The sequence below is a fragment of the Cryptosporangium sp. NPDC051539 genome, from assembly GCF_044454545.1.
In the GTDB taxonomy this organism is placed as follows: Bacteria; Actinomycetota; Actinomycetes; order Mycobacteriales; family Cryptosporangiaceae; genus Cryptosporangium.
Map to the genome: position 1 here is coordinate 84,720 of NZ_JBITDV010000012.1, position 226,812 is coordinate 311,531.

The following is a 226,812-nucleotide window of genomic DNA, read 5'->3' on the forward strand; positions in this document are numbered from 1 at the left end:
CGGGGTCTCGTCGTCCGTCCGCTTGTGGGTGGGCAGTTTCTACGCGTTACGTTCGCGGCTGCGGGGTCTCGTCGTCCGTCCGCTTGTGGGTGGGCAGTTTCTACGCGTTACGTTCGCGGCTGCGGGGTCTCGTCGTCCGTCCGCTTGTGGGTGGGCAATTTCTACGCGTTACGCTCGCGGTATGGCTCGCCGTCCGTCACGTCCGACGCCGCGGCCCTTGGATGTCGATGCGGTCAGCGCCGTCACGATCGGTACCGCGCTCTGGGGAGTCGCCGCGCTGGTCCTCGCCACCGTCGCCCGCGGCTGGCTCGAGCGGCACGACGACACCTGGTGGATCTGGACCTGCGTCGCCGGGTTCCTGCTCGGTCTGCTCGGCACGTGGCTCGTCCGGCACCGCCGGTCGCGGATCCTCCGAGCCGCCGAGGCCCGCGCCGAACAACCCGCCTCCCGCCCGGCCGACCCTGCCCGCCCGGCCGACGCCGCCAACTCCACCCATCCGGCGGATCCGGTCCCACCGGCCGATCCCGTGGCGTCCCCGGCCCGCGAAGAACCGGCCCGGGAAGAACCCGCCGGGACCTGAGCCCGCCGCCTGTCAGCGAGATGTGCGGAGCCTGACAGCACCGCCGCCGACAGTGGAGTCATGTCATACGCGATCGAGGTCGAAGGCCTCGTCAAGCGGTTCGGGGCGACCACCGCACTCGACGGTGTGGAACTCACCGTTCCGACCGGAACGATCCTCGGCCTGCTCGGCCCCAACGGGGCCGGCAAGACCACCGCGGTTCGCGTCCTGGCCACGCTCCTCCAGCCCGACGCGGGTTCGGCCCGCGTCTGCGGCTACGACGTCGTCCACCAGGCCGCGGCGGTCCGATCGCGGATCGCGCTCACCGGCCAGTACGCCTCGGTGGACGAGGACCTCAGCGGCACCGAGAACCTGGTCATGCTGGCCCGCCTGCTCGGTCACTCGCGCCGGGACTCCAAGGCGACGGCGGCCGGGCTGCTGAGCCGGTTCGGGCTGGCCGACGCGGGCGGCCGGTCGGTGACGACGTACTCCGGCGGCATGCGGCGGCGGCTCGACCTCGCGGCCGGCCTGGTCGGCGACCCGGACGTGCTCTACCTCGACGAGCCGACCACCGGCCTCGACCCGCGCAGCCGCGGCGAGGTCTGGGACACGATCCGTGGGCTGGTCGCCGACGGGGTCACCGTGCTGCTCACCACCCAGTACCTGGACGAGGCCGACCAGCTGGCCGACTCGATCGCGGTGATCGACCGCGGCCGTCTCATCGCCACCGGAACGCCCGACGAGCTCAAGTCACAGGTCGGGGAACAGACGATCGAGGTGCGTCCGATGGACCCGGAACGGCTGGAGGAGGTCGCGGCGATCGTCGCCGCGGTCACCCGGGTCGAGCCGGCCCGCAACGTGGCCCGCACGCTGGTCACCGCGCCGGTCGCCGAGCCGGCCATGCTCGCCGACGTCGTCCGCCGGCTCGACGACGCCGGGATCCTGGCCGGTGAACTCGGCCTGCGCCGGGCCAGTCTCGACGAGGTCTTCCTGACGCTGACCGGCCATCCCGCCGACGAGGAGAACGCCGGAGGGGAGAAGGTCGCATGACCACGCTGACCGCGCCGGTCCGACCGGCCGCACACCGGAGCGGGCATCGGCCCCCGGTCCGGATCGGGCCGATCCGGACGATCAGCCAGGGCTTCACGCTGGCCTGGCGCAGCCTGCTCAAGATCAAGCACTCGCCGGAGCAACTGCTCGACCTGACGCTGCAGCCGATCGTCTTCGTCGTGCTCTTCGTCTACCTGTTCGGCGGCGCGATCGCCGGTGACCAGCACGTCTACCTGCAGTTCGTGCTGCCGGGCATCCTGGTCCAGACGATCGCTTTCGCCAGCCTGGGTATCGGTACGGGCCTCTCGACCGACCTGCGGACCGGCGTCTTCGACCGGTTCCGGGCGATGCCGATCGCGCGTTCGGCGCCGCTGCTCGGCGCGGTCCTCGGAGACCTGTTCCGGTACGTCGTGTCGGTGGCGATCGTGCTCGGTTTCGGGGCACTGATCGGCTTCCGGATCCAGAACGACCTGCTCTCGACGCTGGCCGCGTGCGGGCTGGTCCTGTTGTTCGCGTTCGGCCTGTCGTGGCCGATCGCGCTGCTCGGGCTCCTGCTCAAGAACCCGCGGACCGTGCAGGGCGTCGGCGCGTCGCTGATGTTCCCGCTGACGTTCGGCAGCAACCTGCTCGTCGAGACGTCGACGCTGCCGGGCTGGCTGCAGGCCTGGGTGAAGATCAACCCGGTGACGTTCGTGGTCGAGGCCACCCGCGGCCTGCTGCTGGGTCAGGGCGCGATCGCCGCACCGGCGATCAAAGCGCTGATCTCGATCGCGGTGCTGTGCGTCGTGTTCATCCCGCTGTCGCTGGCGGTGTATCGACGGCGGACGTGAGCCGCCGGTGAGCGGCCTTCGGGATCTCGTCCCGGGGGATCTGCTCACCCTCGCGGTAGCGCCGCTCGAACTGCGCCTCGCCGATCGCCTCGCAGATGCCCGACCGGGTCCGCTTCACGTCCGGGCTGCCCAGGTCGGGCAGCCCACGGATCGCGGCGGCGGCACCGATCAGCAGGGCGGCGCCGTCCGGGTCGCCGAGCGCGAGCACCACCGCGGCCGTCGCGTCGACCGCGCCGCCGAGAATCGGCGAGTCGCGGGCCTCGTCGGCGACGTCCAGTGCCTCGTGGGCGTGCTCGGCCGCCGAGGCGACCTTCCCGACGTCCAGCAGGACGTAGCAGTAGTCGGCGAGCAGCAGCGACTTGATCTGCGGCGGCCCGTACGGGTTGAGCCGGTAGTACGCGAGCTCGGCGGTCAGTATCTCGGCCGCCTTCTCGACCTCGCCGAACAGCCGGAATACCGATCCCTCGATCGCGCTGAGGAATCCCCGCACGTTCGCGTCCTCGCCGAGGGCCTCGAACGTCTGCCCGGCCTGTTCGATGTAGTTGAACGCCCGTTCCCGGTCGCCGACCCGGGCCCACTCCAGCGCGAGCCAGAGCAGCACCCGCGGGCGGTCGTCGAGCCCCTGCAGCTCGGTGAGCAGCTGGTCGGCCTCCTCCAGCGCGTCGATCGCACCGGCGTGGTCGCCGCGCAGCGCCTTGATGCTGGCGAGCGCGCCCAGCGCGGCGCCGCGGCCCCAGCGGTCGCCGATCGCGGTGAACTCGCTCCGGGCCTGATCGAGCAGCGGTTCGACGGCCAGCAGATCGCCGTTGTTCTCCCGCAGCTGGGCCTCGAGGAACAGCGAGAGCGCCCGGATCCACGGATCGTCGCTGCCCCGGGCCCGGAGCAGTGACGGGAGCACCCGCTCGTTCTCGTCGGACAGGAACGCCAGGATGGTGTCGGCCAGCACCAGCACCGGGTGCGCGTTCGGCTCGCGGGCGAACGGCGCGATCTCGGCCGCGATGCGCTTGGCCCGGGCCTGCGCGGCCTCGTAGTCCTCGCCCATGCCGATGTCGGCCAACCCGGCGAACGCGATGATGACCGCCCGGTCGACCGGGTCGACGTCGCCCGCCAGCGGCAGCACGGCCTTGGTCCAGCGGGACACCTCGTGATGGGCGCCCCGTAGCGCCAGGTACCAGGTGAGCCCGGCGACGATGTGGATCGCGGGAGCCGCGCGTCCCTGGTCGACCGCCCAGCGCAGGGCGGCGGAGATGTTCTCGTACTCGACCGTCAGCCGGGCGGTCCACTCCGCCTGCTCGACCGTGCGGAGCTTGGGCTCGGCCTCCTGCACGAACGCCTCGTAGTAGGTCAGCAGCGTGTCGCGGACGGCGTCGAGCTCACCGGCGTCTTCGAGGCGTTCGGTGCCGTACGCGCGGACGGTCTCGAGCATGCGGTAGCGCGGTGGCGTCTCGCCGTCGGTCACCTCGACGAGCGACTTGTCGACCAGCGACGCGAGCGTGTCGAGCACGTCACCGGCCGGGAGCACGGCGTTGTCGGCGCACACCTGCTCGGCCGCCTCCAGCGACGCGCCGGCCGGGAAGATCGACAGGCGCCGCCAGAGCGCCTGCTCGCGCACGTTGAGCAGGTCCCAGCTCCAGGCGACGACCCCGCGCAGCGTCTGGTGGCGGGGGAGCGCGGTGCGGCTACCGCCGGTGAGCAGCCGGAACCGGTCACTGAGGCGGGCGGCGAGCTGCTCCGGGGTGAGCGATCGGAGCCGGGCGGCGGCCAGCTCGAGCGCGAGCGGCATCCCGTCGAGGCGGCGGCAGATCTCGACCACCGCGTCGACGTTCTTCGGATCCAGCGCGAACCCGGGACGCACCGCGGCCGCGCGGTCCACCAGGAGCTGCACGGCCGGGTAACGCGCGGCCTGGGCCGGCGTCACCTTGCCGTCGGGCGGGAGCGCGAGGCTCGGCACCGGATGCAGGTGTTCACCGGGGACGCCGAGCGGCTCCCGGCTGGTGGCCAGGATCCGCAGTTCCGGGCAGTCGAGCAGGAGCGAGTGGGCCAGCTCGGCGACGGCGGAGATCAGGTGCTCGCAGTTGTCGAGGACCAGCAGCGTCGGACCGGCGCTCAGCGACTTCGTCACGAGGATCATCACGTCCTGCGGCGGCGGCGAGTCGACGCGGTCCAGCATGCTGGCCTGACGGCGGCCGAGCGTGTTCAGGATCGTCTGCGGGACCTCACCGCCGTCGCCGACCGGGGCGAGGCCCACCATCCAGACGCCGCCGGGGCTGCGGTCGGCGAGCCGGGCCCCTGACTCCTCGGCGAGCCGGGTCTTGCCGGCGCCACCGGGGCCGATCAGCGTCACCAGCCGTTCGGCCGAGAGCAGGTCGGCGACTTCGGCGAGCTCGTTGCGGCGGCCGACGAAGCTGGTGAGCTGCGGACGCAGGTTGTTGCGCATGACCGGCGCCGGGGCCGGGGCGGCCTTGGGGGATGGCTTCTGGGGTGTGCGACCGTTCGGAGGGGCGGCCGGGGTGGGGCTGCCGAGCACGGTGGCGTGGGCACCGGCCAGCACCGGACCCGGGTCCATGCCGAGCTCGTCGGCGAGCCGCCGCCGGATCCGGTCGTAGACGGCCAGCGCCTCGGCCTGCCGTGACAATCCGTTGAGTGCCAGCATCAGCTGAGCGTGCGGACGCTCGCGCAGGCGGTGCTCGGCGGTGAGCTCCTCGAGCTCCCGGACGACGTCGGCGGGGTGGCCGAGCGCGAGGTCGGCGTGGATCCGGTCTTCCAGCGCTCCCAGCCGGGCGCTCTCCAGCCGGGTCGCGGCCGCCTCGCGGAACGGGGCGTCACCGACGTCGGCCAGCGCCGGGCCGCGCCAGAGTGCGAGCGCCTCACGCAGGGTCGCGGCGGCGCCGACCGCGTCGCCGCCCTCCAGCGACCGGCGCCCGGCGGTGGCGAGCCGTTCGAATTGCAGCGCGTCGACGGCGTCGGGGGCGAGCGTGACCCGGTACCCGGCCGGGAGCGACTCGATCAGGCCTTCGGGCAGCGTCCGGCGCAGGCGGCTGACCAGGGACTGCAGGGCGTTGACGGCTCCGGAGGGCGGGTCGTCGCCCCAGACCGCGTCGACGAGCGCGCCGACCGTGACCAGGCGTCCGGCGTCCAGGGCGAGGCGGGCGAGGACAGCACGCAGCCGCTGGCCACCGACCGGGACGCGGACGTCGCCATCCGAGACCTCGACTGCGCCGAGCAGCCCGATTCGCACCGTGTAAACACCTCCGCCGTCCCGACCATTCTCCGCCCACCATCACGTCGGACGCGACGGAGTTCGCTCGGCGCGCAGTGTGATCAGGGACGGCGGGGGTCGGTCCGCCGCCGCGGACGGACGATGTTCACCGAACCGACCGAGCCCGCCGGACTCACCGGCCCGACCGTACCCGCCCGCTCCTCCTCGGCCGCGCCGGACTCGTCCGCGCCGGACCCAGCCGCGCCGACTTCGGTCGCGCCGGACCCAGCCGCGCTGGACCCAGCCGCGCCGGACTCAGCCCCGCCGACCTCGGCCGCGCCCGACACGGCACCGGACGGGGCCGCACCCGACGGGGCCGCACCGGATTGGGCCGCGCGGCGGCGCCGGGCGCGTACCACCCACCACACCACCAGCAGCACCGCGAGCACGAGGATGCCGGTGTTGCCCATGACCTCCTCGACCCGGTGGTACTGGTCGGCCGCGACGAACCCCAGCACCGGGCAGCCGATGCCCCACAACAGGCACCCCGCGAAGCTCGCCCCGAGAAACGCCGGGTACGGCATCAGCGACACCCCGGCCGCCCCCGGGGTCACCGTCCGCAAGAAGGGCAGGAACCGGCTGGCGACCACCACGAGCCACCCGTGCCGCCGGAGCGTAGCGCCGGCGCGGTCGACCTGAGCCCGGCGACGGCGCAGGAACCGGCCCTCGAGCAGCGACGGACCGAATCGCCGCCCGAGCAGGTAACCGGTCGAGTCCCCGAGCCAGGCCGAGACCGCCACCAGCGGAATCACCCACGCCAGCGACACCTGGTGTTGTGCGGCGAGCACGCCGGAGACGATCGCCGCGGTCTCGCCGGGCAGGAACATTCCGAGCAGCACCGCGGTCTCGGCGAACACGACCGCAATGATCAGGGCGTAGAGAACCGGGGCGCGAAGGTCGGTCACCAGAGAGACGACCGTGTCCATTCAGTCCTCCTTCGCACCGCCGGACGCCGTTACCAGCGTCCGGCGGCAGGTGCCCTTCGGCAAGGCGTTTATCCGTTGTTCAACCGACTGGGACGGGTTCGCGCTGCTCCTCCGGGCGCGGCGGAGTGACCGGCTCCTCGGCGGGCTCCACCGTGAGGTGCGGCAGACGACGGTCCAGCCACTTCGGAATCCACCAGTTGCTCTTGCCGAACCAGTGCATCAGCGCTGGTACGAGCAGCGTCCGGAGGATGAACGCGTCGATGAAGACGGCGCTCGACAACCCGATGCCGAACTCGGCGATCACGCGCTGACCCTCGAAGATGAACGCGCCGAAGACGAAGATCATGATCGTCGCGGCGGCCGTGATCACCCGCCCGGTGCTGGCCTGCCCGATGGTCACCGCCCGGCGGTTGTCTCCGGTGTGGACCCACTCCTCGTGCATCCGGCTGACCAGGAACACCTGGTAGTCCATCGACAGGCCGAACAGGATCGCCAGCATCATCACCGGCAGGAACGCCTCCACCGGGCCGGCCGCGCCGATGTTCAGCGCGTCCGCGCCCCAGCCCCACTGGAACACCGCGACGATGACGCCGAACGACGCGGCCGCCGCCAGCACGTTCATCACGGCTGCGGTCAGCGGCACCAGCAGGCTGCGGAACGCGACCATCAGGAGCAGGAAGCCCAGCGCGATGATCACGCCGAGGAACAGCGGCAGTTTGCCGGTGAGCACGTCGGCGAAGTCGTCGAAGATGGCCGTCGAGCCACCCACGTAGACCTGGATCGTGTTGCCCTCTTCGATGTCGGGCACCACGTCCTCGCGGAGGTGGGTGATCAGGTTGCTGGTCTCTTCCGACTGCGGCGACGTGGTCGGAATCACCTGGACGATGCCGACGTCGGCGCCGGGCTGGGTCGGGAGCGCGACGACCGCGGCCACGCCGTCCTCTTTGCGGACCCGCTCGACCAGTTCGTTCAGCGCCGCCGTGTCACCCGGCGACTTCAGTTCGGCGACCAGCTGCAGCGGGCCGTTGCTGCCCGGCCCGAACCCGTCGGCGAGCAGGTCGTAGGCCTTGCGGGTGGTCGAGTCGGCCGGGTCGTTGCCCTGGTCGGACGAGCCGAGCCGGAGCGAGAGCGTCGGGACCGAGAGCACCGCGATCAGCAGCACCGCGATACCGGCCAGCATCCGCGGACGCCGCTCGACGATCCGGGCCCAGCGCGCCCAGAAGCCGCGGGTGTGGGCGTCGTACGGGCCCTCGGCGGCCAGGCGCCTGCGCTCGCGGCGGGAGAGCACACGCATCCCGAAGAACCCGAGTAGTGCCGGTAGCAGCGTCACCGCGCTCGCGACCGAGAACAGTACGACCAGGGACGCCGCGACGCCGATGCCGGTGAGGAACGACAGGTTCAGCACCAGCATGCCGAGCAGTGCGATGCAGACCGTGATGCCGGCGAACACCACCGCGCGGCCGGACGTGTTCAGTGCCCGGACCGCGGATTCCTCGACCGACAACCCGGCCATCAGCCCGTTGCGATGCCTGGTGACGACGAACAACGCGTAGTCGATGCCGACGCCCAGGCCGATCAGCGCGGCCACGGTCGGTGCGATCGTGCCGATCGTCATCACGTGGCTGAGCAGGATGATCGACGAGGTACCGACCGCCAGCGCGAGCACGGCCGTGATCAGCGGGATCACCATCGCGAGCAGCGACCCGAACGCGATCACCAGGATGACGGCGGCCGCCGCGATGCCGTACGCCTCGGAACTGCCCGGCGGAGCCTGGTTGACCTGCTGGATCGCGTTGCCGCCGAGCTCGACGTCGAGCCCGTCGGTACGGGCCTTCTCGGCCAGCGTGATCACGTGGTCGACGTCGTCGAGGTTGAGATCGTCGAGCTGGCCCTTGAACGTCACGGTCGCGTACGCGGTCTTGCCGTCCTGGCTGATCTGCGTCGCGCCCTCAGGCGTGTACGGGCTGGTCACGGACGCCACGGACGAGGCGCCGGACACCTGGGCGAGCATGCCGTTGATGCGGTCGGTGACGTCGGCGTCCTTGACCGAGCCGCTGTCGGTGTGCCAGACGATCGTGTCGGACTCGCCGGCGACGTCCGGGAAGGCCTTCTGGAGCAGGTCCAGCGCCTTGGTCGATTCAGTACCTGGTAAAGCGAAGCTATCGTTGTAACCGTTCCCGGCTGCCGTTCCCGCGGCGCCGAGGCCTAGCAAGGCCACGACCCAGAGGACCACCACGACGATTCGATGGCGGTAACACCACCTGGCCAGTCCGGCCATGAGTCTCACCCCGCTGCTAATTAATCGATCGGTCGGTTAAATACTAGGGGTAGCTTAGGAAGCGGTGTCAACCGCGGGGTGGTCGCCGTCACGTGGATTTCACAGACCTGTCCGTGGGGACAGGAAGTTCGTACTCTTGGAGCCCGGGGCAGGCAGTGGAGAGGAGCGCAACGTGGCGCGTACGGCTGGAAGTACGGCCGAGGGCACCCGGCAGCGGATCCTCGACGCCGCGACGGAGCTGTTCGAGCAGCGCGGATTCGCCGGTACGTCCATTCGGGACCTGGCGGTACGGGTCGGGATGACGAAGGCCGCGCTGTACTACCACTTCCCGTCGAAGGAAGAGGTGCTCGCGGCGCTGATCAGGCCGTTCCTCGACGACATGGACCGGATCATCACGGCGACCGCGGCCGGGCAGTGGTCTCGGGCCGAGCTCATCAAGCGGCTGATCGTGCAGATGAACGACCGCGGCGAGTTCATCACCGCGATGCTGAGCGACCCGTCGGTCAAGCACGCGATGTTCGAGCAGCTCGGCATGGCGAACCGGATCGCGTCGCTACTGCGGGTGCTGGCCGGATCCGACGACCCGGCCGCGCTGCTGCGCGGCCGGTGCGCGATGGGCGCGCTGATGTCCGGCCTGATCGGCCACGACGAGCACGACCCGCCCGCCGGCCTCCGCCGGCTGTCTCCCGAAGACCAGAACGTCATCTGCGCCGCCGTCCTAGCCGTCCTCTCCTCGGACTCGGAGGGCGGCCCGCCGAGGGCGGCGCTGACAGGAGAGCGCGCCTCCTTGTGACAGCAAGCCCGAGGTCACGGCGTCGGCGCGCTCGACTGCCGGCGCCGCCCTGGGCGGGCTCCACGTCAGAACGACGCGTGGTCGCGGTCGCGCGTCAGTCCACGTCCGGCTGGGGCTTCGGGGCGGCTTCGGCGGCGGGGAGGGTCTTGGCGACCTCGTCGAAGGCGTCGGACACCAGGGCGAAGGCCTCGCGGAGGAGGTCTTCGCCGATCACCAGCGGCGGCAGGAAACGGAGTACGTTGCCGTAGGTGCCGCAGCTCAGCGTGACGAGCCCCCGCTGGTGGCAGGCCTTGTTGACCGCACCGGCCAGCTGCGGCGCCGGGGTCGTCGTCCCCGGCTCGACGAGCTCGACCGCGAGCATCGCCCCGCGTCCGCGCACGTTTCCGACCCAGTCGTGGCGCTCGGCGATCGCGTCCAGGGTCGGCCGCACGAGTTCGTCGATCCGGCGCGCCTTCCCGGGCAGGTCGCCGGTCTCGATCGTCTCGATGGCGGCGAGTGCGGCCGCGCACGCGACCGGGTTACCGCCGTAGGTGCCACCGAGGCCACCGGCGTGGGCGGCGTCCATGATCTCGGCCCGGCCGGTGACACCGGCCAGCGGCATTCCGCCCGCGATGCCCTTCGCGGTCGTGACCAGGTCGGGAACGATCCCCTCGGACTCGCACGCGAACAGGTTCCCGGTGCGTCCGAAGCCGGTCTGGATCTCGTCCGCGACGAACACGATGCCGTTCGCCGTGCAGTACTCGGCCAGCGCACCCAGGAACCCCGGTGCGGGTTCGATGAACCCACCCTCACCCTGGATCGGCTCGATCACCAGCGCGGCGACGTTCTGCGCTCCGACCTGCTTGTCGAGGACGCTCAACGCGCGGGCGGCCGCGGCCGGGCCGGACGGGTCGAGACCTTCGGCCGCGTCCCGGTACGGATACGACATCGGCAGCCGGTACACCTCGGGGGCGAACGGCCCGAACGAGTGCTTGTACGGCATGTTCTTCGCGGTCAGCGCCATCGTCAGGTTCGTCCGGCCGTGGTAACCGTGGTCGAACACGACGACGGCCTGACGCTTGGTGTGGGCGCGGGCGATCTTCACCGCGTTCTCCACCGCCTCGGCGCCGGAGTTGAACAGCGCCGAGCGCTTCTCGAAGTCGCCGGGCATCAGGCGGTTGAGCGCCTCGCAAACCGCGACGTAACCCTCGTACGGCGTCACCATGAAGCAGGTGTGGGTGAACGCGGCGGCCTGGGCCGCCACCGCGGACGCGACCGCCGGGTTGGCGTTGCCGACGTTGGTGACCGCGATGCCGGCGCCGAGATCGATGAGGTGGTTGCCGTCGACGTCCACGACGATGCCGCCGCCGGCCGCCGCGACGAACACCGGCAGCGTGATGCTGACACCCTGCGCGACCGCGGCGTTCCTCCTCGCGAGCAGTTCCTGCGAGCGCGGGCCGGGGATCGCGGTGACGAGCCTGCGCTCCTGCGGGACAGCGCTGGCGCCCGCTGGGGTGACGGTCGAGGTCATCGGTCCTCCAAGAGGCGCTGTTCGCGTGGTTAATGCGGGCCACGACTTGCGAATCCGCAGTATTGCACGCAGGTGGCGACGGATCGAGTGGTGTGCGTACCGTGAGGTGGCCGTTCCCATCGTGCCGCAGCCCGCCCGTCCTCGGAAGGGGCGTGCACCAGATGGCGGTAACGGGCGAGCGCCGATACCGCCACCTGCCGCAACGGTCAGTGCTTGCGCAGGCCGGGGACGACGATCTCGATCAGCTCGATGTCGTCGGCGCGGCCGGTGATCCGGCCGTCGTTGCCGGGAAAGTTGTTGTCGTTGGTGACGAACACCCGGTCGCCGCCCAGCGGCAGGATCGTCTCCACCGACTGCAGCGGGAACGAGTACGTCGGCCCGACCCCGAACTCACCCGTCCGTGCCGGGGACGTGATCGCGCGCGGGTCGGCGATCCGGAGGAGGTCGGCGATCGTGGTCGACGTCACGTCGCCGGTGGCCGACGCCGTGGAGAGGTCGGCGATCTTGATCTGCTTGACCTTCGCCTCGGCGCCCTCGAAGTTGTCCCGCTCGAGCCAGGCGAGGCGCTTTCCGTCCAGGATCTGGGCGTCGGCGACGCTGAGCGCCGGATCGTCGACCGAGATCGTCCAGGTCTTCCCGGTGTACTTGTTCTTCCGGATGTCGAACTCGTACACGGTGCGCCTGCTCTTGTCGGTCTCGGCGACTTTCGCGCCCTCCAGGATCGGGTAGAGCATGCGCCCGTCGGTGGAGATCGCCATCGCCTCGAAGCCGGACGACGCGTTGACGCTCGGCGCTTCGCCGGCCCCGAGGTCGGGCGACTGCGGCGACTTCGTGCCGTCGGCCAGCGGCACCGGGGCCTGCAGCACCTTGCCGGTCTTGTCGACCTCGACCAGGAACGGGCCGAACTCGTCGCCGATCCACAGGTTGCCGTTGGCGTCCCGCTGCAGCGACTCGATGTCGAAGTCGGCGCCGGTCAGCAGACGGCTCTTCGTCGACTCGTTGACGATGGGGAACGGGATCTTGTGGTCGGGGTCGCGGAAGCTGAGGAACCCGTCGATCGAGACCGGCGCGAGCTCGGACGACTTCGACGGGCCGGTCCGGTAGTGCGGGCGGACGTAGTACGCGCGCAGCAGGAAGTCGGCAGAGTTGGTCTTCGCGCCGAACCCGTTGTCGGGCATCGCGAGCAACTGGCCCTGGCGGTTCCCGGTGACCGCGGCGGAGAAGCCGGGGATCGGCTGGCCGTCGAACGGCGGGGTGACGCCGTTGACCGTGGCGGGGGCGAGCGCGGTGCCGGAGACCGGGCCGGGCTGGTAGTCGGTCGCGGGGATGCCCGCGCGCCCGATCAGCGTGACGTCTCGTACCGGCTTCGGGGAGCGGGCGGCGGCTGGGGTCGCCGTCAGCGCGACCGCGACGAGCATCGCGGCAGCAGGAACGACGAGACGGATGCGCACCGAGGACCTCCAGGATGGTTCGGAAGTGGATCCGAAGCCCGATCTAATCGGTTTCGGCCGAACACAGGATGAATGGTGCGGGATCTCTAAGTTCGCATTAACCGCAGAAGTACCGGTGGCCCGCTCCTGGCACTATCGAGAGGCCTCGCGCGGCCCACGGCTGCGGTCGCGCGAGGGCCACCGCGAGGCCACCGCGAGGGCCGTTCAGCGCAGCAGGATCGCTCCACCGAGAGCGGCGGTGATCAATGACCCGGTCATCACGCCGACGATGAGCACCGGGCGCGGCCGCCCCGGTTTCGGTCCCCGCAGCGCGAGCCAGCGCCGCTCGCCGAAGTAGCACGCCACCACCACGTGCACCCCGACCACGGCCACCGTGACGACCGCCCACCGCAACGGCCAGTGGATCAGCACCCCCCGGGACACGAGCAGGCACACCCCGACCAGCCCGGTCAGCGTCCGGACCCAGGACAGCGCGGTCCGCTCGGCGGCCAGCCCCGGCCCCCGGCGACGCCGCGAACTCACCGATCGCCGCCGACCAGCACCACCGTCAGCAGGACGACCGCACCCACGGCGAGCAGCACTGCGAGTGCCTGCGGGAACCGCGAACCGGGCAGATCGCGTCCGGAGTGCATCTCCTTCTCGACCCGCGCCCACCGGTACGCCGCGTGCACCGCGGTCGCCGCCCCCAACACCAGCAGCACGGCCGCGATCGACGTCCGCAGTACCGGCCGGCCGAGGTCGGGAAGCAGCTGATCGACCGCCAGCCCGCCACCGAGCAGGGCCAGCGCGGTCCGGATCCAGGCCAGGAACGTCCGTTCGTTCGCGAGCGAGAACCGGTAGTCGAGTTCATCCCCCGGCCCGGTAGGTCTGGTGTCATCCGGCCGGCGGATCTGCAGGTCATCCGCCATGGCCGTCCTCCTCGCGCTGCGAGCGGCTCCATCTTCGCACTCGGTCGAACGTCCGGTGTTTGGCGGCCGGGAAAGTGCGGGAACATGGTGCTGGGGAGGGCCACCCGTTCTGCCGGTACTTCGGTGCCGGTGAATCCGCCCGCAAGGGCACGCGGTGGCCTTCTCTTTTTTCGTCCCCGGAATCTGTCAGTTGACAGCCTGCGCCGACACCTGTCAGCATTCTCTGACATATGGAAGAGATTGCCGACCCTACCGGCGACGAGCTGTTGCTGATGCTGAGCGCGCTGGCGAATCCGCATCGGCTCCGCATCGTGGCCGCACTCGCTGCCGGGCGGAACTACGTCAGCCGGCTGGCTCGCGAGATGGGCATGAGCAGGCCGCTACTGCACATGCACCTGCAGCGGCTGGAAGCCGCGGGGTTGGTGTCCGGACATCACGAGGTCTCGGAGGACGGGAAAGCGATGAGGTACATCGAGGTGACGCCGTTCGCGCTTCGGCTGACCCCGCAGCAGATCGCGGTTGCCGCCCGATCGCTCAGCGGTCCCGATGAAGGAGCTCGCTGATGGATTGGCAAACTGCCGCGGTCTCGTGTGCGGCGATCTTCTTCGCCGCGGTGCTCACCTGGCAGATCTTCGCGACCGGCCGGGTCGCCGTGGTCCACGGCATCCGGAAGGAGATCGCGGTCGAGGTGCAGAAGGACAACGCCGAATCACTGGCCGAGTTCCGGGCCGCGATCACCGATCTCGCGGCGGCCCAACGCGAACTCGCCGAGGCGACCGCCGACGTCCGCGCCCGCCTCACGGCGATCGAGAAACTGCTCCGCGAAGTCGGCTGAGCCGTAGCGACGCGGCTGCCACCGCGCCGGAACGCGAAACAGAAGTGGGCCGCCGGGCTGCCACCCGACGACCCACAGCACAGCGGAACTCCCATTCCACTGAAGGAGAGCCATGAACTCCCCGACGAAGTATGCCCGTCCACCGGCCGAAGAAGAGCAGAAGAAGCCCCGACGATCCCGCGCCCGCTGGGGCGCGTGGGGGCTCGTCCTGTTCTGGGTGGTCGTGATGGCCGGCGTCGGCCCGTTCGCGGGCAAGGTGTCCGACGTCGAAGACAACGGCCCGACCGCGTTCCTTCCCCGGGAAGCGCAGTCCACCCGCGTCGCCGAGTCGCTCCAGCGCTTCGGCCAGAGCGATCTGCTCCCCGCCGTGATCGTCTTCGCCCGCGACGGCGGCCTGACCGCCTCCGACCGGGAGACACTCACCGCCGACCGAACCCCGCTGGAAAAGCTCGGCAGCGGCGGTATCGACGGCCCGATCGCGTCCGACGACGGCGCCGCGCTGATGTACGTCGTCCCGGTCAGCAGCGACCACGACCCGCTCGGCGCGGTGGAACGCCTGCGCGAACAGGCCGGAAAGGCCGCGCCGCCGGGCGTGGACGCGCACCTCGCGGGCGCCGCGGGCAACCTGTACGACCAGGTCTCGGTCTTCAGCGACCTGGATTCGACGCTGCTGTTCGCGACCGTCGGCGTGGTCACGGTCCTGCTGTTGCTCACGTACCGCAGCCCGGTGCTGTGGCTGCTTCCGCTGATCGCGGTCGGGTTCGGCAGCCAGCTCGCGACCGCGGTCGTGTACGTGCTGGCCAAACACGCCGACCTGCCGGTGAACGGCCAGAGCGGCGGCATCCTGACCGTGCTGGTGTTCGGCGCCGGTACCGACTACGCGCTGCTGCTGATCGCCCGGTACCGCGAAGAGCTCCGGCGGCACGAGAACCGCTACTCGGCGATGGCGATCGCGCTGCGCCGGACCGTTCCGGCCGTGCTCGCCTCGGCCGGCACGGTGGTGGTCGGGCTGCTGTGCCTGCTCGCCGCCGACCAGAACTCGACCAGGAGCCTCGGCGCCGTCGGCGCGGTCGGGGTCGCGAGCGCCGCACTGGTGATCCTGACCTTGCTCCCGGCTCTGCTCGTCGGGTTCGGCCGATGGGTGTTCTGGCCGCTGGTGCCCCGGGTCGGCAGTCAGCCGAAGCAGTCCCGGCTGCTCGGCTGGGACACGATCGCGTCCGCGGTCGGACGGCGTCCGCGGCTGCTCTGGACCTCGGCGGTCGTGTTCCTGCTCGCGATGATGGTCGGGCTGACCTCGCTCACGCTCGGCGCCACCGATGCGCAGCAGTACAAGACGCCGCCGGACTCGGTCCGCGGCCAGGAACTGGTCGCGAAGCACTTCCCCGCCGGTTCGACCGAGCCGACCGAAATCGTGGCCGCCTCCGCGGCCGCCGACCGGGTGGTCGCGGCCGCCCGGTCCACGTCCGGCGTGTCGTCGGTGCAGGCCCCGATCCGGTCCCGCGACGGCGATCTGGTCCTGGTACCGGTCACTTTGTCGGACGCTCCGGACAGCGCCGCCGCCGAGCGGACCGTGCAACGGCTCCGCTCCGCTCTGGCCGACGTCCCGCAGGCCGACGCCGCGGTCGGCGGCCGTACCGCGTCGGCGTACGACACCCGGGAGACCGCCGTCCGGGACCGGTGGGTCGTGATCCCGTTGGCGCTGGTGGCGATCACGCTGATCCTGGTCGCGGTGCTGCGCTCGCTGGTCGCCCCGCTGCTGCTGATCGGCACCGTGGTGCTGTCGTACCTGGCGGCGCTCGGCGGCACGGCGCTGATCCTGAAGGGGGTGTTCGGCGTCGACGCGGTCGACTACTCGCTGCCGCTGCTCGGCTTCCTGTTCCTGGTGTCGCTGGGCGTCGACTACAACGTGTTCCTGATGACGCGGGTGCGCGAGGAGGTCGCGGCCCGTGGTCACCGTGAGGGCGTCCTCGCCGGCCTGCGCACGACCGGGGGAGTGATCACCAGCGCCGGGCTGGTCCTCGCGGGCACGTTCGCGGTGTTCCTCGGGATGCCACTGGTCGCGATGTTGGCGATGGGTCTGCTGGTCGCCGTCGGTGTCCTCGTCGACACGCTGGTCGTGCGGACGCTGCTGGTACCCGCGCTGGCGCTGGACCTCGGGCCGGTGATCTGGTGGCCGAGCTGGCTCGGCCGGCCGTGGCGGGTTCGTCGCTGACCGGTCACGGCCACGGGCCGGCGCCCGTGGCCGTGACATGTTGGTAACCAGACCGTGGCAGGCTGGGCGACGTCGCTGGTCAGGTAGGGGGTCGGAATGCTGCTTCGGGTGCGGGTCTCACTGCCGGACCGTCCCGGTGCGCTCGGCGCCGTCACCCGGACCCTGGGTGCGGGCGGTGCCGACATCCTGCAGGTCACCGTGCTCGAGAGCGTGGCCGGGCGGGCGCTGGACGAGTTCACGGTGTCGGTGGCCAACTCGGCCGTCCGCGGGCGGGTCTCGGCCGGCCTCGAAGCCGCGCCGGGCGTCCGGATCGAAGGCATCTGGGAGACGGTCGAGCCGCCGGGCGCGTTCCCGGACCTCGGCGTGCTCTCCCAGGTGGCGACGAACCCGTCGCGGGGCCTGGCGACGCTAGTCGACGCCGCGCCCGCGTTGTTCAGCGCGGAGTGGGCGGCGCTCGTCGAAACGGACCCCGAACCCCGGGTGACCACGGCCAGCTGGCAGGCGCCGGACGACATGGTGCTGCCGGAGCTGACGCCGCTGCGTCCGCGGATCCTCAGCGTTCCCGGCGGCCCGCACCTGGCCGTGACGCCGTTCGACGGCACGTCCACGGCGCTGCTGGTGGCCCGGGTCGAGGCCCCGCCGTTCCACGACGTCGAGCTGACCCGGCTGACCGTGCTGGCCGACATCGTCGGCGCGATCGTCGGCCGGGCCGTCGTCTCGGGGTAGGTAACCCCGCGCAAGGGTCGGGTTTGCGACTCCTGGTTGGACCGCCTACGCAGAGTTGCCTGGTAGGCGCTGTGCGCGCTGTGTTCTTCGCCATGAAATGAATGTCGCCGGGGTGACATCGTTCGTTACCGTCTGCGGTTGAGACTGATGGACGAGTTCACAGCCCTCGGGGGTGTCCCCGGGTAGGGGCTGGGTATTCGACCAGGGCCAGAACCAGTGAAATCCCTGACGCACTCGGGCAGTGTCCGCGAGCACGATGGGCACACGCCGGAAGACGCCGGCCCGGGAATGTCGAGGAGGGGTTCGGATGAGCGTTCTGACACCGACGCTGGACGCGCCGGTACTGCGGCCGCGCCTGGTGCGACGACCGGTCGTGTCAGCACCCGCTCCCGCGCCCGTCCGTGTAACGACTCCGCCGGTCACTGTGGAGCGTCGAGTCGCCAAGCGTTCCGCTGTTCCGACGCTGAGTGAGCGCGCCTGGGTGGTGCTGGCGCACCTCTCCGGTGTGGTGTCGAGCGCGGCCGGTCCGCTGGCGATCGCCCGGATGGCCGGGCAGCGCTCGGCCTACGTCCGCGAACAGGCGCTCGCGGCGGCGAACTTCCAGCTGGCGTTCCTCGCCGCGCTGGCGCCGATGCTGCTGCTCGGCGTCCTCACGTTCGGCCTGGCCGCGTTGTTCGTGGTGCCGCTGGTGCTGGCCTGGGGCCTCACCACGCTGCTGGCCGCGTTCGCCGCGGCCGGTGGCGAGCGCTACCGCTACCCGGTCGGTCTGCCCGTCCTGCACTAGCCGGCCCGAACGGCCCGAACGCACAGCGGCCCCCGAGGGGGGCCGCTGTCGTGTGTTCAGCGCGAGTAGAACTCGACGACCAGCTGCTCGTTGCAGATGACCGGGATCTCGCTGCGCAGCGGGTCACGCAGCACCCGCACGGTCAGCGTGCCGAGCGACACGTCGAGGTACGGGGCCGAGGGGCCGCTGCCGGCATTCGCGCCGGTCGCCGCGACGACGAACGGCGTCAACGTACGGCTGCGCTCGTGCACGGCCACGACGTCGCCCTCTTCGAGCCGGTACGACGGCCGGTCGACCCGGCGGCCGTTGACCGTGATGTGCCGGTGCGTCACGAACTGACGGGCCTGATAGATCGTCTTCGCGAACCCCGCGCGCAGCACGGTCGCGTCGAGGCGACGCTCGAGCAGCGACACGAACACGTCGCCGGTCTTGCCGGGACGCTTGGCCGCCTCGTCGAACACCCGGCGGAGTTGCTTCTCGCCGACGTCGTACTGGAACCGCAGACGCTGCTTCTCCCGCAGCCGCAGCGAGTAGTCGCTCTGCTGACGACGACGCCGACCGTGGTCGCCCGGCGGGTAAGGGCGCTTCTCGAAGTACTGGACGCACTTCGGCGTGAGCGGAATCCCCAGCGCTCGGGACAGACGGACCTTCGGCCGGGACTTGTTCATTGATCACCCTCCTGCATTACGGTTAGGCTGCACTAACTAAGGTGAGCCTAACCGAAACTGGAGGCCCGATGGAACCGACTCCGGCGGAGATCGCCCGTACGCTGGCGGCCGGCCACCTGCCGGCCCGGGTCCGCACCGACTGCGGCCTCGACGGCCGCCCCGTGACCGAGTTCGCGGTGACCCACGTCACCGACCGGATGGGCCGCGTCCTCCTGCTGCTGGCCGAGGACAGCCCGGTCGACCGCGCGCTCCGCCCGGTGGCCGCCGACGGCGACGCGGTGGCGCAGCTGCTGATCGCCGACCGGCAGCCGGTACCCAGCAGCCCGTGGCACGGCCGGATCACGATGTCCGGCTGGGCGACCCGCCTGTCCGGCGTCTCGTCCCACCGGGCGGCGATGGACTTCGCCGAGGTCAGCCCCGTCGGCGAGCTGCTCGACGTCGGCCGCGGCAGCGTTCTCTACCGGCTCGACCTCGCCGAGATCGAGTGGGCCACCCCCGGCTACGACGCCCCCGGCACCGAGCCCGACGGCCTCCGTCGCGTCGATGTCGACGTCGACGCCTTCCTGGACGCCGAGCCCGATCCGTTCGGAGCCGACGAGCAGAAGCTGCTGGCCGACCTGGCCGACCACCACGAGGACCTGCTCTCCGAGCTCTGTGCCCAGGCCAGGGAAACCGCGATTCCCGGGGCCGACAGCGCCCGGGCATTGCGCCTCGACCGTTACGGGCTGACGCTCGGCGTCGACGTGGACGGTGAGGAACGCTGGATCCGGGCCGGTTTCCGCCACCCGATCGCCGACCTGCGCGAGCTGGCCGAGGTGTTCCACCTGCTCGCCTGCTGCCGTTGCCGTCCGGAGTCGCACCAGCACACCCCGGAGACGCACGCCCACTGATTGTTTACGGAATGTCCACTCCAGTCCGGGCATGCGTTCCTTACGCCCGAAGCCATCGCGGCAGTACACCTCGGGCATGCCCACACCGGTTGTCGTCTCAGCGGGATACTCGGTGGTCCTCGCCACCGAACCGGCGGAAGTTCGTGCAGCTCAGGAGCTGCGCTACCAGGTCTTCGGCCTCGAGCTCGGCGCTGAGCTCGAGAGGGTCGGTATCGACACCGACCGATTCGATTCGCTCTGCGATCACCTACTGATCCGCGACGACCGCACCGGCGCGTGCGTCGGTACCTATCGGATGCTGCCGCCCGGCCGGAGCGCCGAGCTCTACTCCGACGGCGAGTTCCGGCTCGACCGGCTCGCGCACCTCCGTCCGGAACTGGTGGAGACCGGTCGCTCCTGCGTCCACCCCGACCACCGCTCCGGCGCCGTGATCGGCCTGATGTGGGCCGGGATCGCGCGCTACATGCACCTGTCCGGCCACCAGTGGCTGGCCGGCTGCGCCTCGGTGCCGCTCTTCGACGGCGGTGACGCCGCCGCCTCGACCTGGGCGGTCATCCAGGCCAAGCACCTCGCGCCGGACGATCTTCGGGTCGAGCCGTTGCACCCGTGGCCGGCCCGCGAGGGCGCGCCCGGAGCCTCGATGATCCCGCCGCTGCTGCGCGGCTACCTCCGGCTCGGCGCCAAGGTCTGCGGTCCGCCCGCGCACGACCCCGCGTTCGGGACCGCGGACTTCCTCGTGCTGCTGTCGATGGCCGACGTCGACGAGCGGTACATGCGCCGGTTCCTGGGTTCGGGCGCATGACACGGCATTCCGCCGCGGTCGCCGGGCCGCCGTGGGCGCCGTTCTCGCCGTGCGCGGTTCGCTGTCTTGATGCGGACGAACGACGAGCGCCCTTTCCGGTGGCCGTCGCCCGGCTGCTCGGCGTGCTCGGGGTGCTGCTCGGCGCGCTGCCGCTGGCGGTCGTTTGCCCCGTGCTCCGGGGGGCGCAGCGGACCGCGGTCGTCCAGGGCTGGTTCCGGGCCCTGCTGTGGGCGGTGTCGGTCCGGGTGACCGGACCGGTTCCGGCCGGCCCCGCCGGTGGCTCGCTGGTGGTGGCGAACCACGTCTCCTGGCTGGACGTCCTGGTACTCGGCGCGTACCGGCCGGGCCGGATCGTGGCCCGGGCCGACCTGCGGGACTGGCCGCTGCTCGGTGTGCTGGCCGTCCGCGCCCGGACGATCTTCATCGACCGGGTGCGGCTCCGGACGCTGCCCGACGCGGTCGCCGACGTGCGGGCCGCGCTCGCGGACGGCGCCCGGGTGGTGGCGTTCCCGGAGGGCACGACGTGGTGCGGCGCCGAGGGCGGGCGGTTCCGCCCGGCGCTGTTCCAGGCCGCGATCGAGGCCGGGGCACCGATCGAGCCGATCACGATCCGGTACCGGGCCGGCGGCCGGACGTCGACCACCCCGGCGTTCGTCGGCGACGACCCGCTGGTCGCGTCGGTGTGGCGGGTCGCGCGCGCCCGCGGGCTCTCCGCGGACGTGCGCTGCCACCCGCCCGTCGCACCCGTGGGCGACCGGCGCGACCTCGCGGACGAGGCCGGCCGCCTGGTGCACGAGTCAGTCGACCGGCCAGGTGTGCGCCGGCGCGTTCGAATGCATCAGCCCGAGGTAGTCGACGGTCATCCGGCGGAGCGCCTCGTCGCGGTCGAGGCCTGAACGCTCCAGCTTCTCGACGGTCGCGACCTGCCAGTCGGCACCGGTCCGGTGCGTCAGGCAGCGTCCCTCGACGACGCCGAGCAGCCGGTCGCGTTCCTCGGCCGACACACCCCAGGCGTCGAGACCCTCCGCCGCCAGCGGGAGCAGGTGGCGCAGTACGAGCTCGGAGACCGGCACCTCGCCGGCTCCGGGCCAGTACTGCCTGCTGTGGATGCCGTCCCGCGCACCGGCGTGGAAGTTCTCCGCCGCGGCCGCGAACGACATCTGGCTCCAGACCGGCCGCTCGGAATCGACCAGCGCCCGGATCAGCCCGTAGTAGAACGCCATGTTCGCGGCGATGTCGACCACCGTCGGCCCGCCGGGCAGCACCCGGTTCTCGACCCGCAGGTGCGGACGATCGTCGACGACCGCGTACACCGGCCGGTTCCAGCGCCAGATCGTGCCGTTGTGCAGCGTCAGCTCGGCCAGCGACGGGGTGCTGCCCGCCGCCAGTACGGCGGCCGGGTCCTCGTCGTCGCAGAGCGGCAGCAGCGCCGGGAAGTACCGCGAGTTCTCCTCGAACAGGTCGAAGACCGACGTGATCCAGCGCTCGCCGAACCAGACCCGCGGGCGCACGCCCTGCGCCTTCAGCTCGTCCGAGCGGGTGTCGGTGGCCTGCTCGAACAGCGGGATCCGGGTCTCGGCCCAGAGGTGTTTCCCGAACAGGTACGGCGAGTTCGCGCCGAGCGCCACCTGGGCACCGGCCGCCGCCTGGGCAGCGTTCCAGTACGCGCCGAACGTCGCCGGGCTCACCTGCAGATGGAACTGGACGCTCGTGCACGCGCCCTCGGGCGCCACGCTGTCGGAGTAGGTGTCCAGCCGCTCGACGCCGTCGATCCGGATCGGCAGGTCCTCACCGCGAGCGGCGAAGATCTGCTCGTTGAGCAGCCGGTAGCGGTCGTTCGCCGAGATCGTGTCGGGCCGGACGTGCGACTCGCGCAGCGTCGGGAGGATCCCGATCAGCGCGAGCTGGGCGCCGACCGTCCTGGCCTTCTCGTCGGCGTGGTTGAGCGCGTCCCGGACCTCTTTCTCCAGCGCGCCCGCGCCGTCTTCGGCGATCCGCCGCGGCGGGAGGTTGATCTCGAGGTTGAACTGGCCGATCTCGGTCGCCCACTGGTCGTCGGCGATGACGCCGAGCACCTCGGCGTTGCGCATCGCCGGGCGGCCGTCGGCGTCGACCAGGTTCAGCTCGATCTCCAGCCCGGTCAGCGGGCGGTCGAAGTCGAACCGGGACTCGGCCAGCATCTGTTCCAGCACGTCGAGGCTGGCGCGGACCTTCTCGCGATAACGACGGCGGTCCTCGCGGGTGAATTCGACTGCCGGTACGTCGCGACCCATGCGTCTCCCCTCGGTCAAGGCATCGGTCTTCGATGGCCGGTACCCGTACTGCTCCGGTGAGAACCCCCTGACAAGGAACCATCGCACCGGGTGAGCCGTTGCGAACTGCGAATGCTCGATCAGGTGAAAGGTGTGCACGGCGTGGCAGAAATGGTCCCCGCAGTGGCCGCGAACGAGCCCCACCAGCTAAGCGGTTTGTCCGGTTGGGTCGTGGATGTGGTCGAACTCCTCGGTCCGTTCGGTGTCGGACTGCTGGTGCTGCTGGAAAACCTGTTCCCGCCGGTACCCAGTGAGATCATCCTCCCGCTCGCGGGTTATCTGGCCGGGACCGGTCGGCTCGACCTGGTGACGGTGATCCTCGCCGCGACGGCCGGCTCGGTGCTCGGTGCGCTGGCGCTGTACTGGCTCGGAGCCGCGTTCGGTGAGCAGCGGATCCGCACCTGGCTGCGCCGGCTGCCGCTGATGGACGAGAGCGACCTCGACCGCGCCCAGAGCTGGTTCGATCGGCACGGCCGGGCCGCGGTGCTCGGCGGCCGGATGATTCCGGTCGTCCGGAGCCTGGTGTCGGTCCCGGCCGGGGTCCAGCGCATGCCACTGGGCCGATTCGCGCTGTATACAACAATTGGCAGCGGTTTGTGGAACACGATTTTCGTGGTTCTCGGTTACGTTCTGGGCTCTCGGTGGACCACCGTGGGTGACTACAGCGACGTCCTCAACGCCGTGGTGATCGGGGCGATCGTGATCGCTGTGGCGGTCTTTGTCGGCAAACGTGGCCTCGCCTCCCGGCGGTCGCGTCGGCACCGGAACGGATAGCTACGCACCGTGAGGTAGACGCTGGTCAGCGCGTCGCCGCAGTGCGGTCCGGCAAGCCTGGACGGCCGTGTTTGGATAGAAAGCATGGCCAACGGCGAAGAGCAGAATCTGTTCACCCTCAGCGATCCGGCAACCGCAGAGGTCACGTTCGACCTCGCTCTCCGCGGCTACGACCGACGCCAGGTCGACCGGTACATCGCCCAGCTCGAGAGTGAACTGTCCCAGTTCGCCGCCCGCCGCGACGATGCGCTCGCGCAGAATCACGCGCTGGCCGCGCAGGTCAGTGATCTGCAGACCCAGATGGTGGACGCTTCGCGCCGGACGCCCACCGAGAAGCCGTCGTACAAGCACCTGGGCGTGCGGGTCGAGCAGATCTTCGCGATGGTCGAAGACGAGGCCGCCGAGGTGAGGGCCCGCGCCGAGGCCGACGCCGCGCAGTCCCGGGCCAAGGCCGAGCACGACATCGAGGCGGTCAAGGCCGGTGTCGAGAAGGCGTTCGCCGAGCGCCGGGAGGCCATCGAGGCCGAATACGCGCAGAAGACCGCCCACGCCGACAAGTTGGTCGCCGAGGCCGAGCAGCAGGCCACTGCCTCGCGCCACGACGTCGAACAGTTCCGCGCCCAGGCCGAGCGTGAGATCGAAGACCTCCGCGAGCGGACGAAGGCGCACGCCCGCGAGGTCCAGGACGACGCCAGCCAGTTCTCGGCCCGGGTGCGCGGCGAGGCCGAGAAGCACGCCGCCGACGTGCTGGCCAAGGCCGACGCGCAGTCCGCGGAGGTCCGCCGCAAGGCCGACGAGGCCGCCCGCGGCGCCACCGACGCCGCCCGCCGCCAGTCCGAGCAGACGATCACGCATGCCCGCGCCGAGGCCGAGGCGATCCGTACGAAGGCCAAGGCCGAGGCCGAGCAGATGGTCGCGGAGGCCCGCCGCATCGTCGCCGAGCTCGACCAGCGCCGCAAGCAGATCAAGCAGGAGATCACCCGGCTGCGCGAGGCCGTCGCCCGGCTCACCGGCGGTGCCGCCGGGCTGTTCGGCGAGGAGGAGCCCGAGGAGACCTTAAAGGGTGAAGCTGCGCCGGCCGGGGCTACCGCTCCGGCGCAGCAGGCTCAGCGTCAGACCCCGCAGCAGGCCGATCCGGCCGCCGCGACGACTCAGCGCATCGCCGCACCCGGCGGCCAGCAGCCCGGTACCCAGCCGCAGTCCGGTACCCAGCAGCTCGGGACGCGGCCGAACAACGGCATCGGCCCGCACCCGACCGGTCCGTCGGTGGCCTCCACGACTCCCCGGGTGAGCGCCGACAGCTGAGCGCGCAACAAGAAGCGGTGGGCGTTCGGTCGAACGCCCACCGCTTCTCTTATGTGGTGCAGCTCAGTTGGCGAGCTGACCGTCTTCGTCGAGATCGAATTCGCCGTCGTTCACGCCGGCCAGGAACGCGTCCCACTCTCCCTGGGTGAAGAGCAGCACCGCCTCCGGCTCGGTCGAGTCACGTACCGCGATCTGGTCCCCGACGAACGCGACCTCGACGGTCGGGCCTTCGTCTTCGACGCTGCGCGAGCTCCGCAGCCACACGGCGTCGGAGAGGTCGACGTCGGGCATGGTCCCTCCGGTGATGTACGCCCCGTAACCATTGATGGGGGCTGACGCCGAGAGGGTACACCGCGCGTCACTGCCGCGTTGTGCCCTCGGACGCACGTGCGCTGACCTCCCCGCGTAGAACGTGAAGACGGCGGGGGCCGACCCGGTCAGCCACATCTACCAGGAGCGGGAGCTGTGTTCCTCGGCCCACCGGTGGGCCCGTCCATGATGCCCACACGGATGACCGTGGTGACGGTAGTACGGCCGGAAGTCGGTCGGGACGGCTCCGGAGCGTAGGCGCTCGCGCCATTCGCGGCGACGCCTCCGATGCTTAGCGTGAAATAGGAGAGTGAACGCCAGGAACCCGAGCGGCCAGGCCGGCCAGAAGATTCCGGCACCGGAGAGCGCCCAGATACCGACCAGGACCGCGCTCACCACGAACACGAATCCGAAGTGCCGCCCGAATTCGTCCCGCTCGGCGCGGCGGTCCCGCGCCTGCTCCTCGGGGTCCGGCGGAATCAGGCCCCGGCCGCCGTCGGGCAGGTCGGCGACCAGCGGTGCGAGCTCGTCGCGGTACTGGGACGCGTAACAGGCCGCCATCCGCTCGTCGGCCTCGTCCAGCGACAGCAGGCCGGCCTCGGCGGCCGCACGCAGGATCGAGACGATCCGCTCCCGCTCGACCGACGACGATCGGATCCGGCCGGATTGCGGTGGGGTCTGGTCGGCGGACATGGGGCTCTCCGTTCATCGAGGCCGGCGGGGTGAGGTGCCGACGCTCTCAATGGTCGGCGCCCCAGGGCGCCGTCGCGTCGGCCGGCGGGCGGCGCCCGGGCTGCACCGTCGGGCGCAGGCGGAGGCGGGCACGTACTCCCGTGGGTGTACGTGTACGGCCACCGCAGGCCGATGACCAGGCCCACCGACTGCCCTACGGTCTTCAGGTATGACCACCCCGCGCGAGCCCGGAGAACCCCGGGAGTCCAGGAGTCCCCGGGAACGGTGGGACTCGCGCTGGGAAGCCCGATGGGAAGCCAACGCGGACCGCCACCGGCGGCACCACCGCCGACCCTGGGACCCCCGGCACTGGGAGCGGCACGCCGACCGGCAGGCAGCGCAGTGGGAGCGGCACGCGCAGCGCCAGACCGAGCAGTGGGAGCGGCACGCCCGGCGCTGGGAGCAGCAGGCCCAGCGCTGGGGTGAGCGCGAGCAACGGCGCATGGACCACACCTGGAGCTGGGAGAACCGCAGTGAACGGCACCCCGGTGGGGCGGCCTTCGGCATCCTGATCCTGACCGTGCTCGGGACGCTGCTCGCTGCCTCGGCGCTGAACGGCTACGTCCCGCTGGACTTCCGTGGCTGGGCGCTGGCCGTCGCCGGCCCGCTGTTGCTCGGCGCCCGCAAGAAGGCGCCGATCCTGGTCGCGATCGGAATCAGCGTCGTGATGTCGGCCTATTACCTGCTCGGCTATCCACCCGGACCGGCGTTCCTGGCCGAGGTCGTGGCGCTGAGCGCGGTCCTGCTCGCCAGCCGCCGCTGGGTGGCGTGGACGATCTTCGGGGCCGGGTACGGGACCTTCCTGGTGGCCGAGTCGACGATCGGCCGCGGGCCGGGCGTCCCGATCGGTGGGCTCATCGCGGCCATCCTCTGGACGGCGCTGGTGCTGGTGGGCACGGAGGCCGGTCGGGCGGCCCGGGAGCGGGCCGAGGAGTACCGGGCCCGCCGGGTCGAGGCCGAGCGCAGCAAGCAGGAGGGCGAGCGCCGCCGGGTCTCCGACGAGCGGCTGCGGATCGCCCGTGAGGTGCACGACCTGCTCGGCCACCATCTTTCGCTGATCAACGTCCAGTCCGGCGTCGCCCTGCATCTGATGGACACCCGGGCCGAGGCGGCCACCGAGCCCGAGTTGCGGGCCGCGCTCGCCGCGATCAAGCAGTCCAGCAAGGACGCGCTGGTCGAGCTGCGCGCGACGGTCAACGCGCTGCGCGGCGTCGACGAGGACGCGCCGCGCCAGCCGACCCCGACGCTCGACCGGCTCGACGACCTGCTGGCCGGCGCCGGGCACACCGGCGTGGACGTCACCGTGGAGACGATCGGGAAACCGGCCGGGCCGCTGCCGGCCCGGATCGATCTGGCCGCGTTCCGGATCGTGCAGGAGGCATTGACGAACGTGCGGCGGCACGCCGGGCCGGTCCCCGCCGTTGTCACGCTGGACTACGGCGACGACCTGCTCGTCGTCCAGATCGACGACAATGGGCCCGGCGGCGCGGACGCGGAGCCGCCGGACGCCCATCTCGACATCGACGAGTCACCGGAAGGTGGCGGAAACGGGATACCTGGCATGCGGGAGCGAGCCCAGTCGGTCGGCGGGACGTTGCAGGCCGGGCCGAGGCCCGACGGCGGATTCCGGATCCGCGCCGAGCTCCCGCTGGACGAGTCGTGACCGAGGCGCTGATCCGCGTCCTGCTGGCGGACGACCAGGCTCTGGTGCGGGCCGGTTTCCGCGCGCTACTGGACGCGCAGAGCGGCATCGCCGTCGTCGGCGAGGCCAAAGACGGCGCCGAGGCCGCCCGGCTGGCCGACGCGCTGACACCGGACGTCGTGCTGATGGACATCCGGATGCCCGGCGTGGACGGGCTGGAGGCCACCCGGCGGATCACCGCGAGCGCCCGGCTGACCGCCACCCGAGTCGTGATCCTGACGACGTTCGACCTGGACGAATACGTGTTCGAGGCGATCCGGGTCGGCGCCAGCGGGTTCCTGGTGAAAGACACCGAGCCGGCCGACCTGGTGCAGGCCGTGCGGGTGGTGGCCCGCGGCGACGCGCTGCTCTCGCCGGGCGTCACCCGGCGGCTGATCGCGGAGTTCGCCGGACAGCTGCGCCGACCGGCTCCGACCGCCGACCTCGACGTGCTGACCGACCGCGAGCGCGAGGTCGTCGTGCTGGTGGCGGCCGGGCTGTCGAACGGCGAGATCGCCGATCGGCTGGTCGTGTCTCCGGCGACCGCGAAGACGCACGTGAGCCGGGCGATGGCCAAGGTGGGCGCGCGCGATCGGGCGCAGCTGGTCGTTCTCGCCTACGAAACCGGCCTGGTGCGCCCGCGTACTGCGTAAACGTTCGCGGGCCCTAGTTCGTACCGCCCTGTGTGAGATGTCCGTCGCGGATTGCGAGCACCGTCGGCATTGGGTCACGATGCCCCGGTTCGTAACTCGGGGGCGCACCGGGGCGAAGGAGCGGGCTCGTGGCCCATGTCCATCACTTCACATACGGCCTGATCACCTTGGTGCTCGCGTATTCGGTTTCGGTCCTGGGATGTCTCCTCGGGCTGATCTGTACCGCGAGAGCACGAGAGACCGTCCGGCTCTCCTGGCGGGTGCGTTGGCTCGCGCTGGGCGCGGTGTCGATCGGAGGGACCGGCATCTGGTTGATGCACTTCCTGGCCATGCTGGGTTTCACGGTCTCGAACACGTTCGTGTTCTACGACCCGGCGCTGACCGCTCTGTCGGCGCTGATGGCGGTGGGCATCGTGTCGGTCGGGATCTTCCTGGTCGGCCTCGGACGCCCGTCGTTGGTGAAAGTGCTGGCCGGGGGAGTGATGACCGGGCTGGGCGTCGCCGGGATGCACTTCACCGGTATGGCCGCGATGCGCGTGCTCGACGGCGCGGTCGAGTACGACCCGGTGCTCGTCGTGTCGTCGGTGGCGATCGCGATCGTGGCGTCGACGGTCGCGCTCTGGTTCACGATCGTGATCAAGAGCCGCCCGGCGCTGGCCGCGGCCTCGCCGATCATGGCGATCGCGGTGACCGGGATGCACTACACCGGCATGTTCGCGGCGTCGGTCCGCGAGGTCAGCGTCAACGGCCGGGTCGAGGGTGTGGACGTCACGACGCTGCTCATCCCGAGCGCGGTGATCGTCGGGACGGTGCTGATCGCGCTGCTCTACGCGACGCTCTCCGCACCGGCCGCCGAGGAGCGGGCCGCACAGGCACTCACCGTCCGGTTGCTGCAGGAGTGCGACGAGCAGATGCCGCCGCCGATGGCCCGGCCGACCCGCGCGACGATGCGCACGCAACTCCGCGGACATCTGACCCTCCGTGACGGGGATCCGTCGGAGTCGACCGCGAGTGGCGCCTTCGTGCCGCGTTAGCGTTTAAAGCGGGCTAATAGGTATCCCGGAGTGATCTAGCGCTCAACGCGCAAGGTGGCCGGAACCCGCACGGTTGGGGGTGTTTACGGTGTGAACGACGCTCCAAATTGTCGTGGAGTGCATGCAACCAGTAATCGGTTCAGTACCGTCCGAGTTGGTCCGATTTGGGTCTTGAGAAACCTCCTGTGGTGAGCGAGCGTTTTTGGCCGCAGAGCCCTTTCGGGAGGTTTTCCGGTGGCCGAGGTCCATCACTTCGCATACGGGTGGCTCACGCCCACTCTTGCTTACGGTGTGTCAGTTCTGGGGTCACTCCTGGGGCTGGTCTGCACCGCCCGCGGGCGCCAGGCCCGCACGTCACGGAAACGTTTCGGCTGGCTCTCGCTCAGCGCGCTGGCGATCGGTGGCACCGGCATCTGGCTGATGCACTTCCTGGCCATGCTCGGCTTCGCGGTCGTCGGGAGCGACGTGCGGTTCGCGGTCCTTCCGACGATCCTGAGCGCGCTGCTCGCGATCGTCGTCGTGGGGATCGGGCTGATCATTCTGGGGACCGGCCGGATGCGGTGGTGGCGGGTGCTGGCCGGCGGTCTGTTCGCCGGTCTCGGCGTCAACGTCATGCACTACACCGGCATGGCGGCGATGCGGATCGACGGCACGATCGGGTACGACCCGAAGCTGGTCGCGCTGTCGATCCTGATCGCGGTCGTCGCGGCCACCGCCGCGCTTTGGTTCACGATCGTCGCACGCAACCTCTGGCTGATCAGCGGAGCCGCGTTGATCATGGGCGTCGCCGTCACCGCGATGCACTACGTCGGCATGGCGGCTTCGCGGGTGAAGCTCGACTCCATGCACAGCTCGATGAGTGGCGTCGACGTGACGACGGCGCTGCCGGTGATCGCCGGTGTGTCGGGAATCATCGTGGTCGTCCTCCTGTACTCGGCGCTCTCCGCGCCGATCGACGAGGAGACCCGGGCGGAGGAGGCCCGCCAGCGGTCGGTGACCGCGGAGACGTTCCAGAGCGACCTCTGGACGCCCCGCACGCCGGCACCGGCGACGGCCGGCGGTGGCGCGCACTCGGCGCAGGTGGCCGGCGCGGTGCGCGGTGGCGCCCAGGCGTCCGCGGCCGAACGCCTGGGCGCGGGACGCAACCCGTCCGGAGGCGGCGCCGGGCGAGGCCCGTCGGGAAACCCGGTGCCGACGGCCCCGGGGCCGTCGGACGGCCCTTCCTGGCCGGGTGCCGGTAGCCAGGGCGCGAATGCCGGCGGCGCGCAGGCCACTCCGTACGGGTCGACGAACGGCGCACCGGCGGAGCCGTCGCGGTGGGAGGCCTTGCGTCAGACCCCTGCGCCGCAGCCGGGGCCGAATTCCTCCCCGTGGGCCGAGACCGACTCCGCCGAACCCCCGCGGCGGAGGCACGCGTCCGACCCTTGGACGTGAGCCGGTGTTCGTTCGGGCCCATTGACGGGTAGCTCCACACTGTCACCGGCCGGTGACCTAGCCGGCCGACGACCGGGTGAGGTGAGCGACCATGCCCCACGAGCACGAGTCCGGACTCAAGGAGTCCGAGTCCACGAAGCCGACGCGTCCACTGCCGGTAGGTGTTCCCGAGGCCGACCGCCGAGTGGATCGACGGTCCCGGATCTGGGGACTGATCCTGCTCGCGGTGATCGTTCTGGTCGGCGTCGGGTCGTTCCGCGCCTGTTCCTGGTGGAACAGCGACGATCGCCCGCTGGCCCAGAGCACGGTCGACCGCAGCGGCCCGGTGGTCCTGAAGTCGATCCAGGATCTGGCGCGCTTCCAGGCCGCCACCGGCACGTTCCAGGTCGTCGTCGACCTGGAGAAGGACACCAAGTACGTGCCGAAAGCGATCGCCGGTCAGCGGACGCTGTTCGTCGGCGTCGGCACGGTCGACGCCTACGTCGACTTCTCCGGGGTGACCAGCGACGCGCTCACGATGTCGGAGGACCGGAAGTCGGTCTCGCTGCGCCTGCCGCCACCGGCGCTGGAGAAGGTGAACCTCGACCAGGACAAGAGCTACGTCTTCGCCCAGGAACGCGGGGTCATCGACCGGTTCAAGTCGCTGTTCACCGACGACCCGAACAAGCTCGCGGACGTCTACAAAGCGGCCGAGGCCAAGATCGGGGACGCGGCGAAGGAAACCGACCTGTCCAGCCGCGCGCAGGACAACACCCGCGCACTGCTGACCGGGTTGTTCAAGTCGCTCGGGTTCACGACCGTCACGGTGACGTTCAGCGCCACCTGATCCAATGAGCAGGTGACCGACGACAAGAGGTGGCAGCCGGGGGCGGGACTGGCCGGAGTTCTGGTCGTTCTCGCCTCCGGTGCCGTGCTGGTACTCGAGATCCTCAGCCTGCGGCTGATCGCGCCGTACGTGGGCGTGACGCTGGAGACGAACACCGCGGTGATCGGGGTCGCGTTGAGCGCGATCGCGGTCGGCGCCTGGATCGGTGGCGCCGCGGCCGACCGGCTGCCGCCCACCGTCCTGCTCGGCCCGCTGCTGCTCGGCGGTGGCGCGCTGGTGTTCGTGGTGACGCCGCTGGTCCGTTTCGTCGGTGAGCTGGTCCGGGGCGAGGACGCGTCGGGCGTCCTGCTGGTGGCGTTCGCGGCGGTCTTCGCGCCGGCCGCGCTGCTCTCGGCGGTGCCACCGGTCGTCGTGAAGGCCCGGCTCGCGAGCCTCGACGAGACCGGGACGATCGTCGGCCGATTGTCCGGGCTGGGCACGGTCGGGTCGATCGTGGCGACGTTCGGCACCGGGTTCGTGCTGGTCGCGATGGTGCCGACCACGGTGATCCTGACCGGGCTGGGTGCTGTTCTGGTGCTGGCCGGGCTCGTCGTCCTCCGGGTGAGCCGTGGGGGCGTCAACCGGCAGGTGGTGGGGTCGGTGGTGCTGGCGCTGCTCGGCGTCGGTGCCACCACCGTCGCGCCGGACCCGTGTGACCTGGAGACCGCGTACCACTGCGCGAGCGTCACCACCGACCCGGAGCGTCCCACCGGGCGGACCCTCCGGCTCGACACGTTGCGCCACTCCTACGTGGACCTGGCCGATCCGACCTACCTGCGGTTCGAGTACCTCAAGGTGATCGCGGCCGCCACCGACGTGTTCCGCCCGGCCGGTACCCCGGTCGAAGCGCTGCACCTGGGCGGCGGTGGGCTCACGCTGCCGCGCTACCTGGCGACCGTCCGCACGGGAAGCAGCAGCCTGGTCTACGAGATCGACGCCGGCGTCCTCGAGCTCGACCGCTCGAGGCTGGGCCTGCGCGAGGGCGACGGGATCCGGACCCGGGTCGAGGACGCCCGGGTCGGTCTCGCCGCCGCGCCGGCCGGGAACTACGACCTCGTCGTCGGCGACGCGTTCGGCGGCGTCGCGGTGCCGTGGCACCTCGCGACGACCCAGGTCGTGAAGCAGGTCGACCGGACGTTGAAGCCGACCGGGATGTACGCGGTGAACCTGATCGACCACGGCCGGCTCGCGTTCGTCCGGGCCGAGGTCGCGACGATCGCGGCCACGTTCCCGCACGTCGCGCTCATCGCCGAGCCGGACGCGTTCACCGGGGCGGGCGGCAACCTGGTCGTGCTGGCCTCGCGCACCCCGCTCCCGCTGACCGCACTGGCACCGCGGCTCGAGGGCATGCGGATCAAGTCCGGGGGCGAGCTCACCCGGTTCGTCGGCGACGCGGACGTCCTGACCGACGACTACGCCCCGGTCGATCAACTCGTCACGCCGTACCGTTCATGACGGTCTATCAGGGGTAAGCGGAAGTATCACCGAGCCCGAAGGAGCCGCAGTGGATTCCCGACAGCGGATCGTTGTGGTGGGGGCCGGTTTCGCCGGCTTGCACGCAGCCAAGACCGCTCTGCGCCAGACGCAGGGCCGAGCAGAAGTCGTGATCGTCAACCCGACCGACTACTTCCTCTACCTCCCCCTGCTCCCCGAGGTGGCGGCAGGTGTCCTCGAGCCCCGGCGCATCACCGTTCCCCTCCTGAACGCGGCCAAGGGGGTGCGGCTCGTGCTCGGTGAGGTCGACGGCATCGACACCGACGAGCACCGCGTGTACTTCCAAGGCCCGGAGGACGAACGCGGCTCGATCCGTTACGACCGGCTGATCCTGGCTCCCGGCAGCGTCAACAAGCTGCTGCCGGTGCCCGGCGTCTCCGACCACGCGCACGGCTTCCGCAGCATCGCCGAAGCGCTCTACCTGCGTGATCACCTGATCCGTCAGATGGAGATCGCCAGCAATACCCCCGACCCGATCGAGCGGGCCTCCCGCACCACGTTCGTCGTCGTCGGCGCCGGTTACACCGGCACCGAGGTGGCCGCGGCCGGGCAGCTGTTCACCGAGGCCGCGATGCGCCGGCTGCCGAACCTGCGCGAGGCGCGGTGCCGCTGGCTGTTGCTCGACCTGGCCCCGACCGTGCTGCCCGGGCTGGACCCGCGGCTCGCGACGGCCACCGACGAGATCCTGCGCAAGCGGGGGGTCGAGGTCCGGATGAAGACGTCGGTCGCCCAGGCGACCGACGACGGAGTCAAGCTCAGCGACGGCGAGTTCGTGCCGACCCGCACGCTGGTCTGGTGCGTCGGCGTCCGGCCGGACCCGCTGATCGAGAGCCTGGGCCTGCCGACCCAGTCCGGCCGGCTGACCGTCGACACCTACCTGTCCGTCGCCGACCATCCGGACGTGTACGCAGCCGGCGACAGTGCCGCGGTGCCCGACCTGACCCGGCCGGGGGAGATCACGGCGATGACCGCGCAGCACGCGCAGCGTCAGGGAGTCCAGGTGGGCAAGAACGTCGCCGCGTCGCTCGGGTACGGCGTCGCGGCCGAGTACAAGCACCACGACCTCGGGTTCGTCGTCGACCTGAGCGGGGCCAAGGCGGCGGCCAACCCGCTGGGCATCCCGCTGTCGGGGTTCCCGGCCAAGATCGTCACCCGCGGCTACCACCTGCTCGCGATGCCGGGTAACCACCCGCGGGTGGTGGCCGACTGGATCCTCGACGCCACGTTCCGGCGGCAGGTCAGCCAGCTCGGCCTGGTGCGGGGTACCTCGGTGCCGCTCGACACGGCGTCCGGTGTGGAACGTCCCAGCGGCGCGCACTGACATGCCGATACCCGGTGGCTGACGGGCCACCGGGCATCGGTACCACCTAGTTTCAGCGGCGACGACCTCGCCAACGGGCCGGGTACGCCGTACCGAAGCCGCACATGTGCAGAGCGATGAACAGCAGACCCAGCGCCACGAGCGTGTTCCAGTTGAACAGGTCGCTCACCGGAAGCTTGTCGATCAGGTCCAGGAACAACAAGATCCCGAACGTGATCGCGGCCAGGATGGCAAACATGCAGGGCTCCTCGGGGGATTAGGAGTTACACTGCGCCCCCAGTTCCCCGCCGCGACACCCGTGAAACTTTGCCCCTGACTCGGGGCTACCAGTTCTCCATCGATGCGGCGAAAATGCCCGCCAGATCCTCGGCGGCGGGCGTCCGTGGCGACACGCTGAGCAGCCGCTGCTGCTTGAGCGCCCCCTCGACCAGCGCGCCCACGTCGTCCGAAGTGAACCCCACGGCCGCCACGCCGGACGGGATGCCGATGTCGCGCATCAGCGCGATCAGCGCTTCGGGCAGACGCTCGACCGGAGCGGCGTCGGTCGCCGCCCCGCCCGAGAGCAGCGACGCGGCCCGGAGGTGCCGGTCGGGATCGGTCGGGAACGTGAACCGGAACGCCGCCGGAGCGGTCAGCGAGACCGACTGGCCGTGCGGCACCATCGCGTGGTCGGCGTCGAAGCCGGCCGGGCGGTACTCGCGCACCATCCCGGCGATCGGGTACGCGCAGGCGTGCGGGAGGTGGACGCCTGCGTTGCCGAAGCCCATCCCGGCGAACGTGGCCGCCATCATCATGTCCGTGCGCGCGTTCAGGTCGGTGCCGACCAGCACCGCCCGGCGGAAGCTGCGGGCGACCAGCTCCAGCGCCTTTTCCGACCAGGTGTCGGACACCGGGTTCGCACCGTTGTAGGCGACCCGGGTGTCGGCGGTGTGACGCAGGAACGTCGTGTAGTGCCGCGCGGTGTACGACTCCAGCGCGTGGCAGACGATGTCCATTCCGGACGCGGCCGTGACCGCGGCCGGCAGTGACAGCGTGACCAGCGGGTCCACGACCGCCAGCACCGGGCGCAGCGACGGGTGGCTGATTCCGGACTTCACCTTCAGCCCGAGGATGTCCAGCACGCAGACCGGGGTGCTCTCCGACCCGGTGCCTGCCGTGGTCGGGACCGCGATCAACGGTTTCGGCGGCTTGCGCGGAGCCAGACCCTCGCCCACCGGCTTGTTGACGTAGTCCATCAGGTCGCCACCGGACGTGCTGAGCAGGTTCACCGCCTTGCCGGTGTCGATCACCGACCCGCCGCCGACCGCGACGAACGCGTCGAATTCGGTTTCGCCGGCGAGCTCCGCCGCGACCGCGGCCGCGGCGCGCAGGCTCTCGTCGGTCGGTTCGCTGTGGGCCCGGTCGTAGACCGCGTAGTCCACTCCGGCCGCTTTCAGCGCCTCCCCGATGCGGGCAGGCAGGCCGGTGGCGGCGATCCGCGGATCGGTCAGCACGAGCACCCGGCGGACGCCGAGCCGCGCCACGTCGTAGCCCACCTCGTCGGCCGCCCCGGGCCCGAATTTCAACGGCGGTGCACCCCAGGTGAACACGGACTCGGTTCGCAGGTCGGTCATCGACGACTCCCCTCCAGCAGATCGGCCGCCTCGAACAGCGGAGCGCTCTTCTCGGCCAGCGGTGCCAGCGCGCTGCGCAGGACCACCGGAATGTCCAGTGTGCGCCGCGAGCCGCCGTCGACATAGACGTGGACGAACCGCCCGAGCGCGACGGCCTCCTGGTCACCTTCGCGGAAGACCGCGAGCCGGTACACCACGCTGGACCGGCCGAGCCGGGCCACGCCGATACCGACCTCGAGCCGGTCCGGGAACCCGACGGGTGCGAAGAACCGGCAGGACGTCTCGGCGACGAGCCCGATCGCCGGCAGTTCCCGGATGTCGCAGCCCGTGGCCTCGATCAGCCATCCGTTCACGGCCGTGTCGAAGTACGAGTAGTAGACGACGTTGTTCACGTGGCCGTAGTGATCGTTGTCGGACCAGCGGGTCGGGACGTCACGGAGCACCGGGAACGTGGCTCGGGTCGGACGGTTCGGCATGCGCCTATCGTGCCCTGATGCGTGCGGTGCGGGATATCGGCAATTCCGCCGGGCGAGCTTTACCTACTGTGCCGATAGGAATTGTTTTCTCGACCCGGGTCTGAAAGACTGGCGTCATGAGCGACGCTTGGTACCTCACCAGTCGCCTCCACATCGACTTCGGGCACGCCTCCAGTGCCTGGTGTCGGCGCTCCTGACCTAAGCGACCCCGCCCACTCGTCAGGAGTAGACCGATGAGCGTTCAATCCCTTTCCCCGCAGCGACGAAAGGCCCGGCCCGCCGGTGGGTCGTCGTCCGCATCGATCGTCGTCGAGGTCGCGGTCAGCGGCAGCGATGCGCTGGAGGCCGCGACGCGGCTGGCCCGCGAGATCCGTGATTTGCTGGATTCGGCCGGTGCCGACCCGTCCGGCGTCGTGGTGTCGGCCTCGGTCGGCCTCCAGATCGGCGCCGGTGCCCCGCGTGTCGCCCGGCCCGCGTTGAGTTCGGTCGGGACGACGTCCCGACCGGCGCAGGCTCAGCCGGCGCAGGCTCGGTCGGCGCCGGGACAGCCGGCTCCGGTGCAGTTGCCGACGTTCGTCGCACCCGCACCGCGTCGGCCCGAGGTTCCGGCGGTGCCGCCGGTCGTGGCCGCGTCCGTCGCGCCGTTGCAGATCTATCCGGAGCGGCGGGTCGCGCTGCTCGCCGGGGAGGCGCTCTCGCTCACCCGGCGGGAGTTCGATCTGCTGCTGTTCCTCGCCGAGCACGCCGGGCGGGTGTTCGATCGTCCCCAGTTGCTCCGGCTGGTCTGGGGCCACCAGGTCATCTGCGGCGAGCGCACGGTCGACGTCCACATCCGGCGTCTGCGGGCCAAGATCGAGAAGACCGGCCCGGTGATCTCCACCGTGCGTGGCGTCGGCTACCGCCTCGACGCGGCCGAGCGGGTCGCGGTTCTGCACGACCGCGCCTGAGACGACCGAAGGGGCCGGCGTCCGTGAACGCTGACCCCTTCGTGTGAACGTTGCTTACCGGCGGCGTAGCGCCTTCGGCGTCGGCATCGCGGTGAACGCGATCGTCTCCATGTCGCTCGGCGCCGGCATCGCCTGCGGCGTCGGGTCGGCCCGGGGGGTCGTCCGCATGTGCACGGCCAGCCCGGCCACCCCGGTGAGCGCGACCGTCAGCGTTGCCCCGACCGTGAACCCGGCCAGCGCCGGCAGGTCGGAGAACACTCCGCCACCGGCGATCAGGTGCTGGTAGGCCCAGTAGCCCTCCAGTGCGGTGGCGGTGGTGCCGATCGCCGCGATCACCGACCAGTGCAGGGGCTGACGTGCGGATTCGGCCAGGTCGAGCGTCCGGATCGTGTTGAGCGTCAGCGTGATGTCGGACGCTCCGGCAGGCCGGGTCTTGAGCGACCGGTGCGCGTCGCGCCGACGTCCGAACAGGATCAGGGCTCGGTCCGGGGATTCCGGGCGGGTCTCCAGCGCGCGGCGGGTGAGCCGGTGCACGGCGTAGCCGAGCGAGGCACCGACGAATGCGACGAGCACGATCGGGACGCCGCTGACGATCGCCAGACCGGCCGCGGCGGCCGACCAGAGCGCCGAACCGATCGTCGCGAGCACGATCGCCGACCGTTTCGGGTTGCCCGAAATGACGGTGGTGGCGACGGCGACCGCCAGAGCGACCATCGTGACGTAGAGAACCATTTGGTCAGTCTAAGTCATCCTTCACAAGTTCCTGTCAGACCCATCGCGTGTTCTGAGGTGCAACCATCGGCACGCGCGGGCATGGTCCCTGGCGTCGGCTCCGGTCCGGGGCGGCCTCCGCCGGAACCGGTGAGCGTGGCCGCCCTATCCTGTGAGTTCGTTGAACACGGCAGAAGGAGCGGGCGATGGCCAAGCGCGAGCGTCGGCTCGCTCTTCCCGGCTACGCCCGTGGGGTCTGGCAGCGGGTAGCGGCCGGACGCCCGGGCGGCCGGCACCGGAGCGGGCCCCCGGACCCCGGCACGCCGGAGGCTCCCGAATCGCCGGAGCGGCCCGATCCGCGGCGCGCGGCATCGGTCGACGACCTCGGCGACCCCAACTTCGGCCGGCCGGATCACGACCGGGCCCACCGCACGCCGGGGGAGCGCCGCCGTAGCGACCAGATGCCGCGCTGGCTGCCGCGCGCGTTCGTGGTGGCCGGACTGACCGTCACCGGCTTCGTGCTGACCTGGTGGCTGCTGGGCCGCCTGCGTGACCTGATCGGGCTGCTGCTGCTGGCGCAGTTCCTGGCGTTCGCGCTCGAGCCCGCGGTGAACTGGCTGGCCCGGCGCGGCTGGAAGCGCGGGGCCGCGACCGGCGTCACGATGCTGGTCGTGCTGGCCGCGCTGACCGGGTTCATGGTCGCGGTCGGCTCGCTGCTGGTGTCCCAGGTCACGACGCTGTCGGCGCGGTTCCCGCAGTACCTCGATCTGAGCGTCGACTGGCTCAACAGCACGTTCGACACGCACATCTCGATCCAGCAGATCCAGGACCAGTTCACGGCCAGCGACGGGCCGCTCCGCCGCTGGGCCGAAGGGCTCGCGAGCAACGCGGTCGATCTGAGTACCAGCGCGCTCGGCGTCCTGTTCCAAACGCTGACCGTGCTGCTGTTCGGGTACTACCTCTGCGCGGACGCGCCCCGGGTGCGGCGGTCGCTCTGCTCGGTGCTGCCGCCGGCCCGCCAGCGGGACGTGATGCGGGCCTGGGAGATCGCCGTCGACAAGACCGGCGGGTACCTGTACTCACGGCTGGTGCTCGCGCTGGTGTCGAGCCTGGCCCACTACATCGTGCTGTCGATCCTCGGCATCCAGTACTCGGTGGCGCTGGCGCTCTGGGTCGGGCTCGTCTCGCAGCTGATCCCGACCGTCGGTACGTATCTGGCCGCTGCGCTCCCGCTGATCGTCGCGCTCGTGGCCGACCCGGTGGACGCGCTGATCCTGCTCGTGTTCGTGATCATCTACCAGCAGGTCGAGAACTATCTGCTGCAGCCGCGGATCACGGCCAGGACGCTCGATCTGCATCCGGCGGTCGCGTTCGGGGCCGTGCTGGCCGGTGCCGCCGTGCTCGGGCCGATCGGCGCCGTGCTGGCGATTCCGTTCGCGGCGATCAGCCAGACGTTCGTCGGGTCGTACATCCGCCGGTACGACGTCGAGGAACACCCGATCCACGATCCGGTGGCGATGGCGCGGATCCCGATCGCACCGGCGCCGCCGATGCCGCCGCGCTCGGGTGAGGACGCACCGCACCACGCCGACGGCTCGGTGTCGGCTCCGGCCCCGGCGTTGCCGGAACCGGACCCGGAGCCGGAGCCGGAATCGCGTCCGCCGGAGCCGCCGGAGGACGACGAGAAGCGGGTCACCGCGGAGTGACACCGGAGACGCGGGAGACACAGTGGGACCAACCGTCGGAGTTCCGTTCGGCAGCCTCTCCCGGGCGCGGTACCGCGGTGCGGTGATCCGCCCGTCCGGGGCCCAGGAGAGCTTGAACGGCGCGGTCGTCGAGTACTACCGGCAGTGGCAGGCGGCGTTCGTCCGGCCGGAGCCGTGCGGACGCGACTGGGCCGCGATCGTCTCCCCGGACGCCGGGCTGCCGTACATCGGCGAGGCGCAGGGCTGGGGCCTGGTGATCACCGCGCTGATGGCCGGGGCCGACCCCGACGCCCAGCGGCAGTTCGACGCGATCCTGCGGTACGTACTGGGGCACCCGTCGTCGATCGATCCCGACCTGCACGCGGCCGAGCAGAACGAGCGCTGCGAGAGCATCAACGGCGGCGACTCGGCCACCGACGGCGACCTCGACATCGCCTACGGCCTGCTGCTCGCGGCCGAACAGTGGGGCACGCCGACCCACGGCGGCCCGAGCTACGCCGACCTCGCCCGCCGCCGGATCGAGGCGATCAAGCGCAGCCTGGTCGAGCCGCGGTCGCACCTGCTCCGGGCCGGAGACTGGGCCCGCGACGGCGACGACGACGTGAGCCGGATCTCCCGCTCGTCGGACTGGATGCTCGGCCACTTCCGGGCCTACCGCGCGGTCAGCGGCGACCCGTTCTGGGACGCCGTGCTCGAGGCGCACCTGTCGCTGATCACCCGTCTGCAGGGCTCGTACTCGCACGGCACCGGGCTGCTGCCGGATTTCGTGACCGACATCGACCGGGAGCCCCGCCCCGCCCACGGTGAGATCCTGGAGAGCGAGAACGACGGCAGCTACTGGTGGAACGCCTGCCGGGTGCCGTGGCGGATCGGCACCGACGCGGTGCTCTCGGGTGACCCGAGGTCGATCGACGCGGCCGGTGCGCTGAACACGTTCGCCCGCAACACCACCCGGGACGACCCGACCCGGATCCGCGCCGGGTACTCGCTGAAGGGCCGGGCACTCACCGACGACCTGGAGCCGGCGTTCGTCGTCCCGTTCGCGGTGCCGGCGATGCTGGACCCGAACGGCCAGCAGTGGATCGACAACCAGTGGCACTACCTGACGACGACGCCGGTTCGCCCGGACGCGTACTACCCGGCGACGATCGGCCTCCAGGTGCTGCTGGTACTCACCGGCAACTGGTGGACCCCCGGAGTGTTTTAGGACTTGGGGGCGGGCTGGAACGTGTTGGCGAAGTTGCTGAAGTACGGCTTGCCGGAGCTCCACAGGCTCTCCGGCGTCTCCCAGTAGAGGCTGTACGCCTGGGTCGGCGACGTCACGAAGCCCCGGTTCAGCACGTGGATCTGCTGGCCGCCGCGGTTGAACGTGAACTCCCAGTCGGCGGCGGTCGAGTAGTTCCGGTACGGGACCTTCTTGATGGAGATCCGCTGGTAGCCGTTCCCGCGGGACTGACGTCCGGACTCCTGGTCGGTCCAGTCCGCGACCGCGTCCGCCTTCGGCTGGTCGGACTGCTGGATCAGCAGGAAGTAGCCCCGCTGGTTCTCGATGCGGAACCCGCCGCTGCTGTTCGACGAGCTCCAACCATCGGGGACGCCGATCGTGAAGCCGCCCGGCCCGGTGACCCGGTGCCAGCCGGCCGGAAGCGCGGTGCTGCCGTTGCCGGCGTCGGCCGACGCCGGCGGGCTGGTCGGAGCACTCGGCGACGCGGACGCCGAGCCCGAGGCGCTCGTGCTCGGAGCGGGGGAGCTCGCATTCGCCGACGGCGCGGCCGACGACGAGGACGGGGTAGCGACGTTCTTCGTGTCGTCCGCGTCCTTCCGCGAGAGCACGTAGGCGAGGCCGGCCACCACGAGCAGCACGACCAGGACGGCGGCGACCGCGCCGATCAGCGGGCCGCGGCTCTTCTTCCGGTCGGCCGGCGTCAGCGGGGTGCTGCCCGAGGGCGGGATCGTCGCCCGCCGGGGCGTCTTCGTCGCCGGCTCGGAGCCGAACCCGACCGCGACGGGTTCGGCGGACTCCGGGTCGGCGCCGGCCGGTGAGACCGGGGCCGGGCTGACCGACGCCTCCTCCGGAGGCGTCCGCTGCGCGGGTGTGGCGGGCACGGCCGGGCTCGTCGGGGACACCTGTTCCACCGGGGCGTCGGCGGCCGGTGCCGCCGGGCTGGTGGGTTTCGCCGCGTCGGCCGGTGCCGGGCTGGTCGGCTTCACCGCACCCGCGGCGGCCGGGCTCGCCGGGGCGACCACCTCGGCAGCAGGCAGGATCGCCGTTGCCGCCGGAGCCCGCCGGCGCGGACGCTCGGGCGCGGGCGGCAGCGCGGCCAGTGAGATCTTGCGGAGCGCGAGCCGAGCGTCCTCCACCGACGGACGCTTCGTGGGCTCGCGCTGGAGCAGCGCGGTGAGCACCGGGGCCAGCGGACCGGCCTTCACGAACGGGTCGGGGTCTTCCATCGCGGCCGCGGTAAGAATCGGGACAATTCCGTCTCGGTCGTACGGGGGACGCCCCTCGACGGCGGTGTAGAGCGTCGCTCCGACGGCCCAGAGGTCGCTGGCCGGACCGGCGGGCAAGCCTCGGGCGCGTTCCGGCGCGATGTAGGAGGGCGAACCGAGGATCAGCCCGGACCGGGTCATCGCCGGGTCGCCCTGGACGCTGGCGATGCCGAAGTCGGCCAGCACGACCCGGCCGTTGTCGCCCACCAGCACGTTGCTGGGCTTCACGTCGCGGTGGAAGATGCCGGACGCGTGCGCGACGCCGAGTGCGTTGAGCAGCTGGACCCCGATCGAGGCGACGCGCTCGGGCGGAAGCGGCCCCTCGTCGCGGACGACCTGGTTCAGTCCGCGCGCTTGGACCAGTTCCATCACGATCCACGGCCGGCCCTCGACCTCGACGACGTCGAAGACCGTGACGACGTTGGGATGGCTCAGCCGGGCCGCGGCACGGGCCTCGCGCTTCGTGCGCTCCATCAGGTCGTCGCGCGTCTCGTCGTCGACGCCGGGGGGCAGCAGCACCTCTTTGACCGCGACGTCACGGTCGAGCAGCTCGTCGTGGGCGCGCCAGACCGTGCCCATACCGCCCCGACCAAGCTGGTCGACGAGGCGGTAGCGGCCCGCCAAGACCGTCTGCTGCGTGTCGGCCATCGCTCTGAGGTACCCCCGAGTCCGTCACCGAAACGATACCGATTCTCCACTGTGTCCGTTGAACGGGGGACCGGTGCCGTAGTTGCCCAGGTCAGGATGGGTCAACGGGTCAAGTGGCCTACGTCATACCAACCGGCCAGTTTGCCGGTTTTGGGCCAACGCGGAGTTTCGGGCAAACGAATGTCTGCTCGGGTTTGGTCGCAAAACGGAAACAGTCCTAGGTTCTGACCCGTCGCGGCGGTACGAAAGTGCTGGTCCGCCGCGATTTGCGGGCCATCTCGGGCGGTTCAGGGGAGCCGCCCGCTCGAAGGAGGATCTGTGCGTAACCCTCTCGCCCGCCGGTTCAGCCGGGTTGCGGCGCTGACCACCGCGGCAGCGCTCGCGCTGGCGATCACGGCCTGCTCGCCGCCGGAGAAAAAAGACGACTCGAGCGGTGGCGGCGACACGGCGAAGGCGGCCTCCGCCACCAGCGCCAAGGACCTCGGCACCCTCGACGACCTGGTGTCGGCGGCGAAGAAGGAGGGGACGCTGAACGTCATCGCGCTCCCGCCGGACTGGGCCAACTACGGCAACGTCATCAAGGGCTTCGAGAGCAAGTACGGGCTGAAGGTCACCTCGTCCCAGCCCGACGCGTCCAGCGCGGACGAGATCACCGCGGCCAAGAACCTCAAGGGCCAGGACCGCGCGCCCGACGTCTTCGACCTCAGCCCGGCCGTCGCCGCCGCGAACACCGACCTGTTCGCCCCGTACCAGGTCGAGACGTTCGCCGACATCCCGGACGGGCTGAAGGACCCGAAGGGCACCTGGGTCAACGACTACGGCGGCTACATGTCGATCGGGTACGACTCGAGCAAGGTGCCCGCGCCGACCTCGGTCGCGGACCTGCTCAAGCCAGCCTACAAGGGCAAGGTCGCCCTCAACGGTGACCCGACCCAGGCCGGTGCCGCGTTCTCCGGCGTCGTGATGGCCTCGCTGAGCAGTGGCGGTTCGGCCGACGACATCGCACCCGGCGTCGACTTCTTCAAGAAGCTCAAGGGCGCCGGAAACTTCCTGCCGGTCGACCCGACCCCGGCGACGATCGAGGCCGGCCAGACCCCGGTCGTCATCGACTGGGACTACCTCAACGTCGCCCAGGCCGTGAAGACCCCGTCGTGGAAGACCGTCGTCCCGGCGAACGCGGTGCTCGGCAGCTACTACGTCCAGGCGATCAGCAAGGACGCTCCGCACCCGGCCGCGGCCCGGCTGTGGCAGGAGTACCTGTACTCCGACGAGGGGCAGAACCTGTGGCTCGCGGGTGGGGCCCGCCCGGTGCGCGCCGACGCGATGGAGAAGGCCGGCACGATCGACAAGGCCGCGTTCGGGAAGCTGCCGGCCGTGACCGGCACGCCGGTCTACCAGACCGACGCGCAGACCACGAAGACCAAGGAATACCTCGCCGCGAACTGGGCGAAGGCCGTTGCCTGAGTCAGCTCCTCCGGTTGAGGTGCTGACTCGCCCGACCCCGCCCCCCGCACCGGGGGTCGGGGCCGGGCGGTGGCGCCTCCGATCCCTGCCGACGCTGCTCGGCGTCGTGCCGTTCGGCGCCTACGTCGTCATCTTCCTGATCATCCCGACGCTGGTCGTGGCGATCGGAGCCTTCGCCGCGAACCCGGAGGACGGTGGCGGCTTCACGCTGGAGAACATCAAGGCGCTCGGCGAGTCGCAGGTGCTGGACGCGTTCGTCTTCAGCATCTCGCTCTCGCTGGCGTCCGCGGTGATGGGCGCGGTCCTCGGTGCGCTGCTCGCCTACGCGGTGGCCACCGCGAAGCCGGACGGCCTGCTGCGGCGGATCGTCACGTCGGCCTGTGCGGTGCTCGCGCAGTTCGGCGGCGTCACGCTCGCGTTCGCGTTCTACGCGACGATCGGCCTCACCGGTTTCGTCACGCTGTACCTGCAGAACCACTTCGACGTCGACATCTTCGCCGGTGGCGTCTGGCTGTTCGAGTTGCCGGGCCTGACGCTCGTCTACACCTACTTCCAGATCCCGCTGATGGTCATCGTGTTCCTGCCCGCGCTGGACGGCATCCGTCCGCAGTGGCGGGAAGCCGCGGAGAGCCTCGGCGGCTCCACCTGGCAGTACTGGCGCCTGGTCGGGGGCCCGCTGCTCGCGCCGTCGTTCCTCGGCTCGACGCTGCTGCTGTTCGCGAACGCGTTCTCGGCCTACGCGACCGCGGCCGCGCTGGTCAGCCAAGGTTCGCCGATCGTTCCGCTGCAGATCCGGACCGCGCTGACGAGCGAGGTGCTGCTCGGCCAGGAGAACGTCGGCAAGGCGCTGGCCCTCGGCATGGTGGTGGTCGTGGCGGTCGTGATGTGGTTGTACGCGCTGCTGCAGCGCCGGACCTCACGGTGGCTCGGGTGAACGCGTCGCGGCGGTTGAAGCTGCGGATCTTCCGCTGGGTCGTCGTGGTGCTGCTCGGGTTGTTCTTCCTGCTCCCGCTGTACGCGATGCTGGAGTTCACGACTCGGGCGGCCGGTGGCGGCCGCTCGTTCGAGGTCTGGAAGACGCTGGCGAACTGGGGCCAGATCCAGGAGGACTACCCGGACCTCTCGACCGGCATCGTCTACTCGCTGGAACAGGCCGCGCTCACCGCGGTACTGATGCTGATCCTGCTCGTCCCGACGATGGTGTGGATCCGTCTCCGGCTGCCCTGGCTGCGCCGGCCGATGGAGTTCCTCTGCCTGCTCCCGCTGACGATCCCGGCGATCGTCCTCGTGGTGGGTCTGGCTCCGGTCTACGCCTGGGTGACGTACCTGATCAGTGGTTCGTCGCTCTGGCTGACGTTCGCGTACGTGATCCTCGTCCTCCCGTTCGCCTACCGCGCTCTGGACGCCGGGCTCTCGTCGATCGACGTCAAGACGCTGTCCGAGGCGGCTCGCAGCCTCGGCGCCGGCTGGGGCACGGTGCTCTGGCGGGTCGTGCTGCCGAACATCCGCTCGGCCGTGCTGTCGGCGGCGTTCCTCTCGGTCGCGCTGGTGCTCGGCGAGTTCACCATCGCGTCCCTGCTCAACCGGGAGAACCTGCAGGTCGCGATCAACCTGCTGGGCAAGAGCAGCGCCACGATCTCGGTCGCGGTCTCGCTGGTCTCGCTGGTTCTCGCGTTCGTCCTGCTGTTCGCACTCTCGTTCGTCGGTGGCCGACGGCGTTCCAAGGAGGCCTCATGACGGCGGTGGCTGATCTTCGTCAGGACAGTGTCGAAGTAGCCCTGACCGGCCTGCGCCGGACGTTCGGCACGGTGCACGCGCTCGACGGACTCGACCTGACGCTCTCACCCGGTGAACTGGTCGCCCTGCTCGGTCCGTCCGGGTGCGGCAAGACCACCGCGCTGCGGGTGCTGGCCGGTCTCGAGGACGCCGACGCCGGCACCGTGACCGTCGGCGGCAAGGACCTGACCCGGGTTCCCGCCAACAAGCGGAACATGGGCATGGTCTTCCAGGCCTACAGCCTGTTCCCGCACCTCACCGCGGTGCAGAACGTCGAGTTCGGGCTGCGGTTGCGGAGGATTTCGTCCTCCGAGCGGCGGAAGCGGGCGTCCGAGGCGTTGGAGCTGACCGGGCTCTCGGCGCAGTCCGGGCGGTACCCGCACGAGATGTCCGGCGGGCAGCAGCAACGGGTCGCGCTGGCGCGTGCGCTGGCGATCCGGCCGGCGGTGCTGCTGCTGGACGAGCCGCTCTCGGCCCTGGACGCGAAGGTCCGCGTGCAGCTGCGGGACGAGATCCGGCGGATCCAGCTCGAGGTCGGCACGACCACGCTGTTCGTGACCCACGACCAGGAGGAGGCCCTCGCGGTCGCCGACCGGGTCGGCGTCATGCGCGCGGGCAACCTGGAGCAGATCGGGCCTCCCGAGGAGGTCTACGCGCGACCGTCGACCGCGTTCGTGGCCGAGTTCGTCGGGCTGAGCAACCAGCTGCCCGGCGTCGTCGGTGCCGGCGGGACCGTGGAGGTCCTCGGTCAGGTGCTGCCGCTGGCCCAGACCGACATCGCGGCCAAGGGCACTCCGGTGACGGCCTACGTTCGGCCGGAGGCCGTGCAGATCTCGGCCGACGACACCGGCGACGCCCGGGTGGTGGCCGCGGCGTTCCTCGGACCGAGCAGCCGGGTGACCGTGACGATGCCGGGTGGCGAGACCCTGACCGCGCAGGTGCCGAGCTCGACGGTGTCGGCGCTGGGCCCGGGTACGGCGGTCCGGGTGTCGTTCGCGCCGACACCCGTTGCGGTTTCTGCCTGAAAGCGGCGGTTCGGTGGGGCCGCGACTCGATCGTCGCGGCCACGCCCCCTCCTACGTGTGGTCCTGAGTTCACTCCAGCCGGGGTGAGCTCAGGACGCCGTCTTCGACCGCGCGGTCGCGCAGCTCGAGCTTCGTCCTGGCCGCCCGTCCGGCCTGCTCGTACTTGTCGCGGACGCGGTCGAGGTAGCTCTTCGCGGTGCCCTGCTTGACGTTGAGGCGTCTCGCCACGCTCGACATCGTCAGGCCGGACGCGTAGAGCCGGAGCGCCTCCCGCTCCTGGCCGGACAGCTCCGGCACCCCGTACGACTTCGTCCGTTGGATCAGCGCCGCGTGGCTCTGCGACACGTGCCGCTCCCCGTGTGCCGCTGCCGCGAGCGCCTGGCGCATATCGCTCGCGTCCTGCGATTTGCGGACGTAACTCAGCGCGCCGGCGCGGCCCGCCTCGTGCACCAGACCGGCGTCGTCGATCGTGCTGCACGTGACGACCGCGAAACCGGCCTGGATCAGCGCGACGACGTTCTCGGCCACCCGTCTACCGTCTCTCAGACGCAGGTCGAGCAGCGCGACCGGAGTGGTCGGCTGCTCTTCCGGGTAGGGCCGGGGCCGGGCCGGCGGCATGCCGTTGATCCGGCGCAGCTGACCGTTGTACCCGGGAGCACCGTTGTACCCGGGAGTGTTGTGCGCCGGGTTTCCGCCGTGGGCCGGTGGCGGCGCCGGCCGGGTGTGCCCGGTGAACCCGTTCGGTGGTGCGCCGCGCGCGAGCAGCTCGGTCACCGACTTCGCCGTGCCGATCACGCGGACGTCGAGCCCGTCCGTCGATCCGTCGGGTCTCGGGGTCACGTTCGAAAGCCACGCGGCGATCCCGTGCAACAGGATCTCGTCATCGTCGACGACCACCACGCGGATAGGGCCGCCGAAGCGGCTCAGGCCGCTGTCTTCGTGTCCCATGTCACCTCCAGCCAGGCGATGCTTGTCATTTCCGGTTCGATGTCAACGCGAATGCGGCGATCGGGTACCAGCTGATGGCCGGTACCGACCGCCACGGCCTCCAGTACCGGCGCGGGTGTGCCGGTGGGGAAGCAGAAAGTGATCGCGATCTCTTGGGGCGTGCCGCGCACGGTGAGCGTGGCTTCACCGGGCAGCGCCTCCATCAGCATCCGGTCGGCCAGCTGCGTGAACGTGCGCTGCCAGTCCGGGGAGAGTGCGTCGAGGCCTTCGCCGAGATGCAGGATCGGCACGATGTCGCGCTGCCGTGCACTGCGGGTGACGGCGGCGACGGCGTCCAGGGTGGCTATCGGGGTCGTGAGGTCGTCGTGGTCGACCAACGCGCGGACCTCGGCGGCGGCGAGCTCGCACCGTCTTCGGACCATCGGGGTGTCGGGGTCGGCGCTTCCGTTGGTCAGGGCCCGGAGCAGCGGGAACAGGTCGCGGTTGAGCGCCGCGTCACGTTGCCGGCGATCGGCGGCCACGGCCTCGCGCGCTGCGCGCGCAGCGTCCAGATGGTGGTGTTCGGCGAGAGCGCTCGCCGCGTCGGTCGCGTGCTGACGGAGCTGCAGGACGATCACCAGCGCCCCGACCTGGGGAATTCCGGCGCCGAAGACGACGCCGAGCGCGATCGCCAGCGCCGGGCCCGAGCCGCTCCACTCGATTCCGACCGCGACGAGGATCGTGAGCGCCAGCGAGAGCCAGGCCAGGTCGAACCACCGCGGCCGCTGGACCGCGAACACGGCGAGGATCCATCCGAGGACGCCGATCGGCCAATTGGCCGGGCTGAGCAGCCCGGCGGGCGTGCAGTCGATCAGGACGACGACCGCCGCGACGAGCGAGATGCCGGTGAGCCAGGTGGCGTGCCGGTCGATCCAGTCGGACGGGAAGTTGCCTTTGCCCTGCAGGGTGACGAGCGCGACCTGGAGCAGCGTGACGACGAACAGGACGAGCCAGCCGGTGAGCGCGATCCAGCCGGTGCGGTACTCCGACCAGCTGGTGAGCAGCAGGGCCAGGCTCAGCGCCTGCCAGAAGTGACCGATCCAGGCGAGGGCGAGCAGCCCGTACCGGGTGAACCGGTCGGCGAGCACGCGTTCTTCGAGCAGGGGCTCGGCGGCGGGCCGGGAGGGCCCGGCGGATGCGGGCGCGCCGCAGACGGGCGCGGTGTCGGCGACGGCGGCCCACGGGGGAGCGGGGCGGATGACCTGGGCCGCCGGGGCGGCCCAGCGGAGGGTGACCACGGTGCCGCGACCGATCGCGGACCGGACGCTCGCGGAGCCCCCGATCGCGGACATCCGGCCGGTCAGCGACTTGGAGAGCCCGAGCCCGCCGCTGGAGGCCTTGGCCGGGTCGAAGCCGCGGCCCCGGTCGTAGATCGTGAGCTCGAGCGCGTTCCCGGCTCCGCGGGCGGAGATGCCCACCTCGGTGGTGCCGGCGTGCTTCTCGACGTTCGACAGCGCCTCCCGGCTCGCGGCCGTGAACGCCGCGGTCACCTCGGCCGGGAGCTGGTCGTTCGGAGCACCGTCGGCGGCGTACGGGCGGAGTCCCCGGTAGGACGCCTGACGTGCGGCGACTTCGACGAGCTGGCGGCCGGTGCGCACCGGGTCGTCGGTCTCGGAGTCGCGCGAGAGGGCTTCGAGGTCGTCGGTGCACCGCGCCCGGACGATGTCGGCGCGGCCCCGGAGGCCGCCGCGGGCGACCGCGGTCAGCGTCGTCAGCACCGTGTCGTGCAGCAGGAGGCGGCGGGCGCCCCGGTCGTGCAGGCGGGCCCGCTCGACCGCGTCCGCGCGCCGGGCGATGTTCCGCCTGGCGATCGTCGCGTCGGCGTTGCCCGCACCGAGGCGCACCAGCCGGACGAGCATGAGGCCGATCGCCGCCAGGGCGAGCAGCACACCGGCGGCCTGCGCGGTGCCTTCGAACGGTCGGGCCAGCCCGAACGGCTCGTTGCTGCCGGCCTGCATCCCGGCCATCCGGGAACCGAACAGGTACGCGGCGATCTCGACGAGCGCGACCACCCAGACCAGGGGCGCCCGGAGCCGCCAGGACGCGAGCAGGATCGAGACCCCGGCCCAGCCGACGACCCAGCTCCCGGCGGCGCCGGTGTATTCGGTGGGGAGCAGCCGGACCATCGCGATCAGCAGCCCGCACGAGACCAGGACGTCGCCGAGCACGGTCCAGACCGGTAACTGTCCGCCACGCCAGCACGTCCACGCCGCGATCAGCCCCCAGGCGACCGCGCCGACGAGGAGCACGTCCCGCCAGAACGAGGGTGCGGCCACGGCTCCGCTTCCGTACGCGACGACCGGCGCGACGACGCACCACGCCGTTCGCAGCACGGCCGCCGATCGCGCCGCCACCGGCCCCAGCCCGACTTCGCGGGCGAGCAGGGTGGCCGACGGGGGTGCGGAATCCGTAGGTGTGGCCAGGTCACCGTCGTGGTACTCGGGCGGCACGTGCTCCGGTCTACCGCGTAATGCGTAGACCAATGTCAGCGGCATCCCGTCTATCCTTCGCTGTCGTCACGCGGGTGTAATTCGCTCCGATTTCGGCTTAACACATCCCCTACGAACGCGAAAACCTTTCAGGTATTGGCGGCTGCCCTGTCTTTGCCCATCGAGGGGCCTGCTCACGCGCGTGGTTCCGGCCGGTACCAGGGTCGAGTTGTGGGCTGCTGAGTCAGTGCTCGTCGGCGCCAGTGACGCTGTGTGATCATTTCCGGGGACGTCCAGATTTATTGACTTTCCGAGTCACGGAATTGCCGGTGAGTTCCGTGCGGTTCGGACACTGTGGATTCCCCGGAACCGGATTCCGCAATGACGTGGCTGCGAGTATGCCCCCAAAGTGGCGTCAGCGGGGGGCAGGCCGGTTGGCCAGGGCAGGTTCGGTAGGACGGCCGATGTCGCCCTGGGCCGTATGGATGGCGGCGCCGGGTTGGGTGACCGGTGTGTTCCCGAGAGGCCGGTGTGGCGGCTGAAGTAGCCCGGCTTAAGACAGCCCGAAGGCTCGCGTAAACCGGCCACCCGAATTAACCGGAGGGCGCTGCGCCCCGGCACGATGAGACCCGTTTAGATGAGCACCGGTCTGTTCGGCGGGTGTGGGGGTGCCTGGCGTTGGAAGCGTCCGGTGTGGAGTACGGAGGAACGGCTTGACCAGCAGGGCGTCAACCGACAAAGGCGTTCGGGCGTGACCCGGAATCGCCCGGGGGATGACTCGCGGGACGAGCTGGCCGAGACCGACTTCTTCGGTGCTCCGCGCTCCCGGGACGGTGGCGCGCGAGCTCGTTCGCGGTCCGGTGACACGGGTGAGATCCGGGTCGGCACCGACCTGCCCGACTCCGGTCCCGGTCGTCACCGCGAGGCCGGGAGCCTGCGGGCCGGCGGAATCGCCGAGTGGCGGCGGGACCTGGACGCCTACCGCGCCCCCGAGCCGCGTCGGGAAGGCGACCCGCGTCGGGGAGACGACCCGCGTCGGGGAGACGACCCGCGTCGGGAAGACGGCCCCGAGGGCGCTGCGGACGTGTGGCGCGAGGGCGGCGCGGGACTGCGGCGCGAGGGCGGCGCGGGACTGCGGCGCGAAGGTGGCGCGGCCGGGCGGGGCGACAGCGCGGCCGGGATGGACGGGCGGCGCGCGATCGAAGCGCGCCGGGAGACCGAGTCGCGCCGCGGGCCGGTCGGTTCGGAGCCGGGCAGGCCGGAAGCGCCGAGCCGGGCCATCGCGGGCAGTGCGGTCGCGGGTGTGGCCGGTGCGGTCGCGGCCCGTGGCGCGGGCAACAGCGCAGGCGCGGGCGGTACCGCGGCGGGCAGCAGCGCAGGTGGCCGTGCGGCCGACGGCAGCGCGGCCGGCAGCGGTGCGGCCGGCAGCGGCGACGACGTGTTCCGGTCCGCGACGCGGACGTCCGAGCGACCGAGCACCTTCTTCTCGCCGGCCGGCTTCTCGCCCGACGGCTTTTCGCCGGACGGCGCGGGCCCGGAGCCGGGTGGCGCGGCTGCGCGCAGCGCGTCCTTGGGGCCGTTGGCCTGGTCGGCGTCTGCCGGCGGATCTCCGGCCGACGCCGAGACCCGAGTGATCTCCCGGCCTCCGGCCCGTACCGCCTCCGCCGCCTCCACCGGCTTTCTCGGCGGCGTCCGTCGGGCGCTCCGGCGGCGCTGGCTGGCTCCGGGGCTCGCCGGTGGTGCCGTGCTCGGCTCGGTCGCGCTGGTCACCGGCGTCGCGCAGTTCGCCGGTACCGCCTGCGCCGCCGTCCCGATCGCCGTCCACGCCGCGGTCCCGGCACCCGGAACCACGGTCAGCGGCAACGCCACGTTCTTCGACGGCGGCGTCGGCAACTGCTCGTTCCCCGAGTTACCCGCCGACGACCTCTACGTCGCCCTCGGTCCGTCCGAGTACTCCGGCTCCGCGGCCTGCGGCGAGTACCTCGACGTGACCGGCCCGTCCGGCACCGTCCGGGTCAAGGTCGTCGACCAGTGCCCGGAGTGCGCGGCCGGTCACATCGACTTGAGCCGCGAGGCGTTCGCCCAGATCGCCGACCCCGACGCCGGTGACGTGCCGGTGACGTTCACGGCGGTCGCCAACCCGCCGGTTCCGGGCAAGCTCAGCGTCCAACTGAAGGACGGTTCCTCGGAGTTCTGGCTGGCGCTGCTGGTCGACAACCACGGGAACCCGCTCACGAAGGTCGAGGTCTCCTCGTCCGGATCGAGCTTCACGGCGCTGAGCCGCACGTCGTTCAACTTCTGGGTCGCCGAAGGCGGCCTCGGCGCGGGTCCGTTCTCGGTGCGGGTCACCGACAACCAGGGCCGGACCGCGACCATCCCGAACATCGCACTGAGTCCGGGCGAAGTGCAGGAGTCGGACGTCGCACTCGGCGACGGCCGGCTGGTGGCTCCGCTCGTGCCGTCGAGGTCGGCCACGCCGAAGCCGTCGGCCTCGGCCGGTTCCACCAGGGCGTCCGGGTCGGAGTCCGCGTCTTCCGGGCCGCTCGCGGCCGCCGGTCCGAACAGCAGCGAACGGGCCGGAACCGGCTCGACCACGGCAGCGACACCGGACGCGGACGCGTCCGAGGAGATCGCGGCCAACCCAGTACCGTCGAATTCGGCTGCGACACCTCGCCAGTCCGAGTCGGCGGCCGGATCCACGGGGCGGAACACATGTGGCTAGGCCCAGGGGGGCGTCGGCGGTTGGTGGCACGGCGGGGGCGACGGCGCCCACCGTCCGCGCGCAGGGGACCGATCGGTCCTCAGCTGAGCCGGCCTCCGGCCGGTCAGCCCAAATCGTCACGCTGAGAGGCGTACGCGTCGGACAATGACCTGATGGCTCACGCCACGGTCACCGTCGACCTCGTCGTTCGCGATCTCCTCCACGAGGATCTCGCGGGCTGTGCGTGGGCCGGTCCGCCGACCCGCCTGCACTTCATTTCCGCTGCGCTCGGCAGGCGGACGTCCGGCGCTGTCGATTATCTGGCGGTCTGCGGGCCGAGCGACTTACCGCTCGGCGTCGGCGGCGTCGACTACGGCCGCGGTGTGGACGCGGGGTGGCTCTGGCAGATGGCCGTGCACCCGGCGTTCCGTTCGTGCGGGATCGGCACGCTGCTCGTGCGGAGCGCGGAGGAGCGCATCCGGCGGCGGGGGCGGTCGTTCGCCGAGCTGGGCGTGGAACAGGCGAACGTGGGGGCGCGGCGGTTGTACGCGCGGCTGGGGTACGAGGTCGTGCGGGAGCAGGGCGAGGAGTGGGACGTCGAGGACGCCGCCGGACGGCGGATCCGGCGGCGGGCGCACTGCACGGTGATGCGGCGGTCCTTGCTGCCCTGACTGTCGTCGCCGAACTGGGTCGTTGCCGAACTGGGTCGTTGCTGCGCCTGGGCCGCCGCTGGGCGGCGGCCGGAGGGCACTCGGGTCAGGCGTCGACCTCGACGACCTTCAGCAGGACGATCGAGACGTTGTCCTTGCCGCCACCCTCGAACGCGGCGTGCAGGAGCGCGTTGACGCTGTCGACCGGGTCGGCGTGCGGGTTGGCGAGCGCCGCGGGCAGGGCCTCGGGCTCGCTGTAGTCGGTCAGCCCGTCGCTGCAGAGCAGGAAGCGGTCGCCCGGCACCACCCGGTGCTCGGAGACGTGCGGGTGGATCACGCTCTCCTGGCGGGTACCCCCGAGCGTCTGCGTGACGATCGTGGTGAAACGCCGGCCCGAGGCCGGGTCCAGCGGCGGCGAGTCGTCCACCGAGAGCTGCTCGAGCGCGCCGTCGTCGCCCACCCGGTAGCAGCGGCTGTCGCCGACGTTCAGGCAGAACGCGCGGTCTCCGTCGAGGACGAGGCCGACGACCGTGGTGCCCATGCCGTACCAGTCGGGGTTGTGCGCCATCTCGGCGAACACCGCGTCGCTGGCGCCCCGGACCGCGGCCACGATCGCCTCGTCGTCGTGCAGGTCGGGCGTGGCGTCGCTGAGCAGCGCGGCCGCGAGCCGGCTGGCCCGGAAGCCCTCGACGTGCCCGCCGAGCCCGTCGGCCACGAGGAACGACACCGGGCGATGGGTGTTCACATCCAGCCGTACGGGCTCGTTCTCGAACGCGCCGGACAGGAACCCAGCGACTGCCAGGGTGTCCTCGTTGCGGCCGCGGACCAGGCCGCGGTGTGTCACCGCGACTACGTCGACCCTGGTCACCGTGGACCTCCTCTACCGGCTCTGTGGCGACAGGCTATGCCCCGCCAGCATCCTGTGCTGCTCTCCGCGCCGCGAGGGACGCCGAAAGCCGCAGCGTCCGGTGCGCGACGTGTGGAGGCGCCGCGGCCCGGACCGGCAATCGTTGTGGACGCCGTTGACCGACGTCACCGCGCGGATGGTACCCAGTCGCCGCCAACCCGTCCGCTCGCGGCCCACGTTCTCGGGGGTGGCGGGGTGATTCGGGTGGCTCCGCCGGGGTGGCCCGTCGACCCCCGGACAAGCGTTCTGGGGACAACCGGGCGGGCTGTGGAGGGCCAATTCGCCGCCTATTTCCCGCGCATTCTTGGTGCCTCGACGAATTCGGAGGTGTTTGTGGTGGGGACCATGTTGTGCGCGGCGGTGCTGGCGTCCGGAGCGGTGGCGCTGGGCACGACCGGGCCGGCACCGGTGACGTTCCACGTCCGGTACCAGGCCGAGGGCGGCAGCCATCAGACTTACCTGGACGCCCTGCAGAACGGGGGTGTGGCGGGGGAGGCGTGGCTCGACTCGTCCGAGCACGACGAGCGGCGGGCCCGGACGCTGACGGTCTGCGACCGGCGGCCGGACGGGGTCGGAGTTGCGGCGCGAATTCTCGTTCCGGACGGCCGGAGAATTGTTTATGTGGCGCCGGTGGGGCGTCGTTGTTCCGAGCGCGTCCTCGGTTATCCGATCGTGCGCTGGCAATTGTCGTTCGGTGGTCGTTTCTCCGGGGAGGTGCCTCCGCCGCCGCTGGTGTGAGTCCAGGCGAAGTCGACGCGGGCGACACTGGCGACGCGGTCGGCCACGGCGTCCCGGGTCCAGTGCCCGCGGACGCCGGGCCGCTCGGCGAGGTAGTCGGTGACCGTGCCCGGGTCCCAGCCGTGTGCCTCGGCCAGCCCGCCGGCGATCAGTCCGAGGTACCGCGGCGCCGGTGCCGCCGGCTCGATGTCTGCGCAGGCCCAGGGAGCGGTGAACGTCAGCATCGGGTGGTCGTCCAGGTGGCCGGGGCTGACCAGCGTCTCGTACCGGCCCGGTCCGAGCGTGGCCAGGCCCTCGCCGAGCGCCTCGGCCAGGTCGAGGTCGGCGTCCGGCGTCCGGCCCATCTCCTGGGCGGCGATGTCGGCGAATTGGCCCGCCGTGACCAGGTATCCCCGGGCGGCGGCCCGGCCGGGTAAAGCCGGGTCGTAGAACGCCATCCCGCCGGTCCAGGTGCGCGACTCGAGCGCGAAGTAGATGCCGCCGGGCAGGAACACCGGGGTGGTGCGGCGGGGCGGCCGCGGGTCGCGGGAGCCCGGGTAAGTACGGGCGGCGCCGGCCGGACGTCCGCCGGCCAGGTAGTAGTGCAACCGGTCGGCGTGCAGGTTCGACCCGTACGCGACGTACCACACCAGGTCGGCCATGCGGTCCAGCATGCCTGCGCGGGTAGGCTCGGGCGCGTGACCGAGCCCGCGAAGCCCGCTGAACCGACGCTGGACGTCCGGATCGATTCGTGGCTGCGGGGTTTCTCCAAACGGCGCGATGTCGATCGGGGGAAGAAGCGCACGAAGACCGTCCGCGTGCTCGTCTACTGGCCCGAGGCCGAGTGGGCCACGATGGCGGAGCGCTGGCCGCAGTTCGTTCCCGAGTACGGCGACGACCACGACACGCACCGCCGCATGGTCGAAGACATGCTGCGCACGCACTCCGAAGAGGCGAACGTGTCGCTCGGCATCGCGTCGCTGACCGTCGACGGGCTGGTGGAGTTCGCGCACGCTCGCGAGCTCGACCCGGTGACGTCGGAGACCCGGGCGGCGTACGCGGCCGAGCTGGGCCGGGCCGGCACGGTGAAGTCGTGGCCGCCGTCGTTGCGCCAGAAGTGCTGGTGCGGCTCCGGGAAGAGCTACCGGGAGTGCTGCGCCGCCCTCTGAATCGGTGACCGGCCGGATCGGGTGCTCGGGTGGTTCGTCGGACGAGGTCACGGAAGCCCGACAGGCTAGCTGACGAGCTGGGCCCGGCTGTCGCGGACCGGGTAGCCGAACGAAGCGGTGACCACCAGCGGGGCGAGCGTGCCCCCGGAGCCGTCGGACCCGGCCCAGGTCACCGCCCAGGTGATCGCGATCGTCATCCGGTAGCCGCCGGTGTGCCGGTAGGTGTGCCCGCAGTCGGGCGAGCCGCCCGGCCCGTCGGCGGGATCGGTGAGCGGCGTGCCGGGGTTCCGGCAGACGACGCCGGCGCCGTCACCAGGGTGCCACGTGATGCGTACCGGTGCCGCGGCGACCGTGGCGCTGAGCGTGCCCGCCCTGACCGTACGGGTCAGCGGCGTCCGCCAGGGCCCCGGGTCGGTCCAGAGCCAGACCGGGACGCCCCTGAGCCCGCCACGGGTGCCGTCGGCGAAGTGGACCAGCGGACGGAGCGCCGGAGCCGGTAGCGGCAGCGTGAGCCGGCTGCGGGCTTCCTCGGCCAGCGCGGGCACCCCGGAGCCGCCGCTACCGGCCAGGCACAGCGCGTTCAGCGAGGCGTTCGGCACCAGACATTCCTCGGGCGCGTCGGTGGCCCGCGGCGGCGCGGGCCGCTGCGTCTTCCGCCCGCCGTCACGCACCCGGATGTCCACCGACCGCCGGTTGTCGCCCCGGACGGTGATCGGACCGTCGTCCGCGCCCACCGGGCAACTCGGCAGCAGGCTCGACAGAAGCGCCACGGCCACGGCTGTCACCGCAGCCCATCGCCGTGCACGCACTCCGCCACCCCGGCCCGTCCGCCACCCGCCCGCCGTGGAGTGCTCGGGCGGGGCCGGGGGCAGCCGGACGGCCGCGGGGCTGCGGGTCAGCACGGCGCGATGCCCGAGTAGGTGATCGCGGAGAGGCGCCAGACGCCGTCCGCGCCCAGGACGAGCGTGGCGCGCACCGGGTTCCTCGCCTCTCCGCGGGTGACCGGAGCCCCGGTGGCGGCATCGGCCACCCCCGAGGCGTGCGAGTCGAGACATCCCTCGACGAGTGCCAGGCCGCCCTGCACGCGCACCGACGATTCCCGCGGCTCGTCGCGTCCGTAGTTGCGCTGCCCGGCGGCGTCCAGGGTGGTCCAGTTCCGTAGGAGGTGGCTCAGCTCCGGCTCGGTGGTCACCGGGCCCAGCAGTCTTTTCCGCTGCTCGGCGGGGGCCGCGGCGGCCACCGGAAGCACGTCGGTCCAGAACGCGCGGTACTGGGCCAGCACCGCCGCTTCTGCCGACTCCGTCGCTTCCGCCGCCTCCGGCGCGGAGGGCGCGGGGGGCACGGGCTCCGCCGACGCTGCGCTCGGGCCGGGCACCGCAGGGGAGCGAGCCCCTGCCGCCGTCGGCCCACTTGCCGCCGTCGGTCCACTTGCCGCCGTCGGTCCACTGGCCGTCGGTGGGAGCGAGCCGTACTGCTCGTGCCCCCCGCATCCCGAGACCCAGAACGCCGCCACGGCGACCGACCCCGCGACGATCGCCCGCCCGGCCCCTCGCGGCGCGGCCCACGGCCACGGCACCGCCCCGGGTCGCGCACGCCGAGTCATCCACCCACGGTAGCGACGTCGCTATGCCCGCGTATCAGCTATCCACAGGCCAGTCGGCCAGCGTGGACTCGAACCTGGTCCGCACCAGATCGACCAGCTTGTCGACCTCGTCGCCGGGCCAATCGGCGGTCTCGATCGGGTCGAGAACGGCCACGTCCACCGTCCCCGGATGCACCAGCAACGAGTCGCGCCACATCAGGTCCCCGGCGTTGCGGATCACGATCGGCACGATCGGAACGCCGGCCTCCACCGCGAGGTGGAACCCGCCTTTCTTGAACCTTCCGAGCCTCGGCGTCGGAGACCGCGTCCCCTCCGGGGCGATCGCGATCGACACGCCGGACCGCAGTTTGTCGACCGCGGGGGCCAGCGCCGCGCGGCCGCGGCCGGCCGACCGGTCCACGTAGGCCACGTCCAGCAGCGCGCCGATCGCGGTGAACCGGGGGTCGTTCCGCGCCTCTTTCTTGACGACCGCGGTCACGTCCCGCCGGATCAGGCTTCCCAGCACGCCCAGATCCAGGCTGCTCTGGTGGTTGAACATGAACACCGCGGGCCGACGGGCCCACAAATTCGACTCGCCGACCACGTTCAACCGCACTCCGGCCAGCGCCAGCGCCAGATCGGGCCCGAGCGACCCGGCCAGGTTGGCCGCCGTGGAACGCGACCGGCTCAGCACACCGACACCGACGCTCAACCCGACCGAGCCCAGCAGCGCGCCCAACGCGACCGAGGTCCGTACCAGCGGCCCGACCCCGAACCGCGACCCGGGCGGCGAGAGCCGGAGCACCGGCCAGTCCTGCACCAGCGCGGCCGCGGGCAGGTCGCCGTCCGGGTTCAGGGCGACCGGATGCCCGACGGCCGCCAGGAACGGCACGTCCTCGGCCCCGTTCGAGTACGCGTAGGACTCCGCCAGCCCGACCCCGGCCCGATCCGCGAACGACGACACCGCCCGGGCCTTGCCGGCTCCCCAGAGCGTGCCGCCGTCCAGCTCGCCGGTCAGCATCCCGTCCGCCACCTGATGGCGCGTGCAGAGCACCTCGTCGAACTCGAGGTCGCGCGCGACCGGACAGGCCTGGAACCAGGTCGCCGACGTCGCCATCACCAGCGTGTGACCGGCCCGCTTGTGCGCCTCGACCAGCCGGCGGGCGCCCGGATAGATCAGCCCGGCGATCTCCTGCCGGAACAGGCGCTCGCCCCACTCCTCGAGGTCTTCCTCCTGGCGCCCGGCCAGCGCCCGGACCGCGAACGCGGCCAGCGCGTCCAGGTCGGCGCCGCGCAGGCGCATGTCGAGCGCCAGCCCGAGCGTCTGGCCGAACTCGAGCAGGCCGACGTCCCGCTTCCGGATCCGGTCGCGGTAGACGGTCACCGCCGTGTACCCGTCGATGAGCGTCCCGTCGAGGTCGAAGAACGCCCCGACGGTCGGGCCCTGCGGGCCCGCGGCGATCTCCGCGAGCCGATCCTCGAGCTTCACGGCCGGGACACTCCCGGCCGCCGGGCGCTCACCGTGACCGATCCCGGGTACCCGGGTGCTCCGCCGTCGACCGCCTCCGTCTCGGATCCGTACGCCACCCCGCCCGCTGCCTCGTCCGCGATCGGCCCCAACGCCGCGTCCGCCGGATCCAGCGGTTCGCCGAGCGCCAACGCCCGCACCCGCCGCACCCGGCGTACCCAGCCCTCGATCTCGTCCGCGAACTTCTGCCGGGCGACCTGCACCTCGTCGCGCCCCGGATCCACCAGATCCCGGTTCGCCGCGAGCTTCAGCGCGGTCGCGAACAGCTCCCCGGAGATCGACTCCGAGCTCGCGAGCTGCTGCTGCATCCGGAGCTGCCGGGCGACGTCCAGACACTCCCGGGTGAAGGCCTTGGCCTCGACCGGCGTCCGCGGATCCCGCGCCGCCAGCCGCTGAGCCACCACCCAGTACGCCTCCAGGAACGGCTGCAGCACCCGGTGCGCCAGGTGCACCCGCAGCGACGCCAGCAGCGTGGCCGCACCGGCCGGGTCGGACGTCCGCGACCTCCAGTCCGGATCGATCAGCTCCAGCTCCCGGTGCAACTCGGCCCGGAACGCGTCCTTGTCGCTGAAGAAGAACTCGAACTTCAGCAGATCCCGCAGCGCCAGCGCCGCTTCCCACCCGTAGTCCAGCACGGAAGCCCCGGAAACCGACCGCTCCGCCACGGCCTGCAGCATCAGCTCCGCCACTGCCCGCGTCACCAGGAAGTGGATCGCGTTGTTGCGGTAGAACGCGGCGACCAGGTGCTGGTCCGGCCCGACCCGGTACACCGCCTCGGTGCCCTTGTCGAACCGCTCCACCACCCCCGACGAAGCCAGCTCGTCCAGCACACCCCGGACGCCCTTCTCGTCCGCCAGGCCCAGCCCGTCCGCGGTGGCCAGTCCGCGCACGGCGAAGTACGAGACCAGCGGCGAGAGGACGGCGGAGACCTCGGACACCGTGAGCGCCCGGTCTTCGATCCCGAGCAACGCGAGCGTCACCAGCGACCGCGGCATCACCGGCGTCGCCTCGTTGATGCGGTGGCTGACCTCGAACGCGGTCTTCTGCACGGCGAGCCGCTGATCCGGCTCATCGGCCAGTGCCGCGCGCAGCGACAACGGCTCACCGAACCGCACCTGCACCGAACCCCGCTGGGTGTCCTGCGCCCGGTTGAACTTCAGCAGCCAGGAGAAGCTCTCCGGCGCCTTCGCCGCTCCGTGCGCCTCCTCGGCCATGATGCCGACCTCGTAGAGCTGGTCGTAGCTGAGCGAGACCGGCACCAGATAGACGTCTTCCGCGCCGCTGGAGCGGAACGCTTCGGCCAGGTACGTCAGCAGCCCGTAACGCGGCGGACGGAGCTTCCCGGTCCGCGACCGGCCGCCCTCGATGTACCACTCCAGGTTGAAGCGCTTCGAGATCAGGTAGCCCATGTACTCGCGCAGCACCCAGCGGTACACCGCGTCGTCGGCGATGCTGCGCCGGATGAACACGTAGCCGCTGCGCCGGATGAGCGGGCCGATCGGCCAGAAGTCGATGTTGACGCCGCCCATCACGTGGTTGAGCGGCAGCCCGTGGGCCAGCAGCGCCGGGCGCAGCACCAGCGGGTCGAGGTACGACCGGTGGCTGGGCAGGAACACCAGCGGGTACTTCCGCCCGAGTTCCCGCAGCTCGTCGGCCTTCGAGTCGTCGACCGACACCCGGTAGGCCCGGGAGAAGTACCGCCCGAGCCGGTTCCAGGCGTCGATCGCGGTGCGGCTCTGCGTCGCCACCATCTGGTTCAGCGCGGCCAGCGCCCGCTCGTAGACCTCGTCGACCGGCAGGTCCAGCTCGTCGGACAGCCGCTCGAGGCCGGTGCGGAACCGCGGCGAGGCGGTGATCTCCTCCACTACGTACTGGGCCACCTTGTACTGGCTCCCGATCAGCGCGCGTTCCGCGCGGTCGAGCGCCAGCACCGCCTGACGGCGGACGAACGACTCGAAGTCGCCCTTGCCCGCCTGCCGCTGCCAGCGCTCCCGCAGGTCGTCCACCGTCGCCGGCTTGCCCACGATCACCCGGCAGCGGTCGGGCCGCAGCTTCAAGATCAATTTCTGGACGCTCTGCCGCGAGCGCCGTGCGCCGACCCGTCCGACCGTCGTCCGCAACCGTGCCAGCGGGGTGTCGTCCCCGTCGGCCGGAAGCCAGGCCACCCGAACCGGCGTCACCAGCAGACCGTCGGTCAGCATCGTGTGCAGCCGCTCGTCGGTCAGGTCGAGCACCAGGCGGCCACCATCGCCGGCCGAGTCTTCCAGCTGCTGGGTCAGCCAGGCGGAGATCGCCTGCCGTTCCGGCGGCGTCTCCGACTGCACCAGGTACAGCGTCCCGGCCGGGACGGACTCACTTCTTTGATCGGGCACGGGTTCGTCCCCTCCGTCCGAGCTTGAGAACTTCGTCGAGCCCCTCGGAGAGGCACTCCAGGAACAGGTCGGGCTCGGTCACCGCGGCGGTGTCGATCGTGACGCCGATGCAGCAGACCCCGGTGTGCGAGACGAGCGTCGCCATCACGCCGCAGCCGGGAGCCGGTGCGAACGGGAACATCCGGTCGATCCGCGCGCCCGCCATGTAGACCGGCACCGGGATCCCGGCGACGTTGCTGGCCTGCAGGTCGATCAGCGCGGTCTGCGCGAGGTACCAGCGGGCGACCGCGGCCACCGGCAGCCGGGACAGCGCAGGCGCGGCCATCGACAGGACGTCGGCGGCCGGCTCGTTCCGGGCTTCCAGCACCAGTTCGCGGATCCGCCGGATCCGCTCGGCCGGATCGGCCACCCCGACCGGCGCCGCGAACCGGGCGACGCCGAACCGGTTGCCGCCCATCGGGTCGGACGCGTCCCGCAGGCTGATCGGCATTCCGATCGGGAGCAGCTCGATCGGGGCGCCGAGCTGCGCGTGGTACCGGCGGAACCCGCCGAGCAGCGCGGCCAGATAGGCGTCGTTCAGCGAGCCGCCGACCGATTTCGCCGCCGCGCGCAGCTCCTCGACCGTCGTCTCCAACGTCCCGAAGCGCCGCCCCAGACCCCGCGAACGCATCAGCGGCGACGGTGGGCAGGCCGGTGGCGCGGCCAGCCGCAGCAGCGACTCGGCGAACCCCAGCGCCGCGCTCGGGTCCCTGGCGGTCTGGGACGCGAGCTCCATGCCCGCGCGCGCAGCCGAAACCGCCGACGCGGGCAACGTCCGGACGCGTTCGACGACCTGCTCGCGGAGTGCGTCGAGCCCGGTCAGGTGCTCGGGCGGTGGCGGCAGCGCGGTCGGCTTGTCGGGCGTGGGCTCCCGCCTACGGCTGTGCAGCAGCGTGACCAGCTGCATGCCACCCATGCCGTCGGTGATGCTGTGGTGGGTCTTGAGCAGGTAGATCGCCCGGCCGTCGTCCAGACCCTCGACGAGCAGCGCCTCCCACGGCGGGCGGGCCCGGTCGAACGGCCGGTCGACGATCGTCCGGCAGAAGTCGAGCGCGGCCTCGAACGTCGACGGCGGAGGCAACTGGATGCGCCGCAGGTGGTAGTCGAGGTCGAATTCGGGGTCGACCGACCAGACCGGCTTACCGAGCCCGAACGGCGGGTCGACCACCCGCATCCGGAAGCGTGGCACGACGCCGAGCGCCCATTCGTGGGCGGCGACCAGCCGGCCCCACTCCGGAGCCGTGTCGAGCACGTCCACCGCGGCGATCGTCGACCGTAACCGCGGTTCGGCGGTCTCCAGCCGCCACATGCCGGCCTCGAAGTCCGACATCGTGCGACTCGCGCCCCAGCCGATCGTGCCGTAGTCGACGTCGACCGCACTCGGTGGGAGCTGCGGTCCCGCCATCGCCACCTCCCCCGGAACGGACGCCCTATTTCGGTCGTCCGCGCCCAACTCTGCTTGCCGTCGATGTGGCGCGCAACACACTTGGCGAGATCGGTGGGGTTCGGAGCTGCAGCACGGTGTCGCCCGGTGCCCGGCGGGCGAGCTGGGCCGGCCGTTCGGACCGGAGATCCGCGGTGTCCGGGCACGTGTTCCGGTGCGCGACCGCCCCCGGGTCGCGGTAGGCCTCGGGGAACTCCTCGAGGATCTCGCTGAGCGCGGTCTGCAGCCAGGCGACCGCGGGCTCGGCGAGGCCCTGCCGCCGCCCGGCCCAGAGCGTCCAGGCGGTGAGCACGGCCGGCATCGCGTTCCGCGCGGCGGCGTCGAGCACCGCGTGCTCGGGGACGTCGACCAGCAGCAGCTCGTCGAGCACGCCCGGACCGACCCGGGCCGGATCGTCGGCGGCGTTCAGCGCCCGGTCGACGAGCAGCCGGGCCCAGCGCTCGGCCAGCTCGAAGTCGGCCAGATCGGCGGCCTCGGGCGAAGACAGGAACTCCTCGATCAGGACGTCCGGGTGCGGGGCCGGTTCGGGTCCGAGGATCTCGATGCTCGGCGGGAGCGTGCGGACCCGCGCCAGCGCCAGCGCCCGGTGCGGCGCGAACTCGTCGTTGACCCGCGGCTCGACCCGGCCGTCGGTGGTGCGGAACGCGCGCTGCAGCCGTCGCCGGGCGACCCCGGGCTCGATCGGCTCCAGGAACGCGACCGGCGTCGAGCCGAGCTCGTACTGCAGGTCGGCCAGGCTGCCGGCGACCGCCTCGGTGAAGAACACGTCCTTCGCGATGCCGCCGAGCGTGTAGTCGATCAGCACCAGCATCGCGTGCTCGGTCTCGCCGCGGCGGAACGCGCACAGGATCGTCTCCTGGTCGCCGTAGACGTCGCCGTAGTGCCAGCACTCGCCGGACGAGATCTCCGGCACAGCGGTGGCCCAGAGTGGACGCGGTGCCCCGATGCGGTCGGCGGCCGCGGCGGCCGCGCGCCGGGCCGACCCGCTGCCGGCCAGGGTGCCGAGCGCGGTCAGCGCCACCAGCGCCGCCCCGTCGTCGGCCTCGGCTTCGGCCGCTTCGAGCCAGGCCCCGACGAACGTCTCCTCCGCCGCCGGATCGCCGTCGGTGGCGGCCCACACCGCGCCGAGCACGTCCGAGCACCACAGTTCCGCCTGGATCGGATCGTCGGCGTCGACCAGATCGCCCGCCTGCCGGAACAACAGTCGTACGAGGTTCTCCGGCAACGCGTCGGACGGGCGAGACTCCAGGGGTGGGGCGAGGGACAGGTGCGACGGCTTACGCCTCATGGAGCGGAATCCTTCCACCGATTCGCGTGCTCGTACGACGACGCCCCGGTAGTAACTGGTAATCGTAGTTTTATACGAGAAACCAGGACCTTTGCGATACCGACGCGTATTAACGCGGAAGGAGGGAACTAGGCGTTCCCCACCAGGACACCCGGAGCAACTCCCGAGTTCGGGTCGCGGCGACGAACAGCAGTGACCGTTCCTGCTGGACGTCCATCAGGTAGCCGAGCGGGTCGTCGTCCTCCGGGGTCAGCGCCGACGAGTCGGGCACCGTGCCGGCGTTCACCCCGATCAGCGCCACCCGCCGGAACTCCAGCCCTTTCATCGCGTGCATGGTGCCGACCGTCACGTCGTCGCCGAGCATCGCGCGGGCCCGGTCGGCGACCGCGGGCGTCCGCGCCGCGACGCCGATCTCGTCCGGCGCGACGCCCTCCGCGCGCCACTCCGCCACCGCCTCGACCAGCCCGGCGAACTCCTCGGCCGCGGTCGGGTAGCCGACCACCTCCGGCGCGGCGCCGTGCCGGGCCGAGCGGTAGCCGCGCATCGAGTCGATGCCGCCGCTGAGGTCGTCCGAGTCGGTCTCCTCGAGCACCCGGACGGACCAGTCGAGCACCTCCGCGGTCGTCCGGTGGTTCGCGGTCAGCCGGACCGTCCGGTCCTCGACGTCGATCCCCAGTCCCGCGAGGTGCACCCGGTGGCCGTGGATGCGCTGGTGCGGGTCACCGATCAGGAACAGGTCGTCGGGGCCGGGCGCGACCACCGCGCGCAGCAACCGCCACTGTGCCGGGTGCAGGTCCTGCACCTCGTCCACCACCACGTGGGCGAACAGCCTTTCCGGCCGGCGTTCGAGCACTGCGGCGGCTTGGTCGGCGACGGTCAGCGGGGTGCGGACGCCGGTCGCCAGCAGCACCCGGCTCGCTTCGGCCAGGCCGGGCCAGAGCTGCTGCTTCTGGGCGGTCGTGAGGCGCTTCCCCCGGCCCCGGCGCTCGGCCGCGAGGTAGGTGTCGGGGTCGGCGATGCGCTGGGCGAACACGACGTTCTCCCACTCGCGCCGGAGGAAGTGCGGGCCGTAACGGCCACCGGTGCGCCGGGCCGCGTCGGCCCAGAGACGTTCCTGTTCCGCGTCGGTCACGTACCGGAGTGGGCCCTGCTCGGCGCTCACCACCTCGTCGGCCAGCCGCCCGAGACCGGTCACGCGTACGGTGGCGCGCGCCCGAGCGTCCAGCAATTGGGACAGATCGCGGTCGAGTGCGCCGGCCAGTTCGTCCGAGAACGAAGTGAGCAGCACCGGGCCCGCGGCCTGGGCCACCAGGTGTTTGACGCGGTGCAGCGCGACGACGCTCTTGCCGGTGCCGGGACCGCCGAACACCGTGGCCGGTCCGGGGAAGGAGTGCCGGTAGGCGACCGCCTCCTGGGCCGGGGTGAGGAAGATCCGCTGGCGCGACGGCGGGATCGCGAGCAGTGCGAGCAGTTCGGCCGGGCCGTCGACCAGCGCGATCCGGCCCTGCGAGCGGCGGATCGCGGTCGCGAGGTCGTCCGGGTCGAGCGGGTCGGGACGCTCGGGAGCGTCGAGCGTGAGCCCGTCGCCGAGCAGATGAAGGGTCGTGTACTGCGCTTCCGGCAGGACGTTCTCGAGGGTCCGGAGCTGGTCGGAGTCGCGGATCGTCCTGGCGATCGCCAGCACGTCCGGGCTGAGGCCGAGCGCTCGCAGACGCTCGTCGCTCAGCCGGGCGAAGAGCAGCGACGATGCCTCGTCGGCGTCCTTGCGGTAGGCCGGGAGGAGCCTTTCCAGCTCGTCCACATCGGTGATCTCGAGCACCCCGGACGCGCCGTTCACCGATACCGCGGACCGCCTCGCGAAGTCGGTGGCCTCGTGGGCCGGCCGCAGGCCGAGCAGGAGCGGCGGGTCGGCCCGCACGACGACGGCGGAGAGCCGATCGGTCAGGGCGACGGTCCGCAACCGGTCGTCCCGGGCCCCGGCAACGGGCTCGGGGGACAGCTCGTGGGTCAGCTCGCGGGCCAGCGCGGCGCTGACGGCCTCGCGCCGGGCCGGGTCGAGCCGTCCGAACCGATTGACGAAGTCGACGTGCACGGCTAGGAGCGTCACACCCCGAGCCTGCCATGCCCGGTCTCGTCAAATCGATCTGGTACACACGGACACATGGCGAAGTTGAGCACGATCCTCGACCAGGTCGACGCGGGATCGATGCTCTTACCGGAGTTCCAGCGCGGGTACGTGTGGAACCGCGATCAGGTCCGCGGGTTCATGCGCTCGCTCTACCTCGGGTACCCGGTCGGATCGTTGCTGGTGTGGGAGACCGACACCACCGACAAGGCCGTGCGCGGTGGTCCCGGCGGCGGGATCCGGCAGTTGCTGCTCGACGGCCAGCAGCGGGTCACCTCGCTCTACGGCGTGACCCGCGGGCAGCCCCCGGCGTTCTTCGAGGGTGACCCGGCCGCCTTCACCGGCCTGCGGTTCCACGTCGCCGAGGAGACGTTCGAGTTCTACGCACCGGTCAAGATGAAGGACGACCCGCTCTGGATCGACGTGACCGACCTGTTCGTGCGCGGGGCCGAGCCGCAGATCGAGCGGTTGTCGGTGGACGCGAAGAACTGGCAGTACGTCGGCCGGTTGATGAAGCTGCTCAACCTGCTGGAGAAGGACTTCCACGCCGAGCAGATCACCGGGCCCGACAAGACGACCGACGTCGTCGTGGAAATCTTCAACCGGGTCAACTCGGGCGGCACCAAGCTCTCCAAGGGTGATCTGGCGCTGGCCAAGATCTGCGCCGAGTGGTCGGGCGCCCGTCCGACGATGCGGTCGTACCTGCAGCGCTGGGCCGACGAGGGTTACGACTTCAGCCTCGACTGGCTGCTGCGGAACGTGAACGCGGTCGCGACCGGCCGGGCCCCGTTCTCGGCGCTGGACGACGTCTCGGCCGACGAGTTCGAGCAGGCGCTGACCGGCGCGGCCGAGCACATCGACCTGACGCTCGACGAGATCGCGTCGCGGCTCGGGCTCGATCACGCCCGGGTACTGCCCGGACGCCCGGCGATCGCGGTGCTGTCCCGGCTGCTGTCGGAGAACGGTGGCGAGTTCGCGGACGGCGCCCAGCGAGACAAGGCGTTGTACTGGTACGTGCACGCGGCGTTGTCGGGCCGTTTCGCGGGCTCGACCGAGACGTATCTGAACCAGGACCTGGCCACGGTCTCCGGCCGTAACGGCGTCGACGACCTGATCGCCCGGCTCGAGCGCTGGCGCGGCAACTCGCTGGCGATCACGCCCCGCGACCTGGAAGGGGCCGGAAAGGGGGCCCGGTTCTACCCGCTGGTGTACCTGGTCTGCCGGGTGCTGGGTGCGCGTGACTTCGCGTCCGGGGTGGAGGTGGCCGCCTCCGCGGGTCTGCAGGTGCAGCCGCTGTTCGGGAAATCGTTGCTGTCGCGCGCCGGGTACCGGCCGGCCGAGATCAACGCGATCGCGAACTTCGTGCTGGTGACGCCGTCGGCGGCCCTGCAGGTCGCCCGGCGCCGTCCGGCCGACTACCTGGGCCGGGCGGAGGCGGCGTTCCCCGGCGTGCTGGCGTCGCACGCCCTGCCGAACGACCCCTCGCTGTGGCGGGTGGAGGCGTACCGGGACTTCCTGGCCGCTCGGCGCGAACTGCTGGTGCAGTCGGCGAACTCGATCCTGGAGGGTCTGCGAACCGGGGAACGGGTCGACGTGCGACGGCTGCCGCAGGTCGTGGTGCGGGCCGGCGGTGAGGACGAGATCGACATCCGGGCCGAGGAGGTCGGGGCGCTCGTCGAGGAGTTGCTGCAGCTCGGGCTGGCCGCGCCGGAACGGGATTCGGAGATTCCCGACCCGGAGACCGGGCGGGCGCTGTCGGTGGCCGAGGCGGTGTGGCCGGACGGCTTGCAGCCGGGACAGGGCGCGCCGGTGGTGCTGGAGCTCGATCCGGACGACGCCGATCTGCCGCGGATGGCCGAGCTCGGCTACGAGGTGTTCACCTCGGTGGAGGCGCTGCGCGGCTACGCGTTGAGGCGCAACCGCGAGGCGGGCGGCACCCCGGAGGGTGCCCCGGCTCCTCCGGCCGTGTTGCCGGCTCCGGTCCGGCCGGCCACGGATCCGGCGCAGGAGTTCCACCAGGCGATGGCGACGATCTACCAGCGCGCCCGCGACGAAACCGGCTACACCGCGACCTACCTGCTCGCGATGCTGGCCGAGGACGGCGGCGTCGAGACCGCGAAGCGTCTGGTCGCGTCGGCGACCGTGAGCACCGGCTTCACCGAGCTCTGGAAGAAGGGACGCCTCGATCTGACCGTCGAGGCCCTGGTTCTCGATCCACGCTTCGCCGGGTTGTTCACTCCGGACGAACTCGACATCGCCCGCGGCCGGTTGGCACAGTTCGATTACGTCACCGGCTAATTTCTGGGGCAGGATGTGACGCGGGAGAACGGAGTTCCGCGGTGGACCAGAGAACCATTGCGCCCCCGGCGCCCGAGCGGGATCCCTCGGATCACCTGATCGGCCCGCAGCCGGGCAGCAACAAGCAGACCGTGGTCGTGATCGCCGTCGTCTCGGTGGTCGTGATGGTCCTGGCGATGGTGACGATCATCCTCGCCGGGCTCTCGTTCCTCCGCTCGAACGAGCCGGTACCGGCCGAGCCCGCGGCCAGGAGCTACACCGGATCGCTGGCCGTGCCGCTGCGGATCGTCCCGGTGGTCGGCGTCACGAAGGAGTCCTGTTCGGACGGCTCGACCCGTGGGCGCACCGGCGAGTGCTACACGCTCGGCACCGGAGGGATGACCGTGGTGGTCCTCGAGCGGCTGAGCACCGGCATCGAGAACGACGCCTGGGTGCTGCAGGTGCGGTTCTCCAGCGCCGACACCGTCGCGTTGCGCGCACTGACCTCGACGAACGTCGGCAAGCAGGTCGCGCTCGTCGTCAACGGCACGGTGCTGATGGCGCCGAACGTGGCCTCCCCGATCACCGGGGGAGAGCTCCAGATCGCCGGCAACTTCACGAAGAACGACGTCGACGCGATCTTTACCGAACTGACGAAGCGCTGAGGACGCGGTCGAGCTCTCCTCGGAGGGCCCGGTCGATCGTCCGGCGGGAACGGGACGCCGTCCTCCGCGGGCGCGGCGCCAGCACGACCTCGTCGCCGACCACGATGCCGACGTCGGCGTAACCGCACTCCAGCAGGCAGAGCTCGCTCGGCGGTTCGGTCAACCGCAGCGCGACCGGCGCGAACGCGAGGCAGGCGCGGGCGATCGACAGCGACTGCCGCCACGAGCCGTCGACCGGAATCAGGACCCCGTTCAGCGACGGCGGACCGTCGTCCCGCGGGGAGACCACCACGGTCACCTCGGTGTCGAGCAACCGGACGCCGCTCACCGGGGTTCCCTGCCAGCCGAGGACCTGAGTCACGCCACTCCTTGGGTACGAGGGCCGTCGAACCGGAAGACGTCCCCCGAGGTGCGGCCGTTCAGTAGTGGGATCGCCCACGAAGTTTCGGGTGAAATCTTCATTTTTGCGAGGCCCCGCCGATGGCTGAGTGTAAACCGCGACGGAGGTGCCTGAGAGAGGAACCCGCGCATGCCTGAGGCTGCGGTGACTTCCCGCCCCCCGGTGACACTCCGCCCGGTACTGGGCGTACTCGATCGCCTCCGGACGACCTCGCGCCTCGGCGTGGTGATCGTGCTGCTGCTCGTGCCCGGGCTGATCGCCACCGTCGAGTACTCGCTGAGCGAGCACGAGCAGATCGCGTTCTCCGACGCCGAGCGCGACGGCGCCCACGTGCTGAACCCGACGCTGCACGCGCTCGCCACCGTGGTCGGCGGTGGGGACCTCGACCTCACCGCGACCGAGCGGGCCGCCGGTGAGGAGTCACAGCTCCGGCTCGGTGACGAGGTCGCGGCGATCCGCGCGGCCGGTGGTACCGGTACGGCGGCCGGGCGGCAGAAGGTGGCCGAGACGCTCGGCGCGCTCGCCACCGAGATCGGCAACGCGTCGAACCTGATCCTCGACCCGGATCTCGACTCGTTCTACGTCATGGACAGCCAGGTCGTGCAGCTACCGCGGATCCTGATGGCCGCGGCCTCCGCCGCCGCCACCGGCCCCGCCGGCAGTCCGGAGCTGATGTCGGAGCGCGCCGTGCTGGCCGGGGAACTGTCCACCGCGGCCGAGGCGCTACGCGCCGACGCGAAGACCGCCGTCGCGCACACCAAGGCGCCGAGCCTCGAGGCCCGGCTGGCGGGCCTCGATTCGCTGGCGGACGCCACCGACGCGCTGGCCGCCCGCCTGACCGCGTCGCTGACCGGCACCGGCGCCGATACCGGTCCGGTGGCGACCGCCGCCGCGGCCGCGATCGACGACTCCGAGCAGGCGCTGGACTCGCTGCTGCAGACGCGGATCGACGCGCGCTCGGCGGCCCGCGCCCGCATTCTCGTCGTCACCACGGTCGGGTTCGTGCTCGCGTTCTGGCTGGCGTTCGCGGTCTGGTGGCGTTCCCGGCACGATGTCGCGCTGGTGCTGACCGGTGTGCGGGCCGTGGCGGCCAGGGACACCAGCGAGCACGCGTTGCCGACCGGGCGAGACGAGTTCGGCGACATCGGCCGCGCGCTCGAGCAGGCCCGGCAGAACCTCGCCGAGCAGGATGCCGCGCTGGCCGAGGCGAGCCGCAGGCAGGAGCAGGCGGCCAAGGAGAACTTCGCCCAGCAGCGGCGGGCCGAGAAGCAGGCCCGGCAACTCGCCCAGCAGCTCATCGAGGAGAGCGTCGCCGCGCTGACCAGCGAGCTCTCCGACGTGGCCAGTGAGGTGGAGGCCGTCCGGGGCTCGGCCGGCTCGATCCACGAGCGGGTCGGCAACGCCGACGAGGCACTCCGCGGACTGCTCTCCGACGCCGGCAACGCCGACTCGGTGACCACCGCGCTCGGCGAGCGGCTGCAGCGTGTCGCCGGGATGACCAAGCTGATCGCGTCGGTCGCCGACCAGACCAAGCTGCTCGCGCTGAACGCGACGATCGAAGCGGCCCGCGCCGGCGACGCCGGCCAGGGTTTCGGTGTCGTCGCGAACGAGGTGAAGGAACTGGCCGCGACGACCGCGCGCTCGACCGAGGAGATCACCGGGACGATCCAGGCGCTGGAGCGCGAGGCCGGCGCGGTGTCGACCATGATCAGCGCGATGACCACCGGCATCGGCGGCGTCGATGCGGCGACCGGCGCGCTGCTCGACGTCGCGAACCAGCAGCAGGCGACCGTGGTCAGCATGGATCAGCGGCTGGCCAGCGCGCTGGACCGGGTCCGGGGGATGGCCGACCTGCGGAAACTGATGGAGCGCCGCGCCGACGAGCGGATCCCGGTCAACGGCACCGGGGTGTTCACGGCCGGCGGGCACCGGTACGAGGTGGACCTCAAGGACGCCAGCGAGGGCGGTGTCCGGGCGTCGTTCGCGCCCGGAGAGTCGGTGACCGCTTCCGGTGGGCGGCTGGAGCTGCCGATCCCCGGCGTGCCCGAGCTCGAGGTCGACGTAATCCGCGGCGGCACCCCCGGAGGCGAGGTCGCGTTCAGCTTCCGCAATCCGCCCCGATCGGCATTGACCCATCTACGGGCCTATCTCGACGCCCAGATCTGACGAGAAGTCCCGAGTGTGTGCGGCGTCACGTTCCGGGTCGTCACGTTCGGCCGCGCTCGCGGGTCAATGAGGCGAGGACGAGCGAGGAGACAGCGATGGACGTGTTAGTCGTGGGCGGGACCGGAGCGGCCGGGCGGGCCGCGGTGGTGGCACTGGCCGGGCGCGGGCACACGGTGCGGGCGCTGAGCCGGTCGGGCAAGACCGACGTGCCGGGCGCGATCGGCTACCGCGCCGACCTGAGCACCGGCGAGGGCCTCGCGAAGGCGATGTCCGGCGTCGACGCGGTGGTCGACGCGTTCAACGTCCGGTCGCAGTCGTACGAGACGGCGCGGACGGCGTTCGTCGGCGCGACCGAGCGTCTGCTCGCGGCCGGCAAGGAGGCCGGCGTCGGGCACCACGTGCTGCTCTCGATCGTCGCGATCGACAACTCGCCGTTCGCCTACTACCGGGCCAAGGAGGCCCAGGAGCAGGCGGTGCTGGCCGGCCAGGTGCCGTACACGATCGTCCGGGCCACACAGTTCCACGAGTTCGGTGGCCAACTGGCCGAGCAGACCAGATTCGGCCCGTTCGTCGTGCTCCCGACGTTCGTCACCCGTCCCGTCGCGGTCTCCGAGGTCGGAGAAGCCTTGGCGGACGCCGTGGAAGCCGGGCCGTCCGGGCGGGCACCCGACCTGTGCGGTCCTGCCGTCGAGCGGGTGCCCGACATGGCTCGCCGCACGCTGAAGGCGCGCGGAGTGCGGGCGGTGGTGATCCCACTGCCACTGCCCGGGAAGGTCGGCGCGATGATGCGCTCGGGTGCGCTGGGCGGCGACGGATCGGGACGGCAGGGCCGCCAGACGTTCGACGAGTGGGTCCGGGGGGAATCCGCCAAGGCATGACTGTCTACGGTGTCCACGCGTCCCACGAGCAGCTCCATCCGTCCGACCTGCTGGCCGCGGTCGTCAAAGCGGAACGCCTCGGGTTCACCGCCGCGATGTCGTCGGACCACTTCTCGCCCTGGAGCTCCCGGCAGGGGCACTCCGCATTCGCGTGGTCCTGGCTCGGCGCTGCGCTGCAGGCCACCGATCTGCCGTTCGGCGTGGTGAACGCACCCGGGCAGCGGTACCACCCGGCGATCATCGCGCAGGCGATCAGCACGCTCGGTGCGATGTTCCCGGGGCGGTTCTGGGCCGCGCTGGGCTCCGGTGAGGCGAGCAACGAGCACATCACCGGTGACCCGTGGCCGCGCAAAGACGTCCGGAACGCGCGTCTGCTCGAGTGCGTCGAGGTGATCAGGGCGCTGTTCGCCGGGGAAGAGGTGAGCCACCACGGGCTCGTCACCGTGGATCGGGCCCGGCTCTGGACCCGGCCGGAGGTCGAGCCGGCCCTGGTCGGTGCGGCGGTGAGCGTGGAGACCGCGCGGTGGTGCGCGTCGTGGGCCGACGGGCTGATCACCGTGGGCGCGCCGGTCGAGCACCTGCGCCGGATGATCGACGCGTACCGGGACGCCGGTGGGCGCGGGCCGATCAACCTGCAGATTCATCTGAGCTGGGCGGATTCCGAGGAAGAGGCCGAGGCGATCGCGCTGGACCAGTGGCGCAGCAACGTGTTCTCGCCGCCGGTGTGCTGGGACCTGGACATGACCGACCACTTCGACGTGGTGTCGGAGCGGGTCGGCATCGACCAGGTGCGGGAGGTCGTGAACGTCAGCGCGGATCTGGGGCAGCACACGGCCTGGCTCGCGGAGTACGCGGCACTGGGCGTGGACGGGATCTACCTGCACCACGTCGGGCAGGACCTCGACCCGTTCCTGGACGCGTTCGGCGCGAAGGTCCTGCCCCAGCTGGACGTGACCCGCGCCCCCGAAGCCCGCTCCCACCACGAAAAGCCCGAACAGCCGAACGCCCCGGGTGGGCGGCCTCCAGGTGAGAACCTCGGGCGGGGCCCGGAGTGAACTAGTGGCGCCGGCGTGTGGGGGCGGCGGGTAGGCGGCGGTGGGACGGCCAGGTGAGCGTCAGCTCGCCGCCGATCGGGAGCGCGCCCCAGCGGGCCTCGGCGGCGTGCAGGGCGTCCACGGCCCGGCCGACCGCCGATTCGTCCGGGAACCAGCAACCGGCCCGCGCCGGGAGCTCACCGCCCGCCGCGGCGGCCTCGACGACGCCACCGAGCAGTTCGGCGCGCTGCAGACGGTCGCGGTAGGTGCGGATCAGCGCCGCCGAGCGCTCGGCGGCGTGCGGGGGGCGACGGCCGCTGACGTGCGTCATGCTCCGGAACACCACGCCGGCGGCGATCGCGCCCCAGATCCCGTCCGAGATCCGCAGCGCGTCCTCGACCGTGTAGTGCACCAGGTCGTGCGGCACCTGCGCGGTGATCGGCCCGGCGCCCATCCGGTACACCACGTGGTCGTCGCGCTCGATCAGAACGGAACCCCACTCGTGGTCCGGCAACCGGGTGAAAGTGACCCTCACCCTTCGAGGATCACCCCCGCGGCAACTCCTTTACGGCCCGCAGCAGACGATCCTCGGCCCCCGGCGCGGACGCCAGGAACAGCTGCGGCTCGATCAGCTCCGCCTCCATGACGATCGGCTGCCCGGCGTCGTCGAGCACCAGGTCGAGCCGGCCGTACAGCGGTCTCGCCGGTGCGGCGGCCAGCACCGCGCGGGCCAGCCCGTGCTCGGCGCCGGTCGGCTCGTACGGCCGGGGGTTCGGGTGGGATTCCGCGCCGCGCCGGCCGGACTCGGTCGCGAGCACCGCGCCCTTGACGATCGCATGGCTGAACTCGCCCCCGAAGTAGACGATCGCCCGCTCGCCGTCGCTCTCGACCCGGCGCTGGTACGGCTGCACCATCGCGGTGAACCCGGACGCGTGCAGCGTACGCACGTGATCCGGCGCCTCGTGGGCGTCGGTGGCCCGGTACCGCCGCGCACCCCGGGCACCGCCGCCGACGGTCGGCTTCACCACGAAGTCGTCGTACCCCGGGAGGCTGATCGGCGCGCCCGGCGGTACGAACGTCGTCGGCACGGTCGGGATGCCGGCCGCGGTCAGGTCACCGAGGTAGGTCTTCACCGAGTTCCACCGGACGATCGCCGGGTCGTTCACCAGCCGGGTGACGCTCCCGGTGGCGTCGGCCCAGGCCTGGAACTCGTCGATCTTGTCGGGGTAGTTCCAGGTCGATCGGATCAGCGCTACGTCGTAGTCGCCCCAGGACACGGCCGGGTCGTCCCAGGCGGCGATCTCGGCGTCGAATCCGGCCCGGGCCGCGGCGGACCGCAGGATTCCCAGCTCGGTGTCGGGTACCGGCGTCTCGGTCGCGGTGACCAGTACGATCCGCGTGCTCATCCGGCCAGCCTACGGTGACGGGTGTGAACCGTTTCCGGCCTCTCGGCGGCGCCGCCCTGGCCACCGCGGGCGTGGCGTTCTTCGCCGGTCAGTTCGTCGTGCAGTCCGCATGGACGACGCCGTTCAGCTGGGCCGACAACACCATCAGCGACCTCGGGACGGCCGAGTCGCCCTGGCACGCGCTGATGAACACGGTCTTCGTGGCCAACGGCGTGCTCGTCGCGATCGGTGCGCTGCTCTCGCCCCGCGGGCGCGCGGTCCGTGCGCTGCTGCTCGGGGTGGCGGCCGGGAGCGTGCTGGTCGGGCTGGTGCCCTCGGACGCCGGCTCGGGACCGGGGGGATGGAGCGGGTCGCGGTGTACCCGTTGTTCGTGTGGTTCGTTCTCGAGGGCGTCCGGATAACGTCGGGGCGTGCTGACGCTGCCGGAGTTGCCTGACCTCCCGGTGCGTCCGGCGCTGCCGCGGATCGTTGACGCGCTGGTCGGCGACGGCGCGGCGGTGCTCGTCGCGCCGCCCGGCAGCGGCAAGACGACGCTGGTCCCGCTCGCGCTCGCAGGCGCCACCGACGGCCGGATCGTGGTGGCCGAGCCGCGGCGGGTGGCCGCGCGGGCGGCGGCGTCCCGGATGGCGTCGCTGCTCGGCGAGCGGGTCGGCGAGACCGTCGGGTACACGGTCCGGGGCGATCGGTCGGTGAGCTCGCGGACGAGGGTCGAGGTGGTCACGACCGGGGTGCTGGTGCGGCGTCTTCAGCGCGACGCCGAGCTGCCGGGTGTCGGGGCGGTGATCCTGGACGAGATCCACGAGCGCCATCTCGACGCGGATCTCGCGCTCGCGTTCGTGCAGGACGCCAGGGCCACGCTGCGGCCGGACCTGCTCTTGCTGGCCACCTCGGCCACGGCCGCGTCCGAGCGGTTGTCGGAACTGCTGGGCGGGCCGGTGCTCGAGGTCGCCGGGTCTCCGCACCCGGTGCGGACGGTGTGGGCCGCGCCCGCGTCGCCGGTGACCCCGCCGCACGGGCATCGCGTCGATCCGCGGCTGCTCGACCACGTCGCCACCGTGGTGCGGCGCGCGCTGTCGGAGACCAGTGGCGACGTGCTGGTGTTCCTGCCCGGTGCGGCCGAGATCGGCGGCGTGTCGCGCCGTCTGGCCGGGGTGGACGCGACGGTGGCGGTGCTGCACGGGCGGCTGGCTCCCCGCGATCAGGACGCCGTGCTGCGGCCGTCCGGGGGCCGGCGGCGGATCGTGCTGGCGACCGCGGTGGCCGAGAGCAGCCTCACGGTGCCCGGGGTCCGGGTGGTGGTGGACGCCGGGCTGGCGCGGGTGCCGCGGATGGACCAGGGCCGTGGGCTCGGTGCGCTGGTGACCGTGCCGGAGTCGCGGGCCACCGCGACCCAGCGAGCCGGCCGCGCGGGCCGGGAAGCGCCGGGGACCGTCTACCGGTGCTGGTCGGAGTCGGATCACGCGCGGTTGCCGGCGTGGCCGGAGCCGGAGATCGCGGCCGCGGACCTGACCGCGTTCGCGCTCGACCTGGCCGGCTGGGGAACACCGACCGGTGCCGGGCTGGCGTTGCCGGATCCACCGCCGACGGCGGCGCTGGACATCGCGCAGGCGACGCTGCGGGCGCTCGGCGCCATCAACGCCGAGGGCCGGGTGACACCGCGCGGCCGGACGCTGGCCGGGATGGGGGTGCACCCGCGGCTGGCCCGCGCGTTGCTCGACGGAGTGCCGGTGGTCGGGGTGCGACGGGCGGCGGAGGTGGTGGCGCTGCTCGCCGACGACACGCTCACCGGTAGCGGCGGCGACCTGGTCGCGGCCTGGCGGATCCTCCGGGACGGCTCGACGCCCGACCGGGCCCGCCGCTGGCGGGACGAGGTCGGCCGCCTGCAAGCCGCCGCCCGCGACGCGAGCGCCGCCGGGGCGACGTCCGTTCGGGCCGGCGCGGCCGGGGGGCTGCCGGACGACCTCGCGGCCGGGCTGATCGTCGGGATGGCCTACCCCGAGCGGCTCGCGCTCCTGCGGGCGGAGACCGGCCGGAGCTATCTGATGGCCGGTGGCACCGCGGCCGACCTACCCGAGGCATCTGCGCTCGGCGGCGTTCCCTGGCTGGCCGTCGCGACCGCCGACCGCTCGCCCGGGCACGCCAACGCCCGGATCCGGCTCGCGGTCGCGATCAACGAGGCCACCGCGATCGACGCCGGGTCGGCGCTGCTCACCACCTCCGACGACGTCCGCTGGACCGACGGTGAGCTGATCGCCCGCTCGGTCGACCGGCTCGGCGCGATCACGCTCAGCGAGCGCCCGCTGGAGCCGGACGCCGGCATACGGGCGGACACGGTCTTGGCCGGCGTAAAGAAAGAAGGCCTGAACCGGCTGAGGTGGGACACGGATGCGCGCGCCCTGCGGGAGCGCCTGGCGTTCGCCCGTGCGGCGCTCGGGCCGCCCTGGCCGGCCATGGACGACGAGTCGCTGCTCGCGAGGGCCGCGGAGTGGCTGGGACCGGACCTGACCAGGGTCCGCAGACGCGCGGACCTGGCCCGGATCGACGCCGGAGCCGCGCTACGGCGGCTGCTGCCCTGGCCGGAGGCGTCCCGCCTGGACGAGCTCGCGCCCGAGCGGCTGGAGGTACCGAGCGGATCGAAGATCCGGGTCGACTACTCCGACCCGGCCGCGCCGGTGCTGGCGGTGAAGGTGCAGGAGGCGTTCGGCTGGACCCGGACCCCGGCGGTGGCGGGCGTGCCGGTTCGGCTGCACCTGCTCTCCCCGGCCGGACGCCCGGTCGCGGTGACGTCCGATCTCGAGTCGTTCTGGCGTACCGGCTATCCGAGCGTGCGCGCCGAACTCCGCGGCCGGTACCCGAAGCACCCCTGGCCGGACGATCCGATGACCGCGACGCCGACTAGGCGGACCAACCGTCGCCACTAGCCGGCGGGGTGTACTGCGCGCTGATACCGAGGAACTCACTCAGGCTGCGCAGCTCGGCCTCGAACATCGGGCCGGCGTCGGACAACGCGAACTTGAGCTGCCCGAACACCTCCATCGACACGGTGCCGTAGAGACGGATCCAGGCGCTGAGGAAGACCTGGGTCACGCCCAGCGGTAGCGGCTGCGGGAAGCAGTCGTTCCACTCCCGGAGCTGGGCCCGCAGCGGAGGCTCGATCTCGTCGTCGGGCGGGATCGGGAACGGCCGGGTCAGGTACAGCTCGGTGATCAGGTCGCCGAAGACCTGGCCGAACCGCTCGCCGGTCGGGTCGACGCTCTCCGGCGACGGGTCCAGGCCGATCGCCGAGCTCGTGAACACCAGCGTGAACTCCGACGGGTGGGCGACCGCCCAGCGACGGAACTCCCGGCTGACCGAGAGCAGCTTCTCCACCAGATCCGGCTGCGCGTCCCGGACCTTCTCCAGCGACTCGGTGAGCTCGAGCTTCAGCTCGAGAACCAACGCGCTGATCAGGTCTTCCCGGCTCACGTAGTAGCGGTACAGCGCCGGCGCGGACATCCCCATCGCCCGCGCGATCGCGCGCAGCGACAGACCGTCGTACCCCTCCGCGACCAGCATCCGGCGAGCCGTGGACTGGATCTCCTGGACCGTTTCGGCCCGAAGCCTCTCCCGGCGGGTAGGTGCGGTCATCCCAACCTCCTTCGACGGCGCTGCCGAAGCCTAACGCTCCCGCGAACACCTGTCGTAACGCGAACAACGATCCCACAGCGAACAGTATTGCTTTCGTGAACAGTGTATGCAAGATTGGCGGCTGTACGCAGCTTACAGTGTTCGCACTGCGATCAGAGATCGCACGATTGCCATGGGGGCAATGATGTTCGAGCGGCTCGGGCGGGCCATGTACCGCCGGCGATGGATAGTGCTCGGCCTCGCGGTGGCGTTCATCGCGTTCGCCGGCATCTGGGGAACCCAGGTCTTCGGCAAGCTGATCGGCGGCGGGTTCGACAACCCGTCCAGCGAGAGCTCCCGTGCGATCGCCACGGCGGACGCGGAGCTCGGGCGCGACGACGCGGACGTCGTCGTCCTCTACCGCAGCGCGACCGCGACGGTCGACGACCCGGCGTTCGCGTCGGCGGTGACCGGCACGCTGGCGAAGCTGCCCGGCGACGTCGTCACCCGGTCGGCGACCTACTGGAGCACGAAGAGCCCGGGCCTGGTCAGCCACGACAAGCACGCGACCTACGCGGTGCTGACGCTCGCCGGTGACGAGGAACAGCGCGCCGACGGCCTCGAGAAGATCGAGGGAGACCTGGCCGCTCCCGGCTTGTCGATGCAGGTCGGCGGCGGCACGGCGATCAACCGGGACATCAGCGATCGGGTCTCGGAAGACATCGCGACGGCCGAGACGCTCTCGATGCCGGTGCTGTTGATCCTGCTCGTGATCATTTTCGGCAGCCTGGCGGCGGCGAGTCTGCCGCTGGCGGTCGGTGGTCTGGCGATCCTGGGTGCGTTCACCGCGCTGCGCGGCTTGAGCTACCTGACCGACGTGTCGGTGTTCTCGGTGAACGTGGTGACGATCCTCGGGCTGGGCCTGGCGATCGACTACGGGTTGTTCATGGTCGGCCGGTTCCGGGAGGAGCTCGCCCGGGGTGCGGCAGTGGAGGACGCGGTCGCGCGGACCATGTCGACGGCCGGCCGCACGGTCGCGGTCTCCGGCGTCACGGTGGCGGTCTCGCTGGCCGGCCTGCTGATCTTCCCGATCTCGTTCCTGCGCTCGATGGGCCTCGGCGGGCTGTCGGCGGTGCTGATCGCGATGATCGCGGCGCTGACCGTGCTGCCGGCGCTGCTGGGCGTACTCGGGCACCGGGTGGACGCGCTGTCGGTGCGGCGGCTGTTCCGCCGGAAGCCGCGGGCGACGGAGACCGAGCACGGGTTCTGGTATCGCCTGGCGCACAGCATCATGCGTCGTCCGGTGGTTTACGCGGTTGGTGTGTTGGCGTTCCTGCTGGTGGCTGGGGCTCCGTTCTTGCGGGTGGAGTTCGGTGGCATCGATGCCAGGGCGCTACCGGCGGGCACGGAGAGCCGGGTGGTCTCCGAGACCCTCGACCGGGATTTCGTGCAGAACGGTCAGTCGCCGATCAAGGCGGTCGTGACCGGCGGGGACCTGGACCGGTACGTCGCCGCGGTCCGTGACGTCGACGGGGTCACCGGCGTCCGGGTCGCGGACTCGAAGGGCGAGACCGCGCTGGTCGACATCACGTTCGACGGCGACCCGATCTCGGCGAAGTCCCGGGAGCTGGTCGAGCGGATCCGTGCGGTGCCGACCGACGGGCAGGTGCTGGTGGGTGGTCAGACCGCGGCGTTGACCGACCAGTTGTCCACGATCGGCGACCGGCTGCCGTGGATGGCGCTGATCGTCGTCGGGGCCACGTTCGTGCTGCTGTTCCTGGCGTTCGGGTCGCTGGTGCTGCCGCTCAAGGCGGTCGTGATGAACGTGTTGTCGCTGGGGGCCTCGTTCGGTGCGCTGGTGCTGATCTTCCAGGACGGGCACCTGTCCGGGCTGCTCAACTTCACCTCGACGGGGACGCTGGAAGCCACCCAGCCGATCCTGGTGCTGGCGATCGTGTTCGGGCTCTCGATGGACTACGAGGTGTTCCTGATGTCGCGGATCCGGGAGGAGTACGACCGGACCGGTGACAACACCCGGGCGGTCGCGGTCGGGTTGCAGCGCAGCGGCCGGATCATCACCAGTGCCGCGTTGCTGATCCTGGTGGTGATCGGATTGTTCTCGATCTCCGGCATCACGTTCATCAAGCTGATCGGTGTGGCGATGCTGATCGCGGTGTTCGTCGACGCGACGATCGTGCGGGCGTTGCTGGTGCCGGCGACGATGCGGCTCCTGGGTGACGCGAACTGGTGGGCACCGGGCCCGCTCAAGCGGTTCTACGCCCGCTACGGCATCCACGAGGGTGACGAAGAGGCGCCGGCGCGGGAGCCGGTCTCGGTCTGAGCGTGCTCGACGGCCCCCCGGTTCACCGGGGGGCCGTTGTTCTCATGTCGTCGCGCCCGCGGACGAACCGACTGTAGGCGGGGAACTCATCGGCTACCCCGCGCGCGGGAGGGGCGCATGAGCCCGACTGCCGCCTGGTCCGATCCGGCGTCGACGTCGAGCGGGCGGGCGCCACGTCGCCATCGTGTGGTGGCGGCAGCGTGGTGTCTCGCCGCCGTGCTCATGACCGTGCACGCGGCCTGGGTCTGGACCGGCCACGGCGAGACCTCCCCGGCGCGGCTCTGGTCGGACGGGGCGCCGTTCGCGGCGACGCTGCTGATCGCCTGCGGGGTGACCGCTACCCGCGCGGTCACCAACCAGCACCAGCGCTGGGCCTGGATGTTCTTCGCGGTCGGCGTCGGACTCAACGGCTCGGGCTACTTCATTTACGACGTCGTCGCCTGGGCCGGACGCGTGCCGAGCGCATCGCTCGCCGACATCGTCTGGTTTCCGGTGATTCCGCATTTCATTCTGGGCCTCTGGACGCTGGCCCGGGCGCGGGTCGGGTCGATGCGCACCGAGGTGTACGTGGGTGCGGCGGCGGTGGCGTTCCTCGCCGCGTCGCTGTTCGCCGCCGCGGTCGGCTCCTCGGTGCTGACCTGGGACACCGACGGGCCGATCGAATCGCTGGTCAACCTGTACTACCCGACGCTCGACATGGTGATGATCGGCTCGCTCGCCGCGGTCGCCACGCTGGCCGGCGGACGGCTCGGGCGGGCGTGGGGGTTCCTCGCCGCGGCCGTGGTACTGACCGCGGTCGGGGACGCCTGGCTGGCCCGCCTGGTCGCGCAGAACGGCACCGCCGTCGAGATGCTCGACCCGATCTGGTCGTACGCGGGCCTGCTGATCGCGGCGGCCGCCTGGCAGCGGCCGCACCGGCTCACGTACCGCCCGCTGGGGCTCGTCGAGTTGGCGACTCCGCTGGTCACCATGGTGCTCGCGGCGTCGGTGGTGGTCGGTGCCGCGCTGCTCACCCTGCCGGTCGTGGTCGTCGTGCTGGCCGCGATCGCGATCGCCTTCTCGGCGATCCGGCTGGCGCTCGGCCTGCATTCGATGCTCTCCGCCGCCGAGTTCCACCGGCTGGCGCTCTCGGACGACCTGACCGGCCTCTACAACCGGCGCGGGTTCCTCCAGGGTGTCGAGGAGGCGCTGGCCGGGCGTAAGCCGACGGCCGCGGTGCGCGCGGTGCTGATGCTCGACCTCGACCACTTCAAGGACATCAACGACGGGCTCGGTCATCAGACCGGCGACCGCGTGCTGGCCGCCGTCGGCACCCGGCTGGCCGACGCGCTGGAGCCCGACGACCTGGTCGCCCGCCTCGGCGGCGACGAGTTCGCGGTGCTCACCGCGGTATCCGCGGGCCAGTCGTTCGAGCAGGTCGTCGAACGCCTGTTCCGGGCCGTGCGGCAGCCGCTGCAGGCCGGCCGGATCGCGCTGCCGATCGACGTCAGCATCGGGGTGACGGTCGAGTCGGACGCGCCGGAGGGCACGCCGGCCGAGCGGGCGCTGGAACTGCTGCGCTGCGCGGACATGGCGATGTACCGGGCCAAGGCGGAGCGGCGCGGCTGGACCCGCTTCGACCCGCTCGGGGCCGATCAGCAGCGGGACGCGCTCGAGCTGGCCGGCGAGCTGCGGACCGTGCTGACCGGTACGACTCCCGCGGTCCCGGCCTCGCCGGCGTCGAGTGCCGACTGCGGCTGGCTCGAGTTGCATTACCAGCCGTTGGTGGCGGTGTCGGGCCTGGAGGGGATCCGGTGCGAGGCGCTGGTCCGGTGGGTGCACCCGCGGTACGGGATGGTGCCGCCGGACCGGTTCGTCGGGCTGGCCGAACGGACCGGGCTCGTGCCGTACCTGACCCGGCGCGTGCTGCAGATGGCGCTCGACCAGGTCGCGGTCTGGCGATCGGCCGGAGCGCCGGCGACGGTCTCGGTGAACCTGTCGGCGTCCGACATGGCGTCGCCGACGCTGATGGACGAGGTGCTCGACGGGTTGACGGCCCGGGGGCTGCCGCCCGAGGCGCTGACCGTCGAGATCACCGAGCAGACCGCGATCGGCGACCTGGATACCGGCCGGGACGCGCTGGCGGTGCTGCGGTCGGCCGGGATCGGGGTGGCGATCGACGACTTCGGGACCGGGTACTCGGCGCTGTCGTACCTGCAGCGGCTGCCGGCCACCGAGCTGAAGCTGGACCGGTCGCTGACCACGAAGATTCTCGAGGATCCGGCCGCGGCGGCGATCGTGCAGGCGTGCATCGACCTGGCTCACACGCTGGAGCTGGAGGTCGTGGCCGAGGGGATCGAGACGCAGGAACTCGCGGATGCGCTGGTGGATCGCGGGTGCGACTGGTTGCAGGGCTGGCTCTTCGGCCGTCCGGCCCCGGCCGGACCGCAGCCGGCGCACCCGGAGTACGTCCGGGAGACGCCGGCACCGGCCCGGGTGTCGACCGGCACGTAGCCGCGGGGGCGGCCGGTCCGCGGGGTGCGCGCTACGGTGGCCGGGTGGACCAGTTGGTCGCGCACGTGCGCGGGCTCGACCGGGCCGCTCTCGCCTCGCTGCTGGCCGCGCGGCCGGACGCCGCCGCCTGGCCCGAGCCGCGCTCGCTCTCCGAGCTCGCCGAGCGGCTCTCCGCCGTCCATTCGGTGCAACGAGCGCTGGCCCGCGTCAGCCGGGCCGGGCTGCAGGTCGCCGAAGCGATGGCCGCGCTCGGCGGCCTCGCGTCCGAGGCCGGGCTGGCCCAACTGCTCGATGTGGACGCCACGCGCAGCGCGCTGTTCGACGACACGCTCGACGCGTTGCGCGAACTGGCCCTGCTGGTGCGCGACAGCGACGGCGACAGCGACGGGGGCCTTGCGCTGGCGGCACCGCTGCGGCTGCTGGGGGAACCACTGGGGCTCGGCGTCCGGCTCACCGACGCGCTGCCGCTGCTGGTCTCCGAGCGGCTCCGAGCGGTGGCCGAGGGCCTGGTAGCGAACCCGGCGAAGCGTAAGAGCCAGCTGTTCGACCAGGTGCGGGACGCACTCGCCGATCCCGAGGCGGTGCGGGCCTGGGTGGGCTCCGCGTCACCGGACGTGCAGCGCCTGCTCCACTCGCTGGCCTGGGACGGCCCGCGGCTGCGCGGCAACACCGAGCGGGCCCACCGTGGCGCCCCCGTCGACGAAGCGTTCGACCGGGGCATGCTGGCCCGGATCAGCTGGGACGACGTCGAGCTCCCGGGTGAGATCGGGCTCGCGCTCCGCGGGCCGGACTACCGCGCGCCGTTCAGCGCCGAGCCGCCGTCGCCGGTGTGCGGCGAAGTCGTCGAGGCCGACCTGATCGCGGCCGGCACCGCGGCCGTGACCCAGATCCTGGCGGACGCCGGGCGGCTGCTCGATCTCTGCGACCGGACGCCGCTCGCGACGACGAAGACCGGGCGTCTCGCGGTGCGCGAGTTCCGGCGGGCCGCGAAGTCGCTCGGACTGACCGGGGACGCGCTCGACCGGTTGCTGGCCGTCGCGATGGCGGCCGGGTTGCTCGGGACCGTCGACGGCGAGATCACGCTGACCCGCACCGCGGACGCCTGGCGGGACGCCGAACCCGCGGCCCGGCTGGCGACGCTGCTCGCGGGCTGGTGGCCGGGCGCGGGCAGCGTGGCCGACGCCGTCCTGCGGCGGCACGTCCTCACGTACCTGGTCGAGCTGCCGGTCGGCGGGCGGGTGGACGACGTCGAGGCGCTGGCCGCGGTGCTGGCCTGGCGGTCGCCGATCGCGCTGGCGTCCACCCCGGCGGATCAGGAGACGGTGGCCGCGCGGACGGCGGCGGTGCTGGCCGACGCCGAGCGGCTCGGGGTGGTGGCGCTGGGGGCGGCGACCCCGCTGGCGCGGGCGCTCGTCGAGGGCCTGGCCGACGACCCGGACGCGCTCGCGTCGGCGTCCGAGGGGCTCGTGCCGGTGCCGGTGACCACCGTGACGTTCCAGTCCGATCTGTCCGCGGTGGTGTCCGGCGTCCCGGCCGCCGGGCTGGCGACGCTGCTCGACGGCACGGCCGAGCGGGAGGCGTCCGGGGCGGCGTCGACCTGGCGGTTCTCGCCGGCCGGCGTCCGGGCCGCACTGGACGCCGGGATCGACGCGGACGCGCTTCTGGACGGGCTGGCCGCGGTCGCGACCGCGGGGCTGCCGCAGGCGCTGGTGTACCTGGTCCGGGACGTCGCCCGGCGACACGGGCACCTGCGGGTGGCGCCGGCCGCGAGCGTGGTCTGCGCGGACGATCCGGCGCTGCTCGCCGAACTGGTGGCGACGAAGGCGTTGAGCGGATTGCGGCTGCGCACGGTCGCGCCGGGCGTCCTGATCTCGGCGTCCGATCCCGACACGACGCTCGCCGTGCTCCGCGACGCCGGGTACGCCCCGACCGGTCTGACCGAAGGCGGGGGCACCCGGGTCGAACGCCGCACCCGGCGGCGGGCCGCCGCACCCGCCGTGGCCCCGTCCGGCGGAGCGTCGACCGTCGACGCCGAGGGGGTCGCCGACCGGCTGCTCGCCGCTCCGGCGATCGCGCTGCCGTTGCCGAGGCAGGCGGACAGTGACTCCGAGCGGATCGTGGCCCGCCGGGCCCAGGCGCTCTCCACCGGCGAGCGGGCCGCGCTGGTCGACGCGATCGAGACCGGTGGCCCGGTCCGTATCGACTACATCAGCGCCACCGGCGCCCCGACCAGCCGGATCATCGAGCAGGCGGAATTGACCGGCGACGCGGTCACCGCCCTCTGCCACCTGCGCAACGCGGAACGGATGTTCCTGCTCAGTCGCATCCGGGCGGTCTCTCCGGCCTAGCCCGCTGACGGCGGCCGTTCACTCGCGACAACTACTCACTGAGTGACTAGTTGCGCTTTCTATTCACTCAGTGAATAGTAGGAGCGTGTCCACGCCACAGGTACTCCTCGCGTTGCTGGCCTCGGGGGCCCGGCACGGTTACGACCTCAAGCGCGCGTACGACTCCCGGTTCCCGCAGGCGCGGCCACTCGCGTACGGGCAGGTGTATTCGACGCTCGAGCGGCTGACCCGCGACGGCCTCGCCGAGGAGGCCGGCGTCGAGCGCGTCGACGGCCCCGACCGGACGGTTTTCGCGATCACCGAGGAGGGCCGCAAGTCACTCCACGACTGGCTCGACGTGGTCGAGCCCCCGGCTCCGCACGTCACGAACGCGCTGTTCACCAAGGTCGTCGCGGCGCTCCTGCTGGACGAGGCGGAAGACGGACTCGCCGTCACCTACCTGCGCGCCCAGCGCCGCGCTCACCTCGGCCGGATGCGCGACTTCACCGCGGCGAAGACCGCCGACGGCGCCTCGGTCGGCGCGGTGCTCGCCGCCGACTACGCGCTCGCGCACCTCGACGCCGACCTGCGCTGGATCGACCTGACCCTGTCCCGGATGACTGCCCTACGCCAGGAGGTACGACCTTGATGCCGAACTCCGCCGCCACCCGAGACGAGGCCGCCGAACCCGACGCTCCGGCTGTGCTCACCGCCACCGACCTGGTGAAATCGTTCGGCCGGACGCCGGCGTTGCGGGCCGTCTCGTGCGCGATCCGCCCGGGTGAGATCGTCGCGATCACCGGCCCGTCCGGGTCCGGCAAGTCCACGCTCCTGCTCTGCCTGGCCGGCGTGATCCGGCCGGACGACGGCGAGGTCACGTTCGCCGGTCGGCGCATCGACCGGCTGTCGGAAGCCGACCGGGCCCGGCTGCGCCGCACCGACCTCGGCGTGCTGTTCCAGTTCGGACAACTGGCCGGCGAGCTCACGATCGCCGAGAACGTCGCGCTGCCGCTGCTGCTCGGTGGGGCCAAGCGGGCACCGGCCCTCGCGACGGCGTCGGCCTGGCTCGACCGGTTCGGGGTCGCGGACCTGGGCGGTCGCTACCCGGGGGAGATCTCCGGAGGCCAACAGCAGCGCGCGGCCGTTGCGCGTGCGCTGGTGACCGGTCCGCGGGTGCTGTTCGCGGACGAGCCGACCGGCTCGCTCGACTCGCTGGCCGGGGAGCAGTTGCTCACGCAGCTGACCCGGGTCGCCCGCGAGAACGGCACCGCGGTCCTGATCGTGACGCACGAGGCCCAGGTCGCGGCCTATGCGCAGCGCGAGATCGCGCTCTGGGACGGCGTCGTGGTCGACGACGGCCTGACCGTCGCCACTCGTGGCTCCCGCCTGCTCGGCGCGGATGCCGACTCGAAACCCCACGAAGAGGAGGGCTGACCCATGCGTCCCGAGGTAGTGCTCCGTCTCGCTGTCAGCGGCGGCCGACTCGACGGGCTCCGGATCGGATTGACCGCGTTCGGCGGCCTGCTGGCCACCCTGTTGCTGCTCGCCGCGGCCACCGTCCAGGCCGTCAGCGGCACCGGCGACTACACCAATGGCCTGCTCGTCGAGCCGGGCCTGCGTCCCGGCGTGATCCTCGCGCTGATGCTGCTCGGGCTGCCGGTGCTCTCGTTCGTCGGGCAGTGCGTCCGGGTCGGCGCCCCGGCCCGCGACAAGCGGCTGGCCGACTTCCGGATGGCCGGTGCGACACCCGGCCAGGCCCAGAAGATCGCCGCGGCGGAGACCGGTGCGGCGGCCGCGGTCGGCACGGTGGTCGGGTTCTCGGTGTACTTCATCGGCCGGGCGGTGCTCGACCGGCCCGCACCGCGTCTGCTGCCGACCGACGTGCTGCCGTCCTGGTGGGTGCTGCTGGTCGCGGTCGTCGTCCCGGTGGGTGGCGCGCTGGTCGCCGCGCTGGCCCTGCGACGCAGCACGATGAGCGCGTTCGGGGTCGTCCGTAACCGCCCGTCCCGGCCGCCGCGCCTGCTGCCCGCGCTGCTGTTCGTCGGCGGGACGGCCGGGCTCGCCGGCATCGGGCTGATCCTCCGGGTGCTCGGCGGAGACTGGGGCAAGTGGTGGGCGATGCTGATCGAGGTCGGGTTCCTGTTCGTCGCGCTGGCCGGGCTGGTCACCGGAGGGGCGTCGCTGTCGGCCGCGATCGGGCGCCGGGTCGCGTCCCGGGCGAGCAGCCCCGCGCTGCTGCTGGCCGGCCGCAGGCTCGTCGCCGACCCCTGGGCGGCCAGCCGGACGCTCGTGGCCGTGCTCGCGGCGGTGCTGGTCGGAGCCGGTGCGCTCGGCATCAGGGCGGTCTTCGCCGCCGACTGGGCCGGCCAGGTCGAGGTCGCCAGGCAGCTCGGTACTACGACCGGCCCGCACGACCCGTTCTACGACCGGGCGTTCGCGCTGACCCAGCTCGCGGTCTGGATCGCGATCGTCGTCGCCGCCGGTGGACTGCTGGTCGCGACGATCGAGCAGGTCGTGGAGCGACGCCGGACGCTGGCCGCGCTCTCCGCGCAGGGCACGCCGGCGGGCGTCCTGGCCAGGGCGCTGCTCTGGCAGACCGCGTTGCCGCTGGTGCCCGGCGTCGTCCTGGCGACGATCGTCGGCGGGGTCGCCGCCCGGGCGGTGTACGGCCAGTCAGGCACGTTCGAAGAGGAGGCCGGCCGGTCGTGCGTGCCGCCGTCCGGGGCGAACGTCCAGACCTGGTGCGACGAGTCGTCTCACTGGACACCCAGCCGGACGATCACGATCGAGCTGCACGGCCTGGTGCCGTGGGGTGGGCTGACCCTGCTGGCGGTCGGCGCGATCGCCACGACGCTGCTGGTCTGCGGACTGGGCCTGCTGGTACTGCGCCGGGCGATCGCGGTCGGTGAACTGCGCACCGCGTCCTAGAGCGAGCGCAGGTACGGAGCCAGGGCGGCGACCTCGGGAGAGGCCGGGGCGGTACGGCGGTAGAGCGCCAGCATCGTCCCGACGGGGTCGTCGCCCTGACTCACGCCGGCGAGCAGCGTCTCGCCGCCCGGCTTCAGCCAGGCCGAGAAGATCGGTGGATGGCCGTCCGGGCCGGGCGCACTGGTGCCCCGCAGGGCGAGCAGTGCCTCGTCGGCCGGTATCTCCCAGGTGCCGCCGGTCGTCTCGGCCAGATCGTGCCCGTGGATCAGCAGCTCACCCAGGATCACGGCGCTGACCGGCGTCACCGTGGTGCGACCTCCGCCGTGGAAGCGGAAGCTGAGGTCGGCGGGGAAGCTCTTCAGCACCTCGAAGCTCGCCGGTCCGTCCGCGTCGAGCAGGTCGGCGAGCACGGCCAGATCGCGCTCCGGCGTCTCGGCCAGGACGGTCGCGTTGAGTTCGGCGGTCTCCTCCGGGGTCTTGCTCCGGCGCCGGTCGCCGAGCGCCCGCCGGTAGACGGTCAGCACGTGCGCGACCAGATCCGCCGCCGACCAGTCCGGACACGCCGGGACGGTCCGGTCCGCGACGTCCGGGGGTGTGGCCCGCACCGCGTCGACGAAGCGACGGTGCGCCGCCTCGAGCGCTTTCTCGATCTGATTCCGCACGGTGGTCTCCGATGCTCAAGTCTGGAGCATCAGACTTACTCCAGTTTGGAGTACTGTCAAGCGCGATGCCGACCGAACCCACCACCAGCTCCTTCGCGCTCCTCGGCTTGCTCGCGATTCGTCCGTGGGCCGCCTACGACCTCGCCCACCAGGCCAAACGCAGCATGCGGCTGTTCTGGCCGCGCAGCGAGGCGCACATCTACGCCGAGGTCAAACGCCTGGTGCGGTGGGAGTACGCGACCTCCACCACCGAACGCACCGGCAACCGCTCCCGCACCACCTACGCGATCACCCCGGTCGGCCGGGAGGCCCTGCGGGCCTGGCTCGCGACGCCCCCGGCCGGGCCGCAACTCGAGATCGAGGGGCTGCTCCGCCTGCTGCTCGCCGATCAGGGCGAGAAGGCCGACGCCCTGGAAGCGGTCCGGGCCACCCGCGAGTCGGTCGTCGAGACCGGCACGGTCGCCGTCAAGCAGTTCCGCGCGTATCTCGACGGCGGCGGCCCGTTCCCGGAGCGGGCCCACCTCGTCGTCCTGCTGGCCCGGTTCTACGGCGCCTTCGCCGAGACGATGCTCGACTGGTGCGACGCCGCCGAAGCCGAGATCTCCGGCTGGCCGGACGTGCACGGTGGCGGTCTGAGCGACGATTCCCGCCGCGCTCTGGGGGCAATGATCGAGCGTTTCGAGCGGAGGATGGCTCCGGCGCACACGAACCGAGTCGAGTGACGTAAATTCTCGCTCGTCGCAAGGGCGCGAATCCGGCTCGTACGCAACAGACGCCTCCGGGTAGTCAGGTGGCCTACCGGGACCTCATCCGGCCGGGTGAGGTAACGCTGGACCCCTGCCGTCCGGGCGGTGTTCACCGGTACGGTCGGCCGAAGGCCGGTGGGGGATCGAGAGGCGCTAGTGACGGCGGTGTTTCCAGTGGCGGCGGCGACCGACCGGGTCGAGGCATTACGTAGTCGCGTGTCCCGATTCGCCGACTACCTGTCGGCGGTGCGCGCGCTCTCGACCCGTCCGGCGAGAACTCTCGACGCGGCGGCTTCGGTCGTCTGGCAGGCGACCCTTCCCGCCGGCAAACCCGGCTGCTGGATGGCCGGGGACCCGGTGTCCGATTCGGAACCCGCGCCGGAGGCCGAACGGTGGCTGGAGCTCGTCCGGCCGCCCCGCCCGCGCCCGCCGGACCTGCCGGCCGTCGTCCGCTCGCTCCTCGACGGCACGGTCGACGACCCGCGCCGCCGGCCCGCGTTGCGCGAGGGCTGGCGCGAGATCGCCGCCGAGCGCGACCCCGATCTCGATCCGGACGCCGTCGAGCCCGCCGTCGACGAGTGGCTGGCCCGCCTCTGGCAGCCCTGGTCGATCAAGGCCGCCGAGGCCGACGCCGTTCGCAACGCGTACTCCCGGCTGGTCGAGCTGCGGCAGGCGGCCGTGCGGCTGGAGGCCTCGCACGAGCTGGTCTGGGGCTTCGGCCTGTTCCGCGGCCAGGTCGGTGGCCTGACCGTCGAAGACCCGCTGCTGGCCGCTCCGGTCGCGATCGACGTCGATCCCGACTCGGGCGCGCTCACCGTGACGCCGACCGGTGAGCTGCGCCTGCAGACCGACGCGTTCGAGGCGCTGCCCGACGCTCCGGACGCACGCCTGCACGACCTGGCCGGTCCTGGCGGCGCGATGAGCCTCGACCCCTGGGAGCAGGCCGGACGGACCGAGTTCTACCGCTCGGCCCTGCGCCGCCTCGGCCTACCGCCCCGGGTGGTCCGGCACGACGCCCAGCTGGCCGAACCACACATCCGCGACACCGGTCTGCTGGTGCTCCGCCCGCGCCGCACCGCGCTGGCCGGTTTCCTCGGCGACTTCCGGGCCGCGCTGGCCGCCGGGCACGTCCCGTCCGGCTCGCTGGCCGCGCTGCTGGCCGACGATCCGTCGACGCTCGTGCTGCCCGACGATCCGCCCGAGCAGTGGCAGTCGATCGGTGAGCGGCTGCTCTTCCCGCTGCCCGCCAACCTCGAGCAGGAGACGATCGCGCGGCGGCTGGCCCGCCAGCGGATGGTCGCGGTGCAGGGGCCGCCCGGTACCGGCAAGACCCACACGATCGCGAACCTGATCTGCCACCTGGTCGCGCACGGCCGCCGGGTGCTGGTCGTGTCCCACCGCGACGAGCCCCTGGCCGAGGTGCGCGACAAGCTGCCGCAGCCGTTGAAGCCGCTGGCGATCAGCGTCATGGGTTCGAGCGCCAAGCAGCTCGGCCAGCTGGAGATCGCGGTCCGCCAGCTCCAGGCCGAGGCCGGCGCGCTCGACCAGGAGGCGGCCGCCGAGGCCGTCGACGAGCTCTGGGCCGCGCTCGACACCGCCGAGCAGGACCTGGCCGGCAAGTACAACGCGCTGCGTACGGTCGCCGACCGGGAGAGCAGCACGTTCCTGCTCGACGGCGCCGAGGCCACCGCGGTCGAGGTCGCCGAGTGGCTCTGGGCCAACGAGGCCCGGCTGGCGTTCGTCGTCGACGCGATCGAGCCCGGCGCGCCGTTCCCGCTGGCCGAGGCCGAGCTGGCGGAACTCACCCTGCTCACGAACACTTACCGGCCCGAAGACCTGGGCGACGCACAGCGCAGGCTCCCCGAGCGGGAGTCCCTTCCGGACGGGAACCGGCTGGCCCGCACCGACGAGCACAGCGACTCGCTGCGTCAGCGGGTCGGCTCGCTCGCGTCGCTCGGCGTCGACACCAACGCGGTGCGGTCGGCCGGGCGTCCGGAGATCGCCGGGCTGGCCGACGAGGTCTGGCGGGTCGCCCACCGGGCCCGGGCCTACCAGCCCTGGCAGTGGCGGCTGGCCGGGCGGCTCGCGGTCTCGCCCGCCTGGCGCGAGACCTGCCAGGCCGAGGTCGCCGGCTGCACCGAGATGCTCACCGAGACCGCACGCTGGCGCAGCGTCCTGGCCGGCCGCGCGGTGCAGATCCCCGAGGAGCTCTGGGCCGACCCGCGTCAGCTGCGCACCGATCTCGACATGCTGCGGCTCCGCCTGGTGGAGGCGCGCGGAGTCAGCCGCCTGATCCACCGGCGGCTGGCCCAGGTCCGGGACGAGATCCGGGTCGACGGCGCTCCGCTGCGCACCGTGGAAGACGTGGACGCCGCCCTGGCGACCGTCCGGCTGGATTGGGCCCGGCACCGCCTGACCGAGCGCTGGAACCACTTCGTCGCCGAGCTCGACGGGCCGCAGGCGCCCGACGACCCCAGCACGGTCGAGGTGATCAGCGGGTACCTCCGCGAGGTCGGCGACGTCGTCGACATCGGACTGCGCTACTGGCCGACGCTGCGCGAGCGGCTGGCCGTCTACCTGCGCGCGGGCAATCCGGGCGAGGCCGACTGGGCCGACCCGAACGCCCTGGCCACGGTGGCCACCCGAGTCGCCGAGCTGGTGGTCGTCTTCGACAGCGACGACGCCGAGCGCGAGGGCGCGGCCGTCCGCGGGGTCATCGACGAGGCGCTGCTGGACGCCAACGCGTCGCCGCACTGGCGTGAGCTCGACCGCGCCTGGGCGACCGGCGACTACGAGCTGTGGGAATCCGTGCTCGCCGACGCCGACCGGCTGCGTGCGGCCGGGCCGGCGATGCAGCGCTGGCAGGAGCTGCACGCGGCGCTCTCGGCCAAGGCCCCGCTCTGGGCCAGCCGGATCGCCGCCGAGGGGCGCTTGCCCGACCCGGCGATCAGCCACCAGGCCTGGAACTGGCGTCGGGCCGACACCTGGCTGCGTCTCGTCATCGGCACCGAAGACACCGGTGCGCTCGGGCGGCAGGCCGACGCGCTGCGCGACCGGGCCCGTGAGCTGGTCGGCGAGCTGGCGACCCGGTCGGCCTGGCTGGCCGCCGCGGGCCGGATGGACGATCAGGCCCGCGACGCGCTGGCCGGCTGGGCGTCCGCGTTACGAAAAGTCGGAAAAGGGTCCGGACGCCGGTCGGCCGGCTGGACCGCGCTGGCGCAGCAGCACATGCGGGACGCGGTCGCCGCGGTTCCGGTGTGGATCATGTCCGTCGACCGGGCGTTGCAGCAGTTCACCGGCGGGACGACGCCGTTCGACGTGGTGATCGTCGACGAGGCGAGCCAGTGCGGGCTGCTGTCGATGCCGGTGCTGTCGCTGGGCACGCGCGCCGTCGTGGTCGGTGACGACCGGCAGATCGGTCCGTACGCGATCGGGCTGGCGCACGACGAGGTGGCGCGCCTGGGGCAGGACCACCTCGGCGACCTGCCGTCCTGGCCGCTGTTCGACGTCACGACGAGCCTGTACGACCACGCGGTCCGTCGTTCGCCCGAGCCGCTGATGCTCACCGAGCACTTCCGGTGCGTGCCGGAGATCATCTCGTTCTCCAGCGAGCAGTGGTACGACGGCACCGTGCAGCCGCTGCGGGCCGACCGCGGCAAGCTCGACCCGATGCGGGTCGTCCGGGTGCCCGGTGCCCGGGAGAAGCGCGACCGGTACGGCGAGGTCAACCTGGCCGAGGCGGACGCGCTGGTCGCGACGATCTCCCGCCTGGCCGCCGACCCGGACTACGCGGGCCTGACGTTCGGCGTGATCAGCCTGCTGGCCAGCAGCGGGCAGGCGCAGTACATCAACGAGCAGCTGGTCCGGCACCTGGGTGAGCAGGAGATGGCCCGGCGGGCACTCAAGGTCGGCGACTCGTACACGTTCCAGGGCGCCGAGCGGGACGTGATGTTCGTCAGCCTGGTCGTGTCCGATCGGGACGAGGCCCGGGCCGCGTTCACCGGGGCCGACCACCACCGCCGGGTGAACGTGGCGGCCTCGCGGGCCAAGGACCAGATGTGGGTGTTCCACTCGGCCGGCCCGGAGAACTTGCATCCGGACGACGCCAGGGCCGCGCTGCTGCGGTACTGCGCGGCGCCGAAGCTCGGGCTCGCGGCGCTGGCGGCCGAGCCGGTACCGGACGAGTCGCTGTACGCGGCCTGCGAGTCCGAACTGGAGCGGTCGGTGTTGCGGCGGCTGCTGGAGCTGGGGGTCCGGCCCGCGGTGCAGTACCCGATCGGGCGGCACCGGGTCGACTTCGTGGTGCCGACGACCGACGGGCGCCGGCTCGCGATCGAGTGCGACCACGGTCGGTACCGGGGTGTGGCCCGCTGGGCGGAGGAGATGCGTCGGCAGGCCGTGTTGGAGAGGGTCGGCGGCTGTGTGTTCTGGCGGGTGCGGGGCACGTTGTTCGCCCGGGACCCCGATGCGGCGCTGTCCGGGCTGTGGCCGCTGATGGACGATCTCGGCCTTCTGCCCGAGGAGTCGCGCTGGCTGGTCGAACCGCCCGAGGGCGCGGTGGCCTCCCAGCCGCCGTGGGCCATCGCCGAAGCCGCCTTCGCCGAGACAGCGCTCCCCGAGGCCGCCCTCCGGGAGGCGGCCCTTCCCGAGGCGGCTGCCCCCGAGGCGGCCTTCCCGACGGCGGCGCGTCCGGAGGGTGCGTTCCCCGGGACGGCGTTCCCCGGGACGGCTGGTCCGGAGGTGGGCGTTTCCGCGGGGGCCTTCCCCGAGGCGGCTGGCCCGGAGGCGGCCTTCCCGGAGGCGGCTGGCCCGGAGGCGGCCTTCCCGGAGGCGGGCGTTTCCGCGGGGGCCTTCCCCGAGGCGGCTTTCGCCGAGACGGCGGAGGGCGTTCGGCCGGAGTGGCCGGGTGCCGAGGCCGCGTCGGCCGTGGAGGCAGCGGAGGACTCGAACGACTCCGCCGAACCGCTGAGCGCCGCCGATCCGGCGCACGACGCCGAAGCCACCCCCGAGCCTTCGCCGCCGGAGGCAGCAGCCAAGAACGCCGAGACCGGCCCCAGCGAGCCGGGGCACCACGAGACCAGGCCCCACGAGACCAGGCCCCACGAGACCAGGCCCCACGAGACCAGGCTCCACGAGACCGGGCTCCACGAGACCGGCCCCAGCGAGACCGGCCCCAGCGAGATCGGGCCCGAGCAGGGCGCCCCCGCCGCGCAGGCGGACGAGACCGCCGCCGAATGGGCCCCCGACGAGTGGACCCCGGACGAGTGGCCGGCGGAGAACCCCGCGACCTCCTACAACGACCTCACGGTCCTGCTCCCGATGATCCCCGACCCCACCCCCACCCCGACCCAGGCCCAGGCACAGGCCCAGGCCCAGGCCCCCTACGAGGCACTGGACGACGAGCCCGCGGTCGCCGGCCGGCTCGACGAGCTCCGCACCGCCGTGCAGAACCTCGAACCCTCGATGGTCGAGGCGGCCGAAGAACCCGGCCAGCCGCCCCAGCAGCAGTGGGTCGGCGACGCCCCCACGATCCCGACCCCCGACGAGCTGCTCCGCCGAGACCCCTCGCACCCGGCGATCCGTCTCCCCGGCCTGGCCCGCTCGGCCGACGCCGTCCTCGTCCCGCTGACGCCGCCTGCGCTCCCGACCCGCCGCCCCACCTCGCCGGCCCCGGAGGGCGCCGCCCACGTCTCACCCGCCTCGGGCTCGCCCGTCAGCTGGTGGCAGGACCGCAACGGCGACTCCCTCGGCCCGGGCGGAGCCAAGCCCGCGACCCCGGCGGCGCCCCCGGTCTCCGACCTGACCCGGCAGCTACCGGTGCTCCCGGAGCCGCCGTCCGAAGATTCCTATCAGGAGGTCGCCTCGCTCCGGCCGGACGAGGCCCGCGCGGTGCTGCAGGCCTACCGCTCCGGAGTGGACACGCCGGTTCAGCTCGGCGGCAAGATCGTGGGCTGGGCCTGCTACTACCCCGACGGGTCGATCGAGGCGCGGCGCAACCGGGCCAACGTCGAGCTGATGCGGCAGGAGGAGGCCAGCACCGAGACCGCGGGCTGGCTCACCGCCCGCGAGGCCGCCGCTGTCGTGGCCGCGACCGAGCAGCGCCGGGACGTCCCGGTCGTCGACCCCACCTACGGTCAGCTGGGCATCGTCCGCTTCACCACCGACGCCGAGTTCCCGGCCCGTCTGCTGCGACGGTCACCCGCCTAACAGCACCAGCAGGCGGTTGAGGGCCGGGAGGGCCGCGGCGAGCGCGTCGAGGTCGTCCTGCGGGAGCTGCTCAGCGGCCGACGCCGCGATGCGACGTCGGTGGTCGGTGTAGCCGTCCACCAGTGCGGTCGCCGCCGGCGTGAGCGTCAGCCGGACCGCCCGGCGGTTCTGCGGATCGGGGAGCCGCTCCAGGTGCCCGCTGGCCGTGAGGTCGCCGACCAGTGTGCTGACGGTGTTCGGCGCGGTCCCCAGCGCCGACGCCACGGCCTTCACACCGATGCCGGGCGTCGCCTGCACCACGCGTAACACTTCCATCTGCGCGGAGGGGAGCGGATCGTCCGGTAAGTCGCCCCGGGAGGCGCGGCGCAGCGTCCGATGTAGCCGGCCGAGGAGAACACTCAGCTCGTCGGCGACCGCGCCCGGTGTGGCCGACATGACACTCCTTTGTGGTCATTTACGGCAGGCGGTAACCCTCGCTACCTGCAGGAACAGTCATGATGGCGGTCTCGCTAGGCGCCCCGCAGTCGTCCGTTCAGCCCGAGTCGGACAGCCATCTGCCAGGGGGTCCCGGCCCGAAGACCGGGACCCCCTGCTTTCTGGCGATCTGTCCTTTATCCGATCAGGATCTTCTGCCCGGGGTGGATCACGTTCGGATCGGCGCCGATCAGAGCGCGGTTCTTCTCGAACAGCACCCGCCACTCGACGTGGTGCGCGGCGGCGATCTTGACCAGGCTGTCGCCGGCCAGCACCAGGTAGGTGGGGACCGTCGCGACCGTCGGTCGCTGCGAGGCACTGAACATTCGCTGCGGCACGAAGTCCTGGATGGCGGTCGGGTGCGTCACGTGCGCCGCACCCTTCCGGTGCACCGCCACCACGGTCGGCTTCCGGTGGACGGAGGCCGGCTTCTGGTGGGAAGAAGACGTCGACTTGTGGTACGAGCGCTTCTTCCAGGTGCTCTTCCAGGTGTGCTTCTGGTGCGACGACGACGAGCTCTTCGTGTACGAGTGCCGCTTGTAGCTACGGCTCGCCTCGCCGGTCGAACTGGTCCGGTACCTCTTCGTGCTGTACCCGTGTGGACCGCAGACCGGCCAGGCTCCGATGCCCTGGCTACGCAGCACGCGTCTGGCGACCGTGATCTGCTCCGAACGAGTTGCGTTGTCCGCGCTGGCGGCGTACTTACGTCCGCCGTGCGCCTTCCATGTCGACGAGGCGAACTGCAGGCCACCGGTGTAGCCGTTCCCCGTGTCGATCGACCAGTTCCCTCCGCTTTCGCATTGCGCGATCGCGTCCCAGTTCACATCCGCATTGGCCGGTGAAGCGATGGCCAACGGTGTGAGGCCCGCGAGACCGGTGGCCACGGCTAGTGCCAGGCGTCGGCCGAGTGGGCTCAGGCGCCCTGGCGCCCGATGCCGTCCGCCCGCTTGACGCGGGCTTTCGGCGCTGGACTGGGCGGTATGGGAAGACTCCTTAGACATATCCGACCCTCTCCACGCCTACGAGGTGAGCTGTCGGGTTCGGGCTGAGTCGGCCCGGCCACGCTGTACGTGGCTTCACCCCGAGGCGTCGAACTGCGACGCCGGAAAAGTGGTTCCCCCGCTCCTGCCGGAAGTTCGGGTCTCATCGCCCGGGGCAGGATTCGGCGTAGCCGGGCATGAGGTCCGCGGTGAACGGACGAAAACGACAGAACCACAAAATGGGGCGAATGCCAAGTTACCGGACCGTGATTGAGAAAAGTGTCGCGCAAAGCCATTAGGCCCTCAAAGCAGTCCCTAGTGTTGCGTCGATTCGGCGTCAACGCGCGACACAGTGGTCTATCGCTTAAAGCCTGATTGCTGACGTAACTCCCGAAGAGCGGGGTAACTGACCGAGGCGAGTTCGTCGCGGGATGTTAAGTTCCCTTAAAGAGTCCTCAAGTGCCAGGTAGGAGAGTGGGCGCGGGCGTTCGCCGTCGACAAGATGGGACGCATGACCGACGCCCCACGTGCCGGCCTGTTCTCCCGGGTCGGACTGCGTGCCGGCCCCTATCTCGCTCTGCACCGTCGTGGGCGCGCCAACGGCCGAGTGCTCACCGCTGGGGTGGGCGCGGCCGCGCTCGGCTCCGTGGTCGTGATCGGCGGCACGAGCCTGGTGGCGGCGAACGCGACCGGCCGGCCGGAGCCCACCTGTGCGCCCGTGAGCTGCTCCACGACCGAAGATCGCAAGACCCGTGAAAGCGCTTCCCCACGACGCTCGGCGATCGCGTTACCCCCCGGGTTACCGGCCTCGCCGGTCCCGAAGGCCTCGACGTCGAACCGGCCCGGTGCCGGCCCGCTCGGCGCCCTCTACGTCGACTCCGAGGGCCAGGCGGCCGAGTGGGTGGCCGGAAACTCCGGAGACTCGCGGGTCGGCGTGATCCGGGACCGGATCGCCGGACAACCGCAGGCCCGCTGGTTCGCCGCCGACGATCCGGGTGAGGTCGAGGGTGCGGTCCGGGCCTACACCGCGCAGGCGGCGTCCAAGGGCGAAGTGCCGGTTCTGGTCGCCTACAACATGACGAATCGCGACTGCGGCGGCGCCAGCGCCGGCGGCGCGGACGGCGCCGACGGTTACCGCACCTGGATCAGCAATTTCGCGTCCGGCCTCCGCTCCGGGACGTCGATCGTCGTCCTCGAACCTGACTCGCTCCCGCACCTGACCGACTGCCTCTCCGAAGGCCAGCAACAGGAGCGACTCGACCTGCTCGCCTATGCCGCGAAGACGATCAAACAGAAGAGCGCCAAGGCGCGCGTCTACTACGACGTGGGCCACTCCGCGTGGCTCGCTCCCGGCGAAGCCGCCCGCCGCGCCGAGCGGGCCGGTGCCCGGCAGTACGGAGACGGAATCGCACTCAACACGTCGAATTACCGGACGTCCGGTAACGAGGTCGCGTACGGCAAGCAGGTGCTGGCCGCGCTCGGCGGCGGGCAGATGGTGATCGACACGTCCCGCAACGGCAACGGCCCCGCCGGAGACGGCGAGTGGTGCGATCCGTCGGGCCGCAAACTGGGGCGCAACCCCACCACGGCCACCGGCGACGCGAAGGTCGCGGCCTACCTCTGGGTCAAGCGTCCGGGCGAGTCCGACGGGTGCAGCGGCTCGGCGGGTCAGTTCATCGCCGAGACCGCGTACGAGCTGAGCTCGTAGCCGGTCGGGGTACCGTACAGGGGTGGCCGAGCTACCGTCGTTGCACTTCCTCGGGCATTCGACGGTGCTGATCGACCTCGAGGGTGTCCGGGTGCTCACCGACCCGGTGCTGCTGCCCCGGGTGGCGAACGTACTGCGCCGCACTGCCGCCCCGCTCGACCCGTCGCTGCACGCGAACGTCGACGCGGTCTGCATCTCGCACCTGCACGCCGATCACCTCGATCTGGCGTCGCTGCACCGGTTGGGCCGGAACACGCTGCTGATCGTCCCCGAGGGCGCCGGCGAGTTCCTGTACCGCAAGGGCTTCCGCGAGGTCGTCGAGCTGTCCCCGGGCAAGTTCCACGACGTCGGCCGGGTGCGCATCACCGCGACCAAGGCCGTCCACGACGGCTACCGCCCGCCGTTCGGTCCGCGGGCGCTCGCGGTCGGCTACGTCGTCGAGGGCGCGTCGAGCCGGGTCTATTTCGCCGGTGACACCGACGAGTTCGACGAGATGGACGAACTGGGGTCTCTCGGTCTTGATGTCGCGTTGATCCCGGTCTGGGGGTGGGGGCCCAACCTCGGGCCCGGCCACCTCGACCCGCGGGGCGCCGCCGAGGCCACCCGCCGTCTGAGGCCGACGTACGCCGTCCCGATCCACTGGGGCACACTGCATCCCTACGGCATCGGCCGCTGGATGCGTGCGCGCCTGGTCGACCCGCCCCGGCGCTACGCCCAGGCGGTCACCGAGCTCGGCCTGTCCACCCGCGTCCTGCACACCGAGCCGGGACGCCGGGTGGAGGTGGGATGACAGCGACGACCATCCTGGCCACGGCCTGGCCCGACCGGGTCGCCGACGCGGCCTCCGCGAGCTACCCCGTGCTGGTCGTCGCCGTGCTGATCGGCGCGATCATCCCGGTCATCCCCACCGGTGCGGCCGTGAGCGCCGCCGCCGTCCTCGCCGTGCACAACGGCGGGGTGTCGCTGGTCGAGGTCATCGCGCTGGCCGCCGCGTCGGCCTGGGCCGGTGACTGCGCGGTCTACGCGCTGTTCCGCTGGGGCCGCCGCGGGGTCACCCGGCTGGTCGCACGCAACCTGCCGTCGTTCTCGCCCGACACCGCGGAAGGCCGGTCCCGGCTCGACGACACCCGTCGGCGGCTCACCGAGAACGGCACCCAGGTGCTCGTGGTCTCGCGGCTGATCCCGGGTGGCCGGCTGCCGACGCTGTTCGCGGCCAGCGCCGTGCGTTACCCCTGGCCGCGGTACTTGACCGGGGCGGCGTTCGCGGCGGCCGTGTGGGCGGTCGCGTACGCGGTGATGGGGCTGCTCGGCGGCTCGCTGTTCTCGAACCCGCTGGTCGGCATCGCGGTGACCGTGCTCGCGACGCTGCTGGTCTCGGTGATCGCCCGCTACGTCCAGCGCTGGCTGGCGAACCGGCAGTCGACCCGGGGCGGAGACGCTTCCGGTACCTCCGGCGACGTGCGCGCCGAGGTCGGCTGAACCAGCCCGTGACGCGTTTCCGACGGCTGCGCAGCGGCGGGCGGCGCCTGCTCCGGGGTGGACGCACGGCGACCCGTCTGATCCTGGTGTGGCTGGTCGGTGCCGGTTCGGTCGGCGCGCTGTCGCTGGGGCTGCCCGGCTTCGACATCGGCCGGCCCACCAACGCGGTCGTCGTCTCGGTCGTGCTGAGCGTGATCAACGCGGTCGTCTGGCCGTTCCTCATGCGGTTCGCGCTCGCGGTCTCGGTGCTGACGATGGGCGTCGGCGCGTTCGTCCTCAACGGACTCGTGGTCTACTACGGCCTCCGCGAGATCCCGGACGTCCGGCTGCCCGGCGCGCCGACCGGCGTGCTGGTCGCGCTCGCGGTGTCCGCGGTCACCGGCCTGACGAGCTCGCTGATCGGCGTCGACGAGGACGAGTTCTTCCACCGCCGGGCCCGGCGCCGGGCGCGCCGCCGGCTCGGCCGTCCGAACAGCATCCCCGGGCTGGTCATGGTGCAGATCGACGGGCTCGGCCACGAGGTGCTGCAGCGCGCGATCCGGGACGGCGACGTACCGACCCTGGCCCGCTGGCTGAGCAACGGGACCCACCGTCTGATCCCCTGGACGACCGACTGGTCGTCGCAGACCGGCGCGTCCCAGGCCGGCATCCTGCACGGCTCGAACCGGGACATGCCCGCGTTCCGCTGGTACGAGAAGGATCACGGCCGGTTGATGGTGAGCAACCGGCCCGCCGACGCGGCCGAGATCGAGCGGCGGCACTCCGACGGCCGCGGCCTGCTGCACACCGACGGCGCCAGCCGCGGCAACCTGTTCACCGGCGACGCGGAGCACAAGAGCGTGACGCTGAGCAGCGCCGGGCGTCGCAAGGGCCGCCTCGGCGCCGGCTACCAGGGCTACTTCGCCAACCCCTACAACGCGGTCCGGACGCTCACCGGCGCACTGTTCGACGTCGTCCGGGAGCTGATCGCGGCCACCACGCAGCGGCAACGTGACGTGCGGCCCCGGGTGCCCCGCGGCGGCATCTACCCGTTGGTGCGGGCGCTGGCCACGGTCGTCACCCGCGACCTGGTCGTCGAGGGCGTGCTCGACGACATGATGGCCGGTCGCACCGTCGTCTACGCCGACCTCACCGGCTACGACGAGGTCGCGCACCACTCCGGCATCGAGCGGTACGACACGCTCGCGGTGCTGCGTTCGATCGACCAGCAGATCGGACGCCTGGACCGGGCGGCCGAACTGGCTCCGCGTCCGTACCGGCTGGTCGTGCTGTCCGACCACGGGCAGAGCCAGGGCGCCACGTTCGCCCAGCGGTACGGCGTCACGCTGGAGCAGATCGTGCAGGCGTCCTGCGGGCAGCAACCCCGTGCCACCGAAGACAACCTCACCGGACCGGAAGCCAGCAACCTCGGGTTCGCCGCGCGGGCCCTACGCCGGTTGGTGCCCGCGGGCGAGCACAAACCGGCCAACCCCGGGGAACGGGTCCGGTCCGCGGAAGAGGAAGCGGCCGCGCGCGAGGGCGTCCTCGTTCTCGGGTCGGGCAACCTCGGGCTGGTCTACTTCACCGAGCAGACCGAGCGGATGACGCTGGAGGCGATCCAGACCACGTACCCCGACCTGCTCCCGACGCTCGTCGAGCACCCCGGCGTCGGATTCCTGCTGCTCAAGACCGAGGAGCGGGGGTCGGTGGTGCTGGGACGGCACGGCGCCCACTACCTCGAGACCGGCGAGGTGGTCGGCGACGTCGACCCGCTCGCGTCGTTCGGGCCGTACGCGCCGGCGCAGGTTCGCCGGACCGACTCGTATCCGCACGTCGCCGACGTCATGATCAACAGCCTTCACGACCCGCAGACCGACGAGGTCGCCGCGTTCGAGCCGCTGGTCGGCTCCCACGGTGGGCTGGGCGGTCCGCAGACGACCGCGTTCCTGCTGTACCCGGTCGGCCTCCCCACTCCGGTGGAGCCCCTGGTGGGGCCGGAGGAGGTGCACAAGGTGCTGCGCGCCTGGCTCGCCTGGCTCGGTCACGACTCCTATGCGGACGCCGTGGCCGCGACCGCCGCAGTCGAGGAACCGGCTCCGCCGGTGGCTGCGCTGGACCTGCCGTTCGACAGCGTGACCACCGGCGAAGCCGAGTTGTACTAGTCGAGCGGCCGTCGCCGGGTGCGCCGCGCGCGCCCGGCGACGGTGCCGACTCGCGGAACGGGGACTAGCTGTTGGCGCGTCCGCGGCGGCTGCGCCAGGTGAACGGGCCCGGCAGGTCGTAGCGCTGCTCCTTCGTCCGCGAGTTCCACGACCAGCGGCCCAACTTGATCGACCAGGACGAGAAGCCGTTCTGGGTCACGTTGAACTTGAGCGGGCCGAACGAGTGCTGCTTCCGGTACTGGATCGGCATCAGTGTCTCCTCAGGTCGAACTTGAGCACTCAGTACCCCGGGTCGCATGTGGGCGAACATCGTTTAATTGCTGGTCGTCACCGCGGCGGTCGTCGCGGCGGTCGTGGCGGCGATCATCGCGGCGTTTATCGCGTTGATCGCGTCCTTCACCGCCTTGCCGGCCCAGTCGCCTTCGGCGATCTCGCCCAGCCGGTTCTTGACCTGCCGGGCAGGCAGGTCCGGGAACAGCTTCGGACCGAGATCGATGGCCCGGACCAGCGACGCGAGCGCGGCCGTGTGGCGTCCGGACAGGTCGTTGGTGCGGATCGCGGCGTCCAGGCGGCCGTGCGCCGCGGTCTCGGGGGCCGGGTTGAGCGCCGGGTAGCGCACCCGCCGGAACAGCCCGAGGACCCGGCTCTCCTCCCGCTCCACGACGCCGGTCTCGACCAGCCGGTCGAGGATCTGCTCCCGCAGGCCGGAGCGGAGCGTCTGGACCCAGTGCTGCGCGCTGCGCGGCTTGTTCGAGGCGCGGATCTTGTCCAGCGCGGCCTCGGCGATCGGGTCGTCGACCGGCGCCGGATCGACGACCCGCACCTTCTTGCCCTCGACGCCGATCCGGCCCGCCAGCGTCAGCTCGACCAGCACCGCACCGGCGAGCCCGAGGTCGAGGGAGGTGGCGGAGATCAACGGTTTGCCTGCCGCGTCGTCGTAGCCCAGCAGCAGCAGCTCGTCAGGCAGCGGGATCACAGTCATACGACCACGGTAAGCGGGCCCGACCAGTCCGGCGCGGTCCGCGCGCCGGGCCGGACCGGCGTTCAGCGGAGCGGGAGAATCCAGGGGGCGGCGCCACCCTCGTGCTGCCAGCGCGCCAGCTGGGACGTGCGATCAGAGGCCGCCTCGACCCAGTGGAACGCCCCGAGCAGCTCGGCCGTCCGCAGTCCGTCCCGGTAGTGCGCCGCGGCGTCGTGGGGGCGTCCGAGGAACGCGGCCAGGTCACCCAGGATCGTGTCCAGTGGCCCCAGCGTCACCGACCCGCTCGACATCCCCGGGAGCGTCCCGCGGTGCGGCGTCAGCGACCGGTAGCACGACTCGGCGACGTCGCGAGCCCCCAGCCCGAGCGCGTTCTCGGCCCGGAAAGCCATCCACAGCAACCAGTAGTAGTCCGGCGGCACCGGCAACTCGGGCGTCCACACCGCGCGGGCCTCGTCCAGCCGGCCGGCGTGCACCAACAGCCGGGTGTACGGCTCGGCGACCGTGCTCTGCTCCTGCGCGTACAGCCGCCCGATCGGCTCGACCAGCCCGAGGACCCGCGCCGCGCCCTCCGCGGTACCCCGGGCCCGGCCGACGACGTACAGCGTCAGCTGTCCGACGCCGTCCGCGTTCGGCGCCCCCAGCGCACGCATCTGGGCGATCACCGACGCGTACCGCTCCTCCGCCTCGTCGAACCGCCCTCCGACCAGCGCACGCAGCCCGCTGAACATCCGCACGACGCCGAGTGCCAGCCCGAGCTGACCGGTGCTCGAGTACTCGACCGACAGGTCCGCCTCCCTCTGTGCGGCCGCCAGCCGGTCGAGAGAGGATCGGGCCAGTTCGACCTGGAACAGGATGTGGTGCGCCTGAGCCCGGTACCCGGTCAGCCCGGCCTCCGTCGCCACGTCCCGGAGCCTTCTCCCGAGCTCGTCCAGCCGGTGCCGCCGCTCCGGCGCGACCTGCACGTAGTACCGGGCCGACAGCGCCCGGCACAGTAGGTCCGGGTCGTCCACCCGCTCGGCGATCGCCATCGACTCGTCGCTCGCGCGCTCGGCCGTGACCGGGTCGGATCCCTCCACCTCGACGGTGAGCGTCGCCAGCAACTGGCCGCGGAGGACCGCGAGATCGGGACCGAGCCGGTCGAGCACCGCGGTCAGCCCCGCGACGAACGGCTCGTCGACCGACCGGTTCTCTCGCACGCTCCAGATCACCGGCGCGTCGAACGACGCGTACGCCCGTGCGAGCGGCTCGACGCCCGGCAATCCCTCCGCGACCGCGATCGCCCGCTGCCGGGTGACCCGGGCCGCGAGCACGTTCCCCGCGTACCCCTGCGCCGAGACCAGCGCGCACAGCAGGTCCAGCCGGAGCCGCGCGTCCGCGGGCCCGTCCGCCCGGTCGAGCGCTTCCAGCGCCCGGTGCAGCAACGCCGCTGCTTCCTGGTGCGCCGACAATGCGGACGCCGCCCGAGCCGCGTCGGCGGCCAGCCGCGCGGCCCGGACCGCGGTGGCCGGGGTGGCCGCCGTCAGCGCGTGATGAGCCAGCCCGGCGCGGTCACCGGGGCGCACCGCCTCCAGCGCGGTCAGCGCACGGCCGTGTATCCGGGTCCGGCGCAGGCGCGGGATGTCTTCGTAGAGCGTGTCCCGGATCAACGCGTGCGCGAACCGGACCGGACCGGTCGCCGGCTCGCCCGGGGCCGGCTCGACCAGCAGGCCGGTCACGACGCCGGCCTCCAGAGCGTCCAGGACCGTGTCTTCGTCTTCGGTCTCGAGCGCGAGCAGGACGTCGACGTCCACGTCGACACCGAGGACGCTCGCGGTGCGCAGCACCGCCCGGGCCGGGCCGGGGAGCCGGGCCAGCCGACGGCGGAGCACGTCGCGCACGCCGGCCGGGACCGCGTGCGCGGCCGCGTCCGAGCCCTCGGCGGCGATCAACCGGGCGGTCTCGGAGACGAACAGCGGATTGCCGCCGGTACGGCGGGCGACCAGCCGGACCAGCCCGGTGTCGGTCGGTGCGCCGTGGCGGCGCAGGAGTTCGGCGACGTCGGCGGCGGTGAGGCCGGAGAGCTCGAGCCGGTCGGCGTGCGGGCCGGCCAGCGCGGCCCAGCAGGCGCTCAGCTCGTCGGTGACCTCGGCGGGCCGGTACGTGGCCACGACCAGCACCGGACGACCGGTGAGCTCGGTCGCGACCGCGCGCAGCAGTTGCAAGGTCTCGCCGTCGGCCCGGTGGACGTCGTCCAGGACGACGAGCAGCGGGGCGTCGGCGCTGCGGGCCGCGAGCAGGTCGGCGATAGCGCGGCCGAGCCAGAACGGCGGCACGTGCGGTGTCGTCTCCGGTTCCTCGTGAAGCAGCGGGGCCAGGCGGGCAGCCAGGTCGTCGCCGACGCCGTCCGCGAGCGAATGGGTGACCTCGGACCAGGCCCAGGCCGGGGGAGCGCCGTCGACCTCGGGGCAGCGCCCTCGGACCACCTGCCAGCCGGAGCCGGCCAGCTCGGCACCGAGCGCCGCCGCGAGCGTGGATTTTCCCGCCCCCGGGTCGCCGCCCACCCAGGTGACCCGGAACCCGCCCTCGGTGGCGCGCGTGGCCGCCAGCCGCAGCTGCCCGAGCTCGGCGTCGCGGCCGACCATTCCGCGGTCGGCCGGGGGCCCGCCGGTCGCCGGGCCGGACGCCGCGGTGCCGACGACCGGTGCGGGTGCGGGTGCGGGTGCGTCCAGGGTGGGGGACTGGGCCAGGACGTCGGCTTCCAGGGCCCGCAGGGCCGGGCCGGGGTCGACGCCGAGCTCACCGGCGAGCCGGGCCCGGGCCGCACGGAGGGCCGCCAGCGCGTCGGCCTGCCGTCCGGCGCGGTAGAGGGCCAGCGCGAGCAGGGCGACCGCGTCCTCGCGCAACGGGTGGGCGCGCACGTGCCGCTCGAGGTCGACCACCGCCTCGGCGCTGCGCCCGGCGGCGAGGACGGCCTCGGCCCGGCGCTCGACCGCGATCCGGCGCAGCTCCTCGAGCCGCTCGGCCTCCGGCACGGCCCACGGCTCGTCGGCGAACTCCGCGTACGCGGGACCGCTCCACTGCGCGAGCGCCCGATCGAGCAGCGCGACCGCGTCGGACGGGCTCGGCGCAGCCCCGGCCTGCTCGAGCAATTGCTCGAACCGCCAGGCGTCGGCACCGTTCTCGTCGAGCCGTAGCGCGTACCCCGGCGCGGCGCTGACCAGCACCCGCGCGGGCGTCCGGGGGGCTCGGCCGGGCTCCAGCAACCGCCGGAGGTGGGAGACGTAGACCTGGAGCGCGGCGAGCGCCTTCGGCGGTGGCTCACCGTGCCAGAGGTCGTCGACGAACCGTTCGGTCGAGACGACGTGGCCGCGCGCGCTCACCAGCCGGGCCAGCACCGCCCGCTGCCGGGGGCTGCCGAGCTCCACCGGGTGGTCGGCGACTTCCGCCCGGACCGGGCCGAGCACGCTCAACCGAACCATGAAACGGAAGCCTACGGGCCGTTCCCGCAGGTCGGGCAGACACTGTCTGGCAGCTGACTCCTAAACGGGGCCTAGTACCCACCCCGGTTTCTGTTCACACTGGACCTAAGGTCAGTTTCTCCGGCCGGATCGTCAACCGCCACAGGAGTTGTCGTGCCGTACGTCTCGTCCGCCGTGCGGCGGCGACAGATCGTGCTTGCGGCGCGCCGCGTGGTGGAGCGCGAGGGTCTCGGGCGGGCGTCGCTGCGTGCGGTGGCCGATGAGGCCGGCATCGCGCTGAGCACCCTGCAGCACGTGTTCAGCACCCGGGAGGCCCTGTTCGGCGCGGTCGTCGAGGAACTGCTGTTCGTCCAGAGCCAGTCACCGGTGCCACTCGGCACCCCCGACCAGCCGTTCGCGGAATGGCTGACCGACACGCTGCAGACGCTCTGGGAGTACGTGGTCCGGGCGTCGCCGGAATCGCAGCTCGGGCGGCTCGAGGTGACGCTCTACGCGGTGCGGACCGGGCTCACCAGGGAGCTGGCCCGGTGGCAGGACGACCGGATCCAGCTCTGGGCAGGCAAGACCGCCGCGCTGTCGGGCTGGAACCTGCGGATCCCGGTCGACCAGGTCGCGCGGCTGGTGATGGCGATGATCGACGGGTTATTGCTGCAATACCTGGCCGACCCGGATCCGCACCGGGCCGCCGACGACCTCCGGCACGCGGCCCTGGCCGTAGCCGCGGTGGCTAGCTCGGCCTGATGACGGCCGGAGCCGGCGTGGACTGGCCGAACAGGGTGGCGGAGAGGTTGCTGAGCGTGTGGGCTCCGAGCTCCAGCGAGTCCTGGCCCGGGGGCATCGAGTACATCTCGGCGATCACGTAGCGCTCGTCGTCTCCGGCGAACCCGACCGAGCTGGTCAGCCAGTGGTCCTGGCCGTCGTCCTTCTCGACCGACCAGCCGTTCTTGTTACCCGGATCGACGGACCGGCCGGCCGACCAGATGCCCCAGTGCTGGATGTCGTCGGTCTGCCGCATCCCGGTGACGACCAGGTCCTTGTCGGCCGGGCCGAGCTTCTCGAGCAGGTAGTCCATCAGCGTGACCAGGTCTCCTGGTGTGCACTTGATGAAGCCCCAGTACTGGTCGAAGCCACTCACGTACGTCGCGTGCGACATGCCGTAGCGCGACCGGAACCGGGACAGCAGCCCGGCCCGCCCGTACTCGCGCCAGAGCGCATCGGCGGCGTCGTCGGACGAGTACGACAGGATGTCGCCGATCCGGTTCGTGTCGGTGTCGGAGAGTTGCCGGACGCCGGTGCGCGACTGCTCGAGCGCGGTCGCGACCAGGCCCAGCTTGATCGTCGAGCCGGTCCAGTACAGGTCGCTGGTGTCGCCGGTCTGCCAGCGCTTGCCGGTCTGCCGATCGAGCATCACGACGCCGAGACGGCCGGGAGCGTCGTCGGCGATCTGCGCGGCGGCGTCCAGCCGGGGGCTCCAGGTGCAGCCCCAGCCGGTGGTGTCACCGCAGCCGCTCGGAGCGGCCGAGCCACCCGCGCTCGGCGCCGGTGCGGTCGACGGGGCCGGAGCCGACGACGACGCGGCCGGCTCGTCGGCCGAACCGGACGAACAGGCCGTCGGGAGCGCGAGCGCGAGCGCGGCCAGCACGGCGAGCGCGAGACGTTTCCTCATAGCGGACGCCAGGCTAGCGCTCGCCGGTACCGGCGCGAGAACCCGTGGGCCAACCGCCCGAGGGGCCGGGCAGATGTCCCTGTCGTACCGATCACGCGGCTGATGAGAAGCCGCCCGCGGCCGCGCAGAATGAATGAGCCGGATCGGACAACCGGCGGGTGCAGGCAAGATCGAAATAACGCAACACGATGTTGGCCCGGTGCGAGGGGTACCGGGCCAGCGCCGTGTCCGCGGACGGGACGTGCATCCGGGCCGGGTGCCCGGGCGGCTCAGCGGACGGTGGCGAGTTCGGGTTCCGGGGCCACCGTCGGCGTCTCGTCCGGATGCGGGTCGACGTTCGGCAACAGCCGGTCGAGCCACCCGGGCAGCCACCAGTTGGCCTTGCCGAGCAGCGCCATCGTCGCCGGCACCAGCACCATCCGGACGATCGTCGCGTCGACTGCGACCGCGGTGGCCATGCCGACCCCGATCATCTTCACGGTGACGTCGGCGTCCAGCCCGAAGCCGACGAACACCGCGACCATGATCAGCGCCGCTCCGGTGATCACCCGCCCGGTCGCGGCCAGCCCGCGCACCACGCTCCCGTGGGCGTCGCCGGTGCGCAGCCAGTCTTCGCGGATCCGGGAGAGCAGGAACACCTCGTAGTCCATCGAGAGTCCGAACAGGACCGCGAACATCAGCAGCGGGACCCAGGTCGAGACCGGCACCGCGTGCGGCAGCCCGAGCGCCTCGGCGCCCCAGCCCCACTGGAACACGACCGTGATCACGCCGTAGGCGGCCGCGATCGACAGCAGGTTCATGATCGCCGCCTTCACCGGGACGATCAGCGAGCGGAACATGACCAGCAGGAACACCAGCGAGAGCCCGACCACCACGCCGACGACCAGCCAGAGGCGTTCGGAGACGAGTTCGGCGATGTCGCGGAACACCGCGGTGATGCCGGTGATCTCGGCGCCGGGCGGCAGTACGTCCGTGCGCAGGTGGTCGACGAGTGCGGACGCGCGCTCGTCCTGCGGGCCGTACCTCGGTTCGACCAGCAGCACGGCGGCCCGGCCACCCGGTGCGGTGACCGGCGGGTTCACCGCGGCGACGCCCGGGTCGGCGGCGAGCTTCCGCGCCAGTGCGGGAAGCCCGGACGCGGGGACGCGATCAAGATCGACGGCCACCACCAGCGGGCCGTTCGCGCCCTCGCCGTACTCGGCCGCGATCAGGTCGTAGGCGCGGCGCTGGGTGTTGTCGGCCGGCTGGCTACCGGCGTCCTGCGGCCAGGTCCGCATTCCGAGCATCGGCGTGGCGAGCAGGAGCAGGACGGCCAGCGCGGCCAGGGCCCACGGCAGCGGGCGACGGCCGACCCGCGCGGCCCAGCGCGCGGTGAGGCTCGGCGAGCGCCCGGCGCCGGACGCGGCCACCGCCTGCGTGGTCCCGGACGCCACGCCGCCGGCGTCGGCGGCGTCCGTACGCGGAGGAACGGGAACCGGGCGCTCGGCGCGCGGCAGGGCACGGCGGCCGGCCAGCGCGCAGAGCGCGGGAACCAGCGTGACCGCGGACATCACCACGACCGCGACGACCAGCGCGGTGGCCGACCCGAACGAGCGGTAGACGGGCAGACCGGCGAACGCGAGGCCGAACAGCGAGAGCAGCACGGTCGCACCGGCGACGACGATCGACGTCCCGGACGTGGCGGTCGCCGTGGCCGCCGCGGCACGCGTTCCCAGGCCCGAGCGGAGGCCCTCGGTGTACCGGGTGACCAGCAGCAACGCGTAGTCGATGCCGACGCCGAGACCGACCATCGCGGCCACCGTCGGCGCGGTCGTACTGATGTCGCTGAATGCGGCCAGGATCGTGATGCCGGCCGATCCGATCCCGAGGCCGACGAACGCGGCCGCGATCGGCAACCCGGCCGCGACGACCGACCGGAACGCCAGCAGCAGGATGACCAGCGCGGCGAGGATGCCGATGGCCTCGGCGGCGCCGCTGATCGTGCGGACGTTCTCGGCGACCTGACCGCCGTACTCGACCTGGAGGCCCGCGTCGGCCGCCGGTGCGGCGGCGGCTTCGAGCGCGTCGAGGCCTTCGGTGCCCTCGAAGTCGGTGACCGGGATCGTGTAGGTCAGCGAGAACAGTGCGGTGTCGCCGTCCCCGGAGAGCCGGGGCGGTGAAACGGTTCCGACGCCGTCGACGGCCCGGAGGCGCTGCCGCAGCGTGGTGAGCAGGGTCGGGTCGAGCCGGTCGCCGTGCACGACCACGCGGGCGTCGGCGCCGGAGACGGCCGGGAACTCGTTGCGCAGCAGCTCCGTGCCCCGCTGGGACGAGGTTCCGTCGACGTTGTAGTTGTCGTGCGGTGTGCCGCCGGCCAGATCGGCGATCGTGAGCGTCGCGACCAGGACGATCAGCCAGGCGGCGATCGTCCGCCACGGGTGGGCGGCGGCCGCGCCACCGATCCGGTACAGGAAGCGGGACATTTTCAGGCACCCCTCTTGCGCGATTTCGTGTCGTGATGACGTTCGCGCGGGGTACTTGGTGACGACTTGGCGTCGGCTAGCTGGTGCTGAACTTGAAGTTGGCGGTGCAGCCGTGCATCTGTTTGGTGTCCCAGTCCATGATGCAGACCTTCGCGGTGCCGGTGAGGCCCTCGGCGTAGTTCTTGTTGCAGACGCCGGTCTTGCCGCTGCCCATCGAGTTCGCGCACTGGCCCTTGCGCTTGGTGGCGCCGCTGCCGACCTCCCAGAACACGACGGCGGAGTGACCGTCGCCCTTCGTGTCGAAGACCCACCAGACGTCACCGTAGGTCTGGTAGCAGCCGTAGCCGCCGACGAGCTTGGCCGAGCACGGCCCGGCCCCGGGTTTGCCGGTCTTGGCGACGGCTTTGTTGATCTCGGCGGCGGGGGGCTTCGGCGCGGTCGCCGGAGGCTTGGCCGGGGCGGTTGTCGGGGGCGGCGCGGGGGCGGTGGTCTGGTCGGTGCCGTCGGCGGAGGGGTTCGTCGTCGGGTCGGGACCCTGGCTGTCGGCGGAGGGACCGGTCGTCGGGCCGGCGGCGGTGCTGGGTTGTCCGGTGCCGGTGCTGGGTTGTCCGGCGGCGGTGCTGGGTTGTCCGGCGGCTTGCCCGTCGGAGTCGGCGTCGGCGTTGTCCCCGTGGTTTTTTTCGAGCGCGGCGGCGGCGCTCACGGGGGCGCTGCGGTCGGACGAGCCGTCCGCCGAGTCGCGCGGCCGCAGCGACAGGGCTCCGGTCACCGCAGCCACCCCGATCACCAGAGCGGCGATGCCGGCCAACAGCGGCTTCTTGGAGCGGCGCTTCTCGGTCCAGGCGTCCGGCCGTCCCGGCCGGCCCGCCGGCGCGGTGGCGCTCGACTCCGCGCTGGGCGGCGCACCGCCCGGCGCGGCGCCCGGCGCAGCGAACGCCGCCGCGAACGCTGGGGGAGCGGAAGTCGGGGGTGTGAACGCCGGGGGCGCGGAAGTCGGAGGCGGGGCGGTCGGGGATAGGGCGGTCGGGGGTGGGGGCCAGGTCGCTGGGGTGGCCGGGGGCAGAGCGCTCCAGCCCGGGGACGGTGGGATCGCGGGCATCAGCGGCGCCGCGACGACCGTGGGGCCTTCTTGCGCCGCTCGGGCGGCCGCGGCCAGGTCGGCGGCGCGGGGGAAGCGGTGCGCCGCGTCCTTGCTCATCGCCCGCTGGATCAGCGCGGAAACTGCCGGCGGCAGGTCGGGGGGCAGCGGGGCCGGTTCGCCGTAGAGCAGCTGCGCGATCACCTGCGCCGGGTTCTCACCCGTGAACGGTGCCCGCCCGGTCAGGCACGTGTACGCCACCGCACCGAGCCCGTGCACGTCGGTGGCCGCGGTGATCGGCAGCCCGGCGACCTGCTCCGGCGCCATGTACTGCGGCGACCCGACGACCTGGTTCACCTTCGTGATGCCGCCGACGTCCACCGACCGCGCCACCCCGAAATCGAGCAGCACCACCGACCCGTCCGGCCGCACCATCAGATTGTTCGGCTTCACGTCCCGGTGCACGATGCCCGCGTCGTGCGCGACCTGTAACGCCTCGGCCGCCTGCGCGACGATCGACAGCGTCTCGTCCACCGACAGCGTGCCGCCGGCCTTGATCCGCTCCGCCAGCGACGCCCCCTCGACGTACTCCATCACCAGGTAATCGCGCTGGACGTCGTCGATCAGCGAATCCGCGCCGTAGTCGAAGATCTGCACGATCCCCGCGTGCCGGAGCGCCGCCATCATCCGCGCCTCGGTGCGGAACCGCGTGATGAACTCGTCGTCGGCACGGAGAGCCGGTAACAGCACCTTCACCGCGACCGTGCGCTGAAGCACCGGATCGGTGCCCCGCCACACCTCACCCATCCCGCCACTCGCGACCCGTTCGTCCAACAGGTAGCGGTTGCTGATCAGGAGTCCCGGACGAGGCATCCGATCACCGTACCGACAAGAGGCCAGGCGCCGCTGCCGACGCCTGGCGATTCACAGCCTCAGCGCTCGTCCTCGATGAGGTGGATCGCGGCCTCTTCGGCGCCCGCTCCGGCGCCGTCGACGCCCGCGTCGACCGCGAAGAGCTCGTCCTCGTCGTCCTCGTGTGCGCCCTCGTCGGGCTCGACCAGGCGGCCGGCGCGCTCTTGCGTCGTCGAGCCGGGATCGGCCGGGACGTCCTCGTCGTCATCGTCGAACTCGGCGTCGACGTCGGGCTCTTCCTCGGCCAGCTTCTGGTCGAGGGTCTCGCCCTGGGACTGCTCGTCCGCGGTCGTGCCGAATCGATCCGACGCGCGGTAACGGTCACCGGCGTCGATGCCCCTGTCGAGGACGTCGCTCTGCAGGTCGTCGTCGGCAAGGGTGTCGGCAGGGTCGAGCACGCCGTCGTCCTCGACGTCGTCGATGTCCGGGCGGGTTTCGCTCATCGTGGTCCTCACCTCCGGGGGCTGTCGTGCCGGGATGCTACGCCCGGTGCGAAACGGCGGTACCCAACGGACCTGGGTTGAACCCGGGGCGCGTTCCGGTGCGGGCCGGAACGGTCTCACCCGGTCACCTGGGCGTGCAGGTCGGTGAGGCCGTCGAGGAACGCGGTGAGTGCCAGCTCGAAACTGTCCCGGTCGATCTCCTCGTGACCGGCGAGCAGATGGGCCTGACTCAGGTTCGGGTACCGCCCCACGTACACCTCGACGTCGTCGGCGAAGCCACCCGAGAACGACGTCATGGCCGCACCGACGACCAGGTACTTCGTCGAGGCGCCGATCATCGTCGCGTACCGGGGCGGCCAGCCCGCGCTGGTGAGGCCGCCGTGGACGGCGTCGGCGTGCCTCAGGGCCTGCGGGCGGCGTCCGGGGGAGTGGGCCAGGAACGGCACCAGGTTCGGGTGCGCGGCCAGCGCCTCGCGGTAGGAACGCGCCCAGACGGTCAGGCCGTTCCGCCAGCCCGCGGCGAATCCGCCGGTGTCGACCGTCGTCATCACCTGGTCGGCGAGGTCGGTGAGCAGCTCCTCCTTCGTCGCCAGGTAGCCGTAGAGCGACGCCGCGCGGACGCCGAGCTCGGCCGCGAGCCGACGCATCGAGAGCCCGTCCAGCCCGTCCCGATCGATCATCGCGAGCGCCGTCGAGCGAATGCGCTCGCGATTCAGCAATGGGCTGCTGGGACGGGCCATGGGGGATAGCCTAGCCAGTAACTAACACTGTTAGGAGACGTCGTGGTCGACTTCGCCTTGTCCGATGAGCAGCGCGCGGTCCGCGACTGGGTGCGGACGTTCGTCGAGCGTGAGCTGATGCCGCTCGAGCCCGAGGTGCTGCGGCGCGAGCGGGCCGGGGAGCCGGGCATCACCCGCGAAGAGAGCCGCGCCCTGCAGCGGAAGGCCCGCGAGTCCGGCTTCTGGGGAATTCTGACCCCGGAGGAGTACGGGGGCATGAACCTCGGCGCGATCACCGCGTCGATCCTCGAGGCCGAGCTGGGCCGGACGTTCGTGCCGTTCCGCTTCGGCGGCAGCGCCGACAACATCCTGTTCCACGGCAACGAGGAGCAAAAGCAGCGCTACCTGCGCCCGACGATCGAAGGCGAGCGGATCTCCTGCTTCGCGATCACCGAACCCGGTGCCGGTTCCGACGCCAAGGCGATCCGGACGTCGGCCCGCCGCGACGGCGACGAGTGGGTGATCAACGGCGAGAAGACGTTCATCACCCAGGGCAACGAGGCCGACTTCACGATGGTGTTCGCGGTGACCGACAAGGAGAAGGGCGCCAACGGCGGCGTCACCTGCTTCCTCGTCGACCGCGACATGGGCTGGAAGTCCGAGCCGATCCCGACGATGGGCGAGTGGGGCCCGGCCGCGCTGGTCTTCGACAACGTGCGGGTGCCGGCCGAGAACGTCCTGGGTGAGGTCGGGTTCGGCTTCGCGCTCGCGCTGCAGTGGATCGGGCAGGGCCGGTACCTGCTGCCCTCCCGGGCGATCGGCTCCTGCGAGCGGCTGATCGAGATGGCCGTGCAGCAGGCCAACACCCGCTCGACGTTCGGCGAGCTGCTGTCCGAGCGCCAGGCGATCCAGTGGATGATCGCCGACTCGGTGGTCGAGCTCCAGGCTCTGCGGCTGCTCGTGCTGCACGCGGCCTGGCAGGTCGAGGCCGGGCGTGACTCCCGGCAGGCGCAGTCGATCGCCAAGCTCTACGGCGGCGTCAAGGCGAACGAGATCGTCGACCGGGTGCTCCAGATCCACGGCGGGATGGGTTACACCCGGGAGCTGCCGATCGAGCGCTGGTACCGGGAGCTCCGGTTGCTCCGCATCTACGAGGGCACCGACGAGATCCAGCGCCGCACGATCGCCCGCAACGTCCTGAAGGGCCACGTCCCGGTCGCCGCGGACTTCTGACGTCCCGGCTCAGCGCTGCGACGGCACCATCGCGAGACCGACGGCGGCGGTCACCGCCCCGAGAAGGCCGGCGATCGCCTCCAGACCGTCGGACCCCCAGGCCGCGACCACCGCGAGGACCGCCGTCGCCACGGTGAGCAAAAGCGCTACATAGATGATGACGACGACCCGGACGACGGTCCACGGAACCGTGATGCAGCCGTCCGCGGAGAGGTAGGGAAAGGCCATGGTCGGGGTTCCTTCGCTCGGGATCCGAAGTGGTCTTTCCGATCCTCACCCGCGCCTTCTGAATCGACGAGGTTGAGAACGTGAGCGTTCGGACGCTCGCTGCCGAATGGCGTCGCGGCGGCCGTCTGTAATGCCATTCGGGGTGATGCCCCGACCGGCCCGCTGGAGGGGCGACCGGGGCACCGGCACCGCATTACCGCGTGTCAGGTAGCACGATGCGAGATTGCAGGGTGCGTCTCACCGGACGAAGTCGCCGCTACGCAGACCGTGGAGGAATTCCACCCACGTCTCCCGTGGCAGGGCGAGCGGCGGCCGGTACGGCGCCGCGGAGGACCGGAGCAGAACCACCGACCCGGACCTCGTGCTGGCCGCTTCGACGCAGTTTTCCAGCCGGCAGTACGTGCTCCTGCGCCAGCGGATCACGGTCGCGCGGCGGGGCTGGGTGCTCGCCGCGAACGCGAGCGCGAGCAGCGGTAGCACCGCGAACGCGGCACCCGGGATGAAAGTTCGTCTCACTGAATTGCTCAAGGTAAAGCATGCCCTCCGGGAGTGGCTGCGATTCGCTCCGCAGCGTGTACCGGACAGGTTAGAGGAGGGCACGGCCGAATTTTACGCATCCGAGTTACCTTAGGAGTTCAGGCGAGTGTCGTCGATCCGGCGCATCCGCGCGATTTCTCGATCGATCAGCGCGTTGGTCTCGGCAACGGTGGCGGCGACCTCTGTCATCTCGGAGATATGCCGCAGATACGGATCGATGGTATCCGGGTCGTCGAGCGAGATTTTCCTTTCCCGCTCGTCGAGATAGAGGATGCGGCCGGCCGCGCCGTCGAAATCGACGATGATGAACGGCCCTGACATGCCGAAGTGAGCGTCCCGATCGAACGGAATCACGCGGATCGAGACGGCGTCCTGCTCGTTCAGACGCTGCAGCTTCTCCAGTTGTGCGCCCATCACGGCCGGGCCGCCGACGCACCGGCAGATGGCTGCGTGATCGAGTAGTACGAAGAGTCTGCACCGACGTTTCTCGGCCCAGATCCGCTGGCGTGAGAGCCGAAGTTTCAGCATCCGTTCTTTCCGACGTCGGTTGTCGTCGGGCCGGGCGAACTTCTCGATCACGGTCTGGGCGTAATCCTCCGTTTGCAGGAGGCCCGGGATCAGCAGCGGCTGATATTCGCGGATTGTTTCGGCGGACTCCTCGTATTCGAGGAAGCGGATGAATTCTGCGGAAACCAAGTCTCTTTCGTCCCGCCATCGAGACGTGCTGCGCTGCGTCGAGACCCCGTTCCAGAGGTCGACGAATCTGTGCTCGGCACCGTAGTAGGCGAGCAGCATGTGTAAGTCGTTCTTGGAAATTCCGGTCTTTGCCTGCTCGATTCGCAGAAGCTTGGACGGATGCCAGCCCATCGCTTCGGCCACCTGGATCTGGGGCAGGACCTTTTTGCCCGCCGGGGGCGGGGCGGCCCTCCGGGCGGCCCGCAGCGCCTGCGCGAGCCGCCGTCGCGCAACGGCAGGCTCGGTGCTCTCCGTCATCTCGGCCCCCGCCCGTAGGGTTCCCCCGTCGCGCGCATCCACATGATGCCGCCCAACTATTCGCTTGATGGCAAAGTAGCATTGCGCATCAACGAGGGCGCGTCGCCGAGTCAATGCCGGGAGGCAGTCGGTAATTCCGGTTGTTTCTTGGTGTCGCTGGTTCGAGTGAATCGAATGAATGATCGTGAATTCGGTCGCCGAATAGATCAGGGAAGTAGCGTGCCCTCGCGTTTGAGGGTTCTTACTATCGGGTTGGTCTCGATGTGGTGGATGGCCGGGATCGCCGACACGCGCCGAGTCAGGTACTCGTACAGCGCCCCCACGTCACGGCAGACCAGGCTCGCCACGATGTTCGTCGGGCCGGTCGTCGCCGCGACGAACGGCACCTCGGGGTGCAGCGCGAGCGTCTCGGCGGCCTCCACCATCGCGTGCGGGGCCACCGAGAGCCACATCATCGCTTCCATCTGCAGACCCAGCGCGGGCCCCGGGACGTCCACGTCGAAATGCAGTGCGCCGGAACGGCGGAGTTCGGTCAGCCGGCGACGGACGGTCGTCTCGGACCAGCCGGTCGCGGTGGCGAGTTCGGGCAGCCCGGCGCGACCGTCGCGTTTCAGCACGGTGAGCAGCGCCCGGTCGCCCGCACCGAGGTCGGGCACGTCGTCACGCGGCTGGTTCGTCCACGGGGGGCTGATCGCCTCGATCTGCTCGTCGGTCAGCGCGCCGATCTTGGCGAAGAACGAGTCGTGCCCGCCGTAGAACATGTGGATCAGGCAGTGGGCGCTGATCCCGACGATCCGCGGCGTCCGGTGCAGCTTGTTGAGCAGCAGCGCGTCGGTTTCGGCCTTGGTCCCCGAGCGGGTCACGCAGCTGATCTCGGTGCCACCGGACGCCAGCCGCACCCACGCCGTGTCCGGACGCCGGGCCAGCGCGTCGGCGATCGACTGGGCAGCGTCCGGCGTGCACTGCAGGCGCAGGTACCACGACGTCGCGCCGACCCGCCAGGTGTCGAGGTTGCCGATCACCCGGAGGTCGCACTCGGCGCGCAGCCGCCGGAAGCGGCGGGCGATCGTCTGGTCGGAGACGCCCAGCACCTCGGCGACGCGGCTGAACGTCGCCCGGCCGTCGAGCTGCAGCGCATGGACGACCTGGCGATCGAGCTCGTCGAGCATCGGTACCTCCTCGCCTTGGAATGAGGCTATCCGCCGGACCCCGCCCGACGATGTCGAGATCCGCTACCACGACCAACCTGGATGGCGAATGCAACGAACGCAAGCGACAGTATGACCGGACCCGGGCGGACGCCCGGGGTAGGAAGAGGAACCAGAAATGCGTAAGTGGATGCCCCTGGTCGCAATTGGGTTGGGCACCTTCATGCTGCTGATCGACGTCACGATCGTGAACGTCGCTCTGCCGGACATCGCGTCGGATCTGAGGACCGGTCTCGGAGACCTGCAGTGGGTCATCGACATCTACGCGCTGGCGCTGGCGGCGTTGCTGCTCGGCGTCGGCTCGCTGGCCGACCGGTTCGGCCGCAAACGGGTCTATCTCATCGGCATGGTGCTCTTCGCGCTGTCCTCGCTCGGCTGCGCGCTGGCCACCAGCTCGGCGACGCTGATCGCCGCCCGCGCGGTGCAGGGCATCGGGGGCGCGGCGATGTTCGCCACCACGATTGCGCTGATCAACACCGCCTACACCGGCAAGGACCGGGGCATCGCGTTCGGCATCTGGGGCGCGATCAACGGAGCCGCCGCGGCGGCCGGCCCGATCCTCGGCGGTCTGCTGGCCGAGGCGTTCGGCTGGCCGTCGATCTTCGTCATCAACATCCCGATCAGCGTCTTGACGTTCGTCCTGGCGATGCGGGTGCTCAAGGACACGCGCGACCCGTCGGCGAAGCTCGACCCGGCCGGCGTCGTCACGTTCACGATCGCGGCCGCCGCGGTCACCTACGGGCTGATCCGCGCCGCCGAAGACGGCTGGACCGAGACCGCCCCGGTGGTCGCCTGGCTCGTCGGCGCGATCGCGTTGGTGGCGTTCGTGCTGGTGGAGCGTGCTCGGAAGTACCCGATGCTCGACCTGGCGCTGTTCAAGCGGCCGGCGTTCACCGGTCTGATGCTCGGCGCGATCCTGCTCCAGGCCGGCGCGTTCAGTGCGATGGCGTTCACGTCGCTCTGGGTGCAGTCGGTGCTCGGGCTCGGGCCGATCGGCGCCGGTGCGGTGTTCCTGCCGCTGTCGATCCTGTCGCTGATCTTCTCGGTGCTCACCGGGCGCTTCCTGCACGACCGGGTCGCTCCGGGAACCGTGATCGGTATCGGAATCGCGCTGGTCGCGGCCGGTGGCGCGCTCCAGGCGCTGGTCGGGGCCGGCTCGTCCTGGGCGGTGTTGCTCCCGGGTCTGTCGGTGATGGGGATCGGAGTGGGAATGGCGATGCCGACGCTCTCGTCGGCAGCGACCGCGGCCGTGCCGCGCGAGCGGAGCGGCATGGCCGGCGGCGCGGTGACGACGTTCCGCCAGCTCGGGTACGTGCTCGGGATCGCCGTGCTCGGTGCGGTGTTCGCCGGTCGGGTCGAGGCGGTCGTCCGCGGCAGCGGTTCGGTGGACGATCCGAGTCGGGTCGCCGACCTGGTCTCAGGCGGTCAGGCGCAGGTCGTCGTGCAGAGCGCGCCGCCGTCGGCCCGCGCCGCGGTGGAGGACCTGGTGCACCAGGCGTTCGCGAACGGGTTGCGGACGATCTACCTGGTCGCGGCCGCGGTCGCGCTGGTCGGAGCGGTGGCGACGCTCGTGCTCACCCGTCTGCGCGGTGAGGCACCGGCCGAGCCGCCGGCGTGGGCCGCGGAGAAGCCCGAGCCGGTACCGGTCGGGGAACAGTGATCGGAGGCCCCGCTGCTCACGGATTGAACAGCGGGGCCGTCCGGCGCTGGTCAGCCGGCCGGCCCGAGCTCGGCGGCGCGGGTCTCGAAGAGCGTCCGTTCGCTCTCGTTCCGCGTCAGACCGGCCGCGCGCCGGAACTCGTCCGCGGCCTCCCGGCGCCGGCCGAGCTCGGCGAGCAGCTCGCCGCGCACGGCCGGGAGCTGCGGATAGTCCCGCAGCGCGCGCTCCGCGCCGAGCGCGTCGGCGATGCTCAAACCCCGCTCCGGGTTCCCGGCCTTCCCCACCGCCACCGCCTGGTTCAGCCGGACGACCGGCGACGGGCGGACGTACACCAGCACCTCGTAGAGCGCGGCGATCCGGCCCCAGTCGGTGTCGTCGGCAGACATCGCACGCGCGTGACAGGCGGCGATCGCGGCCTGCAGCGTGTAGGGCCCCCCGCCGCGCGACTCGGCGTCGTCGAGTGCGCTGAGGCCGCGGCGGATCAGCAGCCGGTCCCAGCGGCGCCGGTCCTGGTCACCGAGCAGCACCGGCCGCCCGTCCGCGCCGGTGCGGGCCGGCAGCCGGGACGCCTGCAGCTCCATCAGCGCGACCAGCCCGTGCACCTCGGCTTCCTCCGGCAGCAGACCGGCCAGCACCCGGCCGAGGCGCATCGCCTCCCGGCAGAGCGCGGGCCGCGCCCAGTCGGTCCCGCTCGTCGCCGAGTACCCCTCGTTGAACACCAGATAGACGACGCCGAGCACGGCGCCGAGCCGCTCGGCGGTCTCGGCCGGTGTCGGCATCGCGAACTCGACGCCGGCGGCGCTGAGCGTGCGCTTGGCCCTGACGATCCGCTGGGCCGCGGTGGCCTCGGGAATCAGGAACGCCCGGGCGATCTCCGGCGTGCTCAGCCCGCCGAGCAGCCGTAGCGTCAGCGCGACCTTGCCGTCGGTGGAGAGCACCGGATGGGCCGCGGTGAAGATCAGCCGGAGCAGGTCGTCGCCGATGTGGTCGTCGAGTTCGTCGACCAGTTCGTCCGTACGGTCGCGCTCGGCGTCCCGGCCGAGCACGGCGAGCTTCTCCGAGTACCGGGCGCGGCGCCGGATCGCGTCGATCGCCCGGTGCTTCGCGGTCGCACGGAGCCAGGGCCCCGGATCGTCCGGAACACCGTCGCGGGGCCAGCGCTCGAGCGCGATGACCAGAGTGTCCTGTGCGATCTCCTCGGCCAGCCCGAGGTCGTTCACCAGGCGCGCGACGCCGGCCACGATCCGTGCGCCGTCGATGCGCCAGACCGCATCGACGACGCGCCGCACGTGTGCCAGGTCTTCTCCGCTCACATCGGGAAGTCTTCCGGGCCGAACAGCTTCAGGATGTCGACGTCGCCCTCCCAGCCGGGCCAGAGGTCACGGTGCACCTTGAGGAAGCGGGACGCCCACTCGACCGCCTCCTCCTTCGACGCGACCTCGTAGACCGCGTAGCTGATGACCTCCTTCGACTCCGCGAACGGGCCGTCGGTCGTGGTCAGGTCGCCGTTGCTGAGCGACACCCGCGCACCGCTGGCGCTGGGGGCGAGCCCGGACGTGTCGAGCAGCGCGCCGGACTTCGTCGCCTCCTCACCGAGGGCCATGATCGCGGCCATCAGCTCGGGCGGCGGCGGAGTGGTCGAGTGGGCGCCACGCAGCAGGGTCAGATAACGCATCGGAAGGTCCTTTCAGCGGTAGTGCAGGGAGACGACGGAGAGCCAGGCGGACGCGAGGACCACCGCGACGGTGAACCCGAGCAGAGCCCAGGCGGTACCGCCGCTCGCGGCCAGTGCGAGGAAGAACGCGAGAAACACGACGCCGGTGACCAGCGAGAACGCGGCCAAACCGGGGAAGCCGTTCGCGACCAGGCCCACCCCGTACAGCGTGAGCGGCCACCGGGCGGACCGTCCGGCCTCCGGCCGGGCCGGAACGGCGGTGTCGGTCATCCGAAGCTCCTCTCCGGCGGGCCGCCGACCGGCCCCTCACCCGTCTCTCGAACGGGAGAGCGCCGGATCGACACCGCCGCGGAAAACTTTTTCTAGAGCCGGACGACGCGGTCCGCGCGAGGCTTGGTGGACGCGATGAGGTCGGCGTTGCGCTGGTCGGTGCCGTAGCTCCAGGCCCGCGCGGCGTCCGGGTTCTTCCCGAACGCGATGTGCCGGGTGACCAGCCGTTCCATCCGGACGTCCTCGGGCACCTCGAGGTACCAGGCCTCGTCGAGGAGGCCGCGGACGGCGGCCCAGGGGCCTTCGTCCACCAGCAGGTAGTTGCCTTCGGTGACGACGAGCGGAACCGCGGACGGCACCGGGAGCGCGCACGCGATCGCTTCCTCGATCTCGCGCCGGAAGACCGGCGCGTAGACGAGTTCGTCGGCGGGGTCGCGCAGGCGGCGGAGCAGCGCGACGTAGCCGGCGGCGTCGAACGTGTCGACGGCACCCTTGCGGTCGCGGCGGCCGAGCCGGAGCAGTTCGTCGTTGGCCAGGTGGAAGCCGTCCATACCGACCAGCACCGCGTGCGGACCGAGCGCGTCGACGAGTTCCGCGGCCAGCGTGGACTTGCCGGCGCCGGGGGCGCCGGTGAGACCGAGGATGCGGCGCGGGCCGGCCGCGAGCTCGGAAGCGCGGGCCAGCAGCTCCGGGTTCACAGCTGCTCCAGCCAGGCCCGGGGGCCGACGACCGAACAGCGCAGCGCGGCGACCCTGGCCCCGGTGGTCAGCGCCTCCACGAACGACGCGCCGGTGGTCAGGGCGTACGCGAACGCGCCGTGGAAGGCGTCACCGGCGCCGAGGGTGTCTCGCACGACGACCGACGGTACCTGCACTTCGCCGCGTTCCGGGCCGGCCCACCACCGGATCGGGTCCGGCCCGCGGGTCACCGCCACCCGCGGTACCTCGAGCGACTCCGGCTCGGGGAAAGCCGAGGAACACACCGCGTAGTCGACCGACGGCAGCAAGTCCGACAGCACCGGCTTCCAGCTGCCGCCGTCGAGGACGACGGGCGCCTCGGCCCGCACCGCGGCACGGGCCAGGTCGGGGTGGTGGCCGTCGACGAGGACGACGTCGGCTCCGTCGGTGATCCCGCCCGGTGGCTGTGCGGGGTACCGGGCCCAGAACGCACCGGCGTTGACCGAGGAGACCTGCCGGTCGCCGGTCTCGTCGATCACCTGGATGACCGAGACCGCCGGCGGCTCGACGACGTCCGGCGCGGCGTCCCGGACCGTCACCCCGTGCCGGGCGAGGTCCTCGGCGGCGAACCGGGCCAGCGGGTGCCGGCCGAGCGCTGTGACGAGCGTCGCGTCCCCGCCCAGGCGGGCAAAAACGACGGCCGCGTTTGCGGCAGGGCCACCAGCGGAGATGTCTTGGCGCAGTGCGGTGACTTTCTCGTTCGGTCGAAGCGGTCGTTCCAACCGATGGACGACGTCGACCGTCGCGATACCGACGAACACCCCACGTGACATCTTCGGAGCCTATGGTGCGTGAATCCGTCCGGCGTCGTCCTCGGCTGGAGCCGTTGGACTGGGTCGGCCTGGGCCTGTTCGCGGCCGGGCTGCTGGCACTGGCGTTCGGGCTGGTCCCGCTGCGCGACGCCGAAGGGACGATGCACCGGGTCGTGCCGCTGCTGGTCTTCCTCGGCACCGTGATCGTGCTGGCCGAGCTCACCGCGCAGGCGCAGGTGTTCGACGTGGTCGCGACGTGGCTCGCGCGGCTGGGCCGGGGACGTTTCGCGGTGCTGTTCGCGCTGTGCGTGGTGTTCGCGACGCTGGTCACGGCCGTGCTCAACCTCGACACGACCGCGGTGCTGCTGACCCCGGTGATGGTCGCGCTGGCGACGCGGCTCGGGGTCCGGGCGCTGCCGTTCGCGATGGTCACGGTGTGGCTGGCCAACACCGCGAGCCTGTTGCTGCCGGTGTCGAACCTGACGAACCTGCTGGCCGCCGACCGGGTGGGGCTGTCGCCGGTCGGGTTCGCGGCGCGGATGGCGTTGCCGGAGCTCGCGTCGGTGCTCGCCACGGCGGCCTCTCTGTGGCTGTTCTACTGGCGCCGGGGCTCGTCGGCCCGGTACGAGGTGCCCGAGCCGCACCGGCCACCGGACCGGCGGCTGACCGCGGTGTGCGCGGCCGCCTGCCTGCTCTTCGTGGTGCTGGTGCTGGTGGGGGTGCCGCTGGACGTCGCCGCGCCGGTGTGTGCGGTCGTCGTGCTGGTGACGTTCGCGGTGCGGGACCGCTCCGCGCTGCGGTGGTCGCTGGTGCCGTGGCGGTTGCTGGTGCTCGTCACCGGGTTGTTCCTGGTGATGGACGCGATCGGGCGGCTGGGCCTGTCCGACCTGCTGCGGGCACTGCTGGGGGACTCGCCGAGCTCGGTCCGGGTCGCCGGGGTGTCGGCGGTGATGGCGAACCTGGTGAACAACCTGCCGGCGTACGTGGCGGTGGAGGCGGCGGTGCCGCGTGACGCGCTGCTCGGGGTGCTGATCGGCGTGAACGTGGGTCCGATCGTGGTGCCGTGGGCGTCGGTCGCGACGCTGCTCTGGTACGAGCGCTGCCGTGCGGCCGGCGTACCGATCGCGTGGGGCCGGTTCGTGCTGACGAGCGCGGTCACCGCGACCGTCGCGCTGGTGGCCGCGGTGGCCGCACTAGCGATCACCTGAACCGAGCCCAGGCGAGCCGGGCCGGGCCGGGCAGAACCGGGCCGGGCAGAACCGGGCCGGGCAGAACCGGGCCGGGCAGAACCGGGCCGCTCCGCGGCTATCCGAGGCGCTCCGGGCGGATTCCGACTCCGACCAGGCGGGCCGGGACGGCCTGGAGGGCCGGGAACCGGCTCAGCAGACGCAGCGGGAACGGCGCGGTGACCGGGCGGCCACCGGCCAGCACCGGCCGGACGATCGCCTGCTGGGCCAGCCGCTGGAACAGCTGGGTGCCGACCGCCGGCAGCCTGCGGCGGCGCTGCACGTCGGCGAGGACGGCGCTGGACAACCGCCGTTCGCGGAGCGGTCGAGCCAGGATCCGCGCCGCGGCCACCGCGTCCTGCACCGCGAGGTTGATGCCGACGCCACCGATCGGCGACATCGCGTGGGCGGCGTCCCCGATGAGCAGGACGCCCGGAGCGTGCCAGCGGTCGAGCCGGTCGACGGTGACGGTGAGCAGCCGGAGGTCGTCCCAGCCGGTGATCTCGTCCACCCGGTCGCCGAACTCCGGCACGACGTCGGTGATCGACGCCCGGAACGCCGGCAGCCCCTCGGCCTGCACCTGCGCGTAGCCGTTCTTCGCGAACACGTACGCGATCTGCCAGTCGGCGGCCGGCCAGGTGCCGTCCGGCAGGTCGATCGCGAGTCGGGTGACCGCCCGGTGGGGGAGCGCGTCGAACTCCTTGCTCAGGCCGAGGTCGGCCAGCAGGTCCAGCGTCGACGGGTGGACGGTATCGCCGCGGAAGTCGCGGAGGAAGTCCTCGTGTTTCTCGCACACGACGACCTGGGCGCCCTCGCGGGCGAGCAACAGCCCGAGCACCAGCCCGGCCGGGCCGCCACCGACCACGCAGACGTCGGTCTCCACCGCGGCCCCCTATTTCATCGGCTGGTGAAATAATACTCCGCTCAGAGCGTGGCGGCGGGGTCGCTCAGCGCCGTGACCACGTCCACGTACATCCGTCGCTTGATCGTGCCGAGCGTCGCGGCCGGCTTGCCGGCCAGCGGCCGGGCCAGTTCGACCGCGGCGGCGAGCACCTTGCCCTCGTCCGCGACCGCGTCGACGATCCGGGCCGCGACCGCGTCGGTGCCGCCGTAGCGGCGTCCGGTCGTCATGACCTCGTGCGCGGTCTGCTTGTCGAGTCGGCCCTGGATCAGCGCGGACATGCCGACGGTGAACGGGATCTGGATGTCGACCTCGGGCAGGCAGAAGAAGCCCCGGTCGGCCCGCATGACCCGGAAGTCGTGTGCCAGCGCCAGCATCGCTCCGGCGGCGAAACAGTGGCCCTGGATCGCGGCGACGGTCGGCACCGGCAGCGTGAGCACCCGGGCGAGCAGCGCCTGGACATCGACGACGTAGGACTGCAACCGGTCGGGGTTCGCGCCGACCCAGTCGAGGTCGAGCCCGTTCGACCAGAACTTGCCGGTAGCCGACGTGACCAGCGCTTTCGGGCCCTCGAACGCCTCGATCTCGTCGAGCGCGGTGTTCAGGGTGCTCAGCCGGTCGGGGTGGAAGCGGTTCTCGTCCGCACCGAGATCCAGGATGAAGACGTCGCCGTCGCGCTGCATCTCTCGCCCTTCGAACGCGTGGGTGAACTCGTGGAGCATGGCCGCAGTGTGCCGGAAACCCGCAGGGCCCCGCGTCGTCGCGGGGCCCTGCGGGTGAAGCTCACTCAGTGGACGGGGTGCGGGGTGCGGGGCTTCGGTGCCCCGCTGTGGCGCTGCGCGCGGGCGGTCAGCGGCTCGTGCCGCGAGGCCGTCTTCGCGCGGACGCCCCAGGCGGCCAGCGCGAGCAGCAGCAGCGCACCGACCCCGATGAGCACGCCGACGTAAATGCTGGCGGCAGTGAGGAGACCTTGGTCGATCATCCTGATCCCTCCGGTCCTTCCCGGTCGGTACTTCTACGTCCGTAGAAGCTCTACACCTGTAGAAGCTACGTCGAAAATCGGCCATCGTCTACAGCTGTAGAAGTTGTTCCGGTCACAGTACGGTGAGCAGCGTGAGCCGCCGAACCGATCTACTCGACGCGGCGATCGACCTGGTCGCCGGAGCCGGTCTCCGAGGCCTCACGCACCGGGCCGTCGACGCCGCCGCCGGCCTGCCGGAAGGCTCGACGTCGGCCTACTTCCGCACCCGGGCCGCGCTGCTCACCGCGGTCGTCGAGCGACTCGGCGAACGCATCGGCACCGACGTCGACGACCTGGCCGCCGACGCCGCCCACCACCCCGGTGACGCGGCCCACGCGATCGATCGCACGCTCGAACTGCTGGACTGCTGGCTGTCCGACCCCGCGCCGCTCGCTGCCCGGCTCGAGCTCACGCTGGAGGCGACCCGGCGTCCCGAGCTCAGCGAGGCGATGACGACCTGGCGGACGGCGTTCGAGGCGCTGGTCGCCCGGATCCTGGTCGACGTCGGTCTGGGCAAGGCGGCCGAGCGCGCCACGCTGATCGTCGCGTGTGTGGACGGCCTGCTGATGCGGACGCTGTCGCAGGGCACCGGTCCGGAAGCCCGCCGGGCCTTCGTCGAACAGGCCCGGGCCCTGCTCACGGCCCTGCTGGTCAGCGCCCACGTTCTGGACCGCACCGGCAACCCCCTGACAGATGTCACGGGCGTGTGATGACGCTCGATCCGGGATGCGGCAACCGCTGAGGCCGAAAGTAGTCGGCATGGAGAACACCACGCTGACGCCGACGGCCACCACCGCGGCCGTTCGCCTCACCGGACTCACGAAGCGCTTCGGCTCGGTCACTGCGGTGGACGACCTCTCGCTCACGATCGAGCCCGGCGAGGTGGTCGCGTTCCTCGGGCCGAACGGGGCAGGCAAGACCACGACCGTCGACATGATGCTGGGCCTGGCCCAGCCGACCGCCGGAACCGTCGAGGTGTACGGCGAGAAGCCGGCCGACGCGATCGCACACGGCCGGATCGCCGCCGTGATGCAGACCGGCGGCCTGCTCAAGGACCTGACCGTGGCGGAGACGGTCCGGATGACCGGCTCGCTGTTCGGCCGGTCGCGTCCGGTGGACGAGGTGCTCCGCCGCGCGGGCATTCTCGAGATCGCCGATCGGCGGGTCGGCAAGTGCTCCGGTGGCCAGCAGCAGCGGCTCCGGTTCGCGATGGCGCTCCTGCCCGATCCGGACCTGATGGTGCTGGACGAACCGACGACCGGCATGGACGTAGAGGGCAGGCGCGAATTCTGGAGCGCGATCCGGGAGGACGCCGCCCGGGGCCGCACGATCCTGTTCGCCACCCACTACCTGGACGAAGCGGACGCCTACGCCGACCGGATCGTGCTGGTCCGGCAGGGCCGGGTGGTGGCGGACGGCACGTCGGCCGAGATCAAGGGTCTGGCGTCGGGGCGGACGGTCCGGGCCACGCTGCCGGGCGCCGACCCGGTGGCGCTGGCCGCGCTGCCCGGCGTCGACCAGGTCGAGGTGCGGGGCGAGTCGGTGCTGGTGCACGCGTCCGATTCCGACGGCGTGGCCCGCTACCTGCTCAACTCCACGCCGGCCCGCGACCTGGAGATCACCTCGCGCAACCTCGAAGACGCGTTCATCGCGCTGACGACCGACTCGAAGGAGAACGACCGATGAGCACGACCTACGTCGGCGAGCGTCGGACGCCGAGGTTCGGCGGGCTGAACCTGACCTACCTGGGCCTGGAGATCCGCCGGATCCTGCGCAACCGCCGGACGCTGATCTTCATCCTGATCATGCCGGCCGCGTTCTTCCTGCTGTTCGGCCTGCCGCAGAAGGGGCAGAAGCTCGACAACGGCATGCCGGTGACCGACTACATCATGATCAGCCTCGCGGTCTACGGCGCGATGGTCGCCACCACCAGCGGTGGCGCGGGCGTCGCGGTGGAGCGGGCGCTGGGCTGGAGCCGCCAGCTGCGTCTGACGCCGCTCAGGCCGTCCGCGTACATCGCGACGAAGGTGCTGTCGGCGATGACGCTGGGCCTGGCCGCGGTGATCGTCGAGTTCGTCGTCGGGGCGGCGGCCGGTGTGCGGATGCCGGCGCACATCTGGGTGCTGGCCGGGCTGGCGGCCTGGGTCGGTTCGCTGGTGTTCGCCGCGTTCGGGCTGTTCATCGGGTACCTGGTGCCGGCCGAGAACGTCATGCAGTTCCTCGGCCCGATCCTGGCGATCCTGGCGATGTTCGGCGGGTTGTTCGTCCCGCTGGAGGTGCTGCCGCACGCGTTCCAGGAGATCGCGAAGTGGACTCCGGTCTACGGCATCGGCACGATCGCCCGCAGCCCGCTCACCGGCGAATCCGTGACGATGACCGAGGTGGTCAACGTGATCGCCTGGACCGCCGTCTTCGGTCTCGGCGCCGCCCGCCTGTTCAAGCGCGACACCGCGCGGGTCTGACGCCTCGCCCGACGGGCCCCGGCCGCTGGCCGGGGCCCGTCGGCCGTTTCACGGCGGCCTCACAGCCGCGGTTCAGCGTCGGCTCAGGGGCGCGCCCGACCGTGGGGACATCAGCGGATGAGAGGACGAACCATGACCGCCGTTGCTGCTCCCACCACCCTGCCGCCGTCGCTCCGCGCGCTCGGACGGCACCGCGCCCCGGCGCGCCGGCCCCGGCTCGCGGTCGCGGCCGCCGTCCTCGCCGCCGCGGCCGCGCTCTCGCTCACGGTGAGCGGGGGAGTGACGACCCGGCCGACCGAGTCCGCGCTCCTGTCGGCCGCGAGCCAGACGGTCACCACCGGCCTCGGTCCGGTCGGCCGGAGCGGACGATGAACGTCCTCCCGCTCCACCCGGTGGCCGGCCCGGCCGCCGCGATGCCGGCCTCCGCGACGTTCACCGCCTGGGGCGCGCCGGTGGAGATCACCGCACCCGCGGCATTGCTGCCCGGCTGCCGTGCGCTCGTCGCGCGGCTCCAGCGCCTCTGGAACCCGACGATCCCCGGCAGCGACCTGCACCGCCTCTACGCGTCGGTCGGCACGGTCGTCCCGGTCGAACCCGAGACGGTCGCGCTGGTCGAGCTCGCCGCCCGCGCCGCGCGGCACGATCCCCATCCGCCGCGGGCCTTGCACGACGTCGTCGTCGACCCGCGGCACGGCCGGGCCGGACTGCCCGAACCCGAACTGCTCGACTTCCGGACGATGATTCCGGTGCTCACTGCCGCGCTGCTCGTGCGGTTCCTGCAGGAACGCGGCGCCGGCGTGGCACGGGTCCGGATCGGGCCGACCGAGCGCCGGACCGACACGCCGGCCGCCTAAAACATACAGGCTTGACTGTATGCAGTCCGCACCGGAGACTCACGCTAACCGAACGGCGTGAGGAAGGTGGCGCGTGGCCCAGCCGACCGACACCCAGCCCGGCCGCCGGACGCAGGCCGATCGGAGCGCCGCCACCCGTACCCGGCTGCTCGACGCCACCCTCGCCTGCCTGGTCGACGCCGGCTACGCGGGTACGACGACGACGGCGGTCGCCCAGCGCGCAGGCGTCAGCCGGGGCGCGCAGCTGCACCACTACGGCACCAAGGAGAAGCTGGTCGCCGCCGCGGTCGGCCATCTGGCCGAGCAGCGCGCGGCCGTCGTGCGGCAGCAGATCGCCGACCTCGCGGGCGAGGAGAACCAGCTCCGCCGGACGCTCGACCTGCTCGCCGACCTCCTCTCCGGCCCGCTGTACGCGGCCACCGTCGAGCTCTGGGTCGCGGCGCGGAGCGATCCGGCGTTGCGCGAGATGCTCATCCCGGTCGAGGCGCGCCTCGCGATCGACCTGCGCGAGCTCTGCCGCGAGTACGTCACCCCCGACCCGCTGCTCCAGCAGATGACCCTGGATCTGCTCCTCGGCCGCGGGGTCAGCGGCCTGCTCACCGACTGGAACGCAACCCAGCGAGCCCGGGCTCTGGACGCCTGGGCGGAGATGCTGGCGACCCGGAGGTAACGGATGCGTCGAACCCTGTACGACGAAGATCACGAGGCGTTCCGCTCGATCGCGCGCACGTTCCTGGCCAAGGAAGTCGTCCCTTTCCACGACGAGTGGGAGTCCGAAGGCCAGGTCGACCGGCGCATCTGGACCCTGGCCGGCGCGCAGGGCCTGCTCGGCACGGACGTGCCCGAGCAGTACGGCGGCGGGGGCATCAAGGACTTCCGCTACAACGCGGTGCTGTCGGAGGAAACGATCGCGGTCGGCGCGAGCGGCGTCGGCTTCACGCTGCACAACGACGTGACCGCGCCCTACCTGGTGGAATTCACCACCGACGAGCAGAAACAGCGCTGGTTACCCGGCTTCTGCTCGGGCGAGATCATCACCGCGATCGCGATGACCGAGCCGGGCGCCGGCTCCGATCTGCAGGGCATCACCACCACGGCCCGCCGCGACGGCGACGACTTCGTGCTCAACGGCTCGAAGACGTTCATCACCAACGGCATCCACGCCGACCTCGTCCTCGTCGTGGCGCGCACCGACCCCGAGGCCAAGGCCGCCCACGGCCTGAGTCTGATCGCGGTCGAGCGGGGCATGCCCGGCTTCGAGCGCGGCCGCAACCTCGACAAGATCGGCATGAAGGCGCAAGACACCGCCGAGCTGTTCTTCGACGACGTCCGCGTCCCCGCGTCCAACCTGGTCGGCGAGCTCAACCAGGGGTTCTTCCACCTGATGTCGATGCTTCCGCAGGAACGGCTCTCGATCGCGGTCGCCGCGGTCGCCGGAGCCCGCGCGGTCTTCGACCGCACGCTTTCCTACGCCAAGGAACGCCACGCATTCGGACGCCCGGTCGGCAGCTTCCAGCACAACCGTTTCGTGCTCGCGGAGATGGCGACGGAACTCGAGTTCGCGGAAACCTACATCGAGAAGGCGATGCTCGAGCACAACGCCGGTCGGTACACGGTCACCGACGCCGCGATGGCCAAGTGGTGGACGACCGAGATGCAGAAGCGCGTGGTCGACCGGTGCCTGCAACTGCACGGCGGCTACGGCTACATGCGCGAGTACCCGATCGCGCGTGCCTACACGGACACACGGATCACGACGATCTACGGCGGAACCACCGAAATCATGAAGGAGATCGTCGGGCGATCGCTCGGCGTTTAGCCCCGGAGGCGTCCCTTGAGCACCGAAGCTTTCGTGTACGACGCGATCCGCACACCCCGCGGGCGTGGCAAGAAGACCGGGTCGCTGCATTCGGTGAAGCCGGTATCGCTGGTCACCGGCCTGATCGACGCGGTCAGGGCCCGTAACCCCGAGTTGGATCCGGCCGGCGTCGACGACGTCGTGCTCGGCGTGGTGAGCCCGGTCGGCGAGCAGGGCGCCGACATCGCGAAGACCGCGGCGATCGCCGCCGGGCTGCCGGACACGGTGTCCGGCGTCCAGCTCAACCGGTTCTGCGCCTCCGGACTGGAAGCGGTGAACATCGCCGCGCAGAAGGTGCGCTCGGGCTGGGAAGACCTGGTGTTCGCCGGGGGCGTCGAGGCGATGTCGCGGGTGCCGATGGGCTCGGACGGCGGAGCCTGGGCGCAGGACCCGGAGACCGCGTACTCCACCATGTTCGTGCCCCAGGGCATCGGCGCCGACCTGATCGCGACGCTGCACGGCTGGTCACGCGCCGACGTGGACGGCTACGCGGCCCGCTCGCAGGCCCGGGCGGCCAAGGCGTGGGCGAACGGGTACTTCGCGCGCTCGATCGTGCCGGTCACCGATCTCAACGGGGACGTCGTCCTCGATCAGGACGAGCACGTGCGGCCGGGTACCACGGCCGAGTCGCTGGCCGGGCTGCCGGCGTCCTTCGCCGGCATCGGTGACCAGGGCGGATTCGACGCGGTCGCGCTCGACCGCTACCACTGGGTCGAGAGCATCAACCACGTCCACACGGCCGGCAACTCGTCCGGGATCGTGGACGGGGCCGCGCTGGTGGTGATCGGCAGCGAGGAGGCCGGTCGGAACCACGGGCTCACCCCGCGCGCGCGGATCGTGTCGACGGCTGTCTCCGGCGCCGACCCGCTGATCATGCTCACCGGTCCGGCCCCGGCGACGAGGAAGGCGCTGGCGAAGGCCGGGCTGACCGTCGACGACATCGCGGTGGTCGAGATGAACGAGGCGTTCGCGGCGGTGGTGCTGCGGTTCATGGCCGACACCGGATTCTCCGAGGACATCGTGAACGTCAACGGTGGTGCGATCGCGATGGGCCACCCGCTCGGCGCCACCGGCGCGATGCTGCTCGGCACGGTGATCGACGAGTTGGAACGCCGCGACGAGCGGTACGGACTGGTGACGCTCTGCGTCGGTGGCGGAATGGGTATCGCGACGGTGGTGGAGAAGCTGTGAGCATTCACTGGGACCGCTCCGAGGACGGCGTCGTCACGCTGACGATGGACAAGCCGAACTCGTCCGCGAACACGATGGACGCCGCGTTCCAGGCGGCGTTCGGCGAGACCGTCGACCGGCTCGTGCGCGAGAAGGATTCGCTGAAGGGCGTCATCATCACCAGCGCGAAGAAGACGTTCTTCGCCGGTGGTGACCTCGACGAGCTGATCCGGGCGCGCCCGGAGAACCGGGCTCAGCTGCTGACCACGGTCACCGACATCAAGCGTCGCCTCCGCACGATCGAGACGCTGGGTGTGCCGGTGGTGGCGGCGATCAACGGCGCCGCGCTCGGTGGTGGGCTCGAGATCGCGCTCGCGGCGCACCACCGGGTGGCCCTCGACACGCCGTCGACGAAGCTCGGGTTCCCCGAGGTGACGCTCGGGCTGCTGCCCGGTGCCGGGGGCGTCGTGCGAACGGTGCGGTTGCTGGGGCTGTTCACCGGGCTGCTGGAGCTGCTGCTCCAGGGCCAGCAGCTGCGGCCGCCGGCCGCGCAGAAGCTCGGGCTGGTGCACGAGGTGGTGAGCGATCCGGCCGACCTGCTGCCCGCCGCGAAGCGCTTCGTCGACGCGAACCCGCAGGCCGTGCAGCCCTACGACACCAAGGGCTACAAGGTGCCCGGTGGCCTGCCGACCTCGCCGTCACTGGCCGGGCTGCTGCCCGTGCTGCCCGCGAACCTGCACAAGCAGCTCAAGGGCGCGCACCTGCCGGCGCCCCACCACATCCTGTGTGCCGCGGTCGAGGGTCTGCTGGTCGACATCGACACCGCGTTCGTGATCGAGGGAAGGTACTTCGCCGACCTGGCGACCGGTCAGACGTCGAAGAACATGATCCAGGCGTTCTGGTTCGACCTGAACCGGATCAACGGCGGCGGCAGCAGGCCCGCCGACGTGCCCGCGTTCACACCACGCAAGGTCGGGGTGCTCGGCGCCGGAATGATGGGCGCCGGGATCGCCTACGTCACGGCCAGGGCCGGTATCGACGTCGTCTTGAAGGACGTGTCGGCGGAAGCGGCCGAACGGGGCAAGGCGTACTCGCAGAAGATCCTCGACAAGCAGGTCGACCGCGGCCGCAGCACGCCGGAGAAGCGAGACGCGCTCCTCGGGCGGATCCACGCCACCGCCGACGCCGCCGACCTCGCGGGCTGCGACTTCGTCATCGAGGCGGTGTTCGAGGACGTGGCGCTGAAACACCGTGTGCTGGCCGAGGCCGCGGCGGCCGCGCCCGACGCGCTGATCACGTCGAACACCTCGACGTTGCCGATCACCGGTCTGCAGGAGGGATCGGGACTGTCCGATCTGGTCGGTGTGCACTTCTTCTCGCCGGTCGACAAGATGCCGCTCATCGAGTTGATCGTCGGCGCCCGGACCTCGCCCGAGGCCGTGGCGAAGGCGTACGACTACACCCGGGCGATCGGCAAGACGCCGATCGTCGTCACGGACAGCCGAGGGTTCTTCACCAGCCGGGTGTTCGGGACGATGGTCATGGAGGGCGCGGCGCTGCTGGCCGAGGGGCTGCCGGCGATGAGCGTCGAGCGGGCGGCGCTGCAGTCCGGGTTCCCGGCCGGGCCGCTGACGCTGCTCGACGAGGTGACGCTCACGTTGCCGCTGAAGATCGAGGAGCAGGGCGGCTCGGCTGCGGCCCACCCGGGGCTGGCGGTGCTGCGGACGCTCGTCCGCGACCACGGACGCACTGGAAAGGCCGCCAGGAAGGGCTTCTTCGACTGGGAGCCGTCGAAGCAGGTGTGGCCGGGGCTGGCGGACGTGTTCCCGCCGAACGTGGATGGGCTGGCCCCCGGAAGCGGCCCGGGCATCCGGTTCCAGGAGGCGAAGGACCGGCTGCTGTTCATCATGGCGGTCGAGACCGCGCGCTGCTTCGAAGAAGGCGTGCTGACCTCGGTCGCGGACGCGAACATCGGCTCGATCATGGGCATCGGGTTCCCACCCGGCTTGGGTGGCGTCGCACAGTTCGTCGACCAGTACGGCGTGGAAGCGTTCGTGGGCCGGGCGGATGAACTCGCCGACAAGTTCGGCGAGCGTTTCCGGCCGCCCGCGCTGCTGCGCGACCGCGCCGTCGCCGCCGGCTCGCTGCGGGCCGCGCTGGAGTGACGCCTAGCGGGGGTGCGGGCGCGCGCCCGCACCCCCACCAGGCGCACCGACCTTCATCGTCGAGTCGGAGATGAGGAGGGCGGGATGCGTGCCGGGAGACAGCCAGCCCGAGAGGGAGGGCCCGCGTGCCGCGACGGTCACCCGGCCGAGGCGGGCCCGGCCGTACAGGCCGATCCAGGCGCTGCGCGGCACCCCGTCGAAGGGCTGCACCACCCGCAGGCCGCCCGCGATCGGAATCCGCGGGGTGGACGCACGGGCCGACGCCGCGACGTCCCAGCCGTCGCCGCGGACCGCTATCGACGACGCGCCCCAGGTGAACGAAGCGAGCGTCTTCGGCAGTGCCCAGTTCGCCCGGCCGCCGTGCACCGACGCCACCGAGTCGACCGCGATGAACGGGACGTGCAGCGGCGGGACCGGCCACTGCCGGAGCAGCACCGGGCTGGCGAAGATCTCGGAGTACGGCCCGACCGGCGTCGAGCGGTACCGCACGAACGCCGCCAGCGTCACCGGGATGACCCGGCCGCGCAGCTCCGCCGGCAGCACGGACGCGGCCGAAGGAGTGGCCCGGTGCCACCAGAACGCGGCGTCGATGCGGGTGGTCCACGGCGCCGGGGCCGAGCTCTCGGGCAGGACGACGTCCGAGGCCAGCAGCGACTCCGGAACGCCCGGGATCTCCAGCAGGCTCACGGCTCGCTCACCTCGATCGTCGGGAACAGCAGCGCCGCCGGGGCGTGCGCCGGTACGGCCGGATTCGCCGGCGCCACCGCGGCCACCCGCCGGTAGGGCGCCCCGGGCTCGGGCCGCGGATCGGCCTCCCCGCGGTTGGGCCAGAACGACGCCGCCCGCTCGGCCAGCGCGGTGATCGTCAGCGCCGGGTTCACGCCCAGGTTGGCCGAGACCGTCGAGCCGTCCACGATCGACAGGCCGGGGTACCCGTGGACGCGGTGGTACGGGTCGATCACGCCGTCGTGTTCCGAGGCGCCGATGCCGCATCCGCCGATGAAGTGCGCGGTCATCGGGACGTTCGCGAGGTCGGCGAACGACCCGCCCGGATCCCCGTCGACCTCGCGGGCCAGCCGGCGCACCACGTCGTGGCCGACCGGGATCCAGCGCGGCGGCGGCCCACCCGGGCCGGGGCGGGTGCGTAGGCGCTGCCCGCCGAAGGGCCCGCGGCGGCCCGACACCACCAGTGAGTCGTCGTGCTCCTGCATGACCAGCGCGATCACGGTCTTCTCCGACCAGTGCCGCACCGAGAGACTGCGGAGCAACGCGCCCGGGTGGCGGGCGGCCACGCCGAGCGCGCGCAGCCAGCGGGGGCCCCGCCCGCCGTCCACGAGCAGCGTCTGCAGCAGCCCGATGACGTTGCTGCCCGGCCCGTACCGGACCGGCTCGACGTGGGTCACCGGGTCGGGGTTGAAGGAGGCGGTGATCGCCACACCGCGCGAGTAGTCGGTCCCGCGGTGACGGGAGGTGGCGGCCAGCACCGCTTCGGAGTTCGTCCGGGTCCGGTGCCCGAGGCGTCCGGAGAGGCCGGGAAGCACCCCGCGGTCCTTCATCGCGTGCAGCAGACGCTGGGTGCCGTAGGTACCGGCGGCGAGCACGACGTGGTCGGCGGTGAACGTCCGCTTCCCGGAACGGCGGCCGCTGCGGGCCGTCTCGACCGTCCAGCCCGGACGGATCGAGCGCACGGTGGTCAGCGGGTGCACGTCCGCGCCGGCCTGCTCGGCCAGGTACAGGTAGTTCTGCGTCAGCGTGTTCTTGGCGCCGACGCGGCACCCGGTCATGCACGATCCGCACTCGGTACAGGCCACGCGCGTAGGACCGGCGCCACCGAAGAACGGGTCCGGAATTGCTCCCTTTCCCGGGCCGAAGAACACCCCGACCGGCGTCGGGCGCCAGGTGTCACCGGCCCCGACCTGGTCCGCGACGCGTCGCATCACCACGTCGGCCGGGGTCACCGACGGGTTCAGCGTGACGCCGAGCATCCGCCTGGCCTGCTCGTAGTGCGGCGCCAGCTCGGCCGCCCAGTCGGTGAGACCGGCCCACTGCGGATCCTCGAAAAACGCGGCCCCGGGCCGGTACAGCGTGTTCGCGTAGTTGAGCGACCCACCGCCCACTCCGGCCCCGGCCATCACCAGGACGTCCGGCAGCAGATGGATCCGCTGCAGGCCGTAGCACCCGATCTGCGGAGCCCACAGGTACCGCCGCAGGTCCCAGGAGGTCTTCGGGTACGAAGCCTCGTCGAACCGCCGCCCGGCCTCCAGGACCCCGACCCGGTAGCCCTTCTCGACCAGCCGCAGCGCGGTGACGCTGCCGCCGAACCCGCTGCCCACCACCAGGACGTCATAGTGCATGTGCCGGCGCCTTCAAGTGGTAGCTGTCCAGGTCGAACCGACGGGTCTTCTGCCGGTAGCGCCAGGTGAACGTCGGCCACATCACGCTGTTGCGGCCGTTGCGGTCGAGGTACCAGCTGGCGCAGCCACCGGTGTTCCAGACCGAGTGCGCGAGCTGCCGCTGCATCGCCTCGACGCCGGCCGACTCCACCGCCGAGCGCACCTCCACCGAGGCCAGCCGGCCCCGGTCGAGCGTCCGGACCGCGTCGACGACGTACCGGGCCTGCGACTCGAGCATGTAGATGATCGAGCTGTGCCCGAGGTTCGTGTTCGGGCCGTACATCAGGAACAGGTTCGGGAAACCGTGGGTGGTCAGCCCCAGGTGCGCGTGCGGGCTCCCGTTCCACGTCTCGGCCAGCGTCGAACCGGTGCGACCGGTCAGCAGCCGGGCCACCGGCGGCTCGGTCGGGGTGAACCCGGTGCCGAAGATCAGCACGTCGAGCCCGTGCTCGCGGCCGGTCGCGTCGACCACGCCCTCCGGCGTCACCGCGGCCGCCGCCGACGTCACCAGTTCGACGTTGCTCCGCTGCAGCGCCGGGAACCAGTCGTCGGACAGCAGCGCGCGCTTGCACCCGATCTGGAACGGCGGGCGCAGCTTCTCGCGCAGCTCCGGGTCGGGCACCTGACGCTTGAGATGTGCCTCGGCGACGGCCTGGAACGCCGGCAGCGCGCGCGGGAGGTGGGCCATCCCGATGACCAGGCTCTCCCGGTACAGGTACGTCGTACCGCGGGTGATCTTCTGGGTGATCGGCCAGCGCCGATACAGCGCCCGCTCACTGGCCACGTACGGACGGTCGCCCCGGGGGAGGACCCAGCCCGGCGTCCGCTGGAACACGGTCAGGTGTCCGGCGTCGGCCGCGATCGCGGGCACGAACTGCACCGCGGACGCGCCGGTGCCTACGACCCCGATCCGCTTTCCCGCGAGCGGGACCGAGTGGTCCCAGCGGGCGGAGTGGAACGCCCGGCCGAAGAACGAGCCCAGGCCCGGGAGGTCGGGCATCCGCGGCGCCGACAGCGCCCCGGTCGCGGCGACCAGCACTTTCGCGCGGACGACGCCGAGCGAGGTCTCGGCGACCCAGTGGGTGCCGTCCCAGGTGGCCCCGCGCAGCTCGCAGCCGAAGCGGACGTGGTCGATCAGCCCGGTCTCCCGGGTCGTCCGGACCAGGTAGTTCAGAATGTCGGGCTGCCGTCCGTACGACCGCGGCCAATCCGGATTCGGCGCGAACGAGAACGAGTACAGCACCGACTGCACGTCGCAGGCGCACTCCGGATAGGTGTTGTCGCGCCAGGTGCCGCCGACCTCGTCGGCCTTCTCGATGATCAGCAGATCGCCGGCGGACCGGTAACCGGCGTCGCGGAGGTGCGCGGCGACCGCGAGCCCTCCACAGCCGGCGCCGACGACCAGGACCCGTACCTCGGCGGGGAGCTCGTCGGGCACGTTTCACCTCCGGCAGTGGAAGCTGGACCAAGAAAGATGCAGTCCTGACGGTATGTATGTTGGCCGCACGCCGGGCCCGTGTCTATAGCCCCTGCCAGATGTCATGGGGATGAGCGCAGGACCGGAGATACCGTGACCGGCATGACCACCGCCACCGACACCCACCTCGGCACGTCCGGGGCCGGGGGCGAGCCGACGGAGGGCGACCCCCTGTTGCCGGGCCCGCCGCGGATGGCCCGGTTCGGGTGGCTGTTCGGCGGGATCTGGCTGTTCTATCTGATCGAACCGGCGCAGATCGCCTGGGGACAGCACAACGTCGTCCTGCGCGTGCTCGGTATCCTCGCCCTGGCCGCGTTCGCGATCTGGTACGTGCTGATCTTCACGTTCGTCCGGTCGGCGCGCTTCCGGTTCTGGGAAGACCCGACCGTTCGCGGCTGGGGCGCGATCGGCATCCTGGTGCTGCTCGCGGCGCTGACCGTGCCCGCGTCCGGTGTCGACGGCCTGGCGACGTTCGTCTACATCAGCGCCGCCGCGATGATGGTCCTGCCGCTCAAGTATGCGTTCGGCGTCGCCGGGGCATTGCTCGTCGTCGCGCTCGGGCTGGACCTGTTCGTCCCCGCGTACGAGACCGGAGCCGGACTGATCTTCGGCGTCGTGGTGTCCGGGCTGGCGATCTGGGGCGTCCGGCAGATGATCGCGCGCAACGTCAGCCTGCTGGAGGCGCAGCAGACCGTCGCCCAGCTCGCGGTGGCCGAGGAGCGGGCCCGGACGGCTCGCGATCTGCACGACATCCTCGGTCACTCGCTGACCGTCATCACGGTGAAGGCCGAACTCGCCGGTCGGCTGATCCGCGTCGATCCCGAGCGCGCCGAGCGGGAGGTCGCCGACCTCGAGCGGCTCTCCCGCGAGGCGCTGGCCGACGTCCGGCGGACGGTCAGCGGGTACCGGGCGGTGACGCTCGCCGGAGAGATCGTGAGCGCGCGTGTGGCTCTGGACGCCGCGGCGATCGACGCGCAGTTGCCGAACGCGCTCGACGAGGTGCCGGGGGAGCGCCGGGAGCTGTTCGGCTGGGTCGTGCGGGAGGGCGTCACGAACGTGATCCGCCACGCGGCGGCCCGCACATGCGCCGTCCGGGTCCGACGCAACAGCGTCGAGGTCGCGGACGACGGTCGCGGGCCGGGCTGGGACGCGGCCGTCGAGGGGGCCGGGCCGGGGCCGGGTGCCCTGCCCGGCAACGGTCTCACCGGGCTTCGGGAGCGGGTGGAGGCGGCCGGGGGGACCCTCACGGTCGGGCGGTCGGACCTGGGTGGTTTTCTGCTCCGCGTGACCTTGGACGGAGCCCGATGACGGTCCGGCTGCTGCTCGCCGACGACCAAGCCCTCGTCCGCGGTGCGCTGGCCGCGCTGCTCGATCTGGAGCCCGACCTCGAGGTCGTCGCCGAGGTGGGGCGGGGTGACGAGGTCGCGGACGCGGCACGGAAGGCCGAGCCCGACGTCGCGCTGCTCGACGTCGAGATGCCGGGCCTGGACGGGATCGCGGCCACGAAGGCGCTCCGGGAGGCCGTGCCGGGCTGCAAGGTGCTGATCGTCACGACGTTCGGCCGTCCGGGGTACTTGCGGCGGGCCATGGAGGCCGGCGCCAGCGGTTTCGTCGTGAAGGACACCCCGGCGAAACAGCTGGCCGACGCGGTGCGCCGAGTGAACGGCGGCCTGCGGGTCGTCGACCCCACGCTCGCCGCCGAAGCGCTCGGCGCCGGCGCGAGCCCGCTCACCGATCGGGAGACCGATGTGTTGCGCGCGGCCCGCGCCGGCGGCACGGTGGCCGACCTGGCGAAGGAACTGCACCTCTCGGAGGGGACGGTCCGCAATCACCTGTCCGCCGCGATCGGCAAGACCGGGGCCCGCACCCGGGCCGAGGCCGTCCGCCTGGCCGACCAGAACGGCTGGCTCCTCCGCTAATCGGTCGCGATCGCGCGGAGTACGTCGAGCCGGGCGGCGGTCCGGGTGGGACGCGCGCCGGCCAGCAGGCCGGCCAGAGCGCCACCCAGGATGATGACGGTCAGCGGCAGGGCCGGCACCGAGAAACTCGACCCGGCCACCCGGACCAGCGCCCACCCCAGTGCCGTGCCGAGCGCGGCTCCGAGCACCGTGCCGAACAGCGCGATCAGCACCGACTCCCACCGCACCAGCGATCGGACCTGCCGCCGGGTCGCGCCGACCGCCCGCAGCAGCCCGAGCTCCCTGGTCCGCTCGTGCACTCCCAGCGACAGCGTGTTCGCGATCCCCAGCAGCGCGGTGATCACCGCGATCGCGAGCAGGAGGTAGACCAGGTTGAGGAGCTGGCCGATCATCTCGGCGCTCGCACCGGCCAGTTCGTCCGCGTCCGACAGCGTCGGGCTCCCGAACGGACGCAGCGCCGCGGTCAGCGCCGCGCGCCCTTCGGCCGGCGAGACCCCGTTCGCCAGTCCGACGTAGACGCTCTGCTCCACCGCCTGCGACGTGTGCGGCGCCCAGTCCCGGGTGCTGATCAGCATCGGCCCGACCAGCGGGTTCTCGCCGTACACGGTCGCGACGACCACCGTGGCGCGACTTCCGTCCGGGTACTGCACCGGCAGTTCGTCCCCGAGCGAGTGCCCGGAGTCCGCCGAGACCGCCACCTGGCCCGGCCTCAGCGAGGAAACGCCGGCTCCCGTCACGTCCGTGAACGAGACCAGGCGAGCCAGCGACGGCGGGTCGGCGACGCTGACCCGGGTGCTTTCGCCTCCGACGAGGGCCTGGCCGGTGCCGACCGCGGCGACGGTACCGACGTCGGGCAGGCGCGCGAGCGTCGGTGCGATGTCCGCCGACAGCGAGCCGTTCCCGAAGCGCTGGCCGCTGCTGATCGCGAAGTCGCCGCGGAACGCGGTCGCGACGTCCGACGTGGACGAGGCCTTCAGCGAACCGGCCGCGACCGTGAACAGCGCGACGACGCCGACGCCGATCAGTAGTGCGGCGGCCGCACCCGCGGTCCGGCGCGGGTTGCGGCGGGTGTTGCCGCGGGCCAGCCGGGCCGTCACACCCCGCAGCGGGATCGCGGCCAGCGGCTCGACCAGCAGCGGAGCGAGTGCGAGCAGGCCGGCCACGACCAGCACGGCTCCGATCCCGACCACCAGGACCGCCGAACCGGCGCCGGCCGCGACGAGACCGGCGAGCGCCAGGCCGGCGCCCAGTCCGGATCGGACGCGCGAGATCCGGGGTGACTCGGCGGCGGCTTCCCGCAACGCCTCGATCGGCGCGACCCGGGAGGCCCGGATCGCCGGGGTGAGCGCGGCGACGACCGTGGCGACGATGCCCACCGGCAGGCAGATCGCGACCGTGGACAGCGGGAACACCAGCCCGTCGACCGGCGCGGCGAACCCGAGCGCCGCGAACGCGGCCTTGAGTACCGCGGCCAGCCCGTACCCGGCCGCGATTCCGGCGCCCGACGCCGCGATTCCCACGGCCAGCGCCTCGACCAGAACGCCGGCCAGCACCTGACGCCTGGTCGCGCCGACCGCCCGCAGCAGCGCGGTCTCCCGGGTCCGCTGGGCGACCAGGATCGCGAACGTGTTGTGGATGCTCAGCACCGCGACCAGCAGCGCCACCCCGGCGAACGCGCCGAGCAGCGCGCGCAGGAACGTGAGGAACCCGGCCTCGATCGCGGACGTGGTCTCGTCGGTGGCCGCGTCACCGGTGATCGCCTCGACACCGGTCGGCAGGGCTTTCGCGATCCGGGCGGCCAGTTCGGTGCGGGAGACGCCGTCGTCGGCGCGGACCTGGATGCTGGCCAGCTCGTCCCGTCCGGCGGCCAGGTAGGTCCTCGCGTCCGTCGCGGTCAGGCCGACGTAGGACGTGGCCCCGAACCCGCCGGAGTCGCCGAACGTCACGATGCCGACGACCCGGACCGGCTCCGGGTCCGGGGTGAGCAGCGTCGTGCGGTCGCCGACGTGCAGGTCGCCGGCCTCGGCGGTCGACCGGTTGACGACGACGTCGCCGGCGGCCGCCGGGGCCCGGCCCTCCACCACCCGGTAGGGGTTGAGCTCGCGGTCGGTCACCCAGCTCGAGGCCAGCCGCGGGCCGTTCACCGCGATCGCGGTCCCGTCCCGGCCCAGCAACTGGCCGAAGCCCTCGACGACCGGCTCGGCGACCGCGACACCGTCCACGTTCTCGACGGTCCGCAGCAGCGAGCCGTCGATCGGCGCGCGGGCCGGGTTCGGGGTGTCGGCGAGCGGGGTGCCGCTGCGGACGACGACGTCGATCCCGGCGTTCGCCTTGCTGAAGAACCCGTCGATCGCGCTGGTCATCGTCGCGGTCATCGTCAGCGTCGCGGCCAGGAAGGCCACGCCCAGCAGCACCGCGACGAACGTGCCGGCCAGCCGGCGGCGCCGGGCACGCAGCCCGGAGAGCAGGACGCGGACCATCACCGCACCGCCCCGCCCCGGACCGCCGCTCCGCGTCCGCGGTCCATCCGTTCCCGCACGCCCTCGGCCGTCGGCGCGTCGAGCCGGTCGACCACGCGCCCGTCCGCGAGCAACACGACCGCGTCCGCGTAGCCGGCGGCGATCGGGTCGTGGGTGACCATCACGACGGTCTGGCGGAACTCGTCGACCGCGTGCCGCAGGAAGCCGAGCAGTTCGGCCCCCGCGGCCGAGTCGAGGTTGCCGGTCGGCTCGTCCGCGAACACGACGTCCGGCCGGGTCGAGAGCGCGCGGGCCACCGCGACCCGCTGCTGCTGACCGCCGGACAGCTCGGACGGCCGGTGGCTCAGCCGGCCGACCAGCCCGACCGTGGTCGTGACCAGGTCGAGCCAGTCCTCGTCGGGTTCGACGCCCGCCAGCGCCAGCGGCAGCGAGATGTTTTCGGCCGCGGTCAGCGTCGGGAGCAGGTTGAACGACTGGAAGACGAACCCGACGCGTTCCCGGCGGAGCTTCGTCAGTGCGGTGTCCGACAGCGTCGAGAGGTCGGTGTCGCCCAGGAACACCTGCCCGGACGTCAGCGGATCGAGCCCGGCCAAGCAGTGCATCAGCGTCGACTTGCCCGAGCCGGACGGGCCCATGATCGCGGTGAACTGCCCGCTCGGGAACGCGATCGTCACGTCGTCGAGCGCGGTGACCGCGGTCTCGCCGCGGCCGTAGGTCTTCGTGGCCCGTTCGGCGCGGGCTGCTGCGTCTGTAGTCATGGGCTCAGGTTCGCGGTGGCGAGCGGCCCGGTCGTCCGCGCTGATACGGGGCTCGGACTACGTCAGCCTGCGTACCCGGACGCGGTTCGTACGTCGGACGAGGCAGGCGCGGACGGGCTCCCGGGCGGACGCGTCCGCCGGCCGCGGGCCCGACGATCGACAGCATGAAACTCCACCCGAGAGCGCGGAAGATCGTGCTGATCGCGCACGTCACGACCTCGGTCGGCTGGTTCGGGGCGGACGCGGTGCTGCTGGTGCTCGGAATCGCCGGTCTCACCGGAGCGGTCGGCGGACCCGCCACCGTCTACCCGGTCGCGGGCCTGATCGGTACCGTGCTGATCGCCCCACTCACGGTCGCCGCCCTGGTCACCGGAGTCGTGTTCAGCGTCGGCACGAAGTGGGGGCTGGTCCGGTACTGGTGGGTGGCGGTGAAGCTCGTGGTGACGGTTCTGATGAACGGCCTCGTACTGTTCCTGCTCACGCCCGGCCGGCGGGCCGCCCGGCCGGTCCCCGGCGCGGCATGACCCGCCGGGCCGCGCTGTTCGACGCAGCGCTCGCGGTCGGCCTGACCGTCGCGAGCGTGGCGGTCGCCGGCCCCACGCACACCGTGCAGTCGGCCGCGGAGCGGGTCGACGCCCCCGGCTACGCGCTGATCGTGGTCGCCGGGCTGGCCGTGGCGCTGCGGCGGCGGTTCCCGACCGTGGTGCTGGCGGTCACGACGATCGCGGTGGCGGCGTTCCTCGGCCTCGGTTATCCCTACGGGCCCGTGCTGCTCTCGGTCGCGATCTCCGTCTACACGGTCGTGCTGCGGTACCCGGTGCGCCGTGCGGTCGTGACCGCTGCCGTCGCGATGCTGGCGCTGCTGTCCCACCTGGTGTTCGACGGCTCGCTGCTGCCCGGCCTGGTGCCCGGGTCGGCCTGGATCATCGTGCCGTTCGCGCTGGGCACGGCCGTGAAGTACAACCGGCAGGCGACGATCCGGGAGCGCGCCGCCGAGGCCCGCCGGGCTGCCGACGACGAGCGGCTGCGGGTCGCCCAGGAGGTGCACGACGTCGTCGGGCACGGGCTCGCCGCGATCACCATGCAGGCCGATATCGCGCTGCACCTGCTGCCGACGAGGCCGTCGCACGCCGAGGTGGCACTCACCGCGATCAGCGAGACGAGCCGCGAGGCGCTCGACGAGCTGCGGTCGACGCTGGCGGTGCTGCGGGAGAACGCCGATCGCCTGCCCACGCCCGGCCTGGCCCGCCTCGACGCGCTGACCGAGCGGATCGCCGCGAGCGGAACGGCAGTGTCCCGCACCGTCACCGGGGTGCCCCGCCCGCTGCCGCCGGCCGCGGACCTGGTCGTGTACCGGGTCGTGCAGGAGTCGCTGACGAACGTGCTGCGGCACGCCGGTCCGGCCACCGCGACGGTCTCGGTCGACTACCGTGCCGACTCGGTGTGGATCGAGGTGACCGACACCGGCGCCGGCGGGCCGTTCGCCGAGGGCCACGGGATCGCCGGGATGCGGGAGCGGGTGACGTCGATGGGCGGATCGTTCTCGGCCGCGAGCGGCCCGACCGGCTTCCGGGTCACCGCGGAGATCCCCGGGTGACGATCCGCGTGCTGCTCGCCGACGACCAGGCGCTGGTGCGCCTGGGGCTGCGGGCGCTGCTGGAGAACGAGCCCGGCATCGAGGTGGTCGGTGACGTCGGTGACGGGCTGGCCGCCGTCTCGGCCGCGCTGCGCACCCGTCCGGACGTGATCCTGATGGACGTCCGGATGCCCGGCATCGACGGGATCGAGGCCAGCCGCCGGATCGTCGGTGCGCTCGCCGAGACCCGGATCATCGTGCTGACGACGTTCGAGATCGACGAGTACATCTTCGACGCGCTGCGGGTCGGCGCCTCGGGTTTCCTGCTCAAGGACACCCGCCCGGCCGAGCTGCTGGACGCGATCCGCCAGGTCGTCGCCGGGGGCGCGCTGCTCTCGCCTTCGGTGACCCGCCGGGTCGTGAAGACGTTCGTGGATCAGCCGGCCCGGGTGGCGAAACCGCACCCGCGCTGGTCGAGCTTGACCGAGCGCGAGCAGGAGATCTCTGGCCTGGTGTCCGAGGGCCTCTCCAACGACGAGATCGCCGACCGCCTGGTGATCAGCCCCGCGACCGTGCGCACCCACGTGGGCCGGGCGATGGTGAAGCTCGGAGCCCGCGACCGCGCCCAGCTCGTCGTATTCGCGATCCAGTCAGGCGCCTAGCTCGCTGATGTCGGGGTTCTCCAGGACGTGTTTTTCCGGCTGGGACCGGGCGACCGCGAGCATGGCGCGGCCGAGTTTTTCGGTCGTCGTGGCGTACCCGGGTGCGAAGCGGACAAGCAGGGTCGTCAGCGGGCCCGTCACCGTGTAGGCCCAGCGGTAGACGCGGCTCTTCGGCCCCTCGCCGTGCATCGGCCGGATGAAGCCGGGCCGGAACATGTAGGCGTGGAACGGCAGCGCCAGCAGGTCGTCCTCGGTCTTGCCCTTGACCTTGGCCCACATCGACCGGCCCTGCGTGGTGGTGCCCTGGCCGGAGACGTACGTGAACGTCATCCCTGGGTTCTTCGCGGCGAGCAGCCGGGCAGCCGAGAGCGTCAGGTCGTAGGTGATCCGCCGGTAGTCGGCTTCGCTCATGCCGACCGACGAGACACCGAGACAGAAGAAGCAGGCGTCGAAGCCGGCCAGTTCGTCGGCGATCGGGCTCAGGTCGGCGAGGTCGGGCAGCACCCGCTCGCGGAGCTTCCCTTCGTCCAGCTGCAGGGACGCCCGCTGCAGTGAGGACCGGCCGACGGCGAGCACCTCGGTCACGTCCGGGGCCAGCAGGCACTCGCGCAGGACGCCCTGGCCGACCATTCCGGTCGCCCCGAACAGGATCACCTTCATGCCGCGGAACCTACTCGGGGCGGGCGGTGATGCTGGTCACGGGGTCTGCGCAAAGCGTCCGCAAATAAGCAAAAACGGCGGCGGGGGGGGGCCCCGGGGGGGCCCCCCCCCCCCCCGGGGGGGGGGGGGGGGCCCCGGGGGGGCCCCCCCCCCCCGCCGGGAGTTCGGGGTGTGAACCGGGGCGTCAGCCGCGGCCGGTCGGACGACGGCGCTGTGCCCGGACGCGGACCGGGCGGGCCGCGCGCCGCGCCTTGTCTGCCGCCCAGGAGAGCGCGAGGGCGCCGCCGGCCAGGGTCATCACAGCGATCGCGAAGGGTGCGACTGGGTCCATTCGATGATCCTCGGGCGAGTCGGGACAGGCTGTCGAGTCAACGTGGCTGCTCCGCCGCGCGTTCCCGGAAGGGTTACGCGCTGTTCACGAGGCTACCGCGCAAACAGGTGCTTCGCCGAGCCTCAGCAGCATCTGCCCGGTGAAGGCACCCGTTGAATGACACGGATTCAGCCGTCCGGAGGTTCGACATCGGCACTTGCTCAGGATGCCTGTCGGCCGCAAACCGTGCTCCCTGAGCTGCTGTGATCTATCTCAGGCGGCCACCGCGGCGGCGCGCAGGGAGCGGGCGGCGATCGCGAGGACCAGCCGGCGCGGGCTGAATCGGTTGACGAACGGCAGCAGGGCGTTCTGCAGGCCCGGCACCACGACCGGCCGGTTCTTCTCGAGCCCGCGGAGGGCCACCTCGACGACCTTCTCCGGCGGGAGCTTGGTGCCGACCTGGGCCGCGTCGGTGCCGACCACGTCGAAGAACTTCGTCGCGACCGGGCCAGGGGCCAGGGTGGTGACCCGGACGCCCAGCCCGCGGTACTCCTCCCACAGCGCGTTGCCGAAGGAGAGCACGAACGACTTCGCGGCACCGTAGACCGACATGTACGGCGTCGGCTGGAAGGCGCTGATCGAGGCGACGTTCAGCACGCCACCGTGGCGGCGCTCGGCCATCCCGGGGAGGTAGGCGTGGGTGAGCCCGACCACCGTGCTCACGTCCAGCGCGATCTCCCGCTGGGCGCGCTCCGGGTCCATCTGGTCGAACCGGCCGGCGCTGGCGAACCCGGCGTTGTTGACCAGCAGGTCGATCCGCAGCCCGAGCCGGTCGGTCTCGGCCCGGACGGCTTCCGCGGCGCCGGGAACGCTCAGGTCCTGCGTGATGACGTCGGCCCGGATGCCGTGGGTGGCCCGGAGGCGTTCGGCGAGCGCGGTCATCGGGCCCGTCGAACGGGCCACCAGGACGACGTTCGCGCCGCGGGCGGCGAGCGCTTCGGCGAACGCGACGCCCAGGCCGCTGGAGGCTCCGGTGACGAGGGCGGTGTTTCCGTGGAAGTTCATTTCTTCTCCTGATCGTCAGCTTCACTGATGATCACCGTAGCGGACGCTCAGCGATTCCGCGAGTAGGGTGGTGGAGTGCACACGCAACAGACCTCCCTCGACGACAGCGTCGGGTTCGTTCTGGCCGAGCTCGGCAAGGTTGCGCTGGCCCGCGGCGACCAGGTCCTGGCGTCGCTCGGTTTCACCGCCAGGCACCTCCGGATCCTCGAGATGGCCTCGGCCGAGCAGCAGTCCCAGCAGCAGCTCTCCGCCCGGGCGGGCGTCGACCGGACGACGATGGTCGCGCTGGTCGACGACTTCGAGCGGCTCGGCCTGGCCGAGCGCCGCAAGGACGCGGCCGATCGCCGCCGGTACGTCGTCGGGCTCACCGCGAAGGGCCGGGAGGCGCTCGACGCCGGTCGGGCCGCGATCGCAGCGGCCGAGGACGAGATGTTCGGCCCGCTGACCCTCGAGGAGCGGGAGCAGCTCCGCGACCTGGCTCACAGAGTTCTCCGCCAGAGCGGCACTATCGTCTGCTGATGGCTTCTGGGCAGGTTGGCTGCACGGTCGACGACGGGGTGGCCACCGTCGTACTCGACAACCCGGCCAAGCGGAACGCGATGACCACCGACATGTGGACCGCGATCCCACCGTTGCTGGATTCGCTCGCGGTCGACCCCGGCGTGCGGGTGGTGGTGGTCACCGGCGCCGGTGACGTGTTCAGCGCCGGCGCCGACATCTCGACGCTCACCGGGCTGGTGCCGGGAGTGCCCTCGCCGGCCGCGGTGGCCGAGGACGCGCTGGCGGCGTTCGGGAAACCGGTCGTGGCCGCGATCCGGGGCTGGTGCGTCGGCGGTGGGTGCCAGGTCTCGGTCGCCTGTGACCTGCGGATCGCCGAGGAGGGTGCCCGGTTCGGCATCACGCCGGCGAAGATCGGCGTCGTCTACCCGGCGGCCACGACCGCCCGGCTGGTCGATCTGGTCGGGCCGTCGACCGCGAAGTTCCTGCTCTACACCGGCGACTTCATCGGCGCCGAGCGGGCCTTGCGGGTCGGGCTGATCGACGAACTGGTGCCGGTCGGGGCACTGGACGCCCGCGTCGCCGAGCTGGCGCGGACGCTGGTGAGCCGGTCGCAGCTGACCCAGTACGCCGCGAAGGACCTGATCAGCGCAGCGACGACCGAGCGTCAGACGCGGTGGGAGGAGGCCGGCCGGGCCGAGCTGGCCGAGGGCGTCGCCGCGTTCACCGAACGCCGCGAGCCGAAGTTCCCGTGGCGGCCGTAGTGGACCGGCCCTACGTGATCGTCTCGGCGGCGATGTCGGTCGACGGGTACCTGGACGACACCTCGCCGCAACGGCTGCTGCTGTCCAACGAGGCCGACTTCGACCGCGTGGACGAAGTCCGGGCCGGGTGCGACGCGATCCTGGTCGGTGCGGAGACGGTTCGCCGGGACGATCCGCGGCTGCTGGTGCGGTCGGCGGCCCGGCGGGAGGCACGGGCGGCCGCGGGATTGACGCCGTCGCCGCTGCGGGTGGTGCTGAGCCGGAGCGGTGACCTCGACCCTGGTGCGGCGGTGTTCGGGCCGGGTGCGCAGACCGTGGTGCACCGAGGGCTGCCGGACGTGCTCGACTCGCTCGCGGGCCGTCGTCTGCTGGTCGAGGGAGGCAGCAGCGTCCAGGCGCAGTTCCTCAGCTCGGGTCTGGTGGACGAGCTGCACCTCGCGATCGCGCCGTTCTTCGTGGGTGAGCCGGCCGCACCGCGGTTCGCCGGTGCCGGCCGGTATCCCGACCGGATGCGGCTGGCCGAGACCCGGGTGATGGGTGACGTCGTGCTGCTCCGCTACCTGCTGGGGCCGCCGGATGGACGGTGATCCGACCGAGGCGGATCTGCACTGGTTGCGGCAGGCGATCGAGCTCTCCCGCCGCTGCCCGCCGTCGGACACCGCGTTCTCGGTCGGGGCGCTGGTCGTCGACGAGGACGGGACCGTGCTCTCGGACGGCTGGTCCCGCCGTGACGACCCGCACGAGCACGCCGAAGAGGCGGCGCTCGCGGGCCTGACCGGCGCGCATCCCGGCGCCACCGTCTACAGCTCGCTCGAACCGTGCTCGGCGCGGGCGTCGCGGCCGCTGACCTGCACCGGCCTGATCCTGGATTCGGGGCTGCGGCGGGTGGTGTTCGCGTGGCGGGAACCGGCGATCTTCGTCGACTGCGACGGCGCCGAGCAGCTCCGGGAAGCCGGCCTGACCGTGATCGAGGTCCCGTCGCTCGCCCCACTCGTCCGCAAAGTGAACGCCCACCTGCCGTCGACCGACTCCGCGGTGACCCGCGATCGTCAGGGCGTGACGGTGTCGTACGGCAGCGTGAACCAGACGGTCGTGCCGCCGCCCGGGGTGTCGGTCAGGCCGATCTCGCCGCCGTGACTGCTGACGATCCGCTTGCAGGTCGCCAGCCCGATGCCGTTGCCGGCTATCTCCCGGGCCGACTCGTCGTGCACGCGGCTGAGGAGCGCGAACGCCTGTTCGCGCCGATCCGGCGGGATCCCGATGCCGTTGTCGGCGACGCGGAGCAGCCAGTGGTCGCTCTGCGGTGCCGCGCTCACGCTGATCTGCGGCGGCCGGTGCAGCCGGCGGAACTTCAGCGCGTTGCTGACCAGGTTCTGCAGCACCGCGCGGATCTGCACCCGGTCGGCGCGGACGGTCGGCAGCACGCCGTCGACCTCGATCGCGCCGCCCATCGCCGCGATCGCGGCGCTCAGGTCGTCGGTGAGGTCGGCCATCACCTCGGCCAGATCGACACGCTGGAAGTTCAGCGAGCCGCCGACGCTGGCGTAGTCGAGCAGGTTGCCGATCATGTCGCTCATCCGCTGGCTGGCCGCCAGCGCGCGCTGGGTGCACCAACTCGCCTCGGGCTCGGCCGCGACCACGCCGACCTCGGTCAGGTTGTGCAGATACCCCACGACGCTGGCCAGCGGGTTCTTCAAGTCGTGGCTGACCTGGCCGGCGAACGCGGCCAGGTGCTCGTTGGAGCGGACCAGCTCCTCGCGGGTCCGCTCGAGGCGCACGACCGCGTCGTGCAGCTCGAAGCTCTGCCTCCGGAGCTCGAGGACGTCGACGACCTGGTGGGCGAGGAGTTCGAGCTGCTCCCGCTGCGCGTCGGTGATCTCGCGGACTTCCTCGTCGAACACGCAGAGGGTCCCCAGGACGTCGCCGCGCGGGGTGATCAGCCGGGTGGACGAGTAGAACCGGACGTCGCCGATCACACCGGTGACGAACGGGTTGTTCGCCCACCGTTCGTCGGTCCGGGCGTCCGGCAGGTAGACCGGCTCGGGCAACGTCATCGAGATCGCGCACATCGAGTCTTCGCGGTCACACACCGCCTGGGTGAACCCGTGCGCCGCGACCTGGTACTGGTGCGTGTCGTCGATCAGGTTGACCACGGCCTTGGGCACGCCGCAGATGTGCGCCGCGATGCTCGCGATGGCCTCCAGATCGGGCTCGGGAGGCTCGCCGATGACCGCGTACGGCGCCAGCATCCGCGTCCGCGTGCGCAGCGGGCTGATCGTCACGCGATCTCATCGGCCCGCCGGCCGGTTTTCTGAGAAATGCCGAGAAGGGGAAGTGACAGTAGTGGGTCGATGTGGCAACTCCGTGGGTACGTGTCGTGGCGCTTCGCTACTCTCGCTGGCATGAAGTTACGGCTGGGCGCGGCTGAGTCCGCGCGATCGTGACCGCCGTCGACGTCACCACCGATCCAGGTCAGGGCGCGGGGGACGACCGTCGACGGGCGTTCGCCACGAACTGGGCCTGGGCGCTGCGTCGTGGCCAGACCCCGCCGCTGACCGCGGAGGAGACCGAACTCCGGCTGGTGAGCGCGACCGACCGGCTGATCGAGGCCGTGCGCAGCGAGCCGTTCGACCCGTCGCCCGCCGCGACGGTGGGGTCCGCCCTGGTGGGCACCGGCTTCGGCGAACCGATCGCGCTCGGCGAGAGCATCCGGCTGATCGCCACCGACTTCCCCGCGGTGCTGGACGCGGAGCCGGGCCGGTCGCCGTCCGACCTCCCGGTGCGGTTGGCCGTGGTCTCGGCCGAATTCGCGACCGGCTTCGCCTCGGCGAACCGTGACCTGGCCGGCGACGAGCACGAGGCACTGCGGAAAGCGGCGCTGACCGCCCGGTCCGACGCGCAGCGGGCCCTGCGTGCCAGCGAGGCCCGCTTCCGGGCGGTCGTCGGTGCCGCCCCGGTGGGCCTCGGCCTGGCGACGCCCGACGGCTACCTCACCGACGTCAACGACGCGCTCGCGAACCTGCTGGGGCTGTCGGTCAGCGCGCTGGTCGGACGACAGCTGATCGAGTTCCTGGTCCCCGAGCACCGGGCCGGTCTGGAAGCGGCCTACAACCGTCTGCGCAGCAGCGAGGTGCCGCGCGTCCAGCTCGAGCGGCGGCTGGCCCGGCCCGGCGGCGAGGAGACCTGGCTCTCGCTCCGGCTGAGCCTGGTCGCCGACGAGTCCGGGATCCCGCGCTGGCTCACCGCGCTGGTGGAGGACGTCACCGAGCAGCGGGCGACGCGCCTGGCGCTGCAGCACGACTCCGCCCACGACCGGCTCACCGGCCTGGCCAATCGCGCCGCGTTCGTCGAGCGGCTGACCGCGATCGTCCGCGACCGGGGCGGCATCGAACGGGTGGGGATCTGCTACCTCGACGTCGACGGATTCAAGGTTTTCAACGACAGCCTCGGCCATCCGGCCGGCAACGAGCTGCTGGTGGCGTTCGCGGAACGCCTCCGGACGGTCGCCGACGGCGCGGTCGCGGGCGACGCGCTGGTCGCCCGGTTGGGCGACGACGAGTTCGGCGTCCTGCTCACCGACACGACCGGGGTGGCGGACGTCGAGCGGGTGGCGGCCGAGATCACCCGCGCGCTCACCGTGCCGTTCACGGTCGGTGAGAGCAGGCTCACACTCTCGGCCGGCATCGGGATCGTCGAGCACGCCGCGGCCGACGCGGACGCCGCCGACCTGATCCGGGCGGCCGAGCTGACGATGTACCGGGCCAAGGCCGAGGGCCGGGGGAGCCGGGCGGTGTACGACCCGCACCGCAACGAGCAGCAGATTGCCCGCTACGCGCTGTCCACCTCGATGCCCGACGCGCTCGAGCGGGACGAGTTCGTGGTGGAGTTCCAGCCGCTGGTCGGGCTGGCCGACGGCACCGTGCGGGGCGCCGAGGCGCTGGTGCGCTGGCGCCACCCCGAGCTCGGGCTGCTGTCGCCGAAGCGGTTCGTCGGGTTGGCCGAGGAGACCGGGGCCATCGTCCCGATCGGCCGTCGGGTGCTGCAACTGGCCTGCCGCCAGGCCGCCCGCTGGCCGACGCAGTACGTCAGCGTCAACCTGTCGGTGAGCCAGTTCCGCGATCCGGACCTGGTCGACGACGTGGTGCGAGTGCTGGAAGACACCGGACTCGGCCCGCGACGGCTGCAGCTCGAGCTCGCCGCCAGCACGGTCTCGGCCGGGAACACCGCACCGCTCCAGCGGCTGTCGGCGCTGGGCGTCCGGCTGGCGGTGGACGACGTGGGTGCGGGCTGGCGCAACCTGAGCCTGCTCCGTGAGCTGCCGATCGACGTCCTCAAGCTCTCCGGCGGCCTGGTGCAGCGTCTGACCGGGGCCGAGCGGTCGGCCGCCGAAGACCAGATCCTCGAGTCGCTGGTCGCGCTCGGGCGCGCGCTCGACCTGCAGGTGGTCGCCGAGGGCATCGAGACCGCCGAGCAGCGGGCCCGGCTGCGCGAGCTGGGCTGCGACACCGGCCAGGGCTGGTACTTCGCCCCCGCCCTGGGGCCGGACGACTTCATCCGATATCTTCCGGGTTCTCCGGCCGTCGTCACGGGGTGAAGCCGTCCGTTTCCCTCGCGGCCAACCTCCGTTAACGTTGCAGGTACCGGCAGAGGCATGGGCAATGGGGTCCAGGGCCTGCCCTGCCGTGTACCGGGGAAGCCTCCAGCCACCGAGGCTTCGCTCACCTGAGAGGGGGAGCTGCGATGGGCGGACTGAGCATCGTGACTCCCGTCGGCTACGAGCTCGGCCGGAGCGCACGGACCCGGGTGTCCCGGTCCGCGCAGGCCGAGCTCGGTGACGACGGCCGTAATCCGCTGACGCTTCTCGCGGCGGCGGACGAGCAGCGCCTCCGCGAACTGCTTCCACTCAGATATGAGCGGATGATCGCCTCTCCATTCAGCTTTTTCCGTGGCGCAGCCACCGTGATGGCGCATGATTTAGCACTTCTGCCGCACAGCGGCCTGTTCGTTCAAGCGGGTGGTAATGCACACCTGCAGAACTTCGGAATGTCCGGAACCCCCGACCGGCGTCTGGTTTTCGATCTGAACGATTTCGACGAGACGCTCGAAGCGCCGTTCGAATGGGATCTGAAGAGGCTGGTCAGCAGCGTGATCCTGGCCGCCAGGGCGAATCGCTTCAAGAACGGCGACGCGTCTACCGCGGCCAGCAGCGCGGCCGCCGGGTACCGCGAAGCAATGAACGAATACGCCACCCGGCGTGCCCTCGAAGTTTGGTACGACCGGATCGAAGTCGACGATCTGGTGCCGCTGCTCAAGCGCGGCCGGTCGAGCGTCCCGACGTTGCAGGCGGTCGAGAAGGCACGCAGCCGCGACCACATCAGCGCGGCGGCGAAGCTGACCGAGCGGGTCGACGGGGGGTGGCGGCTGCGGGAAGACCCGCCGCTGCTCACCCACGTCCCCGACACTTCGGACGAAGGCATGGACGAGGAGCTGGTGCGACGCTGCATCCGCGAGTATCGGCAGACGCTGCCCGCCGATCGCCGGGTGCTGCTCGACCGCTACACGTTCGTGGACTTCGCCCGGAAGGTCGTCGGCATCGGCAGCGTGGGCATGCGGTGCTGGGTCGTGCTGCTGGCCGCGTCGCCCAACGACCCGCTGTTGCTGCAGGTGAAGGAGGCCGGCCCGTCGGTGCTCGAGTGGCACCTGACCCCGAGCCCGTACCGGAACGCCGGTCAGCGCGTCGTCGAGGGCCAGCGCCTGACCCAGGCCGCGCCCGACGTCCTGCTCGGGTGGTTCCGTGACCCGACGGCCGGACACGACTACTACGTCCGCCAACTCTGGGACGCGAAGGGTTCGTTCGACACCTCGACGTTCGACGCCGCCGGGCTCGCGAAGTACGCGCGGTTGTGTGGTCGGGTGCTGGCCCGGGCACACGCGCGCAGTGGTGATCCGGCCGCTATCGCCGGTTACATCGGTAACGGAGACCGGTTCGACCGGTCGATGCTCACGTTCGGGCAGGACTACGCCGACCGCACCCAGGCCGATTACGCGCTGCTCGTCGAGGCCGTCGCCGAGGGCACGATGCCCGCGCCGAAACCCGAGACGGCCGCCCGCCGCCCGCCGGCCGCCGGCGCACCGCTCCGGGCCTGACCGAGCCGGAACTGACCGAGCCGGGTGGCTCTCCCTGCGAGACAGGGGGAGCCACCCGGCGTGCGGATCAGTAGTAGCTGCGCACTACCAGCACGTAGACGTTTCCTTCACGGCGGCAGTTGAAGTCGTCCCACCGGTCGTCGTCGTACCGGGACCCGTACGACCAGGCCTCCGAGTACGAGTTGAACCGGCGGTACTCCCGCCAATCGCCGTACCGCTTGTGGTGCCACCGCGTCCGGTGGTGCTTGTACTTGTAGTAGCCCCGGTCGCCGCCGTAGCAGCAGTCGTCGTCGTCGTCATTCCTGTGACGACCGGCGATCGCTGTGCTCGGCGCACCTGCGCTGATCGTCGCGGTGTGGCCGGTGACGGTGGCGGCCTCCGCTGCCGGAGCAGCGGCCAGCACCGCACTCCCGGCGATCGCCGCGCCGGCGATCGCGACCGTGACGCGCTTGACGCTCTTTCGCATGCCCTACCTCCTTTTGGTCTCGCGTGATGGGCAGGTAGGAACTCAACCAGAAGCGCTCAAATAGGGCAAATAACGTCAAGGTGGTGTTAATGGTCTGGCGGTGTGGTATCGCCCGTGCGGCGCGCCCGGGTCCAAATTGGAGTGCACGATGCACACAGTTGGGAGGGGGTGCACTCGGACCGACCCATTTCCGGTAAGGTGCCGGAGGCTTGGGTGCGGCGCTGCTACGTAGTTAGCGCGTCGTTCTACGGCTATTGGGTTAAGGCGAGATTTCGGCAGGTGACAGGCAGAACCCGGTGCGGTTGGTAAGTGCAGATGTCGCCGTGAGTAAGCGCAGAAATACGCTGCGAAAGCGAAACCGGAATCTATTCTTTCGGCCTACCTATGGGTAAGCTCCGCCCGTTCACGATTCGGGCAAACCGCTAAAAAGGTACCGCTATTTATTTGCCACCTACGCCGATCGGCCTGTGATTCTTGTGGTTAACGATGTGCATCTTGCCATCGGGTTTATCGAAGAACTAGCTTCATAAGGCGCTGGTTTTCTGGCTCGTGCGGAGGCGGCCGGTGCAGATCGGTCGCAGGGTCCCCATGCAGGCGATGTTGAAGGATGAGCGATGACTTCTCCCGGGTCCGGATCCCGGTTACGGTCCGCCCCATTGCAGGGGTTTGCGCCCCTAGCGCTCCAGGTTATTGCGGTTATCGCCGTAATAGCGATGTTCGTGCTGGTGTGGGGGCCTCGTTCGGACGACAGTGACCTGCGGGGGCAGGAGCTGCACGGCATCGAGTACGCCAACGCGCTGAACAAGCTGCTGCCGGTGGTCGTCGATGCGCAGTCCGCTGCCGTCCAGGGCAAGGCGGTCGCCAAGGGGGGCTTCGGCGACGTGCTGGACGGCGTGGCCGCCGTCGACCAGAAGTACGGGTCCGACTTCGGCACCTCGAACCGCTGGTCCGGTCTCCGGGCGCGGATCGAGACGCTTCCCCAGCAGGGCTCGAACGACCCCGAGGGTGCGTTCCGCTCCTACGGCGAGGTGACCGACCTGCTCCTGGCGCTGTACGCCCAGGTCGCCCAGGCCTCCGGTCTGCGGCACGACGGTGACCGGGTCATCTCGTTCCTGCAGGACGCCGGGCTGGAGGAGATTCCGGCCTCGATGGTGTGGGCCGGCCGCTTCCAGGACCAGGCGTTCATCTCGAAGGACCTGCCCGAGCCCGACCGCACCGCCGACGTGGCGACGTTCAAGGCCCAGCAGGACCAGCTGAACGAGTCGCTCACCGCCATGGCGGTCAGCAGGCAGATCACTGGTGAGTCCGGCACCGACGTCGCGTCCGACATGGCCTCGGCCGTGGACGCCTCGGAGAGCGGCACCTTCGACACGAACCTGCTGCAGAGCCTGGACGCCTACCAGCGCGGTATCGAATCGGTGGCGCCACCGGGCCAGGAAGCGATCACGACGAAGCCGAACCCGACGTCGGTGGCTTCGCTGCGAAGCTCGGCCCAGAACGCCGCCGTCTCGCTGAACCCGCTGCTGCTCGACGAGCTCCGCTCCCAGGTGGACGACCGCAAGTCCGGGTCGGACGCCGGACGCCTGCTCGGCGCCGCCGTAGCCGCCATCGCGGTGCTCGCCCTCCTGGCCAGCATCCTGATGGGCCTGCTCGGCCGTCGGCGGTCGCGGGCCGTCGACGCACCGCACGACTACCAGGGCCCGAACGAGCCGAGGGATTACCCCGCCTACCCGACGGGTGAGCCACCGATGGGCCCTGACTCCTACCTGAACAACCTGGACGCGGGACGCGACGCGAGGCGGGAGCGGATCGGTGTTCCTCGATAGGCTCCGGATCAGCGGGAAGCTCGTCCTTCTGGCGATCATCCCGCTGCTCGCGGTCACCGTCCTCGCCCTCTCGGTCATCATCGGCCGGGTCGGCGTCGCCGAGAAAGCCAACGACACCTCACAGCGGATCAAGACCGCTGGTGAGGTGGCCGCTCTGGTCCGGGAACTCCAGGCCGAGCGACTCCTGACGATCGGATTCCTCGGTAACTTCTCCGACAAGTCGGCCGTCCTCCAGCAGGAGGCCGTGGTCGACGACCAGCTCTCGGAAGTCAAGAAGAGCGTCGGCAAAGACTCGCCGAGGGCGCTCCGGGACGCGGTCAAGCAGCTGGAGACGCTGCCCGACCTGCGTAAGGAGTCTCTGCTCTTCGCAGTTCCGGTCAACACGTTCTCGCAGCTGCTGACCGAGCAGATCAACGCGCTGATCGACGGCACGCAGCTGTACCAGATCGCCGACTCGACGACCGCGGTCGGTCGCCAGATCCTCGCGATGGACGCCGCTCTGCACCTGGGAGAGGCGAACTCGCTCAACCTGGCGACGCTGACGCAGCTGATCGCGACGCCCAACGGCACCCTGCTGAGCAAGTACATCACCGGGCTCGGTTCGGCGAACGACTACACCACTCGGTACTTCCAGTACGCGAGTCCGAGCCAGGCGACGCTCTACCGCCTGGTCCAGGTGGCGAACAGCGCGCGTTCGACGCCCGACCTCCAGGCCCTGAACGAGAAGGCCGGTCTCACCACCGTCCGGAACCTGAGCCTCGCGACGTACTTCCCCCGGTTCACGTCGTTCCTGGGTCAGACGCGGTACATCGAGACCAAGCTGGTGTCGGACATCACCCAGGCCGCGAGCGACCAGCGACGGGACGCGATCGCGGCCGCCGGTGGCATCGTGGCCGCGCTGGTGCTCATCGTCTTCCTGGTCACCGGGCTGACCGTCCTGGTCGGGCGCCGGGTTTCGCAGCCACTGGTCGCACTGGCCTCGTCCGCGAACCTCATCGCCACCGCCGTCGAGAACGAGCTCACCCGGGTCGCTGACGACGAGTCCGAAGTCTTCGAGCCCGTCCGTCTGGACACGGTCAACACGACCGGTAAGGACGAGATCGGTGAGCTGGCCCGAGCGTTCGAGCAGGTGCAGAACACCGCGTCCCGGCTGGTCGAACGTCAGATCACCAGCCGCCGCAACGTTGCGACGATGTTCGGTCACATCGGTCGCCGTACGCAGAACCTGATCGGTCGTCAGCTGACGATGATCGACCGGTTGGAGCGGCAAGAGACCAACGCCGAGCGGCTGGGCAACCTGTACCAGCTCGACCACCTCTCCAGCCGCCTCAACCGGAACGCGGGATCGCTGGTCGTTCTCTCCGGTTCGATGGCGACCGACCAGGGCGGCGGCTCGCCGATGCCGCTCGGTGACATCGTCCGGCTGGCCCTCGGTGAGATCGAGGACTACACCCGGGTCGACATCGAAATCCCGGACGACATCGTCGTCCAGCCCGCGGTCGTCTCCGACCTCACGCTGATCTTCGCCGAGCTGATGGAGAACGCGGCCGCGTACTCGCCGCCGCACACCCGGGTCACGGTCACCGCCGAGCCGACCCGGGCCGGTGCCCAGGTGCTCATCATCGACAACGGCATCGGCATGTCGGCCGAGCGACTGGCGGAAGAGAACGCCCGGCTCGCCCGTCGTGAGCGCCTCGACCTCGCGCCTACTGAGGTGCTCGGTCTGTTCGTGACCGGCCGTCTGGCCCGGCGGCACGGCATGGGCGTCGCGCTGGTGCCGACGCAGGGTGGTGGCGTCACCGCCGTGCTGGCACTCAACGAGCCGCACCTGGTTCCGTCCGTGTACCAGGGCATCGCGGCCGTCGAAGAGCCGCGCCCGGCGCTTCCGCCGGCCGCGGGCCAGCAGCCCGAGGTGCTCCGGGTCCCGAACACCGCGATGCCGGCTGGTGCCCCGTCGCCGTACGGTGCTCCTTCTCCGTACGGCGATCCCTCCCCGTACGGCGATCCCTCTCCGTACGGTGCTCCGTCCCCGTACGGAGATCCTTCTCCGTACGGTGCGCCTTCTCCGTACGGCGCTCCGGAGCCCGCGCACTACGGTGCCCCGGACCCGGGTCACTACGGTGCGCCCGAGCCCTCGCACTACGGCGACCCGATGCGTGAGCCGGTACCGTCCCAGAACCTGCCGGTGGTGGCGTCGTCCGCCGCCGCATTCGACAGCATCGCTCTCGAGCGGGCGTCGAGGGCGATCTCGGCCGGTCCTTGGGACGCGTTCGCCGCGTCCGGGATGGCCGAGGTGCCGGGCCAGCGCGAGCCGTTCGAGGCCGAGCCCGTGGCGGCGGGCGGCACCGCGCTCTACCGCAGCGAGTCGGCTCCGTCGATGCCGTCGCAGGCTCAGCCCGCGGACGTCTCGTGGTGGGACGCACCGGTTGGTGGCCACGCGCCGCAGGACCAGGTCGCCGCACCGTCCGCGTTCCGTTCGCTGCCGCCGGCGGGCGCGCCGATGCACACGTCGGCTCCGTCGATGCCGGTCCAGGCGCCGATGCAGCCACGGCGGGCCGAGCCCGCGCTGCCACCGCTCGTGCCGGCATCGGTGCCCCCCGCGCCGGCCATGCCGTCGCGTCCGGTGGTGAGCTCGGGGATCGGTAGCGATGGGCTGCCGAAGCTCCAGCGGCGAGTGCCGGGTGCGCAGTTGCCCGCGGGCGTCTCGGCGAAGGACAAACGTCCGGAGCCGGTTGCTCTGGGCGACGCCGGTGACCCGGCGGCCGCACGGGCGCTGATCGAGGAGTTCGAGGCCGGTGTGCGCAACGCGCAGCGGACCTCCGACACCGGTCCGGTCCCGACGCTCCAGCCGCCGAACGGCGGGCCGTCCTCCAACGGCGGGTACCCGTCGAACGGTGGGTACCAGTCCAACGGCGGCCTGCCTCCTGGCCGCCCGCACTCCGGCCAGTCCTCACCGGGTCAGCCCGCGATGGGTCAGCCCGCGATGGGCCGGCCCTCCATGGGTCAGCCTCCGTTGGGTCAGCCTCCCGTGGGTGCGCCTCCGCTGGGCCAGCCGTCGGGTCAGCCGAGCTGGAGCCAGCCGGCTCCCGCCGCGGCGTCCCGGCAGCAGTCCCCGCTGCCGTCCCGTCCGGCGCCGGCCCAGCGTCCGGCACCGGTTCAGCGTCAGGCGTCCCCGGTCTCGTCTCCGGGGTCCGCAGGCGGGCTGTCGGCGCCTCAGCAAGGCCAGCGAACTCCCGGAGGACTGGTGCGACGCGTCCCCGGGGCGACCTTGAAGAGCTTCACCAATGGCCGGGGAAGCGTTTCGGCCGCAGCAACGCCGGTGGCAGATCCGGATGCCGCCCGGGCGCTGATCGAGCAGATCGAAGCAGGCGTGTCCCGCGCTCTCAACAGGGTCGTCGTCGACGACCATCAGCACGAAGGATCACCACGATGAACAGCTCCTACCGACCCAACGGCGGCGACCTGGCGACGGCAGGCCTCAGTGCCGAGGCGCAGACATTCAACTGGCTGCTGGACTCGTTCTGCACCGGCACGGCCGGAGTCGTGGAGGCGGTAGCGGTCTCGGCCGACGGTCTGCTGATGGCCAAGTCCGCCACCTCCGACCACGCGAACGCCGACCGTCTGGCCGCGGTCATCTCGGGGATGACGAGCCTCGCGGCCGGCGTGGCCGACACCTACACGCTGGGTGGCCTGAACAAGGTCATCGTGGACCTCACCGGCGGCTACCTGCTCGCGACGGCGATCAGCCGCGGCTCGGTCCTCGGCGTCATCGCCGACCGGTCGGCCAACCTGGGCACGGTGGCCTACGAGATGACGCTGTTCGCGAGCCGTGCCGGTGCCGTGCTCACGCCGCAGTTGATCGTCGAGTTGAAGAACGCCGTTCAGTCATGAGGATCCTGGGCGGATCCGACGCGGATGAGCCGGCTTCCATCCGGCCTTATCTGCGGTCTTCCTCGCCGTCTTCCCAGGGCGAGAAGGCCTCCAACGTCGGATCCGAGGCATCTGCGCAGCTGCGTCCCTTCGTCCTGACCTCCGGCCGGGTTACCGCCGACCCGGAGATCGGACTCGAGACCCAGGTCACTGCCGGATCCCGCGGGGGGCGCGTGCCGACGTCCCGGCTTTCGCCGGAGCTGCGCGCGATCGTGACCCTGTGCGTTCAGCCCATATCTGTCGCCGAGATTTCGGCGCGACTCAAGCTCCATCTCGGCGTGGTCAAGATTCTCGTCGGTGACCTACGCGCAACGGGTTACCTCGACGTCCATAACCACGACGTGAGCTCTCCCAACTCTCCCGAACTCATCCTGCGAGTGATCCGTGGACTCAGCGCCATTGTCTGACCGCACTGCATCAGCAGCCGGCTCCAAGCCACCGATCCCGGTAAAGATCGTCATCGCCGGTGGTTTCGGGGTCGGCAAAACGACGACGGTCGGAGCGATCTCCGACATCGCCCCGCTGACCACCGAGGCCGAGATGACCGAGGTGGCAGTCGGGATCGACATCCCTGGCCAGCATTCGACCAAAACCACAACAACCGTCGCGATGGACTTCGGTTCGGTCGCGATCGACGCCGGTGTGAAGCTCTACCTGTTCGGTACGCCCGGCCAGGCCCGTTTCGGCTTCATGTGGGACGACCTCGCCCGGGGTGCTCTCGGTGCGTTGGTCGTCGTCGACAGCTCGCGGCTCGACGACTGTTACCCGGCCGTCGACTACTTCGAGCACACCGGAATCCCGTTCATCGTCGGTGTCAACGCGTTCGACGGTCTGCTTGCGCAAGACCTCGCCGCAGTCCGGTGGGCGCTCGCGATCGACGACCAGGTCCCGGTCGTCGCGTTCGACGCGCGCGACCGCCGGTCGGTGCGAGACACGTTGCTCGTCCTGCTCAACCGCGCGCTGCACAAGGCGATCGGCGAGCAGGTCGCCGCGACCTGACCCTGACCGACGTTCCCTCGCATGAGCCTCCCAGCGGCGATCCGGCGCTGGGAGGCTCACGCGTTTGCGGGCCAACGACTACACTGCGTTAACTTTTGGAGTGATCTACGTCACTCACTGTGACGCGAATTCTGTTGCACGGATTCCGATTTTGCGACTTATGTCACCAACGACGAAGGGCCCCGCGGGAGGCGGGGCCCTTCGTCGTGGGAACAGTGGATCCGCTGGTGAAAGGGAAGATCCGCGGATCACTGGCTGCGCTGCGGGAAGTCCGCGCGTCACCGTGCCGGGTAGGCGACGCGCGGACAGTCCACGAGGGCGGTACGAGTTGGAGGGTCCGGGCGCCTCCAACCCGCACCAGCCTCAACCGGCGGGCGCCGCAGAACGGCCCCGTCGGAGCTGGTGGAGGACGTAACCAGAGCTCAGGCCGTGGCCGGCCGGACGCCGGACTCGTCGCCGAAGAGCTGGTCGAAGTAGTCGGCCTGACGCTGATGCCAAGCGGCTAAGCCTCTGAGCCGGGCGGCGTGCGCCCGATCGGTACAGAGCCGGGCCGAGAGTTCGACCTTCCAGGCTGCCTCTCTGTGTGCGCAGCCGCGAGCGGACTCGGTCCGTACTGGCTGTGAAGCAGGGGACACGTCTACCTCCCATCACGCAGGCTTTCGGTGGTTCGACTACCGAGCTACGTCGCGCACGTGCGTTATCCTCCTGCATCGGGCCGTGCATGTGCAAGGGCGTCTGCACGTGCATCTGCTCGATTTTTGGTTGGCGGCTGCGACCGACGGAAACAGGGGCGTCGTCCGCCGATCGTGTCCGGCGGCCACTGACGTCCCGCCGGCGATCCGAGAGAGGCGCAAATGCACCACCCGTACAACGGAATGCCTGCCGAACAGCTGGGGCAGCTCGCCTGGTTGAAGAGCAGTCACAGCAATCCGAACGGCAACTGCGTCGAGTTCGCGCAATTGCCCGACGGTCAGCTCGCGATGAGGAACTCTCGTCATCCCGAGGGCCCAGCCCTGATCTACACCCGGGATGAGATCGCTGCGCTCCTCGCCGGAGCGCGTAGCGGTGACTTCGACCATCTGGTCGAGCTCGCAGTGACGCAGTAGAGCACTGCGGAGCGCGGTCGGGCGCGCTCCGCAAATCGCTGGTGGCCGAGCCAACGGAGTCGGCTCATCGAGGAGCCGACTCGCCGGCCTCGGCGGGTCTCAGTCGGCGCGGGGGGCGAAGTCGCGACCGATCTCGAGGAACCGCTCGCGGCTGCGATCGGGCGAGTCGGCCTCGACGGCGAGGCGCTCCATCGACTCCAGATAGGTGTCGACGTCCTCGCGCTTCTCGAGGTAGAGCGCGCTCGTCAGCTGTTCGATGTAGACGATGTCGGGCAGCGTCTGGTCGGGGAAGCGGAGCAGCGTGAACGCACCGCCCGCACCGGCGTGCCCGCCGAAGCCGAACGGGATGACCTGGAGCGTGACGTTCGCCCGCTCGGCCATCTTCGCCAGGTGCTCGAGCTGACCGCGCATGATGTCGCGGCCGCCGATCGGGCGGCGCAGCACGGCCTCGTCGATGATCGCCCAGAACCGAGGGGCGTTCCCGCGGGTGAGCAGCCGCTGGCGCTCCATCCGCAGCGCGACCCGGCGGTCGATCTCTTCCTTCGGCGCGCTGCCGTTGGCCAGCAGGATCACCGCGCGAGCGTAGTCCTCGGTCTGCAGGAGGCCGGGGATGAACTGCACCTCGTACGTGCGGATGAGCGACGCGGCCGCTTCCAGGCCGACGTAGGCCTGGAACCAGTTCGGGAGGATGTCGCCGAACTTGTGCCACCAGCCGGGCTGGTTGGCCTCCTGCGCCAGCGAGAGCAGTGCGTCGCGCTCGTCTTTGTCGGTGACGCCGTACAGGGTCAGAAGGTCGGAGACGTCGCGCTCCTTGAAGCCGACTCGCCCGAGCTCCATCCGGCTGATCTTCGATTCCGAGGCGCGGATCGCGTACCCGGCGTCCTCGCGCGTGACGTTCCGTTCTTCGCGCAGCCGCCGCAGCTGGGATCCCAGCAGGATGCGCAGGACGGTGGGGCCAGCGCCAGGCTCAGCCGTGATCACCGTATCCAGCCCCTAGTCCGACTAGCGTGCTTACGCCGGGCGGTGTCAACCCGGCGATGGTGCTCGTGTCCCGACCCGTTCACTATTGACGGACGGAATACTGCGTCCGGTGACGGACGCACCACGGTTCGCCACGACAAAACTGCAATCGCGGCGTGACCCTCCGAAGGATGACACGTTCCGACGCGTTGCGCGTGCAATGAATGCACCTTGCCGTCGACACCGGCAAAGTCATCGAGGCGCAAGTCGGTGGCTATCCGGACGACCCGCCACGAATGATCGACGGGGTTTTCGGGAGGACGGCGGGACGTCGAGCCCACGTGTCGCCTCCCTCTCTTGTCCGGTCATATGCAGCGCACGGATCGTAGTGGAGAACGCGCAACTCGTTCCAGTGGACGAGTCGGGCGTACTGCCCCCGCGAGGATGCTGGGCCACGTTCGAACGTGTTGACCAGCAAAAAGCGCTCGAGCAACGACGGGGTGCGACTTTCGCCATACTGTGGGTCCGGGTGTCACTCGATCCCATATGGACGGTAACGACCCCAAATCCAGGTCATCGGAATGCGAGATGGGATATCACATCCTGGATCGTGTTACTTGACCTTCGTAGCTCCGACTTCAGGCGGAAACACGGCTCGCGCACTGTCGTAAACGACTTTGCAAGCCTCTCACCCGCAGAAACGGAGCCGAGCGTGACTCTGCAGCCGCGCCAAGGTCGCATTTACGGCGATCACTACCTTGAAACGACGCCGGAGACCGCTCTCTGGGGCTTCCTGCCCAATCGCGCGAGCTCTCCGGTGCTGAGTGTCGAGGACGGTGCGGTCGTCACCCTCGACACGCTCAGCCACGAGGGCATCCTGGAGGACCAGGGCCGCGATCCGCTCGCCTACCTCGCTGGGTACGGCGTGAAGGCCGATGAGGTACTAGAGGACTCGCGCGCGTTCGCCGCGTCCGACCTCGTTCACGACTACGACGACGGTCCGCACGTGGTGACCGGCCCGATCGCGGTCGCCGGGGCCGAGCCGGGCGACTTACTCCGGATCGACGTCCTCGACCTCGCGATCCGGGCGCCGTACGGCTTCATCAGCAACCGGCACGGTTACGGGGCGCTCCCGGGCGAGTTCCCGGAGGGGACCCTCCGCCGCAAGGGGGCCAGCGTCCTCGACCCGGACAGCTACGGCAGCAACATCCACTTCACCGACGTCACCGAGAACGGCGGCGTGCTCTACGGCAACCTGCGCTTCGGCGAGGGCCGGCGCGTCCGCTTCCCGCTGAAGCCGTTCCTCGGGCTGATGGGCGTGGCTCGCGACACCGACGAACCGGTTCCCTCGGTCCCACCGGGCGACCACGGCGGCAACATGGACGTCAACGAGCTCCAGGCCGGTTCGTCGCTCTACCTCCCGGTCCAGACCGCCGGGGCACTGTTCTACGCGGGCGACCCGCACTACGCCCAGGGCGACGGCGAGGTGGCACTCACCGCGCTGGAGGCGCCGCTGCGCGCCACGCTGCGGCTCACGGTCCTGAAGGACGCGGCCGCGCGGGCCGCCGTCGGGCTGGTGAACGCGCCGTTCGTCGAGACGGCTACCCACTGGATCCCGGTCGGCATGGACCCGGACCTCGACGAGGCGATGAAGAAGGCCGTGCGCCGTGCCGTCTCGTTCCTCGAGCTCACCCAGGGCATGCCGAGGGCGACCGCGCTGGCCTACCTGAGCGCCGCAGGCGATTTCGAGGTCAGCCAGGTCGTCGATGCGGTGAAGGGAGTTCACTGTCTGATCCGTAAAGCGGACTTCGGCGCCTGAGCGGATGTGTTCGCCCGGCTACCGTCGGCGAGACTCCCGGGCCGCTGGCCCGGTGTACGGGACCCATCGTGACCGGGAGGTAGGGTTCCCGCCATGGAGGGCGGCCGGGTCCGTGGCGACCCGCACGGAGGCACCAGGGCACGAGCGGCCCAGGCTCCGATGACCGGGAATCCCCCCAACACCCGCCCGGCCGCACTGCGGCCGGCCCCGTTCGGCCCGGTCTCGCCCGCGGCCACCCCGGAGGAGTTCGAGCGCGAGCTCACCCGGCTCACGCTCAGCGGCGAGGGCTGGCCGTTGATCCTGCGCCGGCTGGCCGCGCACACCGGCCACGCCGCCTGGCTGTTCGACGTTCACGGAGAGCTACTGGCCAGCTCGGTGGCCCCGTCCGGTGATTCGCCGTCCGTCCGGGCGTCCGACGTCGCTCAGGTGTTCGGGGCCGAGCGTCCGGTGCCGCTGACGATGTCGGACGGGCGCCCGGCCCGCGCCGCGTCGGTCCGCGCCGATCGCCGGCGGTTCGGCATCGTGCTGCTCGCGGAGCCGGTTCCGCCGGCGGTCGTTCCTTACCTCCTGGCGTCGACGACCGCGCTCGCGATCGAGGCGGTCCGCCGGGACGCCGCCGCCGAGGCCGGTACCGAGGCCGGCGCCGAACTCGTCGACGAACTGCGCTGCGGCACGCTGCGGGCGCCGGAAGAGCTGACCCGCGCCGCCGCCCGCTTCGGCATGCGTCTGGACGCCCCGCACGCGGGTGCGGTGTTCGACTACGACGGCCCGCACCTGCGGGCCTGGTCCACCGCGCTGCCGCGCGCCGGAGTGACCGCGCTGCACCAGGGGCGCCGGGCCTGGGCCGTAGTGCCCGGCGGTGACGGCAACGAACTCGAGCGGCTGCGTGACCGTGCGCAGGCCGTGGTGGGCGACGGCGTGGTGCGCGCCGCGTCCGGCCCGGTCGTCACCGGGGCGGGCCGCACCGCCCAGTCCTTCCGGGAAGCCGAGGTGCTGATCGCCCTCCTGCTGCGCCGTGGGGAGCAGACCGTGCTGCCGTACGCGTCGCTCGGTCTGGCGCAGCTTCTGGTCGCGGTGCCGCCGGAACGGCTCCGGGAGTTCGTCGAGCGCCACATCGGGCCGCTGCTGCCGCGTGAAGATCTCGTCCGGACGCTGCGTGCGTGGCTCGCGTCCAGTGGTAGCCGGACGGCGGTCGCCGACGCACTGCACCTGCACCGCAATTCCGTCGGCTACCGGGTCGGTCAGATCAAGGCTCTGCTCGGCGTCGATCCGCTCGATCCGGAGGCGATCGTGCTGCTCCAGGCCGCACTGACCGCCCAGGAGCTGCTGCTCGCACTGGACGAACACGATCCCGTCGCCGGCGGGTGGCTTCCCGACCGCGTCTCTTCGCGGAAGACGCCCTGAACCCGGTCCTGTATGCCAGATTTCTACGTGTGGCTAGTGTGCTCTGAATAAAGGCGTGTGCTTACCCCCCGGGAAGGACCCCCACCCCCATGCGACTGACTACTCGAATCTCCCGAGTGGCGGTGGCCGCTACCTGCCTCTTACTTGTCGCCGCCTCGTGCTCCAGCTCCAACCTCGACGACAGCAGCTACGCCAGCGTCGGTGCGGCACCCAGCAAGGGGACTGCCGCCGGCCCGGACATCAACGGCGACGGCAAGGTCATCATCGGCGTTCTCAGCCCCGGTGACCTGAACGACAACGGCTACTACGAGAGCTTCGTCGCCAAGGCCGAAGCGTTCACCCAGCGCAAAGGCTGGCGGCTGATCAAGGTCGGCAACGTGAAGGCCAAGGACGCCTACAAGGCGGCGCTGGCCCTGTGTGCCCAGAAGGTCGACATGGTGGCGCTGGGCGCCGCCGAGATCGTCTCGGCGATCCCGGCCTCCAATCAGCCGGCCTGCGGGAAGACCGCCTGGTACGTCCCGTCGAACCAGAACGTCACCCAGACGCCGAAGATCACGATCTCGACCGACTACATCGACGAGACGCTGCTGGCCGCCGGGTACGCCACCGGTCTGCTGATGCAGAGCCGCAACTACACCAAGGTCGGGTACGTCACCGGCCCCAAGCTCGACTTCTCGATCCGGGCCGCCCAGGGCTTCGTCGCCGGTATTCGACGGCTGGTTCCGGACGTCAAGATGACGACCTCCTACACCGGTAGCTTCGACGACCCGAAGCTGGCGGCGAAAGCCGCCCAGGAACAGATCGCCGACGACGGCGTCCAGGCGATGTACCCCTACCTGGGTGGCGCGACCGACGCGGCGGCCCGGGTCGCCAACAAGCACGACCTGATCGTGTTGACGCCCGGCACCAACCGGTGTGACTCGACCGACCCGCGGTTCCAGATCTCGGTCATCTTCGACCCGGGCGAGTACTTCGCCGCCGCGCTCCAGGACTTCTCCGACGGCAAGCTCGAGATGGGCGTCAACCGCAACTGGCACCTGGGCCAGGACACGGTTCCGACCGTGCGTATCTGCAACGGCACCGAGGCCCAGAACTCGGCGATGGCCCAGTTCATCGCCGACATCGGTTCCGGCAAGGTCCTCGCGACCGCCGAGGTGAACAAGAACGGCCACCTCGACGAGGACCAGAGCTGACCGGAGCTCCCGCTCCAGAGGTCTCACTGGGGTCCCGCCGGCCCGGCCGGCGGGACCCTCGTGTTGGGAAGACCAGAGCTGCGGCCGCGGGCTGGATGGTTACCCGGCCGCAGGGCTCGCGCAAGACGCTCTGAGCACATCGTTGAGCCCGTTTTCTCGTGCTCATCGCCCTGCTGTCGAAAAGTCTGGGTTACCAAGCCCCGAGTTGGCGTTGACTCGTTGACAGGACTTCCATCCGGAAGGCATCGTTCCGGCATTGCTGTTATGCAATGTGAATCGCTGCCTCGCAATGTGAGATGACGCCGAGCGAGAGCGCCATGACGGGAGGGACGCTATGCGGGTGATGATGCAGACCGCTTTCGGTGGTCCCGAAGCCGTGAGCGCGCAGGACGTCCCGGTCCCGACGATCGGCCCGGACGAGGTGCTGATCGAGGTCGCGGCCTGTGCGGTGAACCGTATGGATCTCCTCCAGCTGGCCGGCCCGGCGCTGCTGCCCGGCTTCTCGCTACCGCACGTGGCGGGCATGGACGTGGCCGGCACGGTCGTCGAGGCCGGTGAGCGCGTCACCGGCCTGACGCCGGGCGCGCGGGTGGTCGTCGACCCCACCTACGGCTGCGGCGACGAGCACTGCGTCTTCTGCGCGGCCGGCGACTTCGGGTACTGCCCCAGCGTCCAGGTGCTCGGGGGCAACCGGCCCGGCGGCTTCGCGCAGTACGTCGCGGTGCACGCGGCCCAGTGCCACCCGGTACCCGACGAGGTCGCGCTGACCACCGCCGCCGCCCTGCCGAGCTCCTGGAGCACCGCCTACCACGCGCTTTTCGGAGTGGGCGGGCTCGTGGCCGGCGAGACGATCCTCGTCCAGGCCGCCGCCAGCGCGGTCAGCCTGGCCGCGATCCAGCTGGCGATGGACGCCGGGGCACGGGTCATCGCGGTTACCAGCAGTGAGGCCAAGATCGACGCCGTGCGCGCGCTCGGTGTGGAGCATTGCGTCCCGCTGGGCGCCGATCCGGTCTCCTACGTGCAGGAACTCACCGGTGGCCGGGGTGCGGAGATCGTCCTCGACCATGTCGGCCCGGCCACTTGGCCGGTGTCGATGAGCACTTTGGGTATCCGCGGACGTCTAGTGTTCATGGGACAGACCAGCGGGGATCAGGTCACCTTCGGTCTGCCCGGTGCGTACCACCGCGAACTGGCCCTTCTCGGCTCCGGCGCCTACACGCCGGACGATTTCCGGCGGGCGCTGACCGCGTTCTGGTCCGGGAAACTGACCGCTCCGATCGCCGCGCAGCTGCCGCTGGCGGAGTTGCCGGCCGCGTTCGACCGGCTCACGGACCGGACCACGATCGGAAAGGTACTGGTGACGCCATGACGCTGCTGGTCGTGGGCGGCGACGTCGTCACGATGGCGCCCAGCCGCGAGATCCTCACCGGGACGACGATCGCGGTCGTCGACGGCCGGATCGCCGCGCTCGGCACCGCGGACGCACTGCGCAGCCGCTACCCGGGCGCGACCGAGCTGGACGCGACCGGCTGCGTCGTCACGCCGGGCCTGATCAACGCCCACCAGCACACCACCGCCGACCCGCTCACCCGCAGCGGCATCCCGGACGACATCGACGCCCAGAGGGCGATCTTCGACTGGGCTGTGCCCCTGCACAACGCGCACACCGGCGGAGACGACGAGATCTCGGCGATGCTGACCGGCGCCGAGTCGCTCCGCCGGGGCGTCACCACGATCATCGAGCCGGGCACCGTGGCCTACCCGCTGCGGGTGGCGGCCGGTCTCCGGAAGGTCGGCGTCCGGGCCCGCCTCAACGGCTGGGGCTGGGACGCCGAGGGGCTCCCGTTCGCCGCGCCGGCCGACGAGGTACTGGCCCGCCAGGAGGAGATCGCCACCGAGATCGGCACGACCGGACGCGTCGCCGCCTGGATCACGCTGCTCGGCCACGACCTCGTCTCAGACGCGCTGATGCAGGGTGCCGTCGAGCTCGCCGAACGTCTCGATACCCGGATGACCTGGCACATCTCGCCCGGCCAGAACGACATCGAGGGCTACGCGAAGCGAGCCGGTCACCGCCCGGTCGTGCACATGCACAAGATCGGCGTCCTCGGGCCGCGTCTGCTGCTCGGCCACGCGGTGTGGCTGGACGACGACGAGGTGGACGCGGTCGTCGAGACCGACACCGCGGTCGCCTCCAGCCCGGGCGCGTACCTCCGGCTGGGCCAGGGGTTCACCCGGGCCAACCGGCACGTCGAGCTGATCCGTCGCGGCGCCCGGATCGCGCTCGGCTGCGACTCGCACAACGCGAACGACGTCCCGGACATCCTGCGCGCGGCCATGCTCTTCAGCGGTCTCTCGCTCGACCGCGGCGACGACCGGCCGGTACACGCCCACGAGGCGCTCGCGCTGGCCACGATCGACGGGGCCGCGGCGATCGGCCTCGGCGACGAGATCGGCTCGATCGAGGTCGGCAAGGCGGCCGACCTGGTCGTTTTCGACACCACCGACCCGGTCTGGACGCCCCGCGGCGACGAAGCGCTGCAGCTGGTGTGGGGCGCGCCCAGCCACACCGTGCGCGACGTCGTGGTGGACGGCGAGATCGTCGTCCGCGACCAGGAACTGCAGAACGTCGACTACGACGACCTGCGCCAGTGCGCGGCGGAGAACTCCCACCACCTGCTCCGCCGCACCGGCATCACCCCGTTCCGACGCTGGCCGCGGGTCACCGCGGCCGAGCTCGAGGCATCCTCGGCACCGCCGGCCGCGCCCGAGGAACTCGCCGAAACCACTGACCGCGCCGCCGGGAGAACAGGAGTGGACGCATGCCCGTAATCGACCTGGCCGGCCGCACGCCCGCGCAGAAGCAGGGGCTGATCTCGCAGCTGGTCGTCCCGCGGCCGATCGCGATGATTTCGACGACCGACCCGGACGGCAACCTGAACGTGGCGCCGTTCAGCTATTTCATGCCGGTCTGCGGCGAGCCGCCGACGATCGCGGTGACGATCGGGACCGTCCGCGAGGCGACCCCGGAGCCGAAGGACACCTGGGTCAACCTCCAGCACTCCGGCGAGTTCGTCATCAACATCACGAGCGTCGCGCTGGCCGACCACATCGAGACCGCGGCCAAAGAGTTTCCGGCCGGGTTCAACGAGGCTGAGCACGTCGGCTGGGAGACGATTCCGTCGCAGGTAGTCGCCCCGCCGTCACTTGCCGCCAGCCCCGCACACATGGAATGCCGCGTCCAGGAAGTAATCGACCGTGGCGATCCCACGTCGTGCTTCTCGGGCGTCCATATCGTCCTCGCCGAGGTCGTGTGCATCGTCGCCGACGAGGCCATCCTGGCCGGTCCTAATCGGATCGACCCCACTAAGGTCTCCCCGGTCGGCCGGATGGGCTTTCCCTGGTTCGTCGCAGCCGCCGGCGAGGCTCTCTTCGAACAGGAACGCATCGCTTACTCCGCTTGACCCGTCATCGCCGTCCGGCGAACCCCCCGTGCACTGGACGGCATCGAATTGCAAGGCTCCACGCACCTCGGAAGGACTTCAACTCCAATGAGACTCACCACTCGAGCGGTACGTGTCGCGGCCGCCGCGGCATGCGTCGCAGTCTCTCTCGCGGCCTGTACCAGCCCGAGCGACACGGCCGACACCACCAGCTCTTCGTCCAGCGGCTCCAACGCGCTGAAGGAGCCGGACGTCAATGGCGACGGCAAGGTCATCGTCGGCGTCCTCAGCCCGGGCGACCTGAACGACAACGGCTACTACGAGAGCTTCGTCGCCAAGGCCGAGGCGTTCACCAAGTCCAAGGGTTGGACGCTCATCAAGGTGGGCTCGATCAACCCGGCCGACGCGCTCAACCAGGCTCGTAACCTGTGCCGCCAGAAGGTCGACCTGGTCGCCCTCGGCGCGGCCGAGCTGAAGGACGCGATCCCGGCCTCGGCCGAGTCCGTCTGCAAGAACACCGCCTGGTACGTCCCGTCGTCCGCCGACATCAAGCAGACGCCGCAGATCTCGATCTCCCGGGACTTCATCAACGAGACGCTGCTGGCGGCCGGTTACGCCAACGGTCTGCTGATGCAGGAGAAGAAGTACACGAAGGCCGGCTACATCAGCGGCCCGGAGCTGGACTTCTCGGTCCAGGCGGCCAAGGCGTTCAAGGCCGGTATCCGCGAGGTCGTGCCGACGGCGACGCTGGCCACCACCTACACCGGTGACTTCAACGACTCGGCGAAGGCCAAGGAAGCCGCCACGGCGCAGATCCAGCAGGGCGCCAAGGTCGTCTACCCGTACCTCGGTGGCGCCACCGACGCGGTCGCCGCGCTGGCCACCCCGGCCAACGGGCTGCTCATGTCGACGCCCGGCACCGACCGGTGCGGCGAGCCCGGCAACAAGTTCGCCGTCTCGGTGATCTTCGACCCGGGTGAGTACTTCAACGCGGCTCTGACGGACTTCGCGGACGGCAAGCTCAAGATGGGCGTCTCCCGCGACTGGCACCTGGGCAAGGACTCCGTTCCGACCGTCAAGATCTGCAACGGCTCGGCCGACCAGAACGCGAAGCTGAAGCAGTTCATCTCCGACATCGGCAGCGGCAAGGTTAACCCCGACACCGAAGTCACCAAGCTCGGAGGCTGACGTTGACCGACGGCCTGAACGAAGCTCCGCGCACTCTCGAGGCGCCGGCGCTCGAGCTCCGTGGCGTGACGAAGTGTTTCGGTCCGGTCGTCGCCTGTGACGCTGTGGATCTCGCCGTTCGTAGCGGCGAGATCCACGGCCTCCTGGGGGAGAACGGAGCCGGCAAATCCACGCTGATGAAGGTGCTCCTCGGCTTGGTCCAGCGGGACGAGGGCGTCATCATGCGCAGCGGCAACCAGGTCGAGGTGCCGACGCCCCAGGCGGCGGTCGAGCTCGGCCTGGGCATGGTCCACCAGCACTTCAGCCTCATCGAGTCGCTGACGGTCTGGGAGAACGTGAGCCTGGGGGAACCCGGGCGCATCAAGCGCGACGAGATCTGCGACCAGATCAAGGAGGTCGGCACCCGCTACGGGTTGCCGATCTCGCCGGTGGCCAGGGTCGGTGACCTGTCCGCGGGCGAGCGCCAGCGGGTCGAGATCATCAAGTGTCTCCGGCGCGACCCCGAGGTGCTGATCCTGGACGAGCCGACGTCGGTGCTCACGATGGCCGAGTCGCAGGAGCTCTTCGAGGTGCTCCGCGACGTGGTCAACCGCGAGAACCGCGCGGTGATCCTGATCAGCCACAAGCTGGCCGAGATCATGGCCGCCACCGACCAGGTGACGGTACTGCGGAAGGGCTCGGTCGCCTTCCGCTGCGCGACCCCCGAGACGTCGCCGCGCGAGCTCGCCAAGCAGATGGTCGGCCGTGAGGTCTCGCTGCACGCCGAGGGCGCCGCCCTCGGTCTGATCAGCGAGGACACCACGCCGGAGGCGGTCCAGGCCGCTGTCGACGACGCTCCGGCCAAGACCGGGACGATCGACGAGAGCGGGACCCCCGCGCTCGCTCTGGACGACGTCGTGGTCAAGGGTGCCGACGGCCGGGTACTGCTCGACAACTTCGGGCTCACGGTGGCGCCGGGCGAGATCCTGGCCCTCTACGGCGTCGAGGGCAACGGCCAGGCGACCCTGGGCGACCTGCTGTCCGGCCTGCTCGAGCCGACGGCGGGCACGGTGTCGATCAACGGCTCGGCGGTGCCGATGAACAAGATCGGCGCACTGCACAAGGCCGGCGTCGGTGTGGTGCCCGAAGACCGGCACCGCTCGGGCGTCGTGCTGGACATGTCGGTGCTCGACAACCTGGTGATGACCGACCTCGGCCGGGTCAGCGGCCGGTTCCTGTTCAAGCGCCGGATGGCCCGGGCGCTGGCCAGTGACCTGATCAAGCAGTTCAACATCTCCACCCCGTCGATCGACACCCCTCTGCGGAACCTCTCCGGCGGTAACCAGCAGCGAGTGGTCCTGGCGCGCGAGCTGTCCACCGACCCCAGTGTGCTGGTGGCCGCGCAGCCCACCCACGGCCTCGACGTCGGGGCCATCGAAGACATGTACGAGCGGCTGCGTGCAGCAGCCGGTCGAGGAGTTGCCGTGCTTCTCATCACGACTGAGCTGGAAGAGGTGATGGCGCTCGCATCCCGGGTCGCCGTGATCTCGTCCGGCCGGATCACCGGTGTGCTCGACATCCACGAGGCCACCGCCGAACGTCTGGGCATGCTGGTCGGAGGCGAAGCCGCATGAGCGAGCACGCCACCGGATCGGCAGCCATGGCCCGCGAGGGCAAACGCAAGCTGCCGAACATCGCCGAGCTGATGCGCCCGAGCGAGCGCGGCGTGCAGGTCACGCTGATCACGATCGTCGCGGTCGCGGTCGCGGTCGGTCTGTCGATGGTGCTGGTCTCGGTCACCGGCGGTTCGCCGATCGATGCGGCGAACGCCCTCTACACCGGTAGCGTCGCCGACGTCTCGGCCTGGAGCGAGACGCTCAAGGCCGCCGCACCGCTGCTCCTGGTGGCCCTCGGTGCCTGCATCAGCAACCGGGCCGGCGTGTTCAACATCGGCCAGGAGGGCCAGCTCCTCCTCGGTGCCGCCGCCGGGGCGTACGTGGCGCTGCACCTCGCCCTGCCGGGCCCGATCGTGGTGCTCCTGAGCCTGCTGGCCGGCGCCGCCGTCGGTGGCCTGTGGTCCGGGGCCAGCGCGGTCATGAACTACACCCGCGGTGTGAACATCATCGTCAGCACGCTGCTGATGTCGTTCATCGCGATCCAGGTCGTCAGTTACGCGGTGTCGGTGCAGTGGCTGCTGCAGGCGCCGCGGGCGTCGGCCGACAGCATCGCGTCGCCCGAGTCGGCGCAGCTTCCGGAGGCCGTCCGGCTGATGGGCTTCGGCCAGTACCCGAACCTGGAGATCGGCGGCGGGCTCGTCATCGCGCTGGTCCTCACGATCGTGCTGGCCATCCTGCTGGGCCGCAGCCGCTGGGGTTTCCGGCTCAACATGCTCGGGCTCAACCCGATGGCCGCGCGCCACGCCGGTGTGCGGGCGTCCTACCTGGGTGGTTCGGCACTGTTCCTGTCCGGCGCGTTCGCCGGTCTGGCCGGTGCGGTGATCCTCTCCGGATCGGTGTTCCGCCTGCAGCCCGCGCTCTCCAACAACTTCGGCTGGGACGGTCTGCTGGTCGCGCTCATCGCGCGCAGCCGCCCGATCGCGGCCATCCCGGTCGCGCTGCTCTTCGGCGCGCTCCGCTCCGGGTCGAGCTTCCTCGCCTCGACCGGTGTCCCGAACTACCTGGTGGACGTCGTCCAGGCCCTGTTGGTACTGGCCTTCGTCGTGCCACCGGTGCTGGCCCGGGTGCGGTCGCGTGGGCGGGCCGAGGCCTCGACGCCGCCGTCCGAGCCGGTTCCGGCCGCGACCACCGAGCCGGAGAAGGTGACCGCGTAATGGGCACCGAAGAGATCACCACGATCCTCTCGAGCACGCTTCGCCTGACCGCGCCGCTGGCGTTCGCCGCCTGCGGTGAATACCTGGCCGAGCGGGCCGGCACCCAGAACATCTCGGTCGAGGGCATGATGCTCGGCGGTGCGTTCGGGTCGGTCGCGGTGGCCAGTGCCACCGGCAGCGCGACGACCGGTCTGCTGGCCGGCGCGATCGTCGGCCTGGTGGTCGGCTGGCTGCACGGGAACCTCTCGCACCGCGTGCAGATCAACACGTTCGTCGTCGGTCTGGTGCTCAACGCGCTGGTGCTGGGTCTGACCAGCTTCCTGATCGCGATCAGCACCTTCGACGCGCACCAGGTCGGCCAGGTCGGCATCCCGGGCCTGAAGGACGTCCCGATCCTCGGGCCGTTCTTCGAGCAACGCTGGCCGATGTACCTGCTGTTGCTGATCGTCCCGCTCACCTGGTACCTGGTCGAGCGCAGCCGCTGGGGCCTGAACCTGCGTGCCGTCGCCGACAACCCGCAGGCGGCCGACGTCACCGGTCTGAAGGTCAACAAGCTGCGGCGCCAGGCCCTGCTGTACTGCGGCCTGATGTCCGGACTGGGCGGTGCCTACCTGGCCACCGGCGAGGTCGGCACGTTCAACGCGAACATGACCGCCGGACGAGGCTTCATCGTCATCGCCGCCGTCATCTTCGGTGCCTGGCGCTTGAAGGGGACGCTCATCGGCTGCCTGGTCTTCGGGTTCGCCGACGCGCTCCGGCTGGCGCTGCCGGCGCTCGGTGTCCAGCTGAACTCGCAGCTGCTGGTCGCCGCGCCGTACCTGATGGCGCTGCTGGCGATGATGCTGTTCGCCAGCAAGAGCCGCGAGCCGCGTGCCCTCGGCAAGCCGTTCGTCCGCGGGATCACCTGATGGCGGCCGGCGCCGCGCGAGAGTTCGCGGAGCGGCTGCACGCCGCCCCGATCCCGCGCGGCACCGAGCCCGCCCCGGTGTTCAGTGCGGCGACGGCGTCGCGTCGCCGTCCGGCCGAGGTCAGTGACCTGGCCGGGCGGCTCGATCCGGCCGCCGAGGCCCCGTACGGCTCGAACCTGCCCCTGCGCGGTACGCGGCCGGGCGTAGGAAAAGAAACGGACCCGCAGACGCTCGCGGGCGCGGCGGAAGTGCTGCGGGCGGGCGCGATGCGCAGCATCGACCTGGTGGACGCCGCTCTGGCGGTCGCCGACAAGACCGACGCCGAGCTCGGCCTGTTCCACTCCCGCTTCGCGGACGCGGCCCGGACGGCGGCCGAGCGGGTCGACCGGGCGCTGGACGCCGGTGAGGCACTCGGCCCGCTGGCCGGCCTGCCGCTCGGCATCAAGGACCTGCTGACCACTCTGGACGGTCCGACGACCGCGGGCAGCCTGGTGCCGCCGGACGACGACCGGCAGGACGCGACCGCGGTCGCGCGCCTGCGTGCGGCCGGTGCGGTGATCGTCGGAAAGACGCTGACGTCGGAGTACGGCTGCGGTTCGCCGGACCCGTCCAAGCCACTCCCGGTTCCGCGCAACCCCTGGGACGTCACCCGCTGGACCGGCGGTTCGAGTGCCGGCAACGCGGCCGGGCTGATCGCCGGGGCGTTCCTCGGCGCGCTGGGCACCGACTCCGGCGGCAGCATCCGCATGCCGTCCGCGTTCTGCGGAACCACCGGCCTCAAACCCACCTACGGACGCGTGCCCCGCACCGGCGGAACGCCGATGGGCTGGTCGACCGACACGATCGGGCCGATGGCGACCACCGCCCGCGACTGCGCACTGCTGCTGGAAGCGATCGCCGGCCCGCACCCGGGGGACGCGAGCACCGCCGACGTGCCGGTGCCGCGCTACACCTCGTCGCTGACCGGGGATCTCCGCGGAGTCCGGATCGGGGTCGACCGGCTCTCTTCCCCGGTGGCCGATCCGTCGCTCCCGGGAGTGTTCGAGGCGGCTCTGGCCGAGCTGGTGGCGCTCGGCGCCGACCTGATCGAGGTGTCCGTGCCGCTGTACCCGGAGATCGCCGCCGCCTCGATCGTGATCACGCTGAGCGAGGCGCTCGCGTACCACCGGGCCGACTTCGCTCTGCGCCGCGCGGATTTCTTCGCCAACACGCTCGCGACGATCGGGGTGGCCGACGACTTCACCGCGGCCGACTACGTCCAGGCGCAGCGGGTCCGGCGGGCCGGCCAGGAGGCGGTTTCGGAGCTCTTCGACGGTGCTCCCGGTGTGGACCTGATCGTGACGCCGACCGCGGCCGTCGCGGCCACGCCGTACGACCGGCTGGACCGGATGTTCGAAAGCGGCGAGTTCTTCGCCGTCCACGCGCCGTACTGGAACGTGGTGGGGAACCCGGCGCTGTCCGTGCCGATGGGCTTCACCGCGGCGCGGATGCCGCTCGGCCTCCAGATCGTCGGTGCGCCGTTCGACGAGGGGCTGGTGCTGCGCGCCGGGGACGCGTATCAACAGCGGACGGTGTGGCACGCGGCGCGGCCCGATTCTGGGGGGAAGTAGTGACGGTAGTGGTGGGGCTGCATCTGGGCAGCGACTCGGCGAGAGCCCTGGCGCTGGGGCCCGACGGCGAGATCGCCGCGCGGGCCTATGCGCCTTACCCCGGTGCGATCGGCTGGCCGGCCGGTTTCGCCGACCCGGCGGGCTGGCTGACCGGTGTCGCCGACGCGCTCGCCGCGCTCCACTCCGAGCTGCCCGCCGACCGTCCGTGCGCGGCGATCTCGCTGGGCGGCCAGAGCCCGACGACCGTGCCCGCGAACGGCGGGCTGGCGGTCACCTACCGGAACCCGGCCGGGGCCACCGGCACGCCGGCCGAGCAGCACGCGGCTCAGCTCGCGTTGCTGACCGAGAGCGACCCGCTGCAGGTCTACGACTGGCTCTCGGTCCGGCTGGGTGCCGACGCGGCCCAATCGCGCTGGCCCGGAGACCCGGAGCTGTCCGGGTACGGGCCGGTCGTGTGCACCGGGGAGTTGCTCGGGCACACCGACGGCAGCCACGGTCTGCCGGCCGGTATCCCGCTGGTCGCCGGCGCGCAGGACGCGTACCTGGCGTTCTGGGCCGGTGCGCTGGACTCTCCCGGCCGCGGGATGGACCCCGGTGGCCGCACCGGCGGCATGGCGGTCGTGGTGCCCTCCGGTGAGCGGCTGCCGGGGATGTACGCGCTGCGCAGCGCGCTGTCCGGGCTCGACATCCTGGGTGGGCCGGTGAGCGGCCACGGGCTGATGCTGGACTGGCTCCGGACGGTCACCGGGCTGGGAATCCCGGAGCTGATCGACCTGGCTTCGTCGGTGCCGCCGGGTTCGGACGGCGTCCTCGTGCTGCCGTACCTGGAGGGGGCGAGGGCCCCGCGCTGGAACCGCGCGCTGCGTGCGGAGATCGTCGGCCTCGGGTCGGACACCGGGCGTCCGCAACTGGCGCGGGCGGTGCTGGAGGCGACCGCGTACGGACTGGCGCACGTGGCGTCCGGGCTGGCGGCCGGCGGCGTGCAGCTGACGACGCTGGTGACCGCGGGGAACCCGGCGCGCAGCCCGCTCTGGAACCTGATCAAGGCCTCCGTGCTGGAGGTGCCGGTCGAGGTGCCCGCGGAGACCGACCTGGCCGCGTTCGGTGCGGCGCTGTCGGCCGGGGCGGGCGTGGGCTGGTGGCCCGGTCCGGGCGCGTGCACGACGCAGAGCTGGCCGCGCCCCGCCGTGACGATCGTGGATCCCGAGCCCCAGGAGGCCTACCGCGAGGGCTACGCGCGCTTCCTGGAGCTCGGGGCAGCGTCCGAGGCACGCGAGCCCGTCTAGACGCGCTGGAAGGCGCCGACGGCCGCGTCCCGCTGGTCCGGGGCTAGCGGCGGCGGTAGGCCGCTTCGGTGAGGGCTCGGGGGCGGTCGCCCGCGCCGGTCTGGTGCAGGTTCACCCCCGGGGCCACGACCTCGTCGATCCGGTCCAGGATCTCGTGGGAGAGCGTGATCTCGGCCGCGCCGATCTGCGACTCGAGCTGCTCCATCGTGCGCGGGCCGATGATCGCCGCGGTGACCGCGCGGTGCGAGGTCACGAACGCGAGCGCGAGCTCGATCAGCGTGATTCCCGCTTCCTTGGCGATGTCTTCGAGCGCCTCGATCCGGGAGAGCTTCGCGTGCCGGGCGTCGTCGGCGCGGAAGTCGAAGTGGTCGGCGTTGGTCGCTGCCCGGGAACCCGCGGGCGGCTCGGACCCCGGCCGGTACTTGCCGGTGAGCCAGCCGCCGTTCAGCGGGCTCCAGACCAGCACTCCGAGGCCGTACCGCTCGGCCACCGGCAGCGCGTCGTACTCCGCGTGGCGGTCGAAGATCGAGTAGCTCAGCTGCTCGGTGCGGAACCGCTCGTGGCCACGGCGGTCGGACACCCACTGCGCCTCGACCAGGTCGCCGGCCGGGAAGTTCGAGGTGCCGATCGTCCGGACCTTGCCCTGGCGGACCAGGTCGGAGAGCGCGCCGAGCGTTTCGTCGATGTCGGTGTCGGGGTCGGGCCGGTGCATCTGGTAGACGTCGAGGTAGTCGGTGCCGAGGCGGCGCAGCGAGTCCTCGACGGCCTTCGTCACCCAGCGGCGGCTGCCGCCGGAGCGGTTCACCGGGCCCGGCCCGACCGGCTCGCAGAACTTGGTGGCCAGCACGAGGTCGTCCCGGCGGCCCTTGATCGCCTTGCCGACGATCTCCTCGGTCTCGCCGAACGCGTACACGTCGGCGGTGTCCAGCGTGTTGATGCCTGCGTCCAGTGCGGCGTGGACGATCCGCACGCAGTCGTCGTGATCGCGGTTGCCCCAGGCGCCGAACATCATGGTGCCGAGCACCAGCGGGGTAACACGGACGCCGGAACGGCCGAGAAGTTGCGTGCGCAACGGGTTTCCTTTCCAAGGCGGTGGACCCCGGCGCAGACCGGCGCACGAGGGCCGGCCCCATTCGGCGCTGGGAACCACGCGCAAAACCGATACAGCGCAACCTTTGCACAACCGGCCCGCGACCCTCATGGTTCGCGGAAGCAGAGTGTGACGAACTTCTTTGTCTCCCCGGCACATTCAGAGCCTTCGTGCCCCTCAGTACGGTGGTCGTAACGCCAGAGCGCAGGGCCAGGGCTGAATCGAAGGAGTACCCCGTGGCGGACACGAAGTTGACGCAGGCACGGTGGACGCACGTCGCGTTGCCGTCCGGCGACCTCGACAAGTCCATCGAGTTCTACACCTCCCTGACTCCGCTGGTCGTGCTGGAGCGGTTCTCCGACGCCGACGGCCAGAGCGCGTGGCTGTCGCACGACAAGCAGGTCGACAGCCCGTTCGTGCTGGTCCTGGTCGACTTCAACAAGGACCACGGCGGCCGGCACGGCCAGCTCACGCCGTTCGCGCACATCGGCATCGAGGTGCCGAACCGTGAGGACGTCGACGCGATCGCGGCCCAGGCCCGGGAGATGGGCAACCTGCACTGGGAGCCCCAGGACATCGGTGGCCAGGTCGGCTACGTCTGCGCGCTGAAGGACCCCGACGGGAACGTCATCGAGATTTCCCACAACCAGAAGGTCTTCTCGACGATTCGCGAGAAGTGGGGCAACTGATCCGGGCGATCGTCGAGCGTTACCTGGCGGCACTCAATGCCGGGGACGCCGACGCGGTCGCGGCGTGTGTCACCGACGACTTCGTCAACGAGCACACGTCCGCGGCCGGCCACAGCCTGCGGGGCCGCCCGGCCTATCGAGCGCGACTGACCGGATTCCTGGCCGAGTTCGAGAACCTGCACTACGACGTCGAAGACCTCCTGGTCGACGACGACCGGGCCGCCGTCGCCTACCGGATGACGTTCCGCTTCCGGGGCACGCCGGTCGCGGTGCGCGGGATGTTCTGGTTCCGCGTGTCGAACGGCTTGATCGCGCATCGGCGCGACTACTGGGACGGCAAGACCGTCGAGCAGCAACTCACGCCCGAATCGCCGGTGTGATCCGGCTGGGCCGCAGTAAACCCTTTCTAGGAGAAACACGATGACCGTCACCACGGACCTGTCCCCGGTCACCGGGCCGGCAGCCTGGCGCGGCGACCAGCTGCAGCACGAGAAGACCTGGATCTACCAGCTCAACGAGGCCGAGATCGCCGAGCTGGAGACCGTCGGCCGCAAGTTCGTCGAGGACGACCCCGACCTGCGCACGGTGACCAGGGCGGACTACCCGCTGCCGGTCTGCGCCCCGGCCGTCGAGCAGTGGGCGAACGACATGGACCGCGGTCGCGGTTTCGTGCTGATCCGGGGCCTCAAGACCGAGCTCTACTCGGACGCGCTCTCCGGCGCGATCTTCTACCTCACCGGCCTGCACCTCGGTGTGCCGATGAAGCAGAACGAGCTGGCCGACCTGATCGACCACGTGATCGCCACGTCGACCAAGACGATGGACGACCCGTCGGCGCTGTCGTCGCGCGTCGCCGACAAGCTCGTGTTCCACTCCGACAGCTCGGACGCGGTGGCGCTGTTCTGCCTCCGTCCGGCGAAGGAGGGCGGCGCGTCCAGCCTGGTCTCCGGCGCCCAGATCTACAACGAGATCCTGCAGCGTCGTCCGGACCTGGCTCCGCTGCTGCACGAGCCGTTCTACTTCGACTGGTACAAGCAGGACCACGACGCCCCGGAGAAGACGTACACCTCTCCGATCGTGAGCATCAAGGACGGCGTGTTCAGCATGTACGCCGGTTCGACGTACATCTTCACCGCGCAGGACTACCCCGAGACGCCTCGCCTGACCGAGCAGCAGATCGAGGTCATCAAGCTGTTCGACGAGATCACCTACGAGCCGGGCATGGCGCTGGACATGGACTTCCAGCCCGGTGACATCCAGTGGGTCAGCAACTACGCCGCTCTGCACTCGCGGACCGCGTTCGTCGACTACCCGCAGTACGGCCGCAAGCGCCACCTGCTGCGCCTGTGGCTGAAGCGCGACAGCGACCGGCCACTCGTCGACAAGTTCGGCAAGCACGTCGTGAAGGCGCGCGAGGAGGACCGCGAGGACACCTCGGGCGTCGAGGACCTCGGCCAGTTCTCGGTGAAGACCGCCGTCGTCCCGCGGATGGACTGGGGCCTGTAAGCCCCGCCGCAGGCGAGCCCCCGACCAGGTACACCCCCTGGTCGGGGGCTGTTTTCATGCGGGGTAGGCGGTGACGGCGGACGCTTTCGTGGTGAGCCAGACGTCCTGGCCCGCGGCCAGGTCCAGGTCGGCGAGCGCGTCCGCGGTGACGTCGACGAGAGCCGGCGGCTCGCCGTCGACCGCGATCCGGATCCGGTCTCCCAGTGCCTCGATGCCGGCGATCCGGCCCCGCCAGGTGTTGCGCGGGCTGCCGTGCGTGGGTTCCGCGCGGTAGACCGCGATCTCCGACGGTCGCACCGCCACGTGGGTGGGCCCCCGCAGTTCGTGGTCCGAGATCACGAACTCGCCCCCCGTCTCCAGAGTGACGCGTCCGCCGGCGGCCGTCCCCCGGTACAGGTTCAGCCCGACGAGCCGGGCGACGTACTCCGTCGCCGGCCTGCGGGTCACCTCGGTCGCGGTGCCCTCCTGGACGATCCGTCCGTCCTCGAGCACGAGCAGCCGGTCGGCGAGGATCATCGCCTCGATCGGGTCGTGGGTGATCACCAGCGACGGCCCGCCGTACGACGTCAGGTGCGAGCGCAGGTCGGTGCGCAGCCGCAGCCGGGTACCCGCGTCGAGCGCGGACAGCGGCTCGTCGAGCAGCAACAGGTCGGGGTCGATCGCCAGCGCGCGGGCGAGGGCCACCCGCTGCGCCTGGCCGCCGGAGAGCTGCCCGGGCTTCTTGGCCGAGTGCTGTTCCAGGCCGACACGGACCAGCCAGTTCCTCGCGGTCTCCCGGGCTTCTCGCTTACGCGTGCCGCGGGCCCGGAGCCCGTAGGCCACGTTCTCCAGCGCCGACAGGTGCGGGAACAGCAGGTAGTCCTGGAACACCACGCCGACCCGCCGCTCTTCGGCCCGCAGGTCGTCGAGGATCCGGCCGTCGAGCTCGATGCGCCCGCCGGTCGTCGGCGTGAGGCCGGCCAGCGCGCGCAGCAGCGTCGTCTTGCCGGCCCCGTTGGGGCCGATCACCCCGAGCACCTGCCGGGGGTGTGCGCTCAGCGTCACGTCCAGACGGAAAGCCGGTCGGTCGACGCGGACGTGGGCCTCGAGGCTCATACTCCGGTTCCCGTCCGGACGACGCGGTCCCGGAGGGCCGCGAGGATCACCACGGAGACGGCCAGCAGCACCAGTGAGAGCGCGATAGCGGCGTCGGGATCGCTCTCCAGGGCCAGGTACACCGCGAGCGGCATCGTCTGCGTGGTGCCCGGGAAGTTGCCCGCGAACGTGATCGTGGCGCCGAACTCGCCGAGCGCCCGGGCCCAGCACAGCACCGCGCCGGCCAGTACGGACGGGGCGACGAGCGGCAGCGTGACACGACGGAACGTCGTCCAGCGGCCGGCGCCGAGGCTCGCGGAGGCCTCCTCGAACCGGCGGTCGGCGGCCCGGAACGCGCCCTCGACCGTGATGATCAGGAACGGCATCGCGACGAACGTCTCGGCCAGCACCACGGCCGTGGTGGTGAACGGGATCGTGTAGCCGAACCAGGCGTCGAGGTACCTGCCGACGACGCCGCGGCGTCCGAACGCCAGCAGCAGCGCGACGCCGCCGACGACCGGGGGCAGCACCAGTGGCACGGTCACCAGCGCGCGCAGCAGCGTCTTGCCGGGGAACTCGGCCCTGGCCAGCACCCAGGCCAGCGGGACGCCGAACACCAGGCTCAGTGCGGTGGCCAGAACCGCGCTGAGCAGCGAGAGCTTCAGGGCCTCGAAGACCAGTGGGTCGCTGAGCAGCCGCGGCAGCGACGACCAGGGCGCCCGGACCAGCAGGCCCAGCAGCGGCAGCACGAGGAAGACGATCGCGATGATCGCCGGCACCGACAGCACCGCCGGGGCGCCACCGCGGATCGAGGGCGATCGACGGGCGCGGCCGGGCGTGCCCGCCGAGTGTTCGGCGGGCACGCCGGGACCGTTGCTCACGGGGCGGTGAAGCCTGCGGCCTCGAGAACCTTGGTGCCGTCGGCCGAGAGCACGTACTCCAGGAACGCCTTCGCGCCGTCGGCGTTCGGCGCCTTGCTCAGCGTGGCGATCGGATATTGGGTCGACGCGTTCTGGCCGGCCGGGATCTCGATGCCCTCGACCTTGCCCCCCGAGGCCTGGACGTCGGTCTTGTAGACGATGCCCGCGTCGACCTCGCCGAGCGAGATCGTGGTGAGGACCGACTTCACGTCCGCTCCGAGCGTCTTCGGCGTGACCGTGATCTTGGCCTTGTCGAGGATTTTCTTCGCGGTGGCGCCGCAGGGGACCTGCTCCTGGCAGAGCGCGATCTTCAGACCGGGCTTCGACAGGTCGGCGAGCGCGGCGACCTTGCCCGGGTTGTCCGGTGGCACCGCGATCTCCATCGTGTTCTGCGCGAACGTCTTCGGGTCGGCCACGTCGCCGGCCTTCACCGCCGAATCCATGTTCTTCTGGCTGGCCGACGCGAAGACGTCGGCCGGGGCGCCCTGGCCGATGCTCTCGGCCAGCGCCGAACTCGCCCCGAAGTTGAACTTCACGGTGACGCTCGGGTGGGCCTGCTCGAACTGCTTGCCGAGCGTCGTGAACGACTCGGTGAGCGAGGCGGCGGCGAAAACGGTGATCGTGCCTTTCAGCGAATCGGTACTCGCCTCGGTCGATGAGCTGCTCGACGTGTCGGTGCTGTCGCTCGAGCCGCAACCCGTCAACAGCACCGACGCGGCGGCGGCGAGAGCGACCGCGAAGAGAGCCGGTCGGCGCACGGTTACCTCCGGAGTGATCAGGGTGGGCGGGCTAGTCGGGCTGACGGGGGACTTCGATGACGACGTTCGTCGACTTGACCGCGGCGACGGCGAGCACACCCGGCTGGAGGCCGAGGTCGTCAGCCGATTCGCGGCTCATCAGCGAGACCACCCGGTGCGGGCCGGACTGGATCTCGACCTGCGCCATCACCCCGTCACGCAGGACCCGGGTGACGATGCCGGTGAAGCGGTTCCGTGCGGACTCCGCGACGATCGGCGCGCCGAGGCCGGTGCTGCCGTCGTCGGCGGCGATGTCGGCCGCGAACGCGGCGAGGTCACGCCCGTCGATGGCGAGCCGGGAGCCCGGTTCCTTGATCGTCGGCAGCTTGCCGGCATCGGCCCAGCGTCGAACCGTGTCGTCGCTGACGCCGAGCAGAGCAGCGGCTTCACTGATTCGGTAGGTCGGCACCGGTCAACGCTAACACCGCACATGCGGCCAGCACCCCCGGATCGATGACGCGGATTCGGAGCGCACGCGGTGATTTGCCGCTTCTGCGGAGAGGATGCGCCGATCGTTACCCGATCGCGATCCCGCCGCTCGGCTGACGTGCGAGATACGAGTCGAGCACGCGCTCGCAGTCGGTGACGATTTCCGCCTCGGTCGTCGTCCGATCGATGATCGCGGCCATCAGGACGCGACGCATGGACCGGCTGATCGACCGGATCTCGTCGTCCGGCATCGGCGGACGGATCCGCCGGAGCGGCTCCTCGACCGCCGCCGAGACGCTCGCGAGACTGGCCTCGAGCGACTCCTCGTACGCCTCGAGCCCCATTTCGACGGCCGCGTGGAACGCCGGTCGGGCCACCGTGACGCACCGGGCGATACCCCGGAGCTTCAACCGGACGTAGCGCTCGGGGTCGGTCTCCAGCAGCGGGGCGAAGGCGGCGTTGAGATCGGCGCAGTAGCGACCGCCGAAGTCCCCGGTCAACGGGTGCAGCACGAGTTCGCGTTTGGTCGGAAAGTAGTGGTACAGACCACCGACGGACAGGTGTGCGGCGCGGGCGGCGGCCTTCATGCTCAGCCGCCGGTATCCCGTCGCGTCGACGAGCGGCGCGACGGCGAGGTAGATCTCCCGGCGGCGCAGCGTGTGGTCCTCGGGCGGACGCCCAGGTTTACCGAACGACACGGTCAGTTCCTCCCGGCATCCCCGTCGAAGCTCGCCCATCGGCGCGGCGTCGCTCATCGTCGATGGTGGACCCCGGCCGCTGAATCAGCAGTCATCCAGGCGACAGGGGCCCTCCATCTCCAGAAGGGACGTCAGTGCAGTGGCACGCTTCCTGTTCGCCGCCACCCCCGCGGCCGGACACGTCAATCCGGCCCACCCGCTCGTGCGGGCGCTCGCCGACCACGGCCACCGGGTGCGGTTCACGACCGGCCGCGCGTACGAGGACGGGGTGGTCCGGGCCGGGGCCGAGTTCGTCCCGCTCCCGGCGTCCCTCGACCACAGCCTCCGGCCGATCGACGAGATCCTGCCCGAGCGAGCCCGGTACAGCGGGGTGAAGCAGTTCCTCTTCGACCTGGAGCACCTGTTCATCGCGCCGGTCGCCGACCAGGTCCGGCACCTGCGGAGCCTGCTCGCCGAGGAACCGGCCGACGTGCTGGTCGCCGACACCGCCCTGCTCGCGGCGGCGCTGGTACGTGAGCTCGGCGGCCCGCCGGTCGCCACGTTCGGGATCACCGCGCTGGCGTTTCCCAGCGTCGACGCGGCGCCGTTCGGGCTCGGGCTGCCACCGGCCTCGGGGCTACTGGGCCGGACCCGCAACCGGCTGCTCAACACGTTCGTCCGCACGACGATGTTCGCCCCGTCGGCGCGCCTGCTCGACGCCCAGCGGCGTGCGGTCGGCCTGCCGCCCAGGAACCGCACCGCGGTGGAGATCGGGACGCCGCCGGACCGCTTCCTGCAGCTCTCGCCGTCGGGCTTCGAGTACCCGCGGTCGGACCTGCCGTCCTGGGTCCGGTTCGTCGGCCATCCCGATCCGCTGCCGCCCGCCGATCGGGCCCGGCCGGCCTGGTGGGACGAGGTCACCGCCTCCGGACGTCCGGTCCTGGTCGTGACCCAGGGCACGGTCGCGACCGACCCCGCGCAGCTGCTGAGTCCGGCGCTGGCCGGTCTGGCCGCGGAGGACGTCCTGGTCGTCGCCGTGACCGGCGGCGCCGACCCGTCGGTACTCGAGCCCGTCCCGGCGAATGCCCGGGTGGAGCGGTACGTGCCGTTCGGCGAGCTCTTCCGGCACGCGTCCGCGGTGGTGACGAACGGTGGGTTCGGCACCGTGCAACTCGCGATCGCGCACGGGCTGCCGCTGGTCGTGGCCGGCAAGTCCGAAGACAAGGCGGAGGTCTCGGCCCGGGTCGCGTGGTCCGGCGTCGGCGTCGACCTGCGCACGCAGACGCCCTCGGAAGCCCAGATCCGCACCGGCGTCCGTCGCGTGCTGGCCGAACCAGGGTTCGCCGCGGCGGCGCGCCGCCTGCGGGACGAGTCCGACGGCGCGCACGCCGCAGAGCGCGCCGCCACCGAGCTCCTGACGCTCGCGAACGCGACCGCACACCGAGGAGAAGGAGGCGCCGGGCCGCAACGCTGCGACCCGGCGCCGAGGCCGGAGTCAAGGTCCGGCCTCGTGGCTCCCGCACGCCGCCGGCCTGGCGGGACGGGAACGTCGGGGAGCGTCAGTCCAGCGGACGCATCCTGATCGTCACGCCCTTCTCGGACGTGTACTCCTTCATCGCCTCGTAGCCGCCGCCCTGGCTGAACCCGCTCTCCTTGGCCAAGTTGAACGGGAAGCCGATGATCGCCGAGTTCGCGAACTCGTTCACCGACACCTGCCCGGAGCGGACCTCCTGGGTGACGCGCAGCGCCCGCGACAGGTCGTTCGTCCAGACGCTGACCAGCAGGCCGTACGGGGTCGCGTTGACCCGGTCGATCGCGTCCCGGGCACCGCGGAACGACTCGGCCGCCAGGACCGGGCCGAAGATCTCCTCGCGGACGATCGGCATGTCCGGCGTGACGTTGTCGAACAGCGTCGGCTTGACGAACCAGCCGTCGGTGCCGCCGGGGCCGCCGGTGACGACCCGGGCCCCGGAGGCAACGCCGCCCTGCAGGAAGCCGGCCACCCGATCGTGCTGGAGACCGTTGACCAGCGGACCCATGTCGAGGTCCTCGTGCCACGGACCGGCCTTGACCGCCTCCATCGCGGCGGCCAGACGGGCCACCACGTCGTCGTAGATCGGCTCCTCGATCAGCAGACGCGAGCCCGCGTAGCAGTTCTGGCCCGCGTTCTCGACGATCGACTCGAGGATCTGCGGCACGGCCGCGTCCAGGTCGGCGTCGGCGAAGACTACGTTGGGTGACTTTCCGCCGAGCTCCAGCTTCACCGGGACCAAGTTCTTGGCGGCTGACGCCATGATCGCCCGGCCGGTGGCCGAGGACCCGACGAAGCTGATGTGGTTGATACCCGGGTGGCTCGTCAGCGGCTGACCCGCCTCCGGGCCCAGGCCCGTGACGACGTTCAGAACGCCTGGTGGGAGCCCGGCTTCCTCGGCCAGTGCGGCAATGCCGAGCGGGCTCATCGGCGCGTACTCGGACGGTTTGAGGACGACCGTGTTGCCGGCGGCGAGCGCCGGAGCGGCGTCGGCCATGAACAGAATGGCCGGCACGTTCCAGGCGATCACCATCGCGCAGACACCCAGCGACTCACGCAGAGTGAAGCCGGTGTTGTCGGCCGAGCGGGACGGGAGCGTCGCGCCGTGGAGCTTGTCGGCGGCACCGGCGAAGTAGCCGAGGATGCTGCCGGCGATGTAGATGTTGGTGCGGGCGTCGGAGAGTGGCTTGCCGACATCCTGGGCCTCGTACCGGGCGAGTTCCTCGACGTGTTCGAAGATGAGCTGCGACCATCGGGCCAGGATGGCTCCGCGGTCGGAGGGGTTCATCCGCGACCAGCCGTCGTACGCGCTGCGGGCGGCCGCCACGGCGGCGTCCACGTCAGGGGCGGTGGCTCGGCCGACGGAACGGAACGGCTCCCGGGTGGCCGGGTCGAGTACCGGCAGGGCCTCACCGGACGCCGGGGCTTGCCAGCCACCGGCGATCAGCAGTCGGTTCTCAGGGACGTCCAGCACGCTCATACCGGGAGTCTTGACGTCTACTATCTCGGAAGTCAAGATGCCGTCTCGCCATAGTGAGTTATCGGAGATCCTCGTGGACATCACTGTCGCCGCCGTGACCAAAGAGAAGACGTTCGAGTTGCGGCCGGCGCAACTGGAGGAGCCGCGCGCCGACGAGGTGCTGGTCCGCCTGGTGAGCGTCGGTATCTGCGCCACCGACCTGCACTTCGCCACGTTCCTGCCGACCAACGCCGTGCTCGGGCACGAGGGCGCGGGGGTGGTCGAAGCGGTCGGGGCCGGGGTCACCGACGTGAAGCCGGGTGACGCGGTGGCGCTGGCGTTCACGTCCTGCGGCGTCTGCAAGCAATGCCGGACGGCTTCGCCGTCGTACTGCGCGCGGTTCGACGCGCTGAACTTCGCCGGGGCCAGGGCCGACGGCTCGTCCGCGATCCGGATCGACGGGCAGCCCGTTTACGGACACTTCCTCGGTCAGTCGACGTTCGCCACACACGCGGTCGCGAACGTGCGCAGCGTCGTCAAGTTGCCGGAGACCGCCGACCTGCGGAACGTCGGCCCGTTCGGGTGCGGGTTCATGACCGGTGCCGGTGCGGTCCTCAACAACCTGAAGCCGGGCCCGGAGAGCGCGCTCGCGGTGTTCGGGGCCGGGGCGGTCGGCCTCGCGTCGGTGATGACCGCGGCCGCGGCCGGTGTCCCGACGATCGTCGCGGTGGACATCAGCCCGGGGCGTCTGCAGACCGCACAGGAGGTGGGCGCCACGCACGTCCTCGACTCGCGCGACGGTGACGTCGCCCAGCGGATCCGGGCGATCGTGCCGGACGGGCTCGACGGCGCGGTCGACACCACCGGTCGCGCCGACGTCGTCGCGTCCGCGGTTGCGGCCCTGCACACTCGCGGCACCTGCGCGGTCGTCGGAGTCGGGCCGAGCGAGAACGTCGAGATCGAGTGGCGGACGCTGCTCAACGGCCGGACGGTCACCGGCGTGATCTCCGGGAGCGCGGTGCCTCAGGTGCTGGTGCCCCAGCTGCTGGCCTGGCAGGAGGCCGGCCGGTTCCCGGTCGAGAAGCTCATGGCCCACTACGAGTTCGAGAACATCAACGAGGCCGCCGCCGCCACCAAGCGCGGAGAAGTAGTCAAAGCCGTCCTCACGTTTTAGGGGGCGGCCCGCCCAGAACGACGCTGACAGCCGCGCCACACGACTTGAGTACAACGGGTACACGGCGTCGAGTGGCGCGGATGTCAGCGTCGCCCTGGGCGGGCTCCAGGTTCGGGCAACAAAACAAGGGCTCCGGGTTTGTGCTCTTGCGGCACGCAGTTGTGAACAGTTCGTTCTGGGTGGCGTCCGGACGAAGGCTCTGAGCTGCGGGGACGCAGGAACGCACCAGGTTGCCGGACGGCGACGGGAAGCGATTGACGGCGCACTCGGTGCGACCTACCGTAAGCGGCAACTCCGGTGGCGCGGCCGGGGCAAACACCGCGCACCAAGCTTCAGATGCCAGGAGTTGGCAGTGGAAGCAGCACGACCGACGGTCGAATTCGACCATCACGCCCCGGAGTTCACCGCAGACCCGGTGCGTCATTACGCAGATCTCCGGGGCAAGTGCCCGGTCGCCTGGACCGAGTCCTACGGCGGCCACTGGGTCACGACCCGGTACGACGACATCGCCCGGATCGCCCGGGACGACGCGACGTTCTCGTCGGCTCGCCACAGCGAGGACGACGGGATCCAGTTCGTCATCCCCGAGAGCAAGGCACTCCCGCAGTACCCGATCGAGCTCGACCCGCCGCGGTCGACGCCGTACCGCGAGCTGATCAACCCGCTGCTGACCAAAAAAGCGGTCGACCAACTCGTCCCGATGATCGCGAAGCACGTCACCGAGGTCATCAACGCGTTCGTCGAGGACGGGCGCGCCGACCTGGTGCACCAGCTGACGAACCCGGTCCCGACCGCGGTGACGCTCGACTGGCTCGGGTTCCCGCGCGAGGACTGGAAACGCCTGGCCGGGCCGATCCACGACCTGTTCGCGGCGATCCCGGGCAGCGAGCGCGAACAGCGAGGGGGCGCGGCGCTCGGCTTCATGGGCGAGCGGATCGTCGAGCTGATCAACGCCCGGCGCGCGGAGCCGAAGGACGACGCGATCTCCTGGCTCGTCCGGCACGGGGAGAACTTCTCCGACGACGAGCTGGTCAGCGTGATCTTCCTGCTGGTCGCCGGCGGCGTCGACACGACGACGGCGCTGACCGGCTCGACGCTGGTGCACCTCGCGACCCACCCGGAGGACCGGGCCCGGCTGCTCCGCGAGCCCGCGCTGCTCGACGTCGCGACCGAGGAGTTCCTGCGGAAGTTCGCGCCGTCGCAGTCGATGGCCCGGACGGTCATGAAAGACACCGAGATCGGCGGCTGCCCGGTCGCGCACGGCGATCGGGTGCTGATCCCGTGGGTCGCGGCGAACCACGACCCCGAGATGTTCCCGGAGCCGGACGAAGTCGTCCTCGACCGTGACCCGCGCGGGCACTTGAGCTTCGGCATCGGGACGCACCGCTGCGCGGGCGCGCACCTAGCCCGGGCGATGTTCCGCGAGATGATCACCCAGGTCCTCGAGCGGTTCCCGGACTTCACCCTCGCCGCGCCGGCCACCCCGACCGAGTCGTGGGGCAACCAGTCCGGCTGGGACGCGATCCCGGTGACGTTCACGCCGGGCGCGAAGCGCGGCACGCCGGTCGCGAAGGCCGAGGCCAACCTCGACGTCCAGGTCCTGACGCTGGACGCGGTGGAGCGGGTCGCCGACGGTGTGGTCTCGCTGCGCCTGACCGGCGACGGCGAGCTCCCGGCCTGGGAGCCGGGCGCGCACATCGACCTGATCCTGCCGTCGGGCAAGGTCCGCCAGTACTCGCTCTGCGGAGACCCCGCCGAGAAGTCGGTGTACCAGGTCGCGGTGCTCCGCGAGGTCGCCGGGCGCGGCGGGTCGGTCGAGGTCCACGAAGGCCTGACCGCCGGAGCCTCGGTGCGCGTCCGCGGGCCGAAGAACCACTTCCCGCTGTTCGACGCCGAGCGGTACCTGTTCGTCGCGGGCGGTATCGGCATCACGCCGATCAGTGCGATGGTGCGCGCGGCCGAGGCCGCGGGCAAGGACTGGACGCTGCTCTACGGCGGCCGTACCCGGGCGTCGATGGCGTTCGCCTCGGCGCTGCACGACGAGTACGGCGACCGCGTACAGCTCATCCCCCAGGACGAGCTCGGCCATCCCGACCTCGCCGGTGCCTTCAGCCGGGAAGCGGGAACCACCAAGGTCTACTGCTGCGGCCCCGAGGGGTTGCTCACGGCCGTGGAGGCCACGGTCGGTGACCTGGAGTTGCACGTCGAGCGGTTCACCGGCAGCGGCACCGACCGGATCGCCCCGATCCCGGCCGACGCCCGTGCGTTCGAGGTGACGCTGGCCCGCGCCGGGCGGACCGTGCCGGTGCCGGCCAACCGCACGCTGCTCGAAGCCGTCCGCGACGTCGTGCCCGGCGTGCCCTACGACTGCGAAGAGGGCTTCTGCGGCTCGTGCGAGACCCGGCTGCTGGCCGGGCGGGCCGAGCACCGGGACAGCATTCTCTCCGCGGCCGAGCGGGCCGACGGCAACACGATCATGATCTGCGTCAGCCGGTGCGCATCCGACCGGCTGACGCTGGATCTGTGACGTGGGTAGGTCGCTCCTACAGGCGCGGGCCGCTGCCGAGCTCCTGGGTGAGCGAGCGGCACACCCGCAGCAGCGACTGCGCGGCCGGCGAGCTCGTCTCGTCGGCCACGGCCGCGGTGGTACCGACGATCGCCATCGTGGCGACGATCGCGGCGTCCTGGAACACCGGCGCGGCGATCGTCCGGACGCCGTTGTCGACCGGGGTGTTCACCGAGATGCCGTTCTCCCGGATCGCCTCCAGTTCTTGCCGGAGGTCGGGGCTGCGGCGGAGGAGGGCACCCAGGCCGCCGATCTCGTCCTCGTCCAGGAATGCGCAGAACACCCGTCCCTGCGCCGACCGGGACATCGACAGCCGGGCCCCGGTGCGGACGCTGATCCGCACCGTGCGGTCGGTGTTGTCGTCGACCCGGACGACGACCGCGGTGTCGCCGTCCCAGACCGAGAGCACCACGGTCTCGCCGGCCTCGCGCACCAGCTCCTCCATGTACGGGCCGGCGATCGTGATGATCGGCAGCCCGGCGCGTGCGGCCGCGGAGAGGGTCAGCACCTGCGGGCCGAGGGAGTACAGCGCCTCCCGTTCGTCGTAACGCAGCAGGTTCACCGAGCGCAGTGCCTTCGTGTACCGGTGGGCGGTGGCTTTGCTGGTACCGAGCCGGGCCGTCAGTTCGTTCAGGCTCAGCCTCGGCCTGCCGACGCTGAAAGCGCCGAGGATCGTCGCGGCGCGCTCGACGGCCTGGATCGCCGGGGTCCCGCGCTCGGCACGGGGCAGCTCGTCCGCCTCGCCGGAGGCGAAGTAGTCAGCCTCGGCCGGGGCGGGGGAGACCGGGGCGATTTCGGGGACTGGCTCAAGCATGGGGTGTCCTTTTTGTGGCCGCGCACGGTCACAGCACTCATCTCAGAAGGCGTGATGCTATCAACCCAGCCGACATCGTCGGCCCCGTTGACACTTACGCACTTTGCAAGACAGCATGTCGTAATGCGAGATGGCATCTCCCACAACGAGGACCGATGATGACGCAGACAATGGCTGAGGGTCTGGTCGATACCGGCCACGGAGGCCTGATCGCGCAGGACTGGAACGCGCTGACCTTCCGGGTCAACCGCGAGGCGTACCGCTCGGCGGAGGTCTTCCAGACCGAGCGCGACCGGATCTGGCACCACTCCTGGCTCTATCTGGGCCACGAGACCGAGATCCCCAGGAATCACGACTACAAGGTCCGGGTGCTGGGCGGTAAGCCGCTGATCTTCGTTCGTGGTGGCGACGGGGTCGTGCGGGCGTTCCTGAACTCCTGCCCGCACCGCGGCACCGTGGTCTGCCGGGACGAGCAGGGCAACTCCCGCAACTTCCAGTGCTTCTACCACGCCTGGACGTTCAACTCGTCCGGCAAGCTCTCCGCGCTCCCCGGAGACGACGCCTACGCCGAGCTCGACCGGTTCAAGGGCACGATGGACCTGCGGCCGGTGGCGAAGCTCGACATCCACGAGGGGTTCGTGTTCGTCTCGTTCGACGAGAACGTGCCGCCGCTGCTCGAGCACCTGGGCGAGGCGGCCGACGTCCTCTCGATGGCCGCCGAGCAGTCGGCCACCGGCATGACCACGCTCCCGGGGATCCAGCGCTACGGCGTCAAGGGCAACTGGAAGCTCGCGGTCGAGAACGCGATGGACGGCTACCACTTCTCGCCGACCCACAACACGTTCGTGGGCTACCTGCGGGAGACCGGCTTCCCGGTCACCGACGACGACCAGTACGCCTACGATCTCGGCGGCGGGCACTCGATGCTGGTCCTGACCGGGCACAACGGCCGGCTGGGCATGATCTGGGAGCCGCGCTTTGGCGAGGCCGAGAAGACCCGCACGGAAGAGAACCGCAAGGCGATGGCCGAGCGACTCGGCCAGGAGCGCGCCGACGAGATCGGCAACGCCAGCCGGATCCTGTTCGTCTGGCCGAACCTGCTGTTCTTCGACCTCGAGGCGCTGACGATCCGGCAGCTCGAGCCGGTCGCGCCCGGCCGCACCGACGTCCGGGCCTGGCAGTACGTGCCGACCGACGAGGACGACGACGTGCGCGCGATGCGCCTGAAGACGATGACCAGTTTCGTCGGCCCCGGTGGCCTGGCGACGCCGGACGACATCGAGGCCTACGAGGCCGTCCAGCGCGGCATCGAGGCCAGCAAGGGCGACGCCCGCGGCTTCAACGACTGGAGCGACATGTCCCGGGGCATGGAGCGCGAGTCGAAGGGCGAGAAGGGCCGCTCGATCGACGAGGGCGCCATGCGCAGCTTCTGGCGTCACTGGGACAAGTCGCTGGGCCAGGTTCCCGGCGTCGACGCCACCACGTACGAGAGCGGATGTTGATGAGCGCCCCAACCGTCAGTGTGACCAGGGAGAACGCCGAGGACTTCCTCTACCAGGAGGCCATGCTGCTCGACGAGTGGCACCTGGACGCCTGGCTCTCGCTCTTCCAGGAGGGCGGCACGTTCGAGGTGCCGACCACCGACTACAAGGGCTGGGACCGCACCGGCGGCGGGTTCTTCGTCCTCGACGACTGGGACCTGCTCAACGCGCGCGTCAAGCGGCTGAAGAGCCGGAAGGCGCACGCCGAGAACCCGCACTCGCGCACCCACCGGATGGTCACCAACGTCCGCCTGATCGACGGCAGCAACGGGCCCGAGATCAAGGCGAACTTCATCATCAACCGGTTCCGCGACCTGACCCACCACGTGTACGTCGGCCGGTACCACCACGACGTGGTGCTCAACGACGAGGGTGAGCTGAAATTCGTCCACCGCCGTGCGTACCTCGAGCACGAGATGCTCGAGCCGGGCGCCCGGCTGAGCTTCATTCTCTGAGGGGAGCGTCATGATCAGGCACGTCCTCGCGTTCCGGTTCAAGCCGGACGTCCCGGCCGAGACCGTGGAGGCGGTGCTAGCCGAGCTGGAGACGTTCCCGAGCCGGTACCCGCAGATGCGGAGCTTCGTGCTGGGCCCGAACATCTCCCAGCGCGACACCCGCATGTCGCACGTGTTCACGATCGAGTTCGACGACGAAGACGATCTGAAGTCGTACCTGAACAGCAAGTCGCACGAGACGTTCGTGCGCGAGCGATGGCGGCCCGTCATCGACCAACAGACGATCGTCACGCTCGAAGCGTCGTCGCCGTTCCGATCGGAGAACCCCGTGCCCGAAATCAACCGCCCCCGCGGCCCGTACGGCATCCAGTTCGCCCGGCTGGCGACGCCGGCCCTCGACGAGGCGATCGAGTTCTACACCTACCTGGTGGGTCTCCAGCTGGAGGCGCGCACGGACGAGTACGCGCAGTTGCGGGCCGACAAGGAACACCACTCGATCGAGCTCGTCAGCGACCCGAGCCTGACGATGTTCCAGCCCCTCGCGATCGGCCTGAGCGTCGAGTCCGAAGAGGTACTGGACGACCTGGAGAAGCGGCTGCGCACCGAGGGCGCCGAGATCCTGCCGTTGCACGAGCGCACCGCGGCGATCGTCACCAGGGGCTTCGCCACGAAGGACCCGAACGGCCTCACGCTGGAGTTCGGCTACGAGTACCAGGAGTACGCCGAGCCCCCGATGCTCGAGTACCGGCCGCTCGACCTGGTGCACCCGTTCCTCTCGACCGACCGGTACGAGGAGAGCCTGCACTTCTACCTGGACGTGCTCGGCTTCCAGGCCTCGGACTTCGTGATGACGCCGGGCCGCGGCACGTCGGCGTTCATCCGGTCGGAGGACCGCTACCACCACTCGGTCGCGCTGCGCCGCGACAACAGCTTCTTCCTGGCGCACCTGTGCTTCCGGATGAAGAGCCTCGACCACGTCATGCGGGGCCGGGCGAAGGCGCTCTACAAGAACGTGGAGATCGCGTCCGACATCGTGAACCACTCGGCGTCGACGTCGATCGCGTTCTACCTCTACGACGAGCGGTTCGGTCCCCGGATCGAGCTGTGCGACGGCCACCGGGTGTTCACCCCGGAGGAGCACGAGACCCACAAGGCCCGCCGGATGTCCGGCGACCCGCGCAACATCGACGTGTGGCGCGCGGCGGCCGACGACTGGGAGCGGTTCTGACCGAGGGTGATGCGGTGCTGGCTGCGCTGTCCGTGCTGGCCGGCACCGCGAGCCCGTCCGGGGGCGAGCGCCCGCTCGCCGAGGCGTTCGTGGAATTCGCCGGAGAACGCTGGCCGGCCCTCTCCTGGCAGGTGCGGCCGCTCGGCGGCGACGCGGCCAGTGTGCTGGCCTCGGTCGGCGACGGTCCGGCGTCGGTGGTGCTCTACTCCCACCTCGACACCTCGCTGACCGGCGACGCGGGGGTCGACACGGCGATCACCGGCCGGGCTGACGCACCGGCCGCGTTCGCGTCCGACGGCGACACGGTGAGCGGTTTCGGGCTCGGCGTCGCGAAAGGCCCCGCCGCCGCCGCGGTGGTCGGCTTCGTCCGGGCCGCGACCCGGATCCGCGGATCGGCCCACCTGCTCCTCGCCGCTCGGGGCACCCACCGCCGCGGTCACGGGCCGACCGGCGTCGCCGAGTACCTCTCCGCGCTGCCTCGGCCGGACGCGGCCGTCGTCGCCAAGGGCGGGCCGCCGGGGGTGCTGCGGCAGGAGCCGGGTGCGCTCTATCTGCGGGTGCGGCTCTCCGGGGGCTGGGGCCCGTTGATGCTGCCGCACGTCCTGCGTCCGGCCGGCGGCCTGGTCGCCCGAGCCGGCGACCTGCTCACCGCCGTCTCCGCCTGGGGTTCGCACTACGTGGCGGACGCCCGGCAGCGGGCGATCTGCGCCGACCCGACCCGGCCGGACGGGGCGTCGTTCGGGCTCGGTGCGCTGCGGGCGGGTTCGCCGGAGAAGCCCGATCTGGCGCCGGCGTGGCTGGAGCTGGCGTGTTACCTGGTGCTGCCCGGCCCGATCGCGCCGGGTGCGGCGGCGTCGTCGCTCGCCGCGCACCTGAGGGCTTTCCCCGGTGTCGAGGTGGACGAGGAGCTCCTCGGGGACGGCCCCGGGACTCCGGCCGACGCACCGGTCATCCGGGCCGCCACCGCCGCCTACGAGGCCGAGTTCCCGCCCGCCGGTCCGATCTCGGGCTGGACCGGCTCCACCGACGGCGTAGCGTTCCGAGCCGCGGGTGTTCCGACCGCCCGTCTGGGCCCGCGTTCGGTGGCGTCTTCGGACGACCCCCGGGTCGACACGTTCTCGCTGGCCGAGCTCGGACGCTGGGCCCGCATTTACGAGCGCATCGTGCTCTCCGTCTCGCACTAGGTGTTGCTGTCTCACTTGACAAGATGAGATCTCGCAATTGAAGATCGACGGCATGGAAACGCTCGTCACCCACCACGGAATCGCCCGGATCGAGGGCGACGAGCTGGCCGTCGTCGACCTGCCCTACCCGGACCTGTCGGCGCTGCTCGCCGACGGCGGGTCGCTGGCCGACGTCGACAAGGCAGCAGTGATCCGCCGCCTGCCGAAGGCCGACCTCGACGCGGTCGCGGCCGCGCCGCTCGCGCTGGCGACGACGTCCGTCTGGGGCGTCGGGCTGAACTACCACGGCAAAGCCGCACTGACCGGCCGCGCCGTGCCGACCTCGCCGATCCTGTTCCTCAAGCCGTCCAGCGCGCTCACCACGCACGGGGCGCCGCTCCCGATTCCGGCCGGCCTGACCGAGCAGTTCGACTACGAGGCCGAGGTCGGCGTCGTGCTCGGCCGCGCGCTCGTCGACGCCCGGCCCGAGGACGTGTGGGACGCGGTCGCCGGCATCATCGCCGCCAACGACACGACGGCCCGTGACGTCATGAAGGCCACCGGCACCCCGACGCTCGCCAAGGGCTTCCCGGGCTGCGCGCCGTTCGGCCCGACCGTGTTACCGCTGGCCGAGGTCACAGATCCGAACGCGATTCCGGTCGCCTCGTCGGTCGACGGTGAGCAGCGTCAGGACAGCACCACCGCCGACCTGATCTTCGACGTGCCGGACCTGCTGGCCCGGCTCTCCCGGTACGTGCGGCTCGAGCCCGGTGACGTCGTCCTCACCGGCAGCCCGCCCGGCACCGGACAGGACCGGGGCGACTACCTGCGCCCCGGCCAGCGGGTCACGATCACCGTCGGCGGCCTGGTGCCGCTGGTCAACACCATCGCCTGAAATCTTTTCCGACCCCGGAGTCCCTCGACGGGACCCGTCCCTTCGTGGAGGTCTCCATGTCTGAATCGCGCTTCGACACCGTGGTGCGCGGTGGCACCGTCCTCGACCACGCATCGGGCCGCAACCAGATCACCGACCTGGCGATCAAGGACGGCAAGATCGCCGAGATCGGCGATGGCCTGGCCGCGGACGCCGCCGAAGTCGTCGACGCGACCGGCGCGATGGTCATGCCGGGCCTGATCGAGGGCCACACGCACATCTTCGAGAAGGTCTCCAAGGTCGGCGCACCGCAGGACGAGGCCCACCTCCGTCGCGGTGTGGTCGCCGCCGCCGACGCCGGTACCGCCGGTGCGTCGACGTTCCCGGCGTTCCGCACGCTGGTCGTCGAGCCGACCGTGATGCGGATCGTCAACTTCCTGAACGTCTCGGTGCTCGGCCTGATCGACTTCCGCTACGGCGAGCTGCTCAACCCCGACACGTTCAACGTCGAGGACGCGTTGGCGACCGCGGCCGAGAACCCGGACGTCGTCCGCGGCTTCAAGATCCGGCTGTCCGAGGACGTGCTCGGCGACAAGATCGTCCCGCTGCTGGAGAAGGCGATCGACCTCGGCGAGCAGGCCGGCCTGCCGGTCATGGTGCACATCGGCGAGACCGCGCTGACGCTGCCGGAAATCCTCGAGCGGCTGCGCCCGGGCGACATCATCGCCCACTGCTACACCGGCAAGGAGAACGGCATCCTCGACGAGAACGGCGCCGTGCTGCGCGAGGTGTACAAGGCCCGCGAGCGGGGCGTCATGTACGACTCGGCGCACGGCAAGTCGAACATGTCGTTCAAGGTCGCGAAGCCGGCGATAGCCGAGGGCTTCCTCCCCGACATCCTGAGCTCCGACACGTCCGGCCGGAACTGGCGCGGCCCGGTGTTCGACCTGGTGACGTCGATGTCGAAGTTCCTCGCGCTGGGCGTGCCGATGTCGGAGATCCTCCCCCGGGTCACGACCGTGCCCGCGCGCTACCTCGGCCTGGACTCCGAGGGCTACGGCTCGCTGACGGTCGGCGGCCCGGCGCACGTCACCGTGCTGAAGGAGGTCGGCTCCGCGGTCCTTCCGGACGCGGCCGGCAACACGATCGAGGCGCCCCGGCTCGAGCCCACCGCGGTGTTCGTGAACGGCGTCTCCCACGAGCTGACCGGTTGGCGCGGCGACGCGTCCGCCACGCGATAGGAAACTCATGGCTTACGTCGTCACCGACGCCTGCATCGACGTCCAGGACAAGTCCTGCATCGAGGAATGCCCGGTCGACTGCATCTACACCGGTCCGCGGATGATGTACATCAACCCGGAAGAGTGTGTCGACTGCGGTCGTTGCGAGCCGGCCTGCCCGACCGTGTCGATCTTCCACGAGGAAGACCTGCCCGCCGATCGCGAGCAGTTCGCCGGGATCAACGAGTCGGTCTTCCTCACGCTGGGGATCGGCTCGCCCGGCGGTGCCCGGAAGATCCCGCCGCTGGCCGCGGACCACGAGAAGGTCGCCTCGTGGACGAAGTAACGGTCGATGTCCTGATCATCGGGGCCGGTCCGGTGGGGCTCTACGGCACGTACTACGCCGGGTTCCGGGGCATGTCGGTCGCGGTGATGGACTCGCTGCCCGAGGTCGGCGGCCAGCTCGCGGCGCTGTACCCGGAGAAGAACATCTACGACGTCGCCGGGTTCCCCTCGGTGCGCGGCCAGGACCTGGTCGACGCGCTGCTCGAGCAGGCCCAGCAGTCGAAGCCGACGCTCCTGCTGGAGCAGCGCGCGACGACGATCGACGTGCACGACGAGGGCGTCACGATCGGAGCGGTGGCTTCGACCCCTGGCGAACCCGGGGTGACCGTGCACGCCAAGGCCGTGCTCATCGCCGGCGGCATGGGCACGTTCGAGCCGAAGGAACTGCCGGCCGGCGGCGACTTCGCCGGGCGGGGGCTGCGGTACTTCGTGCCTCGGCTCGCGGACCTGGCCGGTCACGACGTGGTCGTCGTCGGCGGTGGCGACTCCGCGGTCGACTGGGCGCTGGCCCTGGAGCCGCTCGCGAACAGCGTCGCGCTGGTGCACCGCCGGGACGCGTTCCGGGCGCACGAGAAGAGCGTCTCGGCGCTGCAGGACTCCTCGGTCGAGGTCGTGACGCCGTACGAGGTCGTCGCGATCGCCGGCGGCACCGCGGTCGAGACCGTCACGCTGGAGCACGTCGACTCCAAGGAGACCCACACCCGGGACGTGAAGACGGTCGTCGCCGCGATCGGCTTCCTCACCGACCTGGGCCCGATGGCCGACTGGGGCATGGAGCTCAAGCGCCGCCGGATCCTCGTCGACCGCACCCAGAAGACGAACCTGCCGCGGGTGTTCGCGGCCGGTGACATCGCCCAGTACGAGGGCAAGGTCGCGCTGATCTCGGTCGGCTTCGGTGAGGCCGCGACCGCGATCAACCACATCGCGCCGCTCGTCAACACGAAGTGGAAAACTACTCCGGGCCATTCGTCGGACTCTCTCTGATGATCAAGTGGCTGGGCACCCCCCGGGCGCGGTTGCGAGCGGCGCTGGCGAGCGGCGTCCCGGTTCGCGGCACGTTCGTGAAGCTGGCCGGGGAAGAGCCGGTGGATCTGGCCGCCGCGGCCGGTGCCGACTTCGTCGTCGTGGACCTGGAGCACTCGCAGCTCTCCGAGGAGCAGGCTCGCCGGGCGGTCAGCCGGGCGGCGGCGATCGGACTGGCGGCGCTGGTCCGGATCACGGCGGTCGACCCCGGGCTGATCAACCGGCTGCTCGAGGCCGGTGCGGCCGGCCTCCAGCTGTCGACGCTCCGGTCGGCGGCCGAGACCGCCGGGCTGATCGCCGCGACCCGGTACGCCCCGGGCGGCTCGCGCAGCATCTCGCTCGCCCACCCGGGCGCGCACTACAGCGGCGTCCCGCTGGCCGACTACCTCGCCGCCGAGCACGACACCCCGCCGATCCTCGTCGGCCAGATCGAGACGGCCACCACCGACGACCCGCTCCCGGACGTCCTCGAGGGTTTGGACGTCGCCTTCCTCGGTGTCACCGACCTCGCGGTCAGCGTGGGCACGGGGAACCGGACCGCGTTCGAAGAACGCGTGCGCGAGGTCCGGAAGGCCGCGGCGGACGGTGGCGTGATCGCCGGCTCCTGGTCGGCAGGACCGGACGCGGCGAAGGGCGCGGCCGACGCCGGCGACCGCTACCTCGTCGTCGGCTCCGACCTGCAGTTCCTGGCCGGCTCGCTACGGCAGCTCTTCGACGGAGGAAACCGATGACGCTCAGCGACGCGCTCTACCGGACGGTCGTGAACTGGGCCGACGTCCCGGAGGACGTGATCAGGCCGGGTGTGCGCCGCCGGGTCTACAGCACCGACGAGGTCATGCTCTGCTGGCACTCGCTCTCGGTCGGCATGGACCTGCGCCCGCACTCGCACGCCGGCTTCGACCAGCTCGCACTGATCCTCGAGGGCGAGGCCGACTACTTCATCGAGGGCGTCCCGCACCGCATGACGCCCGGCTCGATGCTGCTGGTGCCGGCCGGCGCCGAGCACTACATCCAGCCGCTCACCGAGCCGTGCATCAACCTCGACGTGTTCGCGCCGCCGCGCGAGGACTACGCCGACATCGCGCGCACGCTCACCGATGCGCTAGTAGTAGGGCCATGAGCCTGCGGACGTCGTTCGACGTGGTGGTCTGTGGCAGCCTGAACGTCGACGTCACGGTCGACGTCCCGCGGGCGCCGGAGGGCGGCCAGACCATGCTCGGCGGCGACGCCCGGCGCAGCGGTGGCGGCAAGGGTGGCAACCAGGCCGTGGCCGCGGCCCGGCTCGGTCGTCGGACCGCGATGGTCGGAGCGGTCGGCGGCGACGGCGACGGGCAGTTCCTGCTCGACCTGCTGCGGGCCGAAGACATCGACCTCAGCGGTGTCCGGCGACTGGAGGCGGGCACCCGGGAGAGCCCGGAGAGCGTTCCGACCGGGCAGGCGTTCGTGTTCGTCGACACCGAGGGCGACAGCACGATCGTGGTGAGCCCGGGCGCGAACGACCACGTCGAGGTCGCGCGCGAGCTGGTGGCGTCGGCGCGGTGCGTGCTGCTCCAGCAGGAGGTGCCGTCGGCCGTGGTCGAGGAGGCCGCGTCGGTGGCGAACGGGCTGGTCGTGCTGAACCCGGCCCCGGCACGTCCGGTGTCGGCGTCGCTGCTGGCCGGCGTCGACTTGCTGGTACCGAACCGGGGCGAGTTGCTCGGCCTGGCCGGAACCGACCGCGGTGATCTGGTGCAGCTCGCGCAGAAGCTCGGGACGCGCGGCCCGGTCGTCGTGACGCTGGGCTCCCTGGGGTGCCTGGTCGTCGAGGAGTCCCGGTCGACGCGGGTGCCGGCCGAGCAGGTCAAGGCCGTGGACGCCACCGCCGCCGGAGACAGCTTCTGCGCCGCGATCGCGGACGCGATGCTCGACGGCGCCGACGTCGTCGAGGCCGCGCGCTGGGCGACCCGGGTCGCGGCCGTGACCGTCACCCGGCCGGGAGCGATGGCCTCCCTCCCCACGCGCGCCGAGTTGGGCTGAGCTCGGCGTACCACTCAGGTCCTCCCTTCCCCTGCCGTATCGGTGGAGGGGAAGGGAGGGCGGAGGGGTGTCGGTTTTCGTCCAGGACGAGGGGACGCGCCTCGCGGTCCTGCGCGGCCACGACATCCTCGATACCGACCACGAGGCCGAGTTCGACGACATCGCGTTGCTCGCCGCGGAGATCTGCGGCACGCCGATCGCGCTGGTCAGCCTGGTGGACGAGCGGCGCCAGTGGTTCAAGGCGCACGTCGGGATCGATTTCCGCGAGACCTGCCGGGACGTCGCGTTCTGTGCCCACGCCCTCGCGCAGACCGACATCCTCGAGGTGCCGGACGCGACCACCGATCCGCGGTTCGCGAACAATCCGATGGTCGTCGGCGAGCCCTACATCCGCTTCTACGCCGGGGCGCCCCTGCGCGTGGAAGGCGGGCTGAGCCTCGGCACGGTCTGCGTCATCGACCGTGAGCCTCGCGTCCTCACCCCGGCCCAGCGACGGGCGCTGCGCGCGCTGGCCCGGCACGTCGCCGCCGAGATCGAGCTGCGGTCGTACGCGCGGCAGAAGGTGGACGTCACCCGCCGGGTCGTCGAGCTCGACGAGCTCAAGAACCGGATCCTCACCACGGTCAGCCACGAACTCCGGACGCCGCTCGCGTCGATCCGCGGCTACCTGGAACTGCTGCTGGACGACGCCGATCCGCTCGACCCGCAGACCGGCCGGGACTTCCTGGCCGTGATGCAGCGCAACGCGCACCGGCTCACCCAGCTCGTCGACGACATGTTGCTGATGACGAAGGTCGGCACCGGAACGTCAGCGGGCCTGGAGATCACCCGGATCCCGACCGACCTGACCGAGCTGACCGCGGCCGCGGTCGCCGGTACCCGTCCGCTGGCCGAGCTCAAGGGCCTGGAGCTGACGTTCGACCTGCCGGCCAGCCCGGTGCTGGTCCGCGGCTCGCACCGGGAGCTGACCCGGGCGCTGCAGCACGTCCTGCTCAACGCGGTGAAGTTCACCAACGACGGGGTGATCACCGTGCACGTCACCGACGTCCCGACACCGACGGTCGTGGTCACCGACACCGGCAGCGGGATCGCGGACGAGGAGATACCGCGGCTGTTCGACCCCTTCTACCGCACCGAGGACGCCGACGACGCCGCCGTGCAGGGCCCGGGGCTCGGGCTCACCCTCGTCGAGGCGATCATCTCCGCCCACGACGGCGAGGTGGAGCTGCGCAGCCGTCTCGGCGCCGGCACCACGATCGCGCTGCGATTCCCGTCCTGTCCGGCCACGGCGCCGGCGTGACGGTTCTGCCCGCGGCCTCGCCTCCCGCCGCCTCCGCGGCCCGGGCCGTTCTCGACCCCGAGCGCCTGCGGGTGCTGGAGGCGACCGGACTGCTCGACGGTCCGGCGGTGGAGGTGCTCGACCGGCTGACGAGCCTGGCCGGTCGGGTGCTCCGGGCCCCGGTGGCGCTGGTCTCACTGGTCGACTCCGGCCGTCAGTTCTTCGTCAGCGCGGTCGGGTTGCCCCAGCCCTGGGCCGAGCGCAGGCAGACGCCGCACACGCACTCGTTCTGCCAGTACGTCGTGGCCAGGGACGCCCCGCTGATCATCACCGATGCCAGGGCCGACGAGATGCTCTGCACGAATCTGGCGATCCCGGACATCGGCGTGATCGCGTACGCCGGCTATCCGCTGCGGTCGCCGGACGGGCAGACGCTGGGCTCGTTCTGCGTCATCGACACCCGGCCGCGCGCGTGGAGCCCCGAAGACCTCGGCGTGATCGAGGATCTGGCCTCGGCGGCGCAATCCGAGATCGCGGTGCGGCTCAGCCACGCGCGGATCACGCGGATGTCGGCCGAGCTCGACCACGAGCGGACGTTCCTGGCCTCGCTGCTCGACAGCCTCGACACCGGCGTGGCGGCCTGCGATGCCGGCGGGCGGCTGGTGCTGTTCAACCGGGCGATGCGCCGCGACATCGAGGCGCCGGTCACCGGTGTGCCCAGCGAGGCCTGGGCGGCCGAGTACGGCCTGCACTCGCCCGACGGCTCGCCGCTGGACGCCGGGAAGACGCCGTTGACCCGGGCGTTCCGCGGCGAGGTCGTCAAACACGCGGACCTGGTCGTCCGGCGGCCCGGGCGGGCGGACCGGCACTTCCTGGCGAACGCACAGCCGATCCGGACCGCGGACGGCACCCGGCTGGGTGCGGTCGTCGCACTGCACGACGTCACCGCGGCGGTGCGGACCGAGCGGTTGCGTGCGGTGCAGCACGCGGTGGCCACCGCGCTCGCCGACGCGACGTCCACCGCGGATGCCGCCGAGCGCACGCTCGTGGCCGTGACCGAAGGCCTGCGCTGGGACAGCGGCGAGTACTGGCAGTTCGGCGACGGGCCGGCGGCCACCCGCATCGCGTCCGCCGGAGCCGCGGCGACCGACGACGGCGGGGCCGCGTTCGCGCTCGCGGTCGGCGAGGCCGGCGCCCCGCTCTCCCGGGAGCCGCAGCCACCCGCAGCCGCAGCCGGGGCCGGGGACGAGGCCGGGGCCGCGCTCGGGCTGCCGGTGCGGAGCGCGGACCGGCTGCTCGGCGTGCTGGTGTTCCGCGACCACGGCCCGATGGGCTGCGACGAAGAGCTGCTCAGCCGTCTCGACGGGGTCGGCGCCTACCTCGCGCGCTTCGTCGAGGGGCGCAGGGCCCAGGCCGCCTGGCGCGCGTTCGAGCAGGTCGTCGGCAGTATCGACGACTACGTCTGGAGTATGGAGATCGGCACGGACGGCGAGGCGACGCTGCTGTTCGCGAGCCCGAACGGCACCACGGTGTTCGGTGCCGATCTGCTCACTCCCGACGGCCGGACCGTCCAGCTCTCCGAACTGGTCCACCCGGACGACGCGGACTCGCTCGGGGCGTTCGACTCGGCCGTGCGCGAGGGCCGGGCCGGTGAGCTGGAGGCGCGGTTCGTCGGCCGGGACGGCGTCGTCCGCTGGATCTGGACGCGGGCGGTGCCGCGCCGCGAGGACGACCGGCTCTACGTCAACGGGATCTGCACCGACATCACCGAGCGGCACCGGATCGGCTCCGACCGGGAGGAACTGCTGGCTCGCAAGCGTCAGCAGATCGAGGACCTGCGGGAGCTCGACCGGATGAAGGACGAGCTGGTCGCGCTCGTCACCCACGAGCTGCGCTCACCGATCACGTCGATCCGCGGCTATCTGGAGCTGGTGTTCGACGAACCGCACGCGGTCTCCGCGGAGGCCGACCGCTTCCTCCGGATCGTCGACCGCAAGGCCGCGGACCTGCAGCAGCTCACCGACGACCTGCTCGACATGGCCCGCCTGGACGCCGGAGAGATATCGATCGATCTGCGCCCGGTGTCGCTGACCCGGCTGGTCAGCGACGTGGTCACCGATCTGCGGCCCGTGGCCGAGGCGAAGAACCTCACGATCGAGATCGCCGCGGACGGGCCGATCGTCGTGTCGGTGGACCCGGGACGGCTCCGCCAGGTGCTGACCAACGTCGTCTCGAACGCGGTGAAGTACACCCCGGAGGGCGGCCGGATCTCGGTGCGGGTGGCCGCCGCCGACGGCATCGCCACGCTCGACGTCGCCGACACCGGGATCGGCATCCCGGAGGACCAGTACGCCCGGCTGTTCGAGCGGTTCTTCCGGACGAGCAACGCGGTGCAGCACGGCATCAAAGGCACCGGGCTCGGGCTCGCGATCACGAAGGCGATCGTGGAGGGGCACGGTGGGACTATCTCGGCCCGTCCGGGGACGCCGTGCGGCACGGTGTTCACGATCACGCTGCCGGCATCACCCGAATGACGTCGAACGTCAGGCGGCGGCCCGGATGGCGGCGGCCAGTGCCTCGGCCGACTCGGGGACCACCCGGTCGGTGTGCAGCAGGACGAACTCGACCTCGCCGAGCGCCGGGAGCCGGTACTGCGTCGGCACCTCGGCCAGCCCGGCCGGCCCGAGCCGCTGGACGAACGGCACCACGCCGAGCCCGCCCAGTGCCGCCGCCGCGAGCCCGTTGAGGCTCGCGCTCGTGCACACGGCCCGCCACGGCCGTCGCTGTTCCTCGAGTACCCGCAGCGCCCGTTCCCGGGTCAGCGACGGCGGCGGGTAGATGATCAGCGGCACCGGGCCGTTCGGGTCGAGCCGCAGGTCGGGCACCCCCAGCCAGGCCAGCCGCTCGCGGTACACGAGCTGTCCCTCGACCTGTCCGGGCAGCCGTTTCGCGAACACCAGGTCGAGCTGGCCGTCCTGCAGGCGGCTGTGCAGCGTCCCGCTCAGCTCGACGGTCAGCTCCAGGTCGACGAGCGGGTGCGTCCGGCGGAAGTCGCGCAGGATGCGGGGCAGCTGGGTGAGCGCGAGGTCCTGCGAGACGCCGAACCGCAGCCGTCCCCGCAGCTCCGAGCCCGCGAAGTACCCGGCGGCCTGTTCGTGGATCTCGTCGAGGGCGCGGGCGAACCCGAGCATCGCGTCGCCGTCGGCGGTGAGCAGCACGGTGTGGGTGTCGCGCAGGAACAGCGGACGCCCGGTGGCCTGCTCGAGCTTGCGGATGTGCTGGCTCACCGTCGACTGCTGGACGCCCAGCTCAGCGGCGGCGCGCGTGAAGCTGCGGGTGCGGGCGACCGTGAGGAACGAGCGGAGCTGGACCGGGTCGAACATCATCACATTTTATGATCACAGTCAGAGGGGTGATCGCACTTCACGATTTCCGTGGCGTGCCGCAAAGTTGGTTTTCATGTTCCGTCGTTTCCGTCCCGACCCTTACATCGTGGCGCTGCTCACCATGGTTGCGCTCGCCTCGGTGCTCCCGGCGCGAGGAGTGGTGGAGGACGTACTCGACCAGCTGATCATCGTCGCCATCGGGTTCTTGTTCTTCTTGTACGGCGCGCGGCTGTCTACGGAAACCGTGATCGCAGGCATCCGCCACTGGCGGTTGCACCTGCTCGTGCTGGCGTTCACGTTCGTGCTGTTCCCGGTGCTGGGGCTGGCGATCCGGCTGCTGCCGGACGCGGCGCTGTCGTCGGAGCTGGCCGCGGGGGTGCTGTTCCTGTGTCTGCTGCCGTCGACCGTGCAGTCGTCGATCGCGTTCGTGTCGATCGCGAAGGGGAACGTGGCCGCGGCGATCTGCACCGCGTCGCTGTCGAACGTGCTCGGCGTGATCGTGACCCCGCTGCTGGTCGCGGTGGTGCTCAGCAACAACGGCGTGTCGCTCTCCGGCGGGACGCTGCTCAGGATCGTCGTGCAGTTGCTGGTGCCGTTCGCGCTGGGGCAGGCGCTCCGGCCGTGGATCGGCGGGTTCGTCGGGCGGCACAAGAAGGTGCTCGGGCTGCTCGACCGGGGGTCGATCCTGCTGGTCGTCTACACCGCGTTCAGCGGGGCGGTGGTGGCCGGGGTGTGGAGCAAGCTGTCGGGCTGGGACCTGGTCGCGCTGGTCGTGGTGTGTTGCGCGCTGCTGGCGTCGGTCTTGGTGACCACGTCGCTGGTGTCGAAGCGGCTCGGCTTCAACCGCGCGGACCGGATCACGATCGTGTTCGCCGGGTCGAAGAAGAGCCTCGCGACCGGCGTGCCGATGGCCACGGTCATCTTCGGTACCGGCGCCGGCCTGGTGATCCTGCCGTTGATGCTCTTCCACCAGCTGCAACTGATCGTGTGCGCGGTGCTGGCCCGCCGGTGGGCCGCGGCCGTCGAGGCGGACGCCACACCGGAGCCGGCGAGGGCCTGATCGCCGGCCACGGCAGCGCGGCGCGTCAGCGGCGGATCGCGACGACGTAGGCGACCGCGGCGGCCGCGAGAGCGCCGAGGGCCGCGGCCCAGATCGACCACCCGAAGAGGAAGCCGAGCAGGAGGAAGACGAGCCCGGCGGCAACGGCGGGGACGACCACCGCCGGCACGGACGCCCCCACCGGCCCGGAGGGCTCTCCGTCGTCGTCGAGGCTGCTCTCGTCGCGTTCCTGCGCGATCTGTGCGGGTGAGCGGTCGTCCGGCGCCTCGGCCGGATCGTCGTCCGGGGACAGCGCGTCGTGATGGGGGTCGGTGTCGAGGTCGTCGTGTACACCGGGGTTCGTCATGGGGTGTCGCTACCCGGCGGGCGGGGACACGAAAACGCCCGGCCTTCGAGGGCCGGGCGTTCGGTCTGGGTCAGCGCTCCTCGCGGAACTCCACGTGCCGACCCGCGCGCGGGTCGAACTTCGTCAGCGTGAGCCGGTTCGGGTCGTTCCGCCGGTTCTTCCGGGTGACGTACGTGTAGCCGGTGCCCGCGGTCGACCGCAGCTTCACGACGGGACGGAGCTCGTTGCCCTTGGCCATCCGAACCTCCTGTGCTTGATGCCTGTACTCGCTCTAACGAAAACCATGTTCAATTATTCCGGCGCGGAGAGGGAACACCGCGAGGCCGGGTTGGGTTATCCAACTGTGCGGCCCGGAAGGGTCGCGGAGAAGAGAGGAACGTAGGCATGAAGCCTGGCATCCACCCCCAGTACCGCCCGGTGGTGTTCCGTGACCGGTCTGCCGACGAGGCGTTCCTGACTCGCTCGACGGTGTCGACCGATCGCACGATCGAGTGGTCGGACGGCAACACGTACCCGTTGGTCGACGTCGACATCTCGTCGTTGAGCCACCCGTTCTACACCGGTCAGCAGCGCGTCATCGACAGCGCCGGCCGCGTCGAGAAGTTCCGCGCCCGCCAGTCGAAGCGCAAGTAAGCCCCACCACGAACGGCCCCGCCTCGAAAGAGGCGGGGCCGTTCGCACGTCAGGCGGTCAGGTAGCCGCGCACCTGGGTGAGGATCGACGTGTCGGTCAGGTACCCGAGGTGGGTCTCGCAGGCGACGTAGGTGTTCGTCGCTCCGGACAGCACCGTGCTGGTGTACGGAATGATGATCCCGTCGCACGGCGAGTACCAGGTCCGGTACACCGTCGGTCCCGGCGTTTCGTCACCCGCGCTCAGCGTGTTGATGAACGACGAACCCGGATACATCTGCTGACAGGTCGTGAACGTCAGGCACGCACCGGCCGAAGTGGTTCCGTGGTTCGCGCCGGCCAGGGACGCCAACCGCCGGACGCTCGACGCGCCGCCGAGCTGCTTGATGTACCAGAGGCTCACCAGCCCGCCCATCGAGTGGTTCACGATGTCGACCTTGGACGCCCCGGTCTGCCGCTTGACGTTGTTGACGAACGTCGAGAGGCCCTGTGCGTTCGTGACGTTGTTGCCGTACGAGTCGTATTCGTAGGCGAACAGCCGGCTGCTCGAGTAGCCACCGGCGCGGAAGACCGACTCGGCCGTGGTCCAGTTCGACGCGCTGCCGGTGTAGCCGTGCACGAACACGACCGGGGTGTCGGTCGCCGCGTTCGCGGGTGCCGCTGGTCCGATCGCGACCGCCGCGATCGCGGCCAGCGCCGCCAGTAAGAGGGTGAGGGCTCTACGCATGGGAACCTCCTCGTTGGGGTTCCCGAACTGTGACTGCGCGCGGTGACGTAACGCGTCGGTAATACTGCCGGTTCGTGCGCTCAGCGGTGATCGCCGGCCCGGGCCGGATCGATGCGGATGCACAGAGAATCCAAAACTAACGGTGTTCGGCGAGACGATCGGTGACAATCGGCCGGTGTCCACCGCACGGGTTCCGAACGAGACACGACCGGCCGGGCCCGGCCGGGCCGAGGTGCACGACCTGCTCGATCGAGCTCGTGCCCACTCCGGCGGCGGGCTCGTCGTCCAGGGGCAGCCGGGCATCGGGAAGACGTCGCTGCTGCGGTACGCGGCCGACGCGGCGTCCGGGTTCGTCGTGCTGACCGCGGAGGGTGTGGAGGCCGAGGCCGACCTCGCGTTCGCGGCGTTGCACCGGTTGCTGATGCCGCTGTCCGCGCGGATCTCCTCGCTGCCGAAGATGCAAGCGGCCACGCTGGCGCGGGCGATGGCGGGCGACCCCGAGGACGTGCCGGGAGGGCTGCCGCTCTGCGTCGCGGTGCTCGAACTGCTGATCCGGACGGCTCGCCGTCGTCCGGTGCTCCTCTGTGTGGACGACGCCCACCGGATCGACGACGCCTCGCGGGACGTGCTGGCGTTCGTCGCCAGGAGGCTGGCGTCGGAGAAGGTCGCGGTGCTGTTCGCGACGCCCGACGACCGGCCGGCACCGGCCGGGCTGCCGTCGCTGACGTTGCCGGGGCTCGATCCGGCGGCGTGCGCGGTGCTGATCGACCGGCTGCTGGCCGGCGACGTCGCGGCGGACGTCGCCGCGGTGATCGGGCGGTCGTGCGCGGGGAACCCCCGCGCGATCGAGGAGCTGACCCGGACGCTCTCGGCCGACCAGCGCGCCGGGCGAGCGCCGCTGCCCGACACGCTGCCGCTCTACAGCCGGGTGCGCAGGGAGTACGACGAGCGGATCGCGCGGTTGCCGGTCGCGACCCGGCGGCTCCTGTTGCTGGTCGCGGCCGACGAGCAGCTCGACGTGGAGACGCTGGCCCGGGTGGCCGAGGCCGGGGGCGGGCACCTGTCCGCGCTCGCGCCGGCCGAGGCGGCCGGCGTCGTCCGCGAGTCGGGCGGCGCGGTCCGTTTCTGCCTGCCGCTGCTCCGGGCCGAGGTCTACCGCTCGGCGTCGGCCGACGACCGCCGGTCGGCCCACGGCCTGCTGGCCGACGTCTTCCGGACGGACGAGACCCCGGCGCCCGCACCGGGGACCCGAGCGGAGAGCGCCGCCCGCCTCCGGCGCGCCTGGCACCTGGCCGCCCTCGTCGCCCCCGCCGTCGTCGCGCCCGGGCCCGGCAGCCCGGCCGCACCTGGCCACGCCCTCGCCCCCGGGCCCGTCTCCGGGGCCGGGGCAGCGTCGGCGGCTTTCGCCGTGGTGGACGAGCTGGCGGCCGCGGCGGCGGCCGTCCGCGACAGCGGCGATCACGCCGCCGCGTCGATCGCGGCCGAGCGGGTCGCCGAGCTCGTCGCCGCGCCCGGCGACAAGGCCGGCCAGTTGCTCGCGGCCGCGCAGGACGCGTGGCTGGCGGGTCAGCCGCACCGGGCGGGCGTACTTCTGGCCCGGGTCCGCCCGCCGCATCCGGAGACCGCGCTGCACGGATTCCGGGACCTGCTCCGCGGTGAGATCGAGCTCCGCACCGGGCTGCCGGCCGCGGCCCAGGAGCTGCTCCTCGGCGCCGCCGCCCGGCTCGGCGAGCCCCACCGCACGGCCGCGATGATCGCGCTGATCCACGCCGGCGAACCCGATTTCCTGGCCGGCGATCAACGGCGCTACCTCGACGTCCTCGAGAAGGTTCTGGCGCTGCGCCGCGGAGACGAGTCACCCGCGGCGGAGCTGATGTTCGAGTTCTGCGCGGGCATGTCGGCGGCGTTCGACCGCCGCCACCGCGATGCGGTCGGCCCGCTGCGGCGGGTCGTCGATCTGGCGTCCCGGACGGACGACCCGACGCTGTTGGTCTGGTCGAGCCTCGCCGCCTGCGTCCTGGGCCAGGAGTCGCTCGGCCTCGGGCTGTCGGTGCGGGCCCGCGCGGCCGCGCAGGTCCGCGGCGAGATCGCGGTGATACCGCGGACCCTGGAGCTCACCACCTACGCCCAGCTCTGGCTCGGACGCCATCCCGGCGCGACGCAGAGCGCCGAGGAGGGCCTCGCGCGGGCACGCGAACTCGGCCAGCGGGGCTCGGCGAGCTTCCACCTCGCCACCCTGGCGCTGCTCGCGGTGCCGAGGGGCGACGAGCAGACCTGTGTCGTGCGCGCCCGGGCCGCGATCACCGAGGCCGACAACCGAGGGCTCGGGATGTCGATCGCGATGGCGAACTGGGCGCTGGCCGCGCTCGATCTCACGGTCGGACGCACCACCGAGGCGTCCTCCCGTCTCCGGGTCCTGGTGTCCGACGCCGGGGCCGGGCGCAGCCATCCGCTGGTGAAGATGATGGCCGCGCCGCACTTCGTCGAGGCGGCCGTGCGCTGCGGCGACCGGGACGCCGCGACCGCGGTCGGCCACTACTTCGGCGAGTGGGCGGACGCGACCGGCAGCCCGGCTCCCAGGGCGCTGGCCGCCCGCTGCCGGGCGATGGTCGCCACCGAGCCCGGTGACGCCGAGGAGGGTTACCGCGAGGCGATGCGGCTGCATCTGCTCGGCGACCACGACTTCGAGCGGGCGCGTACCGAGCTGCTCTACGGCCACGAACTCCGCCGCCGCCGCGGTTCGCTCGCCGCCCGCAACGTGCTGCACAGCGCGCTCGAGACGTTCGAGCGCCTGGACGCGAACCCCTGGTCGGACGCCTGCCGCGGCGAGCTGCGGGCCACCGGTGAAGCCATGCACGCCGGGGCAGCCACCCCGGCACCCGCCAACCTCACGCCGCAGCAGATGCAGATCGCCGGGCTCGCCGCCCAGGGCGCCACGAACCGCGAGATCGCCGCCCAGCTCTACCTGAGCGTCCGCACGGTCGACCACCACATGCGCAACATCTTCGTCCGCCTCGGAGTGCGCTCCCGAGTCGAACTAGTCCAACTGATGTCCTGAGGTGCACGGGCGGCTCCAGGGCGCTAGTGGCCTCTGGGGGCGTACATGATCACGACTACTCCGAGTACGCAGATCGCGGCGCCGATCAGGTCGAAGCGGTCGGGGCGGAACTTGTCGACGACGACGCCCCAGAGCAGCGAGCCGGCGACGAACACCCCGCCGTAGGCGGCCAGGATCCGGCCGAAGTTCGGATCCGGCTGGAACGTGGCCACGAACCCGTAGATCCCGAGCGCGACGACCCCGCCCGCGATCCAGAGCAACCCCCGGTGTTCGCGCGAGCCTTGCCAGATGAGCCAGGCTCCGCCGATCTCGGCCAGCGCGGCCAGCGCGAACAGCACCAGGGAGCGACCGATCACAGCACCCAGTCTCGCACCTCCGGCATGTCCTCCAGGTGCTCCACCACGTACGCGGAGTGCTTGGCCAGCTGTGCCTCGCACCAGGCCTTCAGCTGGGTCGCGCCCGGCGGCGTCCGGCGCGCGTTGTTGATCGCGTCGATGACCAGGTGGTACCGCGAGGCCTTGTTCTTCACGACCATGTCGAACGGCGTGGTCGTGGTGCCCTCTTCGATGAACCCGCGGACGTGGAACCGGTCGGCGTCCGGACGGCCGTGCACGACCTGGTGGATCGCGCCCGGGAAGCCGTGGAACGCGAACACGACGTCGACGTGGTCGGTGAACAGCTCGCGGAACAGCGTCGCTTCCATGCCGTGCGGGTGGTCCTTGCGCCGCGGAAGCGTCATCAGGTCGACGACGTTCACGACCCGCACCCGGAAATGCGGCAGCCGCTCCTTCAGGATCGCGGCCGCGGCCACGGTCTCCATCGTCACGACGTCGCCCGCGCAGGCCAGCACCACGTCCGGGTCGCTGGTGCCGTCGTCGTTCCCGGCCCAGTCCCAGATGCCCGCGCCCCGGGCGCAGTGCTCGATCGCCTCGTCGATCGTCAGGTACTGCAGCTGTGGCTGCTTGTCGATGACGATCAGGTTGACGTACGACCGCGACCGGAAGCAGTGGTCGGCCACCGAAAGCAGGCAGTTGGCGTCCGGCGGCAGGTAGATCCGGGCCACCGAACCGCGCTGGGTCAGCACGGTCTGGATCAGCCCGGGGCCCTGGTGCGAGAACCCGTTGTGGTCGTTGCGCCAGGCGGTGGACGTCAGCAGGACGTTCAGGCTGGGAACCGGTGAACGCCAGGACAGGTGGTTCGCCTCCTCCAGCCACTTGCCGTGCTGGATCGTCTGCGACGCGCTGACCATCGCGAACGCCTCGTACGTGGCGAACAGTCCGTGCCGGCCGGTCAGCGTGTACCCCTCGAGCCAGCCGTGGCAGTTGTGCTCGGAGAGCACCTCCATCACCCGGCCGTCGCGGCTCAGCGACACGTCACCGGGGCGGACGCTCTCGGCCCAGGCCCGGTCGGACGCCTCGAACACGGCGCCGAGCCGGTTGCTGTTCGTCTCGTCCGGGCAGAACAGCCGGAACCGGTCGGGGTTGCGGGTGTAGAGGTCCCGCATCAGCTCACCGAGCTTGCGGGTGGACTCGGCCCGGGTACCGCCCGGCGTCTCGACGTCGATCGCGTAGTCCCGGAAGTCCGGCAGGTCCAGGTCTTCGGTGACCAGCCCGCCGTTGGCGTGCGGCGACGCGGACATCCGCAGGTCGCCGACCGGGTTCGCGGCGAGGACGTCCGCGTTCGGCTTCCCGCCCTCGAACAGCTCGTCCGGACGGTACGAGCGCATCCAGCGCTCCAGCTGGGCCAGGTGCTCCGGGTTGTCCTTGACGCCGCTCAGCGGCACCTGGTGCGCGCGGAACGTTCCCTCGACCTCGATGCCGTCCACCTCGTGCGGACCCGTCCAGCCTTTGGGCGTCCGCAGGACGATCATCGGCCACCGCGGACGCGAGCCGTCCCAGTCGCCACCGCGGGCGGCCTCCTGGATGCGCTTGATCGACGCCCAGGCCGTCGCGAGCGCTTCGGCGAAGCCGTAGTGCATCCCGGGCAGGTCCGAACCCTCGATCTCGATCACGTCGTAGCCGTGGCCGGTCAGCAGGGACCGGACCTCGGCCGGGTCCTTGCGGGCCAGCACCGTCGGACCGGAGATCTTGGCGCCGTTGAGGTGCAGCACCGGGAGGACGGCGCCGTCGCGGGCCGGGTTGAGGAACGAGATGCCCTTCCAGGCGCCCTCGAGCGGCCCGGTCTCGGCCTCGCCGTCGCCGACCACCGCGAGCGCGAGCAGGCTCGGGTTGTCCATGACCGCGCCGAACGCGTGCACTAGCACGTAGCCGAGCTCGCCGCCCTCGTGGATCGATCCAGGAGTCGTGACCGACACATGGCTGGGGATCCCGCCCGGTGCGGAGAACTGCCGGAACAGCCGGTGCATACCGGCCTCGTCGGTCCCGATCCGCGGGTAGATCTCGCTGTACGTGCCCTCCAGCCAGCCGGCCGCCACCAGCGCGGGCCCGCCGTGACCGGGACCGGCCAGGTAGATCGACTCCTGCCCGGTGATCCGGATCAGCCGGGACAGGTGCGTGTAGAGGAACGAGAGCCCCGGGCTGGTGCCCCAGTGGCCGAGCAGCCGTGGCTTGATGTGCTCCGGGCGGAGCGGCTCGCGGAGCAGCGCGTTGTCCTGCAGGTAGATCTGCCCGACGGTGAGGTAGTTGTTCGCCCGCCACCAGGCGTCGACACGTGCGAGGTCGGCGTCGTCGAGCTGGCGTACCCGCTCGGCGAGCTCGGCGGAGGTCAGCTGGCGATCGGCGGACGTTTCGGTGCCGAGGGTCACCGCGACTCCCTTTCCTGCGGGCGCCGGCCCCGGCCGGGCCAGCTCTCCGTTGCAGACTTTCGCAGAGACGGGCCGTTAAACAGGGTCGGAAGTCACTGTTCCCGAGAAGTTCGAACCCACCGCGCCGCGGACACGTTCTTTACGACGTGCTGGACCTAGTGGAAGCGCCGCTGTTGCGGCTGGAGAACGTGACCGTATCCGCCTTGCGGAACGTCTCGCTGGTGGCGAGACCGGGCCGGGTGACCGCCCTGACCGGAACCGGCAGCGAAACCGCGCTGGCCGTGGCGCTCGGGCTGGTGCGTCCGTCGCGCGGCCGGGTGACGGTCGGCGGGGTCCCGCTCGACGAGCTGGACCCGTCCGCACGCTGGACGACGATCTCCTGGGTGCCGCAGTTCCCGGTGCTGCTGGCCGGCACGATCGCGGAGAACGTCCGGCTCGGGTGGCCGGCGTCCGACGCCGAGGTGGCCGCCGCGTCCGAGGTCGCGCTGGGCGACCTGATCGGTCGTCTGCCGCTCGGCCTCGACACCGTGCTGGGCGAGGACGGTGCCGGTCTGTCGGCCGGTGAGCGTCAGCGGATCGGTCTGGCCCGCGCGTTCCTGCGCGGCCCCGCCGTCGTGGTGCTCGACGAGCCGGACGACGACGACCGCTTCCTGGACGCTCTGCGCCGGCTGGCTCCGGGGCGGACCGTGCTGATGGTCGCGCACCAGCCGTCCCTGCTCGCGTTCGCCGACGAGGTCATCACGCTCTAGTGACCGAGGTCGTCACGGTCTAGTGGCTGCGGTGGCGCCAGTGGCGCTCGAACCGCATCCAGTCGCGGGTCCAGTCGGCGTCCCGGCGGCGGTTCAGCCGGTTCAGCACCCACCCGAAGGCACCCCAGACCAGCACCGTGAACAGGCTGACGCTGCCGAGCCCGTTGACGATCGCCCGGAACTGCAGCTCGGTGGGCTGAGCGGGTGGGCGGACCGGCGTGTAGTCGTCGTCCATCCAGATGTCGACAGTCGTGCCTTTGCGGGCCGAGACCGGTGAGTGCACGGCTCCGCTGCGGACCGTCCCGTCCGGAAGCGTCCACTTGGCCTGGACGCCGGGCGCCGGGGCCGGCGACACCGCGCCGTTCGGAGCGCGGCCGCCGGCCGGGTCGTCGACCAGGACGACCGGTACCTGGTTGAGCGTCGCCTTCACTGCTTCGACCTGGTCGATCAGGTGGTGGTAAGTGCCCAGACCGAACAGCACGGACCCGAGGACGACGGCCAGCGTCGCGCTGGCCGCGGCGATCCGGAACAGGCCGTCGATCCGGTCGACCGGCCGGCAGAGCGGATTGCGGCTCAGGCCCAGTTGCCGGACCAGCCGGCGCCCGGGGGAGTACTTGGGCTGGCTCATCGGCTCGTCTGTCTCCTACGTTCGAACTTCCGACGTGCGCCACGGCCGGCCGCGGCAGAACCACCGTACGAAGCACCCGCACCTCCACACCGCGGCCGCCCGTGAGGGGGAGTTTTCGGCCGGCCGCGGTGTGGCGACCCGGTACGGGTACTTCGGATACGGCCGTGGAACGGCCCGTGGTTCAGCTGTTCTGCGAGTAACCCCGTTACTACAACCTTCGGTAGTAATAATGTGGGGTAGTTGAACGCTGAAGGAGTTGCCATGGGTCCCACCGAAGTCAACGGGCTACCGGCCCACGTCCTGCTCGTCCATTTCGTGGTGATCATGATTCCGATCACCGCGTTGCTGCTGGTGCTCAGCGCGGTCTGGCCGGCGGCGCGCGCCCGGATCGGCGTCGTGCTGCCGATCGTCGCGCTGGCGTCGCTGATCAGCGTGCCGCTCACCGTCCACGCCGGCGAGTGGCTGAAAGGCAAGATGGGCGGTGGCGGCCCGCTCGTGGAGCGTCACGAGGAGCTCGCCGAGATGCTGCTGCCGTGGGCGATCGGCCTGTTCGTGATGTCGGTCGCGGTCTGGGCCGTGCACCGTTTCGTGTTGGCCACCCGGGCCGGCAACAGCCGTTCGTTGCTGACCGTGGGGTTGGCGGTACTCGCCGTGGTGGTCGCGGTCGGTTCGGTGTTCACCGTTTACCGGGCCGGTGACTCCGGGGCCAAAGCGGCCTGGGACGGGGTGGTGAAAACCGCATCTTCGCAGTGAGACCACCGGTTCCTGGCGCAGAATGGGTGAGCAGAGCGGTGGTGGGAGGTACAGCGCCTCGGGAGGTAGTGGGTGGACGAGCAGCGTGGCTCCGGCCGACGCGCCAGCGGTTCGCTGGAGCGGGCGGTGTTAGAGGTGCTGGCCAACGCCCCGGTACCACTCACGGTGCCGGAGGTCCGCGACGCGCTGTCGGTCGGCCTGGCCTACACCACGGTGCAGACCGCTCTTGTCCGGTTGCACGCCAAAGGCGTCTTAGCCCGCGAGCGGTCCGGGCGCTCGTTCGCGTACCGGCCGGTGGAGACCCAGGAGACGATGCAGGTCGGCGCGGCCGCGCGCCGGATGCGGAAGATCCTCGACTCCGGCGGTGACCGGCGTGGTGTGCTGGCCCGCTTCGTGGCCGATCTGAGCCCCCAGGACGAGGCCCTCCTCGCGAACCTGCTGGCCGCGACCGAGCCCGAGGACGGGTAGCGGTGAACTGCTTGCCCCTGGTCGCCATCCTGCCCTGGGTCGAAGGGGCGTTGGTCGGGCTGCTCGCGCCGCGGCTGGCCCGTCGCGTCCATCCCGGCACCGCGACCTGGTGCCTGACGCTCGTCGCGGTGGGCGTCGCGGCGGCCACCGCGATCGGCGTCGCGGCCGCCGCGGTGGCGATCGCCCGGCCCGCGCTCTGGGACGTGCCGGTCGATCCCGACAAGCTCGCCGTGCTCCTGCTCGTGGGTCTGCCGCTGCTCGCGGCGGCCGCCGCGGTGGTTCCGGTCGCCTGGTCGGCGGTCCGTGACCTGCTCGCGGCGCAGGGCACCTGGCGCCGGGCGAAGCCGGTGAACGGCGTCCTGATCGTCGACGATCCCGACCCGGAGGCGTACGCGGTCCCAGGGCGTCCCGGGCTGGTGGTCATGCACACCGGCCTGCTCGACGCGCTGGGGCCGGTGGAACAGCGGGTCGTGCTCGCGCACGAACGCGCCCACCTCGACCGGCGCCACTACGTGCACGTCCTGCTGGTCCGGGTGGCGACCTGGCTGAACCCGCTGTTGCGGCCGCTGACCGCGTCGATCTCCGAGCAGGTCGAGCGCTGGGCCGACGAGGATGCGGCGCGGGCCGTGGACGACCGCACGGTGGCCGCCCGCGCGATCGCCAAGGCGGCGCTGGCCCGGTCGGCAGCCCGGCGCTCGAGGGTGCACGGCGTGGGTGCGTTCAGCCGGCGTCCGCAGCCGGTACTGCGGGCGACGTCCGGTGACGCGACTGCACGGGCCACCGCGCTGATGGCGCCCCCGCTGCCGGTCGGGCGTCCGCTGCTGGTGTTCGTGACGGTCGTCGCGCTCGCGCTGCCGCTGCACTCCGGCTGGGGTGCCGCCGCGGTCAAGCAGGCCTACGACAAGGCCTGCGAGCAGATCTCGAAGACCGTCCACGGTAAAGGACCGAGCGAGGCGGTCGGACACCGGCGGCTACCCTGAGTAATCGGTCTGTGTGAACGACGAGTGAACTGCGGGTGACCACTCCTACCCCCCGCGGCAACGCCAGACACACTGGGTGACACTGGATACATGACTAGAACCGCCTGCGTCTTCGGGGTGGAACACGCCGAAGAGCTCGCGCGGACATTGCTCCGGCCGCCGACCGAGCGCTGGCAGCACTCGGCCGGTGTCGCCGCCCGCGCGGAGCAGGTCGCCGGCACCGTCGACGAGGCCGACCGGGAAATCCTGGTCGCGGCCGCCTGGTTACACGACATCGGGTACGCCCGCCAGACCCACGACACCGGGTTCCATCCGCTCGACGGTGCCCGCTACCTGCGCAGACAAGGTGCGCCCGGACGGCTGTGCAGTCTGGTTGCCCATCACTCCGGGGCCCGCTACGTCGCCGAGGCGCGGGGTCTGACCGCCGAGCTCGCGGAGTTCCCGCTCGAGGTCTCGGCGCTCTCGGACGCGTTGACCTACGCCGATCAGACCGTCGGGCCGCACGGTCGGCCGTACTCGGTCGAGCAGCGGCTGGCGGAGGCGCTCGACCGGCACGGCCCGGATTCTCCGCAGGCCAGGGCCTACCTGACCCGGGCGCCGTACTTACTCGGGGTAGCGGCCCGGGTTCGGCAGCGGCTGCTCATCCGCGCGGCCTAGCCGCGTCGCTCAATACAGCCAGCGGTGACCCTCGATGACGTCCTCGATCGAGCGGTCCTGCGCCCAGAGGTGGTCGGACCGGCGCACCGCGCGGTAAGCGCCGGCGAGCTCGGCGCCGAGTACCTGCTCGATCCGGGCGTTGTCCCGCAGCACCGTGACCTGCTCCTCGGTGGTGTTCGGGAGGCGCTGGACGTGCAGCGACGACCGCCGATCGGAGTTCCAGGCCCCGACGTCCTCCTGGATCGGATCGGGCAGCGTCAGCGACTCCTCGATGCCGGCCAGGCCCGCGCCGATCACGACCGCCAGCGCCAGGTACGGGTTGCCGGACGCGTCCGACGGCGTCAGCTCGACGTTCGCCTGAGACGACCCGAGCATCGTCGTGGACGGGATGAACCGCAGCGGCGCCTCGCGATTGCCGATGCCCCAGAACGCGTACGCGCCGGCGAACGCGCTCGGCCGCAGGCGGGTCATCGACGGGATGCTCGGTGCGGTGATCGCGGCGATCGCGGGCAGGTCGCGGAGCAGACCGGCCAGATAGGCCGCGCCCTGCGTCGACAGGCCGTGCGGGCCGTCGCCGACCAGCAAGTTCTCCCGGCCCTTCCAGATCGAGCTGTGCAGACGCCAGACGTTGCCGATCCCGGCGACGTCGACCACCGGCGCGAAGCTCGCCCGCAGGCCCTGGGCCCGGGCGGCAGCGTGGATCGTCTGCCGGGCCAGCATCTGCCGGTCGGCGGCGCTGATCGGGTCGGTCGCCGTGATGCTCACCTTCAACCGGGCGGCCCCGTGCTCGGCGTGCAGTTGCCCGACCGGGACGCCGTCCGCCGCCAGGTCGTTCAGCAGTTGCCCGGCGAACTCGTCGACCCGGAGCAGCGCGGTGGGGCTGTACGCCGGGCCGCGGTGGGCGGGCGTCAGCTCGGCGTCGCGGGCCAGATAGAACTCGAGCTCGTACCCGGCCCGGACGTTGAACCCGGCGTCCTGGGCGCGTTCCACCTGCCGTTCCAGGACCGAACGCTGGTCGTACGCCGTCGGGCCGCCGTCGGCGCCGAGCTGGCGTCCGGGCGCCCAGGCGAACGCCGGCTGGCCCTTCAGGCGCACCAGCCGGTCGATGACCGGCACCAACCGGACCTCGCCGGACGGCGTCGAGAGGCCCTCGTGGGCGAACGTCGTGCCGTCGTGCGAGTCGAGCACCGCGAACAGCGACGACAGGCCGACGCCATAGGCCGCCGCGTTGGAGAGCCGGTCGATCGGGACGGTCTGCGAGCGCGGGATGCCGTTGTTGTCGGCCCAGACGATCGTGACGCCTTTGACGCCTGCGCCGGCGAGTTCCTCAGCCGCGCGTGCCCAAAGCTCCTCCGGCGTCGGAATGGCCGGTGGGCTCACGGTGCTGAGTGCCATGGTCGCTCCTTCGTGCCACTAACCTCGCAAAACGGTCATTACCGATCAGATCATTGCAGCCGCACTAGGTGTGAGCAACCAAGGCGAGTTAGGCTGCCCTTACTAACTAGGAGAAGAGGATCCGGATGACTCAGCCCCGACGTCCGCGTCAGGCTCGCGAGGCAACGGTGTTGCGCACGGAGCAGCTGACCCCCCACCTGATCCGGGTCGTGCTCGGCGGTGAGGGTCTGGCCAGTTTCCCGGCGGGTGAGTTCACCGACCACTACGTGAAGATCCTGTTCCCGCGGGACGGTGTCGCGTACCCGGAGCCGTTCGATTTGGAGGCGATCCGCAACGACCTGCCTCGCGAGGACTGGCCGCGCGTCCGGACCTATACCGTGCGCAGCTGGGACGCCGAGACCGGCGAGCTCGCGATCGACTTCGTCTACCACGGCGACGAGGGCGTGGCCGGCCCGTGGGCCGCCGCGGCCGAGCCCGGCGACGTCCTGCGGTTCCAGGGCCCCGGCGGTGCCTACGCACCGGGTGAGGACGCCGACTGGCACCTCCTGGTCGGGGACGAGGCCGCGCTGCCGGCCATCGCCGCATCGCTGGAGCGGATGCCGGCCGGTCGGCCCGCCCACGTGTTCCTCGAAGTGGCCGGGCCCGACGAGGAGCTCAAGCTGACCGTCGACCCCGACACCCGGGTCACCTGGGTCCACCGCGGCGACCGCATGGTGGGGGACGCCCTGGTCGAGGCCGTGCGGGCGCTGGACTGGCCGGAAGGTGCCGTCCAGGCGTTCGTCCACGGCGAGGCGAACTTCGTCAAGGCGCTGCGCACGCTGCTGCGGGTCGAGAAGGACGTGCCGCGCGAGCGCCTGTCGATCTCGGGCTACTGGCGCCGCGGACGCGACGAGGACGGCTGGCAGACG

The 226,812-nt window shown here is 71.4% G+C and carries 201 protein-coding genes, 1 pseudogene and 1 riboswitch (1 of these 203 cut by a window edge); of the genes and pseudogenes, 121 read left to right on the top strand and 81 right to left on the bottom strand.

Annotated elements, in window-relative coordinates:
- Positions 1 to 181: 181 nt before the first annotated feature.
- From ACIBZJ_RS32510 to ACIBZJ_RS32520, 3 genes are read left to right on the top strand one after another with little or no spacing between them, the layout of a single operon-like run.
- Positions 182 to 580: a DUF2530 domain-containing protein gene (locus ACIBZJ_RS32510; protein WP_395936472.1), complete on the top strand. Its 399-nt coding sequence runs from the start codon at positions 182 to 184 to the stop codon at positions 578 to 580.
- A gap of 60 nt (positions 581 to 640) precedes the next feature.
- Positions 641 to 1,609: an ATP-binding cassette domain-containing protein gene (locus ACIBZJ_RS32515; RefSeq protein ID WP_395936474.1), complete on the top strand. Its 969-nt coding sequence runs from the start codon at positions 641 to 643 to the stop codon at positions 1,607 to 1,609.
- Positions 1,606 to 2,439: an ABC transporter permease gene (locus tag ACIBZJ_RS32520; protein ID WP_395936476.1), complete on the top strand. Its 834-nt coding sequence runs from the start codon at positions 1,606 to 1,608 to the stop codon at positions 2,437 to 2,439. The genes ACIBZJ_RS32515 and ACIBZJ_RS32520 overlap by 4 nt, the downstream gene beginning before the upstream one ends.
- Here the strand turns inward: ACIBZJ_RS32520 and ACIBZJ_RS32525 are convergent.
- From ACIBZJ_RS32525 to ACIBZJ_RS32535, 3 genes are all read right to left on the bottom strand, one after another.
- Complete coding sequence (locus ACIBZJ_RS32525; RefSeq protein ID WP_395936478.1) at positions 2,399 to 5,677, bottom strand: BTAD domain-containing putative transcriptional regulator; 3,279 nt, start codon at positions 5,675 to 5,677, stop codon at positions 2,399 to 2,401. The two genes, ACIBZJ_RS32520 and ACIBZJ_RS32525, sit on opposite strands and share 41 nt — an antisense overlap.
- 83 nt (positions 5,678 to 5,760) lie before the next feature.
- Entirely contained in the window at positions 5,761 to 6,624 is an 864-nt protein-coding gene (locus ACIBZJ_RS32530; protein ID WP_395936480.1) for a DedA family protein, read from the bottom strand.
- 79 nt (positions 6,625 to 6,703) lie between these two features.
- Complete coding sequence (locus ACIBZJ_RS32535) at positions 6,704 to 8,902, bottom strand: MMPL family transporter (protein WP_395936482.1); 2,199 nt, start codon at positions 8,900 to 8,902, stop codon at positions 6,704 to 6,706.
- Positions 8,903 to 9,074: 172 nt separating this feature from the next.
- Here ACIBZJ_RS32535 and ACIBZJ_RS32540 point away from each other — a divergent pair, with 172 nt between their 5' ends.
- The gene (locus ACIBZJ_RS32540) at positions 9,075 to 9,695 is read left to right on the top strand and encodes a TetR/AcrR family transcriptional regulator (protein WP_395936484.1); all 621 of its coding nucleotides are present in this window, start codon (positions 9,075 to 9,077) and stop codon (positions 9,693 to 9,695) included.
- Between the two features lie 94 nt (positions 9,696 to 9,789).
- Here ACIBZJ_RS32540 and gabT read toward each other — a convergent pair whose 3' ends face one another.
- The 4 genes from gabT to ACIBZJ_RS32560 form a co-directional block, all read right to left on the bottom strand.
- Positions 9,790 to 11,205 (bottom strand): 4-aminobutyrate--2-oxoglutarate transaminase, encoded by a 1,416-nt coding sequence (gabT, locus tag ACIBZJ_RS32545; RefSeq protein WP_395936486.1) that lies wholly within the window; start codon positions 11,203 to 11,205, stop codon positions 9,790 to 9,792.
- 206 nt (positions 11,206 to 11,411) lie between these two features.
- Complete coding sequence (locus tag ACIBZJ_RS32550) at positions 11,412 to 12,656, bottom strand: esterase-like activity of phytase family protein (RefSeq protein ID WP_395936488.1); 1,245 nt, start codon at positions 12,654 to 12,656, stop codon at positions 11,412 to 11,414.
- Between the two features lie 204 nt (positions 12,657 to 12,860).
- On the bottom strand, positions 12,861 to 13,178 hold the full coding sequence (locus ACIBZJ_RS32555) for a DUF202 domain-containing protein (protein WP_395936489.1): 318 nt from the start codon (positions 13,176 to 13,178) through the stop codon (positions 12,861 to 12,863).
- The gene (locus ACIBZJ_RS32560) at positions 13,175 to 13,564 is read right to left on the bottom strand and encodes a YidH family protein (RefSeq protein ID WP_395936490.1); all 390 of its coding nucleotides are present in this window, start codon (positions 13,562 to 13,564) and stop codon (positions 13,175 to 13,177) included. Before ACIBZJ_RS32560 ends, ACIBZJ_RS32555 begins: the two co-directional genes overlap by 4 nt.
- 230 nt (positions 13,565 to 13,794) lie before the next feature.
- Between ACIBZJ_RS32560 and ACIBZJ_RS32565 the strand changes: the two genes are divergently transcribed.
- The 5 genes from ACIBZJ_RS32565 to ACIBZJ_RS32585 all read left to right on the top strand — a co-directional run bounded on the left by ACIBZJ_RS32565 (position 13,795) and on the right by ACIBZJ_RS32585 (position 18,121).
- Entirely contained in the window at positions 13,795 to 14,127 is a 333-nt protein-coding gene (locus ACIBZJ_RS32565) for an ArsR/SmtB family transcription factor (protein ID WP_395936492.1), read from the top strand.
- A complete protein-coding gene (locus ACIBZJ_RS32570) occupies positions 14,127 to 14,399 on the top strand; it encodes a hypothetical protein (protein WP_395936494.1) in 273 nt (90 codons plus the stop codon). Before ACIBZJ_RS32565 ends, ACIBZJ_RS32570 begins: the two co-directional genes overlap by 1 nt.
- Before the next feature lie 112 nt (positions 14,400 to 14,511).
- The gene (locus ACIBZJ_RS32575; protein ID WP_395936496.1) at positions 14,512 to 16,611 is read left to right on the top strand and encodes an MMPL family transporter; all 2,100 of its coding nucleotides are present in this window, start codon (positions 14,512 to 14,514) and stop codon (positions 16,609 to 16,611) included.
- 96 nt (positions 16,612 to 16,707) lie between these two features.
- On the top strand, positions 16,708 to 17,337 hold the full coding sequence (locus tag ACIBZJ_RS32580) for an amino acid-binding protein (protein WP_395936498.1): 630 nt from the start codon (positions 16,708 to 16,710) through the stop codon (positions 17,335 to 17,337).
- Between the two features lie 307 nt (positions 17,338 to 17,644).
- The gene (locus tag ACIBZJ_RS32585) at positions 17,645 to 18,121 is read left to right on the top strand and encodes a DUF4870 domain-containing protein (RefSeq protein ID WP_395936500.1); all 477 of its coding nucleotides are present in this window, start codon (positions 17,645 to 17,647) and stop codon (positions 18,119 to 18,121) included.
- A gap of 56 nt (positions 18,122 to 18,177) precedes the next feature.
- Here ACIBZJ_RS32585 and rpsD read toward each other — a convergent pair whose 3' ends face one another.
- Positions 18,178 to 18,789, bottom strand: a complete 612-nt coding sequence (gene rpsD, locus ACIBZJ_RS32590; RefSeq protein WP_395936502.1) for a 30S ribosomal protein S4 — start codon at positions 18,787 to 18,789, stop codon at positions 18,178 to 18,180.
- A gap of 68 nt (positions 18,790 to 18,857) precedes the next feature.
- On the opposite strand from rpsD, the gene ACIBZJ_RS32595 reads away from it, so the two are divergent.
- From ACIBZJ_RS32595 to ACIBZJ_RS32605, 3 genes are all read left to right on the top strand, one after another.
- Positions 18,858 to 19,679 (top strand): DUF2470 domain-containing protein, encoded by an 822-nt coding sequence (locus tag ACIBZJ_RS32595; protein ID WP_395936504.1) that lies wholly within the window; start codon positions 18,858 to 18,860, stop codon positions 19,677 to 19,679.
- Between the two features lie 76 nt (positions 19,680 to 19,755).
- Positions 19,756 to 20,481, top strand: a complete 726-nt coding sequence (locus tag ACIBZJ_RS32600; protein ID WP_395936506.1) for a GNAT family N-acetyltransferase — start codon at positions 19,756 to 19,758, stop codon at positions 20,479 to 20,481.
- Positions 20,478 to 21,377 carry a lysophospholipid acyltransferase family protein gene (locus ACIBZJ_RS32605; protein WP_395936508.1) on the top strand — a complete coding sequence of 300 codons (900 nt, stop codon included), beginning with the start codon at positions 20,478 to 20,480 and terminating at the stop codon, positions 21,375 to 21,377. The genes ACIBZJ_RS32600 and ACIBZJ_RS32605 overlap by 4 nt, the downstream gene beginning before the upstream one ends.
- Here the strand turns inward: ACIBZJ_RS32605 and ACIBZJ_RS32610 are convergent.
- Complete coding sequence (locus ACIBZJ_RS32610) at positions 21,279 to 22,754, bottom strand: glutamate--cysteine ligase (RefSeq protein WP_395936510.1); 1,476 nt, start codon at positions 22,752 to 22,754, stop codon at positions 21,279 to 21,281. The genes ACIBZJ_RS32605 and ACIBZJ_RS32610 overlap by 99 nt on opposite strands.
- A gap of 210 nt (positions 22,755 to 22,964) precedes the next feature.
- Between ACIBZJ_RS32610 and ACIBZJ_RS32615 the strand changes: the two genes are divergently transcribed.
- Positions 22,965 to 23,567, top strand: coding sequence for a DedA family protein (locus ACIBZJ_RS32615; RefSeq protein WP_395936512.1), 603 nt, complete (start codon positions 22,965 to 22,967; stop codon positions 23,565 to 23,567).
- 84 nt (positions 23,568 to 23,651) lie between these two features.
- Complete coding sequence (locus tag ACIBZJ_RS32620; protein WP_395936514.1) at positions 23,652 to 24,872, top strand: hypothetical protein; 1,221 nt, start codon at positions 23,652 to 23,654, stop codon at positions 24,870 to 24,872.
- Positions 24,873 to 24,935: 63 nt separating this feature from the next.
- Here the strand turns inward: ACIBZJ_RS32620 and ACIBZJ_RS32625 are convergent, their stop codons facing one another.
- Positions 24,936 to 25,163: a DUF397 domain-containing protein gene (locus ACIBZJ_RS32625; RefSeq protein ID WP_395936516.1), complete on the bottom strand. Its 228-nt coding sequence runs from the start codon at positions 25,161 to 25,163 to the stop codon at positions 24,936 to 24,938.
- Between the two features lie 156 nt (positions 25,164 to 25,319).
- Positions 25,320 to 25,874 carry a DUF1707 domain-containing protein gene (locus tag ACIBZJ_RS32630; protein WP_395936518.1) on the bottom strand — a complete coding sequence of 185 codons (555 nt, stop codon included), beginning with the start codon at positions 25,872 to 25,874 and terminating at the stop codon, positions 25,320 to 25,322.
- 208 nt (positions 25,875 to 26,082) lie between these two features.
- Between ACIBZJ_RS32630 and ACIBZJ_RS32635 the strand changes: the two genes are divergently transcribed.
- The 7 genes from ACIBZJ_RS32635 (at position 26,083) to ACIBZJ_RS32665 (ending at position 34,395) form a co-directional block, all read left to right on the top strand.
- On the top strand, positions 26,083 to 27,576 hold the full coding sequence (locus ACIBZJ_RS32635) for a sensor histidine kinase (protein ID WP_395936520.1): 1,494 nt from the start codon (positions 26,083 to 26,085) through the stop codon (positions 27,574 to 27,576).
- Positions 27,577 to 27,584: 8 nt separating this feature from the next.
- Positions 27,585 to 28,247, top strand: a complete 663-nt coding sequence (locus ACIBZJ_RS32640; RefSeq protein ID WP_395936977.1) for a response regulator — start codon at positions 27,585 to 27,587, stop codon at positions 28,245 to 28,247.
- A 128-nt stretch (positions 28,248 to 28,375) separates the two neighbouring features.
- Positions 28,376 to 29,281: an MHYT domain-containing protein gene (locus ACIBZJ_RS32645; protein WP_395936522.1), complete on the top strand. Its 906-nt coding sequence runs from the start codon at positions 28,376 to 28,378 to the stop codon at positions 29,279 to 29,281.
- A 291-nt stretch (positions 29,282 to 29,572) separates the two neighbouring features.
- A complete protein-coding gene (locus ACIBZJ_RS32650; RefSeq protein ID WP_395936524.1) occupies positions 29,573 to 30,715 on the top strand; it encodes an MHYT domain-containing protein in 1,143 nt (380 codons plus the stop codon).
- Between the two features lie 91 nt (positions 30,716 to 30,806).
- Positions 30,807 to 31,541, top strand: a complete 735-nt coding sequence (locus ACIBZJ_RS32655) for a DUF4230 domain-containing protein (RefSeq protein WP_395936526.1) — start codon at positions 30,807 to 30,809, stop codon at positions 31,539 to 31,541.
- Positions 31,542 to 31,553: 12 nt separating this feature from the next.
- The gene (locus ACIBZJ_RS32660) at positions 31,554 to 33,035 is read left to right on the top strand and encodes a fused MFS/spermidine synthase (protein WP_395936528.1); all 1,482 of its coding nucleotides are present in this window, start codon (positions 31,554 to 31,556) and stop codon (positions 33,033 to 33,035) included.
- 49 nt (positions 33,036 to 33,084) lie between these two features.
- Positions 33,085 to 34,395, top strand: a complete 1,311-nt coding sequence (locus ACIBZJ_RS32665; RefSeq protein WP_395936530.1) for an NAD(P)/FAD-dependent oxidoreductase — start codon at positions 33,085 to 33,087, stop codon at positions 34,393 to 34,395.
- Positions 34,396 to 34,447: 52 nt separating this feature from the next.
- Here ACIBZJ_RS32665 and ACIBZJ_RS32670 read toward each other — a convergent pair whose 3' ends face one another.
- The 3 genes from ACIBZJ_RS32670 to ACIBZJ_RS32680 form a co-directional block, all read right to left on the bottom strand.
- Positions 34,448 to 34,633, bottom strand: a complete 186-nt coding sequence (locus ACIBZJ_RS32670; protein WP_395936532.1) for a hypothetical protein — start codon at positions 34,631 to 34,633, stop codon at positions 34,448 to 34,450.
- A gap of 85 nt (positions 34,634 to 34,718) precedes the next feature.
- Positions 34,719 to 36,008 carry a hydroxyacid-oxoacid transhydrogenase gene (locus tag ACIBZJ_RS32675; protein ID WP_395936534.1) on the bottom strand — a complete coding sequence of 430 codons (1,290 nt, stop codon included), beginning with the start codon at positions 36,006 to 36,008 and terminating at the stop codon, positions 34,719 to 34,721.
- Positions 36,005 to 36,484 (bottom strand): acyl-CoA thioesterase, encoded by a 480-nt coding sequence (locus tag ACIBZJ_RS32680; protein ID WP_395936536.1) that lies wholly within the window; start codon positions 36,482 to 36,484, stop codon positions 36,005 to 36,007. Before ACIBZJ_RS32680 ends, ACIBZJ_RS32675 begins: the two co-directional genes overlap by 4 nt.
- Before the next feature lie 233 nt (positions 36,485 to 36,717).
- On the opposite strand from ACIBZJ_RS32680, the gene ACIBZJ_RS32685 reads away from it, so the two are divergent.
- Positions 36,718 to 37,431 carry a winged helix-turn-helix domain-containing protein gene (locus tag ACIBZJ_RS32685; protein ID WP_395936538.1) on the top strand — a complete coding sequence of 238 codons (714 nt, stop codon included), beginning with the start codon at positions 36,718 to 36,720 and terminating at the stop codon, positions 37,429 to 37,431.
- Between the two features lie 54 nt (positions 37,432 to 37,485).
- Here the strand turns inward: ACIBZJ_RS32685 and ACIBZJ_RS32690 are convergent, their stop codons facing one another.
- Positions 37,486 to 38,163 (bottom strand): hypothetical protein, encoded by a 678-nt coding sequence (locus ACIBZJ_RS32690; RefSeq protein ID WP_395936540.1) that lies wholly within the window; start codon positions 38,161 to 38,163, stop codon positions 37,486 to 37,488.
- Between the two features lie 185 nt (positions 38,164 to 38,348).
- Here ACIBZJ_RS32690 and ACIBZJ_RS32695 point away from each other — a divergent pair, with 185 nt between their 5' ends.
- A complete protein-coding gene (locus tag ACIBZJ_RS32695) occupies positions 38,349 to 39,848 on the top strand; it encodes an AI-2E family transporter (protein ID WP_395936542.1) in 1,500 nt (499 codons plus the stop codon).
- 22 nt (positions 39,849 to 39,870) lie between these two features.
- Positions 39,871 to 41,055 carry a glycosyl hydrolase family 8 gene (locus ACIBZJ_RS32700; RefSeq protein ID WP_395936544.1) on the top strand — a complete coding sequence of 395 codons (1,185 nt, stop codon included), beginning with the start codon at positions 39,871 to 39,873 and terminating at the stop codon, positions 41,053 to 41,055.
- Here the strand turns inward: ACIBZJ_RS32700 and ACIBZJ_RS32705 are convergent.
- Positions 41,052 to 42,986 (bottom strand): protein kinase, encoded by a 1,935-nt coding sequence (locus ACIBZJ_RS32705; RefSeq protein ID WP_395936546.1) that lies wholly within the window; start codon positions 42,984 to 42,986, stop codon positions 41,052 to 41,054. The genes ACIBZJ_RS32700 and ACIBZJ_RS32705 overlap by 4 nt on opposite strands.
- Positions 42,987 to 43,304: 318 nt before the next feature.
- Between ACIBZJ_RS32705 and ACIBZJ_RS32710 the strand changes: the two genes are divergently transcribed.
- The 4 genes from ACIBZJ_RS32710 to ACIBZJ_RS32725 are packed head-to-tail and all read left to right on the top strand — an operon-like array spanning position 43,305 to position 47,251.
- Positions 43,305 to 44,450, top strand: a complete 1,146-nt coding sequence (locus ACIBZJ_RS32710) for an ABC transporter substrate-binding protein (RefSeq protein WP_395936548.1) — start codon at positions 43,305 to 43,307, stop codon at positions 44,448 to 44,450.
- 19 nt (positions 44,451 to 44,469) lie between these two features.
- Positions 44,470 to 45,384, top strand: a complete 915-nt coding sequence (locus ACIBZJ_RS32715; RefSeq protein ID WP_395936550.1) for an ABC transporter permease — start codon at positions 44,470 to 44,472, stop codon at positions 45,382 to 45,384.
- Positions 45,372 to 46,187 (top strand): ABC transporter permease, encoded by an 816-nt coding sequence (locus ACIBZJ_RS32720; protein ID WP_395936552.1) that lies wholly within the window; start codon positions 45,372 to 45,374, stop codon positions 46,185 to 46,187. The genes ACIBZJ_RS32715 and ACIBZJ_RS32720 overlap by 13 nt, the downstream gene beginning before the upstream one ends.
- Positions 46,184 to 47,251, top strand: coding sequence for an ABC transporter ATP-binding protein (locus ACIBZJ_RS32725; protein ID WP_395936554.1), 1,068 nt, complete (start codon positions 46,184 to 46,186; stop codon positions 47,249 to 47,251). Before ACIBZJ_RS32720 ends, ACIBZJ_RS32725 begins: the two co-directional genes overlap by 4 nt.
- A 69-nt stretch (positions 47,252 to 47,320) precedes the next feature.
- Here ACIBZJ_RS32725 and ACIBZJ_RS32730 read toward each other — a convergent pair whose 3' ends face one another.
- Positions 47,321 to 48,199 carry a LuxR C-terminal-related transcriptional regulator gene (locus tag ACIBZJ_RS32730; RefSeq protein ID WP_395936556.1) on the bottom strand — a complete coding sequence of 293 codons (879 nt, stop codon included), beginning with the start codon at positions 48,197 to 48,199 and terminating at the stop codon, positions 47,321 to 47,323.
- Complete coding sequence (locus ACIBZJ_RS32735; protein ID WP_395936558.1) at positions 48,175 to 50,733, bottom strand: sensor histidine kinase; 2,559 nt, start codon at positions 50,731 to 50,733, stop codon at positions 48,175 to 48,177. The genes ACIBZJ_RS32730 and ACIBZJ_RS32735 overlap by 25 nt, the downstream gene beginning before the upstream one ends.
- Before the next feature lie 685 nt (positions 50,734 to 51,418).
- Here ACIBZJ_RS32735 and ACIBZJ_RS32740 point away from each other — a divergent pair.
- A complete protein-coding gene (locus ACIBZJ_RS32740; protein WP_395936560.1) occupies positions 51,419 to 53,389 on the top strand; it encodes an expansin EXLX1 family cellulose-binding protein in 1,971 nt (656 codons plus the stop codon).
- A 152-nt stretch (positions 53,390 to 53,541) separates the two neighbouring features.
- Positions 53,542 to 54,039 (top strand): GNAT family N-acetyltransferase, encoded by a 498-nt coding sequence (locus ACIBZJ_RS32745; protein ID WP_395936562.1) that lies wholly within the window; start codon positions 53,542 to 53,544, stop codon positions 54,037 to 54,039.
- A gap of 85 nt (positions 54,040 to 54,124) precedes the next feature.
- On the opposite strand, the gene ACIBZJ_RS32750 is transcribed toward ACIBZJ_RS32745, so the two are convergent.
- Positions 54,125 to 54,886, bottom strand: coding sequence for a PP2C family protein-serine/threonine phosphatase (locus ACIBZJ_RS32750; protein WP_395936564.1), 762 nt, complete (start codon positions 54,884 to 54,886; stop codon positions 54,125 to 54,127).
- A 375-nt stretch (positions 54,887 to 55,261) separates the two neighbouring features.
- Here ACIBZJ_RS32750 and ACIBZJ_RS32755 point away from each other — a divergent pair, with 375 nt between their 5' ends.
- Positions 55,262 to 55,663, top strand: coding sequence for a hypothetical protein (locus ACIBZJ_RS32755; RefSeq protein ID WP_395936566.1), 402 nt, complete (start codon positions 55,262 to 55,264; stop codon positions 55,661 to 55,663).
- On the opposite strand, the gene ACIBZJ_RS32760 is transcribed toward ACIBZJ_RS32755, so the two are convergent.
- Complete coding sequence (locus ACIBZJ_RS32760) at positions 55,588 to 56,304, bottom strand: histone deacetylase (RefSeq protein WP_395936568.1); 717 nt, start codon at positions 56,302 to 56,304, stop codon at positions 55,588 to 55,590. The two genes, ACIBZJ_RS32755 and ACIBZJ_RS32760, sit on opposite strands and share 76 nt — an antisense overlap.
- A gap of 36 nt (positions 56,305 to 56,340) precedes the next feature.
- Between ACIBZJ_RS32760 and ACIBZJ_RS32765 the strand changes: the two genes are divergently transcribed.
- Positions 56,341 to 56,811, top strand: coding sequence for an SEC-C domain-containing protein (locus tag ACIBZJ_RS32765; RefSeq protein WP_395936570.1), 471 nt, complete (start codon positions 56,341 to 56,343; stop codon positions 56,809 to 56,811).
- Between the two features lie 65 nt (positions 56,812 to 56,876).
- On the opposite strand, the gene ACIBZJ_RS32770 is transcribed toward ACIBZJ_RS32765, so the two are convergent.
- From ACIBZJ_RS32770 to ACIBZJ_RS32800, 7 genes are all read right to left on the bottom strand, one after another.
- Positions 56,877 to 57,587 carry a hypothetical protein gene (locus tag ACIBZJ_RS32770; RefSeq protein WP_395936572.1) on the bottom strand — a complete coding sequence of 237 codons (711 nt, stop codon included), beginning with the start codon at positions 57,585 to 57,587 and terminating at the stop codon, positions 56,877 to 56,879.
- A 119-nt stretch (positions 57,588 to 57,706) separates the two neighbouring features.
- Positions 57,707 to 58,153, bottom strand: a complete 447-nt coding sequence (locus ACIBZJ_RS32775) for a hypothetical protein (protein WP_395936574.1) — start codon at positions 58,151 to 58,153, stop codon at positions 57,707 to 57,709.
- A 295-nt stretch (positions 58,154 to 58,448) separates the two neighbouring features.
- Positions 58,449 to 59,882 (bottom strand): HAD-IB family hydrolase, encoded by a 1,434-nt coding sequence (locus tag ACIBZJ_RS32780; protein WP_395936576.1) that lies wholly within the window; start codon positions 59,880 to 59,882, stop codon positions 58,449 to 58,451.
- Positions 59,879 to 62,293 (bottom strand): glycerol-3-phosphate 1-O-acyltransferase, encoded by a 2,415-nt coding sequence (locus ACIBZJ_RS32785; protein WP_395936578.1) that lies wholly within the window; start codon positions 62,291 to 62,293, stop codon positions 59,879 to 59,881. The genes ACIBZJ_RS32780 and ACIBZJ_RS32785 overlap by 4 nt, the downstream gene beginning before the upstream one ends.
- Positions 62,274 to 63,737 carry a wax ester/triacylglycerol synthase domain-containing protein gene (locus ACIBZJ_RS32790; protein ID WP_395936580.1) on the bottom strand — a complete coding sequence of 488 codons (1,464 nt, stop codon included), beginning with the start codon at positions 63,735 to 63,737 and terminating at the stop codon, positions 62,274 to 62,276. The genes ACIBZJ_RS32785 and ACIBZJ_RS32790 overlap by 20 nt, the downstream gene beginning before the upstream one ends.
- Before the next feature lie 25 nt (positions 63,738 to 63,762).
- Complete coding sequence (locus ACIBZJ_RS32795) at positions 63,763 to 65,064, bottom strand: hypothetical protein (RefSeq protein ID WP_395936582.1); 1,302 nt, start codon at positions 65,062 to 65,064, stop codon at positions 63,763 to 63,765.
- Positions 65,065 to 65,173: 109 nt separating this feature from the next.
- On the bottom strand, positions 65,174 to 67,171 hold the full coding sequence (locus ACIBZJ_RS32800) for a UvrD-helicase domain-containing protein (protein WP_395936584.1): 1,998 nt from the start codon (positions 67,169 to 67,171) through the stop codon (positions 65,174 to 65,176).
- A 54-nt stretch (positions 67,172 to 67,225) separates the two neighbouring features.
- Between ACIBZJ_RS32800 and ACIBZJ_RS32805 the strand changes: the two genes are divergently transcribed.
- The gene (locus tag ACIBZJ_RS32805; protein ID WP_395936586.1) at positions 67,226 to 69,487 is read left to right on the top strand and encodes a DUF262 domain-containing protein; all 2,262 of its coding nucleotides are present in this window, start codon (positions 67,226 to 67,228) and stop codon (positions 69,485 to 69,487) included.
- Between the two features lie 41 nt (positions 69,488 to 69,528).
- Positions 69,529 to 70,131 carry a SecDF P1 head subdomain-containing protein gene (locus ACIBZJ_RS32810; protein WP_395936588.1) on the top strand — a complete coding sequence of 201 codons (603 nt, stop codon included), beginning with the start codon at positions 69,529 to 69,531 and terminating at the stop codon, positions 70,129 to 70,131.
- Here the strand turns inward: ACIBZJ_RS32810 and ACIBZJ_RS32815 are convergent.
- Complete coding sequence (locus tag ACIBZJ_RS32815; protein WP_395936590.1) at positions 70,109 to 70,492, bottom strand: hypothetical protein; 384 nt, start codon at positions 70,490 to 70,492, stop codon at positions 70,109 to 70,111. The genes ACIBZJ_RS32810 and ACIBZJ_RS32815 overlap by 23 nt on opposite strands.
- A 168-nt stretch (positions 70,493 to 70,660) precedes the next feature.
- On the opposite strand from ACIBZJ_RS32815, the gene ACIBZJ_RS32820 reads away from it, so the two are divergent.
- From ACIBZJ_RS32820 to ACIBZJ_RS32830, 3 genes are all read left to right on the top strand, one after another.
- Positions 70,661 to 72,697: a methyl-accepting chemotaxis protein gene (locus ACIBZJ_RS32820; RefSeq protein ID WP_395936592.1), complete on the top strand. Its 2,037-nt coding sequence runs from the start codon at positions 70,661 to 70,663 to the stop codon at positions 72,695 to 72,697.
- 95 nt (positions 72,698 to 72,792) lie between these two features.
- The gene (locus ACIBZJ_RS32825) at positions 72,793 to 73,575 is read left to right on the top strand and encodes an SDR family oxidoreductase (protein ID WP_395936594.1); all 783 of its coding nucleotides are present in this window, start codon (positions 72,793 to 72,795) and stop codon (positions 73,573 to 73,575) included.
- Positions 73,572 to 74,630, top strand: a complete 1,059-nt coding sequence (locus ACIBZJ_RS32830; RefSeq protein WP_395936596.1) for a TIGR03885 family FMN-dependent LLM class oxidoreductase — start codon at positions 73,572 to 73,574, stop codon at positions 74,628 to 74,630. The genes ACIBZJ_RS32825 and ACIBZJ_RS32830 overlap by 4 nt, the downstream gene beginning before the upstream one ends.
- A 1-nt stretch (position 74,631) precedes the next feature.
- Here ACIBZJ_RS32830 and ACIBZJ_RS32835 read toward each other — a convergent pair whose 3' ends face one another.
- Positions 74,632 to 75,144 (bottom strand): hypothetical protein, encoded by a 513-nt coding sequence (locus ACIBZJ_RS32835; protein ID WP_395936598.1) that lies wholly within the window; start codon positions 75,142 to 75,144, stop codon positions 74,632 to 74,634.
- 10 nt (positions 75,145 to 75,154) lie between these two features.
- Positions 75,155 to 76,015 (bottom strand): RimK family alpha-L-glutamate ligase, encoded by an 861-nt coding sequence (locus ACIBZJ_RS32840; protein ID WP_395936600.1) that lies wholly within the window; start codon positions 76,013 to 76,015, stop codon positions 75,155 to 75,157.
- A 23-nt stretch (positions 76,016 to 76,038) separates the two neighbouring features.
- Between ACIBZJ_RS32840 and ACIBZJ_RS32845 the strand changes: the two genes are divergently transcribed.
- Together ACIBZJ_RS32845 and hrpB are read left to right on the top strand one after the other, a co-directional pair.
- Positions 76,039 to 76,416 carry a DUF998 domain-containing protein gene (locus ACIBZJ_RS32845; RefSeq protein WP_395936602.1) on the top strand — a complete coding sequence of 126 codons (378 nt, stop codon included), beginning with the start codon at positions 76,039 to 76,041 and terminating at the stop codon, positions 76,414 to 76,416.
- 9 nt (positions 76,417 to 76,425) lie between these two features.
- Positions 76,426 to 78,936 (top strand): ATP-dependent helicase HrpB, encoded by a 2,511-nt coding sequence (gene hrpB, locus ACIBZJ_RS32850; protein ID WP_395936604.1) that lies wholly within the window; start codon positions 76,426 to 76,428, stop codon positions 78,934 to 78,936.
- On the opposite strand, the gene ACIBZJ_RS32855 is transcribed toward hrpB, so the two are convergent.
- Positions 78,911 to 79,642 carry a TetR/AcrR family transcriptional regulator gene (locus ACIBZJ_RS32855; RefSeq protein WP_395936606.1) on the bottom strand — a complete coding sequence of 244 codons (732 nt, stop codon included), beginning with the start codon at positions 79,640 to 79,642 and terminating at the stop codon, positions 78,911 to 78,913. The genes hrpB and ACIBZJ_RS32855 overlap by 26 nt on opposite strands.
- A gap of 184 nt (positions 79,643 to 79,826) precedes the next feature.
- On the opposite strand from ACIBZJ_RS32855, the gene ACIBZJ_RS32860 reads away from it, so the two are divergent.
- The 6 genes from ACIBZJ_RS32860 to ACIBZJ_RS32885 all read left to right on the top strand — a co-directional run bounded on the left by ACIBZJ_RS32860 (position 79,827) and on the right by ACIBZJ_RS32885 (position 89,710).
- A complete protein-coding gene (locus ACIBZJ_RS32860; RefSeq protein WP_395936979.1) occupies positions 79,827 to 81,962 on the top strand; it encodes an MMPL family transporter in 2,136 nt (711 codons plus the stop codon).
- A gap of 117 nt (positions 81,963 to 82,079) precedes the next feature.
- Complete coding sequence (locus ACIBZJ_RS32865) at positions 82,080 to 84,455, top strand: putative bifunctional diguanylate cyclase/phosphodiesterase (RefSeq protein ID WP_395936608.1); 2,376 nt, start codon at positions 82,080 to 82,082, stop codon at positions 84,453 to 84,455.
- 44 nt (positions 84,456 to 84,499) lie between these two features.
- Positions 84,500 to 86,803, top strand: a complete 2,304-nt coding sequence (locus tag ACIBZJ_RS32870; protein ID WP_395936610.1) for a helicase-associated domain-containing protein — start codon at positions 84,500 to 84,502, stop codon at positions 86,801 to 86,803.
- Between the two features lie 85 nt (positions 86,804 to 86,888).
- Positions 86,889 to 87,431 (top strand): PadR family transcriptional regulator, encoded by a 543-nt coding sequence (locus ACIBZJ_RS32875; RefSeq protein ID WP_395936612.1) that lies wholly within the window; start codon positions 86,889 to 86,891, stop codon positions 87,429 to 87,431.
- Positions 87,431 to 88,216, top strand: coding sequence for an ABC transporter ATP-binding protein (locus ACIBZJ_RS32880; RefSeq protein ID WP_395936614.1), 786 nt, complete (start codon positions 87,431 to 87,433; stop codon positions 88,214 to 88,216). Before ACIBZJ_RS32875 ends, ACIBZJ_RS32880 begins: the two co-directional genes overlap by 1 nt.
- A 3-nt stretch (positions 88,217 to 88,219) precedes the next feature.
- The gene (locus ACIBZJ_RS32885; protein ID WP_395936616.1) at positions 88,220 to 89,710 is read left to right on the top strand and encodes an FtsX-like permease family protein; all 1,491 of its coding nucleotides are present in this window, start codon (positions 88,220 to 88,222) and stop codon (positions 89,708 to 89,710) included.
- Here the strand turns inward: ACIBZJ_RS32885 and ACIBZJ_RS32890 are convergent.
- Complete coding sequence (locus tag ACIBZJ_RS32890; protein ID WP_395936618.1) at positions 89,707 to 90,372, bottom strand: maleylpyruvate isomerase N-terminal domain-containing protein; 666 nt, start codon at positions 90,370 to 90,372, stop codon at positions 89,707 to 89,709. The two genes, ACIBZJ_RS32885 and ACIBZJ_RS32890, sit on opposite strands and share 4 nt — an antisense overlap.
- 65 nt (positions 90,373 to 90,437) lie before the next feature.
- Here ACIBZJ_RS32890 and ACIBZJ_RS32895 point away from each other — a divergent pair, with 65 nt between their 5' ends.
- On the top strand, positions 90,438 to 91,094 hold the full coding sequence (locus ACIBZJ_RS32895) for a PadR family transcriptional regulator (protein WP_395936620.1): 657 nt from the start codon (positions 90,438 to 90,440) through the stop codon (positions 91,092 to 91,094).
- A 240-nt stretch (positions 91,095 to 91,334) separates the two neighbouring features.
- Entirely contained in the window at positions 91,335 to 97,325 is a 5,991-nt protein-coding gene (locus tag ACIBZJ_RS32900) for an AAA domain-containing protein (protein ID WP_395936622.1), read from the top strand.
- On the opposite strand, the gene ACIBZJ_RS32905 is transcribed toward ACIBZJ_RS32900, so the two are convergent.
- Together ACIBZJ_RS32905 and ACIBZJ_RS32910 are read right to left on the bottom strand one after the other, a co-directional pair.
- The gene (locus ACIBZJ_RS32905) at positions 97,314 to 97,760 is read right to left on the bottom strand and encodes a MarR family winged helix-turn-helix transcriptional regulator (RefSeq protein WP_395936624.1); all 447 of its coding nucleotides are present in this window, start codon (positions 97,758 to 97,760) and stop codon (positions 97,314 to 97,316) included. The two genes, ACIBZJ_RS32900 and ACIBZJ_RS32905, sit on opposite strands and share 12 nt — an antisense overlap.
- Before the next feature lie 176 nt (positions 97,761 to 97,936).
- On the bottom strand, positions 97,937 to 98,623 hold the full coding sequence (locus ACIBZJ_RS32910) for a transglycosylase family protein (RefSeq protein WP_395936626.1): 687 nt from the start codon (positions 98,621 to 98,623) through the stop codon (positions 97,937 to 97,939).
- A 176-nt stretch (positions 98,624 to 98,799) separates the two neighbouring features.
- A riboswitch (cyclic di-AMP (ydaO/yuaA leader) is annotated at positions 98,800 to 98,977 on the bottom strand.
- Between the two features lie 313 nt (positions 98,978 to 99,290).
- Between ACIBZJ_RS32910 and ACIBZJ_RS32915 the strand changes: the two genes are divergently transcribed.
- From ACIBZJ_RS32915 to ACIBZJ_RS32930, 4 genes are read left to right on the top strand one after another with little or no spacing between them, the layout of a single operon-like run.
- Positions 99,291 to 100,487, top strand: a complete 1,197-nt coding sequence (locus ACIBZJ_RS32915; protein ID WP_395936628.1) for a glycoside hydrolase family 6 protein — start codon at positions 99,291 to 99,293, stop codon at positions 100,485 to 100,487.
- Between the two features lie 22 nt (positions 100,488 to 100,509).
- Complete coding sequence (locus tag ACIBZJ_RS32920; protein ID WP_395936630.1) at positions 100,510 to 101,277, top strand: MBL fold metallo-hydrolase; 768 nt, start codon at positions 100,510 to 100,512, stop codon at positions 101,275 to 101,277.
- Positions 101,274 to 101,966: a DedA family protein gene (locus tag ACIBZJ_RS32925; RefSeq protein WP_395936632.1), complete on the top strand. Its 693-nt coding sequence runs from the start codon at positions 101,274 to 101,276 to the stop codon at positions 101,964 to 101,966. Before ACIBZJ_RS32920 ends, ACIBZJ_RS32925 begins: the two co-directional genes overlap by 4 nt.
- 8 nt (positions 101,967 to 101,974) lie before the next feature.
- Positions 101,975 to 104,107 carry a phage holin family protein gene (locus ACIBZJ_RS32930; protein ID WP_395936634.1) on the top strand — a complete coding sequence of 711 codons (2,133 nt, stop codon included), beginning with the start codon at positions 101,975 to 101,977 and terminating at the stop codon, positions 104,105 to 104,107.
- A 64-nt stretch (positions 104,108 to 104,171) separates the two neighbouring features.
- Here the strand turns inward: ACIBZJ_RS32930 and ACIBZJ_RS32935 are convergent, their stop codons facing one another.
- The 3 genes from ACIBZJ_RS32935 to ACIBZJ_RS32945 all read right to left on the bottom strand — a co-directional run bounded on the left by ACIBZJ_RS32935 (position 104,172) and on the right by ACIBZJ_RS32945 (position 108,547).
- On the bottom strand, positions 104,172 to 104,357 hold the full coding sequence (locus ACIBZJ_RS32935) for a DUF4236 domain-containing protein (protein ID WP_395936636.1): 186 nt from the start codon (positions 104,355 to 104,357) through the stop codon (positions 104,172 to 104,174).
- Positions 104,358 to 104,420: 63 nt separating this feature from the next.
- A complete protein-coding gene (locus ACIBZJ_RS32940; RefSeq protein ID WP_395936638.1) occupies positions 104,421 to 105,089 on the bottom strand; it encodes a GPP34 family phosphoprotein in 669 nt (222 codons plus the stop codon).
- A gap of 62 nt (positions 105,090 to 105,151) precedes the next feature.
- Positions 105,152 to 108,547 carry a BTAD domain-containing putative transcriptional regulator gene (locus ACIBZJ_RS32945; protein ID WP_395936640.1) on the bottom strand — a complete coding sequence of 1,132 codons (3,396 nt, stop codon included), beginning with the start codon at positions 108,545 to 108,547 and terminating at the stop codon, positions 105,152 to 105,154.
- A 153-nt stretch (positions 108,548 to 108,700) separates the two neighbouring features.
- Between ACIBZJ_RS32945 and ACIBZJ_RS32950 the strand changes: the two genes are divergently transcribed.
- Complete coding sequence (locus ACIBZJ_RS32950) at positions 108,701 to 109,288, top strand: TetR/AcrR family transcriptional regulator (RefSeq protein WP_395936642.1); 588 nt, start codon at positions 108,701 to 108,703, stop codon at positions 109,286 to 109,288.
- Here the strand turns inward: ACIBZJ_RS32950 and ACIBZJ_RS32955 are convergent.
- The 5 genes from ACIBZJ_RS32955 to ACIBZJ_RS32975 all read right to left on the bottom strand — a co-directional run bounded on the left by ACIBZJ_RS32955 (position 109,275) and on the right by ACIBZJ_RS32975 (position 115,848).
- The gene (locus ACIBZJ_RS32955) at positions 109,275 to 110,213 is read right to left on the bottom strand and encodes a hypothetical protein (protein ID WP_395936644.1); all 939 of its coding nucleotides are present in this window, start codon (positions 110,211 to 110,213) and stop codon (positions 109,275 to 109,277) included. The two genes, ACIBZJ_RS32950 and ACIBZJ_RS32955, sit on opposite strands and share 14 nt — an antisense overlap.
- A 269-nt stretch (positions 110,214 to 110,482) precedes the next feature.
- Positions 110,483 to 112,675, bottom strand: coding sequence for an MMPL family transporter (locus ACIBZJ_RS32960; RefSeq protein WP_395936646.1), 2,193 nt, complete (start codon positions 112,673 to 112,675; stop codon positions 110,483 to 110,485).
- A 76-nt stretch (positions 112,676 to 112,751) separates the two neighbouring features.
- The gene (locus tag ACIBZJ_RS32965; protein WP_395936648.1) at positions 112,752 to 114,626 is read right to left on the bottom strand and encodes a protein kinase; all 1,875 of its coding nucleotides are present in this window, start codon (positions 114,624 to 114,626) and stop codon (positions 112,752 to 112,754) included.
- 59 nt (positions 114,627 to 114,685) lie between these two features.
- Positions 114,686 to 115,108: a DUF5709 domain-containing protein gene (locus ACIBZJ_RS32970; protein WP_395936650.1), complete on the bottom strand. Its 423-nt coding sequence runs from the start codon at positions 115,106 to 115,108 to the stop codon at positions 114,686 to 114,688.
- A 116-nt stretch (positions 115,109 to 115,224) separates the two neighbouring features.
- Entirely contained in the window at positions 115,225 to 115,848 is a 624-nt protein-coding gene (locus tag ACIBZJ_RS32975) for a TetR/AcrR family transcriptional regulator (protein WP_395936652.1), read from the bottom strand.
- A 42-nt stretch (positions 115,849 to 115,890) separates the two neighbouring features.
- On the opposite strand from ACIBZJ_RS32975, the gene ACIBZJ_RS32980 reads away from it, so the two are divergent.
- Positions 115,891 to 117,060: an acyl-CoA dehydrogenase family protein gene (locus ACIBZJ_RS32980; protein ID WP_395936654.1), complete on the top strand. Its 1,170-nt coding sequence runs from the start codon at positions 115,891 to 115,893 to the stop codon at positions 117,058 to 117,060.
- Positions 117,061 to 117,069: 9 nt separating this feature from the next.
- Here ACIBZJ_RS32980 and ACIBZJ_RS32985 read toward each other — a convergent pair whose 3' ends face one another.
- From ACIBZJ_RS32985 to ACIBZJ_RS33000, 4 genes are all read right to left on the bottom strand, one after another.
- Positions 117,070 to 117,288, bottom strand: coding sequence for a hypothetical protein (locus ACIBZJ_RS32985; protein WP_395936656.1), 219 nt, complete (start codon positions 117,286 to 117,288; stop codon positions 117,070 to 117,072).
- 237 nt (positions 117,289 to 117,525) lie between these two features.
- Positions 117,526 to 117,804 carry a DUF397 domain-containing protein gene (locus tag ACIBZJ_RS32990; protein ID WP_395936658.1) on the bottom strand — a complete coding sequence of 93 codons (279 nt, stop codon included), beginning with the start codon at positions 117,802 to 117,804 and terminating at the stop codon, positions 117,526 to 117,528.
- Between the two features lie 111 nt (positions 117,805 to 117,915).
- Positions 117,916 to 118,818 (bottom strand): DUF5753 domain-containing protein, encoded by a 903-nt coding sequence (locus ACIBZJ_RS32995; RefSeq protein WP_395936660.1) that lies wholly within the window; start codon positions 118,816 to 118,818, stop codon positions 117,916 to 117,918.
- Positions 118,819 to 119,024: 206 nt separating this feature from the next.
- Complete coding sequence (locus ACIBZJ_RS33000; RefSeq protein WP_395936662.1) at positions 119,025 to 119,987, bottom strand: Lrp/AsnC family transcriptional regulator; 963 nt, start codon at positions 119,985 to 119,987, stop codon at positions 119,025 to 119,027.
- Positions 119,988 to 120,144: 157 nt separating this feature from the next.
- Between ACIBZJ_RS33000 and ACIBZJ_RS33005 the strand changes: the two genes are divergently transcribed.
- The gene (locus ACIBZJ_RS33005) at positions 120,145 to 121,686 is read left to right on the top strand and encodes an MFS transporter (RefSeq protein ID WP_395936664.1); all 1,542 of its coding nucleotides are present in this window, start codon (positions 120,145 to 120,147) and stop codon (positions 121,684 to 121,686) included.
- 50 nt (positions 121,687 to 121,736) lie between these two features.
- Here the strand turns inward: ACIBZJ_RS33005 and ACIBZJ_RS33010 are convergent, their stop codons facing one another.
- From ACIBZJ_RS33010 to ACIBZJ_RS33030, 5 genes are all read right to left on the bottom strand, one after another.
- Positions 121,737 to 122,999: an RNA polymerase sigma factor gene (locus tag ACIBZJ_RS33010; RefSeq protein WP_395936666.1), complete on the bottom strand. Its 1,263-nt coding sequence runs from the start codon at positions 122,997 to 122,999 to the stop codon at positions 121,737 to 121,739.
- Entirely contained in the window at positions 122,996 to 123,361 is a 366-nt protein-coding gene (locus ACIBZJ_RS33015; protein ID WP_395936668.1) for a YciI family protein, read from the bottom strand. The genes ACIBZJ_RS33010 and ACIBZJ_RS33015 overlap by 4 nt, the downstream gene beginning before the upstream one ends.
- A 12-nt stretch (positions 123,362 to 123,373) precedes the next feature.
- Positions 123,374 to 123,631: a hypothetical protein gene (locus ACIBZJ_RS33020; RefSeq protein WP_395936670.1), complete on the bottom strand. Its 258-nt coding sequence runs from the start codon at positions 123,629 to 123,631 to the stop codon at positions 123,374 to 123,376.
- A gap of 92 nt (positions 123,632 to 123,723) precedes the next feature.
- Positions 123,724 to 124,329 (bottom strand): nucleoside/nucleotide kinase family protein, encoded by a 606-nt coding sequence (locus ACIBZJ_RS33025; protein ID WP_395936672.1) that lies wholly within the window; start codon positions 124,327 to 124,329, stop codon positions 123,724 to 123,726.
- A complete protein-coding gene (locus ACIBZJ_RS33030; RefSeq protein ID WP_395936674.1) occupies positions 124,326 to 125,141 on the bottom strand; it encodes a PfkB family carbohydrate kinase in 816 nt (271 codons plus the stop codon). The genes ACIBZJ_RS33025 and ACIBZJ_RS33030 overlap by 4 nt, the downstream gene beginning before the upstream one ends.
- Before the next feature lie 11 nt (positions 125,142 to 125,152).
- Between ACIBZJ_RS33030 and ACIBZJ_RS33035 the strand changes: the two genes are divergently transcribed.
- The gene (locus ACIBZJ_RS33035) at positions 125,153 to 126,328 is read left to right on the top strand and encodes an SLC13 family permease (protein WP_395936676.1); all 1,176 of its coding nucleotides are present in this window, start codon (positions 125,153 to 125,155) and stop codon (positions 126,326 to 126,328) included.
- Between the two features lie 97 nt (positions 126,329 to 126,425).
- Here ACIBZJ_RS33035 and ACIBZJ_RS33040 read toward each other — a convergent pair whose 3' ends face one another.
- The 3 genes from ACIBZJ_RS33040 to ACIBZJ_RS33050 all read right to left on the bottom strand — a co-directional run bounded on the left by ACIBZJ_RS33040 (position 126,426) and on the right by ACIBZJ_RS33050 (position 128,229).
- Positions 126,426 to 127,229 carry an FAD-dependent monooxygenase gene (locus ACIBZJ_RS33040; RefSeq protein WP_395936678.1) on the bottom strand — a complete coding sequence of 268 codons (804 nt, stop codon included), beginning with the start codon at positions 127,227 to 127,229 and terminating at the stop codon, positions 126,426 to 126,428.
- Between the two features lie 41 nt (positions 127,230 to 127,270).
- Positions 127,271 to 127,969, bottom strand: a complete 699-nt coding sequence (locus tag ACIBZJ_RS33045; RefSeq protein ID WP_395936680.1) for an enoyl-CoA hydratase-related protein — start codon at positions 127,967 to 127,969, stop codon at positions 127,271 to 127,273.
- Between the two features lie 65 nt (positions 127,970 to 128,034).
- Entirely contained in the window at positions 128,035 to 128,229 is a 195-nt protein-coding gene (locus ACIBZJ_RS33050) for a hypothetical protein (protein ID WP_395936682.1), read from the bottom strand.
- A 131-nt stretch (positions 128,230 to 128,360) separates the two neighbouring features.
- Between ACIBZJ_RS33050 and ACIBZJ_RS33055 the strand changes: the two genes are divergently transcribed.
- From ACIBZJ_RS33055 to ACIBZJ_RS33095, 9 genes are all read left to right on the top strand, one after another.
- A complete protein-coding gene (locus ACIBZJ_RS33055; protein WP_395936684.1) occupies positions 128,361 to 128,978 on the top strand; it encodes a TetR/AcrR family transcriptional regulator in 618 nt (205 codons plus the stop codon).
- 49 nt (positions 128,979 to 129,027) lie between these two features.
- Complete coding sequence (locus tag ACIBZJ_RS33060) at positions 129,028 to 129,954, top strand: ABC transporter ATP-binding protein (RefSeq protein WP_395936686.1); 927 nt, start codon at positions 129,028 to 129,030, stop codon at positions 129,952 to 129,954.
- Positions 129,951 to 130,730, top strand: a complete 780-nt coding sequence (locus tag ACIBZJ_RS33065; protein ID WP_395936688.1) for an ABC transporter permease — start codon at positions 129,951 to 129,953, stop codon at positions 130,728 to 130,730. The genes ACIBZJ_RS33060 and ACIBZJ_RS33065 overlap by 4 nt, the downstream gene beginning before the upstream one ends.
- A gap of 132 nt (positions 130,731 to 130,862) precedes the next feature.
- Positions 130,863 to 131,102, top strand: a complete 240-nt coding sequence (locus tag ACIBZJ_RS33070) for a hypothetical protein (protein ID WP_395936690.1) — start codon at positions 130,863 to 130,865, stop codon at positions 131,100 to 131,102.
- A complete protein-coding gene (locus ACIBZJ_RS33075) occupies positions 131,099 to 131,584 on the top strand; it encodes a hypothetical protein (RefSeq protein WP_395936692.1) in 486 nt (161 codons plus the stop codon). The genes ACIBZJ_RS33070 and ACIBZJ_RS33075 overlap by 4 nt, the downstream gene beginning before the upstream one ends.
- A gap of 73 nt (positions 131,585 to 131,657) precedes the next feature.
- Positions 131,658 to 132,254: a TetR/AcrR family transcriptional regulator gene (locus ACIBZJ_RS33080; protein ID WP_395936694.1), complete on the top strand. Its 597-nt coding sequence runs from the start codon at positions 131,658 to 131,660 to the stop codon at positions 132,252 to 132,254.
- A gap of 3 nt (positions 132,255 to 132,257) precedes the next feature.
- Positions 132,258 to 133,403, top strand: a complete 1,146-nt coding sequence (locus tag ACIBZJ_RS33085; protein WP_395936696.1) for an acyl-CoA dehydrogenase family protein — start codon at positions 132,258 to 132,260, stop codon at positions 133,401 to 133,403.
- Between the two features lie 15 nt (positions 133,404 to 133,418).
- Entirely contained in the window at positions 133,419 to 134,633 is a 1,215-nt protein-coding gene (locus ACIBZJ_RS33090; protein ID WP_395936699.1) for an acetyl-CoA C-acetyltransferase, read from the top strand.
- Complete coding sequence (locus ACIBZJ_RS33095) at positions 134,630 to 136,777, top strand: 3-hydroxyacyl-CoA dehydrogenase NAD-binding domain-containing protein (RefSeq protein ID WP_395936701.1); 2,148 nt, start codon at positions 134,630 to 134,632, stop codon at positions 136,775 to 136,777. The genes ACIBZJ_RS33090 and ACIBZJ_RS33095 overlap by 4 nt, the downstream gene beginning before the upstream one ends.
- A gap of 3 nt (positions 136,778 to 136,780) precedes the next feature.
- Here ACIBZJ_RS33095 and ACIBZJ_RS33100 read toward each other — a convergent pair whose 3' ends face one another.
- Genes ACIBZJ_RS33100 through ACIBZJ_RS33110 form a run of 3 tightly spaced genes read right to left on the bottom strand, consistent with a single transcriptional unit; the run spans position 136,781 to position 140,608 of the window.
- Positions 136,781 to 137,464: an acetoacetate decarboxylase family protein gene (locus tag ACIBZJ_RS33100; protein ID WP_395936703.1), complete on the bottom strand. Its 684-nt coding sequence runs from the start codon at positions 137,462 to 137,464 to the stop codon at positions 136,781 to 136,783.
- Positions 137,461 to 139,131, bottom strand: coding sequence for a GMC oxidoreductase (locus tag ACIBZJ_RS33105; RefSeq protein WP_395936705.1), 1,671 nt, complete (start codon positions 139,129 to 139,131; stop codon positions 137,461 to 137,463). Before ACIBZJ_RS33105 ends, ACIBZJ_RS33100 begins: the two co-directional genes overlap by 4 nt.
- On the bottom strand, positions 139,121 to 140,608 hold the full coding sequence (locus ACIBZJ_RS33110) for a flavin-containing monooxygenase (protein ID WP_395936707.1): 1,488 nt from the start codon (positions 140,606 to 140,608) through the stop codon (positions 139,121 to 139,123). Before ACIBZJ_RS33110 ends, ACIBZJ_RS33105 begins: the two co-directional genes overlap by 11 nt.
- A 141-nt stretch (positions 140,609 to 140,749) precedes the next feature.
- On the opposite strand from ACIBZJ_RS33110, the gene ACIBZJ_RS33115 reads away from it, so the two are divergent.
- Both ACIBZJ_RS33115 and ACIBZJ_RS33120 read left to right on the top strand, forming a co-directional pair.
- Positions 140,750 to 141,955, top strand: coding sequence for a histidine kinase (locus ACIBZJ_RS33115; protein ID WP_395936709.1), 1,206 nt, complete (start codon positions 140,750 to 140,752; stop codon positions 141,953 to 141,955).
- Positions 141,952 to 142,566, top strand: a complete 615-nt coding sequence (locus ACIBZJ_RS33120; RefSeq protein ID WP_395936711.1) for a response regulator transcription factor — start codon at positions 141,952 to 141,954, stop codon at positions 142,564 to 142,566. The genes ACIBZJ_RS33115 and ACIBZJ_RS33120 overlap by 4 nt, the downstream gene beginning before the upstream one ends.
- Here ACIBZJ_RS33120 and ACIBZJ_RS33125 read toward each other — a convergent pair.
- Both ACIBZJ_RS33125 and ACIBZJ_RS33130 read right to left on the bottom strand, forming a co-directional pair.
- Positions 142,563 to 145,046 (bottom strand): FtsX-like permease family protein, encoded by a 2,484-nt coding sequence (locus ACIBZJ_RS33125; RefSeq protein ID WP_395936713.1) that lies wholly within the window; start codon positions 145,044 to 145,046, stop codon positions 142,563 to 142,565. The two genes, ACIBZJ_RS33120 and ACIBZJ_RS33125, sit on opposite strands and share 4 nt — an antisense overlap.
- Positions 145,046 to 145,804, bottom strand: coding sequence for an ABC transporter ATP-binding protein (locus ACIBZJ_RS33130; RefSeq protein ID WP_395936715.1), 759 nt, complete (start codon positions 145,802 to 145,804; stop codon positions 145,046 to 145,048). The genes ACIBZJ_RS33125 and ACIBZJ_RS33130 overlap by 1 nt, the downstream gene beginning before the upstream one ends.
- A 164-nt stretch (positions 145,805 to 145,968) precedes the next feature.
- Between ACIBZJ_RS33130 and ACIBZJ_RS33135 the strand changes: the two genes are divergently transcribed.
- Genes ACIBZJ_RS33135 through ACIBZJ_RS33145 form a run of 3 tightly spaced genes read left to right on the top strand, consistent with a single transcriptional unit; the run spans position 145,969 to position 148,042 of the window.
- On the top strand, positions 145,969 to 146,328 hold the full coding sequence (locus ACIBZJ_RS33135; RefSeq protein WP_395936716.1) for a hypothetical protein: 360 nt from the start codon (positions 145,969 to 145,971) through the stop codon (positions 146,326 to 146,328).
- Entirely contained in the window at positions 146,325 to 147,401 is a 1,077-nt protein-coding gene (locus ACIBZJ_RS33140) for a sensor histidine kinase (protein WP_395936717.1), read from the top strand. Before ACIBZJ_RS33135 ends, ACIBZJ_RS33140 begins: the two co-directional genes overlap by 4 nt.
- Positions 147,398 to 148,042 carry a response regulator gene (locus ACIBZJ_RS33145; protein ID WP_395936719.1) on the top strand — a complete coding sequence of 215 codons (645 nt, stop codon included), beginning with the start codon at positions 147,398 to 147,400 and terminating at the stop codon, positions 148,040 to 148,042. Before ACIBZJ_RS33140 ends, ACIBZJ_RS33145 begins: the two co-directional genes overlap by 4 nt.
- Here ACIBZJ_RS33145 and ACIBZJ_RS33150 read toward each other — a convergent pair.
- The 3 genes from ACIBZJ_RS33150 to ACIBZJ_RS33160 all read right to left on the bottom strand — a co-directional run bounded on the left by ACIBZJ_RS33150 (position 148,031) and on the right by ACIBZJ_RS33160 (position 150,077).
- The gene (locus ACIBZJ_RS33150; RefSeq protein ID WP_395936721.1) at positions 148,031 to 148,702 is read right to left on the bottom strand and encodes an epimerase; all 672 of its coding nucleotides are present in this window, start codon (positions 148,700 to 148,702) and stop codon (positions 148,031 to 148,033) included. The genes ACIBZJ_RS33145 and ACIBZJ_RS33150 overlap by 12 nt on opposite strands.
- Positions 148,703 to 148,886: 184 nt before the next feature.
- Positions 148,887 to 149,033 (bottom strand): hypothetical protein, encoded by a 147-nt coding sequence (locus ACIBZJ_RS33155; protein ID WP_395936723.1) that lies wholly within the window; start codon positions 149,031 to 149,033, stop codon positions 148,887 to 148,889.
- 252 nt (positions 149,034 to 149,285) lie between these two features.
- Positions 149,286 to 150,077 carry an SDR family NAD(P)-dependent oxidoreductase gene (locus ACIBZJ_RS33160; protein ID WP_395936725.1) on the bottom strand — a complete coding sequence of 264 codons (792 nt, stop codon included), beginning with the start codon at positions 150,075 to 150,077 and terminating at the stop codon, positions 149,286 to 149,288.
- A gap of 75 nt (positions 150,078 to 150,152) precedes the next feature.
- On the opposite strand from ACIBZJ_RS33160, the gene ACIBZJ_RS33165 reads away from it, so the two are divergent.
- The 4 genes and pseudogenes from ACIBZJ_RS33165 to ACIBZJ_RS33180 all read left to right on the top strand — a co-directional run.
- Positions 150,153 to 150,596, top strand: a complete 444-nt coding sequence (locus tag ACIBZJ_RS33165; RefSeq protein ID WP_395936727.1) for a MarR family winged helix-turn-helix transcriptional regulator — start codon at positions 150,153 to 150,155, stop codon at positions 150,594 to 150,596.
- A complete protein-coding gene (locus tag ACIBZJ_RS33170) occupies positions 150,596 to 151,339 on the top strand; it encodes an enoyl-CoA hydratase/isomerase family protein (protein WP_395936729.1) in 744 nt (247 codons plus the stop codon). The genes ACIBZJ_RS33165 and ACIBZJ_RS33170 overlap by 1 nt, the downstream gene beginning before the upstream one ends.
- Positions 151,340 to 151,371: 32 nt before the next feature.
- On the top strand, positions 151,372 to 151,926 hold the full coding sequence (locus ACIBZJ_RS33175; protein ID WP_395936981.1) for a RibD family protein: 555 nt from the start codon (positions 151,372 to 151,374) through the stop codon (positions 151,924 to 151,926).
- A pseudogene (locus tag ACIBZJ_RS33180) lies at positions 151,916 to 152,356 on the top strand (dCMP deaminase); the annotation flags it as partial. The gene ACIBZJ_RS33175 and the pseudogene ACIBZJ_RS33180, both read left to right, overlap by 11 nt.
- 32 nt (positions 152,357 to 152,388) lie before the next feature.
- Here ACIBZJ_RS33180 and ACIBZJ_RS33185 read toward each other — a convergent pair.
- On the bottom strand, positions 152,389 to 153,621 hold the full coding sequence (locus ACIBZJ_RS33185; protein WP_395936731.1) for an ATP-binding protein: 1,233 nt from the start codon (positions 153,619 to 153,621) through the stop codon (positions 152,389 to 152,391).
- 158 nt (positions 153,622 to 153,779) lie between these two features.
- On the opposite strand from ACIBZJ_RS33185, the gene ACIBZJ_RS33190 reads away from it, so the two are divergent.
- Both ACIBZJ_RS33190 and ACIBZJ_RS33195 read left to right on the top strand, forming a co-directional pair.
- On the top strand, positions 153,780 to 155,933 hold the full coding sequence (locus tag ACIBZJ_RS33190) for a putative bifunctional diguanylate cyclase/phosphodiesterase (RefSeq protein ID WP_395936733.1): 2,154 nt from the start codon (positions 153,780 to 153,782) through the stop codon (positions 155,931 to 155,933).
- A 146-nt stretch (positions 155,934 to 156,079) separates the two neighbouring features.
- A complete protein-coding gene (locus ACIBZJ_RS33195) occupies positions 156,080 to 157,486 on the top strand; it encodes a DUF2252 domain-containing protein (RefSeq protein ID WP_395936735.1) in 1,407 nt (468 codons plus the stop codon).
- Positions 157,487 to 157,553: 67 nt separating this feature from the next.
- On the opposite strand, the gene ACIBZJ_RS33200 is transcribed toward ACIBZJ_RS33195, so the two are convergent.
- Positions 157,554 to 157,952, bottom strand: a complete 399-nt coding sequence (locus ACIBZJ_RS33200; RefSeq protein ID WP_395936737.1) for a hypothetical protein — start codon at positions 157,950 to 157,952, stop codon at positions 157,554 to 157,556.
- Between the two features lie 713 nt (positions 157,953 to 158,665).
- On the opposite strand from ACIBZJ_RS33200, the gene ACIBZJ_RS33205 reads away from it, so the two are divergent.
- The 6 genes from ACIBZJ_RS33205 (at position 158,666) to ACIBZJ_RS33230 (ending at position 165,813) form a co-directional block, all read left to right on the top strand.
- The gene (locus tag ACIBZJ_RS33205; protein ID WP_395936739.1) at positions 158,666 to 159,778 is read left to right on the top strand and encodes a hypothetical protein; all 1,113 of its coding nucleotides are present in this window, start codon (positions 158,666 to 158,668) and stop codon (positions 159,776 to 159,778) included.
- Positions 159,765 to 163,211, top strand: coding sequence for a nitrate- and nitrite sensing domain-containing protein (locus ACIBZJ_RS33210; protein ID WP_395936741.1), 3,447 nt, complete (start codon positions 159,765 to 159,767; stop codon positions 163,209 to 163,211). Before ACIBZJ_RS33205 ends, ACIBZJ_RS33210 begins: the two co-directional genes overlap by 14 nt.
- Positions 163,208 to 163,669 (top strand): roadblock/LC7 domain-containing protein, encoded by a 462-nt coding sequence (locus ACIBZJ_RS33215; protein WP_142703949.1) that lies wholly within the window; start codon positions 163,208 to 163,210, stop codon positions 163,667 to 163,669. Before ACIBZJ_RS33210 ends, ACIBZJ_RS33215 begins: the two co-directional genes overlap by 4 nt.
- On the top strand, positions 163,666 to 164,115 hold the full coding sequence (locus tag ACIBZJ_RS33220) for a DUF742 domain-containing protein (protein ID WP_395936743.1): 450 nt from the start codon (positions 163,666 to 163,668) through the stop codon (positions 164,113 to 164,115). The genes ACIBZJ_RS33215 and ACIBZJ_RS33220 overlap by 4 nt, the downstream gene beginning before the upstream one ends.
- Positions 164,108 to 164,707 carry a GTP-binding protein gene (locus tag ACIBZJ_RS33225; protein ID WP_395936745.1) on the top strand — a complete coding sequence of 200 codons (600 nt, stop codon included), beginning with the start codon at positions 164,108 to 164,110 and terminating at the stop codon, positions 164,705 to 164,707. Before ACIBZJ_RS33220 ends, ACIBZJ_RS33225 begins: the two co-directional genes overlap by 8 nt.
- 854 nt (positions 164,708 to 165,561) lie before the next feature.
- Positions 165,562 to 165,813 carry a DUF397 domain-containing protein gene (locus ACIBZJ_RS33230; protein WP_395936747.1) on the top strand — a complete coding sequence of 84 codons (252 nt, stop codon included), beginning with the start codon at positions 165,562 to 165,564 and terminating at the stop codon, positions 165,811 to 165,813.
- A 99-nt stretch (positions 165,814 to 165,912) separates the two neighbouring features.
- On the opposite strand, the gene ACIBZJ_RS33235 is transcribed toward ACIBZJ_RS33230, so the two are convergent.
- Positions 165,913 to 166,794, bottom strand: a complete 882-nt coding sequence (locus ACIBZJ_RS33235) for a helix-turn-helix domain-containing protein (protein WP_395936749.1) — start codon at positions 166,792 to 166,794, stop codon at positions 165,913 to 165,915.
- Positions 166,795 to 167,485: 691 nt separating this feature from the next.
- Between ACIBZJ_RS33235 and ACIBZJ_RS33240 the strand changes: the two genes are divergently transcribed.
- The 12 genes from ACIBZJ_RS33240 to ACIBZJ_RS33295 all read left to right on the top strand — a co-directional run bounded on the left by ACIBZJ_RS33240 (position 167,486) and on the right by ACIBZJ_RS33295 (position 182,433).
- Positions 167,486 to 168,592 (top strand): acetamidase/formamidase family protein, encoded by a 1,107-nt coding sequence (locus ACIBZJ_RS33240; protein ID WP_395936751.1) that lies wholly within the window; start codon positions 167,486 to 167,488, stop codon positions 168,590 to 168,592.
- Between the two features lie 93 nt (positions 168,593 to 168,685).
- Positions 168,686 to 169,996, top strand: coding sequence for a PucR family transcriptional regulator (locus ACIBZJ_RS33245; protein ID WP_395936753.1), 1,311 nt, complete (start codon positions 168,686 to 168,688; stop codon positions 169,994 to 169,996).
- 89 nt (positions 169,997 to 170,085) lie between these two features.
- Positions 170,086 to 171,189 (top strand): BMP family ABC transporter substrate-binding protein, encoded by a 1,104-nt coding sequence (locus tag ACIBZJ_RS33250; RefSeq protein WP_395936755.1) that lies wholly within the window; start codon positions 170,086 to 170,088, stop codon positions 171,187 to 171,189.
- Between the two features lie 343 nt (positions 171,190 to 171,532).
- Positions 171,533 to 172,558: an alcohol dehydrogenase catalytic domain-containing protein gene (locus ACIBZJ_RS33255; protein ID WP_395936983.1), complete on the top strand. Its 1,026-nt coding sequence runs from the start codon at positions 171,533 to 171,535 to the stop codon at positions 172,556 to 172,558.
- The gene (locus ACIBZJ_RS33260; RefSeq protein WP_395936757.1) at positions 172,555 to 174,021 is read left to right on the top strand and encodes an amidohydrolase family protein; all 1,467 of its coding nucleotides are present in this window, start codon (positions 172,555 to 172,557) and stop codon (positions 174,019 to 174,021) included. The genes ACIBZJ_RS33255 and ACIBZJ_RS33260 overlap by 4 nt, the downstream gene beginning before the upstream one ends.
- On the top strand, positions 174,012 to 174,653 hold the full coding sequence (locus ACIBZJ_RS33265) for a flavin reductase family protein (protein WP_395936759.1): 642 nt from the start codon (positions 174,012 to 174,014) through the stop codon (positions 174,651 to 174,653). The genes ACIBZJ_RS33260 and ACIBZJ_RS33265 overlap by 10 nt, the downstream gene beginning before the upstream one ends.
- An 87-nt stretch (positions 174,654 to 174,740) precedes the next feature.
- Complete coding sequence (locus tag ACIBZJ_RS33270) at positions 174,741 to 175,820, top strand: BMP family ABC transporter substrate-binding protein (RefSeq protein WP_395936761.1); 1,080 nt, start codon at positions 174,741 to 174,743, stop codon at positions 175,818 to 175,820.
- Between the two features lie 2 nt (positions 175,821 to 175,822).
- The gene (locus tag ACIBZJ_RS33275) at positions 175,823 to 177,433 is read left to right on the top strand and encodes an ABC transporter ATP-binding protein (RefSeq protein WP_395936763.1); all 1,611 of its coding nucleotides are present in this window, start codon (positions 175,823 to 175,825) and stop codon (positions 177,431 to 177,433) included.
- Positions 177,430 to 178,629 (top strand): ABC transporter permease, encoded by a 1,200-nt coding sequence (locus ACIBZJ_RS33280; RefSeq protein WP_395936765.1) that lies wholly within the window; start codon positions 177,430 to 177,432, stop codon positions 178,627 to 178,629. Before ACIBZJ_RS33275 ends, ACIBZJ_RS33280 begins: the two co-directional genes overlap by 4 nt.
- Positions 178,629 to 179,537 carry an ABC transporter permease gene (locus tag ACIBZJ_RS33285; protein ID WP_395936767.1) on the top strand — a complete coding sequence of 303 codons (909 nt, stop codon included), beginning with the start codon at positions 178,629 to 178,631 and terminating at the stop codon, positions 179,535 to 179,537. The genes ACIBZJ_RS33280 and ACIBZJ_RS33285 overlap by 1 nt, the downstream gene beginning before the upstream one ends.
- Complete coding sequence (locus ACIBZJ_RS33290; RefSeq protein WP_395936769.1) at positions 179,537 to 181,147, top strand: amidase; 1,611 nt, start codon at positions 179,537 to 179,539, stop codon at positions 181,145 to 181,147. Before ACIBZJ_RS33285 ends, ACIBZJ_RS33290 begins: the two co-directional genes overlap by 1 nt.
- Positions 181,147 to 182,433: an FGGY-family carbohydrate kinase gene (locus ACIBZJ_RS33295; RefSeq protein WP_395936771.1), complete on the top strand. Its 1,287-nt coding sequence runs from the start codon at positions 181,147 to 181,149 to the stop codon at positions 182,431 to 182,433. The genes ACIBZJ_RS33290 and ACIBZJ_RS33295 overlap by 1 nt, the downstream gene beginning before the upstream one ends.
- Positions 182,434 to 182,476: 43 nt before the next feature.
- Here ACIBZJ_RS33295 and ACIBZJ_RS33300 read toward each other — a convergent pair whose 3' ends face one another.
- A complete protein-coding gene (locus ACIBZJ_RS33300; protein WP_395936985.1) occupies positions 182,477 to 183,445 on the bottom strand; it encodes an aldo/keto reductase in 969 nt (322 codons plus the stop codon).
- Between the two features lie 314 nt (positions 183,446 to 183,759).
- On the opposite strand from ACIBZJ_RS33300, the gene ACIBZJ_RS33305 reads away from it, so the two are divergent.
- Genes ACIBZJ_RS33305 through ACIBZJ_RS33315 form a run of 3 tightly spaced genes read left to right on the top strand, consistent with a single transcriptional unit; the run spans position 183,760 to position 185,718 of the window.
- Positions 183,760 to 184,212: a VOC family protein gene (locus ACIBZJ_RS33305; RefSeq protein WP_395936773.1), complete on the top strand. Its 453-nt coding sequence runs from the start codon at positions 183,760 to 183,762 to the stop codon at positions 184,210 to 184,212.
- A complete protein-coding gene (locus tag ACIBZJ_RS33310) occupies positions 184,200 to 184,592 on the top strand; it encodes a nuclear transport factor 2 family protein (RefSeq protein ID WP_395936775.1) in 393 nt (130 codons plus the stop codon). Before ACIBZJ_RS33305 ends, ACIBZJ_RS33310 begins: the two co-directional genes overlap by 13 nt.
- A 40-nt stretch (positions 184,593 to 184,632) precedes the next feature.
- Positions 184,633 to 185,718 (top strand): TauD/TfdA family dioxygenase, encoded by a 1,086-nt coding sequence (locus tag ACIBZJ_RS33315; protein WP_395936777.1) that lies wholly within the window; start codon positions 184,633 to 184,635, stop codon positions 185,716 to 185,718.
- 54 nt (positions 185,719 to 185,772) lie between these two features.
- Here ACIBZJ_RS33315 and ACIBZJ_RS33320 read toward each other — a convergent pair whose 3' ends face one another.
- The 5 genes from ACIBZJ_RS33320 to ACIBZJ_RS33340 all read right to left on the bottom strand — a co-directional run bounded on the left by ACIBZJ_RS33320 (position 185,773) and on the right by ACIBZJ_RS33340 (position 189,693).
- Positions 185,773 to 186,813, bottom strand: a complete 1,041-nt coding sequence (locus ACIBZJ_RS33320; protein WP_395936779.1) for an ABC transporter ATP-binding protein — start codon at positions 186,811 to 186,813, stop codon at positions 185,773 to 185,775.
- Positions 186,810 to 187,655: an ABC transporter permease gene (locus ACIBZJ_RS33325; RefSeq protein ID WP_395936781.1), complete on the bottom strand. Its 846-nt coding sequence runs from the start codon at positions 187,653 to 187,655 to the stop codon at positions 186,810 to 186,812. The genes ACIBZJ_RS33320 and ACIBZJ_RS33325 overlap by 4 nt, the downstream gene beginning before the upstream one ends.
- A gap of 14 nt (positions 187,656 to 187,669) precedes the next feature.
- Positions 187,670 to 188,470, bottom strand: coding sequence for a molybdate ABC transporter substrate-binding protein (gene modA, locus ACIBZJ_RS33330; RefSeq protein WP_395936783.1), 801 nt, complete (start codon positions 188,468 to 188,470; stop codon positions 187,670 to 187,672).
- Positions 188,471 to 188,501: 31 nt separating this feature from the next.
- The gene (locus ACIBZJ_RS33335; RefSeq protein ID WP_395936785.1) at positions 188,502 to 188,918 is read right to left on the bottom strand and encodes a molybdopterin-binding protein; all 417 of its coding nucleotides are present in this window, start codon (positions 188,916 to 188,918) and stop codon (positions 188,502 to 188,504) included.
- A 106-nt stretch (positions 188,919 to 189,024) separates the two neighbouring features.
- Positions 189,025 to 189,693 (bottom strand): TetR/AcrR family transcriptional regulator, encoded by a 669-nt coding sequence (locus ACIBZJ_RS33340; RefSeq protein WP_395936787.1) that lies wholly within the window; start codon positions 189,691 to 189,693, stop codon positions 189,025 to 189,027.
- A gap of 82 nt (positions 189,694 to 189,775) precedes the next feature.
- On the opposite strand from ACIBZJ_RS33340, the gene ACIBZJ_RS33345 reads away from it, so the two are divergent.
- Complete coding sequence (locus ACIBZJ_RS33345) at positions 189,776 to 191,197, top strand: glycosyltransferase (RefSeq protein WP_395936789.1); 1,422 nt, start codon at positions 189,776 to 189,778, stop codon at positions 191,195 to 191,197.
- Here ACIBZJ_RS33345 and ACIBZJ_RS33350 read toward each other — a convergent pair.
- The gene (locus ACIBZJ_RS33350) at positions 191,175 to 192,626 is read right to left on the bottom strand and encodes an aldehyde dehydrogenase family protein (protein ID WP_395936791.1); all 1,452 of its coding nucleotides are present in this window, start codon (positions 192,624 to 192,626) and stop codon (positions 191,175 to 191,177) included. The genes ACIBZJ_RS33345 and ACIBZJ_RS33350 overlap by 23 nt on opposite strands.
- 73 nt (positions 192,627 to 192,699) lie before the next feature.
- Between ACIBZJ_RS33350 and ACIBZJ_RS33355 the strand changes: the two genes are divergently transcribed.
- Positions 192,700 to 193,779: an NAD(P)-dependent alcohol dehydrogenase gene (locus tag ACIBZJ_RS33355; protein ID WP_395936793.1), complete on the top strand. Its 1,080-nt coding sequence runs from the start codon at positions 192,700 to 192,702 to the stop codon at positions 193,777 to 193,779.
- A gap of 352 nt (positions 193,780 to 194,131) precedes the next feature.
- Positions 194,132 to 196,306, top strand: a complete 2,175-nt coding sequence (locus ACIBZJ_RS33360; RefSeq protein WP_395936795.1) for a cytochrome P450 — start codon at positions 194,132 to 194,134, stop codon at positions 196,304 to 196,306.
- 16 nt (positions 196,307 to 196,322) lie between these two features.
- On the opposite strand, the gene ACIBZJ_RS33365 is transcribed toward ACIBZJ_RS33360, so the two are convergent.
- Positions 196,323 to 197,159, bottom strand: a complete 837-nt coding sequence (locus tag ACIBZJ_RS33365) for an IclR family transcriptional regulator (protein ID WP_395936797.1) — start codon at positions 197,157 to 197,159, stop codon at positions 196,323 to 196,325.
- 155 nt (positions 197,160 to 197,314) lie between these two features.
- On the opposite strand from ACIBZJ_RS33365, the gene ACIBZJ_RS33370 reads away from it, so the two are divergent.
- From ACIBZJ_RS33370 to ACIBZJ_RS33430, 13 genes are all read left to right on the top strand, one after another.
- A complete protein-coding gene (locus ACIBZJ_RS33370; RefSeq protein WP_395936799.1) occupies positions 197,315 to 198,661 on the top strand; it encodes an aromatic ring-hydroxylating dioxygenase subunit alpha in 1,347 nt (448 codons plus the stop codon).
- The gene (locus ACIBZJ_RS33375; protein WP_395936801.1) at positions 198,661 to 199,155 is read left to right on the top strand and encodes an aromatic-ring-hydroxylating dioxygenase subunit beta; all 495 of its coding nucleotides are present in this window, start codon (positions 198,661 to 198,663) and stop codon (positions 199,153 to 199,155) included. Before ACIBZJ_RS33370 ends, ACIBZJ_RS33375 begins: the two co-directional genes overlap by 1 nt.
- 10 nt (positions 199,156 to 199,165) lie before the next feature.
- Positions 199,166 to 200,383 carry a Dabb family protein gene (locus ACIBZJ_RS33380; RefSeq protein WP_395936803.1) on the top strand — a complete coding sequence of 406 codons (1,218 nt, stop codon included), beginning with the start codon at positions 199,166 to 199,168 and terminating at the stop codon, positions 200,381 to 200,383.
- A 14-nt stretch (positions 200,384 to 200,397) separates the two neighbouring features.
- A complete protein-coding gene (locus ACIBZJ_RS33385; protein ID WP_395936805.1) occupies positions 200,398 to 201,567 on the top strand; it encodes a hypothetical protein in 1,170 nt (389 codons plus the stop codon).
- A gap of 52 nt (positions 201,568 to 201,619) precedes the next feature.
- On the top strand, positions 201,620 to 202,441 hold the full coding sequence (locus ACIBZJ_RS33390) for a fumarylacetoacetate hydrolase family protein (protein WP_395936807.1): 822 nt from the start codon (positions 201,620 to 201,622) through the stop codon (positions 202,439 to 202,441).
- Positions 202,442 to 202,497: 56 nt separating this feature from the next.
- Positions 202,498 to 203,661: an amidohydrolase family protein gene (locus ACIBZJ_RS33395; RefSeq protein WP_395936809.1), complete on the top strand. Its 1,164-nt coding sequence runs from the start codon at positions 202,498 to 202,500 to the stop codon at positions 203,659 to 203,661.
- Positions 203,662 to 203,668: 7 nt separating this feature from the next.
- Positions 203,669 to 203,986, top strand: a complete 318-nt coding sequence (gene fdxA / locus ACIBZJ_RS33400; RefSeq protein ID WP_395936811.1) for a ferredoxin — start codon at positions 203,669 to 203,671, stop codon at positions 203,984 to 203,986.
- The gene (locus ACIBZJ_RS33405) at positions 203,974 to 204,969 is read left to right on the top strand and encodes an NAD(P)/FAD-dependent oxidoreductase (RefSeq protein ID WP_395936813.1); all 996 of its coding nucleotides are present in this window, start codon (positions 203,974 to 203,976) and stop codon (positions 204,967 to 204,969) included. Before fdxA ends, ACIBZJ_RS33405 begins: the two co-directional genes overlap by 13 nt.
- Positions 204,969 to 205,739 carry an aldolase/citrate lyase family protein gene (locus tag ACIBZJ_RS33410; protein ID WP_395936815.1) on the top strand — a complete coding sequence of 257 codons (771 nt, stop codon included), beginning with the start codon at positions 204,969 to 204,971 and terminating at the stop codon, positions 205,737 to 205,739. Before ACIBZJ_RS33405 ends, ACIBZJ_RS33410 begins: the two co-directional genes overlap by 1 nt.
- Positions 205,736 to 206,128 carry a cupin domain-containing protein gene (locus ACIBZJ_RS33415; protein ID WP_395936817.1) on the top strand — a complete coding sequence of 131 codons (393 nt, stop codon included), beginning with the start codon at positions 205,736 to 205,738 and terminating at the stop codon, positions 206,126 to 206,128. The genes ACIBZJ_RS33410 and ACIBZJ_RS33415 overlap by 4 nt, the downstream gene beginning before the upstream one ends.
- The gene (locus ACIBZJ_RS33420; RefSeq protein WP_395936819.1) at positions 206,125 to 207,024 is read left to right on the top strand and encodes a ribokinase; all 900 of its coding nucleotides are present in this window, start codon (positions 206,125 to 206,127) and stop codon (positions 207,022 to 207,024) included. The genes ACIBZJ_RS33415 and ACIBZJ_RS33420 overlap by 4 nt, the downstream gene beginning before the upstream one ends.
- Before the next feature lie 67 nt (positions 207,025 to 207,091).
- On the top strand, positions 207,092 to 208,324 hold the full coding sequence (locus ACIBZJ_RS33425; protein ID WP_395936821.1) for an ATP-binding protein: 1,233 nt from the start codon (positions 207,092 to 207,094) through the stop codon (positions 208,322 to 208,324).
- Positions 208,321 to 210,837 carry an ATP-binding protein gene (locus ACIBZJ_RS33430; protein ID WP_395936823.1) on the top strand — a complete coding sequence of 839 codons (2,517 nt, stop codon included), beginning with the start codon at positions 208,321 to 208,323 and terminating at the stop codon, positions 210,835 to 210,837. Before ACIBZJ_RS33425 ends, ACIBZJ_RS33430 begins: the two co-directional genes overlap by 4 nt.
- A gap of 9 nt (positions 210,838 to 210,846) precedes the next feature.
- On the opposite strand, the gene ACIBZJ_RS33435 is transcribed toward ACIBZJ_RS33430, so the two are convergent.
- The gene (locus tag ACIBZJ_RS33435; protein WP_395936825.1) at positions 210,847 to 211,686 is read right to left on the bottom strand and encodes a LysR family transcriptional regulator; all 840 of its coding nucleotides are present in this window, start codon (positions 211,684 to 211,686) and stop codon (positions 210,847 to 210,849) included.
- A gap of 76 nt (positions 211,687 to 211,762) precedes the next feature.
- Between ACIBZJ_RS33435 and ACIBZJ_RS33440 the strand changes: the two genes are divergently transcribed.
- Entirely contained in the window at positions 211,763 to 212,749 is a 987-nt protein-coding gene (locus ACIBZJ_RS33440) for a bile acid:sodium symporter family protein (protein WP_395936827.1), read from the top strand.
- Between the two features lie 25 nt (positions 212,750 to 212,774).
- Here ACIBZJ_RS33440 and ACIBZJ_RS33445 read toward each other — a convergent pair whose 3' ends face one another.
- Positions 212,775 to 213,095 carry a hypothetical protein gene (locus ACIBZJ_RS33445; protein WP_395936829.1) on the bottom strand — a complete coding sequence of 107 codons (321 nt, stop codon included), beginning with the start codon at positions 213,093 to 213,095 and terminating at the stop codon, positions 212,775 to 212,777.
- Positions 213,096 to 213,165: 70 nt separating this feature from the next.
- The gene (gene rpmG, locus ACIBZJ_RS33450; protein WP_395936831.1) at positions 213,166 to 213,333 is read right to left on the bottom strand and encodes a 50S ribosomal protein L33; all 168 of its coding nucleotides are present in this window, start codon (positions 213,331 to 213,333) and stop codon (positions 213,166 to 213,168) included.
- A gap of 146 nt (positions 213,334 to 213,479) precedes the next feature.
- Here rpmG and ACIBZJ_RS33455 point away from each other — a divergent pair, with 146 nt between their 5' ends.
- Positions 213,480 to 213,728, top strand: coding sequence for a type B 50S ribosomal protein L31 (locus ACIBZJ_RS33455; protein WP_395936833.1), 249 nt, complete (start codon positions 213,480 to 213,482; stop codon positions 213,726 to 213,728).
- A gap of 49 nt (positions 213,729 to 213,777) precedes the next feature.
- Here the strand turns inward: ACIBZJ_RS33455 and ACIBZJ_RS33460 are convergent, their stop codons facing one another.
- Positions 213,778 to 214,452 (bottom strand): esterase/lipase family protein, encoded by a 675-nt coding sequence (locus ACIBZJ_RS33460; RefSeq protein ID WP_395936835.1) that lies wholly within the window; start codon positions 214,450 to 214,452, stop codon positions 213,778 to 213,780.
- 175 nt (positions 214,453 to 214,627) lie between these two features.
- Here ACIBZJ_RS33460 and ACIBZJ_RS33465 point away from each other — a divergent pair, with 175 nt between their 5' ends.
- Positions 214,628 to 217,510, top strand: coding sequence for an AAA family ATPase (locus tag ACIBZJ_RS33465; RefSeq protein WP_395936837.1), 2,883 nt, complete (start codon positions 214,628 to 214,630; stop codon positions 217,508 to 217,510).
- Positions 217,511 to 217,533: 23 nt separating this feature from the next.
- Here the strand turns inward: ACIBZJ_RS33465 and ACIBZJ_RS33470 are convergent, their stop codons facing one another.
- Both ACIBZJ_RS33470 and ACIBZJ_RS33475 read right to left on the bottom strand, forming a co-directional pair.
- Entirely contained in the window at positions 217,534 to 217,866 is a 333-nt protein-coding gene (locus ACIBZJ_RS33470; RefSeq protein WP_395936839.1) for a YnfA family protein, read from the bottom strand.
- Positions 217,863 to 220,238, bottom strand: coding sequence for a phosphoketolase (locus ACIBZJ_RS33475; protein ID WP_395936987.1), 2,376 nt, complete (start codon positions 220,236 to 220,238; stop codon positions 217,863 to 217,865). Before ACIBZJ_RS33475 ends, ACIBZJ_RS33470 begins: the two co-directional genes overlap by 4 nt.
- A 182-nt stretch (positions 220,239 to 220,420) precedes the next feature.
- Here ACIBZJ_RS33475 and ACIBZJ_RS33480 point away from each other — a divergent pair, with 182 nt between their 5' ends.
- Positions 220,421 to 221,023 (top strand): ATP-binding cassette domain-containing protein, encoded by a 603-nt coding sequence (locus ACIBZJ_RS33480; protein ID WP_395936841.1) that lies wholly within the window; start codon positions 220,421 to 220,423, stop codon positions 221,021 to 221,023.
- A gap of 19 nt (positions 221,024 to 221,042) precedes the next feature.
- On the opposite strand, the gene ACIBZJ_RS33485 is transcribed toward ACIBZJ_RS33480, so the two are convergent.
- Positions 221,043 to 221,651 (bottom strand): hypothetical protein, encoded by a 609-nt coding sequence (locus tag ACIBZJ_RS33485; RefSeq protein WP_395936843.1) that lies wholly within the window; start codon positions 221,649 to 221,651, stop codon positions 221,043 to 221,045.
- 261 nt (positions 221,652 to 221,912) lie between these two features.
- On the opposite strand from ACIBZJ_RS33485, the gene ACIBZJ_RS33490 reads away from it, so the two are divergent.
- The 4 genes from ACIBZJ_RS33490 to ACIBZJ_RS33505 all read left to right on the top strand — a co-directional run bounded on the left by ACIBZJ_RS33490 (position 221,913) and on the right by ACIBZJ_RS33505 (position 224,509).
- Positions 221,913 to 222,404 carry a hypothetical protein gene (locus tag ACIBZJ_RS33490; RefSeq protein WP_395936845.1) on the top strand — a complete coding sequence of 164 codons (492 nt, stop codon included), beginning with the start codon at positions 221,913 to 221,915 and terminating at the stop codon, positions 222,402 to 222,404.
- A 72-nt stretch (positions 222,405 to 222,476) separates the two neighbouring features.
- Positions 222,477 to 222,872 carry a BlaI/MecI/CopY family transcriptional regulator gene (locus tag ACIBZJ_RS33495; RefSeq protein ID WP_395936847.1) on the top strand — a complete coding sequence of 132 codons (396 nt, stop codon included), beginning with the start codon at positions 222,477 to 222,479 and terminating at the stop codon, positions 222,870 to 222,872.
- Positions 222,873 to 222,874: 2 nt separating this feature from the next.
- A complete protein-coding gene (locus ACIBZJ_RS33500; RefSeq protein WP_395936849.1) occupies positions 222,875 to 223,852 on the top strand; it encodes a M56 family metallopeptidase in 978 nt (325 codons plus the stop codon).
- Positions 223,853 to 223,942: 90 nt separating this feature from the next.
- Positions 223,943 to 224,509 (top strand): HD domain-containing protein, encoded by a 567-nt coding sequence (locus ACIBZJ_RS33505; RefSeq protein WP_395936851.1) that lies wholly within the window; start codon positions 223,943 to 223,945, stop codon positions 224,507 to 224,509.
- A gap of 9 nt (positions 224,510 to 224,518) precedes the next feature.
- Here ACIBZJ_RS33505 and ACIBZJ_RS33510 read toward each other — a convergent pair whose 3' ends face one another.
- Entirely contained in the window at positions 224,519 to 225,904 is a 1,386-nt protein-coding gene (locus ACIBZJ_RS33510) for a glutamine synthetase (protein ID WP_395936853.1), read from the bottom strand.
- Between the two features lie 125 nt (positions 225,905 to 226,029).
- On the opposite strand from ACIBZJ_RS33510, the gene ACIBZJ_RS33515 reads away from it, so the two are divergent.
- Positions 226,030 to 226,812: the 5' portion of a siderophore-interacting protein gene (locus ACIBZJ_RS33515; RefSeq protein WP_395936855.1), read on the top strand. It continues 69 nt past the right edge of the window; only the first 783 of its 852 coding nucleotides appear in the window; it begins with the start codon at positions 226,030 to 226,032; its stop codon lies beyond the right edge, outside the window.

Bases quoted from the DNA above. Each gene is read 5' to 3' on its own strand.
- fdxA (WP_395936811.1), top strand. From the start codon at position 203,669: ATGGCTTACGTCGTCACCGACGCCTGCATCGACGTCCAGGACAAGTCC.
- ACIBZJ_RS33000 (WP_395936662.1), bottom strand. From the start codon at position 119,987: ATGCTCGACGAGCTCGATCGCCAGGTCGTCCATGCGCTGCAGCTCGAC.
- ACIBZJ_RS32635 (WP_395936520.1), top strand. From the start codon at position 26,083: ATGACCACCCCGCGCGAGCCCGGAGAACCCCGGGAGTCCAGGAGTCCC.
- ACIBZJ_RS32725 (WP_395936554.1), top strand. From the start codon at position 46,184: ATGACGGCGGTGGCTGATCTTCGTCAGGACAGTGTCGAAGTAGCCCTG.
- ACIBZJ_RS33290 (WP_395936769.1), top strand. From the start codon at position 179,537: ATGGCGGCCGGCGCCGCGCGAGAGTTCGCGGAGCGGCTGCACGCCGCC.
- ACIBZJ_RS33485 (WP_395936843.1), bottom strand. From the start codon at position 221,651: ATGAGCCAGCCCAAGTACTCCCCCGGGCGCCGGCTGGTCCGGCAACTG.
- ACIBZJ_RS33125 (WP_395936713.1), bottom strand. From the start codon at position 145,046: ATGGTCCGCGTCCTGCTCTCCGGGCTGCGTGCCCGGCGCCGCCGGCTG.
- ACIBZJ_RS32735 (WP_395936558.1), bottom strand. From the start codon at position 50,733: ATGCCGCTGACATTGGTCTACGCATTACGCGGTAGACCGGAGCACGTG.
- ACIBZJ_RS33065 (WP_395936688.1), top strand. From the start codon at position 129,951: ATGAGCACGACCTACGTCGGCGAGCGTCGGACGCCGAGGTTCGGCGGG.
- ACIBZJ_RS32795 (WP_395936582.1), bottom strand. From the start codon at position 65,064: ATGAGGCGTAAGCCGTCGCACCTGTCCCTCGCCCCACCCCTGGAGTCT.
- rpmG (WP_395936831.1), bottom strand. From the start codon at position 213,333: ATGGCCAAGGGCAACGAGCTCCGTCCCGTCGTGAAGCTGCGGTCGACC.
- ACIBZJ_RS33085 (WP_395936696.1), top strand. From the start codon at position 132,258: ATGCGTCGAACCCTGTACGACGAAGATCACGAGGCGTTCCGCTCGATC.
- ACIBZJ_RS33490 (WP_395936845.1), top strand. From the start codon at position 221,913: ATGGGTCCCACCGAAGTCAACGGGCTACCGGCCCACGTCCTGCTCGTC.
- ACIBZJ_RS32935 (WP_395936636.1), bottom strand. From the start codon at position 104,357: ATGCCGATCCAGTACCGGAAGCAGCACTCGTTCGGCCCGCTCAAGTTC.
- ACIBZJ_RS33105 (WP_395936705.1), bottom strand. From the start codon at position 139,131: ATGCACTATGACGTCCTGGTGGTGGGCAGCGGGTTCGGCGGCAGCGTC.
- ACIBZJ_RS32575 (WP_395936496.1), top strand. From the start codon at position 14,512: ATGAACTCCCCGACGAAGTATGCCCGTCCACCGGCCGAAGAAGAGCAG.
- ACIBZJ_RS32530 (WP_395936480.1), bottom strand. From the start codon at position 6,624: ATGGACACGGTCGTCTCTCTGGTGACCGACCTTCGCGCCCCGGTTCTC.
- ACIBZJ_RS33245 (WP_395936753.1), top strand. From the start codon at position 168,686: ATGGAGGGCGGCCGGGTCCGTGGCGACCCGCACGGAGGCACCAGGGCA.
- ACIBZJ_RS32945 (WP_395936640.1), bottom strand. From the start codon at position 108,547: ATGGTTCGGTTGAGCGTGCTCGGCCCGGTCCGGGCGGAAGTCGCCGAC.
- ACIBZJ_RS32880 (WP_395936614.1), top strand. From the start codon at position 87,431: ATGCCGAACTCCGCCGCCACCCGAGACGAGGCCGCCGAACCCGACGCT.
- ACIBZJ_RS33350 (WP_395936791.1), bottom strand. From the start codon at position 192,626: ATGAGCGTGCTGGACGTCCCTGAGAACCGACTGCTGATCGCCGGTGGC.
- ACIBZJ_RS33015 (WP_395936668.1), bottom strand. From the start codon at position 123,361: ATGCGTTATCTGACCCTGCTGCGTGGCGCCCACTCGACCACTCCGCCG.
- ACIBZJ_RS33035 (WP_395936676.1), top strand. From the start codon at position 125,153: ATGGTGCGTGAATCCGTCCGGCGTCGTCCTCGGCTGGAGCCGTTGGAC.
- ACIBZJ_RS32520 (WP_395936476.1), top strand. From the start codon at position 1,606: ATGACCACGCTGACCGCGCCGGTCCGACCGGCCGCACACCGGAGCGGG.
- ACIBZJ_RS32655 (WP_395936526.1), top strand. From the start codon at position 30,807: ATGCCCCACGAGCACGAGTCCGGACTCAAGGAGTCCGAGTCCACGAAG.
- ACIBZJ_RS32570 (WP_395936494.1), top strand. From the start codon at position 14,127: ATGGATTGGCAAACTGCCGCGGTCTCGTGTGCGGCGATCTTCTTCGCC.
- ACIBZJ_RS32975 (WP_395936652.1), bottom strand. From the start codon at position 115,848: ATGGCCCGTCCCAGCAGCCCATTGCTGAATCGCGAGCGCATTCGCTCG.
- ACIBZJ_RS33370 (WP_395936799.1), top strand. From the start codon at position 197,315: ATGATGACGCAGACAATGGCTGAGGGTCTGGTCGATACCGGCCACGGA.
- ACIBZJ_RS33070 (WP_395936690.1), top strand. From the start codon at position 130,863: ATGACCGCCGTTGCTGCTCCCACCACCCTGCCGCCGTCGCTCCGCGCG.
- ACIBZJ_RS33420 (WP_395936819.1), top strand. From the start codon at position 206,125: ATGAGCCTGCGGACGTCGTTCGACGTGGTGGTCTGTGGCAGCCTGAAC.
- ACIBZJ_RS32830 (WP_395936596.1), top strand. From the start codon at position 73,572: ATGACTGTCTACGGTGTCCACGCGTCCCACGAGCAGCTCCATCCGTCC.
- gabT (WP_395936486.1), bottom strand. From the start codon at position 11,205: ATGACCTCGACCGTCACCCCAGCGGGCGCCAGCGCTGTCCCGCAGGAG.
- ACIBZJ_RS33175 (WP_395936981.1), top strand. From the start codon at position 151,372: ATGTCGGTCGACGGGTACCTGGACGACACCTCGCCGCAACGGCTGCTG.
- ACIBZJ_RS33265 (WP_395936759.1), top strand. From the start codon at position 174,012: ATGCCCGTAATCGACCTGGCCGGCCGCACGCCCGCGCAGAAGCAGGGG.
- ACIBZJ_RS33155 (WP_395936723.1), bottom strand. From the start codon at position 149,033: ATGGACCCAGTCGCACCCTTCGCGATCGCTGTGATGACCCTGGCCGGC.
- ACIBZJ_RS32515 (WP_395936474.1), top strand. From the start codon at position 641: ATGTCATACGCGATCGAGGTCGAAGGCCTCGTCAAGCGGTTCGGGGCG.
- ACIBZJ_RS32675 (WP_395936534.1), bottom strand. From the start codon at position 36,008: ATGACCGACCTGCGAACCGAGTCCGTGTTCACCTGGGGTGCACCGCCG.
- ACIBZJ_RS33135 (WP_395936716.1), top strand. From the start codon at position 145,969: ATGAAACTCCACCCGAGAGCGCGGAAGATCGTGCTGATCGCGCACGTC.
- ACIBZJ_RS33380 (WP_395936803.1), top strand. From the start codon at position 199,166: ATGATCAGGCACGTCCTCGCGTTCCGGTTCAAGCCGGACGTCCCGGCC.
- ACIBZJ_RS33075 (WP_395936692.1), top strand. From the start codon at position 131,099: ATGAACGTCCTCCCGCTCCACCCGGTGGCCGGCCCGGCCGCCGCGATG.
- ACIBZJ_RS32595 (WP_395936504.1), top strand. From the start codon at position 18,858: ATGGAACCGACTCCGGCGGAGATCGCCCGTACGCTGGCGGCCGGCCAC.
- ACIBZJ_RS32820 (WP_395936592.1), top strand. From the start codon at position 70,661: ATGCCTGAGGCTGCGGTGACTTCCCGCCCCCCGGTGACACTCCGCCCG.
- ACIBZJ_RS32915 (WP_395936628.1), top strand. From the start codon at position 99,291: ATGACCGACGCCCCACGTGCCGGCCTGTTCTCCCGGGTCGGACTGCGT.
- ACIBZJ_RS33120 (WP_395936711.1), top strand. From the start codon at position 141,952: ATGACGGTCCGGCTGCTGCTCGCCGACGACCAAGCCCTCGTCCGCGGT.
- ACIBZJ_RS32940 (WP_395936638.1), bottom strand. From the start codon at position 105,089: ATGACTGTGATCCCGCTGCCTGACGAGCTGCTGCTGCTGGGCTACGAC.
- ACIBZJ_RS33230 (WP_395936747.1), top strand. From the start codon at position 165,562: ATGCACCACCCGTACAACGGAATGCCTGCCGAACAGCTGGGGCAGCTC.
- ACIBZJ_RS32860 (WP_395936979.1), top strand. From the start codon at position 79,827: ATGTTCGAGCGGCTCGGGCGGGCCATGTACCGCCGGCGATGGATAGTG.
- ACIBZJ_RS33460 (WP_395936835.1), bottom strand. From the start codon at position 214,452: ATGCGTAGAGCCCTCACCCTCTTACTGGCGGCGCTGGCCGCGATCGCG.
- ACIBZJ_RS33415 (WP_395936817.1), top strand. From the start codon at position 205,736: ATGACGCTCAGCGACGCGCTCTACCGGACGGTCGTGAACTGGGCCGAC.
- ACIBZJ_RS32805 (WP_395936586.1), top strand. From the start codon at position 67,226: ATGGCGAAGTTGAGCACGATCCTCGACCAGGTCGACGCGGGATCGATG.
- ACIBZJ_RS32630 (WP_395936518.1), bottom strand. From the start codon at position 25,874: ATGTCCGCCGACCAGACCCCACCGCAATCCGGCCGGATCCGATCGTCG.
- ACIBZJ_RS33285 (WP_395936767.1), top strand. From the start codon at position 178,629: ATGGGCACCGAAGAGATCACCACGATCCTCTCGAGCACGCTTCGCCTG.
- ACIBZJ_RS33140 (WP_395936717.1), top strand. From the start codon at position 146,325: ATGACCCGCCGGGCCGCGCTGTTCGACGCAGCGCTCGCGGTCGGCCTG.
- ACIBZJ_RS32730 (WP_395936556.1), bottom strand. From the start codon at position 48,199: ATGGGACACGAAGACAGCGGCCTGAGCCGCTTCGGCGGCCCTATCCGC.
- ACIBZJ_RS33445 (WP_395936829.1), bottom strand. From the start codon at position 213,095: ATGACGAACCCCGGTGTACACGACGACCTCGACACCGACCCCCATCAC.
- ACIBZJ_RS32760 (WP_395936568.1), bottom strand. From the start codon at position 56,304: ATGGCCGACCTGGTGTGGTACGTCGCGTACGGGTCGAACCTGCACGCC.
- ACIBZJ_RS32565 (WP_395936492.1), top strand. From the start codon at position 13,795: ATGGAAGAGATTGCCGACCCTACCGGCGACGAGCTGTTGCTGATGCTG.
- ACIBZJ_RS33270 (WP_395936761.1), top strand. From the start codon at position 174,741: ATGAGACTCACCACTCGAGCGGTACGTGTCGCGGCCGCCGCGGCATGC.
- ACIBZJ_RS33030 (WP_395936674.1), bottom strand. From the start codon at position 125,141: ATGTCACGTGGGGTGTTCGTCGGTATCGCGACGGTCGACGTCGTCCAT.
- ACIBZJ_RS32825 (WP_395936594.1), top strand. From the start codon at position 72,793: ATGGACGTGTTAGTCGTGGGCGGGACCGGAGCGGCCGGGCGGGCCGCG.
- ACIBZJ_RS33250 (WP_395936755.1), top strand. From the start codon at position 170,086: ATGCGACTGACTACTCGAATCTCCCGAGTGGCGGTGGCCGCTACCTGC.
- ACIBZJ_RS32705 (WP_395936546.1), bottom strand. From the start codon at position 42,986: ATGGCCGACACGCAGCAGACGGTCTTGGCGGGCCGCTACCGCCTCGTC.
- ACIBZJ_RS33050 (WP_395936682.1), bottom strand. From the start codon at position 128,229: ATGATCGACCAAGGTCTCCTCACTGCCGCCAGCATTTACGTCGGCGTG.
- ACIBZJ_RS33340 (WP_395936787.1), bottom strand. From the start codon at position 189,693: ATGAGCGACGCCGCGCCGATGGGCGAGCTTCGACGGGGATGCCGGGAG.
- ACIBZJ_RS33160 (WP_395936725.1), bottom strand. From the start codon at position 150,077: ATGAACTTCCACGGAAACACCGCCCTCGTCACCGGAGCCTCCAGCGGC.
- ACIBZJ_RS32960 (WP_395936646.1), bottom strand. From the start codon at position 112,675: ATGTCCCGCTTCCTGTACCGGATCGGTGGCGCGGCCGCCGCCCACCCG.
- ACIBZJ_RS33205 (WP_395936739.1), top strand. From the start codon at position 158,666: ATGTTCGTGCTGGTGTGGGGGCCTCGTTCGGACGACAGTGACCTGCGG.
- rpsD (WP_395936502.1), bottom strand. From the start codon at position 18,789: ATGAACAAGTCCCGGCCGAAGGTCCGTCTGTCCCGAGCGCTGGGGATT.
- ACIBZJ_RS32925 (WP_395936632.1), top strand. From the start codon at position 101,274: ATGACAGCGACGACCATCCTGGCCACGGCCTGGCCCGACCGGGTCGCC.
- ACIBZJ_RS32965 (WP_395936648.1), bottom strand. From the start codon at position 114,626: ATGCCTCGTCCGGGACTCCTGATCAGCAACCGCTACCTGTTGGACGAA.
- ACIBZJ_RS33410 (WP_395936815.1), top strand. From the start codon at position 204,969: ATGATCAAGTGGCTGGGCACCCCCCGGGCGCGGTTGCGAGCGGCGCTG.
- ACIBZJ_RS33115 (WP_395936709.1), top strand. From the start codon at position 140,750: ATGACCACCGCCACCGACACCCACCTCGGCACGTCCGGGGCCGGGGGC.
- ACIBZJ_RS32745 (WP_395936562.1), top strand. From the start codon at position 53,542: ATGGCTCACGCCACGGTCACCGTCGACCTCGTCGTTCGCGATCTCCTC.
- ACIBZJ_RS32580 (WP_395936498.1), top strand. From the start codon at position 16,708: ATGCTGCTTCGGGTGCGGGTCTCACTGCCGGACCGTCCCGGTGCGCTC.
- ACIBZJ_RS32690 (WP_395936540.1), bottom strand. From the start codon at position 38,163: ATGGTTCTCTACGTCACGATGGTCGCTCTGGCGGTCGCCGTCGCCACC.
- ACIBZJ_RS32895 (WP_395936620.1), top strand. From the start codon at position 90,438: ATGCCGACCGAACCCACCACCAGCTCCTTCGCGCTCCTCGGCTTGCTC.
- ACIBZJ_RS33255 (WP_395936983.1), top strand. From the start codon at position 171,533: ATGATGCAGACCGCTTTCGGTGGTCCCGAAGCCGTGAGCGCGCAGGAC.
- ACIBZJ_RS33300 (WP_395936985.1), bottom strand. From the start codon at position 183,445: ATGATGTTCGGCGCCTGGGGCAACCGCGATCACGACGACTGCGTGCGG.
- ACIBZJ_RS32605 (WP_395936508.1), top strand. From the start codon at position 20,478: ATGACACGGCATTCCGCCGCGGTCGCCGGGCCGCCGTGGGCGCCGTTC.
- ACIBZJ_RS32510 (WP_395936472.1), top strand. From the start codon at position 182: ATGGCTCGCCGTCCGTCACGTCCGACGCCGCGGCCCTTGGATGTCGAT.
- ACIBZJ_RS32680 (WP_395936536.1), bottom strand. From the start codon at position 36,484: ATGCCGAACCGTCCGACCCGAGCCACGTTCCCGGTGCTCCGTGACGTC.
- ACIBZJ_RS32855 (WP_395936606.1), bottom strand. From the start codon at position 79,642: ATGACCGCACCTACCCGCCGGGAGAGGCTTCGGGCCGAAACGGTCCAG.
- ACIBZJ_RS32905 (WP_395936624.1), bottom strand. From the start codon at position 97,760: ATGTCGGCCACACCGGGCGCGGTCGCCGACGAGCTGAGTGTTCTCCTC.
- ACIBZJ_RS32955 (WP_395936644.1), bottom strand. From the start codon at position 110,213: ATGAGGAAACGTCTCGCGCTCGCCGTGCTGGCCGCGCTCGCGCTCGCG.
- ACIBZJ_RS33220 (WP_395936743.1), top strand. From the start codon at position 163,666: ATGAGGATCCTGGGCGGATCCGACGCGGATGAGCCGGCTTCCATCCGG.
- ACIBZJ_RS32885 (WP_395936616.1), top strand. From the start codon at position 88,220: ATGCGTCCCGAGGTAGTGCTCCGTCTCGCTGTCAGCGGCGGCCGACTC.
- ACIBZJ_RS33365 (WP_395936797.1), bottom strand. From the start codon at position 197,159: ATGCTTGAGCCAGTCCCCGAAATCGCCCCGGTCTCCCCCGCCCCGGCC.
- ACIBZJ_RS33060 (WP_395936686.1), top strand. From the start codon at position 129,028: ATGGAGAACACCACGCTGACGCCGACGGCCACCACCGCGGCCGTTCGC.
- ACIBZJ_RS32790 (WP_395936580.1), bottom strand. From the start codon at position 63,737: ATGGCGGGACCGCAGCTCCCACCGAGTGCGGTCGACGTCGACTACGGC.
- ACIBZJ_RS33395 (WP_395936809.1), top strand. From the start codon at position 202,498: ATGTCTGAATCGCGCTTCGACACCGTGGTGCGCGGTGGCACCGTCCTC.
- ACIBZJ_RS32625 (WP_395936516.1), bottom strand. From the start codon at position 25,163: ATGCCCGACGTCGACCTCTCCGACGCCGTGTGGCTGCGGAGCTCGCGC.
- ACIBZJ_RS33510 (WP_395936853.1), bottom strand. From the start codon at position 225,904: ATGGCACTCAGCACCGTGAGCCCACCGGCCATTCCGACGCCGGAGGAG.
- ACIBZJ_RS33390 (WP_395936807.1), top strand. From the start codon at position 201,620: ATGGAAACGCTCGTCACCCACCACGGAATCGCCCGGATCGAGGGCGAC.
- ACIBZJ_RS32585 (WP_395936500.1), top strand. From the start codon at position 17,645: ATGAGCGTTCTGACACCGACGCTGGACGCGCCGGTACTGCGGCCGCGC.
- ACIBZJ_RS33005 (WP_395936664.1), top strand. From the start codon at position 120,145: ATGCGTAAGTGGATGCCCCTGGTCGCAATTGGGTTGGGCACCTTCATG.
- ACIBZJ_RS33200 (WP_395936737.1), bottom strand. From the start codon at position 157,952: ATGCGAAAGAGCGTCAAGCGCGTCACGGTCGCGATCGCCGGCGCGGCG.
- ACIBZJ_RS32970 (WP_395936650.1), bottom strand. From the start codon at position 115,108: ATGAGCGAAACCCGCCCGGACATCGACGACGTCGAGGACGACGGCGTG.
- ACIBZJ_RS32620 (WP_395936514.1), top strand. From the start codon at position 23,652: ATGGCCAACGGCGAAGAGCAGAATCTGTTCACCCTCAGCGATCCGGCA.
- ACIBZJ_RS33280 (WP_395936765.1), top strand. From the start codon at position 177,430: ATGAGCGAGCACGCCACCGGATCGGCAGCCATGGCCCGCGAGGGCAAA.
- ACIBZJ_RS33020 (WP_395936670.1), bottom strand. From the start codon at position 123,631: ATGACCGACACCGCCGTTCCGGCCCGGCCGGAGGCCGGACGGTCCGCC.
- ACIBZJ_RS32670 (WP_395936532.1), bottom strand. From the start codon at position 34,633: ATGTTTGCCATCCTGGCCGCGATCACGTTCGGGATCTTGTTGTTCCTG.
- ACIBZJ_RS33150 (WP_395936721.1), bottom strand. From the start codon at position 148,702: ATGAAGGTGATCCTGTTCGGGGCGACCGGAATGGTCGGCCAGGGCGTC.
- ACIBZJ_RS32685 (WP_395936538.1), top strand. From the start codon at position 36,718: ATGAGCGTTCAATCCCTTTCCCCGCAGCGACGAAAGGCCCGGCCCGCC.
- ACIBZJ_RS33045 (WP_395936680.1), bottom strand. From the start codon at position 127,969: ATGCTCCACGAGTTCACCCACGCGTTCGAAGGGCGAGAGATGCAGCGC.
- ACIBZJ_RS32610 (WP_395936510.1), bottom strand. From the start codon at position 22,754: ATGGGTCGCGACGTACCGGCAGTCGAATTCACCCGCGAGGACCGCCGT.
- ACIBZJ_RS32995 (WP_395936660.1), bottom strand. From the start codon at position 118,818: ATGACGGAGAGCACCGAGCCTGCCGTTGCGCGACGGCGGCTCGCGCAG.
- ACIBZJ_RS32560 (WP_395936490.1), bottom strand. From the start codon at position 13,564: ATGGCGGATGACCTGCAGATCCGCCGGCCGGATGACACCAGACCTACC.
- ACIBZJ_RS33195 (WP_395936735.1), top strand. From the start codon at position 156,080: ATGGGCGGACTGAGCATCGTGACTCCCGTCGGCTACGAGCTCGGCCGG.
- ACIBZJ_RS33440 (WP_395936827.1), top strand. From the start codon at position 211,763: ATGTTCCGTCGTTTCCGTCCCGACCCTTACATCGTGGCGCTGCTCACC.
- ACIBZJ_RS33170 (WP_395936729.1), top strand. From the start codon at position 150,596: ATGGCTTCTGGGCAGGTTGGCTGCACGGTCGACGACGGGGTGGCCACC.
- ACIBZJ_RS32695 (WP_395936542.1), top strand. From the start codon at position 38,349: ATGGCCAAGCGCGAGCGTCGGCTCGCTCTTCCCGGCTACGCCCGTGGG.
- ACIBZJ_RS33435 (WP_395936825.1), bottom strand. From the start codon at position 211,686: ATGTTCGACCCGGTCCAGCTCCGCTCGTTCCTCACGGTCGCCCGCACC.
- ACIBZJ_RS32865 (WP_395936608.1), top strand. From the start codon at position 82,080: ATGAGCCCGACTGCCGCCTGGTCCGATCCGGCGTCGACGTCGAGCGGG.
- ACIBZJ_RS33455 (WP_395936833.1), top strand. From the start codon at position 213,480: ATGAAGCCTGGCATCCACCCCCAGTACCGCCCGGTGGTGTTCCGTGAC.
- ACIBZJ_RS33130 (WP_395936715.1), bottom strand. From the start codon at position 145,804: ATGACTACAGACGCAGCAGCCCGCGCCGAACGGGCCACGAAGACCTAC.
- ACIBZJ_RS33505 (WP_395936851.1), top strand. From the start codon at position 223,943: ATGACTAGAACCGCCTGCGTCTTCGGGGTGGAACACGCCGAAGAGCTC.
- ACIBZJ_RS32985 (WP_395936656.1), bottom strand. From the start codon at position 117,288: ATGGCCTTTCCCTACCTCTCCGCGGACGGCTGCATCACGGTTCCGTGG.
- ACIBZJ_RS33375 (WP_395936801.1), top strand. From the start codon at position 198,661: ATGAGCGCCCCAACCGTCAGTGTGACCAGGGAGAACGCCGAGGACTTC.
- ACIBZJ_RS33320 (WP_395936779.1), bottom strand. From the start codon at position 186,813: ATGAGCCTCGAGGCCCACGTCCGCGTCGACCGACCGGCTTTCCGTCTG.
- ACIBZJ_RS33315 (WP_395936777.1), top strand. From the start codon at position 184,633: ATGACCGTCACCACGGACCTGTCCCCGGTCACCGGGCCGGCAGCCTGG.
- ACIBZJ_RS32600 (WP_395936506.1), top strand. From the start codon at position 19,756: ATGCCCACACCGGTTGTCGTCTCAGCGGGATACTCGGTGGTCCTCGCC.
- ACIBZJ_RS33215 (WP_142703949.1), top strand. From the start codon at position 163,208: ATGAACAGCTCCTACCGACCCAACGGCGGCGACCTGGCGACGGCAGGC.
- ACIBZJ_RS32535 (WP_395936482.1), bottom strand. From the start codon at position 8,902: ATGGCCGGACTGGCCAGGTGGTGTTACCGCCATCGAATCGTCGTGGTG.
- ACIBZJ_RS33260 (WP_395936757.1), top strand. From the start codon at position 172,555: ATGACGCTGCTGGTCGTGGGCGGCGACGTCGTCACGATGGCGCCCAGC.
- ACIBZJ_RS32840 (WP_395936600.1), bottom strand. From the start codon at position 76,015: ATGAGCACGCGGATCGTACTGGTCACCGCGACCGAGACGCCGGTACCC.